191 protein-coding genes, 1 tRNA gene, 3 rRNA genes and 6 pseudogenes (2 of these 201 cut by a window edge) are annotated in these 230686 nt (G+C 70.9%); 134 read left to right on the forward strand and 67 right to left on the reverse strand.

All coding sequences use genetic code 11. The features are described from left to right. Nucleotides 1–1356: the 3' portion of an FHA domain-containing protein gene (locus OG520_RS31245; protein WP_406015366.1), read on the forward strand. Its footprint begins 1224 nt before the window's first position; only the last 1356 of its 2580 coding nucleotides appear in the window; the start codon falls outside the window, past its left edge; its stop codon occupies nucleotides 1354–1356. A gap of 90 nt (nucleotides 1357–1446) precedes the next feature. Here OG520_RS31245 and OG520_RS31250 read toward each other — a convergent pair whose 3' ends face one another. After that, nucleotides 1447–2214 (reverse strand): transglycosylase SLT domain-containing protein, encoded by a 768-nt coding sequence (locus OG520_RS31250; RefSeq protein ID WP_399325472.1) that lies wholly within the window; start codon nucleotides 2212–2214, stop codon nucleotides 1447–1449. A gap of 442 nt (nucleotides 2215–2656) precedes the next feature. Between OG520_RS31250 and OG520_RS31255 the strand changes: the two genes are divergently transcribed. From OG520_RS31255 to OG520_RS31265, 3 genes are all read left to right on the forward strand, one after another. Beyond that, the gene (locus tag OG520_RS31255; RefSeq protein ID WP_406015367.1) at nucleotides 2657–3802 is read left to right on the forward strand and encodes a GAF domain-containing sensor histidine kinase; all 1146 of its coding nucleotides are present in this window, start codon (nucleotides 2657–2659) and stop codon (nucleotides 3800–3802) included. Then, nucleotides 3795–4439, forward strand: a complete 645-nt coding sequence (locus OG520_RS31260; protein ID WP_266421199.1) for a response regulator transcription factor — start codon at nucleotides 3795–3797, stop codon at nucleotides 4437–4439. Before OG520_RS31255 ends, OG520_RS31260 begins: the two co-directional genes overlap by 8 nt. A 145-nt stretch (nucleotides 4440–4584) precedes the next feature. After that, nucleotides 4585–4833 carry a chaplin family protein gene (locus OG520_RS31265; protein ID WP_399325468.1) on the forward strand — a complete coding sequence of 83 codons (249 nt, stop codon included), beginning with the start codon at nucleotides 4585–4587 and terminating at the stop codon, nucleotides 4831–4833. Nucleotides 4834–4928: 95 nt separating this feature from the next. Here the strand turns inward: OG520_RS31265 and OG520_RS31270 are convergent, their stop codons facing one another. Further along, the gene (locus OG520_RS31270; RefSeq protein WP_406015368.1) at nucleotides 4929–5708 is read right to left on the reverse strand and encodes a hypothetical protein; all 780 of its coding nucleotides are present in this window, start codon (nucleotides 5706–5708) and stop codon (nucleotides 4929–4931) included. Between the two features lie 142 nt (nucleotides 5709–5850). Here OG520_RS31270 and OG520_RS31275 point away from each other — a divergent pair, with 142 nt between their 5' ends. The 4 genes from OG520_RS31275 to OG520_RS31290 all read left to right on the forward strand — a co-directional run bounded on the left by OG520_RS31275 (nucleotide 5851) and on the right by OG520_RS31290 (nucleotide 9151). Then, nucleotides 5851–6648, forward strand: coding sequence for an ABC transporter ATP-binding protein (locus OG520_RS31275; protein WP_124718429.1), 798 nt, complete (start codon nucleotides 5851–5853; stop codon nucleotides 6646–6648). A 163-nt stretch (nucleotides 6649–6811) separates the two neighbouring features. Beyond that, nucleotides 6812–7240 carry an NfeD family protein gene (locus OG520_RS31280; RefSeq protein WP_266421208.1) on the forward strand — a complete coding sequence of 143 codons (429 nt, stop codon included), beginning with the start codon at nucleotides 6812–6814 and terminating at the stop codon, nucleotides 7238–7240. A 152-nt stretch (nucleotides 7241–7392) separates the two neighbouring features. Continuing rightward, complete coding sequence (locus tag OG520_RS31285) at nucleotides 7393–8322, forward strand: SPFH domain-containing protein (RefSeq protein WP_072482952.1); 930 nt, start codon at nucleotides 7393–7395, stop codon at nucleotides 8320–8322. Nucleotides 8323–8383: 61 nt separating this feature from the next. Continuing rightward, on the forward strand, nucleotides 8384–9151 hold the full coding sequence (locus tag OG520_RS31290; protein ID WP_399338122.1) for a sulfite exporter TauE/SafE family protein: 768 nt from the start codon (nucleotides 8384–8386) through the stop codon (nucleotides 9149–9151). Nucleotides 9152–9212: 61 nt separating this feature from the next. Here the strand turns inward: OG520_RS31290 and OG520_RS31295 are convergent, their stop codons facing one another. From OG520_RS31295 to OG520_RS31305, 3 genes are all read right to left on the reverse strand, one after another. After that, nucleotides 9213–9719 (reverse strand): HNH endonuclease, encoded by a 507-nt coding sequence (locus OG520_RS31295; protein WP_266421215.1) that lies wholly within the window; start codon nucleotides 9717–9719, stop codon nucleotides 9213–9215. A gap of 155 nt (nucleotides 9720–9874) precedes the next feature. Beyond that, on the reverse strand, nucleotides 9875–10405 hold the full coding sequence (locus OG520_RS31300; RefSeq protein ID WP_399338118.1) for a YbhB/YbcL family Raf kinase inhibitor-like protein: 531 nt from the start codon (nucleotides 10403–10405) through the stop codon (nucleotides 9875–9877). Between the two features lie 52 nt (nucleotides 10406–10457). Continuing rightward, nucleotides 10458–11240, reverse strand: coding sequence for a sporulation protein (locus OG520_RS31305; protein ID WP_266421221.1), 783 nt, complete (start codon nucleotides 11238–11240; stop codon nucleotides 10458–10460). Nucleotides 11241–11313: 73 nt separating this feature from the next. On the opposite strand from OG520_RS31305, the gene OG520_RS31310 reads away from it, so the two are divergent. The 6 genes from OG520_RS31310 to OG520_RS31335 all read left to right on the forward strand — a co-directional run bounded on the left by OG520_RS31310 (nucleotide 11314) and on the right by OG520_RS31335 (nucleotide 19994). After that, nucleotides 11314–11955, forward strand: coding sequence for a DNA-3-methyladenine glycosylase (locus tag OG520_RS31310; RefSeq protein ID WP_406015369.1), 642 nt, complete (start codon nucleotides 11314–11316; stop codon nucleotides 11953–11955). A gap of 680 nt (nucleotides 11956–12635) precedes the next feature. After that, nucleotides 12636–14161: ribosomal RNA gene (locus OG520_RS31315) — 16S ribosomal RNA — on the forward strand. Between the two features lie 307 nt (nucleotides 14162–14468). After that, nucleotides 14469–17593 (forward strand): 23S ribosomal RNA (locus tag OG520_RS31320). A 108-nt stretch (nucleotides 17594–17701) separates the two neighbouring features. Beyond that, a 5S ribosomal RNA gene (gene rrf, locus OG520_RS31325) occupies nucleotides 17702–17818 on the forward strand. Together the 16S, 23S and 5S rRNA genes form the textbook arrangement of a ribosomal RNA operon. A gap of 254 nt (nucleotides 17819–18072) precedes the next feature. Then, on the forward strand, nucleotides 18073–19302 hold the full coding sequence (locus OG520_RS31330; protein WP_406015370.1) for a hypothetical protein: 1230 nt from the start codon (nucleotides 18073–18075) through the stop codon (nucleotides 19300–19302). Next, complete coding sequence (locus tag OG520_RS31335) at nucleotides 19302–19994, forward strand: tetratricopeptide repeat protein (protein WP_406015371.1); 693 nt, start codon at nucleotides 19302–19304, stop codon at nucleotides 19992–19994. Before OG520_RS31330 ends, OG520_RS31335 begins: the two co-directional genes overlap by 1 nt. 56 nt (nucleotides 19995–20050) lie before the next feature. Here the strand turns inward: OG520_RS31335 and OG520_RS31340 are convergent, their stop codons facing one another. Then, nucleotides 20051–21334, reverse strand: a complete 1284-nt coding sequence (locus OG520_RS31340; RefSeq protein WP_406015372.1) for a DUF1015 domain-containing protein — start codon at nucleotides 21332–21334, stop codon at nucleotides 20051–20053. A 71-nt stretch (nucleotides 21335–21405) separates the two neighbouring features. Between OG520_RS31340 and OG520_RS31345 the strand changes: the two genes are divergently transcribed. Continuing rightward, nucleotides 21406–22434: an HAD hydrolase-like protein gene (locus OG520_RS31345; protein WP_406015373.1), complete on the forward strand. Its 1029-nt coding sequence runs from the start codon at nucleotides 21406–21408 to the stop codon at nucleotides 22432–22434. 112 nt (nucleotides 22435–22546) lie between these two features. Next, nucleotides 22547–23389, forward strand: a complete 843-nt coding sequence (locus OG520_RS31350) for an ABC transporter ATP-binding protein (protein ID WP_385551776.1) — start codon at nucleotides 22547–22549, stop codon at nucleotides 23387–23389. A 33-nt stretch (nucleotides 23390–23422) separates the two neighbouring features. On the opposite strand, the gene OG520_RS31355 is transcribed toward OG520_RS31350, so the two are convergent. Further along, the gene (locus OG520_RS31355) at nucleotides 23423–23770 is read right to left on the reverse strand and encodes an SCP2 sterol-binding domain-containing protein (protein ID WP_266421234.1); all 348 of its coding nucleotides are present in this window, start codon (nucleotides 23768–23770) and stop codon (nucleotides 23423–23425) included. A 43-nt stretch (nucleotides 23771–23813) separates the two neighbouring features. Here OG520_RS31355 and OG520_RS31360 point away from each other — a divergent pair, with 43 nt between their 5' ends. The 6 genes from OG520_RS31360 (at nucleotide 23814) to OG520_RS31385 (ending at nucleotide 29851) form a co-directional block, all read left to right on the forward strand. Further along, the gene (locus OG520_RS31360; RefSeq protein WP_399336062.1) at nucleotides 23814–24152 is read left to right on the forward strand and encodes a hypothetical protein; all 339 of its coding nucleotides are present in this window, start codon (nucleotides 23814–23816) and stop codon (nucleotides 24150–24152) included. 7 nt (nucleotides 24153–24159) lie between these two features. Next, the gene (locus OG520_RS31365; protein ID WP_399336064.1) at nucleotides 24160–24975 is read left to right on the forward strand and encodes a TlyA family RNA methyltransferase; all 816 of its coding nucleotides are present in this window, start codon (nucleotides 24160–24162) and stop codon (nucleotides 24973–24975) included. Beyond that, nucleotides 24972–25877, forward strand: a complete 906-nt coding sequence (locus OG520_RS31370; RefSeq protein ID WP_072484231.1) for an NAD kinase — start codon at nucleotides 24972–24974, stop codon at nucleotides 25875–25877. The genes OG520_RS31365 and OG520_RS31370 overlap by 4 nt, the downstream gene beginning before the upstream one ends. 106 nt (nucleotides 25878–25983) lie before the next feature. Then, a complete protein-coding gene (gene recN / locus OG520_RS31375) occupies nucleotides 25984–27729 on the forward strand; it encodes a DNA repair protein RecN (RefSeq protein ID WP_406015374.1) in 1746 nt (581 codons plus the stop codon). Between the two features lie 75 nt (nucleotides 27730–27804). Then, nucleotides 27805–28569, forward strand: coding sequence for a hypothetical protein (locus OG520_RS31380; RefSeq protein ID WP_399336066.1), 765 nt, complete (start codon nucleotides 27805–27807; stop codon nucleotides 28567–28569). A 187-nt stretch (nucleotides 28570–28756) separates the two neighbouring features. After that, nucleotides 28757–29851, forward strand: coding sequence for a glycosyltransferase family 4 protein (locus tag OG520_RS31385; RefSeq protein ID WP_406015375.1), 1095 nt, complete (start codon nucleotides 28757–28759; stop codon nucleotides 29849–29851). Between the two features lie 24 nt (nucleotides 29852–29875). Here the strand turns inward: OG520_RS31385 and OG520_RS31390 are convergent, their stop codons facing one another. Then, on the reverse strand, nucleotides 29876–31501 hold the full coding sequence (locus tag OG520_RS31390) for a PucR family transcriptional regulator (RefSeq protein ID WP_406015376.1): 1626 nt from the start codon (nucleotides 31499–31501) through the stop codon (nucleotides 29876–29878). A gap of 264 nt (nucleotides 31502–31765) precedes the next feature. Between OG520_RS31390 and OG520_RS31395 the strand changes: the two genes are divergently transcribed. Continuing rightward, a complete protein-coding gene (locus OG520_RS31395) occupies nucleotides 31766–32626 on the forward strand; it encodes a sulfurtransferase (protein WP_406015377.1) in 861 nt (286 codons plus the stop codon). A 385-nt stretch (nucleotides 32627–33011) separates the two neighbouring features. Here OG520_RS31395 and OG520_RS31400 read toward each other — a convergent pair whose 3' ends face one another. After that, nucleotides 33012–34838, reverse strand: a complete 1827-nt coding sequence (locus OG520_RS31400; protein WP_406015378.1) for a glycoside hydrolase family 15 protein — start codon at nucleotides 34836–34838, stop codon at nucleotides 33012–33014. Between the two features lie 381 nt (nucleotides 34839–35219). Here OG520_RS31400 and OG520_RS31405 point away from each other — a divergent pair, with 381 nt between their 5' ends. The 14 genes and pseudogenes from OG520_RS31405 to OG520_RS31470 all read left to right on the forward strand — a co-directional run. Beyond that, a complete protein-coding gene (locus OG520_RS31405; RefSeq protein ID WP_266421268.1) occupies nucleotides 35220–36905 on the forward strand; it encodes a CTP synthase in 1686 nt (561 codons plus the stop codon). 89 nt (nucleotides 36906–36994) lie between these two features. Continuing rightward, nucleotides 36995–37621, forward strand: a complete 627-nt coding sequence (locus OG520_RS31410; RefSeq protein WP_406015379.1) for an NUDIX domain-containing protein — start codon at nucleotides 36995–36997, stop codon at nucleotides 37619–37621. 238 nt (nucleotides 37622–37859) lie between these two features. Continuing rightward, nucleotides 37860–39923: a tetratricopeptide repeat protein gene (locus tag OG520_RS31415; protein WP_406015380.1), complete on the forward strand. Its 2064-nt coding sequence runs from the start codon at nucleotides 37860–37862 to the stop codon at nucleotides 39921–39923. A 143-nt stretch (nucleotides 39924–40066) separates the two neighbouring features. Beyond that, nucleotides 40067–41182: an alanine dehydrogenase gene (ald, locus tag OG520_RS31420; protein ID WP_389986224.1), complete on the forward strand. Its 1116-nt coding sequence runs from the start codon at nucleotides 40067–40069 to the stop codon at nucleotides 41180–41182. A gap of 369 nt (nucleotides 41183–41551) precedes the next feature. After that, nucleotides 41552–42670 (forward strand): ParA family protein, encoded by a 1119-nt coding sequence (locus OG520_RS31425; RefSeq protein ID WP_266421275.1) that lies wholly within the window; start codon nucleotides 41552–41554, stop codon nucleotides 42668–42670. Beyond that, nucleotides 42667–43287, forward strand: coding sequence for a hypothetical protein (locus OG520_RS31430; protein WP_406016612.1), 621 nt, complete (start codon nucleotides 42667–42669; stop codon nucleotides 43285–43287). The genes OG520_RS31425 and OG520_RS31430 overlap by 4 nt, the downstream gene beginning before the upstream one ends. A gap of 108 nt (nucleotides 43288–43395) precedes the next feature. After that, nucleotides 43396–44427 carry a segregation and condensation protein A gene (locus tag OG520_RS31435; RefSeq protein WP_406015381.1) on the forward strand — a complete coding sequence of 344 codons (1032 nt, stop codon included), beginning with the start codon at nucleotides 43396–43398 and terminating at the stop codon, nucleotides 44425–44427. Next, entirely contained in the window at nucleotides 44424–45071 is a 648-nt protein-coding gene (gene scpB / locus OG520_RS31440; protein WP_266421280.1) for an SMC-Scp complex subunit ScpB, read from the forward strand. The genes OG520_RS31435 and scpB overlap by 4 nt, the downstream gene beginning before the upstream one ends. Then, nucleotides 45071–46183 carry a pseudouridine synthase gene (locus OG520_RS31445; RefSeq protein WP_406015382.1) on the forward strand — a complete coding sequence of 371 codons (1113 nt, stop codon included), beginning with the start codon at nucleotides 45071–45073 and terminating at the stop codon, nucleotides 46181–46183. The genes scpB and OG520_RS31445 overlap by 1 nt, the downstream gene beginning before the upstream one ends. A 127-nt stretch (nucleotides 46184–46310) precedes the next feature. After that, nucleotides 46311–46964: a nicotinamide riboside transporter PnuC gene (gene pnuC / locus OG520_RS31450; RefSeq protein WP_406015383.1), complete on the forward strand. Its 654-nt coding sequence runs from the start codon at nucleotides 46311–46313 to the stop codon at nucleotides 46962–46964. After that, the gene (locus tag OG520_RS31455; protein WP_406015384.1) at nucleotides 46961–48040 is read left to right on the forward strand and encodes an AAA family ATPase; all 1080 of its coding nucleotides are present in this window, start codon (nucleotides 46961–46963) and stop codon (nucleotides 48038–48040) included. Before pnuC ends, OG520_RS31455 begins: the two co-directional genes overlap by 4 nt. Further along, the gene (locus OG520_RS31460; RefSeq protein ID WP_266421288.1) at nucleotides 48037–48771 is read left to right on the forward strand and encodes an NUDIX domain-containing protein; all 735 of its coding nucleotides are present in this window, start codon (nucleotides 48037–48039) and stop codon (nucleotides 48769–48771) included. The genes OG520_RS31455 and OG520_RS31460 overlap by 4 nt, the downstream gene beginning before the upstream one ends. After that, nucleotides 48768–49790 (forward strand): ADP-ribosylglycohydrolase family protein, encoded by a 1023-nt coding sequence (locus tag OG520_RS31465; RefSeq protein WP_399336086.1) that lies wholly within the window; start codon nucleotides 48768–48770, stop codon nucleotides 49788–49790. The genes OG520_RS31460 and OG520_RS31465 overlap by 4 nt, the downstream gene beginning before the upstream one ends. A 3-nt stretch (nucleotides 49791–49793) precedes the next feature. Continuing rightward, nucleotides 49794–50570: pseudogene (locus tag OG520_RS31470) on the forward strand (DNA polymerase beta superfamily protein); the annotation flags it as partial. 1 nt (nucleotide 50571) lies between these two features. Here the strand turns inward: OG520_RS31470 and OG520_RS31475 are convergent. Then, complete coding sequence (locus OG520_RS31475) at nucleotides 50572–51291, reverse strand: DNA polymerase beta superfamily protein (protein WP_399336090.1); 720 nt, start codon at nucleotides 51289–51291, stop codon at nucleotides 50572–50574. Nucleotides 51292–51426: 135 nt separating this feature from the next. Here OG520_RS31475 and OG520_RS31480 point away from each other — a divergent pair, with 135 nt between their 5' ends. From OG520_RS31480 to der, 6 genes are all read left to right on the forward strand, one after another. Then, a complete protein-coding gene (locus tag OG520_RS31480) occupies nucleotides 51427–51858 on the forward strand; it encodes a YidB family protein (RefSeq protein ID WP_399336092.1) in 432 nt (143 codons plus the stop codon). Nucleotides 51859–52055: 197 nt separating this feature from the next. Continuing rightward, nucleotides 52056–52418, forward strand: a complete 363-nt coding sequence (gene aroH / locus OG520_RS31485; protein ID WP_266421302.1) for a chorismate mutase — start codon at nucleotides 52056–52058, stop codon at nucleotides 52416–52418. Further along, nucleotides 52415–53500, forward strand: a complete 1086-nt coding sequence (locus tag OG520_RS31490) for a prephenate dehydrogenase (RefSeq protein ID WP_406015385.1) — start codon at nucleotides 52415–52417, stop codon at nucleotides 53498–53500. Before aroH ends, OG520_RS31490 begins: the two co-directional genes overlap by 4 nt. 126 nt (nucleotides 53501–53626) lie before the next feature. Further along, nucleotides 53627–54328 (forward strand): (d)CMP kinase, encoded by a 702-nt coding sequence (gene cmk, locus OG520_RS31495; RefSeq protein ID WP_399336096.1) that lies wholly within the window; start codon nucleotides 53627–53629, stop codon nucleotides 54326–54328. Further along, the gene (locus OG520_RS31500) at nucleotides 54325–54981 is read left to right on the forward strand and encodes a lysophospholipid acyltransferase family protein (protein ID WP_399336098.1); all 657 of its coding nucleotides are present in this window, start codon (nucleotides 54325–54327) and stop codon (nucleotides 54979–54981) included. The genes cmk and OG520_RS31500 overlap by 4 nt, the downstream gene beginning before the upstream one ends. Nucleotides 54982–55048: 67 nt before the next feature. Further along, nucleotides 55049–56518 carry a ribosome biogenesis GTPase Der gene (gene der / locus OG520_RS31505; RefSeq protein ID WP_389986165.1) on the forward strand — a complete coding sequence of 490 codons (1470 nt, stop codon included), beginning with the start codon at nucleotides 55049–55051 and terminating at the stop codon, nucleotides 56516–56518. Nucleotides 56519–56587: 69 nt separating this feature from the next. Here der and OG520_RS31510 read toward each other — a convergent pair whose 3' ends face one another. Further along, entirely contained in the window at nucleotides 56588–56938 is a 351-nt protein-coding gene (locus OG520_RS31510) for a hypothetical protein (protein WP_406015386.1), read from the reverse strand. 137 nt (nucleotides 56939–57075) lie between these two features. Continuing rightward, a complete protein-coding gene (locus OG520_RS31515) occupies nucleotides 57076–57873 on the reverse strand; it encodes a hypothetical protein (RefSeq protein WP_406015387.1) in 798 nt (265 codons plus the stop codon). A gap of 357 nt (nucleotides 57874–58230) precedes the next feature. Between OG520_RS31515 and OG520_RS31520 the strand changes: the two genes are divergently transcribed. The 4 genes from OG520_RS31520 (at nucleotide 58231) to OG520_RS31535 (ending at nucleotide 62203) form a co-directional block, all read left to right on the forward strand. Then, complete coding sequence (locus OG520_RS31520) at nucleotides 58231–59514, forward strand: glycosyltransferase family 4 protein (RefSeq protein ID WP_406015388.1); 1284 nt, start codon at nucleotides 58231–58233, stop codon at nucleotides 59512–59514. Continuing rightward, on the forward strand, nucleotides 59511–60359 hold the full coding sequence (locus tag OG520_RS31525) for a transferase (RefSeq protein WP_406015389.1): 849 nt from the start codon (nucleotides 59511–59513) through the stop codon (nucleotides 60357–60359). Before OG520_RS31520 ends, OG520_RS31525 begins: the two co-directional genes overlap by 4 nt. Before the next feature lie 255 nt (nucleotides 60360–60614). Beyond that, complete coding sequence (locus tag OG520_RS31530; protein WP_406015390.1) at nucleotides 60615–61574, forward strand: helix-turn-helix transcriptional regulator; 960 nt, start codon at nucleotides 60615–60617, stop codon at nucleotides 61572–61574. A 413-nt stretch (nucleotides 61575–61987) separates the two neighbouring features. Continuing rightward, on the forward strand, nucleotides 61988–62203 hold the full coding sequence (locus tag OG520_RS31535) for an I78 family peptidase inhibitor (RefSeq protein ID WP_326764787.1): 216 nt from the start codon (nucleotides 61988–61990) through the stop codon (nucleotides 62201–62203). Nucleotides 62204–62331: 128 nt separating this feature from the next. Here OG520_RS31535 and OG520_RS31540 read toward each other — a convergent pair whose 3' ends face one another. Beyond that, complete coding sequence (locus tag OG520_RS31540) at nucleotides 62332–63348, reverse strand: phosphatase PAP2 family protein (RefSeq protein ID WP_406015391.1); 1017 nt, start codon at nucleotides 63346–63348, stop codon at nucleotides 62332–62334. A gap of 535 nt (nucleotides 63349–63883) precedes the next feature. Here OG520_RS31540 and OG520_RS31545 point away from each other — a divergent pair. Together OG520_RS31545 and OG520_RS31550 are read left to right on the forward strand one after the other, a co-directional pair. Further along, nucleotides 63884–65587 (forward strand): MFS transporter, encoded by a 1704-nt coding sequence (locus OG520_RS31545; RefSeq protein WP_406015392.1) that lies wholly within the window; start codon nucleotides 63884–63886, stop codon nucleotides 65585–65587. A gap of 73 nt (nucleotides 65588–65660) precedes the next feature. Beyond that, nucleotides 65661–66857, forward strand: coding sequence for an acyl-CoA dehydrogenase family protein (locus OG520_RS31550; RefSeq protein WP_399330264.1), 1197 nt, complete (start codon nucleotides 65661–65663; stop codon nucleotides 66855–66857). Between the two features lie 22 nt (nucleotides 66858–66879). Here the strand turns inward: OG520_RS31550 and OG520_RS31555 are convergent, their stop codons facing one another. Further along, nucleotides 66880–67317, reverse strand: coding sequence for a cell division protein SepF (locus OG520_RS31555; RefSeq protein ID WP_266421337.1), 438 nt, complete (start codon nucleotides 67315–67317; stop codon nucleotides 66880–66882). 308 nt (nucleotides 67318–67625) lie between these two features. Here OG520_RS31555 and OG520_RS31560 point away from each other — a divergent pair, with 308 nt between their 5' ends. Continuing rightward, on the forward strand, nucleotides 67626–68861 hold the full coding sequence (locus tag OG520_RS31560) for a DUF5685 family protein (RefSeq protein ID WP_406016613.1): 1236 nt from the start codon (nucleotides 67626–67628) through the stop codon (nucleotides 68859–68861). Between the two features lie 98 nt (nucleotides 68862–68959). On the opposite strand, the gene OG520_RS31565 is transcribed toward OG520_RS31560, so the two are convergent. After that, the gene (locus tag OG520_RS31565; RefSeq protein ID WP_399330260.1) at nucleotides 68960–69904 is read right to left on the reverse strand and encodes an ABC transporter substrate-binding protein; all 945 of its coding nucleotides are present in this window, start codon (nucleotides 69902–69904) and stop codon (nucleotides 68960–68962) included. 463 nt (nucleotides 69905–70367) lie between these two features. Between OG520_RS31565 and OG520_RS31570 the strand changes: the two genes are divergently transcribed. From OG520_RS31570 to OG520_RS31615, 10 genes are all read left to right on the forward strand, one after another. After that, nucleotides 70368–71234: an amino acid ABC transporter permease gene (locus OG520_RS31570; protein ID WP_406015393.1), complete on the forward strand. Its 867-nt coding sequence runs from the start codon at nucleotides 70368–70370 to the stop codon at nucleotides 71232–71234. Further along, nucleotides 71231–73075, forward strand: a complete 1845-nt coding sequence (locus OG520_RS31575) for an FAD/NAD(P)-binding protein (protein WP_406015394.1) — start codon at nucleotides 71231–71233, stop codon at nucleotides 73073–73075. The genes OG520_RS31570 and OG520_RS31575 overlap by 4 nt, the downstream gene beginning before the upstream one ends. A 74-nt stretch (nucleotides 73076–73149) precedes the next feature. Further along, nucleotides 73150–74049, forward strand: coding sequence for an amino acid ABC transporter permease (locus OG520_RS31580; RefSeq protein WP_406015395.1), 900 nt, complete (start codon nucleotides 73150–73152; stop codon nucleotides 74047–74049). 38 nt (nucleotides 74050–74087) lie between these two features. After that, entirely contained in the window at nucleotides 74088–74840 is a 753-nt protein-coding gene (locus tag OG520_RS31585) for an amino acid ABC transporter ATP-binding protein (protein ID WP_406016614.1), read from the forward strand. 32 nt (nucleotides 74841–74872) lie between these two features. Next, entirely contained in the window at nucleotides 74873–75886 is a 1014-nt protein-coding gene (locus tag OG520_RS31590) for an ABC transporter substrate-binding protein (protein WP_406015396.1), read from the forward strand. A 12-nt stretch (nucleotides 75887–75898) separates the two neighbouring features. After that, a complete protein-coding gene (locus tag OG520_RS31595; protein WP_266421352.1) occupies nucleotides 75899–76966 on the forward strand; it encodes an LLM class flavin-dependent oxidoreductase in 1068 nt (355 codons plus the stop codon). A 17-nt stretch (nucleotides 76967–76983) separates the two neighbouring features. Next, the gene (locus OG520_RS31600) at nucleotides 76984–78264 is read left to right on the forward strand and encodes an NtaA/DmoA family FMN-dependent monooxygenase (protein WP_406016615.1); all 1281 of its coding nucleotides are present in this window, start codon (nucleotides 76984–76986) and stop codon (nucleotides 78262–78264) included. 4 nt (nucleotides 78265–78268) lie between these two features. Beyond that, nucleotides 78269–79084, forward strand: coding sequence for a DUF1684 domain-containing protein (locus OG520_RS31605; protein WP_406015397.1), 816 nt, complete (start codon nucleotides 78269–78271; stop codon nucleotides 79082–79084). Nucleotides 79085–79338: 254 nt separating this feature from the next. Continuing rightward, complete coding sequence (locus OG520_RS31610; protein ID WP_406015398.1) at nucleotides 79339–80238, forward strand: S1 family peptidase; 900 nt, start codon at nucleotides 79339–79341, stop codon at nucleotides 80236–80238. Between the two features lie 211 nt (nucleotides 80239–80449). Further along, on the forward strand, nucleotides 80450–80929 hold the full coding sequence (locus OG520_RS31615; protein ID WP_406015399.1) for a hypothetical protein: 480 nt from the start codon (nucleotides 80450–80452) through the stop codon (nucleotides 80927–80929). Between the two features lie 64 nt (nucleotides 80930–80993). Here the strand turns inward: OG520_RS31615 and OG520_RS31620 are convergent, their stop codons facing one another. Then, nucleotides 80994–81890, reverse strand: coding sequence for a DUF4231 domain-containing protein (locus tag OG520_RS31620; protein WP_406016616.1), 897 nt, complete (start codon nucleotides 81888–81890; stop codon nucleotides 80994–80996). Nucleotides 81891–82159: 269 nt separating this feature from the next. Between OG520_RS31620 and OG520_RS31625 the strand changes: the two genes are divergently transcribed. The 5 genes from OG520_RS31625 to fxsT all read left to right on the forward strand — a co-directional run bounded on the left by OG520_RS31625 (nucleotide 82160) and on the right by fxsT (nucleotide 91090). After that, the gene (locus tag OG520_RS31625; protein WP_406015400.1) at nucleotides 82160–82876 is read left to right on the forward strand and encodes a hypothetical protein; all 717 of its coding nucleotides are present in this window, start codon (nucleotides 82160–82162) and stop codon (nucleotides 82874–82876) included. A gap of 293 nt (nucleotides 82877–83169) precedes the next feature. After that, a complete protein-coding gene (locus OG520_RS31630; protein ID WP_399330242.1) occupies nucleotides 83170–83337 on the forward strand; it encodes an FXSXX-COOH protein in 168 nt (55 codons plus the stop codon). A 30-nt stretch (nucleotides 83338–83367) separates the two neighbouring features. Beyond that, complete coding sequence (gene fxsBH, locus OG520_RS31635) at nucleotides 83368–85602, forward strand: radical SAM/SPASM protein FxsBH, inactivated beta-hydroxylase extension form (RefSeq protein ID WP_406015401.1); 2235 nt, start codon at nucleotides 83368–83370, stop codon at nucleotides 85600–85602. 210 nt (nucleotides 85603–85812) lie between these two features. Beyond that, on the forward strand, nucleotides 85813–87168 hold the full coding sequence (fsxC, locus tag OG520_RS31640) for an FxsC protein (protein ID WP_399330293.1): 1356 nt from the start codon (nucleotides 85813–85815) through the stop codon (nucleotides 87166–87168). After that, nucleotides 87152–91090, forward strand: coding sequence for an FxSxx-COOH system tetratricopeptide repeat protein (fxsT, locus tag OG520_RS31645; RefSeq protein ID WP_406015402.1), 3939 nt, complete (start codon nucleotides 87152–87154; stop codon nucleotides 91088–91090). The genes fsxC and fxsT overlap by 17 nt, the downstream gene beginning before the upstream one ends. A 54-nt stretch (nucleotides 91091–91144) precedes the next feature. Here fxsT and OG520_RS31650 read toward each other — a convergent pair whose 3' ends face one another. Both OG520_RS31650 and OG520_RS31655 read right to left on the reverse strand, forming a co-directional pair. Next, entirely contained in the window at nucleotides 91145–92020 is an 876-nt protein-coding gene (locus tag OG520_RS31650; protein WP_266421372.1) for an alpha/beta fold hydrolase, read from the reverse strand. Nucleotides 92021–92178: 158 nt separating this feature from the next. Next, on the reverse strand, nucleotides 92179–92952 hold the full coding sequence (locus OG520_RS31655; RefSeq protein ID WP_406015403.1) for a hypothetical protein: 774 nt from the start codon (nucleotides 92950–92952) through the stop codon (nucleotides 92179–92181). Nucleotides 92953–93170: 218 nt separating this feature from the next. On the opposite strand from OG520_RS31655, the gene OG520_RS31660 reads away from it, so the two are divergent. Beyond that, on the forward strand, nucleotides 93171–94178 hold the full coding sequence (locus tag OG520_RS31660; protein ID WP_406015404.1) for a LysR family transcriptional regulator: 1008 nt from the start codon (nucleotides 93171–93173) through the stop codon (nucleotides 94176–94178). A gap of 149 nt (nucleotides 94179–94327) precedes the next feature. Here OG520_RS31660 and OG520_RS31665 read toward each other — a convergent pair. Together OG520_RS31665 and OG520_RS31670 are read right to left on the reverse strand one after the other, a co-directional pair. Beyond that, nucleotides 94328–94555: pseudogene (locus OG520_RS31665) on the reverse strand (AAA family ATPase); the annotation flags it as partial. A 51-nt stretch (nucleotides 94556–94606) separates the two neighbouring features. Next, nucleotides 94607–95960 (reverse strand): annotated as a pseudogene (locus tag OG520_RS31670) (hypothetical protein). 228 nt (nucleotides 95961–96188) lie between these two features. Here OG520_RS31670 and OG520_RS31675 point away from each other — a divergent pair. Next, nucleotides 96189–97283, forward strand: a complete 1095-nt coding sequence (locus tag OG520_RS31675) for a hypothetical protein (protein WP_406015405.1) — start codon at nucleotides 96189–96191, stop codon at nucleotides 97281–97283. Between the two features lie 18 nt (nucleotides 97284–97301). Here OG520_RS31675 and OG520_RS31680 read toward each other — a convergent pair whose 3' ends face one another. Continuing rightward, a complete protein-coding gene (locus OG520_RS31680) occupies nucleotides 97302–98339 on the reverse strand; it encodes a DUF3533 domain-containing protein (protein ID WP_399330227.1) in 1038 nt (345 codons plus the stop codon). Between the two features lie 189 nt (nucleotides 98340–98528). Between OG520_RS31680 and OG520_RS31685 the strand changes: the two genes are divergently transcribed. The 4 genes from OG520_RS31685 to OG520_RS31700 all read left to right on the forward strand — a co-directional run bounded on the left by OG520_RS31685 (nucleotide 98529) and on the right by OG520_RS31700 (nucleotide 105811). Continuing rightward, nucleotides 98529–102005: a DNA polymerase III subunit alpha gene (locus OG520_RS31685; RefSeq protein ID WP_406015406.1), complete on the forward strand. Its 3477-nt coding sequence runs from the start codon at nucleotides 98529–98531 to the stop codon at nucleotides 102003–102005. Then, nucleotides 102002–103009, forward strand: a complete 1008-nt coding sequence (locus OG520_RS31690; RefSeq protein WP_399330223.1) for a DNA polymerase thumb domain-containing protein — start codon at nucleotides 102002–102004, stop codon at nucleotides 103007–103009. Before OG520_RS31685 ends, OG520_RS31690 begins: the two co-directional genes overlap by 4 nt. Before the next feature lie 207 nt (nucleotides 103010–103216). Then, entirely contained in the window at nucleotides 103217–104110 is an 894-nt protein-coding gene (locus OG520_RS31695; protein ID WP_406015407.1) for an esterase/lipase family protein, read from the forward strand. A 144-nt stretch (nucleotides 104111–104254) separates the two neighbouring features. Then, complete coding sequence (locus tag OG520_RS31700; RefSeq protein ID WP_406015408.1) at nucleotides 104255–105811, forward strand: trifunctional class I SAM-dependent methyltransferase/NUDIX hydrolase/VOC family protein; 1557 nt, start codon at nucleotides 104255–104257, stop codon at nucleotides 105809–105811. Nucleotides 105812–106109: 298 nt separating this feature from the next. On the opposite strand, the gene OG520_RS31705 is transcribed toward OG520_RS31700, so the two are convergent. Then, nucleotides 106110–106604, reverse strand: coding sequence for a DUF402 domain-containing protein (locus tag OG520_RS31705; RefSeq protein ID WP_399330217.1), 495 nt, complete (start codon nucleotides 106602–106604; stop codon nucleotides 106110–106112). Beyond that, nucleotides 106585–107505, reverse strand: a complete 921-nt coding sequence (locus OG520_RS31710; RefSeq protein ID WP_406015409.1) for a GNAT family N-acetyltransferase — start codon at nucleotides 107503–107505, stop codon at nucleotides 106585–106587. Before OG520_RS31710 ends, OG520_RS31705 begins: the two co-directional genes overlap by 20 nt. Nucleotides 107506–107585: 80 nt before the next feature. Here OG520_RS31710 and OG520_RS31715 point away from each other — a divergent pair, with 80 nt between their 5' ends. Beyond that, nucleotides 107586–107963, forward strand: coding sequence for a GntR family transcriptional regulator (locus OG520_RS31715; RefSeq protein ID WP_399330213.1), 378 nt, complete (start codon nucleotides 107586–107588; stop codon nucleotides 107961–107963). Between the two features lie 35 nt (nucleotides 107964–107998). Here OG520_RS31715 and OG520_RS31720 read toward each other — a convergent pair whose 3' ends face one another. Next, the gene (locus OG520_RS31720; RefSeq protein WP_406015410.1) at nucleotides 107999–109093 is read right to left on the reverse strand and encodes a DUF5925 domain-containing protein; all 1095 of its coding nucleotides are present in this window, start codon (nucleotides 109091–109093) and stop codon (nucleotides 107999–108001) included. Nucleotides 109094–109332: 239 nt separating this feature from the next. On the opposite strand from OG520_RS31720, the gene OG520_RS31725 reads away from it, so the two are divergent. The 3 genes from OG520_RS31725 (at nucleotide 109333) to OG520_RS31735 (ending at nucleotide 111589) form a co-directional block, all read left to right on the forward strand. Continuing rightward, on the forward strand, nucleotides 109333–110142 hold the full coding sequence (locus tag OG520_RS31725; RefSeq protein WP_399330209.1) for an SGNH/GDSL hydrolase family protein: 810 nt from the start codon (nucleotides 109333–109335) through the stop codon (nucleotides 110140–110142). Nucleotides 110143–110441: 299 nt separating this feature from the next. Continuing rightward, nucleotides 110442–110705: a hypothetical protein gene (locus OG520_RS31730; RefSeq protein WP_206433474.1), complete on the forward strand. Its 264-nt coding sequence runs from the start codon at nucleotides 110442–110444 to the stop codon at nucleotides 110703–110705. A 275-nt stretch (nucleotides 110706–110980) separates the two neighbouring features. Then, nucleotides 110981–111589 (forward strand): TetR/AcrR family transcriptional regulator, encoded by a 609-nt coding sequence (locus tag OG520_RS31735; RefSeq protein WP_406015411.1) that lies wholly within the window; start codon nucleotides 110981–110983, stop codon nucleotides 111587–111589. 12 nt (nucleotides 111590–111601) lie between these two features. On the opposite strand, the gene OG520_RS31740 is transcribed toward OG520_RS31735, so the two are convergent. Both OG520_RS31740 and OG520_RS31745 read right to left on the reverse strand, forming a co-directional pair. Then, complete coding sequence (locus OG520_RS31740; protein ID WP_389974735.1) at nucleotides 111602–112429, reverse strand: ABC transporter permease; 828 nt, start codon at nucleotides 112427–112429, stop codon at nucleotides 111602–111604. Next, complete coding sequence (locus OG520_RS31745; RefSeq protein WP_406015412.1) at nucleotides 112426–113403, reverse strand: ATP-binding cassette domain-containing protein; 978 nt, start codon at nucleotides 113401–113403, stop codon at nucleotides 112426–112428. Before OG520_RS31745 ends, OG520_RS31740 begins: the two co-directional genes overlap by 4 nt. Nucleotides 113404–113467: 64 nt before the next feature. Here OG520_RS31745 and OG520_RS31750 point away from each other — a divergent pair, with 64 nt between their 5' ends. Next, entirely contained in the window at nucleotides 113468–114175 is a 708-nt protein-coding gene (locus OG520_RS31750) for a TetR/AcrR family transcriptional regulator (RefSeq protein WP_406015413.1), read from the forward strand. Nucleotides 114176–114196: 21 nt separating this feature from the next. Here the strand turns inward: OG520_RS31750 and OG520_RS31755 are convergent, their stop codons facing one another. From OG520_RS31755 to hmgA, 3 genes are all read right to left on the reverse strand, one after another. Then, the gene (locus OG520_RS31755) at nucleotides 114197–115426 is read right to left on the reverse strand and encodes a type ISP restriction/modification enzyme (protein WP_406015414.1); all 1230 of its coding nucleotides are present in this window, start codon (nucleotides 115424–115426) and stop codon (nucleotides 114197–114199) included. Between the two features lie 117 nt (nucleotides 115427–115543). Beyond that, nucleotides 115544–116320: a GntR family transcriptional regulator gene (locus OG520_RS31760; protein ID WP_266421429.1), complete on the reverse strand. Its 777-nt coding sequence runs from the start codon at nucleotides 116318–116320 to the stop codon at nucleotides 115544–115546. A 43-nt stretch (nucleotides 116321–116363) separates the two neighbouring features. After that, nucleotides 116364–117692, reverse strand: a complete 1329-nt coding sequence (gene hmgA / locus OG520_RS31765; RefSeq protein WP_406015415.1) for a homogentisate 1,2-dioxygenase — start codon at nucleotides 117690–117692, stop codon at nucleotides 116364–116366. A 166-nt stretch (nucleotides 117693–117858) separates the two neighbouring features. On the opposite strand from hmgA, the gene OG520_RS31770 reads away from it, so the two are divergent. The 11 genes and pseudogenes from OG520_RS31770 to OG520_RS31820 all read left to right on the forward strand — a co-directional run bounded on the left by OG520_RS31770 (nucleotide 117859) and on the right by OG520_RS31820 (nucleotide 133634). Then, the gene (locus OG520_RS31770; RefSeq protein ID WP_406015416.1) at nucleotides 117859–119976 is read left to right on the forward strand and encodes a right-handed parallel beta-helix repeat-containing protein; all 2118 of its coding nucleotides are present in this window, start codon (nucleotides 117859–117861) and stop codon (nucleotides 119974–119976) included. A 20-nt stretch (nucleotides 119977–119996) separates the two neighbouring features. Continuing rightward, nucleotides 119997–120848, forward strand: coding sequence for a hypothetical protein (locus tag OG520_RS31775; RefSeq protein WP_406016617.1), 852 nt, complete (start codon nucleotides 119997–119999; stop codon nucleotides 120846–120848). Beyond that, nucleotides 120845–122128 carry a hypothetical protein gene (locus OG520_RS31780; RefSeq protein ID WP_406015417.1) on the forward strand — a complete coding sequence of 428 codons (1284 nt, stop codon included), beginning with the start codon at nucleotides 120845–120847 and terminating at the stop codon, nucleotides 122126–122128. Before OG520_RS31775 ends, OG520_RS31780 begins: the two co-directional genes overlap by 4 nt. Nucleotides 122129–122213: 85 nt before the next feature. Further along, on the forward strand, nucleotides 122214–122834 hold the full coding sequence (locus tag OG520_RS31785; RefSeq protein ID WP_406015418.1) for a TetR family transcriptional regulator: 621 nt from the start codon (nucleotides 122214–122216) through the stop codon (nucleotides 122832–122834). Between the two features lie 133 nt (nucleotides 122835–122967). After that, nucleotides 122968–125313: a molybdopterin-dependent oxidoreductase gene (locus OG520_RS31790; RefSeq protein ID WP_406015419.1), complete on the forward strand. Its 2346-nt coding sequence runs from the start codon at nucleotides 122968–122970 to the stop codon at nucleotides 125311–125313. Nucleotides 125314–125445: 132 nt separating this feature from the next. Next, complete coding sequence (locus OG520_RS31795; RefSeq protein ID WP_399330185.1) at nucleotides 125446–126903, forward strand: CitMHS family transporter; 1458 nt, start codon at nucleotides 125446–125448, stop codon at nucleotides 126901–126903. Between the two features lie 77 nt (nucleotides 126904–126980). Further along, nucleotides 126981–127728 (forward strand): annotated as a pseudogene (locus OG520_RS31800) (MFS transporter); the annotation flags it as partial. 55 nt (nucleotides 127729–127783) lie between these two features. Then, nucleotides 127784–129685 carry an ABC transporter ATP-binding protein gene (locus tag OG520_RS31805; RefSeq protein ID WP_406015420.1) on the forward strand — a complete coding sequence of 634 codons (1902 nt, stop codon included), beginning with the start codon at nucleotides 127784–127786 and terminating at the stop codon, nucleotides 129683–129685. Between the two features lie 86 nt (nucleotides 129686–129771). Next, the gene (locus tag OG520_RS31810; RefSeq protein WP_406016618.1) at nucleotides 129772–131151 is read left to right on the forward strand and encodes an aldehyde dehydrogenase family protein; all 1380 of its coding nucleotides are present in this window, start codon (nucleotides 129772–129774) and stop codon (nucleotides 131149–131151) included. 76 nt (nucleotides 131152–131227) lie between these two features. After that, complete coding sequence (locus tag OG520_RS31815) at nucleotides 131228–132310, forward strand: Zn-dependent alcohol dehydrogenase (RefSeq protein ID WP_406015421.1); 1083 nt, start codon at nucleotides 131228–131230, stop codon at nucleotides 132308–132310. 94 nt (nucleotides 132311–132404) lie between these two features. Beyond that, nucleotides 132405–133634 carry an IS4 family transposase gene (locus tag OG520_RS31820; protein WP_406015422.1) on the forward strand — a complete coding sequence of 410 codons (1230 nt, stop codon included), beginning with the start codon at nucleotides 132405–132407 and terminating at the stop codon, nucleotides 133632–133634. A 197-nt stretch (nucleotides 133635–133831) separates the two neighbouring features. Here the strand turns inward: OG520_RS31820 and OG520_RS31825 are convergent, their stop codons facing one another. From OG520_RS31825 to OG520_RS31835, 3 genes are read right to left on the reverse strand one after another with little or no spacing between them, the layout of a single operon-like run. Then, entirely contained in the window at nucleotides 133832–134869 is a 1038-nt protein-coding gene (locus OG520_RS31825; RefSeq protein WP_406015423.1) for a DMT family transporter, read from the reverse strand. A 33-nt stretch (nucleotides 134870–134902) separates the two neighbouring features. Next, on the reverse strand, nucleotides 134903–135625 hold the full coding sequence (locus OG520_RS31830; RefSeq protein ID WP_406015424.1) for an ArsR/SmtB family transcription factor: 723 nt from the start codon (nucleotides 135623–135625) through the stop codon (nucleotides 134903–134905). 15 nt (nucleotides 135626–135640) lie between these two features. Further along, nucleotides 135641–136315, reverse strand: a complete 675-nt coding sequence (locus OG520_RS31835; RefSeq protein ID WP_266421460.1) for a TetR/AcrR family transcriptional regulator — start codon at nucleotides 136313–136315, stop codon at nucleotides 135641–135643. 63 nt (nucleotides 136316–136378) lie between these two features. Between OG520_RS31835 and OG520_RS31840 the strand changes: the two genes are divergently transcribed. The 3 genes from OG520_RS31840 (at nucleotide 136379) to OG520_RS31850 (ending at nucleotide 138620) form a co-directional block, all read left to right on the forward strand. Further along, a complete protein-coding gene (locus OG520_RS31840; protein ID WP_406015425.1) occupies nucleotides 136379–137530 on the forward strand; it encodes an acyl-CoA dehydrogenase family protein in 1152 nt (383 codons plus the stop codon). 88 nt (nucleotides 137531–137618) lie between these two features. After that, nucleotides 137619–137909 carry a YiaA/YiaB family inner membrane protein gene (locus tag OG520_RS31845; protein ID WP_266421465.1) on the forward strand — a complete coding sequence of 97 codons (291 nt, stop codon included), beginning with the start codon at nucleotides 137619–137621 and terminating at the stop codon, nucleotides 137907–137909. 81 nt (nucleotides 137910–137990) lie between these two features. Continuing rightward, nucleotides 137991–138620: a TetR/AcrR family transcriptional regulator gene (locus OG520_RS31850; RefSeq protein ID WP_399330171.1), complete on the forward strand. Its 630-nt coding sequence runs from the start codon at nucleotides 137991–137993 to the stop codon at nucleotides 138618–138620. A gap of 75 nt (nucleotides 138621–138695) precedes the next feature. On the opposite strand, the gene OG520_RS31855 is transcribed toward OG520_RS31850, so the two are convergent. After that, nucleotides 138696–139157, reverse strand: coding sequence for a MaoC family dehydratase (locus tag OG520_RS31855; protein ID WP_266421469.1), 462 nt, complete (start codon nucleotides 139155–139157; stop codon nucleotides 138696–138698). A gap of 131 nt (nucleotides 139158–139288) precedes the next feature. Between OG520_RS31855 and soxR the strand changes: the two genes are divergently transcribed. After that, entirely contained in the window at nucleotides 139289–139762 is a 474-nt protein-coding gene (gene soxR / locus OG520_RS31860) for a redox-sensitive transcriptional activator SoxR (protein ID WP_406015426.1), read from the forward strand. 125 nt (nucleotides 139763–139887) lie between these two features. Beyond that, nucleotides 139888–140379 carry a hypothetical protein gene (locus OG520_RS31865; protein ID WP_406015427.1) on the forward strand — a complete coding sequence of 164 codons (492 nt, stop codon included), beginning with the start codon at nucleotides 139888–139890 and terminating at the stop codon, nucleotides 140377–140379. On the opposite strand, the gene OG520_RS31870 is transcribed toward OG520_RS31865, so the two are convergent. Further along, a complete protein-coding gene (locus tag OG520_RS31870; protein WP_406015428.1) occupies nucleotides 140315–140926 on the reverse strand; it encodes a hypothetical protein in 612 nt (203 codons plus the stop codon). The genes OG520_RS31865 and OG520_RS31870 overlap by 65 nt on opposite strands. Nucleotides 140927–141155: 229 nt before the next feature. Here OG520_RS31870 and OG520_RS31875 point away from each other — a divergent pair, with 229 nt between their 5' ends. Further along, the gene (locus tag OG520_RS31875; protein WP_406015429.1) at nucleotides 141156–143984 is read left to right on the forward strand and encodes a penicillin acylase family protein; all 2829 of its coding nucleotides are present in this window, start codon (nucleotides 141156–141158) and stop codon (nucleotides 143982–143984) included. Between the two features lie 57 nt (nucleotides 143985–144041). Here OG520_RS31875 and OG520_RS31880 read toward each other — a convergent pair whose 3' ends face one another. Continuing rightward, nucleotides 144042–145307 carry an exo-beta-N-acetylmuramidase NamZ domain-containing protein gene (locus tag OG520_RS31880; protein WP_399330163.1) on the reverse strand — a complete coding sequence of 422 codons (1266 nt, stop codon included), beginning with the start codon at nucleotides 145305–145307 and terminating at the stop codon, nucleotides 144042–144044. Between the two features lie 185 nt (nucleotides 145308–145492). On the opposite strand from OG520_RS31880, the gene OG520_RS31885 reads away from it, so the two are divergent. Genes OG520_RS31885 through OG520_RS31895 form a run of 3 tightly spaced genes read left to right on the forward strand, consistent with a single transcriptional unit; the run spans nucleotide 145493 to nucleotide 148535 of the window. Beyond that, nucleotides 145493–146257 (forward strand): SDR family oxidoreductase, encoded by a 765-nt coding sequence (locus OG520_RS31885; RefSeq protein WP_399330161.1) that lies wholly within the window; start codon nucleotides 145493–145495, stop codon nucleotides 146255–146257. Beyond that, nucleotides 146254–147912, forward strand: a complete 1659-nt coding sequence (locus tag OG520_RS31890) for an AMP-binding protein (protein WP_399330159.1) — start codon at nucleotides 146254–146256, stop codon at nucleotides 147910–147912. Before OG520_RS31885 ends, OG520_RS31890 begins: the two co-directional genes overlap by 4 nt. 29 nt (nucleotides 147913–147941) lie before the next feature. After that, entirely contained in the window at nucleotides 147942–148535 is a 594-nt protein-coding gene (locus OG520_RS31895) for a TetR/AcrR family transcriptional regulator (protein WP_389974658.1), read from the forward strand. A 177-nt stretch (nucleotides 148536–148712) separates the two neighbouring features. On the opposite strand, the pseudogene OG520_RS31900 reads toward OG520_RS31895, so the two are convergent. Beyond that, nucleotides 148713–148940 (reverse strand): annotated as a pseudogene (locus OG520_RS31900) (LysR family transcriptional regulator); the annotation flags it as partial. 101 nt (nucleotides 148941–149041) lie between these two features. Here OG520_RS31900 and OG520_RS31905 point away from each other — a divergent pair. Then, nucleotides 149042–149206: a hypothetical protein gene (locus OG520_RS31905; protein WP_406015430.1), complete on the forward strand. Its 165-nt coding sequence runs from the start codon at nucleotides 149042–149044 to the stop codon at nucleotides 149204–149206. A gap of 73 nt (nucleotides 149207–149279) precedes the next feature. Further along, entirely contained in the window at nucleotides 149280–154031 is a 4752-nt protein-coding gene (locus OG520_RS31910; protein WP_406015431.1) for a HEAT repeat domain-containing protein, read from the forward strand. A gap of 40 nt (nucleotides 154032–154071) precedes the next feature. On the opposite strand, the gene OG520_RS31915 is transcribed toward OG520_RS31910, so the two are convergent. After that, nucleotides 154072–155286, reverse strand: coding sequence for an acyl-CoA dehydrogenase family protein (locus tag OG520_RS31915; RefSeq protein ID WP_406015432.1), 1215 nt, complete (start codon nucleotides 155284–155286; stop codon nucleotides 154072–154074). Between the two features lie 8 nt (nucleotides 155287–155294). Next, the gene (locus tag OG520_RS31920) at nucleotides 155295–156317 is read right to left on the reverse strand and encodes a phosphotransferase family protein (RefSeq protein ID WP_406015433.1); all 1023 of its coding nucleotides are present in this window, start codon (nucleotides 156315–156317) and stop codon (nucleotides 155295–155297) included. A 179-nt stretch (nucleotides 156318–156496) separates the two neighbouring features. Between OG520_RS31920 and OG520_RS31925 the strand changes: the two genes are divergently transcribed. Beyond that, on the forward strand, nucleotides 156497–157786 hold the full coding sequence (locus OG520_RS31925; protein WP_406015434.1) for a glucarate dehydratase family protein: 1290 nt from the start codon (nucleotides 156497–156499) through the stop codon (nucleotides 157784–157786). Between the two features lie 67 nt (nucleotides 157787–157853). After that, nucleotides 157854–158810 (forward strand): NADP-dependent oxidoreductase, encoded by a 957-nt coding sequence (locus tag OG520_RS31930; protein WP_406015435.1) that lies wholly within the window; start codon nucleotides 157854–157856, stop codon nucleotides 158808–158810. A gap of 54 nt (nucleotides 158811–158864) precedes the next feature. On the opposite strand, the gene OG520_RS31935 is transcribed toward OG520_RS31930, so the two are convergent. The 6 genes from OG520_RS31935 to OG520_RS31960 all read right to left on the reverse strand — a co-directional run bounded on the left by OG520_RS31935 (nucleotide 158865) and on the right by OG520_RS31960 (nucleotide 162592). After that, the gene (locus OG520_RS31935) at nucleotides 158865–159176 is read right to left on the reverse strand and encodes a DUF202 domain-containing protein (RefSeq protein ID WP_266421506.1); all 312 of its coding nucleotides are present in this window, start codon (nucleotides 159174–159176) and stop codon (nucleotides 158865–158867) included. Next, nucleotides 159173–159568 (reverse strand): YidH family protein, encoded by a 396-nt coding sequence (locus OG520_RS31940; RefSeq protein ID WP_399330143.1) that lies wholly within the window; start codon nucleotides 159566–159568, stop codon nucleotides 159173–159175. Before OG520_RS31940 ends, OG520_RS31935 begins: the two co-directional genes overlap by 4 nt. A gap of 44 nt (nucleotides 159569–159612) precedes the next feature. Continuing rightward, nucleotides 159613–160134, reverse strand: coding sequence for an NUDIX domain-containing protein (locus OG520_RS31945; protein WP_399330141.1), 522 nt, complete (start codon nucleotides 160132–160134; stop codon nucleotides 159613–159615). Nucleotides 160135–160168: 34 nt separating this feature from the next. Continuing rightward, on the reverse strand, nucleotides 160169–160942 hold the full coding sequence (locus tag OG520_RS31950) for a glucose 1-dehydrogenase (protein ID WP_406015436.1): 774 nt from the start codon (nucleotides 160940–160942) through the stop codon (nucleotides 160169–160171). A 58-nt stretch (nucleotides 160943–161000) separates the two neighbouring features. Then, a complete protein-coding gene (locus OG520_RS31955; RefSeq protein ID WP_406015437.1) occupies nucleotides 161001–161630 on the reverse strand; it encodes a TetR/AcrR family transcriptional regulator in 630 nt (209 codons plus the stop codon). Nucleotides 161631–161698: 68 nt separating this feature from the next. Then, on the reverse strand, nucleotides 161699–162592 hold the full coding sequence (locus OG520_RS31960) for a DMT family transporter (protein ID WP_399330137.1): 894 nt from the start codon (nucleotides 162590–162592) through the stop codon (nucleotides 161699–161701). A 220-nt stretch (nucleotides 162593–162812) separates the two neighbouring features. On the opposite strand from OG520_RS31960, the gene OG520_RS31965 reads away from it, so the two are divergent. Further along, a complete protein-coding gene (locus tag OG520_RS31965; protein ID WP_406015438.1) occupies nucleotides 162813–164468 on the forward strand; it encodes an FAD-binding dehydrogenase in 1656 nt (551 codons plus the stop codon). Nucleotides 164469–164778: 310 nt separating this feature from the next. Continuing rightward, nucleotides 164779–166599, forward strand: coding sequence for an acyl-CoA dehydrogenase (locus tag OG520_RS31970; RefSeq protein ID WP_406016619.1), 1821 nt, complete (start codon nucleotides 164779–164781; stop codon nucleotides 166597–166599). A gap of 408 nt (nucleotides 166600–167007) precedes the next feature. Here the strand turns inward: OG520_RS31970 and OG520_RS31975 are convergent, their stop codons facing one another. Then, nucleotides 167008–167457 carry an ASCH domain-containing protein gene (locus OG520_RS31975; RefSeq protein WP_406015439.1) on the reverse strand — a complete coding sequence of 150 codons (450 nt, stop codon included), beginning with the start codon at nucleotides 167455–167457 and terminating at the stop codon, nucleotides 167008–167010. A gap of 216 nt (nucleotides 167458–167673) precedes the next feature. On the opposite strand from OG520_RS31975, the gene OG520_RS31980 reads away from it, so the two are divergent. After that, complete coding sequence (locus OG520_RS31980; RefSeq protein ID WP_399330289.1) at nucleotides 167674–168339, forward strand: molybdopterin-dependent oxidoreductase; 666 nt, start codon at nucleotides 167674–167676, stop codon at nucleotides 168337–168339. Continuing rightward, nucleotides 168281–169003 carry a cytochrome b/b6 domain-containing protein gene (locus OG520_RS31985; protein WP_406015440.1) on the forward strand — a complete coding sequence of 241 codons (723 nt, stop codon included), beginning with the start codon at nucleotides 168281–168283 and terminating at the stop codon, nucleotides 169001–169003. Before OG520_RS31980 ends, OG520_RS31985 begins: the two co-directional genes overlap by 59 nt. Nucleotides 169004–169124: 121 nt before the next feature. On the opposite strand, the gene OG520_RS31990 is transcribed toward OG520_RS31985, so the two are convergent. Next, nucleotides 169125–170522, reverse strand: a complete 1398-nt coding sequence (locus OG520_RS31990; protein WP_399330133.1) for a gluconate:H+ symporter — start codon at nucleotides 170520–170522, stop codon at nucleotides 169125–169127. 11 nt (nucleotides 170523–170533) lie between these two features. Further along, the gene (locus OG520_RS31995) at nucleotides 170534–171043 is read right to left on the reverse strand and encodes a gluconokinase (RefSeq protein ID WP_406015441.1); all 510 of its coding nucleotides are present in this window, start codon (nucleotides 171041–171043) and stop codon (nucleotides 170534–170536) included. A gap of 144 nt (nucleotides 171044–171187) precedes the next feature. Between OG520_RS31995 and OG520_RS32000 the strand changes: the two genes are divergently transcribed. Beyond that, nucleotides 171188–171889: a FadR/GntR family transcriptional regulator gene (locus tag OG520_RS32000; RefSeq protein WP_383769354.1), complete on the forward strand. Its 702-nt coding sequence runs from the start codon at nucleotides 171188–171190 to the stop codon at nucleotides 171887–171889. A 160-nt stretch (nucleotides 171890–172049) separates the two neighbouring features. Here the strand turns inward: OG520_RS32000 and phsA are convergent, their stop codons facing one another. Next, on the reverse strand, nucleotides 172050–173945 hold the full coding sequence (gene phsA, locus OG520_RS32005; RefSeq protein ID WP_406016620.1) for an O-aminophenol oxidase PhsA: 1896 nt from the start codon (nucleotides 173943–173945) through the stop codon (nucleotides 172050–172052). A 281-nt stretch (nucleotides 173946–174226) separates the two neighbouring features. Here phsA and OG520_RS32010 point away from each other — a divergent pair, with 281 nt between their 5' ends. Together OG520_RS32010 and OG520_RS32015 are read left to right on the forward strand one after the other, a co-directional pair. Continuing rightward, nucleotides 174227–175312: an S-(hydroxymethyl)mycothiol dehydrogenase gene (locus OG520_RS32010; RefSeq protein ID WP_399330130.1), complete on the forward strand. Its 1086-nt coding sequence runs from the start codon at nucleotides 174227–174229 to the stop codon at nucleotides 175310–175312. Further along, nucleotides 175312–175941 (forward strand): MBL fold metallo-hydrolase, encoded by a 630-nt coding sequence (locus OG520_RS32015; protein ID WP_406015442.1) that lies wholly within the window; start codon nucleotides 175312–175314, stop codon nucleotides 175939–175941. Before OG520_RS32010 ends, OG520_RS32015 begins: the two co-directional genes overlap by 1 nt. 13 nt (nucleotides 175942–175954) lie before the next feature. Here OG520_RS32015 and OG520_RS32020 read toward each other — a convergent pair whose 3' ends face one another. From OG520_RS32020 to OG520_RS32040, 5 genes are all read right to left on the reverse strand, one after another. After that, on the reverse strand, nucleotides 175955–176890 hold the full coding sequence (locus tag OG520_RS32020; protein ID WP_406015443.1) for a pseudouridine synthase: 936 nt from the start codon (nucleotides 176888–176890) through the stop codon (nucleotides 175955–175957). A 100-nt stretch (nucleotides 176891–176990) separates the two neighbouring features. Continuing rightward, a complete protein-coding gene (locus OG520_RS32025; RefSeq protein WP_406015444.1) occupies nucleotides 176991–178271 on the reverse strand; it encodes a hypothetical protein in 1281 nt (426 codons plus the stop codon). Further along, entirely contained in the window at nucleotides 178268–179335 is a 1068-nt protein-coding gene (locus OG520_RS32030; RefSeq protein WP_406015445.1) for a hypothetical protein, read from the reverse strand. The genes OG520_RS32025 and OG520_RS32030 overlap by 4 nt, the downstream gene beginning before the upstream one ends. An 86-nt stretch (nucleotides 179336–179421) precedes the next feature. Then, on the reverse strand, nucleotides 179422–182307 hold the full coding sequence (locus OG520_RS32035; protein ID WP_406015446.1) for a glycoside hydrolase family 2 TIM barrel-domain containing protein: 2886 nt from the start codon (nucleotides 182305–182307) through the stop codon (nucleotides 179422–179424). A 161-nt stretch (nucleotides 182308–182468) separates the two neighbouring features. Continuing rightward, a tRNA-Leu gene (locus tag OG520_RS32040) sits at nucleotides 182469–182553 on the reverse strand. 184 nt (nucleotides 182554–182737) lie between these two features. Between OG520_RS32040 and OG520_RS32045 the strand changes: the two genes are divergently transcribed. From OG520_RS32045 to OG520_RS32055, 3 genes are all read left to right on the forward strand, one after another. Further along, nucleotides 182738–184063, forward strand: coding sequence for a M20/M25/M40 family metallo-hydrolase (locus OG520_RS32045; RefSeq protein ID WP_399330125.1), 1326 nt, complete (start codon nucleotides 182738–182740; stop codon nucleotides 184061–184063). A 164-nt stretch (nucleotides 184064–184227) separates the two neighbouring features. After that, the gene (locus OG520_RS32050) at nucleotides 184228–184461 is read left to right on the forward strand and encodes a chaplin (RefSeq protein ID WP_406015447.1); all 234 of its coding nucleotides are present in this window, start codon (nucleotides 184228–184230) and stop codon (nucleotides 184459–184461) included. Nucleotides 184462–184599: 138 nt separating this feature from the next. Further along, a complete protein-coding gene (locus OG520_RS32055) occupies nucleotides 184600–185358 on the forward strand; it encodes a chaplin (RefSeq protein ID WP_406015448.1) in 759 nt (252 codons plus the stop codon). Between the two features lie 70 nt (nucleotides 185359–185428). On the opposite strand, the gene OG520_RS32060 is transcribed toward OG520_RS32055, so the two are convergent. Then, nucleotides 185429–185617 (reverse strand): DUF5703 family protein, encoded by a 189-nt coding sequence (locus OG520_RS32060; protein ID WP_030918345.1) that lies wholly within the window; start codon nucleotides 185615–185617, stop codon nucleotides 185429–185431. 47 nt (nucleotides 185618–185664) lie between these two features. Between OG520_RS32060 and OG520_RS32065 the strand changes: the two genes are divergently transcribed. Further along, entirely contained in the window at nucleotides 185665–186315 is a 651-nt protein-coding gene (locus OG520_RS32065) for a hypothetical protein (protein ID WP_266421553.1), read from the forward strand. A 94-nt stretch (nucleotides 186316–186409) separates the two neighbouring features. Here OG520_RS32065 and OG520_RS32070 read toward each other — a convergent pair whose 3' ends face one another. Together OG520_RS32070 and OG520_RS32075 are read right to left on the reverse strand one after the other, a co-directional pair. Then, on the reverse strand, nucleotides 186410–188734 hold the full coding sequence (locus OG520_RS32070) for an ATP-dependent RecD-like DNA helicase (protein WP_406015449.1): 2325 nt from the start codon (nucleotides 188732–188734) through the stop codon (nucleotides 186410–186412). Next, nucleotides 188731–189714 (reverse strand): aldo/keto reductase, encoded by a 984-nt coding sequence (locus tag OG520_RS32075; RefSeq protein ID WP_266421557.1) that lies wholly within the window; start codon nucleotides 189712–189714, stop codon nucleotides 188731–188733. Before OG520_RS32075 ends, OG520_RS32070 begins: the two co-directional genes overlap by 4 nt. Nucleotides 189715–189854: 140 nt before the next feature. Between OG520_RS32075 and OG520_RS32080 the strand changes: the two genes are divergently transcribed. Continuing rightward, nucleotides 189855–190904: an LLM class F420-dependent oxidoreductase gene (locus OG520_RS32080; protein ID WP_406015450.1), complete on the forward strand. Its 1050-nt coding sequence runs from the start codon at nucleotides 189855–189857 to the stop codon at nucleotides 190902–190904. 209 nt (nucleotides 190905–191113) lie between these two features. Beyond that, nucleotides 191114–191902 carry a ferritin-like domain-containing protein gene (locus OG520_RS32085; protein ID WP_406015451.1) on the forward strand — a complete coding sequence of 263 codons (789 nt, stop codon included), beginning with the start codon at nucleotides 191114–191116 and terminating at the stop codon, nucleotides 191900–191902. Nucleotides 191903–191927: 25 nt separating this feature from the next. Here the strand turns inward: OG520_RS32085 and corA are convergent, their stop codons facing one another. Beyond that, the gene (gene corA, locus OG520_RS32090; protein WP_399330119.1) at nucleotides 191928–192923 is read right to left on the reverse strand and encodes a magnesium/cobalt transporter CorA; all 996 of its coding nucleotides are present in this window, start codon (nucleotides 192921–192923) and stop codon (nucleotides 191928–191930) included. 59 nt (nucleotides 192924–192982) lie between these two features. Here corA and OG520_RS32095 point away from each other — a divergent pair, with 59 nt between their 5' ends. The 5 genes from OG520_RS32095 (at nucleotide 192983) to OG520_RS32115 (ending at nucleotide 199807) form a co-directional block, all read left to right on the forward strand. Beyond that, a complete protein-coding gene (locus tag OG520_RS32095; protein ID WP_399330118.1) occupies nucleotides 192983–193699 on the forward strand; it encodes a histidine phosphatase family protein in 717 nt (238 codons plus the stop codon). A gap of 106 nt (nucleotides 193700–193805) precedes the next feature. After that, nucleotides 193806–194396 carry a DUF3090 domain-containing protein gene (locus OG520_RS32100; RefSeq protein WP_399330117.1) on the forward strand — a complete coding sequence of 197 codons (591 nt, stop codon included), beginning with the start codon at nucleotides 193806–193808 and terminating at the stop codon, nucleotides 194394–194396. Then, nucleotides 194360–195223 carry an SCO1664 family protein gene (locus OG520_RS32105; protein ID WP_399330116.1) on the forward strand — a complete coding sequence of 288 codons (864 nt, stop codon included), beginning with the start codon at nucleotides 194360–194362 and terminating at the stop codon, nucleotides 195221–195223. Before OG520_RS32100 ends, OG520_RS32105 begins: the two co-directional genes overlap by 37 nt. Nucleotides 195224–195398: 175 nt before the next feature. After that, nucleotides 195399–196628 (forward strand): cysteine--1-D-myo-inosityl 2-amino-2-deoxy-alpha-D-glucopyranoside ligase, encoded by a 1230-nt coding sequence (gene mshC, locus OG520_RS32110; protein ID WP_266421569.1) that lies wholly within the window; start codon nucleotides 195399–195401, stop codon nucleotides 196626–196628. A 134-nt stretch (nucleotides 196629–196762) separates the two neighbouring features. Further along, the gene (locus OG520_RS32115) at nucleotides 196763–199807 is read left to right on the forward strand and encodes an NPCBM/NEW2 domain-containing protein (RefSeq protein ID WP_406015452.1); all 3045 of its coding nucleotides are present in this window, start codon (nucleotides 196763–196765) and stop codon (nucleotides 199805–199807) included. Nucleotides 199808–199870: 63 nt separating this feature from the next. Here the strand turns inward: OG520_RS32115 and OG520_RS32120 are convergent, their stop codons facing one another. Then, nucleotides 199871–200953, reverse strand: a complete 1083-nt coding sequence (locus tag OG520_RS32120) for a PAC2 family protein (RefSeq protein ID WP_399330114.1) — start codon at nucleotides 200951–200953, stop codon at nucleotides 199871–199873. Between the two features lie 256 nt (nucleotides 200954–201209). On the opposite strand from OG520_RS32120, the gene OG520_RS32125 reads away from it, so the two are divergent. The 5 genes from OG520_RS32125 to OG520_RS32145 all read left to right on the forward strand — a co-directional run bounded on the left by OG520_RS32125 (nucleotide 201210) and on the right by OG520_RS32145 (nucleotide 207117). Then, entirely contained in the window at nucleotides 201210–202562 is a 1353-nt protein-coding gene (locus OG520_RS32125) for an L-fuconate dehydratase (protein ID WP_399330113.1), read from the forward strand. Beyond that, on the forward strand, nucleotides 202559–203338 hold the full coding sequence (locus OG520_RS32130) for an SDR family NAD(P)-dependent oxidoreductase (protein ID WP_406015453.1): 780 nt from the start codon (nucleotides 202559–202561) through the stop codon (nucleotides 203336–203338). The genes OG520_RS32125 and OG520_RS32130 overlap by 4 nt, the downstream gene beginning before the upstream one ends. Nucleotides 203339–203504: 166 nt before the next feature. Continuing rightward, on the forward strand, nucleotides 203505–204545 hold the full coding sequence (locus tag OG520_RS32135; RefSeq protein WP_399330111.1) for a sugar ABC transporter substrate-binding protein: 1041 nt from the start codon (nucleotides 203505–203507) through the stop codon (nucleotides 204543–204545). Between the two features lie 2 nt (nucleotides 204546–204547). Further along, nucleotides 204548–206068, forward strand: coding sequence for a sugar ABC transporter ATP-binding protein (locus OG520_RS32140; protein ID WP_406015454.1), 1521 nt, complete (start codon nucleotides 204548–204550; stop codon nucleotides 206066–206068). Then, nucleotides 206065–207117, forward strand: a complete 1053-nt coding sequence (locus OG520_RS32145; RefSeq protein WP_389974544.1) for an ABC transporter permease — start codon at nucleotides 206065–206067, stop codon at nucleotides 207115–207117. Before OG520_RS32140 ends, OG520_RS32145 begins: the two co-directional genes overlap by 4 nt. 97 nt (nucleotides 207118–207214) lie before the next feature. Here the strand turns inward: OG520_RS32145 and OG520_RS32150 are convergent, their stop codons facing one another. The 6 genes from OG520_RS32150 to OG520_RS32175 form a co-directional block, all read right to left on the reverse strand. Then, on the reverse strand, nucleotides 207215–207886 hold the full coding sequence (locus tag OG520_RS32150) for a FadR/GntR family transcriptional regulator (RefSeq protein WP_406015455.1): 672 nt from the start codon (nucleotides 207884–207886) through the stop codon (nucleotides 207215–207217). Between the two features lie 130 nt (nucleotides 207887–208016). Then, nucleotides 208017–209075, reverse strand: coding sequence for an LLM class flavin-dependent oxidoreductase (locus OG520_RS32155; protein ID WP_406015456.1), 1059 nt, complete (start codon nucleotides 209073–209075; stop codon nucleotides 208017–208019). A gap of 135 nt (nucleotides 209076–209210) precedes the next feature. Then, nucleotides 209211–210821 carry an FAD-dependent oxidoreductase gene (locus OG520_RS32160; protein ID WP_406015457.1) on the reverse strand — a complete coding sequence of 537 codons (1611 nt, stop codon included), beginning with the start codon at nucleotides 210819–210821 and terminating at the stop codon, nucleotides 209211–209213. A 5-nt stretch (nucleotides 210822–210826) separates the two neighbouring features. Continuing rightward, nucleotides 210827–212353, reverse strand: a complete 1527-nt coding sequence (gene glpK / locus OG520_RS32165; RefSeq protein ID WP_406015458.1) for a glycerol kinase GlpK — start codon at nucleotides 212351–212353, stop codon at nucleotides 210827–210829. A gap of 56 nt (nucleotides 212354–212409) precedes the next feature. Then, nucleotides 212410–213201, reverse strand: a complete 792-nt coding sequence (locus tag OG520_RS32170; RefSeq protein WP_406015459.1) for an MIP/aquaporin family protein — start codon at nucleotides 213199–213201, stop codon at nucleotides 212410–212412. A 235-nt stretch (nucleotides 213202–213436) separates the two neighbouring features. Continuing rightward, entirely contained in the window at nucleotides 213437–214201 is a 765-nt protein-coding gene (locus tag OG520_RS32175; RefSeq protein ID WP_406015460.1) for an IclR family transcriptional regulator, read from the reverse strand. 239 nt (nucleotides 214202–214440) lie between these two features. Here OG520_RS32175 and metH point away from each other — a divergent pair, with 239 nt between their 5' ends. The 3 genes from metH (at nucleotide 214441) to OG520_RS32190 (ending at nucleotide 220741) form a co-directional block, all read left to right on the forward strand. After that, nucleotides 214441–217953 carry a methionine synthase gene (gene metH / locus OG520_RS32180; protein ID WP_406015461.1) on the forward strand — a complete coding sequence of 1171 codons (3513 nt, stop codon included), beginning with the start codon at nucleotides 214441–214443 and terminating at the stop codon, nucleotides 217951–217953. A 120-nt stretch (nucleotides 217954–218073) separates the two neighbouring features. After that, nucleotides 218074–218775 (forward strand): HAD family phosphatase, encoded by a 702-nt coding sequence (locus OG520_RS32185; RefSeq protein ID WP_266421609.1) that lies wholly within the window; start codon nucleotides 218074–218076, stop codon nucleotides 218773–218775. 364 nt (nucleotides 218776–219139) lie between these two features. Next, entirely contained in the window at nucleotides 219140–220741 is a 1602-nt protein-coding gene (locus OG520_RS32190; protein WP_406015462.1) for an ABC transporter substrate-binding protein, read from the forward strand. Between the two features lie 56 nt (nucleotides 220742–220797). Here the strand turns inward: OG520_RS32190 and OG520_RS32195 are convergent, their stop codons facing one another. Together OG520_RS32195 and OG520_RS32200 are read right to left on the reverse strand one after the other, a co-directional pair. Further along, nucleotides 220798–221469, reverse strand: a complete 672-nt coding sequence (locus tag OG520_RS32195; protein ID WP_148833656.1) for a response regulator transcription factor — start codon at nucleotides 221467–221469, stop codon at nucleotides 220798–220800. A 26-nt stretch (nucleotides 221470–221495) separates the two neighbouring features. Beyond that, entirely contained in the window at nucleotides 221496–222341 is an 846-nt protein-coding gene (locus OG520_RS32200) for a RecB family exonuclease (RefSeq protein ID WP_399330285.1), read from the reverse strand. A gap of 171 nt (nucleotides 222342–222512) precedes the next feature. Here OG520_RS32200 and OG520_RS32205 point away from each other — a divergent pair, with 171 nt between their 5' ends. The 3 genes from OG520_RS32205 to OG520_RS32215 all read left to right on the forward strand — a co-directional run bounded on the left by OG520_RS32205 (nucleotide 222513) and on the right by OG520_RS32215 (nucleotide 225549). Then, nucleotides 222513–223763, forward strand: a complete 1251-nt coding sequence (locus OG520_RS32205; RefSeq protein WP_406015463.1) for a site-2 protease family protein — start codon at nucleotides 222513–222515, stop codon at nucleotides 223761–223763. A gap of 61 nt (nucleotides 223764–223824) precedes the next feature. Next, the gene (locus OG520_RS32210) at nucleotides 223825–224730 is read left to right on the forward strand and encodes a tRNA (adenine-N1)-methyltransferase (RefSeq protein WP_124718703.1); all 906 of its coding nucleotides are present in this window, start codon (nucleotides 223825–223827) and stop codon (nucleotides 224728–224730) included. 240 nt (nucleotides 224731–224970) lie between these two features. Then, nucleotides 224971–225549 carry a hypothetical protein gene (locus tag OG520_RS32215; protein WP_406016621.1) on the forward strand — a complete coding sequence of 193 codons (579 nt, stop codon included), beginning with the start codon at nucleotides 224971–224973 and terminating at the stop codon, nucleotides 225547–225549. A gap of 39 nt (nucleotides 225550–225588) precedes the next feature. Here the strand turns inward: OG520_RS32215 and OG520_RS32220 are convergent, their stop codons facing one another. After that, nucleotides 225589–225900: a ferredoxin gene (locus tag OG520_RS32220; protein ID WP_266421625.1), complete on the reverse strand. Its 312-nt coding sequence runs from the start codon at nucleotides 225898–225900 to the stop codon at nucleotides 225589–225591. A gap of 241 nt (nucleotides 225901–226141) precedes the next feature. On the opposite strand from OG520_RS32220, the gene arc reads away from it, so the two are divergent. The 5 genes and pseudogenes from arc to prcB all read left to right on the forward strand — a co-directional run. Then, on the forward strand, nucleotides 226142–227908 hold the full coding sequence (gene arc, locus OG520_RS32225) for a proteasome ATPase (protein ID WP_399330102.1): 1767 nt from the start codon (nucleotides 226142–226144) through the stop codon (nucleotides 227906–227908). Between the two features lie 234 nt (nucleotides 227909–228142). Continuing rightward, on the forward strand, nucleotides 228143–229654 hold the full coding sequence (gene dop, locus OG520_RS32230) for a depupylase/deamidase Dop (RefSeq protein ID WP_406015464.1): 1512 nt from the start codon (nucleotides 228143–228145) through the stop codon (nucleotides 229652–229654). Between the two features lie 120 nt (nucleotides 229655–229774). After that, complete coding sequence (locus OG520_RS32235) at nucleotides 229775–229993, forward strand: ubiquitin-like protein Pup (RefSeq protein WP_266421631.1); 219 nt, start codon at nucleotides 229775–229777, stop codon at nucleotides 229991–229993. A gap of 101 nt (nucleotides 229994–230094) precedes the next feature. Then, nucleotides 230095–230285, forward strand: a pseudogene (locus OG520_RS32240) (endonuclease domain-containing protein); the annotation flags it as partial. After that, nucleotides 230237–230686, forward strand: the 5' portion of a protein-coding gene (gene prcB, locus OG520_RS32245) for a proteasome subunit beta (RefSeq protein ID WP_266421634.1). 396 nt of this gene lie beyond the right edge of the window; the window shows 450 of its 846 coding nt (coding positions 1–450); it begins with the start codon at nucleotides 230237–230239; its stop codon lies off the right edge, out of view. The pseudogene OG520_RS32240 and the gene prcB, both read left to right, overlap by 49 nt.

Genomic DNA, 230686 nt, shown 5'->3' on the forward strand with positions numbered 1-230686 from the left:
CGGATCCTCGAAGTCCTCGCCGAGCTCAAGCTCGACATCCACAAGGACAAGAAGGTCACCTCGCTCTCCGGCGGGCAGCGCAAGCGCGTCTCCGTCGCCCTGGAGCTGCTCACCAAGCCGTCGCTGATCTTCCTGGACGAGCCGACCTCCGGCCTCGACCCGGGCATGGACCGCGATGTCATGCAGCTGCTGCGCGGACTGGCCGACGACGGCCGCACCGTCCTGGTCGTCACGCACTCCGTCGCCGAGCTGGCGATCTGCGACAAGCTGCTCGTCATGGCGCCGGGCGGGTCCGTCGCCTACTTCGGCCCGCCGGAAGAAGCGCTCAACTTCTTCGGCTACACCACCTGGGCCGACGTCTTCTCCGCGTTCGAGAACTACCGCGACTACGACTGGGCGGGCCGCTGGCGCGGTTCGCAGCACTACCAGATGTACGCCGCGGACATCGACGCCGTTGCCGCGCAGTCCGTCCACATGCCGCCCCCGCAGCAGATGCGCCCGCCGAAGCCGCAGAGCTGGTCGGCCCAGCTCTGGACGCTGATGCGCCGCTACGTCTCGGTGATCGCGTCCGACAAGGGCTTCATGGGCCTGATGGTGATCCTGCCCGCCGTGCTCGGCGTCGTCAGCGTGGTCATCCCGGCCAAGTTCGGCCTGGCCCCGCCGGACCCGCCGTCCCGGTTCAACAGCGCCGCCGGAACGATCATGCTGATCCTCGCGGTCGGCATGTGCTTCTCCGGCGCGGCCAACTCCGTACGAGAACTGATCAAGGAACGCGTCATCTACGAACGGGAACGGGCCACCGGCCTGTCCCGCTCCGCCTATCTGATGTCCAAGGTGATCGTCCTCGGCGTGATCACCGCCATCCAGGGCGTCATCATCTGCGGCATCGGCTTCGCCACCCGTGAGCTGCCGGCCGAGGGCCTGATCATGCCGCCGGCCGTCGAGATCTGCCTGACGATCATCGCGCTCGGCTTCACCTCGATGATGTTCGGCCTGGTGATCTCCTCGCTGGTGAAGACCGCCGAGAAGACCATGCCGCTGCTGGTCATGTTCGCGATCGTCCAGGTCGTCTTCACCGGCATCCTCTTCCAGGTGTACGGATCGCCCGGCCTGGAGCAGTTCGCCTGGCTGATGCCGTCCCGCTGGGCCATCGCCGGCGCGGGCACGACGCTGGACCTCTCGCACCTCATGGCACCTTGGGACCCGAAGAACCCGACCGATCTGGACCCGCTGTGGGAGCACTCGGCCGGCCAGTGGGGGATCAACATCTCGGTACTCCTGCTGCTCGGCATCATCTGCGGCGTCGTGGTCGCGCGACTGCTGCGCCGCCACGAGCCGGAGGTCATGCGCAAGTAGGCACCGCACGCCGAAGCCGAAGGGCGGCACCCCGCGCGGGGTGCCGCCCTTCGGCGTATGCGGATGCTGTCCGGCCGGGTGCTCCGCCGGTCAGTACGCGCTGTTGACGTTGTCGATCGAGCCGTACTTGTCGGCCGCGTAGTTGGCCGCGGCCGTGATGTTGGCGACCGGGTCGTAGATGTTCGACGAGGTGCCGGGGACGTGGTACGCGCTGAACGTCGGCTGGATGACCTGGAGCAGGCCGCAGGACGGGGTGCCGTTCTGGGCGTTGATGTCCCAGCCGTTGACCGCGTTCGGGTTACCGGTCGACTCACGCATGATGTTGCGGTGCAGACCGTTGTACGAGCCGGGGATGCCGTGGGCCCGCATGATGTCCAGGGCCTGGTTGATCCAGCCGTCCAGGTTGTTGGCGTAGACCGGGGTGCGGGCCTCGGAGCGGCTGGCGGCCTGCGTCTCGGAGCGCTTCGCGGCGACGGCCTCGGCCTTCACCTTGGCGGCGGCCCTGGCCTTCGCCTCGGCCTTCGCCTTCGCCTGGGCCTCGACCTCGGCGGCCTTGGCCTTCGCGGCGGCGGCCTTCTTGGCCCTGGCGAGGTCGGCGGCCTTCACCAGCTTCTCGGCGGTGGAGTGCTGCTCGATGATGCTGGCCTGCACGGCCTTGGCCTGCGGAGTACCGGCAACCGACGCGAAGACCACGGGGGCGGCGGACACGGGGCTCTCGGCCTCGGGCTTGGGGTCGGCGTTGGCGGGGACGAGCGAGAACGAGAGCGCGGCGGCGGCCATGGCGGAGATACCCGCGACGGAGAGCTTCTGGGTCTTGTTCAGGCGACGACGACGGCCGAGGATGCTGGACACGGACATGCAGACTTACCTCTTCGTATTGCGGGAGTCCTCACGGAGGACGAAGACGGGAAGCGGCGTTTCGCATCTCCGTCGGGGACGAGTGCAATTCTTAGCGCCAGCAAAATCCGGTGGCAAAGGTGTGACGTACGAACCCCGGTAGTGGATCGGGACCCCGCTCGAACGTGTCGGGCCGCGCTCATGACCACTGATGTGGTGCTTACGTGTCCACTAGCAGGCTTCGTAAGTGACGTGGGTCCTATGCGCGGCCTCACATCGGCCGGGTAACAACCTGACCAACCGTTGCGTCAGCAATCCGGAGTGTCAGATTCCGGCTCCGGGGCGGCCGCGCGACGCGGTCGCCGCTCCGGTGCGCGGGCGGCCGGACCTAGGGCCTGCGCCCTAATCCCCGGCCGTCCACAGGCCGATACGGCGATCGGACCCCCGCCGGTACGGTGAGGCCATGAGCCATCGCCCACCGTCGGGTCTCGCAGCCGTGAGCGCCGCGCTGCTCGCCATGAGCCGGCATCTCGAAGTACGCGACGTCCTGAAGACGATCGTCGCCTCGGCCCGCGAACTGCTGGACGCCGAGTACGCCGCCCTGGGCGTCCCCGACGATCACGGGGGCTTCGCCCAGTTCGTCGTCGACGGCGTCAGCGATGAGCAGTGGAAGGCCATCGGCCCGCTGCCCAGACAGCACGGCATCCTCGCCGCGATGCTCCACGAGGCGAAGGCCGAGCGCCTCGCCGATGTCCGCAAGGACCCCCGTTTCGAGGGCTGGCCCGCCGCCCACCCCGACATGTCCGACTTCCTCGGCCTGCCCATCAGGGACGGCGAAGAGATCATCGGCGCGCTCTTCCTCGCCAACAAGGGCTGCCCCAAACCCGAGGGCAGCTGCGGCTTCACCGCCGAGGACGAGGAACTGCTGGCCATCCTCGCCCAGCACGCGGCGATCGCCCTGACCAACGCCCGCCTCTACGAGCGGAGCCGGGAGCTCACCATCGCCGAGGAGCGCTCCCGGCTCGCCCATGAGCTGCACGACGCGGTCAGCCAGAAGCTCTTCTCGCTGCGGCTGACGGCCCAGGCGGCCACCGCCCTGGTGGACCGTGACCCGGCCCGCGCCAAGGGCGAGCTCCAGCAGGTCGCCGCACTCGCCGCCGAAGCCGTGGACGAACTGCGCGCCGCCGTCGTCGAGCTGCGCCCCGCCGCACTCGACGAGGACGGTCTCATCGCCACCCTCCGCACCCAGATCCAGGTCCTGGACCGGGCCCACACGGCCCGGGTCACCTTCGAGAGCCTGGGCATACGGGCCCTGCCCGCCGCACAGGAGGAGGCGCTGCTCCGGGTCTCCCAGGAAGCCCTGCACAACGCACTGCGCCACTCCGGGGCGGAACACGTCGATGTCACGCTGGCCAGGCACGGCAGCGGGACGCTGCTGCGGATCACCGACGACGGCGGCGGCTTCGAACCCGCGGCGACCCGGCAGGCGGGCCGGCATCTGGGCCTGGTGTCGATGCGGGACCGCGCGAACGGTGTCGGCGGACGGCTCACCGTTGAATCGGCGCCCGGCAAGGGCACCACGATCGAGATGGAGGTACCCGGTGGCTGACAAGATCATCAGGGTGCTGCTGGTCGACGACCACCAGGTGGTCCGCCGCGGTCTGCGTACGTTCCTGGAGATCCAGGACGACATAGAAGTGGTCGGCGAGGCGGCCGACGGCGCCGAGGGGGTGGCCAGGACCGAGGAGCTCCGCCCCGACGTCGTCCTGATGGACATCAAGATGCCCGGCACCGACGGCATCGAGGCCCTGCGCAGGCTCCGCGAGCTGGAGAACCCGGCCAAGGTCCTCATCGTCACCAGCTTCACCGAGCAGCGCACCGTGGTCCCCGCCCTGCGCGCCGGAGCCTCCGGTTACGTGTACAAGGACGTCGACCCGGACGCCCTGGCCGGCGCCATCCGCTCGGTGTACGCGGGCCATGTCCTGCTCCAGCCGGAGGTCGCGGGAGCCCTGCTCGCCCAGGAGGACCCGGGCAGCGGTACGGGCCGGGGGAGCACGCTCACCGAACGGGAACGGGAGGTGCTGGGCCTGATCGCCGACGGCCGTTCCAACCGCGAGATCGCGCGGGCGCTGGTCCTCTCCGAGAAGACCGTCAAGACACACGTCTCGAACATTCTGATGAAGCTGGATCTCTCGGACCGGACCCAGGCGGCTCTCTGGGCCGTCCGGCATGGGGCGGCGGGCTGACCGGCAGCGAAGCGGACTCTCTTCTTCCGGACTGAGATTCATACTGTCGGGTGGATGTCACCCGGACGGCGCAACCCGTTCGACTCCGAGGCGTTCTCCAGGGCGCTGCGGCGGCTGGCCGCAGCCACGCTAGGAGGATCCTGAAGTGAAGAACCTGAAGAAGGCCGCTGCCGTCACCATGATCGCCGGTGGAATCATCGCCGCCGGCGCGGGCGCGGCCTCCGCCACCGGACACGGCGCGGGCGCCCACGGTGTCGCGGCCCACTCCCCGGGCGTGGCCGGCGGCAACGTCGTCCAGGTCCCCGTGGACGTCCCGGTGAACGTGGTCGGCAACACGGTCAACGTGATCGGCCTGCTCAACCCGGCCTTCGGTAACCTCGGCCTGAACGGCTGACCGACCCCGGGGACAGGCCGAACCCACGGTCATACGTCGTCGGACGGGGCGCGTCGAGCCCGTCCGGCGACACCGGGAGCCCGCCCGGCCAGGGCCTACCGCTCGCGCTCCTCCACATACGCGTTGTACGCGGCGACCTGCGCCCGCCGGGCCACCCGCTCCACCGGCCGCAGCACCTCGCCCCGGGCCGCGATCTCCGAAGCGCTCACCGCGCCGCCGTGCCCGTTCTCGTACGCCACCGAGATCAGCAGCCCCACCCGCTGCGCGAGCTCCAGAACCCGCACCGCCCGCGGCGGGTACCCCGGAGCCAGCACCTCGCGCCCCCGCTCCGCCCGTGCCCGGTACGCGTCCACCGCCGCCTCGGCCACCGGCCCCGAACCGGCCACGTCCAACCGCGACAGCATCGCCGTCGCGTCCCGCAACCCCTCGGCGAGCTCCCGCTCCGCCTCGCTCAGCGACGGCACATCGGCCGGCGGCGCCTCCCGCACGGGCAGACAACGCCACACCACCTCGACGTGCAGATCCCCTTCCGGCCCCGCCTCACGCACCTCGGGAACCAGCCCGTACGGCGCACCGAAGGCCACCACCGCCTCCTCGGCCTCCAACGCCCGCGCGTTGAACTCCGGCGGACCGCTCAGCCCCAGCGGATGACCGGGCGCCGGCAACGCCACCCGGAATCCCGTCACCCCCAGACCCCGCAACCGCCCGAGCGCCAGCGTGAGCCCGACCGGCCCCGCCTCGCCCGGCAGTCCCTCGACACGGTGCACCGCGTCCTCCCCGACAATGGCGAGCGCCGCCTCGTCCGGCGACACCAGTCCCGCCAGAAGCGCGTTTCCCCAAGCGGCCAACAGCCCTGAGCGTGGTTCCGAAAGCATGGGAACAGCCTAGGGAACGGGCCCGGGGCCTGTCGTCACGCGGGCCCAGCGCCGGGACCACTCGTACGGTGGCGTAGATTTCCCTGGGAGCTGTGCCCACAGGCACCGACGATCTCGACACTGCATGGGGAGACAACGCGCCATGAGCGATGTACTGGAGCTGGTGGACGTATCCGTGGTCCGCGACGGACGCGCTCTGGTGGACGACGTCTCCTGGTCGGTCAAGGAGGGGGAGCGCTGGGTCATCCTCGGCCCGAACGGCGCCGGCAAGACCACCCTCCTCAACATCGCGTCCAGCTACCTCTTCCCGAGCACCGGCACCGCCAAGGTCCTCGGCGAGCAGCTCGGCGGCGTCGGCACCGATGTCTTCGAGCTCCGGCCCCGCATCGGCATCGCGGGCGTCGCCATGGCCGAGAAGCTGCCCCGGCGCCAGACCGTGCTGCAGACGGTGCTCACCGCCGCGTACGGCATGACCGCCACCTGGCACGAGAACTACGAGGCCGTCGACGAGGAGCGCGCCCGCGCCTTCCTCGACCGGCTCGGCATGACCGAGTACCTCGACCGCAAGTTCGGCACCCTGTCGGAGGGCGAGCGCAAGCGCACCCTGATCGCCCGCGCCATGATGACCGACCCCGAGCTGCTGCTCCTCGACGAGCCCGCCGCAGGACTCGACCTCGGTGGCCGCGAGGACCTGGTCCGCCGCCTCGGCCGACTGGCCCGCGACCCGTACGCCCCCTCCATGATCATGGTCACCCACCATGTCGAGGAGATCGCCCCCGGCTTCACCCACGTCCTGATGATCCGCCAGGGCAAGGTGCTCGCCGCCGGCCCCATGGAGACCGAGCTCAGCTCCCGCAACCTCTCCCTCTGCTTCGGCCTGCCGCTCGTCGTCGAGCACACCGGCGACCGCTACACGGCCCACGGACTGCCGCTCTCCTAGGCCCTGTCGTCAAACTGCCGTCTGCCGCACGGCGTCTGGCACGCACGCTCCCGGCGTTGCCGAAATGGCCTGGGCGACAACCTCCGGACACAACGGGCCCGCCGGGCGCAGTGGCCCGCTTGCGCCCTGTCGGCGAGGGCGCCCGCGGTTCTACCATGACCACGTGGACATCGACGCGTGGGTGTGGTGGCTGATCGGCGCGGTGGGACTGGGCATCCCACTCGTCATGACTGCGATGCCCGAGTTCGGCATGTTCGCCGTCGGAGCGGTCGCCGCGGCAGTCGTCGCGGCACTCGGCGGCGGCATCGTGGCCCAGGTACTGGTATTCGTCGTGGTCTCCGTGGCGCTCATCGCCGTGGTTCGCCCGATCGCCGCCAGACACCGTACCGACCGGCCCCAACTCGCCACCGGCATCGATGCCCTGAAGGGCCGTCAGGCCGTCGTCCTGGAACGGGTCGACAGCAGCGGCGGCCGGATCAAGCTGGCCGGGGAGATCTGGTCCGCCCGCGCACTCGACGAGGGCCAGAGCTTCGATCCGGGCCAACAGGTCGATGTCGTCGACATCGACGGAGCTACGGCAGTCGTCATGTGACCGAACCACCCACAAGGCAGAGCGCGTTCTGTCAGACTTGATGTCGATCATCATGAGATCGGGACCGGCACGACATCCGGTCCCTCCCGCGATCTCGATATCGACCTCGATCATCGCGATCCGTCGGCAACCGAAGGGCAATGAGGAACACGATGCAACCGATCATCATCGTCCTGATCATTCTGGTGGTGCTCGTCTTCATCGCCCTGATCAAGACGATCCAGGTCATCCCGCAGGCCAGCGCCGCCATCGTGGAGCGCTTCGGCCGCTACACCCGCACGCTCAACGCAGGCCTGAACATCGTCGTTCCCTTCATCGACTCCATCCGCAACCGCATCGACCTCCGTGAACAGGTCGTGCCGTTCCCGCCCCAGCCGGTGATCACCCAGGACAACCTGGTCGTCAACATCGACACCGTCATCTACTACCAGGTGACCGACGCGAGGGCCGCGACCTACGAAGTCGCCAGCTACATCCAGGCGATCGAGCAGCTCACCGTCACCACCCTCCGCAACATCATCGGTGGCATGGACCTGGAGCGGACCCTGACCTCCCGCGAGGAGATCAACGCCGCCCTGCGCGGAGTCCTCGACGAGGCCACCGGCAAGTGGGGCATCCGCGTCAACCGCGTCGAGCTCAAGGCGATCGAACCGCCCACCTCCATCCAGGACTCGATGGAGAAGCAGATGCGCGCCGACCGTGACAAGCGCGCCGCGATCCTCCAGGCCGAAGGAACGCGCCAGTCCGCGATCCTCACCGCGGAGGGCGAGAAGCAGTCCGCGATCCTGCGCGCCGAAGGTGAGGCCAAGGCATCGGCCCTGCGCGCCGAGGGCGAGGCCCAGGCGATCCGTACGGTCTTCGAATCCATCCACGCAGGCGACCCGGACCAGAAACTCCTCTCGTACCAGTACCTCCAGATGCTCCCGAAGATCGCCGAGGGCGACGCCAACAAGCTCTGGATCGTGCCCAGCGAGATCGGCGACGCCCTCAAGGGACTCAGCGGCGCCTTCGGCAACCTCGGCAACGGCGCCCCGGGGTTCGACACCGGCAAGGAACGCCGGGAGCAACCCCCGGTCGAATGACGCGTACACGCCCCGTGCATGATCAGTGCACCAAGCACCGATCATGCACGGGGGATGCGCCATGAACATCTGGGAGATGCTTGCCGTCTTCGTCGCGGGAATCAGCGCCGGCACGATCAACACGATCGTCGGCTCGGGAACGCTGATCACCTTCCCCGTGCTGCTCGCCACCGGTCTGCCCCCGGTCACGGCCACCGTCTCCAATGCCCTCGGTCTGATCCCCGGCTCCGTCAGCGGCGCCATCGGCTACCGCAAGGAACTCGCGGGACAGGGCCGTCGGGTACGCAAGCTCGCCGTCGGCGCCCTCATCGGCGGCCTCACCGGCGCCACCCTCCTGCTCACTCTGCCCTCCACGGCCTTCGAGACCATCGTGCCGATCCTGGTGGCGCTGGCCCTCGCCCTGGTCATCCTGCAACCACGCATCAGCAAAGCGGTCCAGCGCCGACGCGAACAGAGCGGCACCCGCGCCCATCCCGACGGCGGACCGCTCCTCTTCGTCGGACTGATGCTCGCCAGCGTCTACGGGGGCTACTTCACCGCCGCCCAGGGGATCATCTACCTCTCCCTGATGGGCATGCTGCTCGACGACACCATGCAGCGTCTCAACGCCGTCAAGAACGTCCTGGCCGCCGTCGTCAACAGCATCGCCGCGCTCTTCTTCCTCTTCGTCGCGGACTTCGACTGGACGGCCGTCGTGCTGATCGCGGTCGGCTCCGCGCTGGGCGGCCAGATCGGCGCCAGGATCGGCCGCCGCCTCAGCCCCACCGTCCTGCGCGTGCTCATCGTCGCGGTCGGCACGGTCGCCATCGTCCAACTGCTGCTCCGCTGACACGTGGAAGCCCGCCTCCCCCTGGAGACGGGCTTCCACCACGACGAAATGCGTACGCCGACTACGCCGCGGCGCGGTCCAGCCACTCCGGCAGCTCCGACCGCTCACCGGCCCCCAGCGCCAGCAGCATCGCCTGCGCGGGAGACGGCACGAACGGCTGACGCAGCAGCGGCATCCCCGCCTGCTCCGGCGTCCGGGCCGCCTTGCGGTGGTTGTCCTCGGCACAGGACGCCACCGTGTTGAGCCAGGTGTCCTGACCCCCCTGGGCACGCGGCACGACATGGTCGACGGTGCTCGCCCGCCGCCCGCAGTACGCGCACCGGTGCTGGTCCCGTATCAGCACGCCCCTCCGGGACCACGGGGCATGTCTTCGGAACGGCACCCGTACGTACCGGCAGAGCCTGATCACCCGGGGTACCGGAATGTCCACGGCGGCGCCGCGCATGCGGAGATCGGGGTGCGACTGCTCGACGACGGCCTTGTCCTGCAGGATCAGCACCACCGCACGGTTCAGCGTCACCGTCGACAGCGGCTCGAAGCTCGCGTTCAGTACCAGCGTGTCCCGCATCCCGCCCACCTCCCGTGTGCCGCCCGCCCCCTGGCAGGCCCGGATCAACTCTGGCTGGGCAGGCCGTGATGGACAACGCAATAAAAATGCCCTGCCCTGGTCTCTCCAAGACCAGGGCAGGGCAAACAGCGGGGGAACTCTCGGCTCGGCGGGCGCTACGCGGGACCTGTGTACTCACCGATCAGCTGGGCACGGCCCAGCGTGTGGAACCGCAGATTGAACCCGACGACCGCGGGCGACACCTCGCTGTCGACACCCAGCTTCTCGGTATCCACCGCGTACACGGTGAACACATAACGGTGGTTCTCGCCGGCCGGCGGTGCGGCACCGCCGAACTCCTTCGACCCGTAGTCGTTACGGACCTGCACGGCACCGGCGGGCAGCCCCTCGAACTTCCCGCTGCCCGCGCCGGCCGGCAGCTCCGTGACCGACGCCGGGACATCGAAGAGCACCCAGTGCCAGAATCCACTGCCCGTAGGAGCATCGGGATCGAAGCAGGTCACGGCGAAACTCTTGGTCTGCGCCGGGAAACCCTCCCACCGCAGCTGCGGCGAGGTGTTCCCGGCCGCGAACACCTGGGCGTCCGCCAGCACGGCGCCGGGAGCGAGGTCCTCGCTCACCACCGTGAACGACGGCACCTCCGGATGGAAGTCGTGCGGCAGCGGCGCCCTCTTCGGCTCGGTCACGTCAGCACCTCTCCTGATCGCTCTACTGCTGTCAGCAGGTCTCCCACCGACCCTAGAGCCAGTTGCGCTGACCGCCGACCTGCGCCAGCCACTGATTGAGGTACGCCGCCCAGTCGGTCCCCTGGAAGTCGTTCAGCCCGACCTTGAACGCCCGGTACGAGTCGCTTCCCTCGCTGAAGAGCCCCGCCTTCTTGTCCATCTCCAGGACGACATCCATCTCACGGTCGTCCGCGACGAACGTCAGCTCCACCTGGTTCAGGCCGCGGTACTGCTGCGGCGGGAAGAACTCGATCTCCTGGTAGAACGGCAGCCGCTGACGCGTACCGCGAATGTGACCGCGCTCCATGTCCGCGCTGCGGAAGCCGAAGCCGAGCTGCCCGAAGGCGTCGAGGATGGCCTGCTGAGCCGGCAGCGGGTGCACATTGATCGGGTCCAGGTCGCCCGAGTCCAGCGCCCGTGCGATCTCCAGCTCCGTGGTCACACCTATGTTCATGCCGTGCAGATGCTGACCGGCGAACATCGTGATCGGCGTCTCCCACGGAATTTCGAGCCCGAAGGGTACGACGTGCACGGCACCGGCCCGCACCTCGAACGCGCCACCGAGCCGCAGCTTGGTGAACTCGATGTCCTGCTTGGTCTCCGTGTCATGGCCCTCGACCTCGACCCGGGCCTGCAGACCCACGGAGAGTCCCTCGATCTGCTGATCCACGGATCCGCCCTGGACCCGCACCTCACCCTGGACGACCCCACCCGGGACGACGTTGAGCTCGGAGAGCTCGGTCTCCACCGAAGCGCCACCGGCACCCATGCTCGCGAGCAGCCGCTTGAAGCCCATGTTTACTCCTCCTTGGTCCTGACCCCTACATACGCGCCACGACCGTAGTCGGTTCCCGGTACCCTCGACCGCCATGATCGAGGGCTTGGAACGTACGCCGCTGACACGCGACTTCTTCGACCGCCCCGTACTGGACGTGGCACCCGACCTCCTGGGCCGGATCCTGGTACGTGCCACACCGGACGGACCCATCGAACTCCGCCTCACCGAGGTGGAGGCGTACGCCGGTGAGATCGATCCCGGATCGCACGCGTTCAGAGGCCGCACCGCACGCAACAGCGTCATGTTCGGACCGCCCGGCCACGCGTACGTCTACTTCACCTACGGCATGTGGCACTGCCTCAACCTGGTGTGCGGCCCCGAGGGCCGGGCCAGCGGGGTCCTGCTCCGCGCCGGCGACATCCAGGTCGGCGCGGAACTCACTCGCGAACGACGAAACTCGGCCCGCAATGACAAGGAACTGGCCAAAGGCCCGGCCCGCCTGGCCACCGCCCTCGATGTCGACCGAGCGCTGAACGGCACCGACGCCATCGCCCACCCCGGCGCCTTCCTGTCCGTGCTGCACGGCACCCCACCACCACGTGACCAGGTACGCAACGGCCCACGCACCGGAGTGGGCGGCGATGGAGCCACACACCCCTGGCGCTTCTGGATCGACGGGGACCCCACGGTGAGCCCGTACCGGGCGCATGTGCCACGCCGCCGCGCAACTTGACTCGCCCTTGAGGGACACCTAATGTAGTCCGAGCCGCTTGAAACGGGTACTGCTGTCGGTACGGCCCATCGGACCGCATCCGAGCATCCCGGAGCGACCAACCACTACCTTCGACTCACCCTGGCGGGTGCGAATTCGGCATGCCGTAATTCAATCCCGTCGACTCGATTATGAGTCGCCAAGGAAATCGGTTAATGTAGTGGACATGCCGAAAGGCGAAGACCTCTCCAAGGTCACCGGAATTCAAATTCGGACCGGAAACGGAACGAAAAAGAGTCTGGTAAGGTTGGAACCGCCGGAAAGGGAAGCGCGAAAGCGAAGAACTGGAAAGCAGCAAAAACTCTCCTGCTCCGCAGGGGGCCCGCTTCGACCGGGAATCGGACACGAAAGAGTCTGATAGAGTCGGAAACGCAAGACCGAAGGGAAAAGCCCGGAGGAAAGCCCGAGAGGGTGAGTACAAAGGAAGCGTCCGTTCCTTGAGAACTCAACAGCGTGCCAAAAGTCAACGCCAGATATGTTGATACCCCGGCCTGCTTCGGCAGGTTGGAGGTTCCTTTGAAAGTCCCGCGGGGTCACTGACCCGGTGGGCAATTTACACAGCGAGGACGCTGTGAACGACCGGTCTTATTCCGTCCGGTTGTTCCGCTCTCGTGTTGTGTTGTCCCGATCACGGGAAAACATTCACGGAGAGTTTGATCCTGGCTCAGGACGAACGCTGGCGGCGTGCTTAACACATGCAAGTCGAACGATGAAGCCCTTCGGGGTGGATTAGTGGCGAACGGGTGAGTAACACGTGGGCAATCTGCCCTTCACTCTGGGACAAGCCCTGGAAACGGGGTCTAATACCGGATAACACTCTGTCCCGCATGGGACGGGGTTGAAAGCTCCGGCGGTGAAGGATGAGCCCGCGGCCTATCAGCTTGTTGGTGGGGTGATGGCCTACCAAGGCGACGACGGGTAGCCGGCCTGAGAGGGCGACCGGCCACACTGGGACTGAGACACGGCCCAGACTCCTACGGGAGGCAGCAGTGGGGAATATTGCACAATGGGCGAAAGCCTGATGCAGCGACGCCGCGTGAGGGATGACGGCCTTCGGGTTGTAAACCTCTTTCAGCAGGGAAGAAGCGAGAGTGACGGTACCTGCAGAAGAAGCGCCGGCTAACTACGTGCCAGCAGCCGCGGTAATACGTAGGGCGCAAGCGTTGTCCGGAATTATTGGGCGTAAAGAGCTCGTAGGCGGCTTGTTGCGTCGGTTGTGAAAGCCCGGGGCTTAACCCCGGGTCTGCAGTCGATACGGGCAGGCTAGAGTGTGGTAGGGGAGATCGGAATTCCTGGTGTAGCGGTGAAATGCGCAGATATCAGGAGGAACACCGGTGGCGAAGGCGGATCTCTGGGCCATTACTGACGCTGAGGAGCGAAAGCGTGGGGAGCGAACAGGATTAGATACCCTGGTAGTCCACGCCGTAAACGTTGGGAACTAGGTGTTGGCGACATTCCACGTCGTCGGTGCCGCAGCTAACGCATTAAGTTCCCCGCCTGGGGAGTACGGCCGCAAGGCTAAAACTCAAAGGAATTGACGGGGGCCCGCACAAGCAGCGGAGCATGTGGCTTAATTCGACGCAACGCGAAGAACCTTACCAAGGCTTGACATACACCGGAAAGCATCAGAGATGGTGCCCCCCTTGTGGTCGGTGTACAGGTGGTGCATGGCTGTCGTCAGCTCGTGTCGTGAGATGTTGGGTTAAGTCCCGCAACGAGCGCAACCCTTGTTCTGTGTTGCCAGCATGCCCTTCGGGGTGATGGGGACTCACAGGAGACTGCCGGGGTCAACTCGGAGGAAGGTGGGGACGACGTCAAGTCATCATGCCCCTTATGTCTTGGGCTGCACACGTGCTACAATGGCCGGTACAATGAGCTGCGATGCCGCGAGGCGGAGCGAATCTCAAAAAGCCGGTCTCAGTTCGGATTGGGGTCTGCAACTCGACCCCATGAAGTCGGAGTTGCTAGTAATCGCAGATCAGCATTGCTGCGGTGAATACGTTCCCGGGCCTTGTACACACCGCCCGTCACGTCACGAAAGTCGGTAACACCCGAAGCCGGTGGCCCAACCCCTTGTGGGAGGGAGCTGTCGAAGGTGGGACTGGCGATTGGGACGAAGTCGTAACAAGGTAGCCGTACCGGAAGGTGCGGCTGGATCACCTCCTTTCTAAGGAGCATCTAGATTCCGCAAGGAGTCCAGAGGCCATTACGTCGGCAAATGTTCGACGGTGGTTGCTCATGGGTGGAACGTTGACTATTCAGTACCTGGTGGTTCAACCGGGTCGTGAGTACTGCTCTTCGGAGCGTGGAAAACGAACCGAATGAATTCCGGGTACTGGGCGCGCTGTTGGGTGTCTGAAGGTACGGCCGTAAGGCTGCCTTCAAACGCCGGCCCCAGTGAACTCGCCTGCAAGGGTGAGGTGATGGGTGGCTGGTCGTTGCTTGAGAACTGCACAGTGGACGCGAGCATCTGTGGCCAAGTTTTTAAGGGCGCACGGTGGATGCCTTGGCACCAGGAACCGATGAAGGACGTGGGAGGCCACGATAGGCCCCGGGGAGCTGTCAACCGAGCTTTGATCCGGGGGTGTCCGAATGGGGAAACCCGGCAGTCGTCATGGGCTGTCACCCGCTGCTGAACACATAGGCAGTGTGGAGGGAACGAGGGGAAGTGAAACATCTCAGTACCCTCAGGAAGAGAAAACAACCGTGATTCCGGGAGTAGTGGCGAGCGAAACCGGATGAGGCCAAACCGTATGCGTGTGATACCCGGCAGGGGTTGCGCATGCGGGGTTGTGGGATCTCTCTTTTGCGGTCTGCCGGCCGTGAGACGAGTCAGAAACCGTTGATGTAGGCGAAGGACATGCGAAAGGTCCGGCGTAGAGGGTAAGACCCCCGTAGCTGAAACATTGACGGCTCGTTTGAGAGACACCCAAGTAGCACGGGGCCCGAGAAATCCCGTGTGAATCTGGCGGGACCACCCGCTAAGCCTAAATATTCCCTGGTGACCGATAGCGGATAGTACCGTGAGGGAATGGTGAAAAGTACCGCGGGAGCGGAGTGAAATAGTACCTGAAACCGTGTGCCTACAAGCCGTGGGAGCGTCGCTGTGTGTGCTTGCACATGCAGTCGTGACTGCGTGCCTTTTGAAGAATGAGCCTGCGAGTTTGCGGTGTGTTGCGAGGTTAACCCGTGTGGGGAAGCCGTAGCGAAAGCGAGTCCGAATAGGGCGTTTCAGTAGCACGCTCAAGACCCGAAGCGGAGTGATCTAGCCATGGGCAGGTTGAAGCGGAGGTAAGACTTCGTGGAGGACCGAACCCACCAGGGTTGAAAACCTGGGGGATGACCTGTGGTTAGGGGTGAAAGGCCAATCAAACTCCGTGATAGCTGGTTCTCCCCGAAATGCATTTAGGTGCAGCGTCGTGTGTTTCTTGCCGGAGGTAGAGCACTGGATAGGCGATGGGCCCTACCGGGTTACTGACCTTAGCCAAACTCCGAATGCCGGTAAGTGAGAGCACGGCAGTGAGACTGTGGGGGATAAGCTCCATGGTCGAGAGGGAAACAGCCCAGAGCATCGACTAAGGCCCCTAAGCGTACGCTAAGTGGGAAAGGATGTGGAGTCGCAGAGACAACCAGGAGGTTGGCTTAGAAGCAGCCACCCTTGAAAGAGTGCGTAATAGCTCACTGGTCAAGTGATTCCGCGCCGACAATGTAGCGGGGCTCAAGCGTACCGCCGAAGTCGTGTCATTCACACATGAAGGGCCAACGCCTGTGTGGATGGGTAGGGGAGCGTCGTGTGCCGGGTGAAGCAGCCGCGGAAGCGAGTTGTGGACGGTTCACGAGTGAGAATGCAGGCATGAGTAGCGATACACACGTGAGAAACGTGTGCGCCGATTGACTAAGGGTTCCTGGGTCAAGCTGATCTGCCCAGGGTAAGTCGGGACCTAAGGCGAGGCCGACAGGCGTAGTCGATGGACAACCGGTTGATATTCCGGTACCCGCTTTGAAACGCCCAATACTGAATCAGGCGATGCTAAGTCCGTGAAGCCGGCCCGATCTCTTCGGAGTTGAGGGTAGTGGTGGAGCCGATGAACCAGACTTGTAGTAGGTAAGCGATGGGGTGACGCAGGAAGGTAGTCCAGCCCGGGCGGTGGTTGTCCCGGGGTAAGGGTGTAGGACGCACGGTAGGCAAATCCGTCGTGCATATAGTCTGAGACCTGATGCCGAGCCGATTGTGGTGAAGTGGATGATCCTATGCTGTCGAGAAAAGCCTCTAGCGAGTTTCATGGCGGCCCGTACCCTAAACCGACTCAGGTGGTCAGGTAGAGAATACCGAGGCGTTCGGGTGAACTATGGTTAAGGAACTCGGCAAAATGCCCCCGTAACTTCGGGAGAAGGGGGGCCATCACTGGTGAGTGGATTTACTCCATGAGCTGGGGGTGGCCGCAGAGACCAGCGAGAAGCGACTGTTTACTAAAAACACAGGTCCGTGCGAAGCCGTAAGGCGATGTATACGGACTGACGCCTGCCCGGTGCTGGAACGTTAAGGGGACCGGTTAGCTGACTTTCGGGTCGGCGAAGCTGAGAACTTAAGCGCCAGTAAACGGCGGTGGTAACTATAACCATCCTAAGGTAGCGAAATTCCTTGTCGGGTAAGTTCCGACCTGCACGAATGGCGTAACGACTTCTCGACTGTCTCAACCATAGGCCCGGTGAAATTGCACTACGAGTAAAGATGCTCGTTTCGCGCAGCAGGACGGAAAGACCCCGGGACCTTTACTACAGTTTGATATTGGTGTTCGGTTCGGCTTGTGTAGGATAGGTGGGAGACTTTGAAGCGGCCACGCCAGTGGTTGTGGAGTCGTCGTTGAAATACCACTCTGGTCGTGCTGGATGTCTAACCTGGGTCCGTGATCCGGATCAGGGACAGTGTCTGATGGGTAGTTTAACTGGGGCGGTTGCCTCCTAAAGAGTAACGGAGGCGCCCAAAGGTTCCCTCAGCCTGGTTGGCAATCAGGTGTTGAGTGTAAGTGCACAAGGGAGCTTGACTGTGAGACCGACGGGTCGAGCAGGGACGAAAGTCGGGACTAGTGATCCGGCAGTGGCTTGTGGAAGCGCTGTCGCTCAACGGATAAAAGGTACCCCGGGGATAACAGGCTGATCTTCCCCAAGAGTCCATATCGACGGGATGGTTTGGCACCTCGATGTCGGCTCGTCGCATCCTGGGGCTGGAGTCGGTCCCAAGGGTTGGGCTGTTCGCCCATTAAAGCGGTACGCGAGCTGGGTTTAGAACGTCGTGAGACAGTTCGGTCCCTATCCGCTGTGCGCGTAGGAATATTGAGAAGGGCTGTCCCTAGTACGAGAGGACCGGGACGGACGAACCTCTGGTGTGCCAGTTGTTCTGCCAAGGGCATGGCTGGTTGGCTACGTTCGGAAAGGATAACCGCTGAAAGCATCTAAGCGGGAAGCCTGCTTCGAGATGAGTATTCCCACCCTCTTGAAGGGTTAAGGCTCCCAGTAGACGACTGGGTTGATAGGCCAGATGTGGAAGCCCGGTAACGGGTGGAGCTGACTGGTACTAATAGGCCGAGGGCTTGTCCTCAGTTGCTCGCGTCCACTGTGTTGTTCCCGGGTTGCGAACAGTCGCACCGGTTGAACAGCTTCACTACTTAATTGAAAAGTGTGCTTGTTCGCTAGAACCCGATAGGGTTTCGGTGGTCATTGCGTTAGGGAAACGCCCGGTTACATTCCGAACCCGGAAGCTAAGCCTTTCAGCGCCGATGGTACTGCAGGGGGGACCCTGTGGGAGAGTAGGACGCCGCCGAACAATCTTTCAAGGACCCTTGGTCCCAGCGTTCACGCTGGGACCAAGGGTCCTTTTGTTTTTGCCGAAGCGCGTCGGATGTCCGGCTGCGCCAGAATGTCTTGTAGTACCCGATGAAGGAGTCACGCCGATGTCCACCAACTCTCCCGACGATCGTTCGGAGCGCGAGCCGCGTCGCCGGGACGGTGGTGACCGAGGCGGCTTCAGCGGTCGTCGCGATGACCGCTCCGGCGGACCGCGCAGGGACAACGACCGCGGTGGCTACCGGCGCGACGACAGCCGGCCCACCGGTGGAAGCGGTGGCGGTGGCTTCCGCCGCGACGACCGTGACCGTGACCGGGGACCGCGTCGCGACGACAACCGTGGTGGCGGCGGCTCCGGCGGCGGCTTCCGTCGGGACGACAACCGTGGTGGCGGTGGCTACCGGCGTGATGACAACCGCGGTGGCAGCTCCGGTGGTGGCTTCCGCCGTGACGACCGCGACCGCGACCGTGGGCCGCGTCGTGATGACGATCGTGGTGGGCGTCCTTCGGGCGGGTTCGAGCGGCGTGATGACCGGCCGCGTGGCCCCCGTCGCGATGACGACAGCCGCAGCAGTGGTGGGTTCCGTCGCGACGACAGCCGTGGTGGCGGCTCCGGCGGCGGCTTCCGGCGTGACGACAGTCGGGGTGGTGGGTTCCGTCGCGACGACAGCCGTGGCGGTGGTTCCGGTGGTGGGTTCCGTCGTGACGACCGGGACCGTGATCGGGACCGTGGGCCGCGTCGGGACGATGAGCGTGGTGGCTTCCGCCGTGACGACCGCGACCGCGACCGTGGGCCGCGTCGTGATGACGATCGTGGTGGGCGTCCTTCGGGCGGGTTCGAGCGGCGTGATGACCGGCCGCGTGGCCCCCGTCGCGACGACGACAGCCGCAGCGGTGGTGGGTTCCGTCGCGACGACAGCCGTGGTGGCGGCTCCGGCGGCGGCTTCCGGCGTGACGACAGTCGGGGCGGTGGGTTCCGTCGCGACGACAGCCGTGGCGGTGGTTCCGGTGGTGGGTTCCGTCGTGACGACCGGGACCGTGATCGGGACCGTGGGCCGCGTCGGGACGATGAGCGTGGTGGCTTCCGCCGTGACGACCGCGACCGCGACCGTGGGCCGCGTCGTGATGACGATCGTGGTGGGCGTCCTTCGGGCGGGTTCGAGCGGCGTGATGACCGGCCGCGTGGCCCCCGTCGCGACGACGACAGCCGCAGCAGTGGTGGGTTCCGTCGCGACGACAGCCGTGGTGGCGGCTCCGGCGGCGGCTTCCGGCGTGACGACAGTCGGGGCGGTGGGTACCGCGGGCAGCGGGACGACCGTGGTGGCCGGGGTGGCTACCGCGGGCGCGACGACCGTGGTGGGTACGAGCGGCGGGACGACCGGGACCGTGAGCCCATCAAGCGGCTTCCGATTCCCGAGGACGTCACCGGTGACGAGATCGACAAGGATGTGCGGCAGGAGCTGATGAGCCTGCCGAAGACCCTGGCCGAGGATGTCTCGCGCAACCTCGTCATGGTGGCCCGGCTGATCGACGAGGACCCGGAGCAGGCGTACGCGTATTCGCGGGTCGCGCTCCGGCTGGCCTCGCGGGTCGCTGCGGTGCGTGAGGCTGCCGGGTTTGCCGCGTACGCCACACAGAAGTACTCGGAGGCGCTGGCGGAGTTCCGGGCCGCCAAGCGGATGACCGGGTCCGTGGAGCTGTGGCCCGTCATGGCCGACTGCGAGCGCGGGCTCGGGCGGCCCGAGCGGGCGATGGCCATGGCCGGCGAGCCCGAGGTGCAGAAGCTGGACAAGGCCGGGCAGGTCGAGATGCGTCTGGTGGCTGCCGGGGCTCGTCGGGACATGGGGCAGCTCGATGCGGCCATCGTCACGCTGCAGAGCTCCGAGCTGGCCTCGAACGCCGTGCACCCGTGGACGGCCCGACTGCGCTACGCGTACGCCGACGCGCTGTTGGCGGCCGGGCGTGAGGACGAGGCGCGTGAGTGGTTCGGGAAGGCGCTGGAGGCCGACAAGGACGGCTCCACCGATGCGTCCGACCGGCTGGCCGAGATGGACGGTGTCGAGTTCGTCGATGCCCTCGACGAGGACGAGGATGAGGACGACAACCGCACGGACGGGGACGAGGACCAGGACAAGGACCGTACGCCCGAGACGTAAGGCGTGAAGAAGGGCGGCACCCCACCCGGGGTGCCGCCCTTTTTTGCTGCCTGCGCTCAGTCGAGGTCGAGGCTTCGCAGGACCAGGCCGGTGGCCGGCTTGGGGCCGAAGGAGGTCGACTTGCGGGGCATGGTGACGCCCTGCCGGGCGAGGTCCCGGACGACTTCCTCGCGTACCGGATGCATCAGGACCGCCGTCGCGTTGTGACGCTCGGCCTGTTCGACGGCGGCTGCGGTGTCGTGGATGTACGCGATGTGTTCCGGGGCGTCCGGGATCTTCCAGACGTGGTCGAGCAGGGCCGCGTGCAGGACCGTCGCGTCGAGGGTCTGCCAGGCGGTCGGGCGGTCGGCGGGGATCGTGCGGGACAGCAGTCCGGGGTCGGGGCGGTCGATGAGATGGAAGCCGCCGTCGCCGGCGAGCAGGAACGCGTTGCCCTCGGCGGCGGCCTCGGCGAGCGCGTCCAGGGCCCGGGGGAGCGGCCCATCCAGGTCGCGGATGCGGAAGAGGCCCTTCACCGCGGCGAGTGCGTCGGCGGCCGGGAGACGGTGCAGCAGCCGGTGTATGGCGCGGACCCGGAGCGGATAGCGGGCCGTGTCGACGAGGAGGACCAGGCCGAAGTCCCAGGGGCCCGGAGTGGTGTGCTCCTGCTGGAGGCGGAGGTAGGTGGCCCAGCGGTGGTGGCCGTCGGCGATCAGGGCCTGGTGGTGGGCGAGATCGGTCTCGATCTCGGCGCGGTCGGCCGGGTCGGTGACTGCCCAGAGCCGGTGACGGTAGCCGTCCTCGGTGGTGGTGGCGAGCAGCGGTGGGCGCTCCGTGGTCCGCTCGATGACGGCGGTCGCTCCCGGGCCGTCGCCGTCGCCGTCGCTGCGGTAGGTGAGCAGCAGTGGTTCGAAGTGGGCGGCGGTGGTGCGCATCAGGTCGGCCCGGTCCTCGACGACATGGGCCATCACGTCCTCGTGCGGCAGGACGATGCCGTCCCCGGGGGCGGAGAGCGCCAGGGCCCCGACGATCCCGCGTTGCAGGATCTCGGCGTTGCGCTGCTCGTAGACGTACAGAGCGGGCTCGCTGTCCGGTGCGAGGACGCCCTCGGCCAGCCAGCGGTTCAGGGTCTGCGCCGCCTGCTCGTGGCGGGCCGCGGCCGTGTCCGCCTGCGGCAGTATCAGCCGGACGATGTTGTGCGGGTCCGCCGACTCCAGGTGGTGCAGTCCGTCGGGCCGCACGACGACGTCGTACGGCGGTGAGGTCACCGCGGCAAGACTGCCGACCCGCTCGGGGACGTATCGCAGTCCACGGAACGGGATCAGACGCAGTCCCTGGCCGGCCCGGCCTGATGTCTTCATTTCTGCATCGTATGTGCGCGGCCGGGATGCGCGATGATCGGGACAGAAGCATGCAACGAGGAGCGCAAAGAATGAGTCAGGCGAGCAGGACCAGGCCCAGCGGCAGCAGCACCGCGTTGAACGAGGCGTACGACACGGCGCTGCTCGATCTCGACGGGGTGGTGTACGTGGGCGGCCACGCGATCGTCCACGCCGTCGACTCGCTGGGGGCGGCGCGGGACGGCGGGATGCATCTGGCGTACGTGACCAACAACGCCCTGCGGACGCCGGCCGCGGTGGCCGGGCACCTGACCGAACTCGGCGTTCCGGCGGAGCCCGCCGATGTGATCACCTCGGCGCAGGCGGTCGCCCGGCTGATGGCCGACCAGCTGCCCGCCGGGGCCCGGGTGCTGGTGGTGGGGGGCGAGGGGCTGCGGGTCGCGCTGCGGGAGCGCGGTCTGGTGCCGGTGGAATCGGCGGACGACGAGCCGGTGGCGGTGGCTCAGGGATACGGCGGACCCGACATGGCCTGGGGGCGGTTCGCCGAGGCCGCGTACGCGATCGCGCGCGGGGTGCCGTGGTTCGCGTCCAACACGGATCTGACGATTCCGAGTGCCCGGGGAATCGCACCGGGGAACGGTGCGGCGGTGGAAGTCGTCCGGATTGCCACCGGGGCCGAGCCGCAGGTCGCCGGGAAGCCGTTGCCGCCGATGCACCGGGAGACGGTGCTGCGGACCGGGGCCGAGCGTCCGCTGGTGGTCGGCGACCGGCTGGACACGGACATCGAGGGCGCGTTCAACGGCGGCGTGGACTCCCTGCTGGTGCTCACCGGGGTGACGGACGCGGCGCAACTGGTGGCCGCCGTGCCGAAGCACCGGCCGACGTATGTGGACGCGGATCTGCGGGGGCTGCTGACCGGGCAGCCCGAGGTGGCCGAGAGCGGCGACGGCTTCGTGTGCGGGGGCTGGACCGCTTCGGTGCGCGGGGGCGAGCTGGCGCTGGAGGGGGACGGGGACGTACTCGACGGGCTGCGGGCGCTCTGCGGGGCGGCCTGGTCGTACGCCGGGGACGGTTCGTGCGGGCTGGACGCCGGCAAGGCGGTCGCCAGGCTGGGGCTGTAGCGGGGAGGCTCCCGGCAGACACCACAAAAAGGAGGGTAGGCTAACCTAACTTTGTCCTGCTCGGTGTGACGTCGTCCCGCACCCGATCACCTCCGACTCCGGGAGTACGACCATGCAGCGCCTCACCGCGGACTCGGTGACCCTCGGCTACGACCGGCGGGTCATCGCGGAGAATCTCTCGGTCGAGATTCCCGACAACTCGTTCACGGTGATCGTCGGCCCCAACGCCTGTGGCAAGTCGACCCTGTTGCGCGCGCTCTCGCGGATGCTGAAGCCGGACAGCGGCCGGGTGCTCCTGGACGGGCAGACGATCCACGGGATGCCGGCGAAGAAGGTCGCCAGGACGCTGGGGCTGCTGCCGCAGTCCTCCATCGCACCGGACGGCATCACCGTCGCCGACCTCGTCGGGCGCGGCCGGTACCCGCACCAGGGGCTGCTGCGCCAGTGGTCGCCGGACGACGAACGCATTGTCGAGGAATCGATGGCGGCGACCGGAGTCGGTGCGCTCGCCGATCGCTATGTCGACGAATTGTCCGGCGGGCAGCGGCAGCGTGTCTGGATCGCCATGGCGCTCGCCCAGCAGACGCCGCTGTTGCTGCTCGACGAGCCGACGACGTATCTCGACATCCAGCACCAGATCGACGTGCTCGACCTCTGCGCGGAGCTGCACGAGACGCAGGGGCGCACCCTGGTGGCCGTCCTGCACGATCTGAATCACGCCGCGCGGTACGCCACCCACCTCATCGCGATGCGGGAGGGCGAGGTGATCGCCGAGGGGGCACCTGGTGAGGTCGTCACCGCGGAACTGGTGGAGCGGGTCTTCGGGCTGCGCTGCCAGGTCATCGACGATCCGGAGACCGGGACCCCGCTGGTGGTACCGGCCGCGCGCAAGCCGCGCGGCGACGGGGCGGGCGCGCGGGGCAAGGCGTCCGCCGGGGCGTCGGCCGGGGGCTGACGCGACGCTCGGCGCAAGGCCGGTCCATCCCGCCTACAGCAGTGACCTGAGTCTCAGCAGGTCGCGGAAGCCGGCCTCCAGGCGGACCCGGCCCGACCCCCATGCCTTGGCGAAATTCAGGTCGCCGTCCACCATGGCCACCAGGTCGTCGCCGGTCATCGCGAGCCGGATCTCGGCCTTCTCGCGGGGCGGTCCCTCGACCGTGTCCAGGACCTGGATCCGGCCATCGGTCAGCCGGCCGGTGAAGGTGATGTCGAGGTCCTTGATGTGGCAGCTCAGCGAGCGGTCGAGGGCAGCCGCGCTGCGCACGTCGCCGTCGGCCCCCGCGAGGCTGTCGGAAAGTCTGTCGAGTGCGCTGCGGCACTCCGCCATGGTCGCCATTGTGATCGACGGTACCGCAGCCCTTCGCGGTAGCGTTTCCCGTATGAGCGACTCGATGCCGGAACCGGGGACGGCAGCCGGAACAGTGCCCGGGAGCGAGGCGGAGGACCCGTCCGGCGGGGGTGCGGCCCCGGCCGCCGGGGCCCCGCTCGACCCCGCCGCGCCCGCACCCCTCGGCGTCGCCCGCACCCCCACCGGCAACGCCGGGGTGGACGCGGAGCTGGAGCGTCTCGCCGATGCGGACCACCTCCCGGCGGACGGACACATCGAGGTGTATGAGGATGTACACCGCGGGCTGCGCGAAACGCTGACCGCGCTGGACGCCAGGCCCGCCCTCGCACCGGTACCCGCACCGATGCCCCCGCACAACAACAGGAGCTGAACCGAACGTGGCAAGAGTGGCACGTCGCCGCCTCGACGCCGAGCTGGTCCACCGCAAGCTCGCACGCTCGCGCGAGCACGCGAGCCAGCTGATCGCCGCAGGGCGGGTGACCGTCGGCGGGAACACCGCGACCAAACCCGCCACCCAGGTCGAGACCAGCGCCGCCGTCGTCGTGACCGAGGACGACAGCGACCCCGGGTACGTCTCGCGCGGCGGGCACAAGCTCGCGGGCGCCCTCGCCGCCTTCGTGCCGCTCGGGCTGGAGGTCGAGGGCCGGCGGGCCCTGGACGCCGGGGCGTCGACCGGTGGCTTCACCGATGTGCTCCTGCGGGCCGGCGCCGCTCATGTCGTCGCCGTCGACGTCGGCTACGGCCAGCTCGCCTGGTCGCTCCGGTCCGATGAGCGCGTCACCGTCAAGGACCGTACCAACGTACGGGAGTTGACGCTGGAGGCGATCGACGGACAGCCGGTGGACCTGGTGGTCGGCGACCTGTCGTTCATCCCGCTGGGTCTGGTCCTGCCCGCCCTGGCGCGCTGCACCGCCCCCGACGCGGATCTGGTCCTCATGGTCAAGCCGCAGTTCGAGGTCGGCAAGGAGCGGCTGGGCAGCGGCGGCGTGGTGCGCAGCCCCGAACTGCGGGCCGAAGCGGTACGGGAGGTGGCGCGCCGGGCCTGGGCGCTGGGGCTCGGGGTACGGGGGGTGACGGCGAGCCCGCTGCCGGGGCCCGCGGGAAATGTCGAGTACTTTCTCTGGCTGCGGGCAGGAGCACCTGAGCTGGATCCCGCAGATGTCGACCGTGCAGTGGCGGAGGGGCCTCGTTGACGACGAATGCGGCACGAACTGTCTTTCTTCTGGCACACACCGGCCGTCCGGCCGCGATCCGCAGTGCCGAACTGGTCGTACAGGGGTTGCTGCGCAGCGGCCTCGGCGTCCGGGTGCTGGCCACCGAGGCGGCCGATCTGCCGCTGCCGCCGTCCGTCGAGACGGTCACGGACACCACGCCCAAGGCCGTGGACGGCTGTGAACTGCTGATCGTGCTCGGCGGGGACGGGACGCTGCTGCGCGGCGCCGAGTTCTCCCGCGCCTCCGGGGTGCCGATGCTCGGCGTCAACCTCGGCCGGGTAGGTTTTCTCGCCGAGGCCGAGCGGGACGACCTGGACAAGGTCGTCGACCGGGTCGTCACCCGGGCCTACCAGGTCGAGGAACGCATGACGCTCGACGTCCTCGTGCACAGCAACGGCGACATCGTCCACACCGACTGGGCGCTCAACGAAGCGGCCGTGCAGAAGGTGTCGCCCGAGCGGATGCTGGAGGTCGTCCTGGAGATCGACGGCCGTCCCGTGACCGGTTTCGGCTGCGACGGGATCGTCTGCGCGACCCCGACCGGATCGACCGCCTACGCCTTCTCGGCGGGCGGTCCCGTCGTCTGGCCCGAGGTCGAGGCGCTGCTGATGGTGCCGATCAGCGCCCACGCGCTGTTCGCCAAACCGCTGGTGACCTCCCCGACGTCCGTGCTCGCCGTCGAGGTCCAGCAGCACACCCCGCACGGGGTGCTGTGGTGCGACGGGCGCAGGACCGTGGAACTGCCCGCGGGAGCCCGGGTCGAGGTGCGGCGCGGCGCGGTGCCCGTACGGCTGGCGCGGCTGCACCACGCCTCGTTCACGGACCGGCTGGTCGCGAAATTCGCCCTGCCGGTCTCGGGGTGGCGGGGCGCACCGCACTGACCGGCGGACCTTCCCCCGGAGGTGTTGCGAATGCTGTGCGCATACCCGGGAGAGTGGCCCCGGGGGCGGGGTCCGTCGCGCATCGGGGTCAGGACCTCGTAAGGTCGTGTCCGTGTTGGAGGAGATGCGGATACGGTCGCTCGGAGTCATCGACGACGCGGTGGTGGAGCTGTCACCCGGTTTCACCGCGGTGACGGGTGAGACCGGCGCGGGCAAGACCATGGTCGTCACCAGCCTCGGGCTGCTGCTCGGCGGGCGCGCCGACCCCGCCCTGGTACGGATCGGGTCCAAGGCCGCCGTCGTCGAGGGGCGGATCACCGTGTCCGACGGCGACACCGTCGCCCTGCGGGCGGAGGAGGCCGGGGCCGAGATCGAGGACGGCGCGCTGCTGATCAGCCGTACCGTCTCCGCGGAGGGGCGCTCCCGGGCGCATCTCGGCGGCCGGTCCGTGCCCGTCGGGGTGCTCGCCGAACTCGCCGACGAACTCGTCGCCGTGCACGGCCAGACCGATCAGCAGGGGCTGCTCAAGCCCGCCCGGCAGCGGCAGGCGCTCGACCGCTACGCGGGCGACGGCGTCGCCGTGCCGCACGTCGAGTACGCGGCGGCCCACCGGCGGCTGCGGGCCGTCGTCACGGAGCTCGACGAGCTGACGACGCGGGCCCGTGAGCGCGCCCAGGAAGCCGATCTGCTGCGCTTCGGGCTGGGCGAGATCGCCGCGGTCGAACCCCTGGCCGGTGAGGACGCCGACCTCTCCGCCGAGGCCGAGCGGCTCGGCCACGCGGAGGCGCTGGCTTCCGCCGCGGCCCTCGCGCACACCGCGCTCGCGGGCAATCCGGAGGACCCCGAGGGCGTCGACGCGACGACCGTGGTGGCGGCCGCCGGACGGTCCCTGGACGCCGTGCGCGCCCACGATCCGGCACTGGCGGCGCTCGCCGACCGGATCGGTGAGATCTCGATCCTGCTCTCCGACGTGGCGGGCGAACTGGCCGGGTACGCCGACCAGTTGGACGCCGACCCGCTGCGGCTCGCCGCGGTGGAGGAGCGGCGCGCCGCGCTCACCGCGCTCACCCGGAAGTACGGCGAGGACATCGGCGCCGTGCTCGCCTGGGCCCAGGAGGGCGCCGCCCGGCTCGCCGAGCTGGAGGGCGACGACGACCGGATCGGCGAGCTGACGGTCGAACGCGACGCGCTGCGGGCCGAACTCTCCGTCCTCGGCCAGGCGTTGACCGACGCGCGCAACCGGGCGGCCGCGCTCTTCGCCGAAGCGGTGACCGCGGAGCTGGCCTCGCTGGCCATGCCGCACGCCCGGGTCTCCTTCGACATCCGGCAGACCGAGGCGGCCGACGAGGCGTCCGGCATCGAGATCGACGGGCGGAGCGTGGTCTACGGGCCGTCCGGCGCCGACGAGGTCGAGCTGCTGCTGGCCCCGCACCCCGGCGCCCAGCCGCGGCCGATCGCCAAGGGGGCGTCGGGCGGTGAGCTGTCCCGGGTGATGCTCGCCGTCGAGGTGGTCTTCGCGGGCGCCGACCCCGTACCCACGTACCTCTTCGACGAGGTCGACGCGGGCGTCGGCGGCAAGGCCGCGGTCGAGGTCGGGCGGCGGCTCGCGAAGCTCGCCAGGTCCGCCCAGGTCGTCGTCGTCACACATCTGCCGCAGGTGGCGGCCTTCGCGGACCGGCAGCTGCTGGTCGAGAAGACCGTCGACGGCTCGGTGACCAGCAGTGGGGTCACGGTCCTGGAGGGCGAGGACCGGGTGCGGGAGCTGTCCCGGATGCTCGCGGGCCAGGAGGACTCCCAGACGGCGCGGGCCCACGCGGAGGAACTGCTGGCCGCGGCGCGGTCGGGCGGGTAGCGGGCGCGGGCTCCGGCCCGGCCACGGGAACGGCCCGCCGGGGGCCCCGGCGGGCCGCTGCGTAGTCTGGCGCGTATGGGAGCAGCATTGCGCAGGTCCGTGATGTCCGGTGCCGTCGCCGCCGCCGTCGCGGGAGGTGTGTACCGGGCGCTGCGGGCCAGGCCGCGCCCCGACCGGCAGCGCACCAACTACGCGGGCCGTACCGTCGATCTGTACGCGGGGCCGGCCGCCGTCCTCGGTACCGCGGCCGGAGCGGTCGTTCTCCCGCTGCCGGCCCGTACCCGGTGCGCCGCCACGCTCGCCGTACTGGCGGCCGGTGGTTGCGGCGCGTACGACGACCTCGTCGGTGCGGACGATCCCCGCCGCGGGTTCCGGGCCCACCTGGGTGCGCTGCGGGACGGCGAGGTGACCAGCGGCGCGGTGAAGCTCTTCGGAATCGGGGCCGCCGGGCTCGCGGCCGGCACGCTGCTCAAGGAGCGGCCCGTCGACCGGGCGCTCGCCGCGGTCGTGATCGCCGGAACCGCCCATCTCGTCAATCTGACGGACGTGCGGCCCGCGGTGGCCGCCGCCACCGTGCTCGCCCTCGGCGCCCCCGGCCTGCCGCAGGGCGGGTTCGCCGCCGCGCCGATGGGTGCCGTGGCCGCCCTCGTCGCCGACGACCTGGGGGAGCGGACCATGCTCGGGGACACCGGGGTCCATGCCCTGGGGGCGGCACTCGGTGTCGCGATCGTCGCGGGCCGAGGCCGGGCCGGACTCGCCGCGCATGCGGCCGCACTGGTCGCGGCGGCGGTGTACGGGGACCGGATCGGCCGGCTGGCCCGGGTGCTGTCGGAACGCTGACGGAGGAAGCCGCGGGGGCGGGCCGGACAACAATGCGCCGGTTTCTCACCCGTGCGAGTGGTAGGCGGCGTCCGGTTGTTGTTGTACAGGCCGCAACGACGGCCCGACTGTGCCGGAACGTGCGTACGGACTGGCATCCTTGGCGGTGCAATCACCGCCGACTCGGGAGCCCCGGGAGCCATTCAACGTGTCACAGTTGCGTACGGTCCAAGTCCTGGGCGGCGGCAGCGCGGGCAGCAGCGCCCACGTCGGCTCGCTGGCCGCGGGACTGGTGGCGAGAGGCGTGCACGTCACCGTCTGCGCCCCGGCAGAACTGGACCACGCCTACGACTACTCCGGTGCGGGGGCCCGTTTCGCGCCCGTGCCCCGGCGCAGCGACCCGGCCTCCGTCGCCGCCCTGCGCACCGCCTGCGCGACGGCGGACGTCGTCCACGCGCACGGATCGCACGCCGCCGTGCGCGCCGCCCTCGCGCTCGGCGGCCGGAGCGTTCCGCTGGTCGTCACCTGGCACGCCCGCGCCCACGCCGAAGGGGCCCGCAGCCGGCTGATCCGGCTGATGGAGCGAAGGGCCGCCCGTGCGGCGGCAGTTGTGCTCGGCACCACATCGGACCTGGTCGACCGGGCGCGGCGCCGGGGAGCGCGCGACGCGCGACTCGCGCCGGTCTCCGCCCCCGTACCTCGCCTGCCCGCCGCCGCCCACGCGGGCAAGGCGCGGGCCGAACTGGGGCTGGTGGAACGTCCGTTGATCATCTCCTGCGGGAGCCTCGTACCGCATCACGGATACGGCACACTGCTCGACGCCTCGCGGCTGTGGCGGGACCTCGACCCGGCACCGCTCCTGCTCCTCGTGGGCGAGGGGCGGGAGCGGTCCGCTCTGCAGCGCCGGATCAGGAACGAGGAACTGCCCGTCCGGCTCGTCGGCAGCCGCGACGACCGCGCCGAACTGCTCGCCGCGGCGGATCTGGCCGTGCTGTCCAGCAGCTGGGAGGCGCGTTCGGTACTGGCCCAGGAAGCGCTGCGGCTCGGCGTCCCGCTGGTCGCCACCGCGGTCGGCGGGGTGCCCGAACTCGTGGGGGACGCGGCGGAACTCGTGCCGTACGGGAACGCGGAGGCGCTCGCGCGGGTGGTGGCCCGGCTGCTCGGGGATCCGCGGCGGCGAGAGGAGATGGCGGCCGCCGGGCTCGCGCAGGCCGGGAGTTGGCCGACCGAGGACGACACGATCGCCCAAGTGCTCAGTGTGTACGACGAGTTGACCCAGCCGTTGGCGGCACGGACGCGGTGAGCCGCCTCCCAATTGCCGGTCGGTCTAAGAGGTGTGGCGGCGGGCCCGGAGGGCCAGGCTCAGCGCCAGCACCGCCTGGGGGTCGTCCAGGTCGGTGCCGAGCAGTTCGCCGATCCGGGCCAGCCGGTTGTACAGCGTCTGACGGTTCAGATGCAGCTCCCGTGCCGTCTCCGCCTTGCGGCCCGCGTGGGCCAGATACGTCTCCAGCGTCGGCAGCAGCACCGGGCGCGAGGTGCGGTCGTGATCGCGCAGCGGGCCGATCGCCCGGTCCACGAACGCCGCCAGGTCCGGGTGGTCCCGCAGCCGCCACAGCAGCAGGTCGATGTCGAGGCGCCGGGCGTCGTACCAGGGGCGGTCGCTGAGACCGTGCGCCGCCGTCGCCGTCTCGGCGGCGTGCCGCAGCCCCGCGCCGGCCGTCGCCCAGCCGCCCGCCACGCCCACCACCACGACCGGCGGATGCGATCCGGCCCGCTCCAGCCCGGCCCGCTCCACACCGGCCCGCAGCGCCGCCGCGACCCGGTCCGCGACCGCCGTGCGCTCCGTCTCGGACCGCAGTCCGAGGAGCACCGGTACCCGGCCCTCCACGGGCCGCACGCCCAGCAGCACCGGCACACCCACCGACGAGAGCTCCTCCAGCACCGCGCGCGCCAGCAACGCCCAGTTCCCGGACACCGAAAGCTCGGGGGCCAGCCGCATCACGACCGGCAGCAGCGGCATGTCGGCCGGCTTGAAGCCCAGCACGCGGGCCTGCGCGGGCGCGTCCTCCGGCGCGATCCGGCCCTCGGCGAGATCGGTCAGGAAGTCGCCCCGGCCACGGGCCGCGAGCTCCTCCTCCTGGCGGGCCTGCATCAGCACGACCGCGAGAATCCCCGCCGCCCGCTCCGCCGCCATCCGGTGCACGGTCACCAGCGGCCCGGACACGGCCAGCAGCACCAGCCTGGCCCGTATCGAACCGGTGCCGGGTCCGCCGCCCGGCACATCCACCAGCACCGAACCGGTGGGCGGCGTCTCACGGGCCGCCCGGCCGCCGCGCATCCCGTCCCACACCTGGAGCGGATCGGCGGAGACCGGGCCGGACCCGGGGCCCGCCGCGTACAGCAGCTGGCCGTCCGCCGTCTCCAGGAAGACCGGGTTGGCCGTGAAGTCCGCCAGGATGCCGAGCACCTGGGGCACCCCGCCGCCGCCGAGGAGCGCCTCCGTGCAGCGTCGGTGCACGTCCTCGGCCTGCCGCAGCAGCGCGTAGTGACCGTTGACGATCTCGGTGTGGATCTCCTCGGTCACCGTCACGAACGGCACCTCGCGGTGCAGCTGCACCAGTGGCAGACCCGCGGTGCGGGCGGCGTCCACTATCGACGCCGGCAGCCTGCTGAAGCGCGGGCCGAGCTCCACCACCAGGGCGGCGATCTGGCGGTCGGCGAGCCTGCGGACGAAGGCGCGCTGCTCGGCGGGTCGGGTGCCGAGCCCGAGCCCGGTGGTGAGCAGCAGTTCACCGCCCTTGAGCAGCGAGGCGATGTTGGGGACCTCGCCCGCGTGCACCCACCGCACCGTACGGTTCAGCCGGTCCGCGCCGGCCACCACCTCCGGGAGCCCGCCGCGCAGCCCCGGCAGCTCCAGGGCTCGCTGCACGGTGATTCCGCCTTGGGTCTCCACTGGCTCTGGCCTCGCGCTTCGCTCGGGTCGGACGGGCGATCGCCCTGATTCAGGAAGGTACCGGCCCCGGGCGCCCGAGGCGTCGTCGGGGGAGCCGGAGGGGGGAAGCCCGCACTCGGGGGAGGCGGCGCCGGTCAGGGCCGTTCGACGGTCCGGGGACCGTCGAACGGCTGTTGACACGGGACGAGCGCCGCTGCGATCTTGTGGACGCCACGCGGTCGGGGCCGAGTGGCCCTCACATCCGGACCCGGACCAGGAGCAGCCGTGGGCGACGACGTACCGACGTACGCAAGCAGTCAGGAGCCTCCCGGCCCGCTGGTCGGGGCCGACTGGCTGGCGCGGCGGCTGGGCCGGCCGGGACTGTCGGTCCTCGACGCCTCGGTCGGCGCGCACCGGGGTATCGAGCGGCGGATCCCCGGAGCGCGGGCCTTCGACATCGACGGGGCGCTGTCCGACCACTCCGGACCGCTGCCGCACACGATGCCCGACGCCGGCCGGTTCACCGAGGAGCTGCGCTCCCTCGGCGTGAACGACTCCGACACCGTCGTCGTGTACGACGGCGCGGGCATCTACTCCAGCGCGCGGGCCTGGTGGATGCTGCGGGCGATGGGCTTCGGCCGGGTCGCGGTGCTCGACGGCGGCCTGCCCGCCTGGGCCGGCGCCGGGCTGCCGCTGGAGAACACCCGGCCCGCGCCCGCCGCGACACCCGGTGACTTCACCGCTCGGCCGCGCGCGGGGATGTTCGTCGGCAGCGAGGAGGTGGCGGCGGCCCTGGCCGACCCCGCCGCGGCGGTCCTCGACGCCCGTGCCCTGGACCGGTTCACCGGTGCCGTCGCCGAGCCCCGGCCGGGGCTGCGCGGCGGACATATGCCGGGGGCGGTCAACCTGCCCTTCGGCGAGATCCAGCGCGACGGGCGGATGCGTCCGGTGGATGAGCTGCGCGCCGTGTTCGCCGCCCTCGCGGGCGAGCGCGGGCGACTGGTCCTCAGCTGCGGATCGGGTGTCACCGCGTGTGTCCTGGCGCTGGGGGCCGAGCTGGCGGGGTACCGCGGACAGGCCGTGTACGACGGGTCCTGGAGCGAGTGGGGACTGCCGTCGGAGCTGCCCGTCGTGACCGGGGCGTAGGTCCCGCAGCCGGCCGGCGTGACCGGGGGCATGGCTGTCCGGCCCGGAAAGCGGTTCGACGGCTTCGCGGTGCGCTGACACAGTGGCACACCATGGCGGGCGATGCTTCTGCACGGGATGCGTCGGGCGCGGGCGGCCGGGGCCACTCATGCGACGGTCGCCTGCCTGGGTGCGCCGGGGCATCCCCAGGCGTGCGGACTTGTACTACGGCGTCGGGTTCCGGGAGCTCACGCGGGACGTGCCGCTGATCAGATCCGGGACCGCGGGCTGAGCACCGGTCGTCCGGCCGGCCGCCGGCCGGACCCCGGCCGCCACTCGGGTGGCGGCCGGGGCGGTCCTGCGCGCGAGGAGGGGACCTGCTCGGTCGCGGGGCACGGATTCCCTGTCAGCCGACGTACGCCCCGCTCGCCGTGAGGCGCAGCGCCGTGTCGATCAGCGGCACGTGGCTGAAGGCCTGCGGGAAGTTCCCCACCTGGCGCTGCAACCGGGAGTCCCACTCCTCCGCGAGCAGGCCCAGATCATTGCGCAGGGCCAGCAGCCGCTCGAAGAGCTGGCGTGCCTCGTCGACCCGGCCGATCATCGCCAGGTCGTCCGCCAGCCAGAACGAGCAGGCCAGGAACGCGCCCTCGTCGCCCTCCAGGCCGTCGACGCCCGCGTCCTCGCCCGAGGTGGGGTAGCGCAGCACGAAGCCGTCCTCGGTGGACAGCTCGCGCTGGATCGCCTCGATCGTGCCGATCACGCGCTTGTCGTCCGGCGGCAGGAAGCCCATCTGCGGGATCAGCAGCAGTGAGGCGTCCAGTTCCTTCGAACCGTAGGACTGGGTGAAGGTGTTGCGTTCCGGGTCGTAGCCCCGCTCGCAGACATCGCGGTGGATGTCGTCGCGCAGCTCGTGCAACCGCTCCAGCGGCCCTTCCGCGTCCCCGGACTCGATGAGCTTGATGGTGCGGTCGACGGCGACCCAGGCCATCACCTTCGAGTGGACGAAGTGGCGGCGCGGCCCGCGTACCTCCCAGATGCCCTCGTCCGGCTCCTCCCAGTGCTTCTCCAGGTACTCGATCAGCTTGAGCTGGAGGCCCGTGGCGTAGTCGTTGCGGGTCAGGCCGGTCATGTGGGCGAGGTGCAGTGCCTCGATGACCTCGCCGTACACATCCAGCTGGAGCTGGCCCGCCGCGCCGTTTCCGACCCGGACGGGGCCGGAGTTCTCGTAGCCGGGCAGCCAGTCCAGCTCGGCCTCGCCCAGCTCGCGCTCGCCCGCGATGCCGTACATGATCTGCAGGTTCTCCGGGTCGCCGGCGACCGCCCGCAGCAGCCACTCGCGCCAGGCGCGGGCCTCCTCGCGGTAGCCGGTGCGCAGCAGCGAGGAGAGCGTGATCGCGGCGTCGCGCAGCCAGGTGTAGCGGTAGTCCCAGTTCCGGGAGCCGCCGATGTCCTCCGGCAGGGAGGTGGTCGGCGCGGCGACGATGCCGCCGGTCGGCGCGTACGTCAGGGCCTTGAGGGTGATCAGGGAGCGGACCACGGCCTCGCGGTAGGGCCCGTGGTATGTGCACTGCTCGACCCATTCGCGCCAGAAGTCCCCGGTCGCGTCCAGCGAACCCTCCGGGTCCGGCAGGGCCGGCGGGCCGTGGTGCGAGGGCTGCCAGCTGATCGTGAACGCGATCCGGTCACCCGGCGCCACCGTGAAGTCGGAGTACGTCGTGAGGTTCTCGCCGTACGTGTCGGCGGGGGTGTCCAGCCAGACGGAGTCCGGACCGGCGACGGCGACCGTGCGGCCGTCGACCTTGTGCACCCACGGGGTGACCCGGCCGTAGCTGAACCGCATGCGCAGCTCCGAGCGCATCGGCACCCGGCCGCTGATCCCTTCCACGATCCGGATCACCTGGGGCGCACCGTCACGCGGCGGCATGAAATCGGTCACTCTGACCGTTCCGCGTGGTGTGTCCCACTCCGATTCCAGGATGAGGGAGTCCCCGCGGTAGCGGCGGCGGTCCGCGGACGGCGGCTCCGTCCCGTCCGCCCGCGCCGGACCCAGGCGCCAGAAGCCATGCTCCTCGGTACCCAGCAGTCCCGCGAAGACGGCGTGCGAATCGAAGCGGGGAAGGCACAGCCAGTCCACTGTGCCGTCCCGGCAGACCAGGGCGGCGGTCTGCATGTCTCCGATGAGTGCGTAATCCTCGATGCGCCCGGCCACGTGCATCTCCAGTCGAACGGCCATGTCGCCCCGTAGGGCATTACTGCGGGTAAAGAGGTCGTCGCAAGGGGTTGTTGTGGGGGAACCTGCGAACGCGTCACCTCGCCCGGGGCAAGTGTCCGAGCAGGATACGACGCACTCCGATGATCCGCGCGACGGTCTTGACAACCGGTCTGGCCCGAACGGGTGTGTGTACGGACACTCGTGGTGATCATGCGAGGTGGGCGTCCCGATACGGCCGGAAGCAGGGTCCCCTCGGCGCTGATACCCTGGTAGCCCGTGGACCGGTGGTCGTCCGCAACCGCAGACGAGGCCCCCGAACCGCAGCGACGGCGCCTCCGGAGTCTCCGGATGAAATCGCCGGTACGCACCTCACGATCGCGACCACGGGAGCCCCCTTTGGCTATGCAGCCCACATCCACGACGACCAAGCACATCTTCGTCACCGGGGGTGTCGCCTCTTCCCTCGGCAAGGGTCTGACTGCCTCCAGCCTCGGTGCCCTGCTCAAGGCGCGCGGCCTTCGGGTCACCATGCAGAAGCTCGACCCGTACCTCAACGTCGACCCGGGCACGATGAACCCGTTCCAGCACGGTGAGGTGTTCGTCACCAACGACGGCGCCGAGACCGACCTGGACATCGGCCACTACGAGCGCTTCCTCGACGTCGACCTCGACGGCTCCGCCAACGTCACCACCGGCCAGGTCTACTCGCAGGTGATCGCCAAGGAGCGGCGCGGCGAGTACCTCGGTGACACCGTGCAGGTCATCCCGCACATCACCAACGAGATCAAGCACCGCATCCGCCGCATGGCCACCGACGACGTCGACGTCGTCATCACCGAGGTCGGCGGCACGGTCGGCGACATCGAGTCGCTGCCGTTCCTGGAGACCGTCCGTCAGGTCCGCCACGAGGTCGGCCGGGACAACGTCTTCGTCGTGCACATCTCGCTGCTGCCCTACATCGGCCCGTCCGGCGAGCTCAAGACCAAGCCGACCCAGCACTCCGTCGCCGCGCTGCGCAACATCGGTATCCAGCCCGACGCCATCGTGCTGCGCGCCGACCGCGACGTACCGACCGCCATCAAGCGCAAGATCTCGCTGATGTGCGACGTCGACGAGGCCGCCGTGGTGGCCTGCGTGGACGCCAAGTCGATCTACGACATCCCGAAGGTGCTGCACACCGAGGGCCTGGACGCCTACGTCGTGCGCAAGCTCGACCTGCCGTTCCGCGACGTCGACTGGACGACGTGGGACGACCTGCTGGACCGTGTCCACAACCCCGACCACGAGATCACCGTCGCGCTCGTCGGCAAGTACATCGACCTGCCCGACGCCTACCTCTCGGTCACCGAGGCCATCCGGGCCGGCGGCTTCGCCAACAAGGCCCGGGTCAAGGTCAAGTGGGTCGCCTCGGACGACTGCAAGACCCCCTCGGGTGCCGCGAAGCAGCTCGGTGACGTCGACGCGATCTGCGTCCCCGGTGGCTTCGGTGACCGCGGTGTCAACGGCAAGATCGGCGCCATCCAGTACGCCCGCGAGAACAAGGTGCCGCTGCTCGGCCTGTGCCTCGGCCTCCAGTGCATCGTGATCGAGGCCGCGCGCAACCTCGCCGAGATCCCCGACGCCAACTCCACCGAGTTCGACGCCGCCACCTCGCACCCCGTCATCTCGACGATGGAGGAGCAGTTGGCGTACGTCGAGGGCGCGGGCGACCTCGGCGGCACCATGCGGCTCGGCCTGTACCCGGCGAAGCTCGCCGAGGGCTCGCTGGTCCGCGAGGCGTACGACGGCCAGCCGTACGTGGAGGAGCGTCACCGCCACCGCTACGAGGTCAACAACGCCTACCGGGCCGAGCTGGAGAAGAAGGCCGGTCTGGTCTTCTCCGGCACCTCCCCGGACAACAAGCTCGTCGAGTACGTCGAGTACCCGCGCGAGATCCACCCCTACCTGGTCGCCACCCAGGCGCACCCGGAGCTCCGCTCCCGCCCGACCCGCCCGCACCCGCTCTTCGCGGGCCTGGTGAAGGCGGCCGTCGAGCGCAAGACGGGCGCCGCGGCCGGTGACGGGCAGGGCACCACGTCGGGCAAGTAGTCCGGCGCCGCACAGGCATTAACGTTGACCGGGGTACGGATCCACTGAGGATGCGTACCCCGGTTTCTGTTTTTCGTGGGAGGACGTAGATGGGTTTCCAGGACACGCCCGAGGAGTGGCAGGTCACCGCGACCGAGACGCCCTTCACCGGCAACAAGACCAGCGTCCGCACCGACGAAGTGGTGATGCCGGACGGCACGGTCGTACGCCGCGACTACCAGGTCCACCCGGGCTCGGTCGCCGTGCTCGCGCTCGACGACGAGGGCCGGGTCGTCGTGCTGCGGCAGTACCGCCACCCGGTGCGCCACAAGCTCTGGGAGATCCCGGCCGGACTGCTCGACGTCCCCGGCGAGAACCCGCTGCACGCGGCCCAGCGCGAGCTCTACGAGGAGGCGTACGTCAAGGCCGAGGACTGGCGGGTGCTGACCGACGTCTACACCACGCCGGGCGGCTGCGACGAAGCCGTACGGATCTTCCTGGCCCGGAATCTCTCCGAGGCCGACGGGGAGCGGTTCGAGGTCTCCGAGGAGGAGGCCGACATGGAGCTGGCCCGGGTGCCGCTCCAGGAGCTGGTGCGGGGCGTGCTCGCGGGGGAGCTGCACAACAACTGCCTCGTGGTGGGCGTCCTCTCGCTCGCGGCGGTCCTCGCCGGTGAGGGGATCGAGTCGCTGCGCCCGGCCGGGGCGCCGTGGCCGGCCCGCCCGTTCGAGGTCTGACGGGCCGTAGGGACGGAGCGGCCTCCGGCGGCTCCGCCGGGGCCGTGGGAGGCCACCGGCGGAGCGCCGGAGGCCGCTGAACGGATCACCGAGGTCCTTCGATCGGAAAAGATGCTGATCCGATCGGGGGACCTCTGCGCCGTGCTCCAGGGAAATCGTCCGCACGCCTGAACTACGCTCGGAACGCCCTGACCGGAGTCCCGGCGGGCGACGCGTGCAGCGAAGTGGAGCGTGGCCCGTGACGGATCAGGCGGTGGACACCAGCGGCCCGGCCAAGGCAGCGGGAACCGAGGAGCCGTCCGGCGCCGCCCCACCCCAATTCTTCGGCCGCGACCGCGAGTTGAAGGCACTGCGGGCCGATATCGAGAGAGCCGGCCTCGACACCCTGGCCGGTCGCAAGGCCGCCCGCGCCCGGGTCCTGCTGATCGCCGGACGGCCCGGCTCCGGACGCACCGCGCTCGCCGGTGAACTCACCCGCAGGCTGCTCGCCGCCGACGACCACCCCGACGGGCTGCTCCGCGCCCGGCTCACCGATCCCGGCGGCGCGCCGGTGCCCACCGAGCGCACCGCCCGCGAGCTGCTCGACCAGCTGGGTGTGACCGGCCCGCCCGGCGCGGACGGGGACGAACTCTCCGAGATGGTCCGCACGGAGCTCGCCGGACGCCGTGCCCTGCTGCTCCTCGACGAAGCGGCGGACGCGGAACAGGTCGACCCCCTGCTGCCGGACAACCCGGACTGCCTGGTCGTCGCCACTTCCGGGGGCCCTCTGACCGGTATCCCGGGTGTCCGCCCCTGCACCATCGGCGGCCTGGACGCGGGCTCCGCCGTGCGGCTGCTCGCCCGCATCATCGGCGAGGTCAGGATCACCGTCGATCCGCGGACCGCCGAGACCCTGGCCGAGGAGTGCGGTGGGCTGCCGGGCGCCCTGGTCATGGTCGGGGGCTGGCTCGCCGCCCGCCCCATGGCGTCGGTCGCCGATGTCACCAAGCAGCTGCGGGAGCTGCCGGACGACACGGAGCAGTCCACCGGCTCCCGCCCGCTGGCCCGCGCCTTCCGGCTGGCCCACGACTCGCTGCCGCCGACGGCCGCCCGGATACTGCGGCTGCTCGCCCTCGCTCCTGCCGGACTCGCCGACGCCCACACCGCGTCCGCGCTGGCCGGCTGCTCCGTCTCGGCCGCCCAGACGACCCTCGACGACTTCGTCGCCCTGGGGCTGCTGCACACCAATGGGGCGGATCAGCCGCAGTACGAGGTGCCCGGCTGTCTCGCGCCGCTGCTGCGGGCGTTGCTGGAGGCCAGGGACCGGCCGACGGAGATCCAGCTCGCCAGGGCCCGGATGCTGGAGCGGACCGTACGGCTGCTGCAGTCCTGCCGGGCGGTCACCGAACCCGAGGGTTCCCCGGCCCGCCGCAAGCTCGCCGGGCTGCCGCGGTCGCTGCGCTTCCCCAACCCCGAGGAGGCCGCCGAATGGCTGCGGATCCGTCGGCCCGCCCTGCTGGCCTCGGCCCGGATCGCCGTCGAGGACGGTGAACTCGACACCCTGGCAAGGCGGTTGGTGGCCGCTCTGGTGCGGGCGCTGGCCGTGCACCGCGGCACCGAGGCCGCCGCACCCGAGCTGTACGGACTGCACGGTCTGGTGCTGGCCGTCGCCGAGCGGCGGGAGCTGCCGCGCGAGCGGGCCGCCGCGCTGCTCAACCTCGCCGACCTCGACGCCAGGACCGGCCGCACCCGGGAGGCGCTGGCCCGCTACCGGGCCGCGCTGGATGCCGGACGGGCCGCGAAGGACCCGTACGCCACCGGTCGCGCGATGGAATCCGTAGGTGGCGCCTATGCCGAGCTGGGGGACTTCCAGCGGGCCTCCGACTGGTACGGCCGGGCGCTGGCGCAGCGCCTCACCCAGGGGGAGCGGGCCGACGAGGCGCGGCTGTACGGGCGGCTCGGCGCCGTCCACACCTATGCCGGGCGGTACGGCGAGGCGCTGCGCAACTGGCGCGCCGCGGCGGCCGGGTACCGCAGGCTCGGCGACGTGCCGGCCCAGGCGCGGGCGCTCAGCGAGGCGGCGCGGGTGCAGGAGTACGCGGGCCGGCCGCACGAGTCCCTGCACACCTGCCAGGAGGCCGTCGAGTGGGCCAGGCGGGCCGGGGACGTACGCCTGCAGGCGGCGCTGGAGCTCCGGTTGGCCGACACGTTCGACAGGCTCGGCGACCCGGCCGCGGCCGGGCTGCACCGGGGTCTGGCCGACAGATTGCTGGACCAAGAGGGTACGGCCTGCGAAATCCGTGGTGCAGCGACTGAAAATTAATGCTTTGTAAGGCTAGACAGCACGAAACCCTTCATTAGACTGGCTCTGCCGCGTGTGTTCGCGGTGTCTCCATTTACGTAGCGTCTATCCGGGTATGTATAGCTATGCCCGGGTAACCCTCTGAGCCAAGGACCGTGATCGACGTGAAGGTCGGCATCCCCCGCGAAGTCAAGAACAACGAGTTCCGCGTGGCGATCACGCCTGCCGGCGTGCACGAGCTCGTCCGCCACGGCCACCAGGTCGTCGTCGAGGAGAGCGCCGGTGCCGGCTCCTCCATCACGGACGAGGAGTACGTCGCCGCCGGGGCGCAGATCCTCCCCACCGCCGACGAGGTCTGGGCCACCGCCGATCTCCTGCTCAAGGTCAAGGAGCCGGTCGCCGAGGAGTACCACCGCCTCCGCAAGGACCAGACGCTCTTCACCTACCTGCACCTCGCCGCCTCCCGCGAGTGCACCGACGCGCTGATCGAGTCGGGCACCACGGCCATCGCCTACGAGACGGTCGAGACCGCGAACCGCGCGCTCCCGCTGCTCGCCCCGATGTCCGAGGTCGCGGGCCGGCTGGCCCCGCAGGTCGGCGCCTACCACCTGATGCGCTCGGTCGGTGGCCGCGGCGTGCTGCCGGGCGGCGTCCCGGGCACGGCGCCCGCCGAGGCCGTCGTCATCGGCGGCGGTGTCTCCGGCTGGAACGCCACGCAGATCGCCGTCGGTCTCGGCTTCCACGTCACGCTGCTCGACAAGGACATCAACAAGCTCCGCGAGGCCGACAAGGTCTTCGGCACCAAGGTGAAGACCGTCGTCTCCAACGCCTTCGAGCTGGAGAAGGCCGTCATCGAGGCCGACCTCGTCGTGGGCGCCGTGCTGATCCCCGGCGCGAAGGCGCCGAAGCTGGTCACCAACGAGCTCGTCGCCAAGATGAAGCCCGGAAGTGTACTTGTCGACATTGCAATCGACCAGGGCGGTTGCTTCGAGGACTCGCACCCGACGACGCACGCCGAGCCGACCTTCATGGTCCACAACTCGGTCTTCTACTGCGTCGCGAACATGCCGGGCGCGGTGCCGAACACCTCCACGTACGCCCTCACCAACGCCACGCTCCCGTACATCCTGGAGCTCGCCAACCGCGGCTGGGTCGAGGCGCTGCGCCGTGACGCCGCGCTCGCCAAGGGCCTCAACACCCATGACGGGCAGGTTGTTTACCGCGAGGTGGCCGAAGCGCACGGCCTTGAGCGTGTCGAGCTGAGCTCGCTCCTCGGCTGACGGGTCAACCGCTTCCGTCAACCTCACGCGTCCGGCCGGACCTTGCCGAGCAAGGTCCGGCCGGAGGCATGTCGGGTCCCTGCGGGGCTCCGGTTCAACTCGTCTCGAACGTAACTCTTCAACCGATTCGTACACCTGTTAAAAGCGCACCCCGGTGGCTGCGCACCCTTGACAGGGAGGTGTTCGATTGCCGACACATCGGGCCGGGTCCGGCGGATTGTGTTGCTGCGGAGCGGTGACACGCCATAGAGTCGCCAATCGTCGGCATGGTGCCACGCTGACCTATCGATAAGTTTCCTGGTCACGTCCAAGGAGGTAAGACGACTTGTGAATGAGTCGACATTTACTCCCGGGGGTGTTCATCCAGGGATGCCTGCACGGGGCCAGGGCCCGAACGGGCTGGCGGCTGTCGGCTCCGTCGCTGTCCGCACCTTCGCCACCCAACAGCACATGACGACAGCCCCCCAGATGATGGACGGCCTACACGTGAACGCCATGGCCGGCAACGAGAGTGGCCGGGAGACCGCCCACTTCGCCGACTTCGACGAGGTGCCCCAGGGGCACTTCTACGACCCCGACGCCGAGTACGAACCCGATCCGGAGTACGCGGCCACCCTCGCGCCCGACGCGGCCCGCCAGCGCCGTGAGCGGATCGGCCCGACCGGTCGGCCCCTGCCGTACTTCCCGATCCCGGGCCCGCTGACCGATCACGGTCCCGCGAAGATCATCGCGATGTGCAACCAGAAGGGCGGCGTCGGCAAGACCACGTCGACCATCAACCTGGGTGCCGCGCTCGCGGAGTACGGGCGACGCGTCCTGCTCGTCGACTTCGACCCGCAGGGAGCCCTGTCGGTCGGGCTCGGCGTCAACCCGATGGAGCTCGACCTCACGGTCTACAACCTGCTCATGGAGCGGGGCATGTCGGCCGACGAGGTCCTGCTGAAGACCGCGGTCCCGAACATGGACCTGCTGCCCAGCAATATCGACCTGTCGGCTGCCGAGGTGCAGCTGGTGAGCGAGGTGGCCCGGGAGTCCACGCTGCAGCGCGCCCTGAAGCCGCTGATGGCCGACTACGACTACATCGTGATCGACTGTCAGCCGTCGCTGGGCCTGCTCACCGTGAACGCCCTCACGGCGGCCCACAAGGTCATAGTGCCGCTCGAGTGCGAGTTCTTCGCGCTGCGTGGTGTGGCCCTGCTCACCGAGACCATCGAGAAGGTCCAGGAGCGCCTCAACCCCGATCTGGAGCTCGACGGCATCCTCGCCACCATGTACGACTCCCGTACGGTGCACAGCCGTGAGGTCCTCGCGCGCGTCGTCGAGGCATTCGACGATCACGTCTACCACACGGTCATCGGGCGCACCGTGCGCTTCCCGGAGACCACGGTCGCCGGTGAACCCATCACCACCTACGCCTCCAACTCGGTCGGTGCCGCCGCCTATCGCCAGCTCGCCAGGGAGGTGCTCGCCCGGTGTCACGCCGAGTGAGTCTGCCCGGGGCCGACGAACTGTTCCGTACCACCGGAGGAATGGGGCTCCAGGCCTCTTCCCCCGCCGACCGGCGGCGCAAGGCGAACGGCGAGGCCCGGGTGCCCGGCCCGGCCGGTGAGAGCGATTCCGGGGCGGACGGAGCCGGGACGGACGCGGCACAGGCCACCGACGGCGCCTCGCGCGAGGAGCACTCCGCGGCCGACGCCGACGCGGGGGAGTCACGCAGCCGCGGCGACGGCGACCGGGTCGCGGTGGCCGCGCAGGCAGGGCGGAGGCCCCAGCAGCCCGCGCCGACGGCCGCGCCCTCGTCCGCGTCGCCGTCCACGCAGGAGGCGGTCCCCGCCCCTGCCGTTCAGCAGCAGCGCAGGCGCGGAGGCGGGCGCGGGGCGAACCGGCGGCCCAGCGGCCGCGAGCGTCACGACGAGAAGATCACCGTCTACGTCTCCGCCGAGGAACTGATGGACCTCGAACACGCCCGCCTCGTGCTGCGCGGGGAGCACGGGCTCGCGGTCGACCGCGGGCGGATCGTCCGTGAGGCGGTCGCGGTGGTGCTGGCGGATCTGGAGTCGCGGGGCGACGCGAGCATCCTCGTACGGCGGTTGCGCGGCCGCTGACGGGTGGGGCGCCGGTAGCCTGCCCGGTGGGCGACCGCCGGACGAGCGGTCCGGCCCTCCCGTACGGGCCACGGCCCGCCGCCCGTATCCCGCTGCCCCTGGACCTTCATGCCGACGACCGACGAGCCCGCCCGCACCCCCCGCCGCCCCCTGGGGCGCGGTCCGGGCGGCCGGGCCGCGCCGGAGCCGGTGGACGCCGGGCGCGCCGCCCCGGAGGCCCCCGCCTCCCCGCTGCCCGGGGACGGGGACGGGGAGGCGACCGAGGCACCCGCGGCGACCGAGGCACCCGCGGCGCCGGAGCCTCCAGGGCCCGCCGGGCTTCCGGGGCCCGGCGACGGGCGGTTCACCGTCCGGCTGGCGAACTTCGAGGGGCCGTTCGACCTGCTCCTCCAGCTCATCGCCAAGCACAAGCTGGATGTGACCGAAGTCGCGCTGTCGAAGGTCACCGACGAGTTCATGGCGCACATCCGGGCCATGGGACCGGACTGGGACCTGGATCAGACCACCGAGTTCCTCGTCGTCGCCGCGACGCTGCTCGACCTGAAGGCGGCCCGGCTGCTGCCCGCCGCCGAGGTGGAGGACGAGGCGGACCTGGCGCTGCTCGAAGCGCGGGACCTGCTCTTCGCCCGGCTGCTCCAGTACCGCGCGTACAAACGCATCGCGGAGATCCTCAGTGACCGGCTGGCTTCGGAGGGTCGGCGGTTCCCGCGGACGGTGGGGCTGGAGCCGCACCACGCCGAGCTGCTGCCCGAGGTCGTGATCAGCATCGGGGCGGAGGGGTTCGCCGCGCTGGCCGTGAAGGCGATGCAGCCGAAGGCCGAGCCGCAGGTGTACGTCGACCACATCCACGCGCCGCTGGTCAGCGTGCGGGAACAGGCCGAGATCGTGGTGGCACGGCTGCGGGAGGCGGGGGAGGCCAGCTTCCGGGCGCTCACCGAGGACGCCCCGGACACCCTCACCGTCGTCGCCCGGTTCCTCGCGCTGCTGGAGCTGTACCGGGAGAAGGCCGTGGCGCTCGACCAGGACGAGGCGCTCGGGGAGCTCCTGGTGCGCTGGGCCGGGGGCGAGGGCGCCGGGCCCGTCGTCACGGACGAGTTCGACGCCGGGACGCAGGACGTCCAGGAGGATGGGAAGGCATGAGTCAGCAGGAGACCACCGGCTCCACCGTCGCGGATCTCGATCTCGGGCCCGCGTTGGAAGCCGTCCTCATGGTCGTCGACGAGCCCGCCACCGAGGAGCACCTCGCCAAGGTGCTGGAGCGGCCCCGCAGGGCCGTCGCCGACGCGTTGCGCGCGCTGGCCGACGAGTACACCGTGCAGCGCCGCGGCTTCGAGCTGCGGCTGGTGGCGGGCGGCTGGCGCTTCTACACCCGTCCCGAGTACGCGGCGGCCGTCGAGAGCTTCGTCCTGGACGGCCAGCAGGCCCGTCTGACCCAGGCGGCGCTGGAGACCCTCGCGGTGGTCGCGTACCGCCAGCCGGTCAGCCGTTCCAGGGTCTCCGCGGTCCGCGGCGTGAACTGTGACGGGGTGATGCGGACCCTGCTCCAGCGGGGTCTGGTGGGGGAAGCGGGCGCGGAACCCGAAACAGGTGCGATCCTGTACAGGACGACGAACTACTTTCTGGAGCGGATGGGCCTGCGTGGCCTGGATGAGCTCCCGGAGCTCGCGCCCTTCCTCCCCGAGGCGGACGCGATCGAGGCTGAGACGCTAGAGGGTGTGCCGTCGTTCGATCCGGACGCACCGGACACCCCGGATACTCACGCAGACGACAAGACGGAATTTTGATGCGAAGCAGTGGCAGGAACAGCGGAAGCGGCAGCGGCGGCGGAAAGAGCGGCGGCAGCCGGAATCCTCGCGGTGCCGGCGCCGGGCGCGACGGCAAGCAGGAGCAGCGTCCCCGCCGGCCCCGGCCCGAGGAGCGCCGCTACGACGTGGGCGGCACCGGGGAGAAGAGCGGCGAAGGCCCCCGCAAGGGACGCGGCGCGGCGGCCCGCGGCGGCGCCAAGGGCGGCCCGAAGCCCGCGCAGGCGGGCAGCGCCAGGAGCGGTGGTCCGCGTCGCCAGGGCGCCCCGTCCCGTCCGCGTGAGCTCGACGCCAAGATCGAGCAGCGCAACCGGGACAGGTACGCCGGCAAGGCCGACATCAGGACGCCCAAGACCCACCCGGGCGCCGAGCAGGAGGGCGAGCGGCTGCAGAAGGTCCTCGCCCGCGCCGGCATGGGCTCGCGCCGGGCGTGCGAGGAGCTGATCGAGCAGGCCCGCGTCGAGGTCAACGGCGAGATCGTCGTCGAGCAGGGCATGCGCGTCGATGTGAACAGGGACGAGATCAAGGTCGACGGTCTGACCGTCGCCGCCCAGTCCTACCTCTTCTTCGCGCTGAACAAGCCCGCCGGTGTCGTCTCCTCGATGGAGGACCCGGACGGCCGCCAGTGCCTCGGCGACTACGTCACCAACCGTGAGACGCGGCTCTTCCACGTCGGCCGGCTGGACACCGAGACCGAGGGCATCATCATGCTCACCAACCACGGCGAGCTGGCCCACCGCCTGACCCACCCCAAGTACGGCGTGAAGAAGACCTACCTGGCCGCCATCCAGGGACCGCTCCCGCGCGACCTGGGCAAGCGGCTCAAGGACGGCATCCAGCTGGAGGACGGGTATGCCCGCGCCGACCACTTCCGGGTCGTCGAGAACACCGGCAAGAACTACCTGGTCGAGGTGACCCTCCACGAGGGCCGCAAGCACATCGTCCGCCGGATGCTGGCCGAGGCCGGCTTCCCGGTCGAGCGGCTCGTACGGACGTCCTTCGGGCCGATCCCGCTGGGCGACCAGAAGTCCGGCTGGCTGCGCCGCCTCACCAACACCGAGGTGGGCATGCTGATGCGCGAGGTCGGTCTGTAACCCTCCTCCGTCCGCTCCACGGCCCGCGGCCGGTTCCTGTTCTCGATTTTCGAACAGGAACCGGCCGCGGGTCTTTCTTCGTGCCCGTTCCACCTTTATAGTCAGAGTGACTATTAAGGAGGCGGGCGTGAGTCTCGCGGATTTCCTCGATCCACTGCAACAACCCCTGGTGACGGTGCTCGACACCCCGGTCAGCTGGACCGAGGTGCTCGGCTTCGGCAGCGGGGCGCTGTGCGTATGGCTCGTGGCCCGCCAGCACCTCGCCAACTGGCCGATCGGCATCGCCAACAACCTCTTCTTCATCCTGCTGTTCACCCAGTCCGGTCTGTACGCCGACGCCGGCCTCCAGATCGTTTTCGTCGCCCTTGCCGCGTACGGCTGGTGGACCTGGACCCACGGGGGTGGACCGGGCTCACCGGACCTGCCGGTGCGGCGCACCACGCGCACCGAATGGACCTGGCTGCTCGCGGCGGGGGCGGCGGGGACCGTCGCCCTCACCGTCCTGCTCGACCACGCCACCGACTCGACCGTGCCCTTCTGGGACGCCCTGACGACCGCGCTGTCCCTGACGGCGACGTACGGACAGTGCCGCAAGCTCGTCGAGTCGTGGTGGCTCTGGATCGCCGCCGATGTGGTGTACATCCCGCTGTACGCGTACAAGGAGCTCTATCCGACCTCGCTGCTGTACGTCGGCTTCCTGACGCTCTGCCTGATCGGCCTGCGCAACTGGAAGTGTGATCTCGCCGGGCAGCGGCGGCAGTTGGCGGAGGTGGCGGCATGAAGCGCTTCGGGCACGGGCTGGTCCTCGGCAAGTTCTACCCGCCGCACGCCGGCCACCACCATCTCGTCCGCACCGCGCGGGACCGCTGCGAGCGGCTGACCGTCCTGGTCTGCGCCGCCTCCGTCGAGTCCGTACCGCTCGCCGACCGGGTGGCCTGGATGCGGGAGGTGCACCCGGACGTACGGGTCGTCGGCGCCGTCGACGACATCTGCATGGACCTCCACGACCCGGTGATCTGGGACGCGCACATGGCCGTCTTCACCGGGGCCGTGCCCGAGCCGGTGGACGCCGTCTTCACCTCGGAGTCGTACGGGGACGAACTCGCCCGCCGGTTCGGCGCCGAATCCGTCTGCGTCGACCCCGACCGCACGGTCTTCCCGGTCTCCGGCACCGCAGTCCGCAAGGACCCGGTCGGCTGCTGGGACTTCCTGGAGCCGCCCGTACGGGCCGCCCTCGCCCGCCGGGTCGTCGTCCTCGGCGCGGAGTCCACCGGCACCACGACGATGGCCCGTGCCCTCACCGACCACTACCGCGGGCGCGGCGGCATCTGGGCGCGGACCGGTTACGTCGCCGAGTACGGGCGGGAGTTCAGCGAACAGAAACTGGCCGCCCTGCGCGACCGCAGGCCCGGCGCCCAGTGGGAGGACGTCGCCTTCACCACCGACGACTTCCCGCTGATCGCCGAGGCCCAGAACGCCAAGGAGGAGGCGGCCGCGCGCCTCGGGTCGCCGGTGCTCTTCTGTGACACCGACTCCTTCGCCACCACCGTCTGGCACGAGCGGTACATCGGCGGACGCAACCCGCTCGTCGAGGAGACCGCCGACCGGGTCGCCCACCACCTGTGGCTGCTCACCGACCACGAGGGCGTCGCCTTCGAGGACGACGGACTGCGCGACGGCGAAGAGCTGCGGCCCTGGATGACCGACCGCTTCCGGGCCGAACTCACCCGTACCGGAAGGGAGTTCATCGAGCTCACCGGAACCCACCAGGAACGCCTGGCCACCGCGGTCGCCGCCGTCGACACGCTGCTCGCCGGCAGCTGGAAATTCGCCGCGCCCCTGCCGGAGCGCCGATGAGCACCGGCGCCCCCGAGGGCTACGACCCGTACGCCTTCGAACCCTTCGCCGTCACCGTCGACCTTGCCGTCTTCACGGTCCGCGACAGCCGGCTGCACGTCCTGCTCGTCGAACGGGGCGAGGACCCGTACAAGGGGCACTGGGCGCTGCCCGGCGGCTTCGTCCTGCCCCGCGAGTCCGCCGGGGCCGCCGCCCGCAGGGAGCTCGCCGAGGAGACCGGGCTGACGGAGGGCACCGTCGGCGCCCTTCACCTGGAACAGCTGCGCACCTACAGCGATCCGGACCGCGACCCCAGGATGCGGGTCGTCTCGGTCGCGTACGCCGCGCTCGTACCCGACCTGCCCGAGCCGCGCGGCGGCGGCGACGCGGCCGGCGCCCAGTGGTGGGACGCCGGAGCGCTCGGCCCGCTCGCCTTCGACCACGACCGCATCCTCGCCGACGCGCACGACCGGATCGGCGCCAAGCTCGAATACAGCTGTCTGGCCACCGCCTTCTGCCCGCCCGAATTCACCCTGGGAGAACTCCAGCAGGTGTACGAGACGGTCTGGGGCGTCGAGCTGGACCGGCCCAACTTCCGGCGCAAGGTCCTCACCACGCCCGGCTTCGTCCAGGCCGTGGAGGGATCGCCGCGCCGCACCGGCGGACGGGGGAAACCGGCCGCGCTCTACCGGGCGGGTGCCGCTACCGCCCTGCACCCTCCATTGCTGAGACCGGAAGGAAGAAGCACGTGATCGTGACCAGGACCATCACCAAGCAGGCCGCCACCGGCGCGCTGACCGGGCTCGCGCTCGGCGACGCACTGGGCTTCCCGACCGAGTTCAACAACGTGCCGTCGATCCTCGCCAAGTGCGGGCCGTGGCGCCTGATGCGGCTGCCGAAGCCGGCGATCGTGACCGACGACACCCAGATGACGCTGGCCCTGGGGCGGGGCATCCGTACCGCCATGGACCGCGGGCTGCTCACCCCGCTGCGGCTGGTCCGCCCGGTGCGCGAGGAGTTCGTCGACTGGTACCACTCGCCCGACAACAACCGCGCCCCCGGCCGCACCTGCATGACCGCCTGCCGCCTGCTCGACAGCGACCGGCTCTGGCAGGAGGCCAGCCAGACCGGCTCCAAGGGCTGCGGTGCCAACATGCGGGTCGCGCCGATCGGCCTCGTACCCGGACTGAGCGACGAACAGCGCTCCGGCGCCGCCCAGTTGCAGGCGGCCCTCACCCACGGGCACCCGACCGCGCTCGCCGCGTCCGACCTGACGGCCCGCGCGGTGTACCTGCTGGCGCAGGGGGCGGAGCCGATGGGCCTGATCGGGCAGTTGCGTTCGTACGCCTACGAGAACAGCGGCCGGTACCTCACGCGCTGGCTCGGCGACCTCTGGCGGTACGCGGGCGATTCCTCGCCCGAGCTGTACATCCAGCGCGGCTGGGACGAATGCCTCAGCGCCCTGGCCCGCGTCCAGGACGCGCTGCACGACCCCTCCCCGGAGACCGACCCCTGCGAGCTGACCGGTGACGGGTGGATCGCCGAGGAGGCCCTGGCCACGGCCCTGCACTGCTTCCTCCTCTTCCCCGACGAGCCCGTCACCGCCCTCCGCCGCGCCGCCTGCACCCGGGGCGACTCCGACTCCCTCGGCTGCCTGACCGGCGCGTTCGCCGGGGCGCACTTGGGGGCCGGGGCCTGGCCCAAGGAGTGGTCGGAGCGGATCGAGTACCGCAGCGATCTGCTGTCGCTGGGGGCGCTCTGGGATTCTTGACCCATGCGCATGGACACCAAGCACCTCCAGGAAGCCGGGCTGCCGGTCACGGACCTCGGCCCGGTCGTCGCCGAGGAGCGCCACCCGCTGCTGTTCGCCACGGTCTCCGGGGCGCATCTGTACGGGTTCCCCTCCCAGGACTCGGATGTGGACCTTCGGGGGGTCCATCTCCTGCCCGCGGAGGACCTGGTGGGACTCCGCGAGCCCGAGGAGACGCGCTCGCGGATGTGGGACCGGGACGGGATCGAGATGGACCTCGTCACGCACGACCTGCGGAAGTTCGTCCGGCTGATGCTGAAACCGAACGGCTATGTGCTGGAGCAGCTGCTCTCGCCGCTGGTCGTGCACACGAGCGGGACGCACACGGAACTGGTGGACCTGGCGCCGGGCGTGCTCACCCGCAACCATGCCCACCACTACCGGGGATTCGCCAATACCCAGTGGCGGCTCTTCGAGAGAACCGGTGAACTGAAGCCGCTGCTGTACACCTTCCGGGCGCTGCTCACCGGGATCCACCTGATGCGCAGCGGCGAAGTGCGGGCGCATCTGCCGACCCTCCTCGGGGAGGTGGCGGCGCCCGCGTATCTGCCCGAGCTGATCGAGGCGAAGGCCGAGGCCGAGCACGGGGGAGCGGGGGACATGGTCGGCGCGGCGGTGTCCCGGGACGTCGAGGCGCTGCACGGGGTGCTGGACCGGGCCCAGGAGGAATCGGGGCTTCCCGAGAGGGCCGGCGGGTTCGAGGAACTGCACGACCTCGTGGTGCGGGCGCGGTTGACAGGCCCTAGCGGCCGCCCACGGAGTCCCCGCCGGGCCAGGACACGGACGCCCGGCGGGTGCGGATCAGGAAGTCCTCCACCCGGGCCCGGTCCGGCTCCGGCGGGAGCGGGGAGTTCTCAGCGGCCTCGTCGTCCTCCTCGACGAGACGGTTCATGCGGCGTTCGACCTCCGCCCACGGCACCTCGCCCCGCTTCACCGCCAGCAGCTCCTCCCGGGCCGCGCCCACCTCGATCGTGAGCTCGCCCGTGCGCAGCAGGTCCCGGCCGCAGGTCAGCAGCCGCAGCAGATGCATGGCGTGCTTCCAGCGCGGCGCCCCGTGCTGCCGTACGTCCGCCTCCAGCTTCCTGCGCTGCCCCGAGGCGTAGCGGACGAAGGTCTGGTGGGCCAGCCGGGAGAGGAACGCGCCGCGCAGGGAGAGGAGTTCACGGCCCACGGCGTCGGCGTGTTCCACCAGTGGTGAGTGCAGGCACTCCAGCACATTGGGGTTGGCGCGCAGCGCCAGCTCGCAGAAGCGTTCCAGCTCCCATGAGAACTGCTCCTGTGCCGGGCCCTCGACATGCGTCGGCGGCTTCTCGAACCGCCAGAACAGCGGCGTCGGCGCGAGGAACACGCCGCGCCGGTCGGTGTCGCTCCCCTCCGTGGCGAGCCCGAAGGCGCGTGAGCCCATCACGCAGGAGTAGACCGTGTGGTCGCGTACGAGAGCCTCGGGATCAGGGGTGATCATGCCGGCGAGAGTACGTGAGCGAAATCGGGTTGCACCGGGGATATCGGGACGGCCCTCAGACGCCCGCTCAAGTGGCAGAAGCCCGGGTTCTGATCGACATTGTCGATAAATCATCCCCTCTGGAAAGGCAGAACCATGGCAGGAAACGATCTCGGCAGCCTGCTGGGCGGCTTGCTGGGCGGCGGCGGCCAGAGCGGCGGCTCGGGCGGCGCGGGGAACATCCTCGGCGCGCTGCTGGGCGCGCTCGGCGGCGGCCAGGGCGGAACGGGCGGCGGTGGCAACGCGCTCGAAGGGCTGATCGGGATGCTCACCAGATCCGGCCTCGTCGACCAGGCGCAGTCCTGGGTCGGTACCGGTGAGAACCAGGCGGTCAGCGGCGCCCAGATCAGCGAGGCGCTGCCGGACGAGACCTTGCAGAAGGTCGCCCGGGAAGCGGGGGTCAGCACGGAGCAGGCGGCCGACGAGATCGCCCGGTCGCTGCCGACAGCGGTCGACAAGCTGACTCCTTCGGGCGAGGTGCCGGAGGGCCGCTCGATCGAGGACCTGGTCCGGGAGCAGCAGCTCTGACGGCGAGAGCGGCCCGAGGGCCTGTCCGGCGCAGCGGGGCCGGGCAGGCCCTCGGGCCGTCGGCGCGTACCCGCCCCGTCTCACGGACAGAGCACCCCGGACCGCCGGCCGCGCCGCCCCTCTAGGCTGATCGGGCACAGAGAGATCACGCAGGCGGACAGCAGGCGCGACACGTACGAGGAACCGAGGAGCACGACGTGGCGGTACGAGCGGTCCGCGGAGCCGTCCAGCTCGAGCAGGACGAGGCCGGGCACATGGGTGAGCGGGTCGGTGCCCTGCTCACCGCCGTCCTGGAGCGCAACAGCCTCGTCGCGGACGATCTGATCAGCATCTGGTTCACGGCCACCCCGGACCTGCACAGCGACTTCCCGGCCGCCGCCGCGCGCGGGCTCGGTATCGTCGACGTACCGCTGATCTGCGCCCAGGAGCTGGACATCGAGGGGGCCATGCCCCGTGTGGTGCGCATACTCGCGCACGTCGAGACGTACCTTCCCAAGTCCGAGATCGCCCACGTGTACCTCGGTGCCACCGCCGCACTTCGCAAGGACATCGCCCAGTGAGAACCGCCGTCGTCATCGGAACGGGCCTCGTCGGCACTTCCGCAGCCCTCGCCCTCGCCGGGCGCGGCATCCATGTCCACCTCGTCGACCACGACCCCCAGTCGGCCCGCACCGCGGCCGCGCTGGGCGCCGGTACGGACGAGGCGCCCGACGGCCCCGTGGACCTGGCGATCATCGCCGTGCCGCCCGCCCACGTGGCCTCGGTGCTGGCCACCGCCCTGCGGGACGGCGTCGCCCGCGGCTACCTCGACGTCGCCAGCGTGAAGGGCGGCCCGCGCCGCGAGCTGGAGGCCCTCGGCCTCGACCTCGCGCCGTACATCGGTACGCACCCCATGGCCGGCAAGGAGCGGTCGGGCCCCCTCGCCGCCACCGCGGATCTGTTCGAGGGCAGGCCCTGGGTCCTCACCCCGACCCGTGACACCGACACCGAGGTCCTCAACCTCGCCCTGGAACTGGTCGCGCTCTGCCGCGCCGTCCCGGTCGTCATGGACGCCGACGCGCACGACCGGGCCGTCGCCCTGGTCTCCCACACTCCGCAGCTGATCTCGTCGATGGTCGCCGCCCGCCTGGAGGAGGCCGACGAGACCGCCGTACGCCTCTGCGGCCAGGGCATCAGGGACGTCACCCGGATCGCCGCCTCCGACCCCCGGATGTGGGTGGAGATCCTCTCCGCCAACCCCGGCCCGGTCGCCGACGTGCTGGCCGGGGTCGCCGCCGACCTGGACGAGACGGTACGGGCGCTGCGCGGCCTGCAGTCCGCCGACGACGACCGGCGCCGCGAGGGCACCGAGGGCATCGAGGACGTCCTGCGCCGCGGCAACGCGGGCCGGGTCAGGGTGCCGGGCAAGCACGGGACCGCCCCCACCGCGTACGAAATGGTGTCCGTGCTCATCAGCGACCGGCCGGGCGAACTGGCCGGGATCTTCGCCGACGCCGGACGGGCCGGGGTCAACGTCGAGGACGTGCGCATCGAGCACGCCACCGGGCAGCAGGCCGGCCTGGTCCAGCTGATGGTCGAGCCGAGCGCGGCCCCCGCACTGAGCGCGGCGCTGCGCGAGCGGGGCTGGTCGATACGCCAGTAGCCCGGGGCGGCGGGGCCGGAAGGCCGTTGTCCACAGGGGTGCAGAGACCCGCTCCGACACTCGGTAACCTTGTGCGGGGCGGGTTCACACGCGCCCCCGTCCCGCCCACCCCGTGTATTCAGGAAGGTGTCCACCACCGTGGAAACCCGTACGGCCCCGGCCGCAGTGATCGTCGCCATCGACGGGCCATCCGGCACCGGCAAGTCGAGCACGTCCAAGGCCGTCGCCGCGCAGCTCGGCCTGAGCTACCTGGACACCGGCGCCCAGTACCGGGCGATCACCTGGTGGATGCTGAACAACGGCATCGACGTGCAGGACGCGACGGAGGTGGCGACCGCGGCCGCCAAGCCGGTCATCGTCTCCGGCACGGACCCGGCCGCCCCGACGATCACCGTCGACGGCGAGGACGCCGCGGGCCCGATCCGCACCCAGGAGGTCACCTCCAAGGTCAGCGCCGTCAGCGCCGTCCCCGAGGTGCGCACCCGGATCACCGAGCTGCAGCGCAGCATCGCCGCCGCGGCCGAGCGGGGCATAGTGGTCGAGGGTCGGGACATCGGCACCACCGTGCTGCCCGACGCCGACCTGAAGATCTTCCTCACCGCTTCCCCGGAGGCACGCGCCGCCCGTCGCAGCGGAGAGGTCAAGGGCTCCGACCTCGCCGCCACCAAGGAGGCGCTGATCAAGCGGGACGCGGCCGACTCCGGCCGCAAGACCTCCCCGCTGGCCAGGGCGGACGACGCCGTCGAGGTGGACACCACCGAGCTGACCCTTCAGCAGGTCATCGAGTGTGTCGTCACCCTCGTCGAGGAGAAGCGGGCCACGAAGTGACCCAGGCCACGGGCTCGCCCTCGCCGCGCGGCGCGGCGGTCGGGCGCGGGATCGGCATCGGGCTGATGTACGGGCTGTGGAAGCCCCGCGTCCTCGGTGCGTGGCGGGTCCCCGCCTCCGGACCCGTCATACTCGCGGTGAACCACTCGCACAACATCGACGGTCCGATGCTGATGGGCACCGCGCCCCGGCCCGTCCACTTCCTGATCAAGAAAGAGGCGTTCGTCGGCCCGCTCGACCCGTTCCTGCGCGGAATCGGTCAGCTGAAGGTGGACCGTACGACCGTCGACCGCACCGCCATCACCCACGCCCTCGGCGTGCTGGAGAACGGCGGGGCGCTCGGGATCTTTCCCGAGGGCACCAGGGGCGAGGGCGACTTCGCCTCCCTGCGTGCCGGGCTCGCGTACTTCGCGGTACGCAGCGGGGCGCCGATCGTGCCCGTGGCCGTCCTGGGAAGCACCGAGCGCCGCGGACGGTTGATATCGGCACTGCCGCCGCTGCGCAGCCGGGTCGACGTCGTCTTCGGCGATGCCTTCGAGGCGGGCGACGGCAGTGGCAGGCGTACGCGCAAGGCGCTGGACGAGGCGACGGTACGGATCCAGGGGCGGCTGACCGCCCATCTGGACGAGGCCAGGCGTTTCACCGGGCGCTAGGTAAGACTTGAGTAGTGGGCCGCGTGTTCGTGGCCCATCGATGATGATGCAAAGAGGAACGGACTTCATGAACGACCAGATTCACTCCGACGGCTCGGACCATGAGCACGGAGCACTTGGCGACGCCGAGTACGCGGAGTTCATGGAGCTCGCCGCGGAGGAGGGCTTCGACCTCGAAGAGGTCGAGGGCGCGATCGACGAGGCCGGTCACGGACCGCTGCCCGTGCTCGCCGTCGTCGGCCGCCCCAACGTAGGCAAGTCGACGCTGGTGAACCGGATCATCGGCCGCCGTGAGGCGGTCGTCGAGGACAAGCCGGGCGTCACCCGTGACCGCGTCACCTACGAGGCCGAGTGGGCGGGCCGCCGCTTCAAGGTCGTCGACACCGGCGGCTGGGAGCAGGACGTGCTGGGCATCGACGCCTCCGTCGCCGCCCAGGCCGAGTACGCGATCGAGGCGTCCGACGCGGTCGTCTTCGTGGTCGACTCGACCGTCGGCGCGACCGACACCGACGAGGCCGTCGTCAAGCTGCTGCGCCGGGCGGGCAAGCCGGTCGTGCTGTGCGCCAACAAGGTCGACGGACAGAGCGGCGAGGCGGACGCCACCGCGCTGTGGTCGCTGGGCCTCGGCGAGCCGCACCCGGTCTCCTCGCTGCACGGCCGCGGCACCGGCGACCTGCTCGACGCCGTGCTCGAAGCGCTTCCCGAGGCCCCGGCGCAGCGCTTCGGCACCGCGATCGGCGGCCCGCGCCGGATCGCGCTCATCGGCCGTCCGAACGTCGGCAAGTCCTCGCTGCTGAACAAGGTGGCGAACGAGGACCGCGTCGTCGTCAACGAGCTCGCCGGCACCACCCGCGACCCGGTCGACGAGCTGATCGAGCTCGGCGGCATCACCTGGAAGTTCATCGACACGGCCGGCATCCGCCGTCGCGTCCACCTCCAGGAGGGTGCGGACTACTACGCCTCGCTGCGTACCGCCGCCGCCGTGGAGAAGGCCGAGGTCGCCGTCGTCCTGATCGACGCGGGCGAGTCCATCAGCGTCCAGGACCAGCGCATCATCACCATGGCCGTGGAGGCCGGGCGTGCCCTGGTGATCGCGTACAACAAGTGGGACACGCTCGACGAGGAGCGCCGCTACTACCTGGAGCGCGAGATCGAGACGGAGCTCGCGCAGATCGCGTGGGCCCCCCGGGTCAACGTCTCGGCCGTCACCGGCCGGCACATGGAGAAGCTCGTCCCGGCGATCGAGACCGCCCTCGCCAGCTGGGAGACCCGCATCCCCACCGGCCGGCTGAACGCCTTCCTCGGCGAGATCGTCGCCTCCCACCCGCACCCCGTCCGCGGTGGCAAGCAGCCCCGGATCCTCTTCGGCACCCAGGCCGGTACCAAGCCGCCGCGCTTCGTACTGTTCGCCTCGGGCTTCCTGGAGCACGGCTACCGACGGTTCGTCGAGCGCCGGCTGCGTGAGGAGTTCGGCTTCGAGGGCACCCCGATCCACATCTCGGTGCGGGTCCGCGAGAAGCGCGGCCGCAACAAGTAGCGCGCAACGGCGTACGACAGAGCCCCGGACCGTCTCGCATCCGAGACGGTCCGGGGCTCTGTCGCAGGGTCAGGCCCCTCGCGAGCCCGGGGGCAGGGCCGCGGGCTGGGTGCGCCCGGAGTGCCGGCCCACCCGCTGCCAGGACCCGAGGCCGCCGCTGTGCGTGCCGGTGCTGCTGCCGTGTCCGGTGGCCCCGCCTGTCACGGCGAGACCGGTGGAGAAACCGGCGGAGTGGCCGGAATGGCCGCTCAGCGGGAGACGGCTGCCGAAGAGCCCGGTGCCGAAGGCCATGAAGCCGAGATTCTCCTCGCCGCTCCGATCACCCGGCAGCGCCCGGAACGAACGGCGGTACTCGGAGTACAGCGCGTCGTAGATCGGGGTGTGGGACTGACCGCCCGAGGGGTCCTGCGAGGGCCGCATGGCAGGAATCGGGCTCGGGCGCTGGTGGGAGGAGTCGTATGAGTGCACGTATGTGCCAACGACCCCGGTGTCCGTCGGATGCGGGCGCAACGGAGAAATCGCTGTTCGCCGCTGGTGCGAGGGGCCGCCGCCCATGATCAGGTGCCGGCCAGCGGCATCGCGGCGGCCACCAGGAGCCCGTTGGCCGCGGCCTTGTCCAGAGCGTCGCGCAGCAGGTCCTCGCGTGGCTGCTGGCCGATCGATCCGGCGGGGGCGGCGAAGACGAGGACGGTCTGCGACTTGTTGGCCGCGGTCCGCCAGCCCTCGGTGACCTGGAGCGGGGCGTGCGCCTGCCACCAGGCGACCGGTGCGCCGCCGCCGGTGCCCGGCTGGAGCACGGCGTGCAGCTGGCCCATGGCGAGCAGGATCGACCAGCCGTGCAGCAGGGCGGGCACCTGGTCCATCCGGTGGACCGGGTGGAAGCCCTGCTCCAGCAGGAGCTGGAGGAATTCGTCGCCCCGGCTGCTGTCCGCGCCCGGACGGGTGATCGCCCCGGTCGGCTCGACGACGAGGGCCGGGTGGAGCTCGTCGTCGATCAGGACGAGGCCGCTGGTGATCCCGAGGACGGCCTGCTCGGCGGGGAGGTTCTGCGGCTGCGCCGCGCCGCCGCCGGAGCCCTCGGTGCCGGTGATGCTGCGTACGGCGCCCTGCAGCTGCTCCTCGGCGACCTGGACCACCTGCGAGGGGATGCACGTCGCGTGGGCGAAGGCGAGGACGGCGGTCTCGTCGCCGACGAAGAGCACCGTGCTGGTGCGTTCCTGCTCGGAGTCGCCGGGGGTGCGGCAGGAAGTGCAGTCGTAACTGCCCGGGGCGTTGTCGCCGACGAGCAGCCGGTCGGCTTCGGCGTCGCCGATCTCGGCGCGTACGTCCTCGCTGACGTCGAGCATGCGCGGCACGGGTGGCTCCTCGAACTCGGTGCGTGCGCCGGGCGGTTCCCGGCTCATGGAAATGACAACGGGCGAGCCGCAGCCGGGGTCACGCGAGAAAGGGAACGTAATCGAACCAACCGGCGCAGAGGGTGAATCTCGGGATCCTTGAGGCTGATTTGAGCGTATTTTTCCGGACCTGGTGGGGCGCGATGTGGTCGACTCGATCACGGGCCGGTGCGCCGATACGTCGACAAAGCGGGAAAGCGGGTGAGTTTACGGCTGACCGAAATTCGTCCCTACGGGGAGTGAACCGCCGACCGGCCTGCGCCGTCATGCCAAGTGCAGCCTGCCGCTGACCAGCCGAACCGGGAGATATGGCGTTTCATGCACATTTCTTTCCTGCTCCACAACGCCTATGGAGTCGGGGGCACGATCCGCACGACGTTCAATCTCGCCGGGGAGCTGGCCGGGCACCATGACGTCGAGATCGTGTCGGTCTTCAGGCACCGCGACGTCCCCGCGCTGGGCGCCCCCGAAGGGGTGCGCATGAGCCACCTCGTCGATCTGCGGAAGAAGAGCCCGACGTACGACGGCGACGCCGCCGAATACGCCCGTCCCGCGACCGTGTTCCCGCGCGGCGACAGCAGGTACCGGCAGTACAGCAGGCTGAGCGACGCACGGGTGGCGGGCCATCTGCGTTCCCTGGAGGCGGACGTCGTGGTCGGAACCCGGCCGGGGCTCAATGTGCACATCAGCAGGCAGGCCCGCCGAGGCCCGGTCCTGATCGGGCAGGAACACCTCACCCTCGACAGCCACGGCTACCGGCTCCGCCGCGAGATCGGGCACCGCTACGCCCTGCTCGACGCGATCACCACCGTCACCGAAGCCGACGCCCAGGCCTACCGGACCGGGTTCAAGCTGCCCGGCGTACGCATCGAGGCCATTCCCAACAGTGTGCCCGCGCCGACGGTCGCACCCGCCGACGGCGACCACAAGTGGGTGATCGCCGCGGGCCGGCTGCACAAGGTCAAGCGGTACGACCTGCTCGTCCGGGCGTTCGCCGACGTGGTCGCGGTCCGCCCGGACTGGCGGCTTCGCATCTACGGCGGCGGTGACGCGACCGGGAACGAACGAGAGGCGCTGCTCACGCTCGTCGCCGAACTCGGCCTGCACAATCACGTGTTCCTGATGGGCCCGGTCAATCCGCTGGAGGCCGAGTGGCCCAAGGGGTCGATCGCCGCGGTCACTTCGGACCGCGAGTCCTTCGGCATGACCATCGTCGAGGCGATGCGCTGCGGGCTGCCGGTCGTCGCCACCGACTGCCCGCACGGCCCCCGCGAGATCATCGACGACGGCACCGACGGACGGCTGGTGCCCGTCGGTGACACGGCGGCGGTGGCCGACGCCCTGCTCGGTCTGATCGAGGACGACGGGGCACGGCACCGCGCGGGGCACGCCGCGCTGGCCGCTTCGCGGCGGTTCGACCCGTCGCGGATCGCCGAACGCCATGAACGGCTCTTCACCGAACTCGCCTCGCGGGGCCCGCGCGACCGCTCGCACGGCGCGATGGGCACCACGTTGCACCGCGCCCGGGGCGCCGTGCTGGACGGGGCGTACGCCCTGCGCTACAAGGCAGCCGCCGCGATCCGCAAGGGGAAGACCGCATGACCGCCTCCGCAGGACGAAGGACACCGCGGGCCGACTGCACCGTGGGGCCCGACGGCGGGATCACCTTCGATCTCGACCTCCGGCGCGGCGAGGACGAGGAGGTGCCCGAACTGCTTCTCCGGCTGCGCGGCGCCAAGGGTCCGGACAACGACGGCAGGATCGTACGGCTGTCGCTGAGCCCGCTGCGCGACGGACGGCTGCGCGCGGTGCTGCCGGGGACCACGGAGGCCGCCGAGGGCCGCTGGGACGTCTACCTGCGGGAGCCGGGCGCGGGCGACGACGGGGCGGTGGCCGTCGAGCCCGGGATCAGGGACCTGCGACTGCTCGTCGACCACGCACCGGGGGCCGGGCGGATCGCGGTCCGTATCCCGTACCCGACCCTCGACGGCCGGCTCGCCGTGCGCTGCTGGCTGCGCGCACCGCACGCCGAGGCCGGACCGGTGACCTTCGACGGGACCGGGATGACCGTCGAGGGCACGCTGTACGGGACCGGTCTCGGCACCGATGCCCGTGTCGAGGCGCGACTGCCCGGAGCCGACGGCCGGGTCCTGCGGGTGCCGGTCACCGGACAGCCGGGCGGCTTCGCCTTCAGGCTCCCCCTCGACCGGCTGGCCGACGGGGCCGTCACCGCGCAGCAGCTGTGGACGCTCTGGCTGATCCCGGGGGCGGCGGAGGGCGAGTCGGCCGGCGGCGTACGGATCTCCCGCATCCTCGACGACATCTGGGACCGCAAGAAGATCTTCGTCTACCCGGGCCGCAGCGCGGGGGAGGGCACTCGGGCCACCCCCTGCTACTCCACCGACAACGACCTCTGTGTACGGCTCGAGCCGGAACCGGCGCCTTAGACCGACCGGCAAATGAGGGGTGGGAGAAGGAGCGGGGCCGGGTGCGTGCAGCTGCAAGGCGGAGGAGGGAGGCAACGCGGAGCGTTGTTGACTGACGACAACGCCGCAGATGTGCGCACCCAGCCCCGCGACGCCGCCCTCCATTTGCCGGTCGGTCTCAGACGCTGTCGTTCGGATCAGGCCGGGCTCGCGTGCTCCGGACCCCGCCAGGGGTTGCGGACGCGGGCTGTCCGCAACCCCTGGCAGACTCGCCCCATGTTGGAGACCTCGGCACGACTGCTGCGTCTGCTCTCACTGCTCCAGGCGCACCGCGACTGGTCCGGCGCCGATCTCGCCGATCGGCTCGGAGTCACCCCGCGGACCGTCCGGCGTGACGTCGACAAGCTGCGCGAACTGGGCTACCCGGTCAACGCCAGTCCCGGCACCGGCGGCGGGTACCAGCTCGGCGCCGGTGCCCAGCTGCCGCCACTGCTCCTGGACGACGAGGAGGCCGTCGCCGTCGCGGTCGGCCTGCGCACCGCGGCGGGCAACGGCGTCGAGGGCATCGGAGAGACCTCCGTACACGCCCTGGCCAAGCTCGAACAGGTGCTGCCGGACCGGCTCCGGCGCCGGGTGAACGCGCTGAACACCTTCACGGTGCCCCTGCTCCGCGGGCCCGGTGCGTCGGTCGCCGACGCGGGTGTCCTGACCGAACTCGCCGGGGCCTGCCGGGACGCCGAACGACTGCGCTTCGAGTACCGGGACCACTCCGGCACCGTCTCGCGGCGGACCGTCGAACCCCACCGGCTGGTGTGTACCGAGCGCCGCTGGTATCTCGTCGCCTGGGACCTGGACCGCGCGGACTGGCGTACGTTCCGGGCGGACCGGATCACCCCCACGCCGCCGCACGGACCGAGGTTCGTCCCCCGTGACGCACCCGCCGAGGATCTGGCCGCCTATGTCTCGAAGGGGATCTCCACGGGGGCGTACCCGACGCAGGCGGTGGTCCGGCTGAAGGCGGGGATCGAGCGCGCGGCCGAGCGGGTCTCGCCCTCGGCCGGGGTGCTGGAGGCGGTCGACGCCGACACCTGTCTGCTGCGCACCGGGGCCGCCACCCTGGACGTGCTGGTCATCCACGTGATGATGCTCGGGATCGACTTCGAGGTGGTCGAACCACCGGCGCTCCAGGACGCGATCAGGGTGGCGAGGGACCGGCTGTCCAGGGTCCTGGAGTGAGGCCTGCCTGCGACAACGCCATACGGGCGGTCGGGGTTGCCCGCTATACCGGCGGCAGTCGGCGGCTGTCCCCGTGCCCCGGCGCGAATATTGTGACCAAAGGATAAGGCTGCCATAAGGAAGCGTGAATTCCGGGCGACCTGCTCATTTACACAGGTTATTCGGCGCGGGAATTCCACTCGCTCGATACGGGATATTCCGCTCCGATTACGGGCCTTCCGCGTGTTCGTTTTCCGGCTTGTGTGATTACTGTGTGTCCGGACCCCGGGGCGCGGGTTCGGGTGGCGTGATTCATACGGCGCGCGTGTCGTGATCCTGTGACACAAGCGTGACCGGCAGGGAACGTGGGGATGCCCGGCGGCGGCAGGTGCCCCGGCTTCCGTCGCCGCCCGCAGCCGCCTACGGTGAGGTGCATGGCACCCATACCGACCCCTCCCGTCCAGCCCGACGACGCCCCCGGTGAGTACGTCGGCCTCGCCGCCGACGCCGCCGAACGGCGGGCCCGCAGCCATGGCTGGACCACCGTCAGATCCCTGCCGCCGGGCGCGATCATCACCATGGAGTTCCGGAGCGGACGGATCAACTTCGAGGTCGACGCCGCCGTCGTCACCCGCTGCTGGCTGGGCTGAGACCTCCCGCGACCCGGGCCGTCCGGCCCGGGACCCCCGGACATGAGTGAAGGCCCCGACCGGAGTCGGGGCCTTCACTCATGTCCGGGGGAGCGGCTGTGCGTACCGTCCCGGTGATCGCCGGAGCCTCAGCCGCCGGTCACCGGGCGGGCCGGGCTCGTGCCGCCGCGCGGCGTGCGGTCGGCGTGCGGCGGGCGCCGGCTGCCGGCCGGGGTGACCGGGGTCCGCTCCGAGCGCACCAGATGCGTCGGATGCGACGCGTGCGCGCGCGAGCGGGTGCCCGTGCCGCCCGTGGCCGCCGCGACGACCGGCTCCAGTGCCGGGCTCTGTGCCGGGGCGTCGCTGCCGTCCGGCTGCGGCGGCAGCGTGGTCCTCGGGCCTCCGGCCGCGACGGGCAGGGAGGGAACGGGACGGCCGAGGCCCCGCAGGTTCTCGCGCTGGGCGAAGATCCATGCCTCGGCCCGGGTGATCAGCGGCTCGACCCAGGGCAGGCCCAGCATGATCAGCAGCCCCGCGGCCCAGCCCAGCAGGACATCGCTGAGCCAGTGCGTACCGAGATAGACGGTGGTGAGGCCGACGCCGAGCGAGACGATGGCCGACATGGCCGAGAGATAGCGCCGGGCTCGTGGGGTGGTGGCCAGATAGGCGAGGATTCCCCAGGTCACGACCGCGTTGGCGGTGTGGCCGGAGGGGAATATATCGCCGCCGGCGAAGAGTTCGGCGGAGCCGATCTGGGTGGCGTAGTGCGGGCCGAGACGCCCGAGGCCGATCTTGACCGCGCCGACCGTCACATTGAGCAGCAGCAGCGCCGCGCCCAGCGTCAGCAGCGGCCGCAGCGTGTGCTGCCGCCAGGAACGCCAGCCGAGCCAGCAGGCGACCATGGTGGCGGTGGGTCCGCGCTGGCCGAGCACGATGTAGTAGTCGAGGAAGGCATGAATTCCCGGCCACTGCTGATACGGCCGGAAGAGCATGACCTTCCAGTCCAGGGCCACCAGCCAGGACGAGACCAGCACGGCAATGACGATGGCGAGATAGAACGCCAACGTCCCGCCGAAGAGCGCGATGCGGTGACGGCTCATCCGCGGTGGCTCTATCTTCGGCGGCTCCGGCTCCCGGTCCAGCCGGGCAAAGATGTCGGTACGCACCCAATCGACGTTACAGCGAGTTAGTGCGAGACCAGGTCGATCCGGTCTCTTTGTGATGACGATGTGATGTGGACTATGTCTCAGCAGGGTCTTAATTCCCGATCCGCGTAAGCAGCTCGGCGGGCCTTCACGCTATTGATTTCGCACGCATTTCGGAAGGGTGTTTGGATGCGGGCAGAAAAACGCAGGAGGTGCCGGTATGAATTTATTCGGGCCCGCCGGGAGGCGGAACGGACGGTGCCGGTCCGGTCACCGGCCGCCTTCGGCGCGGGCCCGGCGGGTGCTCCGCGGGGGTGGCCGAGTACCGTCCTGTGCCGGGTGCGCAGGGCGTCCTCGCAGGTCCGGGCGGCGGGTCGGCGTGGCGTACGCCACACTCCGTGGTCCGAACGGGTATGAGGTGGACCACGTGTGGGGGCTCCGAACTCGCGTACGCTGACGGACCACTCGCCCGTCGATGCCGGGCCATGAGGAGCGGCGAACCGTCGCATCCCCGGTTGGCCCGCCGAGCGCGAGGGACCTTTTGGGAGGTACACGCATGTCCGGGACGACCACAGCCCGACTCCGGCTGCGCTCAGCAGCCGACGGTGCCAATCGATGGGTCGTCCTCGTCGTCCTCTGCCTCAGCCTCCTGCTCGTGGCACTCGATGCGACCGTGCTCCACGTCGCCGTACCCGCCGTCACCGAGGACCTGCGGCCCAGCGCGGTCGGTCTGCTCTGGATCGTCGACGCCTACCCGCTGGTCTGTGCCTCGCTGCTGATTCTCTTCGGCACCCTCGGGGACCGGGTCGGCCGCCGCCGCGTCCTGCTGCTCGGCTACGCCCTCTTCGGTGTCGCCTCCGCGATCGCCGCGATGGCCGACAGTCCCGGCGTACTCATCGTGGCGCGTGCCCTGCTCGGGGTGGGCGGCGCGATGATCATGCCGGCGACGCTGTCGATCCTCCGGCAGGTCTTCCCCGACCGGCGCGAACGGGCCGTGGCGATCGGCGTCTGGACCGCGGTCGCCGCCGTGGGCGCCGCCGTCGGTCCGGTCATCGGCGGCTTCCTCGTCGAGCACTTCTGGTGGGGCTCGGTCTTCCTGATCAACGTCCCGCTGATGGCGCTGGTCCTGCCGGTCGGACGGCTGCTCCTGCCCGAGTCGCGCGGCAGCCACGACGGCCCGTGGGACGTGCTGGGTGCGCTGATGGCCGCGGCCGGAGTGCTCGGGATGGTCCTCGGGGTGAAGCGGGCGGGCACCGGTGAGGAAGTGCTGAGCCCGGCCACCCTCGCCCCGCTGCTGATCGGGGCGGTCCTGCTCATCGTGTTCGTGCGCCGTCAGAAGCGGCGTACGCATCCGCTGATCGACATCGGGATGTTCGCCAGGCCCGCCTTCTCCACCGCGGTGGGCTGCATCGTCCTCGCCATGCTGGCCCTGGTCGGTCTTGAGCTCATAGCCGTGCAGTACCTCCAGCTCGTCCTCGGCCTGAGCCCGCTCCAGACCGGCCTGCGGCTGCTGCCGCTCACCTTCGCCGCCATGGCCGCGGGCGCCACCGGCTCGTACACCCTGCGCCGCGTCGGTCCGCGCAGGATGGTCGGCTGGGGCTTCGTGCTCACGGCGGTCTCGGTGCTGATCCTGACCGCGATGGGGCAGCACGACCGGCCCGCGCTGCTGACGGCGGCCTTCGTCGTCCTCGGCTTCGGACTCCAGACCACGCTCTTCGGGGCGTACGAATCCATGCTCAGCGAGGCCCCCGCCGACCGCGCGGGCGGGGCGGCGGCGATCGGCGAGACCTCGTACCAGCTGGGCGCGGGCATGGGGATCGCCCTGCTCGGCAGCGTCATGAACGCCGCCTACACCCCCGGGCTCTCGAAGCTTCCCGAAGCGGGTGTCCCGGCCGGGGCCCGCGCGGCCGCCGCCCACTCGCTGGGCGAGGCCTACCAGGTGGCGGACCGGCTGGGCGGTCCGCTGGGCGCGGTGCTGCGCTCCACGGCGCGCCATTCCTTCATCACGGGGCTGCATGTCACGCTGCTGGTCAGCGCCGCGCTGCTGCTGCTCGGGGCGCTGGCCGCGCTGCGGCTGCCGCGGGTGATGGACTGCCCGTCGCCGACGCTCGACGATCCCGAACGGACCGAAGCGAGCGAGCTGCGCGAACACCGCATGGCGCACGAGACCCCCGCCCCGGGCCGTGCGCAGCTGCCCCTGCCGCGGCCCGCCCGGCGCCGACCCGCCGAGGCGACCGGCTCTGGACGGGCGGCACACTGAGCCGTAACGTCGGTGCGACGCCATAACTAACACTGCTAGTTTTAGCATCGCGCGAGCCGCCGGAGGCACACTCATGTCCACCACCGAGTCCTCGAAGCTCCCACCGTTCGACCCCGCCGACCCGATCGGCATCGACGACCTGCTCGACGACGAGGACCTCGCGATCCGCGGGACCGTCCGGGACTGGGCCGCCGACCGCGTCCTGCCGTACATCGCCGAGTGGTACGAGAGCGGCGAACTGCCCGGCATCCGCGAGCTGGCCCGTGAGCTCGGTTCGCTCGGCGCGCTCGGCATGTCCCTCCAGGGATACGGCTGCGCGGGCGCCACCGCGGTCCAGTACGGGCTGGCCTGCCTGGAGCTCGAGGCGGCGGACTCGGGGATCCGCTCCCTGGTCTCCGTACAGGGATCGCTCGCCATGTACGCCATCCACCGCTTCGGCTCCGAGGAGCAGCGCCGGCGCTGGCTGCCGGGCATGGCGGCCGGCGAGATCATCGGCTGCTTCGGCCTCACCGAGCCGGACCACGGCTCCGACCCGGCCGGGATGCGCACCCATGCCAGGCGCGACGGCGGGGACTGGGTACTCACCGGCCGCAAGATGTGGATCACCAACGGCTCGGTCGCCGGGGTGGCCGTCGTCTGGGCGCAGACCGACGACGGAATCCGCGGATTCGCCGTGCCGACCGACACCCCCGGCTTCTCGGCGCCCGAGATCAAGCACAAGTGGTCCCTGCGCGCCTCGGTCACCAGCGAGCTGGTCCTCGACGAGGTGCGGCTGCCCGCCGATGCCGTGCTCCCGGGCGTCACCGGACTGCGCGGCCCGCTCGGCTGTCTCAGCCATGCCCGCTACGGCATCGTCTGGGGAGCCATGGGTGCGGCCCGCGCCAGCTTCGAGGCGGCCGTGGACTACGCGAGGACCCGGGAACAGTTCGGCCGGCCGATCGGCGGCTTCCAGCTCACCCAGGCCAAGCTCGCGGACATGGCCGTGGAACTACACAAGGGCATCCTGCTCGCCCACCATCTGGGCCGGCGGATGGACGCGGGCAGGCTCCGCCCGGAGCAGATCAGTTTCGGAAAGCTCAACAATGTGCGGGAGGCGATCGACATCTGCCGTACCTCGCGCACGATCCTCGGCGCCAACGGGATCTCGCTGGAGTACCCGGTGATGCGCCACGCGACGAATCTGGAGTCGGTGCTCACCTACGAAGGAACCGTGGAGATGCACCAGCTGGTGCTGGGCAAGGCGCTCACCGGTCTCGACGCGTTCCGGTAGACCGGTCCGGCGAGCGCCCTGCTCAGCTCTGGTTGAAGAAGCCGTCGGTCCGCCGGCCGGCGGCTTCGGTGACCACCTGGGTGTCGGCCGGGGTCAGCAGGAAGACCCGGGTGGCCACGCGCTCGATCGAGCCGCGCAGTCCGAAGATCAGCCCGGCGGCGAAGTCCACGACACGCTTCGCGTCCGTGGGGTCCATGGTCGTGAGGTTGACGATCACCGGGACGCCGTCCCGGAAGAGCTCTCCGATGGCCCGCGCGTCCCGGAAACTGTCCGGGGTGACGGTGGCGATCCGGCGGCCCGTCTCCTCGGCGGCCTCCGACGCGACCTGCACCCGGGGGTCGGTCACCCAGGCCTGACCGGTCCCGGTCTGCGGGCCCTCGGCGTACTCGTCGTCGTAGTACCGCTCGTCGTTGTCCTCCACGAGGCCCAGCCAGGCACTCGCCTTGCGCACCGATCCCATGGATGCCTCCTCTCACCGCGGTTCCGTGGCGTTCCGCATCTCTTTCGTGTCCCTATGGTCGTCCATGATGCGGATCGTGCGCCAAGTGGATAGTCGGCGCGCAGGGGATTCGTGACGGTACTGGTGCAGAAGATATGGCGATTCGTCAGGGTTTCTCCCGCATGGGGAGTCTGAAAGAAAGAAAATATGATGCCCCGGGCCGTACGGGTGACATGGGGGACGTACGGGTGAATGGGGTGCTCGATACGATGCACGTCGCGCAGCCGCACGAGCTCGGCGCACAGGTGAACGACTCTCGGGGGATCGTCGTGTTCGGAATAGTCAGGCCCTGCACCCATCGGTTGTCCGAGGGGCTCAGGACCGAGTGGATGGCCCATCTCTGCGGGCTCTGTCTCGCACTTCGGTCCGATCACGGGCAATTCGCCAGGATCGTAACGAACTATGACGGACTGATTGTTTCTGTCCTGACGGAGGCTCAGGCCGAGCGCACCACCGGATGGCGGCGCACCGCGGGGCCCTGTCCGCTGCGCGCCATGCGGACGGCCCCGGTCGCCCGCGGCGAGGGAGCCAGGCTGGCCGCCGCCGTCTCCCTGGTGCTGGCCTCGGCGAAGGTCCGGGACCACGTCGCGGACAGGGACGGCCTGTTGGGGCGCCGCCCGGTGGCCGCCGCCGCACGCCGGGTCGCCGCGGGCTGGGACCGGGCCGGCGCGCGCACCGGCGCACAGCTCGGCTTCGACACCGCCCTGCTCGTGGACGCCGTCGACCGGCAGACCGGCATCGAGCTGATCGCCGGGCCCGGCACCCCGCTCCTCACGGTCACCGAACCCACCGAGACCGCCACCGCGGCCGCCTTCGCCCACACCGCGGTGCTCGCCGGAAAGCCGCAGAACGCGGCACCGCTCGCCGAGGCCGGCCGCCTGTTCGGGCGGCTGGCGCATCTGCTGGACGCCGTGGAGGACCAGGAAGCTGACGCCGCGTCGGGTGCCTGGAACCCGCTCACCGCGACCGGCACCTCGCGCGCCGAGGCGCGACGGCTGTGCGACGACGCGCTGCACGGCGTGCGGCTGGCGCTGCGCGACGCGGAGTTCACCGACGGCAAGCTGGCCCATGTGCTGCTGGCGCACGAACTGCGCCAGTCGGTGGACCGGGCCTTCGGCACCACGGCGTGCTCGCACCAGGCGGGCGGCGTGCTCCTGGACGGAGCTGCCGCCCCGTCAGGCACCCGGCCGACCGGGGCCTTCGGGCCGCCGCCGGGCAATCCGTACGCACCGAGCCCCGGCGGCCCGGCGGGTCCGCCGCAGCCCCCGCCCGAGCCGCCGCGCGACCGGCGCGGTCTGATCATGGGCTGCCTGGTGTGGGCGGGACTGGCCTGCACCTGCCAGATGTGCTGCGGCACGTTCGACGACCCGTGGAGCCATCAGCGCCGCGACGGACTCTGCAATCAGTGCGACTGCGGCGACGCCTGCGATGCGTGTGACTGCTGCAGCAACTGCGGGGACTGCTGCGATTCATGCGACTGCTGCGGCTGCGACTGCAGCTGCTGAGCCGGGCGCCCGCCTCTGCGGCCGGTCCTCGCTTCTGCGGCCGGGCTCCCGCTTCTGTGGCCGGGCTCCCGCCTCCACGGCCGGGCGCCCGGCCCGGATCACTTGATCTCGGGCGGCGAGATCCGCGAGGTCCTGATCGCCGACGCGCGGATGCCCCACTTCTTCAGGATCCGGTCGTAGGTGCCGTCCGCCTTCAGGCCGTTCACCGCGGCCTGGAAGGCGGGCGCCAGCGGGGTGCCCTTCTTGAAGGCGAAGCCGACGTCGAGGCGCTTGAACTCATTGAGGAAGCGCACACCCTCCTGCTGCCCCACCGCGTACCGCAGCCCGTTGATGGTGGACATCACCACATCGCTGCGGCCCTGCTGGAGCGAGGCCCAGGTGGCGCCCTGGTCGTTGTACGTCTTCACGTCGTACGGCTTGCGGCCCGCGTCGGTGCACAGGTGCCGGTTCTCCTCCAGGGTCACCTCGAAGGTGGTGCCCGCGCCGGTGCCCACGGTCAGGCCGCAGAGCCGGGTGAGATCGGTGACCTTCTTCAGCTTGCTGTCGTCGCGGACGGCGAAGCCCTGGCCGTCATTGATGTACGTGACGAAGTCGATGGTTCTGCGGCGCTCCTCGGTCACCCCGAAGTTCCCGGTGCCCACGTCGTACTTTCCGCTGCCCAGCGCCGGCAGGATCGCCTCGAAGGAGGCCACCTCGCGGGTGAACCTCAGCCCGAGCTTCCTGGCCACCGCGTCCGCGAAGTCGATGTCCGTGCCGGCCACCGTCTTCCCGTCCGCGAGATAGGTGGCGCCCGGCGGGTTGCTGACGCCGGCGGCGATGGTCAGGGTCCCGGCGGCGCGGACGTCGGCGGGCAGCAGTTTCGCCGCGGCCTCGTCCTTGCGCACCGACGAGACCACATCGGTCGTCGGCACCTTTCCCTTGGCGGCCCCGTCCCCGGCGGCACCGGCCGGTGCGGACGCCGGGTCGCCGGACCCGCACGCGGTGAGGGCGAGAGCGGCGACGGTGATCAGCGCGAAGGCAGCGGTGTGCCGGGTTCGGGGCATGAGGTGTGGCTCTCCAGAGTCGTCGGCCGTGAGCGGACGCGGCGGGGCAGCACGCGGCGACCCCACGGTCGGGGCGAGGAAGGACGGCGGAGCGAGGGGAGGGGAGAACGGCGTTGTGTGTGAAGGCACGCAGGGAAAAGTGCTCAGGCGCCGGACACGGCGCGAGGCAGAGGCGCGGGGAGACGCAGGGGGTCAGCTCAACAGGAGGAGGACCACACGCGACCGAAGTCGATGTGGGAGCGCTTGACCAGCCACTGCTGCGAATGCATGGCCCAAGTGGAACAGGCATCCGGTGGCCCGTCAACTGAAGTGAGACGTACGGCTCATAGTGTGGACAGGCTTGACAACGCGTGGTGAACAGCGCTTACCTCGGGAGCGGACCGGCGCTGAGGGGCCCGGTCCACGTTGTGTTTCGGCTGAAGGCACGCCCCGTGTTCGATCTCTGCATCCACGGAGCCTTCGTATGTCCGCGCAGACAGATACCCTCCCGCACTCTCCCCCCGCCCCGCTCGGCAAGAGCGACGGAAACGACCGGCTCCGGATCGTTCCGGTGCGCCGAACGGGCCAGTGGGCGGCGGCCGTCGCAGTCCTCGCGCTGCTCTCCCTGGCGCTGAACTCCGTCATCCGCAACGACGCCTTCCAGTGGGACGTCGTCGCCGAGTACTTCACCACCACCGCGGTCCTGCGCGGCCTCGGCCTCACCCTCTGGCTCACGGCACTGGTCATGGTGCTCGGCTTCGCCCTCGGTACCCTGCTCGCCGTCCTCAGACTCTCCGCCAACCGAGTGCTACAGGCGGTCAGTTGGGGGTACATCTGGCTGTTCAGGTCCACCCCGATCCTGGTCCAGCTGCTGTTCTGGTTCAACATCGGCGCGCTCTACCCGGAGATCCTCGGCGTCCGTACGGTGAACCTCCTCGGCCCCGTCACGGTCGCCGTCATCGGGCTCACCCTGCACGAGGCCGCCTACGCCGCCGAGGTCGTCCGCGGCGGCATCCTCTCCGTCGAACGCGGACAGATCGAGGCCGCCCAGTCGCTCGGCCTCGGACCCTGGCGCCGGTTTCGCCGGATCGTCCTCCCGCAGGCGATGCGCTCCATCGTCCCGCCCGCCGGGAACATGCTGATCGGCACCCTCAAGGGCACCTCGATCGTCAGCATCATCGCCGTACAGGACCTGCTCTACTCCGTGCAGCTCGTCTACCACCGCACCTATCAGGTCATCCCGCTGCTGCTGGTCGCCACCATGTGGTACGCCGTGGTCACCTCGCTGCTCGGCATCGGCCAGCACTACGTCGAGCGGCACTACGCGCGCGGCACGGCGGGTGCCCGATGAGCGGGACGCCGACGCTCGTCGTCATAGGCGCCGGACCGCGCGGCACCGGCCTGATCGAGCGCATCGCCGCCAACGCCCCCGACCTGTACCGGAACCGCCCGCTGACCATCCATCTCGTCGACCCGTACCCGCCCGGCGGCGGACGGATCTGGCGTCACGACCAGTCGCCGCTGCTCTGGATGAACTCCATGGCCGAGGACGTCACGATGTTCACCGACGACACCGTCCAGCTGGAGGGGCCGGTCCGTCCGGGGCCGGCGCTGCACACCTGGGCGGCGGACATCCGGGACGGGCGTGCGACGCTTCCGGACGGGGCAGGCGTGGAACCCGAACTCCTCGACGAGATAAAGACGTTGGAGGGCAGCGACTTCCCGAGCAGACGACTGCAGAGCGTCTATCTGCGCTGGGTGTACGAGCAGGCCGTGGCCGCCCTCCCGGAAGGCGTCACCGTCCACTGGCACCGGGACAGCGCCGTCCGTGTCACCGGGCCGCGCGAAGGCCGGCAGCGCGTCTGGCTGGCGGGGCGCGACACGCCGCTGCTCGCCGATGCCGTCGCCGTCACCATCGGCCACCTCGACGCCGAACCCGATCCGGAACAGGTCGAGTTGGCCGACTTCGCAGACCGGCACGGACTCGTCCACCTGCCGCCGGACTTTACCGCCGACACCGATCTGACCGCGGTGCCGGCGGGTGAGCCGGTCATCGTACGGGGCTTCGGGCTCGCCTTCGTCGATCTGATGGTGCTGCTCACCGAGGGCCGCGGCGGACGGTACGAGGACGGCGAGTACGTGCCGTCCGGCAGGGAGCCCGTGCTCCACATCGGATCGCGCCGGGGCGTCCCGTACCACTCCAAGATCGGCTATGCCTGGGAGGGCGAACGGCCGCCGCTGCCGCGCTTCCTCGGCCCGGACCGGATCGAGGCGCTGCTGAGGACGGACCGGCCGGTCGACTTCCGGCGCGATGTGTGGCCATATATCGACAAAGAGCTCGGCCATGCCCACTACCACCGGCTCTTCACCGCCCACCCCGAGCGCACGGCGGGCGACTGGGCCGGCTTCGAGGAGAAGTACGCCGCCGCGGACCCGGCAGGACCCGAGCCGGCCGCCCTCGTCGCGGCCGCCGTCCCCGACCCCGCGGACCGGCTCGACCTCGAAGCGCTCGACCACCCCCTGGACGGGGTGCGCTACCCCTCGTACGACGCACTGCAGGACGGACTGCGCGGCTACATCACCGCAGACCTGGAACGCCGCCACGATCCCGCACACAGTCCGGACCTCGCCGTTTTCCTCGGACTGCTGTCCGCCTACGGGCAGTTGATCCGGCTCGGCGACATCGGAGGCTGGTGGCACGGCTTCTTCAGCTATCTCGCCTCCGGCCCGCCCGGACCCCGGCTGCACCAGCTCCTCGCGCTCTCCCGGGCCGGTGTCGTCCGCTTCCTCGGCGCCCGAATGACCGTCGAGGCCGATGAGCGGCGGGGCCTCTTCCTGGCCGGCAGCGCCACCGTGCCGGGGCAGCCGATAGCGGCCCGCACCCTGGTCGAGGCCCGGCTGCCCGACCCCACGCTGGAGCGCACCCGCAGCCCGCTGCTCCAGGAGCTGTACGAGGACGGGGCCGCCGCCACCGCCACCGGGCTGCTCTCGGTCGCCCCCGACAGCGGCCGGATCCTGGACCGCGACGGCAGGCCGCACCCGCGCCGCTTCGCGCTCGGCCCGTTCACCACCGCCCGCGCCGGCGGAGCGTTCACCCGGCCGCGCACCGGCGGCCCGGCCTTCCGGCAGAACGACGCCACCGCCCGTACGGCGCTCACGTTCCTCCGGGACCTCGCCCGTAGCGACGGCTGACCGCGCCCCGGGACCTCCCTCCCGGCGCACGGCTCCCCACCCCGCCCTCGTACACCGCAGCCCAAGGACCCCTCATGTCCCTCACCAGCGATCCACCCATCGACAGGGCGACCGGACCACGCGTCGCCCCGCCCACCGCCGACGACCACGACGCGCTCACCGTCGTCCCCGTGCGCCACCCCTGGCGCTGGGTCGCCGTCGCCGCCACCGCCGTCGTGCTCGCCCAGTTCCTGCACGGACTGGTCACCAATCCCGGCTGGGAGTGGGACGTCTTCGCCCAGTTCTTCACCGCCGAGACCATCCTCAAGGCCGTCTGGGTCACCCTCCAACTGACCTTGTACGGCACGGTCCTCGGCTTCGCGCTGGGCATCGTGCTCGCCTTCATGCGGCTGTCGGCCAGCCCGTTCCTCGGCGCGGTCGCCCACGCGTACATCTGGGCGTTCCGCTCCATCCCGCTCATCGTCCAGCTGCTCTTCTGGTTCAACCTCGCCTACCTCTCCAAGGAGTTGCAGTTCGGCATCCCGTTCGGGCCCAGCTTCTTCTCCTTCGACACGATGAACCTGGTCGGCGCGATGAGCGCGGCCGTACTCGGGCTCGCGCTGCACCAGGCCGCCTACGCGGCGGAGATCGTCCGGGGCGGCGTACTCGCGGTGGACGGCGGCCAGTTGGAGGCCGCCGCGGCGCTCGGGATTCCCCGGCACCGGCAGCTGCGGCGGATCGTGCTCCCGCAGGCGATGCGCTCCATCCTGCCGAACGCCGCCAACGAGATCATCTCGCTCTTCAAGGGCACCTCGATCGTCTCCGTGATGGCGATCGGCGAACTCTTCTACCAGGTCCAGGTCGTCTACGGACGCAACGGCAGGGTCGTGCCCCTGCTGATGGTCGCGACGGTCTGGTACATCCTCCTGACCACCGTGCTCTCCGTCCTCCAGCACTACGTCGAACGTCACTACGCCAAGGGGGCCGCACGATGAGCAGCACCACCGAAGACACCACCCCGACCCCGGACGCCATGGTCGAGATCCGCTCCGTGCACAAGAGCTTCGGCAGTCTCGAAGTGCTGCGCGGTATCGACCTGTCCGTACGCGCCGGAGAGGTCACCGTCGTCCTCGGCCCGTCCGGCTCCGGCAAGTCCACGCTCCTGCGCACCATCAACCACCTGGAGAAGGTCGACCACGGCTGGATCAGCGTGGACGGCACCCTGGTCGGCTACCGCAGGGACGGCAACAAGCTGTACGAGCTCCGCGAGCGCGAGGTGCTGCGCCGGCGCACCCGGATCGGCTTCGTCTTCCAGAACTTCAACCTCTTCCCGCACCTCACCGTGGTGGAGAACATCGTCGAGGCCCCGGTCGCCGCCCTCGGCCGCCCGAAGAAGGAGGCCATCGCCGCCGCGGAGAAGCTGCTCGCCCGGGTGGGGCTCGCCGACAAGGCGGGGGCCTACCCCAAGCAGCTGTCCGGCGGGCAGCAGCAGCGGGTCGCCATCGCCCGTGCGCTGGCCCTCGAACCGAAGCTGCTGCTCTTCGACGAGCCGACCTCGGCGCTCGACCCCGAGCTGGTCGGTGAAGTCCTCGACGTCATCAAGGATCTGGCGCTCCAGGGCACCACCATGATCGTCGTCACGCACGAGATCGGCTTCGCCCGCGAGGTCGCCGACACCGTCGTCTTCATGGACGAGGGACGGATCGTCGAGCAGGGCGCCCCCGGCGACGTACTCGACCGTCCGAAGCACGAGCGCACCCGCGCCTTCCTGTCCAAGGTCCTGTGATCCCAGCCGTGTTCTCTCCGAGGAGTACGCCCGTGTCCGTCCGCCGCACCCTCTCCGCCGCGCTCGCCACCCTCACCGCCGCGGGACTGCTCACCGCCTGCGGTGCCGGTGACGCCGCGACCGGCGAGGTGAAGCCGAAGGGGCAGCGGGGCACCGGTATCGACATCGGCCCCGACCAGCACCGGATCCGGGGCAGGAAGGTCGACGCCATCGCGGCGAAGGTGCCCGAGGCCGTCCGCGAGCGGGGCACCCTGCGGCTGGGCGCGAGCGCCGCCGCCTCGCCACCGCTCGGCTTCTACGCCACCGACGACAAGACCAGGATCGGCTCCGAGATCGACCTGGCGACCCTGATCGCCGACACGCGCGGCCTGAAACCGCAGTTCGAGCAGGTCTCCTGGGAGAACCTCTTCGTCGGCCTGGACAGCTCCAAGTTCGACGGCGTGCTCTCCAACGTCACGGTCACCGAGGAGCGCAAGGAGAAGTACGACTTCGCGACCTACCGGCTCGACAACATCGCCTTCGAGGCCAGGAAGGGCTCCGGCTGGAAGGTGAAGGAGCCGAAGGACGTGGCGGGGAGGACGATCGCCGTCTCGTCCGGGACCAACCAGGAGAAGATCCTCGTCGACTGGAGCGAGGAGAACGTCAGGGCCGGGCGCAAGCCGGTCGACATCGAGTACTTCCAGAAGGACAGCGACTACTACCTGGCCCTCCGGTCCGGCCGGATCGACGCCTACCTCGGCCCCGGCCCGTCCGCCAACTACCACGTCGCATCGGCCGGCCAGTCCGAGATCGTCGGCACGCTGTCGGGCGCGGGCGACGGGCTCCAGGGCAAGATCGCCGCCACCACGAAGAAGGGCAGCGGCCTGGTCGAGGCGTACGCGGCCGCCATCGACCACATCGTGCGGGACGGCTCGTACGCCGAGGTGCTGAAGCGCTGGGGGCTCACCGACGAGGCCGTCACGAGGTCCGAGATCAACCCGCCCGGCCTGCCCAGGCCCGGGAACCGAGCCCGCGAGAGCGCCGCGAGAGCCCCACGAGAGTCTTGAGAGGTATCACCCATGCCTGCCACCGCACCCCTCCACCTGGCCGCCGAGATCGGCGGTCCGCCCCGCTACGACCCCGGGCACTACATCGGCCTCGCCCGGCTCGCCGAGCACGGCGCCCTCGACTTCGTCACGCTCGGCGACTCCTTCGCCAGACCCGGACTCGACGCGCTCGCCGTGCTCTCCCGGGTCGCGCCCGCCACCGGCCGGATCGGCCTGGTGCCCACCGTCACCACCACCCACACCGAGCCGTTCCATGTGTCGTCCGCCGTGGCCACCCTGGACTGGGTGAGCCGCGGCCGGGCGGGCTGGAACATCGATGTGTCGACGACCGGGGCCGAGGCCCGGCTCTTCGGCCGGCGTCCGGCGGCGCCCGCCGACGAGCTGTGGCGCGAGGCCGGTGAGAGCGCCGACGTGGGCGCCCGACTGTGGGACAGCTGGGAGGACGACGCCGAGATCAGGGACGTCGCCACCGGACGCTTCATCGACCGCGACAAGCTGCACCACGTCGACTTCGAGGGCGCCTCCTTCTCCGTCCGGGGCCCGGCGATCGTGCCCCGGCCCCCGCAGGGGCACCCGGTCACCGTCGTCGACGGGACGAGCGGCCCGGCCCGGGAGACCGCGGCCCGCCACGGAGATGTCGTCCTGGTCCGGGCCACCGCCCCCGAGCAGGCCGCCGCGGCCCGTGCCGATCTGCGCCGGCGCGCGGCGGCGCACGGACGCGACCCCGACACGCTCCGGGTCCTGGTCGCGCTCACGGTCGACCTCGGCGACGCCGAGACCGCCCCGGAACCGGGACTGGAGAGCGGACCACCGCTCGCCGCCGGCGGCTCGTACTACCGGGGCGGTCCGGTGGACCTCGCCGAACTGATCGCCCGCTGGCACCGCGGCGGAGCGGCGGACGGCTTCCACCTCACGCCCATCACCCCCGGGCGCGACCTCGAACGGATCGTCAACGGCACCGTGGCCCTGCTCCAGCACCGCAGCCTGTTCCGCACCTTCTACCCCGGCGGCACCCTGCGCGAGCACCTGGGGCTGGCCCGCCCCGCCAACCGGTACGCCCTCGAAGGAGGACGGGCATGAGCACCGCGACGCGGCAGATGCATCTCGCCGCCCACTTCCCGGGCGTCAACAACACCACCGTCTGGGCGGACCCCCGCTCCAGGAGCCAGATCGACTTCTCCTCCTTCGCACACCTCGCCCGCACCGCGGAACGCGGCACGTTCGACTTCTTCTTCCTCGCCGAGGGGCTGCGGCTGCGCGAGCACAACGGCCGCATCCACGATCTGGACGTGGTCGGCCGTCCCGAGTCCCTCACCGTGCTGGCCGCACTGGCGGCCGTCACCGACCGGCTCGGCCTCGCCGCCACCGTCAACGCCACCTTCAACGAGCCGTACGAACTGGCCCGCCGCCTCGCCACCCTCGACCACCTCAGCGACGGCCGGGCCGCCTGGAACGTCGTCACCTCCTCCGACGCCTTCACCGGGGAGAACTTCCGGCGCGGCGGCTACCTCGACCGGGCCCACCGCTATACGAGGGCCGCCGAGTTCGTCGCCACCGCCCGCGAGCTGTGGGACGCCTGGACCCCGGACGGCACCCCGCGCCCGTTCACGCACCGGGGGCAGCACTTCGCCATCGAGGGCGAGTTCACCGTCCCGCGCTCCCCGCAGGGTCATCCGGTCGTCATCCAGGCCGGGGACTCCCCGGAGGGCCGCGAGTTCGCCGCTTCGGCCGCCGATGTCGTCTTCACCCGGCACGGCACGCTGGAGGCGGGCCGCACCTTCTACGCCGACGTCAAGGCGCGGCTGGTGAATTACGGCCGGGAACCCGATGAGCTGAAGATCATGCCCGGGGTCACCTTCGTACTCGGCGACAGCGACGCCGAGGCCCAGGAGAGAGCGGCCGAGATCCGCCGCCAACAGGTCTCCCCGCAGACGGCGCTGCTGGCCCTGGAACAGATCTGGGGCCGTGACCTCTCCTCGTACGACCCCGACGGGCCGCTGCCCGACATCGACCCGGACCCCGAATCCTCGCTGGTCCAGGGCCGGGTCAAGCACGGCGACCCCCTCGCCGTCGCGGCGCGCTGGCGAGCGCTGTCCGAGGAGAAGGGGCTGTCCATCCGGCAGACCGTCATCGAGACGACCGGCCGGCAGTCCTTCATCGGCAGCCCGCGGACGGTCGCGGAGCAGCTCACCGAGTTCGTCGCCGCCGACGCCGCCGACGGATTCATCCTCGTACCGCACCTCACCCCGGGCGGCCTGGACGACTTCGTCGAACGGGTCGTCCCGCTCCTCCGGGAGCGCGGGGTGTTCCGCTCCGAATACACCGGTCCCACGCTGCGGTCGCATCTCGGGCTCGCCGAGCCGGTATGGAAAGGTTGATCGCATGAGCACGGACGCACCGCAGCCGCACGGATTCGAGCAGGCGGCACAGGACTGGAAGCACTGGCACGAGGAGCGCACCGCCACGGTCGCCGGCCCCTACGGGCCGCTCTCCCTCACCGGTACCCACTGGCTCTCCGACCACCCGGAGGGCCGCATCCCCGAGGTACCCGGGCAGTGGCGGGAGGACGGCGACGAGCTGGTGCTCAGCGCGTCCGCCGCGGACGGGCTGACCGTCGACGGCGAGCCCTTCACCGGCCAGGTCCGGCTCACCGCCGACCGCGGCCCGATCGACGAGTCCCGCGTCGCGCAGGGCGGGCGGCGGCTGGTCGTGCTGAGCCGCGAAGGGCTCTGGGCGGTACGGGACTTCGACCCGGACTCCCCGGCGCGGCGCGCCTTCCGGGCCATCGAGGCCACCCCGTACGACGCCCGCTGGGCGCTCCCGGGCACCTTCCGCCCGTACGACAGCGCCCGTACGGTCCGGGTCGAGAACGCCGACGGGGTCGAGCGCGGTCTCGGACTCGCCGGTGAGATCGCCTTCGAGGTCGACGGCGCGGAGCACACGCTGCAGGTCGCGGTCGAGCCCGACGGTTCGCTCTGGGCGGTCTTCGCCGATGCCACCAGCGGGAACAGCAGCTACCGCTTCCGGTTCCTGCGGCCCGCGGCGCCCGACGAGGACGGCAGGGTGACGGTCGACCTCAACCGCGCGCTGCTGCCGCCGTGCGCCTTCGCGGACCACTTCATCTGCCCCTTCCCGCCGCCAGGCAACACCCTTTCCGTCGCCGTCGAGGCGGGGGAGCGCAACCGCGTCGACAGCTGACGCACCGCCATATTCCGTCGGGACAGCGGCCCAGACAGCCCATGCGCTGCCTGGGCCGTTCCCGTGCGGTGCGACAGATTCAGGCCAGCAGGCCCTCTTGCGCCACAAGTTGACGCCTTGAATACTCCCGAGCAGCGCTTGTCAGGAGCACGGCATGTCCGCATCGCGGGCCCATGGCCGTGCCGACGACTGCGCCTCACGGGTCCGACCACCCCACAGGCGGACCCCCGACTTCCCCTCGGGAGGAATGAAAAGTGAGGATCAAGCGCACCACCCCCCTCAGCAGCACCGTGAGACGCACCAGGACCGTCGCCATCGCCGCGGGTCTTGTCGCCGTCGCCGCACTGGCCGTCCCCAGCGCCCAGGCCGACACCACCACCACCTTCAGCGCCCAGCAGCTCTCGGCCGCGAGCGACGCCGTGCTCGGCGCCGATGTGGCGGGCACCGCATGGAACATCGACCCGGTGTCCAAGAAGCTCGTGGTCACCGCGGACCGCACGGTCTCGAAGGCCGAGATCGAGCAGATCAAGCAGTCCGCCGGAGCCAACGCCGGCGCCCTGAAGATCGAGCGCACCACGGGGAAGATCAGCAAACTGCTCTCCGGCGGCGACGCGATCTACGCCCCCGGCTGGCGCTGTTCCCTCGGCTTCAACGTCCGCAGCGGCAGCACCTACTACTTCCTGACCGCCGGTCACTGCACCGACGGCAACCCGCCCTGGTACACCAACTCGTCGAACTCGACCAGCATCGGCCCGACGGTCGGCTCCAGCTTCCCGACCAACGACTACGGCCTGGTCCGGTACGACAACGCCTCGGTCTCCCACGAGGGCACCGTCGGCAGCGTCGACATCACCGGCGCGGCCAATGCCACGGTCGGCATGTCCGTCACCCGCCGCGGCTCCACCACCGGCACCCACAGCGGCTCCGTCACGGGCCTCAACGCCACGGTCAACTACGGCAACGGCGACATCGTCTACGGCATGATCAAGACCAACGTCTGCGCGGAGCCCGGCGACTCCGGCGGCCCGCTCTACTCCGGCTCCAACGCGATCGGTCTCACCTCCGGCGGCAGCGGCGACTGCTCCTCCGGTGGCACCACGTACTTCCAGCCGGTCACCGAGGCGCTCAGCGCGTACGGGGTCAGCGTCTACTGACGCACCGGCACCCCCCGGTCCGCCCCGAACAAGCGGCCGACCGAGCCAGAGCCCCCGTCCGAATCGCGGGCGGGGGCTCCCGCTCACCCCGCGGCTTTTGAGAGGATGTGGGGCAGGTCGGTCACGCAGGAGCAACGGGGGCGGGTTCTGTGCCAACCGGAGGGATTCCCCTCCGGAACCCCCGGTAGACACCTCAGGGGGTTCCAGGTCCGTGAAACGCATCGGAGTGACCGGTCATCGCACCATCCCGCAGGAGGCCCACGCCCATGTGCTCGCAGGGTTACGGGCGGCGCTCGGCGGCCTGGAAGGCTCCTTGGAGGCCCTCTCCAGCCTGGCGGTGGGAGCGGACCAGCTCTTCGCCGACCTCGCCCTGGCCCGCGGCGCGGACCTGACCGTGGTCATCCCGAGCGGCGACTACGAATCCTGCTTCGCCGACGCGGCCGAACTCGCCCGCTACCGGGCCCTCAAGGGCCGGGCGGCCCGGGAGGTCCGGCTGGGTTACCCGCACTCCACCGACGAGGCGTACTACGCGGCGGGCGCGTACATCGCCGACCACTGCGACCGGCTGCTCGCGGTGTGGGACGGCCGGCCGGCCCGCGGCCTCGGCGGCACGGGCGACATCGTGACGTACGCCCGGAGCCTGGGCCGCCCGGTCACGGTGATCTGGCGCGAGGGCGTGGAGCGCACCTGACTGCCCGCCGCGCCAGGGGCCGTGCGCGACCCCGGTCGCGGGCGGCCCGCCGCCGGGCGGTGGCTCACATCTGGTGCCGGGCCAGCCAGTCGGTGTGCTGCGGGGAGACGATGCGCTCGGTCTCGAACACCGCCCCCGGCCACTGACGCTCGGTCAGCGTGGTCTCCATCGCCACCTGCATCGCCTCCAGGTCCTGCTCCACCAGCGAGTGGGCCGAGATCAGCGGGTGGTGCCGGCGCATCTCGCTCCACGCCAGACAGGCGGCCGCCGCTGCCGACAGCACCCCCGTCAGGGCGAAGGACTGGGTGACGGAGAACGTCCTCAGCACGGCGAACACCAGGGCGAGCGCGGTCAGTGCGGCAATGGTGGTCGACCAGACCAGGGTGGCCCGCCGGGAGACCTCCTGGCGCCTGCGGTACCAACTTCTCTGCTCTATCAGCCGGTCCCGTACATACGTCTCCTTGCGTACGGTGAACGCCTTCTCCCGCAACTCGCGCATCGAGCCGGTGATCAGCCCGCCCGAATCCGCCGTCAGGTCGCGGGGGTCGGCCCACCCCACTTTGCGGAGTTCCTGAAGGCCCTCTTCGAGGCGATTGGCGAACACCGCCTCCGGATGATGGGTACTGGTGTCGAACGGTGATCCGTGCACCGAGTAGCGCCAGCACATCGACTTGATGAACTCCGCCGCCGAGCGGTTGAGTTGCCAATGCGACTTTGCTTTGCGCCGGGCGGAGAGGTACGTCGTGATCAGGACACCCAGGTAGGCCAACACGCCGACCGCATCGGTGAGTTGGAACGTGTCGGCGACCTCGACGTGCCAGGGGAGTGCGGCCGGTACGGCCCCGGTGACCAGGAGAATCAGTTGAATGCGGGTGGTGTTCACCGCCTCCCGCTGCCTCGCGACGGCTATCCCGTCCGTGTGGTGAAAGAGCGCCGGAAGATCGGCGTTCCTGAAGACCATGCTCTGGAGCGGCCCTGGAAGCGCCGTCATGTTCACTCCCGTCTGCGGTTATAGGCATGCTCGTTCGGTGACTTGGATGGGGCCACGAGCGTAGAGGTGCACCGTCGGGCGCGGCAATGGACCTGGGGCGTCAGTGGTGCTTTTCGGTCCCCGGTAAGGTCCCCTCGTGCAATCCGGGACGCTGTGGCAATGTGGTCCAACAGACCTTGTGCCGGGGCGTGTTGATGTCCAGTACGTGTCTCTCGCGACCGACTGACGGAGGATCAGGGATGAGTGACGGATACGGCGAGAACGTGGATCCGCTGTCCGACGCTCAGCGTCGGGTCCGCCGAAGTCCTCTGCTGTTCACCGCGCCGCTCGTGCTCCTCGGCCTGCTGACCGCACTGCTCGTCTGGGAAGCGGTCCGGGTCAACGTGTCGACCGAGGCGCAGGCCGAGTGGCCGTGGCGTCTGCAGCTGATCGATGGGCAGGTGCTGGGAAGTCTGCTGGCGGTCTCGCTGGGGGCCGTACTGGCACGCGCGCAGTACGCCCGCACGGTCAGGCCGTACCTGGGCTGGCGGGCTGCCTGGGCGAAGGGACTGCTGACCGCTCGGGCGCCTGCGTGGCGCGTCGGAATACTCAACGGCGGCCAGCACATGGCCGTGATCGAATCATGGGACATCAGGGTGGTCATGCAGGGTGCGGACGACTCCGCCGACGCGTGGTGGAGCAGCGTGCCGGACACCGTGGCCGAGTTGACCGGGGCCGGATTCGTCGTCGGGGAGGACTTCCGGCTCATCGCGTTCGGTGCCGGATTCCCTCTGATGGGAGCCGTGGGAGGTCATGACACGGTGCTGGTGGGTGCGTTCTCCGAATCCTTTGCCCAGCAGGTCCAGTCGCTCTATGTCCGTGTGAGGGTTACGGATGTCGTGGGCGACACCCATGAGCGGACCATGGACTGCCTGAAGGGCATATGGACCGACAAGGCCGCTCCGGTGGCCGACTGACGCCTGCCGGGACGTGAGCCGCCCGTGCTGCCGCGGGGCGGCGCGGGCGGGCCCGGGTTCGCCCCCGATGACCTGCCCCACCTGTGTTTCCCTCGGGTTTCCCCCGACTTGCGTGGCGTGATGAGGCCTGTTCGAGCAGGAAGAGTAAGTCCTGTACTGCATCAGGGTGAAGAAAGGATCACTGCGGTGCGTCAGCCGGGATAGGGAGGTAAAGTCGTGCCGCCGGGCACTGTGTTCATACAGAAACTGGCTGCTTTTCTCCCTGATCCGGAAAACTCCCCTCAAGGACGGCCGTGAAGATCTCTGAATCCCCTCGCCCCTTCGCTGTTGCGAAGAAGGACTCGGTGCCGCTCTCCAAGATCGACACCCGCACCGCAGAAGCCACCAGGAAGCTTGGCCGGGTATTTTCTGCCTCGACCGATCGCCACAGCCTGGCGTCGACCTTCAGTTCCGCGCTCTGATTCGCGTTGCATGCTGGCTAGACTGAGGGAATGACAGGACCCCTGGTCCCATTCCGTGAAATTGTGCTCAAAGTGCACAGCAGGTGCGATCTTGCCTGTGATCATTGCTACGTCTACGAACATGCAGATCAGAGCTGGCGTACCCGCCCTAAAGCAATCTCTGACGACGTCATCTTCCGGACAGCTCAGCGCCTGGCCGAGCATGCCACAACGCATGCGTTGCCCTCCGTGTCAGTGATCCTGCACGGAGGGGAGCCCCTACTGGCGGGCCCCGCCCGGCTGCGGCGCGTCTGCGAGGAGCTCACCTCCGCCTTCGAGGGCGTCGCGGAGCTCGACCTCCGTATCCACACCAACGGAGTCCAGCTCAGTCCGCGTTATCTCGACCTCTTCGACGAGTTCGGCGTCAGGGTCGGCATCTCCCTCGACGGTGACCGGGTCGCCAACGACCGACACCGCCGCTACGCCGACGGGCGCAGCAGCCACGCCTTGGTCCTCAAGGCCGTCGAGCTGCTCCGGCAGGATCGATACCGCCATCTCTACCTCGGGCTCCTGTGCACCGTCGACATCGCGAACGACCCGCGCGCGGTTCTCGATGCGCTCGCCGAGCTCGACCCGCCACTCATCGACTTCCTGCTCCCGCATGCCACCTGGGACGATCCGCCGCCCCGTCCGGACGATTCCCCCACCGCCTACGCCGATTGGCTTCTCGCGGTCTTCGACCACTGGCAGGAGCGGGGACGCCCGGTGCCGGTGCGGTTGTTCTCCTCGGTGCTGTCCACGCTGAGCGGCGGCCCCAGCCTCACGGAGTCCCTGGGGCTCGCCCCCACGGACCTCGTCGTTGTCGAGACCGACGGCCAGCTGGAGCAGGTCGACTCGCTCAAGAGCGCCTACGAAGGCGCGGCGGCCACCGGATTCGATGTCTTCACCCATGCCTTCGACGAGGTCGCGGCCCACCCCGGGGTGCGGGCCCGCCAGCTCGGGCTGGCCGGCGTCAGCGAGACCTGCCGGGAATGCCCCGTCGTCCGTTCGTGCGGAGGCGGCCTGTACACGCACCGGTACAGCTCCACGGGACCGTCCGACGCATTCGACAACCCGTCCGTGTACTGCGCCGATCTGGCCGCACTGGTGCGCGGCATCGAGGCGCGTACGGCGGCGGACCTCGTCGCTCCTGCGGTGACCGAGCCCGTCGAACTGGTCGCCGCCCAACAAGACCTCACCCGCACCCTGCTCGCCCTGCTCAACGTCGACATCGGACAGCACGGCGGCAAGCAGTGGGAGGCCGCCTGGGAGCTGGCCGCCGGCATCGAGGCGTCCGAGCAGGGGGCCCGCGGCCTGAACGAGGTGCTGGCGCACCCGTACACGCGCACCTGGCTGCTGGACGCGATGGAACTGGTCCACGAGCGGCCCGGGGCCATGCAGGTGACGCGCCGGATGTCGGCGTACCTCGCGGTCGCCGTCGCGCGGACCGGCCTGGATCTGTTGGTGCGGATGCCCTTCTCGGGTGGCCGGATCTTCCTCCCCGGTCTCGGTGAGCTGCGGATCGCGGACGAGGGGGAGGACGGCACGGCGCTCCTGCGTGCCACCGAGGACGGCTTCCTCGTCCGGCGGGAAGGCGGCGACGCGGCCGAGCGCCGCATCGTACGGCCGGAGGTGGCCGGTCCCGGCTGGCGGCCGCTGCGCCGGATCCCGACACCCGGTTCGGCAGCCGGCTTCGTGCTCGACGACCTCGACCCGTACCGCGACTGCTTCGCCCTGCCCGCCGCGGGAGCGCTCGACGAGCGGGCCGCGGCCGGCCTGGCGGCCAGGATCGGCGAGGCATGGACGCTCATCGGGATGAAGGCTCCCGGGCGCACCGAGGAGATGGCCGGCCGTCTCACCACCCTCACCCCGCTGACCGGCCTGGCCCCGGCGGAGCCCGCCGTGGGGCGGCACGGATACGGCGCGCTGGGGATCGCCCCGGACGGAAGTTCCGAGGAACTGGCGTTCGCCCTGCTGCGCGGTTTCCGGCGGGCCGAATTGCGGGCGCTTCGGGATGTCACGGATCTTTACGCGGCGGACGGCTCCTGGGAACATCGGATTCCCTGGCAGGAACAACCAGTTCCGTTTTCCCGGTTGCTGGCCGACACCTATGAACGGATGGCGTTGGGGGCTTTCGACCTGCGCTACCTGGAGGGCGTACCGCAGGCCCTCGATACTCTGGAAGGTGCCGCCGAACTGACCATCGACGGGAAACGGTTGCTGGACCGGATGCGAAAAGAGATCTGAGGATCACATTCCGGGTCGGCCGGGCTGTCCGTACGCACAGGACAACCGGGAGGAGCAGACGCGGACCCGATTCGATCAAGGAATGATCGACGGAACCTGGGAACGTATGACTGAAAAATGGCGTTGAATGACCGAACGCCATGGGGGTGGAGCAACGTCCGCTCCGGAATGATGAATTCGCTCGCATTCACCATCACTCCTCGGGTGCGGGTGCTCACACAGGACGGGGGTCGTGTGCACGCAACGACGCAGCAGCGAGCGGCGGACCATCGGCCGTACTTTTTCTTGAGTTATGCGCATACACCGGGGTACGGCGGTGGAACGGACCCCGACATGTGGGTCGAGCGGCTCTTCCAGGATCTCTGCGGCCATGTGATGGCCCTGACCGATCTCCCCGCGGGTGCGCCCGCGGGGTTCATCGACCGAGAGATACGCTCCGGCGAAGGCTGGTCGGAACGGCTCGGTGAGGCGCTCGCCACCTGCCGGGTGTTTGTTCCGCTGTTTTCGCCGCGTTACTTCGCGAGCGAGATGTGCGGCAAGGAGTGGTACGCCTTCGCCCAGCGCGCCATCCATCACCGGGCCCGTTCCAACCAGAGCGCCGAGGCGATCGTCCCGGCGCTCTGGGTACCCGTACCACCGAGCCAGCTCCCGGGACCAGCCGAGCGATTACAGTTCAACCACCGTGACTTCGGCGACCGTTATGTCAGTGACGGTCTCTACGGGCTGATCAAACTCAAGCTCTTCGAGGAAGAGTACGAGCGCGCGGTGTACGAACTCGCCAAGCGCATCGTCACAGTCGCCGACACCATAAGGCTCGGCACCGGCCGCCCCGTCGACTACCGGCTGGCTCCCAGCGCCTTCGGCCCGCCGAACAGCGGAGTGGGCGGACCCCGTCCCATGCAGGTGACCATCGCCGCCCCCACACGGCACGATCTGCCCGAGGGGCGCAACGCCGACTACTACGGCGACAATCCGCAGGACTGGAACCCCTACCACCCGGCCGCCGCCCGCCCCCTGGCCTACGTCGCCCAGGACCTGGTGCGCTCCCTCAACTACCAGGTCACCGTCTCCTCCTTCGACGAGGAGTCCGGGCACCCGGAGGGTAAACAGCCTCCCAGCAGACCGGAGATCCTGCTCGTCGACCGCTGGGCCCTGCAGGACGAGGAGCGTCGAAGGCGGCTTGCCGCCTTCGACGCCGAGAATCGTCCCTGGGTGACGATGGTCGTCCCGTGGAACCGCGAGGACTCCGAAAGCAGGGCCTTCGAGGCCGAGTTGACTGAGAAACTCGAACAGACAATGCCGGCCAAGATGCGTCAGGGGCGGGCCTACTGCCGCGTCGCAGCCAGAGGCGTACCCAGCATGGACGCCTTCGGGCGGATCCTGCCGCAGGTGGTCGAAGTGGCGGCCCAGCAGTACTTGAGACATGCCGCGGTCTACCCGCCCGCCACCGGCGGCGGACACACCGAACGGACACGGTTGATGGGGCCGATGGCGCAGATGAACGACACCCCCGAGACACACGACCCTGCGACGGATGCGGAGGACACGGATGACGGCCAGTCGTGACGGGCGCATCGTCACCTTCTACTCGTACAAGGGCGGCACCGGGCGAACCATGGCCCTGGCCAACACCGCCTGGATACTCGCCGCCAACGGAAAACGGGTACTGGCCGTCGACTGGGACCTGGAGGCGCCGGGGCTCCACCGGTTCTTCCACCCGTTCCTCGACCCCTCGACACTCGGTGCAACCACCGGCGTCATCGATCTGATCACCGAGTACGCGTGGGCCGCGACCAGCCCCGTCCAGCGCGCCGACGACTGGCACCGCGACTACGCGCGTATCCAGCCGCACGCCGTCTCCCTCACTCCCGAGGCACTCGGCTGGGAGTTCCCGCAGGGCGGCACGCTGGACTTCGTCTCCGCCGGGCGGCAGAACCGCGAATACTCCGCGACCGTCTCCACCTTCGACTGGGACAACTTCTACGACCGGCTCGGCGGCGGCCACTTCTTCGACGCCCTGCGCGACGACATGAAGGCCAACTACGACTACGTCCTCATCGACAGCCGGACCGGCCTCAGCGACATCGCCGACATCTGCACCGTCCACCTCCCCGACGTCCTCGTCGACTGCTTCACGCTCAGCGACCAGTCCATCGACGGCGCCGCCTCCGTCGCCCGGCAGATCTCCGAGCGCTACACCGGCCGCCCCATCTCCATCTTCCCCGTCCCGATGCGCATCGACGAGGGCGAGAAGGAGAAGGCGGATGCCGGACGGGCGCTGGCCCGGCTGAAGTTCGACCGGCTGCCGCGCGACCTGTCCGGGGACGAACTCACCACCTACTGGGGCGCGGTGGAGATTCCGTACCGCCCCTACTACGCCTACGAGGAGACCCTCGCGACCTTCGGCGACGAGGCGGGCCTCACCAACTCCCTGCTCTCCGCCTTCGAACGGCTCACCTCCGTCATCACCGACCAGCAGATCACCTCGATGCCACCGGTCGGCGAAGAGGTACGGCTGCGCATCCGTGACGCGTTCACCAGGCGCAGGCCCGCGCTGCCGGCCGATCTCTTCCTCAGCTATGTGGCGGAGAACCGGATGTGGGCCGACTGGATCGAATCCGTGCTCACCCGGGCCGGTTTCCGTGTCGTACCGCGCGATGTGTCCGCCGAGCGGGAGACCGCCGAGCCGACGGAGATCACCACCGAGAACGCGACCCGCACCGTGGTGCTGCTCTCCAGCGCCTACCTCAAGTCGCAGCGCGCGGTGAACCTCTGGGACCGGGCCGTCGCGGAGGACCCCGGCGGCGGCCGACGTCATCTGCTGCCGCTCAGGGTCGGTGACGTACGGCTGTCCGCGCCCTACATCGACCGCAACCCCGTCGACCTCTTCCGGCTCGACGAGGTGCACGCCACCGCCGCCCTGCTGCGCGCCCTGGACCGGCCCGTACAGCTCACCGACGCCGTGTCGCCGGGACCGCGCTTCCCGGGCACCGTCCCCAGGATCTGGAACGCTCCGCCGCGCAACCCCGGTTTCACCGGCCGCTCCCTGGTCCTGGAACGGATGCGCGACCAGCTCGGCGGCGGCATGGCCGTCGTGCTGCCGCAGCCGCAGACCCTGTACGGACTCGGCGGCGTCGGCAAGACCCAGGTCGCCCTGGAGTACGTGCACCGCTTCATGGCCGACTACGACCTGGTCTGGTGGATATCGTCCGAGCAGGCCGACGACGTGGTGGCCGCGCTCGCCGAGCTCGCGGTCCGGCTGGGCGCCCAGGGCGGCGACGACATGGCGGCGGCCTCCCAGGAGGCCGTGGACCTGCTGCGGCGCGGTGTGCCCTCGGACCGCTGGCTGCTGGTCTTCGACAACGCCGACGACCCCGAACGGCTCCGGCGCTACTTCCCGCAGGGCGGTTCCGGCCACATCCTGGTCACCTCGCGGAACCAGGCCTGGTCCCAGCACGGCGACGCCCTGCCCGTCGACGTCTTCCTGCGCGAGGAGTCCATCGAACACCTTCAGCGCCGGGCCCCGGGGCTGAGCGACGAGGACGCAGCCCAGGTGGCCACCGCGGTCGGTGACCTGCCGCTGGCCGTCGAACAGGCGGCGGCCTGGATCGCGGAGACCGCCACTCCGATCGACACCTATCTGGAACAACTGGCCCGGCAGGCCCCGGAGGTCCTGGCGCTCAACCAGCCGGCCGGTTACCCGGAGCCGGTCGCCGCGACCTGGAACATCTCCATCCAACGGCTGAAGGAGCGCTCGCCCGCCGCGGTGCGGCTGCTCCAGCTCTGCGCCTTCTTCGCCCCCGAGCCGATCTCCGGGAACCTCCTGTACAGCAAGGAGATGATCGACGCGCTGAAGCCGTACGACGCCTCGCTCCAGGAGAAGCTGGTGCTGGGCCGGGTCATCCGGGAGATCGGCCGGTTCGCCCTCGCCAAGGTCGACCAGGTCTCCAACTCCATCCAGGTGCACCGGCTCGTCCAGGCCGTCATCCGGGCGCAGCTCAGCGAGGAGGAGCAGCGGGACGCCCGGCACGCCGTCCACCGCATCCTGGCGGGCGCCCGGCCCGACGACGAGAACGAGCCGATCGACAACCCTGCGAGCTGGACGCAGTTCGCCACGATCTGGCCGCACCTCGGCCCGTCCGATGCCCGCAACTGCAAGGAGCCCGAGGCCCGCAGGCTGCTGATCGACCGGGTTCGTTATCTCTGGAAGCGAGGTGACTTCAGGACCGCCGCCGCTCTCGGCGAGGAGCTGCGTGTCCTCTGGAAGGAGACGCTGGGGGAGCGGGACATCCAGTACCTCTACCTCTGTTTCCACCTCGCCAACGTCTACCGTTCGCGCGGCCGTTATGTGGAGGCGAGGGAGCTCGACGAGATCACCCTGACGATGCAGCAGGAGGTCCTGGGACCGGAGCACCCGCACACGTACATGAGCACCAGCAGCCTGGCGACCGACCTCGGCACGCTGGGTGAGTACACCAGGGCGATCGAGCTGGCGACGGAGGCGACCGACGGGTTCAACCAGATCTTCCACGATTCGCACCCGAGGACCCTGGCGGCGGCCAACAACTTGGCGTTCACCCTGCGGTCCATCGGGCAGTACGCCAAGGCCAGGGAGATCGACCAGGACGTCTTCGACAAGCGGGTCGAGGTGCTCGGCGCGGAGCACCCGTACAGCCTCTCCTCAGCCATGAACCTGGCCCGCGACCTGCGTGACGTCGGGCGGTACGAGGACGCGGTCGGCATCCTCAGCCGCACGTACGACAGCTACAAGGCAACGCTCGGCCGGGCCTTCCCGGGCACGCTGAGCGCGGCGAAGAGCCTCGCGGTGTCGCTGCGCCGGGCGGGCAGGCTGGAGGACGCCCGCAGGCTCACGGTGGCCACCCGTGCCAGGTACCGGGCCAAGTACACAGCCGCCAACCCGGAGTCGCTGGCCTGTGACCTCAACATGGCGGCGGACCTGTACGCGGCGGGCGAGACCACCGAGGCCAGGAACACCGCGCAGGAGGTCGTCGACCAATACATGAAGGTGCCGGGGGAAAAGCACCCGTACACCCTGGCCGCCCTGAACAACCTAGGTGTCTACCAGTTGGGGACCGGCGAGGTGGAGGAGTCGGAGCGGGTACTGACCCGGGTGGTCGCTTCGATGCGTGAGGTGTACGGGCCGGAGCATCCCAACACCCTGTTCTGTGTGATGAACCTGGCCAACGCGACGGCTGAGACGGGCAATCTCGACATCGTGCTGGAAACCGAACGGAAGGTGGCTGGACAGCTCAGGCGCGTCCTCGGGGCCCACCACCCGGAGACGCTGGCCATGAAGTCGAACATGGCGGTCACCCTCGACGCGATGGGGCGCAAGGACGAGGCGATGCGGCTCCGGGCGGAAACGACCGAGGAGCTGTCCAGGCAGCTCGGCGAGGACCATCCGATGAGCCGGATCGCCCGGGACGAGCGCCGGTTCGAGCGTGAACTGGAACCGATGGCGGTATGAGCCCCGGGAGCGTCCGGCCGCCGCCGGACGCTCCCCGACCCGCCCGCCCGCCGCTCAGCGGGCGGGCGGGTCCAGCAGCCAGTTCAGGATCCTGGGCAGCGCGTGGAGGGCGTCGAAGTGCGCTGCCGCCGGTTCCACCACGACGGTGGAGTTCGGGATGCGTTCGGCCAGCCAGCGGGAGTGGCCCACCGGCGAGAACACGTCCTTCTCACCGTGCCACAGCATCACCGGACCCGTGATGTCCGCAGGGTCGAACCCCCACGGATTGCTGAACGCGAGCGCGTCGTCGATCCAGCCCCAGGCGGAAGTGCGCAGCCCCTCACGGTAGTTGCGCAGCAGCATGGTGCGGACCCCGGCGTCGTTGACCACCAGCCGGTCGGATTCGGTCAGCTCCTGGCGCAGATCGTCGATGAGCCGGACCGGGTTCTTCCTGATCACCGCGGACCGTGAGATGAACGACTCCGCGAGCCCGTCCGGATCGGCCGCCGCGGTGGAGTACGCCAGCACGTTGGAGGCGGCCATCCCGTCGAACCAGTCGAGACCGTCGGCCCCCCACGGGGCCAGCCCGACCAGCGCGGCGGTACGGGTCACCCGCTCGGGCATCAGCGCCGCGCAGGCCAGGGCGTGCGGGGCGCCACCGGACCGGCCCACCACGGCGAACCGATCGAGACCGAGGTGGTCCGCGATGGCCCGTACGTCCTGGACGGCATCGGCGACGCAGCGGCCCGGCAGCCGGTCGGATTCGCCGTAGCCCGGCCGGTCGTAGGTGATCAGCTGGGTCTTGCGCTGGTAGAGGACCATGCCGCGCGGAGCCGGACCGAGCCTGCTGCCGGGCATCCCGTGCAGCAGGAAGACCGGTCTGCCACGGGGATCCCCGAGACGCTCCACCACCAGATGCCGCCCGTCGTCCGCGCGCACCCGACTACGCACTTGGCGCCTCCTCCGTAAGGTGCGGGCACCGCGTGCCCGTCTTTTCCCATCCGATTCGATGATGGCTCATCAGAGCCCTTACCGGGACGGTGCGTTGGGAAACCGCAAAGGGTGTTCGGGGGCGTGCTCGTCGTTCCGTCCGGTGCCGGCCGACGGCGCTACTGTCGCGGGATCTCGACCTCGGCGCGGATCGCCCGCATGATCGGGGCGACATCGGCGGCGGTGAAGCCGAGTTTGGTGCTGGTGCCGTCGGCCTTGGTGATGAGGGTGACGCCGGCCGCGGTGGTCGGAGTGAACCAGGAGCAGGTGGAGACCGCTGTGGCGAGCATGTCGGTCTGGAGGAGGACGGTGTTGCAGATCGCCCGGCCGCCGTGCGGGCCTGGCTTGGCGTCGATGGCGCTGGTGGTGGTCCGGTCGCCGGCGCCGTCGTCGTGGACCGCCGGGAGCTGGTTGAGGATGTCGTGCAGGTGGTCGGGCTGGAAGCCGCTGCCGGTGACCCCCGTGTAGAAGATCCATGCGCCGTCCGCCCGGTCGTCGTAGTAGGCGCGTACCGGTGTGCCGGACACGTCGAGACGCGCGGCGTTCTTCCGGGTGTCGTCGTTGAACCTCCGCACCATGTCCGCCGGTGGCTGACCCTGCGGATAGCCGGCCGCGACCTGCGGGGCACTGAGCGCCCACGAGCTGCTGTTGTTCCCGCTGTTCCCGCTGTTCCCGTTGTTCCCGTTGTCCCCGCTGTTCCCGTGGGTGCCGCCGTCGGAGGGCCCGCTCCGGGCAGTGGGGGCGGCAGGGCCGTTGGACGAGTCGGCGGAAGGGCCGCAGGCCGACACCAGGGGCAGTCCCAGCAGGGCGCAGACCACGGCCAGCGCGACAGTGGGCCGACCGGGACGCGGGGCGGACGACACTCGAACGCGCTTCGGAACGGAACTGGCCATGTGCGGCCTCCTTGTGAACGGGACATGACCGGGCTTCGGGCATGCCTGTGCCAGGGCGGATGCCGGCCGAAGCCCTCGGGATATCGGTGAGTCTCGCAGCTGTACGGCCGCGAGGCAGCCCCGTTGCACAGCAGTGCTTAACCCCCCTCGACAGCGGGACTGGCGGTGCGTCGGTACAGTCCGTGGCACATCCCCTGACACGGAGGAGGGCGGCGCGCATGGACCTCGACCCCAGGCGCCTGCTGGTCCTGAGCGCGATAGCGCGGAGCGGCGGCCTCGCTCCGGCGGCACGCGTGCTCGGCCATACGCGGTCGGCGGTTTCGCAGCAACTGGCAAGCCTGGAACGAGAAGTGGGCCTGCCACTGGTCGACCGTTCGGGCCCACGGCTGGAACTCACCGCGGCCGGCCGGATGCTCGCCGCCACCGGGGACCGCATCAGTCAGGAGCTCGCCGCCGCGGCACAGCAGTTGGGCTCCGTGAACCAGCAGGCCGTCCAGGGGCCGGTGGCGGTCGGGGCCACGTCGTGGGTGCTTGCCCGGATCGCGGTCCGGGCGCTGCGGCTGCTGGCCAGGTCGCATCCGCGGGTCGAACCGAGGTTCGTGGAGGCCGGGCTGCAGGACGGCCTGCGGCAGCTGCGGCTGGGCGAGCTGGACGTCCTGGTCCTCACCGACGACCGGGACACCGCGCTGCCGCTGCCGCCCTCGGTGCGGGCGCAGGTGCTGAGCGAGGACTACTACCGCGTGGTCGTCCCGGCCACCTGGGACGTGCCGACCGCCGCCGCCGGACTCTCCGGCCGTCCGTGGATCAGCGCCCCCGCGCACTCCGCTCGTGGCCGTGCCTTCGCCCGGTTCGCGGGCGTCCACGGGGTCGTGCCGTCGGTCGAGCACCTGGCCGACCACATGATCGCCGTCCAGACGCTGCTGGCCGGGCAGCTCGGGGCCGCGGTCCTGCCGGCGCATTTCGCGGCCCAGTTGGAGCAGGTGACGGTGACGACGCTGCCCGTCACCGGCAGCCAGATCACGCGGACGCTCTACCGCACCGGCCACGGCGGCACCGTCGCGGCCGCCCGGGTGGTGGCCGACGCCTTGCAGCAGGCGGCCCGTGACCACGCCGAGGCGGCGACCGTCGCCGGACACACGAGGGGCGACATCATCGTCCGTACGCTGCACGATCCCACCGAGGTACCTCCGCCTACGCCTTCTCGTCGCACGCCGGGCAGGCCGTAGACGTATTGCCCTGCGAGGGCGAGGGCGTGTCCGCCAACCGAGCGCGAGGCCCACGAACGCCGCCCACTCGCCCTGACCGACCCGCAGCCCCGGTCCGGCACCCGCGGTCTTCGGGTCCCGTACGGCACCCGTACCGGACCCGTACAGGCGGCGAGCTGGGTGAGGGCGGCGGTCTTGCCGATGCCGGGCTCGCCCCACAGGAGTACCGGCAGATCGGCGGCCACGGCCAGCGTCAGCGCCTCCAACTGCATGTCGGGGCGGGGTTCGGTGGTGGTGGAGCGCAGCAGGGCCGTGAGCTCGCCGGCGATGTCGAGCTGGGAGGTACGGTCCCGGTCGGAGGGCGCTTCGGGCATGACGAAAGGGGCGCGTACAGGCATGACTGATCACCTTTGGGTTCGTGGTGAGCGTGAAAGGGTCGGGGGACCGGGTCAGCGGCGGACCGCGTGGCGCGGGTGCGAGCGGCGGTGACCGGGGCGGCGGCGGTACGGGTGGAGGCGGTCGGGTCCTTCGGCCAGACCCGCCCGGAACAGCCCGTAGGTGATCCGCCGCCGCGCGGCCGCCTCCAGCTCGTCCCGCAGCTCGCCGCTGCGCAGCAGTGCGCCGGGGCCCAGCAGACCCTCGACGACGGCCAGCGCACCGGCGATGTCGCCGTGGTCGAGGCGTTCGCGTACGCCGGTGAGACAGTCCGGACGGCGGTGCGCCTCGTCGATGGCCTGGAGGCAGGGAAGCGGGGTGCCGGTCAGTGCGACCAGCAGTTCCTCCCGGCGGATCTCGGCAGGGTCGTGGTCCAGTGGGGCCAGCACCCCGTCGACCAGGCCGATCCGGTGCCGGGCGCCCCGGCATTCCACGAGGCGCGGCTGTCCCGCCAGGTCCGGAGGCCGTGCCGGACCGGCCGGCGAATGATCCGGTGCCAGAGCCGCGACGACCAGCGGATGCAGCCGGCCGGCCTCGATCGAACCGGTACGGATCAGATCGAGGTCGGGCAGCACCCAGGTCGCCGCGTCGGGCAGGACCGGCAGCGCGGAGGCGCCACCGTCCGTGGCCGTGACCGCGGACGCGATCCGTAGCGCGGACGGCCCCCAGCCGTTCCCGTTCCCGTCCGCGACGAGGTCCAGGAGCAGCCGGTGCCGGGCCCCGAACCGCACGGCGACGGTATCGGCGGCCCGCCCCTCGGCCCGGAGCAGGATCCCCGCCTCGTCCGCCCACCGGTCGACGGCGCAGCGGCGCGCGGGCGGCACCATCCCCAGCACATCCGGCGGCAGTGCGGGACGGCCGTCGGAGGGTGGCGGGCCGGCGGGCGGCCCGGCGGCCCCGGACCGGATCCGCAGCTCGTCGGCCCTGCGCGCGTCCCACAGATGGCGGTGCAGGTCGAGGCGGAACCGAGGGTTCGGACGGTGGTGCGGATGGCGGCGGGCGGCGGTCCCCCACCAGGTGCACCGGGCGCACGCCGTCGGGCCCCTCGGTGTCGTACCGGGCCAGAGCGATCGTCAGGCCCGGACGCAGCAGCCCGCGAGGAGCGATCCTCGGCAGGTGCCAGCGCAACAGATCAGGAGCCAGATGGCGCAGATCGTCCCGGATCCGGGACGCGAGTTCCCGGCCGTGGGTGCGTGCCACGGACCGTGGGTTGAGATCGACATCGAGGCCTGCGGCGGCGCACGCTCCTGCCCAGTCGCCGGCATGCCGACGGGCGGTCGCGGTCTCGATCATGGGCGGCACGGCGAACTCCCGCACGCGCAGCCAGAAGGAAAGGCGGGAATCCCTGTTCGCGGCCTGAGTGAGCATCAGCACTCACCTTGCGCGGACGGGTCCCCCGATCTGATATCGGAGTGAGTTGTCATCGCGGGGCAGAGTAGCTCCTCATCTCCCGATCGGCCAGGTCTTTCCGCCGGGAACGCCTCGGGCTCCGACAGCGGACGTCGGATCGAATCGATCTTTATCGTGACCTGCGTGCATGCTTCAATGCATGTGCAGGAAAGAGCGGATTGTGTGAACTATTCGGGGAGGGGCGCCATGGCCGAATCGGATCGTCGGCTGGTGCAGACCGCGGTCATCGGGAGCGCCGCATCGGGCCTGGGCATCGTTCTGCCGCAAGAGGCCGACGAGCTCCGGCGTCTGCGTCGGCGGCATCCGACGTACAGCTACTGGTGCGGCACCCAGCTCGGTGGCTGCGGCAACAAGTTGTCCGACCGGCTCTACGTGGACAAGGTCTGCCACTTCGCCCACGCACCGAATACGTCCTGCCGGCGCAAGGCCAATGGCGCGAACAGTGCGGACCACCTCTTCATCAAGCAGGACCTCGCCCGCTGGGCCCGCGGGAGCGGTGTCGACGCGCGGGCGGTGCTGCGTGATCTGGGTACGGGTCCGGGTGACGCCGTCGACTTCCGGGTCCGTGACAGCCGGCAGCGGGTGCGCTTCCAGTTCCGGAGGCTGACGCACCCCGAATGGCGTTCCGCGCACGAGGAGTTGGAGCGCGACGCGGCAAGCCTGGACTGGGTTTTCGGGCCGGGTTCCGCCCACCCGGAGACCATGGCGGAGATGTACGGGACGTTCGGCCACGTACTCCGCTTCCGTTTCGGGACGGAGGGGGTGGAGCGGCGTATCCGGATCAGGGCGGAGGGGGCGCGGAGCAGCACCGACTGGGTGCCGCTCGACGCCTGCGCGATGACGCCCGAGGGCCTGCGGGTTCCCGGCGTGGAGAGGTGGAGGCGTACGAGCCGCCGCCCCGTTGCGGGGACGGCTCCGGGGCCTGCGGTGGACCGGCCGGTGCCGCAGCCCCCGCGGGACGGTACGGCCCCTGCTCAAGCGTCCGTTGCTCCCCGGCGCGGCTCTTCGGCGGACGCTCCCGATCGGCGGGCCGGCCCGCGTACCAGCCCGCTCGTGCGGAAGGTCCAGCGCCTGGTGGAGGAGCTGAACGCGCTGGCGGCACCGGCGGAGGCCGACATACGGATGAAGGCCGAGCGGCTGGACCGCGAGGCGGCGGCGTGGGCTGTGCGGTACGGGCGGCTGACGAGCCCGGACTTCTGGTCCGGCAAGGCCACGAAGGTCGCGGCCCAGGGGGATTCGCTCGCGGGCCGGCTGGAGAAGCTGGCTCAGCACCTGAAATGACGCGCCCGGGAGGCCTGGTCAGGCGGGATTCGAGCCGAACGGTGGCCGCTCGCCGGTGAGTTCCTCCGGTGTACGGCGCATGGCGACCAGGAGTGTGACGGCCGTGCCCACCACCGCCCACGCGGACAGCACCAGCAGGGGGCCGGTGACCGCGTTGCCCTTGAAGTAGGCGATCGAGCGCGCGACCCAGGTACCCGCCCCGGGCGGCAGGGCGGGACCGATGGCCCGCCAGAAGTCCGGGATCATCGGCAGCGGGTAGGCGCCGCCGGCGCTCGGGTTGCCCGCGATCACCACGATCAGGACGGCCAGGCCGATGCCGACGATGCCGGTGAGGGCCTGGAGTGCGAGGGTGATCATGCCGACCGCGAAGACGGTCAGTGCGCCCAGGCCCGACAGGCCCCAGAAGCTTCCGGGCAGGGCACCGAGGATCGGGCCGATGATGATCGCGCCGCCGATTCCGCCCACGATCGAGTACAGCGCCATGACGCCGGTCCGGATCACCGCGCGCTGACGGTTGGCGGGCTTGGAGCCCGCGCTGATCGCCAGGATCGAGGCGCAGAGGTAGCCGCCGACGCACCAGCCCACGACCAGGTAGAACGACGAGATCCCGTTGAAGTCCTGGTTGGAGGCCGGGGCCAGGTCCACGGACCGTACGGTGCGCTGCCGGGTCCGGTCGACCTCCGTGATGATCTTCGTCAGGGTGGTGGCCAGCGAGGTGCCGCCGCCGGAGGCGACCAGCACGGTGTCGGTCGTGCCCTGGGGGCTGACGACCAGGGCGCCGTCGATCCTGCGATCGAGGATCTGCTCGCGGGCGGTGGCCGCGTCGGTGACCGCGCGGGGGTCCAGCGGGCCGCCGGGGAGATTCTTCAGCTCGGTGAGGAGCTGTGCGGAAATCTGCCGGGGCGCGACGACGCCGAAGGGTACGTCCGTCGGCTTCGGTCTGTGCAACGCCCCGACGTAGGACGCGATGAACAGCAGCTGCAGTCCGAGCACACCGATGACGAGCAGTGCGGCCCGTGGAGTGACGGCGTTCTTCACCTCGTCAGCGAAAGTCATGCCCCCACGTTCCGGGGCGTCGGCCGTTCGTGCAGTCGGGGCTGGGCCGAATGGCTGACCGGAACCCTTGCCGATCACCGGTCGGGGCCGGGGGACCGTTCCGCACTCCGGATATCGTACGAATGTTCGAAACTTGGTCTATGGTGGAGAACGAGGGGGTGGTGAGTACGGATCGTTCAGGAGGTGCAGGTGCCCGGGTTCACGCATCTGCGTACCGTTTCCGGGTTCTCCCTGAGGTACGGGGCCTCGCATCCGGAGCGGCTGGCGGAGCGCGCCGCCCAGCGGGGGATGGACGCTCTGGCACTGACCGATCGCGACACGCTCGCGGGCGCGGTCCGCTTCGCCAAGGCCTGCGAGAGTGCCGGGGTGCGGCCGCTCTTCGGGGTGGAGCTCGCGGTGGGTCCCGCGGCGGCGGAGCATACGAGGGACGGCGGGCGTACGCATCGGCTGCGGACCCCGGTCCGCGGTGGCGCCTTCGTCGATGAATCCGCGCCCCGGGCCACCTTCCTCGCCCGGGACGGAGCCCGGGGCTGGGCGGAACTGTGCCGCCTCGTCACCGCCGCCCACGCCCCCGCGCCCGACGGCGCCGGACGGCCCCTGGTCGGCCGGTCCGAGCTGCCCGCCGAAGGGCTCACCGTGCTGCTCGGCCCCGCCTCCGACGTCGGCAGGGCGCTGACCGCCGGCCGTCCGGACCGGGCCGCCGCGCTGCTCGCCGGCTGGCGGGAGATCTACGGCGACGACCTGCGCCTCGAAGCCGTCCACCACGGGCGCGAAGGCACCGGACCCGGATCGCTGCGGCTCGCCGCCCGTACCGTCGGCTTCGCCGCCGAGCAGGGAGTGCGGGCCGTGCTGACCAACGCCGTCCGGTACGCCGACGCCGGGCAGGGCCCGGTCGCCGATGTGCTCGACGCGGCCCGCGGGCTGGTCCCCGTCGACCCCCGCCGCGCCCCGCTCGACAGCGAGGAGCGCTGGCTGAAGGACGCCCGCGCGATGGCGGAGACCGCCGGGCGGATCGCCTCGGCCGCCGGTCTCGGCCGGGACGCCGGGGAGCGGCTGCTCGCGGAGACCCGGCGCACCGCCGACGCCTGTGTCGTCGACCCCGAGGGCGACCTCGGCCTCGGCGCCGTCCACTTCCCCGAACCGGAGCTCGTCGGCGCCGGGCGGCGCACCGCCCAGCGGGTGCTGGCCTCCCGGGCCGCCGCCGGCATGGTGCTGCGCGGCTACGACCGCAGGCGCGACTACTGGGAGCGGATGCACCAGGAGCTGGACATCATCGCCTACCACGGTTTCGCCTCCTACTTCCTGACGGTTGCTCAGGTCGTGGATGACATAAGGGCGATGGAGGTACGGGTCGCCGCCCGGGGCTCCGGTGCGGGCTCCCTGGTCAACCATCTCCTCGGGATCGCGCACGCCGACCCGGTCGAGCACGGGCTGCTGATGGAGCGCTTCCTCTCCAGGCGCCGCTTCGTGCTGCCCGACATCGACATCGACGTGGAATCCGCCCGCAGGCTCGACGTCTACCGCGCGATCATCGGACGCTTCGGCACCGAACGGGTCGCGACCGTCGCCATGCCCGAGACCTACCGGGTGCGCCACGCCATCCGGGACGTGGGCGCCGCGCTCTCCATGGACCCGGCCGAGACCGACCGGCTCGCCAAGGCCTTCCCGCACATCCGGGCCCGCGACGCCCGTGCGGCCATGGAGGAACTGCCCGAACTGCGTGAAGTGGCACGGGAGAAGGACCGGTACGGGCGGCTCTGGGAGCTGGTGGAGGCGCTGGACGGACTGCCGCGCGGTATCGCCATGCACCCGTGCGGGGTGCTCCTCTCGGACGCCTCCCTGCTGCGCCGTACGCCCACCGTGCCCACCAGCGGCGACGGCTTCCCGATGGTGCAGTTCGACAAGGAGGACGTGGAGGACCTGGGGCTGCTCAAGCTCGATGTGCTGGGTGTGCGGATGCAGTCGGCGATGGCGCACGCGGTCACGGAGATCGGGCGGGCCTCGGGGCAGGACGTGGACCTGGACGCCGTGCCGCCGGACGACCCGGAGACGTACCGGATGATCAGGAGCGCCGAGACACTGGGCTGCTTCCAGATCGAGTCGCCGGGCCAGCGCGATCTGGTCGGCAGGCTCCAGCCGGCCGGTTTCCACGATCTGGTGGTCGACATCTCGCTGTTCCGCCCCGGGCCGGTCGCCGCCGACATGGTGCGGCCGTTCATCGAGGCCCGGCACGGCCGGGCCCCCGTGCGCTACCCGCACCCCGATCTGGAAGGGCCGCTGCGCGAGACGTACGGAGTGGTCGTCTTCCACGAGCAGATCATCGAGATGGTCGACATCATGACCGGCTGCGGCCGGGACGAGGCCGACCGGGTCCGGCGCGGGCTCTCCGACCCCGACTCGCAGGGCCGGATCAAGGTGTGGTTCGCGCAGCGGGCGGCGGAGAGGAAGTACGGCGCCGAAGTGATCGCCCGGACCTGGGAGATCATCGAGGCGTTCGGCAGTTACGGCTTCTGCAAGGCGCACGCGGTCGCCTTCGCCGTGCCGACGTACCAGTCGGCGTGGCTCAAGGCGCACCACCCGGCGGCCTTCTACGCCGGGCTGCTCACCCATGACCCCGGGATGTACCCGAAGCGGCTGCTGCTCGCGGACGCGCGGCGGCGCGGGGTGCCGGTGCTGGCGCTGGACGTGAACCGGTCGGCGGCCGCCCATCGAATCGAACTGGTGTCTGACGATGGGGGAGGGAAGGGCATCTGGGGGGTGCGGCTCGCACTCTCGGACGTCCATGGCATCAGCGAGGCCGAGGTCGCCCGGATCGAGGCCGGGCAGCCCTACACTTCGCTGCTGGACTTCTGGCAGCGGGCCAGGCCGGGCAGGCCGGCCGCCGAACGGCTGGCCCGGGTGGGCGCGTTGGACGCGTTCGGCACCAACCGGCGCGATCTGCTGCTGCACCTGTCCGAACTGCACCGCGCCCAGCGGGGCACGGGCTCCGGCGCCTCCGGCGCGCAGCTCCCCCTCGGCGGCGGGCACCGGACCGGCTCCATCGGCCTGCCCGACCTCAACGAAGCGGAACGGCTCAGCGCCGAGCTGGGCGTCCTGAGCATGGATGTCTCCCGCCATCTGATGGACGATCACCACGCCTTCCTGAAGGAGCTCGGCGCGGTCTCCGCCAAGCGGCTGCGCGAGGCACGGCACGGGGACACCGTGCTGGTCGCGGGCGCCAAGGCGGCCACCCAGACCCCGCCGGTCCGCTCCGGCCGCCGGGTCGTCTTCACCACCCTGGACGACGGTACGGGCCTGGTCGACCTGGCCTTCTTCGACGACAGCCACGCCGCCTGCGCGCACACCGTCTTCCACTCCTGGCTGCTGCTGGTGCGCGGAGTGGTGCAGCGACGCGGACCGCGGAGCCTGAGCGTGGTCGGCGCGGCCGCCTGGAACCTGGCGGAACTGGCCGAACTGCGGCGTACCGGCGGACTCGACGCGGTCGCGGACCGGCTGGCGGCGGAACCCCCGTCCGAGGGACCCCCGTCCGGTGACGGTGACGGCGGCCGCCGCATCCAGCTGCCGACGGGGTACGAGATGAACCCCTGGTCCGACCTCCAGCCGCCCGGTGAAGGCATCGCCACCGGCAGGAAGCTGTGGCACCAGAGCCCGGGGAGCGCGGGATGAGCACCGCACCCGATGCGCCGGGAATCCTGTACCTGCGGTTCCGCAAGCTCGGCGGCGGCCTCCCGGACAGCGCCGGTTACGAGGGGCTGCTCGCCCTGCTCGGCGCGTTCACCCCGGTGGTCGAGGCGGTTCCGCCCGACGGAGCGCTCGCCGATGTGCGCGGCGCGCTGCGCTACTTCGGGCAGGACGTGAAGGGGCTGGCCTCGGTGATCCGGATCCGCGCGCTCGCCCTGCACGGCGTGGACTGCGCGATCGGGGCGGCGGAGAACCCGATGCTGGCCCGGACGGCGGCACGGCAGGCCGCGCCCGGGACGACCTTCGTGGTGCCCGGGGGCGGGGGAGCGGAGTTCCTCGCGGACCGGCCGGCCGCGGCCCTGGACGGTGTCGGGGCGGCAACGGCCCGCACCCTGTGCGGGTACGGGCTCGACTCCGTCGGCCGGATCGCGGCGGCCCCGCTCGGCACCCTCCAGCGGATCACCGGCGTACGGACCGGCCGCGAACTGTGGGAGCGGGCGCGCGGCATCGACCGCACGGCGGTCGTGCCGGGCGCCGCCCCCCGGTCGATCGCCGCCGAACGGTCCTTCCCGCGCGACGAGCTGGACCGGGAACGGCAGCGCCGCGCACTCATGTCGCTCACCGAGGAGCTGGGGGCCAGGATGCGCGGGGACGGGCAGGTCTGCCGCGGCCTCGCGGTCTCCGTGCGCTACGCCGACCGCACCGGATACTCGACGCTGACCCGCAGCCGTACGCTCCGGGAGCCCACCGCCCACTCCGCGGCGCTCACCGCCCTCGCGTACCGGATCCATGACTCGTTCGCCCTGCAACGGGCCCGGGTGCGGGGGATCGGGCTGCGCGCCGAGGGGCTGACGGACCGCGAGCGGGCCACGCACCAGCTGTCCTTCGACCCGGTGGACGAGCGGGCGCGCCGGATCGAGGCGGTGGCGGACCGGCTGCGGGCCAGGTACGGCCCACGGGCCGTGATGCCGGGGCGGCTCGCGGCCTGACCGCGCTTCCGGCCACGCCCCCGGTCCCGCCTCTGGCCCCGCCCGATTGATGGGCCGTCACTTTTTACCGACGCGTAACTTCCCACGCCACCCTACTCGCGCGTAATTTGACACCGGAACACGGAAGAATCAGCAGTCGGAACTTGTGGTCCGGGCCGCAGGATGTACAGACATCGCAACTCCCTTGAGCCGCAAGGAGACCACACGATGCTGCCCTGGACACGTGCGCCGCGTACCCCACGTGCGCGGAGGACCCTCGCCGCACTGCTCCTCGCCGTCGCCGCAGCCGCCACCCCCACGGCCGCTGCCGCTGCAGCCACCCCCACCGCCGCCATGGCCACCTCCCGTGGCTGGAACGACTACTCCTGCAAGCCGTCCGCAGCCCATCCCCGCCCCGTCGTCCTGGTCCATGGAACCTTCGGGAACTCGATCGACAACTGGCTGGTCCTCGCCCCCTATCTCGTCGACCGGGGCTACTGCGTCTACTCGCTCGACTACGGGCAACTGCCCGGTGTGCCGGTCTTCAACGGCCTCGGCCCGGTCGACAGGTCGGCCGGACAGCTCGCCGCGTTCGTCGACAGGGTGCTCGCCGCCACCGGCGCCGGCAAGGCCGACCTCGTGGGCCACTCCCAGGGCGGCATGATGCCGAACTACTACCTGAAGTTCCTCGGCGGGGCCGCCGAGGTGAACGCCATGATCGGGCTCGCCCCCGACAACCACGGCACCACCCTGCTCGGTCTGACGAAGCTGCTGCCGTACTTCCCGGGAGCGGTGGACCTGCTGAACGCCAACACACCCGGTCTCGCCGACCAGGTGGCGGGCTCCCCGTTCATCACCAAGCTCAACTCGGTCCCCGACACCGTGCCCGGAGTGCACTACACCGTCATCGCGACCAGGTACGACGAGGTCGTGACCCCGTACCGCACGCAGTTCCTGGACGGGCCGGACGTGCACAACGTCCTGCTCCAGGACCTGTGCCCGGTCGACCTCTCCGAGCACGTGGCGATCGGCACCGTCGACCGGATCGCCTACCACGAGGTGGCGAACGCCCTGGACCCGGCGCACGCCACCCCCACCACCTGCGCCTCGGCCGTCGGGTAGGGGAAGCGGCGGTACGAGGGGTCCGGGCATCCCGGCCGAGGGATCCCTCGTACCCGACGGGTCCCTCGTACCGATGATCCCTCGTACCGATGATCCCTCGTACGGAGCGGCACGGCTGTCGGTGGTGGCTGGCACGATCTACCCATGACGACGATCGACTGGGACTCCGCAGCCGACTCCTTCGACGAGGAACCCGACCACGGGCTGCTCGACCCGGTGGTCCGGCACGCCTGGGCGCAGCGATTGGAGAGCTGGCTGCCCGGCGAGCGCTCCGAGGTGCTCGACCTGGGGTGCGGCACCGGGAGCCTGGCCCTGCTCGTCGCCGGGCAGGGGCACCGGGTCACCGCCGTCGACCGCTCCCCGCGCATGGTGGAGCAGGCACGGGCCAAGCTCGCCGGGACGGGCACCGCGGTGTTCACCGGCGACGCGGCCCGACCGCCGGTCGGCAATCAGCGGTTCGACGTGATCATGGCCAGACATGTGGTGTGGCTGCTGCCCGACCCGGCGGCGGCCCTGCGCCACTGGTTCACCCTGCTGCGGCCGGGCGGCCGGCTGATCCTGGTCGAAGGCGTCTGGGGCGGCATCGGTCTCTCCGCCGAGCGGCTGACCGGACTGCTCTCGGAACTCACCGAACGCATCCACCACGAGCGGCTCTCCGACGATCCGAACCTGTGGGGCAAGCGGGTCGAGGACGAGCGCTACGCCCTGGTGGCCCGCGCCCAACCGCCGCACCGGCACACCGAGGTCGTCGATGTGCATCTGATCCTCCGCCGCGGACCCGAGGTCCTGCTCGCCCGCCGGGCCGGTACGGGGTACGCGGACGGGCTGTTCAACGGCCCGTCCGGACATGTCGAGGACGGCGAGGACGTCCGCGAGGCGATGATCCGGGAGGCCGCCGAGGAGATCGGCGTCGAACTCGGCCCGGACGAGCTGCGGGTCGCCCTGGTCATGCAGCACCGCGGTCCCGGCGGCAGGCCCAGGACCGGCTGGTTCTTCGAGGCGGAGTACGACCCCGGCCGCGAGCCGTACAACCGTGAGCCGGAGAAGTGCTCCGAGCTGGCCTGGTTCCCGCTGGACGCCCTCCCGGACGACATCGTCGCCTACTGCCGGGCGGGGCTGGACGGTTACCGGGCGGGGGAACACTTCCTCATCCACTGGCACGAGGACGGCGACACCGTGGCGTACCAGCCGCACGGCGTCCGCCGCGCCGTCCCGCTGCCGGCCGGCGGGGCCGGCACCGGCGCGGTGCATCACATCGAGCTGTGGGTGCCCGATCTGGCGGTGGCCGAGCGGGGGTGGGGCTGGCTGCTCGGCGAGCTGGGCCATGCCCCGTACCAGCGCTGGGAACACGGGCGGAGCTGGCGGCGCGGCGACAGCTACGTGGTGGTCGAGCAGTCGCCCGATCTGACTCCGGGGCCGCACGACCGGCACCGCCCCGGGCTCAACCACCTCGCGTTCCACGTCCGGGACCGGGCCACCCTCGACGGCCTGGTGGCAAGGGCCCCGGAGCACGGCTGGCGGCCGCTCTTCGAGGACCGCTACCCGCACGCGGGCGGCGACGGGCACATCGCCGCCTATCTGGAGGACGCCGCGGGGTACGAGGTGGAGCTGGTCGCCGGAGTCCGGCAGGCCCGCCCGGCGCCGGAGGAACCGGCGCCGTACACCGATGTGTGGGAGTGGCGCCGGGACCGGGCGTACTGACCACGGGCGGCGCGGCCCCGTTCCCTCCGGCCCGTCGGACGTGTTGGCCGGTCGGGCCGGTCGGACGCGTCGCCCGTCAGCTGTGCACGTCGTGCGGCCGGAGACATCCAGACCGTCCGCCCCATCACCCGTGAGGTCCCCGTGCCCCTGCTGAACTTCCGCGACCCCGCCCTGACGGCCGATTCCCACCGTAACCGGATACGTCCCGGAATCCTGTTCCGCTCCGCCCAGCCGTTCCCCGCCGCGAGCCCGGCCACCGTCCGGGAACTGCGGGCACGGGACATCCACCTCCGCGAGGTCAGACCAGCAGGGCCGCGAGGCCTTCCGTGCGGGCCAGGTGTTCCAGCTCGTCCAGTGCCCGGCGCGCCGCACCGGCCGCCGCCGGATCGCGTCCGGCGAGACCGCTCTCCTCGAACTCGTCCTCGTCCAGCCGCAGTACGGACGAGCCGTCCGCCGACACCCACAGATCGAGGTCCAGGTCCTCCACCAGGAGCTCCCCGTCCCGCAGCACCGCGGGGCGGGTGATGTCGCAGTACCAGCCCTTGAGCCCGCCCGCGCCGGTACGGACCTCCTTCACGGCGAACCAGCGGTCGCGCCAGTAGTGCTCGGTGAAGACATCGCCCGGCTCGAACCGTACGAAGCCGAAGTCACGGACCCCGGGCGCCGCCCACGGCGCGCGCACCGTCACCCGGACCCCGTCGTCGCGGACCATCTCCGCGGGGTAGCGGATCTTGGTCCGCCCGGCCTTCACCAGGGCGACCACCAGCGCGGTCTCAGCCGAGCCTGCGGACATGGCGCACCTCCGTGGCACAGATCTCGTAGCCGAACCAACGATTGATCGCCAGCATCGGGCCGTTGTCCGCGTCGTTGCCGGTGTACGCGTCCGTGTACCCGGCGGCCCGCGCCCGGTGCAGCGAGTCGTTCTTGGCGAGCTTGGCCAGACCCCGGTTGCGGTACGCCCGGCGGGTGCCGGTCATCCCGGACATGTACCGGGTCAGGCCATCGGTCTCCGCGGCGCTGAACGCCGCCACTTCCCCGTCCACCACCGCGACCGAGGTGAGCTCGTGGTCGAGCGCGGGGGCGCGCCAGGTGTGATTGAGCCAGTCCTCGTAGTCGGTCAGTTCCATCGGGGTGTCGCTCGGCTCGTCGGCCGTGGTCTCGGCGTCCGCCTCGAAGAGCGGGCGAGGGTCGTCCGCGAAGTCCGCGGCGGTACGCAGCTCGACGCCCGGCGGGAGCTCCTGACGGGGCGGCAGCGATCCGCCGGCCAGGTCGAGGTGGAGGAAGTGCGCCGGGCGGCTCGGCGCATAGCCGCGCTTCTCGGCGAAGGCCAGGTTCGGCGGGGTGGCGAGCACCCAGGTGTAGATCGCCGTCGCACCCTCCCGCGCCAGGTACTCCTCGGCCGTGCGCAGCAGCAGCGCACCCGCCCCGCGCCCGGTGCGCTCCGGATGCGTGTACGGGTTGCAGAACCCCTGTCCGGGTTCGGGGCTGTCGTGGACGAGGCCGACCTGCGCGGTCCCGATGAGCTCCCCGTCCTCCTCGGCGACCAGCAGCCGGGCGCGCTTGTCCGGGTGGGCCGAGGCCAGTTCGAAGGTGACGCACTCGGGCGTCGTCACCATGAAGGGCATGGCGGCACGCCGGACCCGTACCCAGTCCTCCGCGTCGGCGGGGAGGAAGTCGCGAACGATGACAGTCATGGGCCGGACGTTACGCGTGGGCCGCCACCGGACGCCCTTGAATTTCCGGCGGTGGGGCGGACATGGGGGAGAATCGGGGCGTGACCCTGAAGATCGCCCTTGATCCGGATGCCGCTGCCGCCCCGTACGAGCAACTGCGCACGCAGATCTCCGAACTGGCCCGCTCCGGCGCGCTGCCCGTCGGTTTCAGACTTCCGACGGTACGCGGCTTCGCCGAGGAGCTGGGCCTCGCCGCGAACACCGTCGCGAAGGCGTACCGCGCGCTGGAGGCCGACGGGGTGATCGAGACCCGTGGGCGCAACGGCACGTTCGTCGCCGCCGCCGGTGACGCGGCGGACCGTCATGCGGCGGCCGCGGCACAGGAGTACGCGGAGCAGGCGCGGCGGCTGGGCCTGTCCCGGGCCGAGGCGCTGTCCCTGGCGCAGGACGCGGTACGGGCGGCGTACGGGGCCGGGTGATCCGGGGACGGGGCGGTGGGGCGGGGCCGCGGGGCTCAGAGATACAGGCCCGCGTCCGCCCGGGAGTCCTGCTTCGGCACCGACGCGGGACCGCTTCCGCGCCGCAGCGCGTACAGCTCGGCGAGCGTCGCGCCCTCGCGGCCGAGCCCTTCCTCCGTGCCCAGCCAGGCCACCGCCTCCTTGCGGGTCAGTGAGCCCACCTCGATCCTGGCGAGGCAGCGGCCGGGCCTGACCACGGCCGGGTGGAGCCGCTCCAGGTCCTCGTTGGTGGTGACGCCCACCAGTACATTGCGGCCCTGCCCGAGCAGCCCGTCGGTGAGGTTCAGCAGCCGGGACAGTGCCTGGCCCGCGGTGTGCTTGGCCTCGCCGCGGATCAACTCGTCGCAGTCCTCCAGGAGCAGCAGCCGCCACCGGCCCTTGGACGTGCCCTCGTCCTCGCCGATCGCGATGTCCATCAGGTAGCCGACGTCGTTGAAGAGCCGCTCGGGATCGAGCACGCAGTCGACCTGGCACCAGTCCCGCCACGAGCGCGCGAGCGTGCGCAGCGCGGACGTCTTGCCGGTGCCCGGCGGGCCGTGCAGCAGGAGCAGCCGGCCCGAGATGTCGTCGGGCGTGACCTTCATCAGCCGGTCCATGGCATCGGCCACCGGCGCCGTGTAGTTGCCGCGGACCTCGTCCCAGGTGCCGGCGGCGATCTGCCGGGTGGTGCGGTGCGGGCCGCGGCGCGGGGAGACGTACCAGAAGCCCATCGTCACGTTCTCGGGCTGGGGTTCGGGCTCGTCCAGGGCGCCGTCCGTCGACTGGCCGAGGACCTTCTGGGCCAGCTCCGCGCTGGTCGCGGTGACCGTGACGTCGGCGCCGCGGTTCCACCGCGAGATGAGCAGCGTCCAGCCGTCGCCCTCGGCGAGCGTGGCGCTGCGGTCGTCGTCGCGGGCGGCGCGCAGCACCTTGGCGGCCGGGGGCAGCAGGGTCGCCCCGGCCTTGACACGGTCCAGGGTGGAGCTGTGCGAGTACGGCTGCTCGCCCGTCGCGAAACGGCCGAGGAACAGCGCGTCGACCACATCTGACGGGGAATCGCTGTCGTCGACGGTGAGCCGGATCGGCAGAGCGGACTCGGGGTTGGCAGACATGGCGCCCATGATCCGGCAAGGGGGTACCCGGCGCACCCGGGTTTCACTACCTTCCTCCCCTTTCCCCTCCCCTTTCCCGGCAGTGGTCACGGACATGACGCGGCCTCAAGGGGGCGCGGAAGAGAACTTGAATCATTGGAGCAACTTGGCATGCACACTTCCGGTGGGGGTGCCGGAACTGCTACCACGGACTCGGCAGACCGGGCGGAGATCCCGTCGGTCGGTCCCAGGGAGGTTCCATGAAGATGTCCAGACTCGCGGCACTCTCGTCCTCGCTCCTGCTCGGTGCCGTTCTCGCTCTGACCGGAGCGGCCACCGCCAGCGCCGCAACGTCTGTTCAGGCCGTCGACTACGTCGCCCTCGGCGACTCGTACTCCTCGGGTGTCGGGTCCGGCAGCTACGACAGCGCCAGCGGTGACTGCAAGCGCAGCACCAAGGCGTATCCCGCCCTCTGGGCCGCCGCCAACTCGCCCGCCTCGTTCGCCTTCACCGCTTGCTCGGGTGCTCGTTCGAGTGATGTGAAGGCCAATCAGCTCGGCCCCCTCAACTCCTCGACCGATCTCGTCTCGATCTCCATCGGCGGCAATGACGCGGGCTTCGCCGACGTCATGACCACGTGCGTCCTCCAGTCGGAGGCCACCTGCCTCGGCCGGATAGCCACGGCCCGCAGCTATGTCGACACCACCCTGCCCGGCAACCTCGACTCGGTGTACTCGGCGATCCAGGCCAAGGCGCCGTCCGCCCGTGTCGTCGTCCTCGGCTACCCGCGCTTCTACAAGATCGGCGGCACCTGTGCCGTTGGCCTGAGCGACAAGGTGCGCACCGCGATCAACGGGGCGGCCGACTACCTCAACGCGGCGACCGCCAAGCGCGCCGCCGACCACGGCTTCGCCTTCGCCGACGTCGCGGGGAAGTTCACCGGCCACGAGATCTGCTCCGGGAGCGCCTGGCTGCACAGTCTCAACTGGCTCGACATCGGCGAGTCCTACCACCCCACCGCCGCCGGACAGTCGGGCGGCTACCTGCCCGTCCTCAACTCGGCGGCCTGACACCACCAGCGTATGTGCCGGGCCCGTTCGGCCGTCTGACGGGCAGGGGACCCCTGTTCGCCGGGGTCTCCGTCCGGCGGGGTGCGCGGACGGCCGGCGGCCCGTGGCGGCCGGCGGGCGGAGCGAATCCGTCCGTTTCCGTTCTGTCCAACTCGCCCTGAAATCGGGCGGATTCATGAGTGAGGTGTCAACCTCCGTATGTGTGTGCGCAATCCTGCGACCGGGATACACGAGTGTCACCGCGGGGCGATAGGGTTAACCTGCCCGGGCCGGGTGCCCTCGTACGGGTGGGGAGTGACATGGAACAGATAGCGATGCGGAGCAGGCCGCGTGTGCCTGCCATCACATGCGGGAGCGGTGCGACGAGTTCGCGCCTGGACCGCCATCTCGCGGTGCTCGGCGGTCCCGCCGTGCCGCAGCGGGAGGCCGCGGAGGCGACACTGCTGATGCGCGAGCTCACCTCGCGCGATGCCGCCCACCGTCGCCGGAGCAAGAGCGCGCGGGTCTCGCTCTTCGCGCCGCTGCGACGACTCCGGCGCTCGCTCTTCGGCAGCCGCCGCTGACCCGACGGCCCGTCACGACCGCCCACCGGTCCTCCGTCCGGGCTCCCCGGCCAGGGCTCGTCGCCCGGCCTCCCGCTCGGGGCCGCAGGTGATCACACCGCCCCGGCGCTGCGCTGCTGTCCGCCCTCCCGTCATCCCCAGGGCCCACGGCAGCGCTTCGGTGTGTGCGCCGGGCGCCGGAGGGCGACGGTCGCGGTCCTTGGAAGACTTCGGTGAATGCTTCAGCGGGCGCTTCGGTAAATACTTCGGCGCCGAAGTACTTCTAGACTGTATGTATGTCCGAAAAGCGAGCCGCGCGCCTGAGCCCCGACGAACGAAGGGCCCAGTTGGTCGCCATCGGCCTGGACATGCTCGCCGAGCGGACGCTGGACGAACTCTCCACGGACGACGTGGCGCGGCGGGCCGGTATCTCGCGGGGGCTGCTCTTCCACTACTTCGACTCCAAGCGCGACTTCTATCGCGCCGTGGTGCAGCAGGAGTGCGACGACTTCGTCGCAGCCACGGAACCGGACCCCTCGCTGGGGCCCGTCCCCTGGCTGCGGTCGTTCATCGCCGGTTTCGTGCGGTACGTACTGGAGCGCCGCAAGGTCTATCTCGCCCTGGTCCGCGGCGCCGCGGGCAGTCACCCCGCGGTGGAGGACATCGTCGACGGAACCAGGGCCACCCTCGCCCGGCGGGTGGCGGAGGGGCAGCGGCGGCTCGGGATGCCGGACTCGCCGCGACTGGCCGTCGCCGCCCGCGCCTGGACGGCTTTCGCGGAGGAGGCCGTGACCAGCTGGCCGCGCGGGGAACCGGACGCGCCGGCGGAGCTCGGGGCCTTCCTGGAGTCGAGCTTCATCAGCCTGCTCGGCGCCCTGGACCGGCCCTGTGCGCTGCCCCGGTGAGGTGCCCGACGGTCACTCGCCGCCGCGCGCGTAACGCCGTACGGACAGCGGCACGAACACCGCGAGGAGCACCGCCGACCAGGCGAGCGTCCCGGCCACCGGGTGGGCGACCGGCCAGGCGGCGTCGGCGGCCGGGGACGCGTTGCCGAACAGGTCGCGGGTGGCCGAGGCCATGGCGCTGATCGGGTTCCACTCCGCGACCGTCCGCAGCCAGCCCGGCAGATTGTCGGTCGGGATGTAGGCGCTCGACAGCAGCGGCAGGATGAAGGTGGCGCTGCCCAGCTGACCGGCGATCTCCTCGTTGCGGATCAGCAGGCCCAGCCAGCAGCCCAGCCACGACGTGGCGAACCGGAGGAGCAGCAGCAGCCCGAAGGCGCCCAGGGCGGCGAGCGGCCCGCCCTCGATCCGCCAGCCGACCGCGAGTCCGACGAGGATCAGCGGGACCATGCCGATGGCCGTGGTCAGCAGATCGGCGGCGGTCTGGCCGAAGGGCACGGCGGGCCGGCTCATCGGCAGTGTGCGGAACCGGTCCATCACCCCGCGGTGGCAGTCCTGCGAGGACTGGAACATCCCGACCATGATGCCGTTGGCCGCCGTCGCGGCCAGCAGACCCGGCACCAGGAACGCGCGGTACTCCTGGCCCGGCATGGCCAGCGCGCTGCCGAACACGTACCCGAAGAACAGCAGCATCGTGATCGGCATGGTCTGGGTCAGGATCACTACGCCCGGGGCCGCCTTGATCCGCTGCAGATGGCGGCCCAGCACGGCCAGGGCGTCGGCGACGGGGGTGCTCGCGGCGGTCGTGGCGGGCCGCTCGTGGACCAGTGTCGTGCTGCTCATGCTGCCGTCTCCTTCAGGGGCGGGGAGGTGCGGCCGTCGCCGCGGTCGGTCAGGCGGAGGAAGACCTCGTCGAGCGTCGGCGGGCGCAGGCTCGCGTCGATCACCGGTACGCCCGCCGCGTCGAGCTCGCGGACGATACGGGGGAGGGTGAGCGTGGTGTCGGTCGCGACGGTGCCCACGGTGCGGCGCTCGTGGTCGAGCACCGGTTCGGCGCCGGTGAGCTGGTCGAGCACGCCGGCCGCCGGGAGCAGCGCCGACTCATGGGCGACGACCACCTCGGCGTAACTGCCGATGCGGGACTTCAGCTCGGCGGGGGTGCCGCGATGGGCGGCCCGGCCCCGGTCGATCAGCACGATGTCGTCGGCCAGCTGATCGGCCTCCTCCAGATACTGCGTGGTGAGCAGGACGGTCGTGCCCCGGCCGGCCAGCTCCCGTACCGCCGCCCAGATCTGGTTGCGGCTGTGCGGGTCGAGACCGGTGGTCGGCTCGTCCAGGAAGAGCACCCCCGGGCGGGTCAGCAGACTGGCGGCGAGATCGAGGCGGCGGCGCATGCCGCCCGAGTAGGTGCGGGCCGGGCGGTCGGCCGCCTCGGTCAGCTCGAAGCGCTCCAGGAGCTCGTCGGCGCGGGCGCGTGCCGCGTCGCCGCGGAATCGTTGCAGCTTGGCGAAGAGCCGCAGATTCTGCCGGCCGGACAGCTCGCCGTCGACCGAGGCGTCCTGCCCGGTGACGCCGATCGCCGCGCGGACCGAGGCCGCCTCGCGCACCACGTCGTGGCCGGCGACCCGGGCGCTGCCACCGTCCGGCGTCGTCAGCGTGGTGAGCACCCGGACGGCGGTGGTCTTGCCCGCGCCGTTCGGCCCCAGCACTCCGCAGACGGTGCCCTCGGTGACCGCGAGGTCGAGCCCGCGCAGCGCGTGGACATCGCCGTAGCGCTTCTCCAGACCTTCACTAAGTACAGCGTACGTAGTTGTCATGCGGCCCAACGTATCGCACTACGTACGGTGTACGTAACTACGATGGTGGGCGAGGTGATGATCGATGGTGGGGCGACCCGCTGTACCCGAAGTGATCTGGGCGCGCCCCGAGCGCGCGGGCCGGGGCCCCAGGCCCGCATTCAGCCGAGCGGACATCGCGGCGGCCGCCGTCCGCATCGCCGACGCGGACGGCTTCGACGCGGTGTCCATGCGCAAGGTGGCGGCGGAGCTCGGCTGCGGCACGATGTCGCTCTACAACTACGTGCCGCGCAAGGAGGACCTGTACGAGCTGATGCTCGACGCGGTCAGCGGGGGGTACGACTTTCCCGAGCCGACCTGCGACTGGCGCGCCGACCTCGTCGCACTCGCCCACCAGACCCGCGCGATGATGCACCGCCACACCTGGGTGCCCCGGCTGATGTCACCCGTGTACGGTTTCAGTCCGAATGCCCTGCGTTACCTGGAGTACGCGCTCAGCTGTCTGGACGGGGTCGACGCACGGTTCGGCGAGAAGATGGAACTCATCGCGATGGTCAACGGCGTGATCACCACCTATGTGGCCAACGAGATCGACACGGCGGAGCGCAGCCGGTCACTGCCCTGGTCCGAGGAGCAGGAGAACGCCGCGCGCACCGGCTATCTGATCAGCCAGATCGCGACCGGGAAGTATCCGCGGATGGCGGCGGGATTCGCCGAGGACCCGGGGCCGATCGATCTGGAAGGGGTCTTCGACCGGGCGCTCCACCGGGTGCTGGACTCCTTCGACCGGTAGCGGGCGGGCCCGGTCGCCCTGTCACAGCAGCGCGAACTGCCCGTCCGGTCCCTCCTCCTGGTGACCGAGCACCGACGCGGGCCGCCGGGCCGTGGCCGCGACGGGCAGGACGCCCGCCGCGCGGAGATCGGCGGCCGTGAGCTGCGGACCTTCGGCAAGACCCTCCTGTCGGGGCCGGAGCCCGTCCAGCAGGGCGAGCAGGGCGATCAGTTCCAGCAGCTCGGAGGTCCACTCCTGGGGCCAGGCCCGGGGCCGGACCGCCTCCAGGCCGTCCACGCCCTCCGCACCGGCCGCCGACCGCCGCTCGAACCAGAGCTCCAGCATCCGCACCCCGCCCACCCGGAACTCCCACGCCCCGGCCGGCACCGGCGAGATGCGGCCCGTCCCCAGCATGAGCGTCTCGTCGTCCGGGTCGTACACCAGCCCGGCGGGCACGGGCGGAACCGCGGCCCGCACATAGGGCCGCCGCCCGCCGGGCAGCCGCGGGCGCTCCCCGCCCCGGGCACCCCGCAGCTGCAACCGCAGCAGCTCCAGTCCCAGCTCCACCCCGGCCGACCAGCGCGCGGTGTCGGCGGGCAGCGGGACCACGCATCCGGCGGGGGAGTGGCGGGCCGCCGCGAGTGCCCACGCCAGCACCGAACGGGCGGTCACCGAGTCCCCGTGGCGGGCGCGCAGCAGGGCGAGCAGCCCGGGGGCCAGATTGGGCTCGTGGCCCTCGGGGCGCCGGTACAGCGGCCGGATCCGGCCGGGCCGGCCCGCGGCGGAGTGGCCGTCCGGCAGCAGCGCCGTCACGGACAGGGCGGGGCCGGTGTCCTGGGGCACGTACCCGTGCTCCACGGCGAAGAGCTGGTGCCCGTCGGCGACCCGCCACAGCTCGGGACGGGCGGCGTCGATCAGCCGGTGGTCGGGGAGCAGCCACTGCTCGTCGAACGGGCCGTGCGCGATCCGTACCGGCTCGGGGCACGGCCCCTGCTCGCGGGCGAACCGGCCGGTACCGGTGGCCTGTCCGGGCAGCGCCGCCACCGGGGTCCGCGGGGTCCGGGAACGGGTCGCCCGGAACAGCCGCTCGCGCTCGCCGGCCGGGGCCCGCACCAGCCGCTCCCAGCGCGCTCTGAGGGAGGCGGCGTCGGGGGCGATCACCCAGGGACGGCCGGTGCGCAGCGGCCGTACGGACCAGGGCATGAGGTCGTCGAGGAGCGGGGCGTCAGCGTCCTGGCCGTCACCGGAGCCGCCCGCCGCCCGTGCTGCCACCGTGTCGTCCTCCCCGTCGCCACGTCCGCCCGCCTCCCGGGCATCGTAGCCGCGCCCCCGCGGCACGAGGCAGTGCGTCGGCGCCCTTCCGCGGCGGTCGGTGCGTCTCCCCGGTGGTCAGTGCGCTTCCACGGTGACCGAGAAGGAGAACCGGTCGCCCCGGTAGCGGATCTGCGCCACGTCGACCACCTGGCCGCTCTCGTCGTACGTCACGCCTGTGTAGAACAGGATCGGGCTCAGCAGCGGGACCTGGAGGAGTTCGGCGGTGGCCGGGTCGGCCAGCCGCGCCTCGACCGTGTCGGTGATGCGCGCGATACGGACGCCGACCCGGTCGCGCAGCACCTTGGTCATCGGCCAGCGTTCGAGATCGGCGACGTCCAGGCGGGCCGCGATCTCGGGCCGCACCACGTTCTCCGCCCAGTTGGTGGGCTCGTCGCTGTCGCCGTCGTGGCGCAGCCGGCGGTAGCTGACCACCTCCGCGCAGTCGGGGAAGTACTCGGTGAGATCCCCGGGCACGGCGACCGGGCCGTGGCCGAGCACCGTGGTCCGCTCGCCCGACTGCTGGGCCACGATCGCATCGATCGAACCCAGCAGCCGGACCGGCGACACCCGGCGGGCGCGCGGCTCGATGAAGGTGCCGCGCCGCCGGTGCCGGCTGATCAGCCCTTCGGTCTCCAGCTCCTTGAGGGCCTGACGCATCGTCAGGACGCTGACGCCGTAGTGCGCGGCGAGCTGTTCCTCGGTCGGCAGCCGTGCCGAGGCGTCCCTGGCGCGGCCCAGTATCGAGGCGCGCAACGACTGCGAGACCTGGTACCACAGCGGCAGCTTGCGGTTCAGGACCAGTGAATCGGGGGCGAAGGCCGGCCCCGGGGGGATCTTGGGCGTCTGAGGCACCTGGGGCCTTTCGTTCGGACCGGGCCGGGGGCGGCGGTGTCGCCTACGGCCTGAAGTTGCGGCTCAGACCCTGCCACACGTCGTCGTAGCCGTGCTGCAGATGACCGGCGGTCGCCGCCTGCCCCGTCGCCGTCACCGGCCAGCGGGTCTCGAACATGAAGGCGAGGCCGTCGTCGATCTTCTGCGGCTTCAGCTCCGCCTCGCTCGCCCGGTCGAAGGTCTCCCGGTCCGGGCCGTGCGCCGACATCATGTTGTGGAGCGAGCCGCCGCCCGGCACGAAACCGCCCTTGCCGGCCGTCTTCGCGTCGTACGCGCCCTCGATCAGGCCCATGTACTCGCTCATCACGTTGCGGTGGAAGTACGGCGGCCGGAAGGTGTCCTCGCCGACCAGCCAGCGCGGTGCGAAGACGACGAAGTCGACACCGGCCAGACCTGGGGTGTCGGACGGCGACGTCAGCACCGTGAAGATCGACGGGTCGGGGTGGTCGTAGCTGATCGAGCCGATGACATTGAAGCGGTGCAGGTCGTAGACGTACGGTGTGTGGTTGCCGTGCCAGGCGACCACATCGAGGGGCGAGTGGTCGTAGGTCGCCGACCAGAGGTTCCCGCAGAACTTGTTGACCACCTCCACCGGGCGGTCGTCGTCCTCGAACGCCGCGACGGGAGCGAGGAAGTCCCGGGCGTTCGCCAGGCCGTTGGCGCCGATCGGGCCGAGGTCGGGGAGGGCGAACGGCTGGCCGTAGTTCTCGCAGACATAGCCGCGGGCGGTGGCGTCGAGCAGCTCCACGCGGAACCGGACGCCGCGCGGGATCAGCGCGATGTGCCCCGGTTCGGCACGCAGCAGGCCCAGTTCGGTACGGAGCAGCAGGCCGCCGCGCTCCGGGACGATCAGCAGCTCGCCGTCCGAGTCGCTGAACACCCGGTCCGTCATCGACGCGTCGGCGTGGTAGAGATGCACGGCCATTCCGGTGCGCTGCGTCGCGTCGCCGTTGCCGCCGAGGGTCCACAGGCCCGCCAGGAAGTCCGTCCCGGGCGTGGGCGCGGGGAGCGGATCCCAGCGCAGCCGGTTGGGGTCGGGCACGGATTCGGTGAACGGGGCGGTGCGGATCGCCCCGTTGTCGATCCGGACGAACGGGGGATGAGCGGCCGACGGACGGATCCGGTAGAGCCAGGAACGGCGGTTGTGGGCGCGCGGTTCGGTGAAGGCCGAGCCGCTCAGCTGCTCCGCGTAGAGCCCGAGGGGCGCGCGCTGGGGGGAGTTGCGGCCGTGCGGCAGCGCCCCCGCAACCGCCTCCGAGCTGTGCTGATTGCCGAAACCGGCGGAATGCTCCAGCGCTTCCGCCGTCTTCCTCGCCTGCTCGTTGCCGCTCATGTGCGCTCCCGGTGCCGAAGGAATCCTATGGGTAACCGTAGGAATCGGATCGAGGTGAGTCAACGGCATTCGTGACGCACACGGGTTCCCGGGGGTTCCCGGAGCGTTCCAAATGCGTGATGCGCGGGGGGTTCAAAAAGGTGAACAATGCTCTACTCTCCCGCACATGTCGTGGACACGAAGACTTCTGGTGGTTCTGGCGGCGCTCGTCGCCGCCCTGCTCGCGGCCCCGGCCGCCCAGGCGCACGAGGAACGTCCGGTCACCCTGCCCGATGGAACCGGCAGCGTCCCCGTGTACCGCACCGGTGAACCCGATCTGCTGGTCTGCAAGAGCGACCGGGCGGACTTCGAGCGCCGTGTGTCCGGCTTCCCGCAGGGGCTGCGGACCCGGAACCTGAAGCTCTTCGACCGGTGCCAGAAGTCCGGCTACCGCCATCTGCAACAGGCCGTCGACGCGGTCGACGGGCCCGGCATGAACATCGCCATCCTGCCCGGCCTGTACGAGGAGGAGCCCTCGCTGCCCAGGCCGACGGGGGAGTGCGCCCGGCTGAAGGCGCCCAACTCCCAGCTCGGCTACCAGATCCTGTCGTACGCGCAGCAGGCTCGGTGCCCGCACAACCAGAACCTGGTGGCGATCCTCGGCAAGAAGAACCTCCAGATCGAGGGCACCGGCGCCGAGCGCACGGACGTGGTCGTCGACGCCAAGTACCAGAAGCTCAACGCGATCCGCGCGGACGGCTCCGACGGCATCTACTTCAGGAACTTCACCGCCCAGCGCACCACCTTCAACTCCCTGTACGTCCTGGCCCAGGACGGCTTCGTCATCGACTCCGTCCTCACCCGGTGGAACGACGAGTACGGCTTCCTGACCTTCGCCAGCGACCACGGGCTGTACAAGAACTGCGAGTCCTACGGAAACGGCGACTCCGGCATCTACCCCGGCAGCGCGTCGAACATCAACGACGCGTACGGCTACGACGTGCCGCGCTACTCCATCGAGATCACCGGCTGCCGCAGCCACCACAACATGGTCGGCTACTCCGGCACCGCGGGCGACTCCGTCTACGTCCACGACAACGAGTTCGACCACAACATGGGCGGCGCCTCGATGGACAGCGCCTTCCCCGGCCACCCCGGCCTGCCGCAGAACCACGCCCGCTTCGAACGCAATTTGATCCACGACAACAATGCCGACTACTACCCCTACGTCGCCGACGGCACCTGCGCCAAGCCGCCCGTGGACCGCGGCTACGAGGAAGGGGTCGTCTGCCCGCAGATCTCCATGCCGCCCGGTTCCGGCATCATCACCGCGGGCGGCAACTGGAACCTGTACGAGAACAACTGGATCTACGGGCAGCGGCGCGCCGCCTTCGTCCTGACCGCCGTCCCCGCCTTCATCCGCGGCGAGGGCGCGCTGTCCAAGCAGGCCGACACCTCGCACCACAACCGGTACGCGGGCAATCACCTCGGCAGGGACAAGGCGGGCAACTCCCGGCCCAACCGCACCGATGTGTGGTGGGACGGCCAGGGCGAGGGCAACTGCTGGCAGGCGGACGCGGGGCCGTCCTCCCCGCGCGCCCTGCCCGCCTGCGGTTCCAGGCGCGGCGCCGTGTCCGGGAGCACCGACCGGCTCGTCGGTGAACCGGTCAAGCTCGCCCAGCTGCTGGTCTGTGCCGACTACAACGTGCAGGCGCGCCGGCTGCCGGCCGGCTGCGACTGGTACGGGGCCCGGGGCATCGAGCGCATCGAGGTGCAGGTGGCGCTGGCAGTCGCGGTGGTGCTCGCGCTGGTCGGCGGGGTGCTGTGGTGGCGCAGACTGCGCGGCAGCCGGCTCGCGACGGTGGCCACGGGGCTCGGCGTGATCGGCCTCGGGCTCGACGTGGCCGGATCGACGACGGGGCTGGCCGCCTCCTATGTGCCCGCGCTGGCGCTGCTGCTGACCGGGGTGTGGTGGACCGGCATCGGTCTCGTGCTCCGGAGGGAACGGCCCTGGCTGGGCTGGACCACGGTGGTGCTGGGTGCGCTCACGCTGCTCGACGCCGTGGACAAGGCCGTCTTCATGATCCCGTGGATTCCGCTCAGCCCGGCCTGGGTGCGCGGACTGCTCGGCGTGGTCTGGGTGGTGTGGGCCGTGATCGCCGCCGCCCGACACGGCGACCGCAACCCGCGGGAAGCGACCGCGGCCCCGGCTCCCGGTTCCGTCCCGGCCCCGGCTTCCGGCTCCGCCCCGGCCTCGGGCTCCGCCCCGGCCTCGGGCTCCGCCCCGGAAGGAGATGCATCGTGAAGCGTTCCACCACACCGTCGCTGCCCGCCCGGCCGGTCCGGCCGGTCCGGGCCCCCCGGCCGGTCCTCGCCGCCGTCACCGTGCTCACCGCGGGCGCACTCGTGTTCGGTGCGAGCGCCTGCGGTGGGCGGGCCACCACCCATCACAAACCCGGCACCAGCCATGAACAGGCCGGCGGCAGCGTCGGCCGGCTGCTCGCCACCGACGACGGCTCCGGCAACCGGCTGCGCCAGGTCGAGACCGAGGGCGCCCCCTCGGTGACGGTCGCCGTACGACCGGACTCCGAGGACGGGTGGAACGTCCACCTCTCCGTACGTAACTTCAGGTTCACCCCGGACAGCGTGGGCGGCGCCGCCCTCCTCGGGCGCGGCCACGCCCGGCTGTTCCTCGACGGCCACCCCCTCGCCCGCGTCTACGGCTCCTGGTACCACCTCCCCGCCTCCCTCGTCCGTGCCGCCGGCGGCGGTACCGGCCTCACCGCACGGCTCTACGCCGACGACCACACCGCCTGGGCCGTGAACGCCACCCCCGTCCAGGCCACCACCTCCCTCGCCATGCCCTCCGCGACGGCCACCTCCCCGGAGGAGCGCCGAACCGCAACACCCCGGCCCGACACGACACTTGACATCGTCGTCTCGCACGGCAGGGTCAGCCCCGATCCCGGCCGCACCGAGATCGAGAAGGGCCGGATCGTCGAGCTCCGGGTCCGCAGCGACCGCGCCGACACCCTCCATGTCCACGGCTACGACAAGGAGGCCCGGCTGCCCGCGGGCAAGACCGTCACCCTGACCTTCACCGCCGACCGCAGCGGGCTCTTCGAGGTCGAGACCCACGAGTCCGACCTGCTCCTGACCCAACTCGTCGTACGGTGAGCGTCCTCGCCCACGGCATCGGCGCCCAGCACGACCTTCCGCTGTCCCCCTTCTACGCCTTCGCCGGAGCCTTCGCCGCGCTCTTCGTCTCCTTCCTCGCGCTCGGCCTGCTCTGGTCCGCCTCCCGGTTCCGGGGCGACCGGGCGGGCCGCCCGCTCCCGTACGTCGTCCAGCGCCTCGCCGACGCCCGCCCCACCCGTATCGCGCTGCGCGCGCTCGGTCTCGCCGCCGCCCTGTACGTCACGCTCCAGCTCCTCCTCGGCCCGGACGACCCGGACCGCAACCCGGCCCCCGGCGCCGTCTACGTACTCCTCTGGGTCGGGCTCGTCCCCGCGTCGCTCCTCCTCGGTCCCGTCTGGCGACCGGTCAACCCGCTGCGCACCGTCCACCTCCTCGTCTGCCGCGCACTGGGCCGCGACCCCGCCGCGGGCCGGCCCCTTCCCGCACGGCTCGGTCTGTGGCCCGCCGCCGCCGGGCTCCTCGCCTTCACCTGGCTCGAACTCGTCGCCCCCGACCCCGCGTCGACCACCGCCCTCCTCCTCTTCCTCTCCCTCTACGCCGCCGTCCACCTCACGGGCGCCGCCCGCCACGGGGCCGGGTGGTTCGACCGGGCGGACGCCTTCGAGGTCTACTCGGGGCTGCTCGCCCGGCTCTCCCCGCTCGGCCGCCGCCCCGCCGACCGCCGCCTCGTGCTCCGCTCCCCGTTCAACGGACTCGACGCCACCCCGCAGACGGCCGGACTCGTCGCCACCGTGTGCGTCATGCTCGGCTCCACCGCCTACGACGGCTTCTCCGACTCCCCGTCCTGGATCACCACCGTCCAGACCTCACCCCTGGGCCGCACCACCGCGGCCACGCTCGGACTCCTGGGCGCCGTCGCCCTCGTCGCCACCCTCTACGCACTCTGCGCCGGCGCCGTCCGGCTGATCTCCGGTCAACTGCGCCACCCGCTCACCGCCTTCGCCCACTCGCTCGTCCCGATCGCGCTCGGCTATCTCGTCGCCCACTACTTCACACTCTTCGTCACCGAAGGTCCACGCACCGTCATGATGGCATCCGGCACCGACAATCCGGTCCCGCCCGAGCCGCCCCTGGGCCCCGGCGGTGTCGCCACGCTCCAGGTCGCCGCGATCGTCCTCGGCCACGTACTCGGCGTCATCGCCGCCCACGACCGGTCCGTGCGCCTCTTCCCGCCCGGCCGCGCCGTCGCGGGACAACTCCCGCTGCTGGTCCTGATGATCACGTACACCATCGGCGGGCTGTCGCTGCTCATCGCGTGAGAGCCGCGCCGGAGGCCGGTGGTCACCCGCCCGCGACCGCATCGGAACCCACCGGCCACCCGCACCGGAGGAGGCCCACGGCATCATGGAGCCCGTGCCCCATGCGAACACGAACCTCCGCCGCGCCCCCGTGCAGCAGCGCAGCGCCGAGCGCCTCGCCCGGATACTCGACGCCTGCGCCGAACTCCTCGACGAGACCGGCTACGAGCAGCTGTCCACCCGGGCCGTGGCCATCCGTGCCGGGGTCCCCATCGGCTCCGTCTACCGGTTCTTCTCCAACAAGCGCGCGCTGGCCGACGCGCTGGCCCGGCGCAATCTGGACAGCTACGCCGAACGCATCACCTCCCGCCTGGCCGTCATCCCGACCGCGGACTGGCGCAGTGCCATCGATGCCGTGCTGGACGAATACCTGGCGATGAAGCGCTCCGTGGCCGGATTCGCCCTCGTCGACTTCGGTGCGCCGGCCCCCGAGGACGACCCCGCCGGCGACGCCAACCAGCGGGTCGCGGGCCGGCTCACCGAACTGCTCTCCGGGCACCTCGGCCGCGCCCCCGACGAGGATCTGCTGCGCACCTTCCTGGTCTGCGTCGAGGCCGCCGACGCCCTCCTCCAACTCGCCTTCCGTACCGACCCGTCGGGCGACCGGGCCATCGTCGCCGAGACCCGCATCCTGCTCCGGGCCTACCTGGCGCGCGTCCTGGACTGACCGGGCGACACCGTCCGGCCGCCCCGGGCAAGCTCGTCGCGTCAGCACCTCCCCACCGTGCGTACCGGTCGGTATGCTCGCCCTGCTTGCCGACGTACGCGCGCCACCGCTGCCGCCGCCCCGGGGAGGGCCCATGTCGCACGACCCCAGCAGCCCCCGTACCGCCCTGCGCATCTGCCCCCTCTGCGAGGCCACCTGCGGGCTCGGCCTCACCATCGAGGGGACCAGGGTCACCGGCGCCCGGGGCGACCGGGAGGACGTCTTCAGCCGTGGCTTCATCTGCCCCAAGGGCGCGTCCATCGGCGGGCTCGACGCCGACCCCGACCGGCTGCGCACCCCGCTCGTCCGCAAGGACGGCGTCCTGACGGAGTCGACCTGGAACGAGGCGTTCGACACGATCGCCCGCGCCCTGTCCGCCCTGACCGAGGAGCACGGGCAGCAGGCGGTCGGCGTCGTCCTCGGCAACCCGAACGTGCACACCGTGGCCGGTGCTCTCTACCCCTCCGCGCTGCTCTCCGCCCTGCGCACCCGGGCCCTGTTCACCGCGAGCACCCTCGACCAGATGCCCAAGCACGTCTCCAGCGGACTGCTCTTCGGGGACCCGAACGCCATCCCGGTGCCCGACCTCGACCGCACCGGCCATCTGCTGCTCCTCGGCGCCAACCCCCTCGAATCCAACGGCAGCCTCTGCACCGCCCCCGACTTCCCCGGCCGGCTCAAGGCGCTGCGCCGCCGCGGCGGCACCCTCACCGTCGTCGACCCGCGCCGCACCCGCACCGCCCGCCTCGCCGACCGGCACGTCGCCATCCGCCCCGGCACCGACGCCCTCCTCCTCGCCGCGCTCGCCCACGTCCTGTTCGACGAGAAGCTCACCGCCACCGGCCCGCTCGCCGGCCATGTCGAAGGGCTCGACGAAGTGGCGGACGCCCTGGCGGAGTTCACGCCCGAGGCGGTCGCCGCGGCCTGCGACGTGGACGCCGCCACCATCCGTACGATCGCCCGCGAACTGGCCGCGGCCCCCACCGCCGCCGTGTACGGACGCATCGGCAGCTGCACCGTCGAGCACGGCACCCTCGCCAGCTGGCTCGTCGACGTCCTCAACATCCTCACCGGCAACCTCGACCGCCCCGGCGGCGCGCTCTTCCCGCTCTCCGCCACCGCCCGCGCACCCCGTCCCGCCGCACCCGGCAAGGGCTTCGCCCTCGGACGCTGGACGAGCCGGGTCTCCGGTCATCCCGAGGCCAAGGGCGAACTGCCCGTCGCCGCGCTCGCCGAGGAGATCGAGACGCCCGGCGAAGGCCGGATCCGCGCCCTGATCGTCCTCGCCGCCAACCCCGTGCTCTCCGCACCCGACGGCGACCGCCTCGACCGGGCCCTCGGCGGGCTCGACTTCATGGTCAGCGTCGACCCGTATCTCAACGAGACCTCGCGGCACGCACATGTGGTGCTGCCCCCGCCGCCGCCCTCGCGGAGCGCCCACTTCGACTTCGCGTTCAACGCCCTCGCCGTGCGCAACCAGGTGCGCTACACCCGGCCCGCCGTGCCCCTGGAGGGCAGCCTGCTCGACGAGAGCGAGATCCTGGCCCGGCTCGTCCTCGCCGTCTCAGGGATGCACGGGGCCGACCCGTCCGCGGTGGACGCCCTGGCCATCGACCGGGTGCTGACCAGGGCCGTGGCCGACCCGCACTCGCCCGTGCACGGCCGGGACCCCGCCCCGCTCGCCGCCGCCCTCACCGGCCGCACCGGACCCGAACGCCGCCTCGACCTGATGCTCCGCCTGGGCCCGTACGGCGACGGCTTCGGCGCCGACCCCGACGGCCTCACCCTGGAGCGCCTGCTCGACCGTCCGCACGGGATCGACCTCGGACCGCTCCGGCCCCGGATCCCGGAGCTCCTGACCACCCGCAGCGGACGGATCGAACTCCTCCCCGAACCGATCGCCGCCGATCTGCCGAGGCTCCGCCAGGCCCTGGCCGACCGGGACGGAGAGGACACGCTCGTCCTCGTCGGCCGCCGGCATCTGCGTTCCAACAACAGCTGGCTGCACAACATCGCCGAACTGAGCGGCGGCTCGAACGTCTGCACCTTGCAGGTGCACCCCACCGACGCGGCCCGGCTGAAACTGGTGGACGGCGGCCCGGCCACCGTGGCGTCGGACGGCGGCGCGGTGACCGCCCCGGTCGAGATCACCGACGGTGTACGGCCCGGAGTGGTGAGCCTCCCGCACGGGTGGGGCCACCACCGCCCCGGCACCCGGCTCTCCGTCGCCGCGGCCCGCCCCGGCGTCAACGTCAATCAACTGCTCGACGGCACCCGGCTCGACCCGCTCTCCGGCACCGCCGTGCTCAATGGATTCCCGGTGACGGTGACACCCGCCGCGACACCCGAGCCCGTGGCGCCGGCGGGGGCGCGGGTCGGGACACCGACGGGGACGCGGGCGAATGCGCCGATGGGGGCGCCGGTTGTGCCCAAGCTGTGATCCCCGCGTTGACCTGGGGTTTTGCTCGTATTGCTCGCATGTCAACATCTTGTTAACGCTGCGAACCGCGCCCTAACGTCAACCGCACCGCCGAGTCCGGTGGGAGTTCAAGGGTGAGCGATAGGTATCCACATGCTGACAATCCTCGGCTTCGCCATGATTGCGACCTTCCTGGTCCTGATCATGTTGAAGAAGATGTCGCCGATCGCGGCGCTGGTCCTGATCCCCGCGCTGTTCTGCGTCGCGGTCGGGCAGGGCGCGAAGCTCGGTGACTACGTCATCGAAGGCGTCGGCAATCTCGCCCCGACCGCCGCGATGCTGATGTTCGCCATCGTCTACTTCGGCGTGATGATCGACGTCGGCCTCTTCGACCCGATCGTGCGGGGCATCCTGCGCTTCTGCAAGGCCGACCCGATGCGGATCGTCGTCGGTACGGCCGTGCTCGCCGCCATCGTCTCCCTCGACGGCGACGGCTCCACCACCTTCATGATCACCGTCTCGGCGATGTATCCGCTCTACAAGCGCCTCAAGATGAGCCTGGTCGTGATGACCGGTGTCGCCGCCACGGCGAACGGCGTCATGAACACCCTTCCCTGGGGCGGCCCCACCGCCCGCGCCGCCACCGCGCTCAAGCTGGACGCGGGCGACATCTTCGTCCCGATGATCCCGGCGCTCGGCATCGGACTGGTCGCCGTCCTGCTCCTCGCCGTCGTGCTGGGCCGGCGCGAGCGCAAGCGGCTCGGCATGCTCACCCTCGACGAGGTGCTGGCCACCGAGACGGCCACGGAGTCGGAGACCGTTCTCGTCGGAACGGGCGGCGGCAGCGACCGTACCCGCAAGAACTCCGGCGGAGCCGGTACGGGCACGGGTGCGGGTGCAGGCGCGGACGGCGACGGAGCCGGGGACTCCGGGCCGGACGAAGGCGAGGACGAGGGCGAGGACGAGGGCTTCAAGGGCCTGGACCCGAACCGGGCCACCCTGCGCCCCAAGCTCTACTGGTTCAACGCGGGCCTCACCGTCGCCCTGCTCACCGCGATGATCATGGAACTGATGCCGATCCCGGTGCTCTTCCTGCTCGGCGCGGCCCTCGCCCTCACGGTCAACTTCCCCCACATGCCCGACCAGCGGGCCCGGATCGCCGCCCACGCCGACAACGTCCTCAACGTCTCCGGCATGGTCTTCGCGGCCGCCGTCTTCACCGGCGTCCTCTCCGGCACGGGCATGGTCGAGCACATGGCCGACTGGCTCGTCGGCGCGATCCCCGACGGCATGGGCCCGCACATGGCGATCGTCACCGGCATCCTCAGCATCCCGCTGACGTACTTCATGTCCAACGACGGCTTCTACTTCGGTGTGGTCCCGGTGCTCGCCGAGGCGGGTGCCGCCCACGGTGTCTCCCCGCTGGAGATCGCCCGCGCCTCCCTGGTCGGCCAGCCCCTGCACATGTCGTCCCCGCTGGTCCCGGCCGTCTACGTGCTCGTCGGCATGGCGAAGGTCGAATTCGGCGACCACACCAGGTTCACCGTCAAGTGGGCCGCGCTCACCTCGCTGGTGGTGCTCTGCGCCGGACTCCTGTTCGGCATCATCTGACCGTGCGCACCCTCCAGGAGCCCGGCAGGGGCTGGCTGCTGCGCCTCGTCATCGCCTTCGCGCAGGGGGCGGTGTCGATGGCCCGGCCCGCCGTCTCCTACTGGGCTCTCTCGCTGGGTGGATGGGGTCTCCCCTGCTCGAACTCAGTTGAGAGCTTGGGGAAGAGCGCGCCATCGGTGTGATCACCGGGGTGTACGCGCTCCTCCCGCTCTTCGCCGCCGTCCCGCTCGGGCGAAGGACCGACCACGGCCGGTGCGCGCCCCTGCTGCCCTTCGGCGTCGTCCTGATCGCGGGCGGCTGCGCCCTGAGCGGCCGGGCGGACTCGCTGACGGCGATGGCGGCCTGGAGCGGTGTGATGGGGCTCGGCCACCTCTGCTTCGTCATCGCGCCCAGTCGATCGTCGCCCGGCAGTCCGCCCCGGCCGAACAGGACCGCAACTTCGGGCACTTCACCGTCGGCGCCTCCCTCGGCCAGCTCATTGGCCCGATCGCCGCGGGGTATCTGATCTCCGAGCGGGACGGTGCCATGGCCCGTACGAGCGCACTCGCCCTGCTCGTCTCGGCGGCCGTCGCCGCCGTCTCCCTCGGCTCGCTCCGGCGCATCGAGCACCGGTCCGCGCCCGCCGCCCGCCGGGCCGACCCGGCCGCGAAGGTGCCCGTCGGCCGCATCCTGCGGGCCCGCGGCGTCCCGGCCGGGATCTTCATCAGCCTCGCCGTGCTCTCCGCGACCGACATCCTCACCGCGTATCTGCCCGTCGTCGGAGAACACCGGGGCATCGCCCCCGCCACCATCGGACTGCTGCTCAGACGCCGACGGCAGTTCACTGCCGTCAGGACCCGGCCGTTGACCTCAAGCCCACTGGAGGTCGTACGTTCCTCCCATGAGCATGGAAACCACGGCGTGGACACAGCTCCACAACGTCATGAACGCGCAAGCGGACCGACGCCCCTTCGACCGGACCACCCTGCGGCGCATCGCCGCGTTCGCCCGCCCGCACCGGCGCCGGGTCGCCCTGTTCCTGATCCTGAGCGTGGCGACGGCGCTGCTCGCGGTCGCCACCCCCGTCCTCGCCGGCCGCGTGGTGAACGCGATCGTGTCCGGCAAGGAGTCGGGCACCGTCACCCGGCTGTCCCTCCTCATCGCCGTGATCGCCGTCGCGGAGGCCGTGCTGGGCCTGGTCAGCCGCTGGCTCTCGGCCAATCTCGGCGAGGGGCTGATCCTCGATCTGCGCACCGCCGTCTTCGACCATGTGCAGCGCATGCCGATCGCGTTCTTCACCCGGACCCGCACCGGTGCGCTCGTCAGCCGCCTCAACAACGACGTCATCGGAGCCCAGCGCGCCTTCAGCAACACGCTGTCCGGCGTCGTCAGCAACGTCGTGACGCTGCTGCTCACCCTCGGCGTCATGCTCTCCATCTCCTGGCAGATCACCGTGCTCGCACTGGTGCTGCTGCCGGTGTTCGTGCTGCCGGCCCGGCGGATGGGCACCAGGATGGCGAGGCTCCAGCGGGAGGCCGCGGCCCACAACGCCGCGATGGGGACCCGGATGACCGAGCGCTTCTCCGCACCTGGCGCCACCCTGATCAAGCTCTTCGGCCGCCCCGCCGACGAGTCCGCCGAATTCGCCGTCAGAGCCGGCCGGGTGCGCGACATCGGCGTCCGCACGGCCATGGCCCAGTCCGCGTTCATCACCGCGCTCACCCTCGTGTCCGCGCTGGCACTCGCCCTGGTCTACGGGCTCGGCGGGTTCTACGCACTGCGCGGGCAGCTCGACGCGGGCGCGGTCGTGGCCCTGGCCCTCCTGCTGACCCGGCTGTACGCACCGCTCACCGCACTCGCCGGGGCGCGCGTCGAGGTGATGAGCGCGCTCGTCAGCTTCGAGCGGGTCTTCGAGGTCCTCGACCTCAAGCCGCTCATCGACCAGAAGCCGGACGCACGGGCGGTCCCGGACGGTCCGGTGTCCGTCGAGTTCGACCAGGTGCGGTTCGGCTACCCGTCCGCCGACAAGGTCTCGCTCGCCTCGCTGGAGGACGTCGCGAGCCTCGACACCCGCGGCGGCGACGAAGTACTGCGCGGGGTCTCCTTCCGCGCCGAGCCCGGACAGACGGTGGCACTCGTCGGCTCGTCCGGCGCGGGCAAGTCGACCATCGCCCAACTGCTGCCGCGGCTGTACGACACGGACGAGGGCGCGGTACGCATCGGCGGCGTCGACGTACGGGACCTGACCGCCGACACCCTGCGCGACACCCTCGGCATGGTCACCCAGGACGGCCACCTCTTCCACGAGTCGGTGCGCGCCAATCTGCTGCTCGCCCGCCCCGGAGCCGCCGAGGAGGACCTCTGGGACGCGCTGCGCCGAGCGCGCCTGGACGGTCTCGTCGCCTCGCTGCCCGACGGGCTCGACACCGTCGTCGGCGAACGCGGCTACCGGCTCTCCGGCGGCGAACGCCAGCGGCTGACCATCGCCCGGCTGCTGCTGGCCCGTCAGCGCGTCGTCATCCTCGACGAGGCCACCGCCCACCTCGACAACACATCCGAGGCGGCCGTCCAGGAAGCACTCACCGAGGCGCTCGCCGGACGCACGGCGGTCGTGATCGCCCACCGCCTCTCCACGGTCCGGGCGGCCGACCTCATCCTGGTCGTGGAGAACGGGCAGATCGTGGAGCGGGGCACGCACGACGAACTCCTTGCCGCGGGCGGCCGGTACGAGGAGCTGTACCGCACCCAGTTCGAGAACCCCGGTACGGAGCACGCGGAGCTCGGCCGACAGCCCTCGGCGTGACGGGCGTCTCTGGCGCCCGAAAACTAACAGCGCTAGTTTGGGGTTGCGGACGCCCCCGTCCGCAACCGTGTCCGGGAGGAACAGCGATGAAGGCCCACGACGGCATGTACATCGACGGGGCCTGGCGGCCCGCCGCGGGAAGGGACACGATCGCGGTCGTGAACCCGGCGGACGAACAGGTCATCGCCGAGGTCCCGGCCGGCGGGGCGGAGGACGTCGACGCCGCGGTCCGGGCCGCCCGCGCCGCGCTCCCCGCCTGGGCGGCCACCGCGCCCGCCGAGCGCATCGCCGCCCTGCGTGACGTACTCGTCGCCCGCAAGGACGAGATCGCCGGGACCGTCACCGCCGAACTCGGCGCGCCGCTGCCCTTCTCGCAGGCGGTGCACGCGGGCGTACCGGTCCTGGTGGCAGGCTCGTACGCCGAGCTCGCCGCCTCGTACGCCTTCGAGGAGAAGGTCGGCAACTCCACCGTGTACGCCGAGCCGGTCGGCGTCGTCGGCGCGATCACTCCGTGGAACTACCCGCTGCACCAGATCGTCGCCAAGGTCGCCCCCGCGCTCGCGGCGGGGTGCACGGTCGTCCTCAAGCCCGCCGAGGACACCCCGCTGACCGCCCAGCTCTTCGCCGAGGCCGTCCATGAAGCGGGCGTCCCCGCAGGCGTGTTCAACCTCGTCACCGGGCTCGGCCCGGTCGCCGGACAGGCCCTGGCCGAGCACGACGGCGTCGACCTGGTCTCGTTCACCGGCTCCACCGCCGTCGGCAAGCAGATCGGCGCCACGGCCGGCGCGGCCGTCAAGCGCGTCGCCCTCGAACTGGGCGGCAAGTCCGCCAACGTCATCCTGCCGAGCGCGGACCTGGCCAAGGCCGTCGGCGTCGGCGTCGCGAACGTCATGGGCAACTCCGGCCAGACGTGCAGCGCCTGGACCCGGATGCTGGTGCACACCTCGCAGTACGACGAGGCGGTCGCGCTCGCCGCGGAGGCGGCCGCCAAGTACGGCGACCGCATCGGCCCCCTCGTCAACGCCAAGCAGCGCGCGCGGGTGCGCGGTTACATCGAGAAGGGCGTGGCGGAGGGCGCCCGCCTCGTCGCGGGCGGCCCCGAAGCCCCGCGCGAGCAGGGCTACTTCGTCAGCCCCACCGTGTTCGCCGATGTCACCCCGGAGATGGCCATCGCCCAGGAGGAGATCTTCGGCCCCGTCGTCTCGCTCATCCGCTACGAGGACGAGGACGACGCCCTGCGCATCGCCAACGGCACCGTGTACGGCCTCGCGGGCGCGGTCTGGGCGGGCGACGACGCGGAGGCGGTGGCGTTCGCCCGGCGGATGGACACCGGGCAGGTCGACATCAACGGCGGCCGGTTCAACCCGCTCGCCCCGTTCGGCGGCTACAAGCAGTCCGGTGTGGGCCGCGAGCTCGGTTCCCACGGGCTCGCGGAGTACCTCCAGACCAAGTCCCTGCAGTTCTGACCGTTCCGCGTCCCTGCGGTTCCGGCCTTTCCGCCCCGCCCGTTTCCCCTGCTGCCGACCCTCAAGGAGCCTGTTCGTGGTCCGCGCCGCCGTACTGCCAGCCGTCGGAGCTCCCCTGGAGATCACCGACATCGAACTCCCGGAGCCCGGCCCCGGCCGGGTGAGGGTCGCCCTCGCCGCCGCCGGCGTCTGCCACTCCGACCTCTCGCTGTCCAACGGCACCATGCGGGTGCCCGTCCCCGCCGTCCTCGGCCACGAGGGCGCGGGCACCGTAGTCGCGGTCGGCGAGGGTGTCGGCCATGTGGCGCCGGGCGACGGCGTCGTGCTCAACTGGGCTCCCTCCTGCGGCAGTTGCCATGCCTGCGCGCTGGGTGAGGTCTGGCTGTGCGCGAACGCCCTGAACGGTGCGGGCGCCGTCCACGCCCGGCGCGCGGACGACGGCGGCGAACTGCACCCCGGTCTCAACGTCGCCGCGTTCGCCGAGGAGACGGTGGTCCCCGCGGGCTGCGTCCTGCCCGTTCCGGGCGGCATCCCGCTCACCGACGCCGCTCTCCTGGGCTGTGCGGTCCTCACCGGATACGGCGCCGTGCACCACTCGGCGCGGCTGCGCGAGGGCGAGACGGTGGCCGTGTTCGGTGCCGGGGGAGTGGGCCTGGCCGCGCTCCAGGCCGCCCGTATCGCCGGTGCCTCGCGCATCGTCGCGGTCGACGTCTCCCCGCAGAAGGAGGAACTGGCCCGCCGGGCGGGCGCCACCGACTACGTGGTCGCCTCGGAGAACACCGCCCGTGAGATCCGGGCCCTCACGGGCAAGCAGGGGGTGGACGCCGCCATCGAGTGCGTGGGCCGCGCCGTCACCATCCGCACCGCCTGGGAGTCGACCCGCCGCGGCGGCCGGACCACGGTCGTCGGCATCGGCGGCAAGGACCAGCAGGTCACCTTCAACGCCCTGGAGCTCTTCCACTGGGGACGTACCCTCTCCGGCTGCGTCTACGGCAACTCCGACCCGGCGCGGGACCTGCCCGTGCTGGCCGGACATGTCCGGGAGGGGCGGCTCGACCTGGGTGCCCTGGTGACGGAGCGCATCACCCTCGACGGTATCCCGGCGGCGTTCGACAACATGATCGCCGGCAAGGGCGGGCGCGCCCTGGTGGTCTTCTAGGGCGTGTCAGACCCCGCGAGACAGACGGGACTTCTCAAACACGCCCTAGGATCAATACCGGTGACTTTGTTGGTGGTGGGTCGTTGGGTGTGGTGTGCCAAGGCCTGGACAGGTGAAGTCGTCGGGTGAGCGGTTGTCGGACCGGATCGCTCTGGGTGTGCTGACGCGGGTGTTCCCGCCCGAGTTGGTGGATGAGGTGGTTGTTGGGTGTGGGCGTCTGGAACAGCGGTCGCGGCTGTTGCCGGCCCGGGTGGTGGTCTATTTCGTGCTCGCGATGTGTCTGTTCTCCGGGCAGGGCTATGAGGAGGTGGCCCGGCTGCTGACGCAGGGGCTGGAGCGGGTGCGGCGGTGGGAGAAACCGTGGCGGGTGCCGACGACAGCGGCGATCGGCCGGGCCCGTCGGCGGTTGGGGCCGGAGCCGTTGAAGGTGCTGTTCGCGCGAGTGTGCCGGCCGGTGGCCGCCCCGGATACTGCTGGTGCCTGGTATCGGCGGTGGCGTCTGGTTGCGGTGGACGGCACGGTCTTCGATGTGCCGGACACCGGGGCGAACAGCGCTTTCTTCGGCCGTCCCGGCTCGGGCAGGGGACAGCAGCGCAGTGCCTACCCGCAGGTGAGGGTTGCTGCGCTGGTGGAGTGCGGGACACACGCGGTGTTCGCCGCGGCGACCGGCCCGCTGTCGGTTCATGAACAGCAGTTGATTCCCGGCCTGCTGGGCCGGCTCGAGCCGGGAATGCTGCTGATGGCCGACCGCGGCATCACCGGCTTCGAGCTGTGGCGGGCCGCCTCGGGCACGGGCGCGGACCTGTTGTGGCGCGTCCGGAAGAACATCGTGCTCCCGGTCCTCGAAGCCTTCGACGACGGCTCCTACCTGTCCGAGATCGTTGCGGCAGGCGACCGCAAGCGCCGGGATCCGGTCCGGGTCCGCGTCATCGAGTACACCCTCGGCCGTGACGACGACACGGTCTACCGGCTGATCACGACCATCTGCAACCCGCAGGAGGCCCCTGCGGCCGACCTGGCGGGCCTCTACCATCAGCGCTGGGAGATCGAGAACACCCTGGACGAGATCAAGACCCATCAGGGCGGACAGCGCCTCGTCCTGCGCTCCCAGTACCCCGATGGCGTCGAGCAGGAAATCTACGGTTTCCTTCTTGTCCACCACGCACTCCGGGACGTCATGCACCACACCGCTCACCAAGCCGGCCTCGACCCCGACAGGCTGTCCTTCACCCGCACCCTTCGCATCGCTCGCCGCCACGTCACCGACCAGGCGGCACTTTCCCCCCTCACGACTCAGTCGAGCCCTGACTCACACCATCCGTGAGCTGCTGGAACGACTCCTGCCACCCCGCAGGCAACGCTCCAACCCCCGTGTCATCAAACGCAAGATGGCCAACTGGCACCTCAAACACACCCACCACCGCAACCCACCCCGACCACCCGCAGCAGCAATCACACTCATCCCGCCCACCAAACCCGCCAGCAGACGCCAGAAGAACACCTAAATCACCGGTATTGGCCCTAGGATCCGTCCGGAAGCGACCCCGGCCGCTCCTGGAAGCGGCCGGGGGTTTCGCCGTGGGCAGCGCGACGTTCCGCGTCGTCCACGGCCGTCCGGTCCGGCTCACGGGCCGGATTCCGCCGTGTCGCGCCGGTCCGCGGACGCGTCCGGGAGACCGCCACCCCGGCCAGGCAGAGCAGCCCCCCGCCGACGGTGAGCGGCGCGGGCACCTCGTCCAGCAGCAGCCAGGACATCAGCACCACCAGCGCCGGGACCGCGTACGTGGTGGCGCCCATCCGTCCCGCCGTGGTCCTGGCGAGCGCGTAGGCCCAGGTGGTGAAGGCCAGCGCGGTCGGGAAGAGGCCCAGATAGACCATGTTCAGGGTGGCGGACAGCGGTGCGTCGGCGGCGTCGGAGATCAGCGCACCGGAGAACGGCAGGCAGGCGACGGTGCCGACCAGGCAGCCGAAGGTGGTGATCTGCAGCGCGGAGCCGTGCCGCAGGGCGGGCTTCTGGCGCACCACCCCGGTCGCGTACGCCACGGCGGCCAGCAGGCACAGCAGTACGCCGAGCACCGACGCGCCGCCGTCACCGGACATCGAGAGCCCCACCACCGCGGCGCCCGCGAACGACACGGCCATGCCCGCCAGCAGCCTGCGGGGCAGCACCTCGCCCAGCACCCGGGCCCCGAGCAGCGCCATCAGCAGGGGGCCGATGTTCACCACCATCGCGGCCGTGCCCGCGTCGACCTGCTGCTCACCCCAGTTCAGCACCACCATGTACAGGCCGAACCAGAGCAGCCCGGACCAGACGATCCCCGGCCAGGCGGCTCGCGGAGGCAGCCCCTCGCGCCGCACCACCAGAAGCGTGCCGAGCGCCAGGGAACCCGCGAGCAGCCGGCCGAGGGCGAGCGCACCGGGGGAGTAGGCGTCGCCGGCGCTGCGGATGGAGACGAAGGCGGAGGCCCACAGCAGCACGGTGGTACCGGCCGCGGCGGCGGCCCGCCAGTCGCGGTGCGGAGCGGGCGGACCGGCGGGGGAGGAGGTCGGGGTCGTCATGGCCACGACCGTAGGGCCGCGACCGTTCGGCCCCTACCGAATTGTTGCCGGCTCGATGCCGAGGTGTTCGTACAGCGCACGCTCCCCGTCCGGGGTGGCCTTCACCGCACGTCCTGAACCGATCCGTACGCACCACCCGGTGTCCAGCGCGTGGCGGCACAGCGCGGCGCCCGCGACCCCGGCCAGGTGCGGCCTGCGCTCCGTCCAGTCCAGACAGCTCCGTACGAGAGGACGCCGCGAACCGGTGTCCAGGCCGATGCCCCGCTCGCCGAACCAGCGCAGGCCCGCATCGGTGAGCGCGAAGCCGGTGTTCTGCTCCAGCAGTCCCCGTACGGTCATGGCGTCGGCGATCGCGATGCCGATCCGCCCCGCGAGATGGTCGTAGCAGGTCCGGCCGCGGGCCATCGCGCTGCCCGCGTTCACCGCGCTCAGGGTGCGCGGCCGCTCCGGCACGGCGCCGGGGACGACCTGGGCCGCCAGGTCCTCGACGAGATGCGCGGTCCGTTCGTCGGCCAGCCGCAGATAGCGGTGGCGGCCCTGCCGCTCCTCGGCCAGCAGCCCGCCCGCGACGAGCTTGCCGAGGTGTTCGCTGGCGGTCGACGGTGCCACGGAGGCGTATCTGGCCAGCTCGCCGGCGGTCCAGGCGCGGCCGTCGAGCAGGGCCAGGCAGAAGGCCGCGCGGGTCTCGTCGGCGAGGAGCGCGGCCAGGGCGGCGAGCCGGGGCGCGGCCGGGTCGGGGTGTGCCATGCGTGCCATGTGAACCAGGATGCGTCAGGAACGCTTCGGTGCGGGCCGAACCGTTCCGGCCGGCGCCAGCAGCTCGTACTGGACCGAGAGGCCGTCGACCAGGGCCCGCAGCCCGGTCTCGAAGGCCCCCTCGTCGACCTTCTGGCGGCGCTCGGCCAGCAGATGGGCCTGGCCGAGGTGCGGGTAGTCGGCGGGGTCGTACGCCGTCTCGTCGTCGACGAAGCCGCGGGCGAAGGAGCCCAGTGCCGAACCGGTGATGAAGTACCGCATCAGGGCCCCGATGTACGTCGCCTGGGCGGGCGGCCAGCCGGCCCTGACCATCGCGCCGAACACCGCGTCGGCGACCCGGAGACCGGCCGGCCGGCGGCCCGGACCCTGGGCGAGCACCGGAACGATGTGCGGGTGCTCGGTGAGCGCCGCACGATAGGAGACGGCCCAGTCGTGCAGGGCGGTGCGCCAGTCGCGGGGGTCCGACTCGTCGAACATCGACAGATCGACCTGTGCGGACACGGCGTCCGCGACCGCGTCCAGGATCTCGTCCTTGTTGCGGAAGTGGTTGTAGAGCGAGGGTCCGCTGACCCCGAGTCCGGCCGCGAGCCGACGGGTGGACACGGCGTCGAGCCCCTCGGAGTCCACGAGTGCGCTCGCCGCCTCGACGATGCGGTCTCTGCTCAGGAGGGGCTTGCGCGGTCGGGCCATGCGGCACATAGTAGGGCCTGCAAGCGAAAAACTAGCAGTGCTAATTAAAAGTGGAGTCGAAGGATGAACCTGGAGCTCAGCGAGGAGCAGGAAGCCGTCCGGCGGCTCGCCAAGGACTTCGTCGCCCGTGAGATCGCCCCGCACGTCGTGGAGTGGGACCGGGCCGAGAACGTCGACAAGTCGATCGTGAAGAAGCTGGGTTCCGTCGGCTTCCTCGGGCTGACCGTCCCCGAGGAGTACGGCGGCTCGGGCGGCGACCACCTCGCGTACTGCCTGGTCACCGAGGAGCTGGGCCGCGGCGACTCCTCGGTCCGCGGCATCGTCTCCGTCTCCCTCGGGCTCGTCGCCAAGACCATCGCCGCCTGGGGCGACGAGGAGCAGAAGCGGCATTGGCTGCCGAGGCTCGCCGCGGGCGAGGCGATCGGCTGCTTCGGCCTCACGGAGCCCGGCACCGGCTCGGACGCCGGAAACCTGACGACGAGGGCCGTCCGGGACGGTGATTACTACGTCATCAACGGCAGCAAGATGTTCATCACCAACGGCACCTGGGCCGACGTGGTGCTGCTCTTCGCCCGCACCGACGACACCCCCGGCCACAGGGGCATATCCGCCTTCCTGGTCCCCACCGACACCGCCGGTCTCGGTCGCCGCACCATCCACGGCAAGCTCGGCCTGCGCGGCCAGGCCACCGCCGAGGTGATCCTGGAGGACGTCCGGGTGCCCGCGTCGGCGCTCATCGGCCCGGAGGGCAAGGGCTTCTCCATCGCCATGTCCGCCCTGGCCAAGGGGCGGATGTCGGTCGCGGCCGGCTGTGTCGGCATCGCGCAGGCCGCCCTCGACGCCGCCGTGGGCTACGCGGGCGAGCGCGAGCAGTTCGGCAAGTCCATCGCGAGCCACCAGCTCGTCCAGGAGCTCATCAGCGACATCTCCGTGGACGTCGACGCGGCCCGGCTGCTGACCTGGCGGGTGGCGGACCTCGTCGACCGCGGCGAGGACTTCGCCACCGCCGCCTCCAAGGCGAAGCTCTTCGCCTCCGAGGCCGCCGTCCGCGCCGCCAGCAACGCGCTCCAGGTCTTCGGTGGCTACGGCTACATCGACGAGTACCCGGTCGGCAAACTGCTGCGCGACGCCCGGGTGATGACGCTGTACGAGGGCACCAGCCAGATCCAGAAGCTGATCATCGGCCGCGCGCTGACCGGGGTCTCCGCCTTCTGACCCGTACCGCCGTTCGAACGGGCGTCTGAGTACCGGCTGAGTACGGGAACGGATGTGGCGCACGCCACGTCGGCCGATGCTGGGCGCCATGAGTGAGACAGCAACGGTCAAGCAGCAGGGCACCGCGGCCTTCTACGGCCAGGCCGTCGCCTCCTTCGGGGTGGCGATCGGTGCGGTGGCTCTCGGTATCTACTTCCTCGACGCCGACGCCTGGGTCCGCGGATTCCTCGCGATCGGCGTCCTCTACCTCGTCACCTCCTGCTTCACCCTGGCCAAGGTCATCCGCGACCGCCAGGAGGCGGGGCGGATCGTCAGCCGGGTCGACCAGGCCCGGCTGGAGAAGATCCTCGCCGAGCACGACCCCTTCCAGAAGCTCTGACGGTCCCGCCGGACGAACCCTAAGCGCTTGCTCAGGTTCGGGGTATGGTGTTCGTCCTGCTGACGAGAGGGGCGAGTGACGATGAGCACGGCGGAGGAGACCGACGGCGACAGCGCGCCGTGGGCCGAGGTGACGCCCGAGGCGGCCAGGCGGCTGCTCGTCGCCGCCGTCGACGCCTTCGCCGAGCGCGGGTACCACGCCACCACCACCCGCGACATCGCGGGCCGGGCGGGGATGAGCCCCGCCGCGCTCTACATCCACTACAAGACGAAGGAAGAGCTGCTCCACCGGATCAGCAGGATCGGCCACGACCGTGCCCTGTTCGTCCTGGAGGCGGCCGCCGACGGCGGAGGTACGGCGGCCGAGCGGCTGGCCGAGGCCGTACGGTGCTTCGTCCGCTGGCACGCCGAGCGGCACACCACCGCCCGCGTGGTCCAGTACGAACTCGACGCCCTCGGCGAGGAGCACCGCGCCGAGATCGTCGAGCTGCGCCGCAGGAGCGACGCGGTGGTGCGCCGGATCATCAGCGAGGGCGTCCGGGCGGGGGAGTTCGACGTCCCCGACATCCCGGGCACCACGCTCGCGGTGCTCTCGCTCTGCATCGACGTGGCGCGCTGGTTCAACGCGCAGGGCAGCCGGACGCCGGACGAGGTCGGCGAGCTCTACGCCGACCTCGTGCTGCGCATGGTCGCGGCGGAACGTCAGAAGTAGCGGTACGCCAGGAGTCGCGGAACGCCGGAAGCGGCGGTGCGTCGGTAGTCGCGGCAGGCCGGAAACGGCGGTACGTCAGAAGTAGTAGCGCGACACCGACTCGGCCACGCACACCGGCTTGTCGCCGCCCTCGCGCTCGACCGTGACGACGGCGGTGACCTGCACCCCGCCCCCGGCCTCCTCGACGCTCCTCAGGACGGCCGAGGCGCGCAGCCGTGAGCCCACGGGCACGGTGGACGGGAAACGGACCTTGTTCGTCCCGTAGTTGATGCCCATCTTCATGCCCTCGACCCGCATGATCTGCGGTACGAGCGCCGGCAGCAGTGAGAGCGTGAGATAGCCGTGCGCGATCGTCGTGCCGAACGGCCCCGTGGCGGCCCGCTCCGGGTCCACATGGATCCACTGGTGGTCACCGGTGGCCTCGGCGAAGAGGTCGATCCGCTTCTGGTCCACCTCCAGCCAGTCGCTGTGCCCCAGCTGCTCGCCCACCCCGTCGCGCAGCTCCTGCGCGGACGTGAAGATTCTCGGCTCTGTCATGTCCCTGGTCCCTGCCCTTCCAGCTCCAGTCCATCCTTCAGCGCGCTGCCTAAGCGCTTGCTCAGCATGGTTGGCGGGTGCGTTCCTGTCAACGACGGACCGGCCGGAGGCGGGCCAGTAGGGTTGGAGGGGTGCCCCAGATCCCACAGACACTCCATGAGCTCACGGTCGGGCAGCTCTCCGCGCGCAGCGGTGCGGCGGTTTCGGCCCTGCACTTCTACGAGGCCAAGGGCCTGATCAGCAGCCGCCGCACCAGCGGCAACCAGCGCCGCTACAGCAGGGACGCGCTGCGCCGGGTCGCGTTCGTCCGTGCGGCGCAGCGGGTCGGCATCCCGCTCGCCACCATCCGGGACGCCCTCGCCGAACTTCCCGAGGAGCGCACCCCGAACCGCGAGGACTGGGCGCGGCTCTCCGCGGCCTGGCGCTCCGAACTGGACGACCGCATCGAGCGGTTGGGGCGGCTGCGGGACCATCTCACCGACTGCATCGGCTGCGGCTGTCTGTCCTTGGAGAACTGCGTGCTCTCCAACCCGAACGATGTCTCCGGTCAGCGGATCAGCGGCTCGCGTCTGATGCCGGAGCGTCCGCCGGCCGAGGGCCCGTAGCTCCGGTCGGAAGCATGTTCGTGCCGGGCCCAACCCTGTTGCTCATGCGCACTCGGGCAGGTGATCAAGGGGGCAATGACGGCGGGCGTGGACGACGGATACAGCGGGCGGCCGGAACAGGGGCCGTGGACGTCGGGGAGGGCCGGACGATCGGCGAGGGCTCGGACGACGACCTCGCCGGCCACTGCCGTGCCGACGGCCGCGAGGTCCGCCGCTACGGGCTCGACCACCACGCCACGCTCGGCGGACGACCGGCCTCGACGCTCGACGTCCAGTGCTACGACCGGGGCGACAAGGCCGCGGGAATCCTCAGCCGCGGTCTCCGGATCGAGGTCGTCACCGAGGGCTCCGAGGTCGAGTACTCCGTCCACGTCCGGGTGCGGGGCCCCGAGAAGGAGGTCTCGGGGGACACCCCGGTGCGTTCTACGAGAAGGACGTCGCCGGGCTACGGATTCCGGACATCCCGGGGACCCGGTCCCGACATGAGGGGCTCCCGGCCCGCCCGCCCGGGTGCCGGGCGGGCGCGGGCACGCCGGAACGGTTCGACGCCCGTCACGCCACCGATGCCAGATCCCGCCGAGGTGTGCTCCGGGCCTTCGCCAGCGCCCGCGGGGTGAGCACCGGCTGCGGCACCACGATCCCGCACCCCGTGCAGACCGGCCCCGACCACGGCTCGCACTCCAGATCCTGCCGCCAGCGGATCGCGGTGCCCGCGCACACCGGGCAGACCGTGCCGGGCTCCGACTCCAGCGCCGTGATCAGCCGCCGCAGGACCTCGGCGAGCGGCGCCGACGGGTGCACTGCCGGGTCCTCGCACCGCGCGACCCCGTAGCCGCCCCAGGTGCGCCGGTGCCAGTCGTCGAACGCGCCGGGCCGGCGCAGCCCGTCGCGCTTCTCCCGCCTGCGGCGCTCGGCGAACCCCGCCTCGTAGCCGAGCCAGACCGCCCGCGCCGCCTCCAGCTCGTCCAGCGCGCGCATCAGCCGCGCCGGATCGGGGGACCGGTCCTCGGGCCCGATCCTGTGCCGGGCGCACAGATGGTCCCAGGTCGCCCGATGTCCGTAAGGGGCGAACCTCTCCAGGCACTTGCGCAGCGAATACCGCCGCAGTGCCAGGTCGCTCCGCGGATCGCGGACCTGTCTCGCAAGACTTCGGAATCCCGCCACCGCACCGTCACCTCCGTCGCTCGTACTTCGGCGTCAAGGAATGGACGTACGGCTGCCCCGTTCGGATCCCACGAAGACTGATGTTGTCCGGAATTCGGCGCGAGCCGCCGGCGCGGCGCCGCAGCGGACGGCGGCATGTGACGATTCGGAAAAGGTGACGGTTGCTCACCTTACCGGCGAGTCATACCGCCAGTAACCTCCGGCGCATCGGCCTCTCGGAGGAGCACGCATGCCCCCACGCACCGTCAAGTTCAGAGCCGCCACCGTCGCGGCGGTTCTCGCCCTCGGCACCACCCTGCTGGCGGCCTCGCCGCAGGCCGGCGCCGCGGCAGCGGAACCCGCCCCCGTCACCGACTACTGCCAGGGGCAGTGCGACGACATCCTGCCGCCCGGCGAGAACGGCAACGCCACCCTCGTCGACATCCTCGGCAACAAGGCGTTCGGTACGCACCCCGCGCACAGCGACGACCAACTCGACCGCTACAACGGCCTGGTGGCCGGACAGTCGGGTCTCACCGACCAGAAGCTGACCGACTTCTTCAACGACGCCTCCTTCGGCGTGTCCAAGGACCAGGTCGAGTCCGTCACCTCGCCGCGCGACGACGTCACCATCACCCGCGACAAGGCGTCCGGTGTCCCGCACATCAAGGGCACCACCCGGTACGGCACCGAGTTCGGCGCCGGATTCGCCGCCGGGCAGGACCGGCTCTGGCTGATGGACCTCTTCCGGCACATCGGACGCGGCGAACTGACCTCGTTCGCCGGCGGCGCCCTCGCCAACCAGGGCCTGGAGCAGCAGTTCTGGCCGCAGGCCCCGTACACCGAGGCAGATCTCGAAGCCCAGGTCGAGTACATCAGGACCCACGAGGGCGCCCGCGGCGAACAGGCCATGGCGGATGCCCAGGCGTACGTCGACGGCATCAACGCCTACCGCGAGAAGTCCAAGAACGGCCGCTACTTCCCGGGCGAGTACGTCCTCACCGGCAAGATCGACGCCATCACCAACGTCGGCGAGATCCAGCCGTTCAAGCTGACCGACCTGATCTCCGTCGCCTCGGTCGTCGGCGGCCAGTTCGGCGGCGGCGGTGGCGGCGAGGTGCAGGCGGCGCTCTCGCTGCTGGCCGCCCAGCAGAAGTACGGCGTCGCCGAAGGCACCAAGGTCTGGGAGTCGTTCCGCCAGCGCGAGGACCCCGAGGCCGTGCTGACGATCCACGACGGCACCTCGTTCCCGTACGCGGGTAAGCCCGCCAAGGCACGCGGCACCGCGCTGCCCGACGCCGGGTCCGTCACCGCCGACCCCCTCATATACGACCGGACCGGCTCCGCGGGCACCGACCGGAAGGCCCCGGTCAAGGCCCCGGCCACGCTCAAGAAGGCCCAGGGCATCTACGACGACGGCGTGATCCCCGAGGGTTCGCTGCCCGGCTCCGGCTCCGGCGCCCAGAAGCGCGGCATGTCCAACGCCCTGCTGGTCTCCGGCAAGCACACCGCGAGCGGAAACCCCATCGCCGTGTTCGGACCGCAGACCGGCTACTTCGCCCCGCAGCTGATGATGCTCCAGGAACTCCAGGGGCCGGGCATCAGCGCCCGCGGCGTCTCCTTCGCCGGCGTCGGCATGTACATCCAGATGGGCCGCGGCCAGGACTACGCCTGGAGCGCCACCTCGGCAGGCCAGGACATCACCGACACCTACGCCGTCGACCTGTGCGAGCCCGACGGCTCCACACCGACCCGGGACTCCACGCACTACCTCTACCGCGGCACCTGCACCGCGATGGAGACGCTGGAGCGCACCAACTCCTGGAACCCGACCGTCGCCGACTCCACGGCGAAGGGCTCCTACCGGATGCAGGTGCGGCGCACGAACTACGGCATCGTCACCCACCGCGCCACCGTGGGCGGCAAGCCCGTCGCGTACACCTCGCTGCGCTCCACCTACCGCCACGAGGCCGATTCGATCATCGGCTTCCAGATGCTCAACGATCCGTCGTACGTCAAGGACGCCGCCTCCTTCCAGCAGGCGGCGAGCCATATCGACTACGCCTTCAACTGGTTCTACGCCGACTCCCGCACCGCCGCCTACTACAACAGCGGCATGAACCCGGTGCGCGCGACGGGCGTCGACCCGGCGCTGCCGGTGCGGGCCGAGCGGGACTACGAGTGGCAGGCGTACGAGCCGGCCGCCAACACCGCCGCGTACACCCCGTTCGCCGAGCACCCGCACTCCAGCGGGCAGGACTACTACATCTCCTGGAACAACAAGCAGGCCAAGGGGTACGCCGCCGCGGGCTTCGGCCTCAGTGCCGTGCACCGGGGCGATCTGCTGGACGACCGGGTGTCGGAGCTGGTCGAGGAGGGCGGGGTGACGCGTGCGTCCCTCACCCGGGCCATGGCCCAGGCCGCGGTCACCGATCTGCGCGGCGAGCAGCTGCTGCCCGAACTGCTGAAGGTGATCCGCTCCCGGCCGGTGACCGATCCCGAACTGAACGGTGGCGTACAGCAGTTGGAGTCCTGGCGGGCGGCGGGATCGCAGCGCAGGGAGAGCAGCCCCGGTTCGCACGCGTACACCCATGCCGACGCGGTGCGGATCATGGACGCGTGGTGGCCGAAGCTGGTCGAGGCCGAGTTCAGGCCGGGGCTCGGCGACGGCCTGTACGGAGCGCTGACCGCCAACCTCGCCACCGACGAATCCCCGGCGGCGAGCCACGGGCCGAGCGGGGCGCACAGCGGATCCGCGTTCCAGTACGGCTGGTGGGGCTTCGTGGACAAGGACCTGCGCCAGGTCCTGGGGCAGCAGGTCAAGGGGCCGCTGGCCAGGACGTACTGCGGCAACGGCGATCCGGACAGCTGCCGTGACGCACTGCTCGCGTCCCTGAAGCAGGCCGCGGCCCGGCCCGCGACGGAGGTCTATCCGGGGGACGACAGCTGCAAGGCGGGCGAGCAGTGGTGCTCCGACTCGATCGTCCACCGGCCGCTCGGCGGGATCGCCCAGAAGTCCATCCACTGGCAGAACCGCCCGACGTACCAGCAGGTGGTGGAGTTCCCCGCCCACCGGTAGGGGGTTGACCTGCAGTGCCGGGCGGGTCCGAATTCCTCGGGCCCGCCCGGCGCCGTCTCACCGGTACTGGAGATACCGCTTCCGTACGGCCCGGAACGCGGCGAGATCCTGCGCCCAGGCCCCCACCACCTCATCCGTGTCCGCCCCCGCGTCGATCATCGTGCGGACCCGGGTGTTGCCGGTGAGCTTGTCGATCCAGTTGTCCGAGCGCCAGGCGAAGCCGCTCCAGGTCCGCTTCGCCGTCACCAGCAGCGCGATGCCCGTGCGTACCGGATCGAAGACCTCGCGGTCCTGGACGTGCAGTTGCACACCGCCGACCGTCTTCCCCTGGAACTTGGAGAACGTCGGCGCGAAGTACGCCTCGCGGAACGCGACCCCGGGCAGGTCCAGCGCGTTCGCCGCCGCCGCCCACCGGTGGTCGATGCCCTCCGCGCCGAGCAGTTCGAACGGCCGGGTCGTGCCGCGCCCCTCGGAGAGGTTCGTACCCTCGAACAGGCAGGTCCCCGAGTAGACCAGCGCCGTGTCGGGCGTCGGCATGTTGGGGCTCGGCGGTACCCACGGCAGCCCGGTCGCGTCGAAGAAGTCCGAGCGCTTCCACCCGGACATCTTCACGATGCGCAGGTCCACCGGCCGCTCGGCCAGGAACCGGGCGTTGAAGAGCAGCGCCAGCTCGGTGACTGTCATGCCGTGCGCCTGCGCGATCTCCCGGCGGCCCACGAACGTGCCGAACGCCGGGTCGAGCACCGGGCCGAGCGCGGCCCGCCCGGTCACCGGGTTCGGCCGGTCCAGGACGACGAACCGCTTCCCCGCGAGGGCCGCCGCCTCCATGCAGTCGTACAGCGTCCAGATGTACGTGTAGAAGCGGGCGCCCGCGTCCTGGATGTCGAAGACGACCGTGTCCACGCCGGACGCCGTGAAGACATCGGCGAGCGGCTGCCCGCTCTTCAAGTACGTGTCGTAGACCGGGAGTCCGGTCGCCGGGTCGTCGTACCGCCCCTCCGAACCGCCCGCCTGCGCGGTGCCGCGGAAGCCGTGCTCGGGACCGAAGACGGCGATCAGGTCCACCCGCTCGTCCGGGTGCATCACATCGACGATGTGGCGCACGTCGGAGGTGATCCCGGTCGGGTTGGTGACGACCCCGACCTTCTGGCCCTTCAGCAGCGCGTAGCCGTCCGCCGCCAGCCGGTCGAAGCCGGTGCTGACCCGGCCGTGCCCCTTGCCCGGAGCGGGTGCGGCGCTCGCGGCCCCGGCCCCGGCGGCCGTCGCCGCGAGGGCTCCCACCGCACCACCGGCGGCCAGCAAACCACGTCTGGACAGGCTCATTCGGCTACCTCCATGATCGCGACGTCTGTCATGGTCACGCACGCTAGCGCGCGTTCAGGCCATACGGAATGAGCCGGACGGGACGGTTGTGACAGGACTGCCGCCGGAGCGGAGTCCGCCTCTTCCGCTCCGGCATACCGACTGGTTAGTCTGCCAGTGCAGTCGGCTGAGAGAGGCGGGACCCGATGAGTGCGGTGCAGGGCGCGGGCGTGGTGGTCACAGGGGCCGGAGGCGGCATCGGAGCCGCGCTGGCCCGCCGGTTCGCCGCGGAGGGTGCGCGGGTCGTGGTCAACGACCTCGACGAGGCGAGGATCAAGGCACTGGCCGAGGAGACCGGCGGCATTGCCGTCGCCGGTGACGCCTCGCAGATCGTGGACGCCGCCAGGGACGCGCTCGACGGCACCGTCGATGTCTACTGCGCCAACGCCGGCCTCGCCTCGCCCGGCGACGTCTTCGCCGACGAGGAGGTCTGGGCCGCGGCCTGGGACGTCAATGTGATGGCCCACGTCCGCGCGGCCAGGGCGCTGCTGCCCCACTGGCTGGAGCGCGGCAGCGGACGCTTCGTCTCGACCGCCTCCGCCGCCGGACTGCTGACGATGATCGGCGCCGCGCCGTACAGCGTCACCAAGCACGGCGTCGTCGCCTTCGCCGAATGGCTCTCGCTCACCTACCGCCACCGCGGCATCAAGGTCCACGCGATCTGCCCCCAGGGCGTGCGTACGGACATGCTCACCGCCGCCGGATCGGCCGGGGAGCTCGTCCTCGCCCCCAGCGCCATCGAGCCCGAGGCGGTCGCGGACGCGCTCTTCGACGCCATGGCCGAGGACCGCTTCCTCGTCCTGCCGCACCCCGAGGTCGCCGGGTACTACCGGGCCCGCGCCAAGGACACCGACCACTGGCTCGGCAGCATGAACCACCTCCAGCAGAAATGGGAGGAGACCGGCGCATGACCGAGTCGATCTACGCGGCCAAGCCGTGGATCCCCCTGCTCAGCGAGGCCCAGCGGGCCCCCGTCAGCCCGGCCCCCAGCCTCGTCCACGCCTTCCGGGACTCCGCCGCCCGCAGCCCCGGGCATCCCGCGCTCGCCTACTTCGACGGACGCCTGAGCTACCGCGAGACGGACGCGCTCTCCGACTCGGTGGCCGGCCACCTCGCCGCCGAGGGCCTGGAGCGCGGCGACCGCGTCGCGATCATGCTGCAGAACACCCCGCAGTTCGTGCTCGCGCTGCTCGGCGCCTGGAAGGCCGGCGCCACGGTCGTCCCGCTCAATCCGATGTACAGGTCCGGCGAGGTCGGCCACGTACTGAAGGACGCCGAGGTCACCGCGCTGATCTGCGCGGACCGGGCCTGGGAGGCGTATCTGCGGGACACCGCGGCCGGCGCCCCGACGGTACGGATCGCCCTCACCACCAGTGAGCTCGACCTCCAGACGCAGAACGACGAACGGGTACTCGGCTTGGACCGGCTGCCCGTGCCCGAGGACGCCGACGACCTGGTCGCCGTCGCCCGGCGGGGCACCAGGGCTCCCGAAGGGCGCGAACCCACCGCCGCCGACGTGGCGTTGATCAGCTACACCTCCGGGACCAGCGGCACCCCCAAGGGCGCCATGAACTCCCACGGCAACATCATGATCAACGCCGAGCGCCAGCGGACCGGGCACCCCGTCCCCGAGGGCTCCTCCTACTTCGCGCTCGCCCCGCTCTTCCACATCACCGGCATGGTGTGCCAACTGGCCGCCTGCCTCACCAACGCGGGCACCCTCGTCCTCGCGTACCGCTTCCACCCCGGCGTCGTCCTCGAAGCCTTCGCCGAACACCGCCCCGCCTACACCGTCGGCCCGTCCACCGCCTTCATGGCGCTGGCCGCCCACCCCGACGCCACCCCCGGGCACTTCGCCTCCTTCCGGGTGATTTCCTCGGGCGGCGCACCGCTGCCGCCCGCTCTGGTCGAGAAGTTCCGGGCGGGCTTCGGCCCGTACATCCGCAACGGCTACGGCCTCACCGAGTGCACCGCCCCCTGCGCCTCCGTACCGCCGGAGCGCGAGGCCCCGGTCGACCCGGTCTCCGGGACCCTGTCCGTCGGTGTCCCCGGCCCCGACACGGTGGTCAGGATCCTCGACGAGAACGGCGAGGAGGTGCCCTTCGGCGAGCAGGGCGAGATCGCGGTCCGGGGCCCGCAGGTGGTCTCCGGCTACTGGCGGCTGCCCGAGGCCACCGCCGCCGCCTTCCCGGAGGGCGAACTGCGCACCGGCGACATCGGCTTCATGGACAGCGCGGGCTGGCTCTATGTCGTCGACCGCAAGAAGGACATGATCAACGCCTCCGGCTTCAAGGTCTGGCCGCGTGAGGTGGAGGACGTCCTCTACACCCACCCGGCGGTCCGGGAGGCGGCCGTCGTCGGTGTCCCCGACGCCTACCGGGGCGAGACCGTACGCGCCTACGTGAGCCTGCGGCCCGGCGCCTCGGCCGGACCCGAAGAACTGGGTGCGTACTGCAAGGAACGGCTTGCCGCGTACAAGTACCCGCGCGAGGTCGAGATCCTGACCGAACTCCCGAAGACGGCGAGTGGGAAGATCCTCAGGCGGGAACTGCGTTCCCCTCGATGACCGATTCATGCGGAAGGCAGGTGGCGGCAATGGCCAAGGCGACGGACGGGGACACGGCTCCCGTCCCTCAGCGGCTGCTGGCCGCCGCCACCCGGCTCTTCGCCGAGCAGGGCTACGACCGCACCTCGGTCCAGGAGATCGTCGAGGCGGCGGGCGTCACCAAGGGCGCGCTCTACCACTACTTCGGCTCCAAGGAGGACCTCCTCCAGGAGGTCTACGCCCGGGTGCTCCGCCTCCAGCAGGAGCGCCTCGACGCCTTCGCCGGCGCCGACGCGCCCGTCGAGCAGCGGCTGCGCGACGCCGCGGCGGACGTGGTCGTCACGACCATCGAGAATCTCGACGACGCCTCGATCTTCTTCCGGTCCATGCACCACCTGAGCCCGGAGAAGAACAAGCAGGTCCGGGTGGAGCGGCGCCGCTACCACGAGCGCTTCCGGGCCCTGGTGGAGGAGGGCCAGCGGAGCGGGGTGTTCTCCACGGCCACCCCGGCGGACCTGATCGTCGACTACCACTTCGGTTCGGTGCACCACCTGTCCACCTGGTACCGGCCCGACGGCCCGCTCAGCCAGCAGGAGGTCGCCGACCACCTGGCCGACCTGCTGCTGCGCGCCCTGCGTCCCTAGGGCGTGTTTGAGAAGGAGCGTTTCCGCCGCCGGGTTGCGGAGCTTGGGGCCGCCCGTGCGGACCGAGCCGGGTTCGCGGGGCCCGGACGCCCGCCCGGCGAGGACCACGGTCCGGCCGGGCTCCGGCCGGCGGATGCTCGGACACGGCAGCCCCGCGTCCTCGCCGATCCGCCGCGGCACGATCGCCACCGCGTCCCGGGCCGCCTCCGTCCCGGCGAGCACCGACCGGGCCGCGGGCAGCAGTGCCCGGCCCGCCCCGGTGAGGATCACCCGCCGGCCGGTCCGGTCGAACAGATCGGCCCCCAGATCCCGTTCTAGGTTGCGCACGGAGGTGCTCAGCGCGGACTGCACGATCAGCTCGGCGCGGGCGGCGGCGGTGAAACCGCCGTGCGTGACGACCGCCATGAAGTGGCGGAGTTGGCGTAGCTCCGTCCATCCACGCTGTCGATCGCAGCCGGCCAAACCATCTGTTGGACCGATCACGGGTGCGGGCCGAAGCTGGAGGTATGACTCACATCCAGCCGTCCGCGCACGTCCCCGCACTCTGGACCGCGGCGTACGGCCCCCACCACGCGCCGGCCGTACGCTACGCCGCCCGGTGCCTGCTGCGGGTGAGGGCCTTCGTACGCGATCTGGCGCTGGCGGACCACGTGGGTTCCGGCGGCTACTGAGGCGGCCGCCGAGAGGGAGCGAAGGCCCGAAACCCGTTGGTGTGGCCGGAGAGCGCCCGGTTAGCATCCGACGATGCGGACGCCGGTCGACGAACAGTTCCACGCCCTGGGCCGACTGATCGGGCACGAGGACCCCGGGCAGCGTCATCTGGGGCTGGTCCGGCTGACCGAGCGCGTCACCGAGTGCCCCCCGTCCGACGACGGGGAGATGGACGCACTCGCCGGGCTGCTGCCCGCATCGCTGACCGGACTGCCGGAGGCCGATCTCCTCCTGGCCGGGCTCTACGAGCGACTCGGCCACCGCCTGAGGGGCCGCCCCCGGCCGACGTGGCGCACGGCCGGGCAACTGCCGGTCCGGGTACGGATCGCCTGGCTGCGCGCCGATGTGCTCCACGATCCCGAGGTGCTCCGCGACGAGGCCCCGGGCGAGCTCCTGTACCAGGCCGTGCGGGGGGCGGTCATCACCGGTACGCACCGGCCGGCGCGGCTCGTGGACGAGCTGGCGGGCAGCGGCGATCCGGTGCTTCAGGCCGAGGCGCTGCGGTTGGCCCGGGAGGGGCTGCACGCCGGACTGCTGGCCCCGGCGCTGGTCCGGGAGGACCTGATCGGTCTGCTGGGAGCCGGCAGCGCCCCGGTCGTCGCAGGTGCGCTGGGCGGACTCGCCGAACCGTGGGCGGCGACGGACCCGCTGCCGCCCGGCCTCCTCGCTCCGTTCATCTCCGCCGATCCGGTACGGGGCTTCTCCGCCGATCCGGTACGGGCGAGGCCCGGGGAACCGGCGGAGGGTTCGGTGCGGGAACAGGCCGGGGGACCGGCGGAGGACGCCGTGCGGGAATGGCCCGCGGTGGCCGATGCCGCCCTCGCGGCCGCCGCGCGCCACGGCCACCGGGACCTGCTGCGCCACGTCGTCGGCGACCCCGGCCTTCCGCCGGGCCTTCGTCGGCGCGGGATGGAACTGCTCGGCGAGCTGGCGGACCGCGACGACATCGGCGAGTTGACGGCCGTCGCCGCCCGCGATCCCCTGCTGCTCGGCGGCCCGGCCGTGGCCTGCCTGCGCGGTCTCCACCGGCGCGGGCACTTCCCGGACGGTCCCCACGTCTCCGCCGTCATCGGCCTGGCCCTGTCCGATCACTCGATCCCGCCCCGCGACGTGGCGACGATCCTCTTCACCTCCCGGAAGGAAACGCTCCGGGTACTGACGGACGCACCGGCCGACGATCCGGGCTGGCCGCGACGGCTCGCCCTGCTGGTCGCGCTGGCCGGGCAGGGAGCCGGCGATCTCCCGATCGGGGACGCCGTCGCGCACGTACTGCCCTCCGCCCCCGCACCCGGGCCGTTCCTCGACGCGATCCGCGAACTGCGCCACGGGGATGCCGAGGAGGCCGTGATCGCCCTGCTGCCCTCGGTGCCGGCCGCGGCCCTGGACGCGCTGGAGGCGATCGGCGGCGACCGGACGGTACTGGCCCTGCGCGAAGGGCTGGGCCTCACCACGGACGGGACAGCGCCCCATCTGCGCGCCGTACGCAACCGCGCCCTCGAACTGCTGTGGCAGCTGAACCGCGATCCGGCGCAGCGCCGAGCCCTTCTCGTACGGCTCGACCCCGTCGATCTGCCGCCGCGCATCGCGGCCGACCTCGGCGGACCGGACGAGCGGGAACTGGCCCTGCTGAGTTCCCACCTTGACCCGGACGCGCCGGTGGCGGCGCTGTGCCGGCTGGCGGCCCACGGCAACGCTGGCACCCTCCCGGTCATCGCCGACCTGCTGCTGCGCATCGTGGCCGAGCAGGCCGCGTCGAGGAGCCCGGACGCGGCGCCCCGGACAGGGGAGCACGGACAGCCGGCCGGTGAGCCCGCGGTGCCGCAGGAGGTTCTGGACGCCGTGAGCGCCCTGGGCCGCCGACTCCACGGACGGGGCGCGATCCGTCCCGTCTGCCTGCTCGGCACCACGGACGCCCGGGAGGCCGGGCACGCACTGGTCGCGACCGTGGCGCTGGACCTGCTGGACCGCCCCGGACTGTCCGACGACGAGCAGGTGGTCCTGCTCGAACTGCTGCTCAGGGCCCCTTGGACGGGCACCCGCGCGCGGGTGCACCGACTGCTGCGCCACCGCGACCGGCACGTGCGCAAGCACGTCATCGCCCTGCTCGCCCGCGACGCCACGGGTGAGGACGCCCAGGCGCTCTCGGCCACGCTGATCGCGCTGACGAGGGCCCAGGACGTCCAGACGGTCCGACAGGCGCTGCTCGCACTGGGCCATGGCCGGGCCCACTGGGCGAGCGCCGCGATCTCCGCATGTCTCGACCATCCGAACATGAACATCAGGAAGACGGCGGCCGACGCGCTGGTCCGGGCGGGCACACCGGTGGCGCTCCCGAAGCTCCTCTTCCGGCTCGGGCGCGACAGCAACCCCGGACTGCGCGCCACACTCGTCGCGGCCCTGCGTGCCGTCCTGGGCGACGCCTATGCGGCCACCCTCGTCGCCGCCGCCGAACACAGCCGGGACGACGGCACCCGCCAACTGCTGCTGGAGGGCCTCCACGGCGTCCTCGCCGCACGCTCGGTCCTCGCGCTGGACGACCAGGAGTCACCGGTGGCGGTCACCCTGCTCACCCTGGTGGCGTCCCGCCGGGTCGGACTGGCCTCCGGCACGGTGAAGGATCTGGCGATACCCATGGCCAGGCACGGGATCACCGCACCGGCCGCCGGAGACCCGTCATCGGTGGCCGGCGAGGCGGACCGCGACATCAGGGCGCTGCTGGCCGGGGGCTGGGATCCCGCGGTCGCGCTGCGCGTCGTCGAGCGGGACGAGCCGCTCGGCCCCGGCCGGTCGGAACAGCTGCGGCCGATGCTGGCCGACTGGCTCCGGCTGGCGGGCTCCCGTCCGGAGTTCCGGAGCAAGGCGCTCGGGAGCAAGGAGCCCCAGGACAAGGAGCCCCAGGGCAAGGAGCCCCGGAACCAGGCGCCCCGGAACCATGAGCCCCGGAACACGGCGCCCTGGAGCAAGGCGCTCCGGAACAAGGTGGTGCGGTTCGCGCTGCGGCTCTGCGCCGAGCCCCGGGGCGACGTGGAGCTCACGGCGTTCGCCCGGTCCGCCCCGCTCCTGCTGGACGCGCTCGCCGACGCCCGGGACGAGGACCGGCACGACCTGATCGCCGTACTCGAAGCGGTCGCGCCGATGCTGACGGCCACCGGAAAGCCGGCCGCCGTCGCCGCGGTACGGGCCCTGCGCCCCGCGCCGGCGACGCCGAGCCGGTCCACGCTGACACTGCTGCGCCGCCTCGGCGCCGTACCGGTCCGCGCCGACCTCGACCGGGCCCTCGCGGGCGCCCGGCTCGGCGCCGACCCCTGGCGGGCCGAAGCCGCCGTGCTCCGGGAGGCCTTCGCCGTACCGGAGAGCGCCGACGGGCCCCTGCCCGCCGGGACCCGGGCCTGGCGGGTCGCGCTGGACGACGCGGTCCGTACACCGGGCGCACTGGAGGAGTTCCGCCGACGGGACGACGGCGCCATCCCCTCGCGGGACCGGCTGACCGCGCTGATCGAGGCCCACCGGGGCGCCGACCCCGGGGTCCGGGCCGCGCTCATCGACTGGATGACGCTGCTCCAGCCCATCGACGCGCCGCCCTGGACCATCGCCGAGACCGCCCACGCGCCGGCGTCACCACCGCGACGGGTGCGCGTCGACGACCTGGACCAGCCGCGTTCGGCGGCCCTGCGGGAGCGGCTGCTGGCCATGCTGGGGTCGGCCGAGGAGGACCGCAGGCAGACCGCGGCCCAGGTGCTGGCGCGGTGGCCCGAGCCGGAGGCCCGCCTGGCGGTGCTGCGCGCGTACCTCCACGGCCGGGTCGGGCTGCCCGCCGGCGTCGACCCGGCCCACGCACTGGGCGCCGTCGACGAGACGGAACTCCGGGGCGACGGGATCCTGCGCGACAGGGTGGCGCGTGCGGCCGCCGGGCTCGACCCGTGGGAACTGGAACGGCTGGTCCCGCTGCTGCTGGAGTGGTGGGAACAGGCGCCGCCCGCCCTGGGCCGGGCCGTCGGCGACGCGTTGCGCGCGTACCCCGCCGACGCGCTGGCCGGGGCACTGGGCGACCGCCTCGACGCCGGGGCCTGGGGCTTCCTGGATCTGCTCGTCGGCCGCCCGCTGCTGCGCACCCCGGCGCTGACGCGGACCTGCCGACGCCTGCGTACCGAAGGGCGCGACGAACTCGCCGACCGGCTCCTGCTCGTGGAAGGACCGCTGCGCGGCCCGGACGCCGGGCGGCAGGACGCGGCGGCGCTGGCGGTGCTCCGCGACCGTGGTGCGGCCGTACCCGCCGGAACCGGGCACCGCCCGACCCGGCAGGAACTGCTCGACCTGGCCGGAACCGGCACGCCGGAGCAGATCTGCCGGGCGCTCACGGAACTGGCCGGGGCGCACACCGGCCCGGAGCCGGACCAGGACCGGCAACTCCTCGATCTGCTCGGCGAGTTGATCACGCATCCCCGGGCCAAGGTCCGGCTGCGCGCCCATCGGGCCTCCCGGGTGATGCTCGGCCGGCCGACCCATCTGCGCCACACCGAACTCCTGCTGGACGACCCCCGGCCGGACGTGGTGCGCATGGCGATCCGGACGCTCTGCCGGGCGGGCTGGGAGCCGGCGATTCCCGCGGTGACGGGGCTGCTCGGGCACCCGCACGCCGTCGTGCGCGAGGCGGCGGCCGAGGGGCTGGTCGAGCTGGGCGGGGCGGCGGTCCCGGCCCTCCGCAACGCCGCCGCCCACGCCCGGCCCGACCGGCGCTCCCTGTACACGGAGGTACTGGACCGGATCAGGGCCGCTGAACACTGAGAGGGGACCCGCAGTCCCTGGCCGGCCCCCGGGCCACCGTCTACACGTACCGCTTGATCTCCCGCCGGGCCAGCGACCGCTGATGCACCTCGTCCGGGCCGTCCGCCAGCCGCAACGTCCGTGCCGCCGCCCACAGTTCGGCCAGCGGGAAGTCCTGGCTCACCCCGCCCGCGCCGTGCAGCTGCACCGCTCGGTCGAGGATGTCGACCACCGCGCGCGGGGTGGCGATCTTGATGGCCTGGATCTCCGTGTGCGCGCCCCGGTTGCCCACTGTGTCCATCAGCCAGGCCGTCTTCAGCACCAGCAGCCGCAGCTGCTCCACCGTGACCCGCGCGTCCGCGATCCAGTTCTGCACGACGCCCTGCTGGGCGAGCGGCTTGCCGAAGGCCGTACGGGACACCGCCCGCCGGCACATCAGCTCGATGGCCCGCTCGGCCATGCCGATCAGCCGCATGCAGTGGTGGATCCGGCCCGGTCCCAGCCGCGCCTGGGCGATGGCGAAGCCGCCGCCCTCCTCGCCGATCAGATTCTCGGCCGGCACCCGCACATCGGTGAAGACGACTTCCGCGTGACCGCCGTGGTAGTGGTCCTCGTACCCGTACACCTGCATGGCGCGGCGCACTTCGAGGCCGGGGGTGTCGCGGGGGACCAGGATCATCGACTGCTGGCGGCGGATGTCGGGGCCGTCCGGGTCGGTCTTGCCCATCACGATGAAGATCTTGCAGTCCGGGTTCATCGCCCCGGAGATGTACCACTTACGGCCGTTGATGACATAGTCCCCGCCGTCGCGCACGATCCGGGTCTCGATGTTCGTCGCGTCCGACGAGGCCACCTCGGGCTCCGTCATCGCGAACGCCGAGCGGATCTCACCGGCCAGCAGCGGCTCCAGCCACTGCTTCTTCTGCTCGTCCGTGGCGAACTGGTGGAGCACCTCCATGTTCCCGGTGTCGGGAGCCGCGCAGTTGACTGCGGTCGGCGCCAACCGCGGGGACCGGCCGGTGATTTCGGCGAGCGGGGCGTACTGGAGATTGGTCAGCCCGGCCCCGTACCCGGCGTCCGGGAGGAAGAGGTTCCACAGGCCCTGCCTGCGCGCCTCGGCCTTCAGGTCCTCGACGATCCGCGGGGTGTCCCACGGGGAGGCCAGCAGCGCGCGCTGCTCGTCCGCGATCTTCTCGGCCGGGTGGACGTGCTCGTCCATGAAGGCGAGCAGCTTGGCGCGCAGCTCTTCGGTGCGGGCGTCGAATGCGAAGTCCATGGGGGTGATCAGCCTTCCTGGAGGGTGGTGAGGCCGTGCTCGATGAAGACCGGGACGAGATCGCCGATGCGGTCGAAGCCGGCGCCGACGGTCCGGCCCAGGGTGTAGCGGTAGTGGATGCCCTCCAGGATCACGGCGAGTTTGAACCAGGCGAACGCCGTGTACCAGGAGATGGCGGAGGTGTCCCGGCCGGAGCGGGCGGCATAGCGCTCGATCAGTTCGGCGGGGGAGGGGTGGCCCGCCGCGCCGCTGGTGGTGGAGACCGGCGAATCCGCCAGACCGAGGTCGGAGCTGTACATCACCAGCAGGCCGAGGTCGGTCAGCGGGTCGCCGAGCGTCGACATCTCCCAGTCGAGGACGGCCTTGATCCGGTCGTCCGAGCCGATCAGGACGTTGTCCAGGCGGTAGTCGCCGTGCACGACGGTGGGCGCGGGGGAGGCGGGCAGCTCGCGCCCGAGCGCGGCGTGCAGTTCGTCGATGCCGGGCAGCTCGCGGTTGCGCGACGCGTCCAGCTGCTTGCCCCAGCGGCGCAGCTGTCGGTCGAGGAAGCCCTCGGGGCGCCCGAAGTCGCCGAGTCCGACGGACTCCGGGTCCACGGCGTGCAGCGCGACGAGGGTGTCGACGAGCCCGAGGACCGCCTCCCGGGTGCGCTCGGGGCCCAGCGGGGCGAGCTGCTCGGCGGTGCGGTACGGGGTGCCCTCGACGTACTCCATGACGTAGAAGGGCGACCCGATCACCGAGTCGTCCTCGCAGAGCAGCACCGGCTCGGGCACCGGAACGGCCGTCGGGTGCAGGGCGCTGATCACCCGGTGCTCGCGCCTCATGTCGTGCGCGGTGGCCAGCACATGGCCCAGCGGGGGCCTGCGGACGACCCAGCGGCCGGTGCCGTCCGAGACGGTGTACGTCAGGTTCGACCGGCCGCCCTCGATCAGCCGGGCTTCGAGCGGTCCGCTCACCAGCCCCGGCCGCTCGCGGTCGAGATGTCCGCGCAGCCGGTCGAGGTCGAGACCTGGCGGGGGGACTGAGCTCATCGTGCGCACCTCCGAGGGGTGAAGGACGGTCGGAGACCATCATGCCGACCAGTCGGTATGTCGTCCAGTGCGTGCCCGGGATCCATCGGGTGGAGTCGCGTCCGGATCCGGCGGGCGGACTCGCGTCCTACTTGGCGCGGAGTCTGGTATTCAGTCGCATCCCTGAATAGGGTTCACGTATGAATACAGAGCTGCTGATCGACGAAGTCCGGCTGACCCCGATCCTGATAGCCGACCCGCCCCTGCTCAACACCCAGGGCGTCCACCAGCCCTACACCCCGCGGCTCATCGTGGAGGTCGTCACACGCGGTGGGGTCACGGGTATCGGCGAGACGTACGGGGACGGCAAGTACCTCGAACTCGCCCGGCCGCTCGCCACCGCACTCACCGGACGCCCGGTCAGCGATCTGAACGGACTGTTCGCCCTGGCCGATGAGGTGTGCGGTGATTCACGCGCGGCCGACGACCGGGTCGACGCGGGCGGGCTGCGCGGCGTCCAGACCGCCGACAAGCTCAGGCTCTCCGTCGTCTCGGGCTTCGAGGTCGCCTGCCTGGACGCGCTGGGCAAGTCCCTCGGCCTCCCCGTGCACGCCCTGCTCGGCGGGAAGGTCCGCGACAGCGTCGAGTACAGCGCCTATCTCTTCTACCGCTGGGCCGCTCACCCCGAGGGCGGCGAACAGGACGACTGGGACGCCGCCCTCGACCCGGCCGGAGTCGTCGCCCAGGCCCGGCGCTTCGCCCGCGAGTACGGCTTCTCCTCCTTCAAACTCAAGGGCGGCGTCTTCGAACCCGACCGGGAGATCGCCGCGATCCGCGCCCTCGCCGAGGAGTTCCCCGGGCAGCCGCTGCGCCTCGACCCCAACGGCGCCTGGTCCGTCGAGACCTCGCTCCACGTCGCCGAGCAGCTGAAGGACGTACTCGAATACCTGGAGGACCCGGCGAGCGGCACGGACCTGATGGCCTCGGTCGCCGCCGGCACCGAGGTACCGCTCGCCACCAACATGTGCGTGACCACCCTCGCCGAGGTGCCGGAGGCCTTCGCCCGTGGCGCCGTGCAGGTCGTCCTCTCCGACCACCACTACTGGGGCGGGCTGCACCGTACCCGTGAACTGGCCGGGATCTGCCGCACCTTCGGCGTCGGACTCTCCATGCACTCCAACACCCACCTCGGCATCAGCCTCGCCGCGATGACCCATGTCGCGGCCACCGTTCCCAACCTCGACTACGCCTGCGACAGCCACTACCCCTGGCAGACCGAGGACGTCATCACCGCCCGCCATGTCTTCCGGGACGGCCGGCTCACCGTGTCCGACGCACCCGGGCTAGGTGTCGAACTCGACCGCGAACGCCTGGCCGCGCTGCACCGGCGCTGGCTCGACGACGACGGCACGATGCGCGAGCGCGACGACGCGGCCGCGATGCGCAAGGCCGAGCCGGGGTGGGAGACGCCGACGATCCCGCGCTGGTGACGGGCCCGTCGCCCGGGACACGACGGCCTGACTTGCGGGGGCCCGGACCCGCACCGAAGGTCGGTGCATGAAGGCGATCAGCTACAGCGGGTACGGCGGGGCCGACGTCCTGGAGTACGGCGAGCGGCCCGACCCCAAGGTCGGCCCGGACTCCGTCCTGGTGAAGGTGCGGGCCGCGGCCGTCAATCCGGTCGACTGGAAGGCCCGCGAGGGCTACCTGGACGCCGCACTGGAGGCCGTGTTCCCGGTGATCCCCGGCTGGGACGTGTCCGGCGTCGTCGTGCAGCCCGGCACGGCCGTCGACGAGTTCGCGGTCGGCGACGAGGTCATCGGCTATGTGCGGGAGGACTTCCTCAGCCGCGGCACGTTCGCCGAATACGTCGCCGCGCCCGTGCGCACCCTCGCCCGCAAGCCGCTGAGCCTGAGCTTCGAGGAGGCGGCCGGACTGCCGCTGGCCGGTCTCACCGCCTACCAGGTCCTGCACCGCGCCCTGCGGATCCGCGACGGCGACACGGTCCTCGTCCACGCGGCGGCCGGCGGGGTGGGCTCCTTCGCCGTCCAGCTCGCCCGGCATGCCGGCGCCCGCGTCATCGGCACCGCGAGCGAGCACAACCACGATCATGTCCGGCAGCTCGGCGGGGAACCGGTGGCCTACGGGGACGGCCTCGCCGACCGGCTGCGGGCCCTGGCCCCGGACGGCGTCGACGCCGCGTTCGACACCGTCGGCGGCGAGGCGCTCCGGGTCTCCGCCGAAGTGCTGAAGCCCGGGGGTCGCCTGGCCTCCGTCGCGGACGGCGAGGTCCTCGCGTACGGCGGCCGCTACGCCTACGTACGACCGGACGCGAAGGACCTCACCCATCTGGCCGAACTGGCCGAACAGGGCATCGTCACGGTCCATGTGGAACGGGTCTTCCCGCTGGAACAGGCGGCGGACGCCTACCGGCTGAACGAGCAGGGGCGCACCCGCGGAAAGATCGTCGTCACCGTCCCCTGGGAGGTCCCGGACCTCCCGCCGGACGTCTGACGGGCCTTCGTACCCGGACCTCTGACGGCCGCCCGCGCCCGGCGCCCGGAACACTCAGAACAGCATGGCCGCGGCGAACACCGCGAGCGCGACCGTGCACGCCGCCGCGGTCAGCGCGCCACGTGCCGACAGCGGTCGCGGCCGCGCGGTCCCCATCCCGAGCACCCGCAGGTGCGCCACCCGCAGGAAACCCAGCCAGGCCAGGGCGCTCAGCGACACCGCCACGATCGCGGCCGGGCCCGCCCCGCCGTGCAGCGCCTGCTTGACCGCCAGCAGCGCCACCACCGTGCACGACAGCGTCGTACGCCGCCAGGCCAGCCGGGTCCGCTCGGGCTGCAGCCCGGGGTCGCGCTCCGGGGTGGTCACCGCCCCTCCCAGCCGAAGAGGACCACCACCACCATCGCCACGGCGACGACCGCGACGGCCAGTCCGAGCAGCGTCGGGAACCGCGAGACCGGAAGGTCCTCCCCGCGCCGCATCGCCCGTTCGCACCGCACCCAGTGGTTGACCGCCCGCAGCGCGCACAGCACACCGGCCGCCAGCAGTGCGAGCGCCAGACCGGCGCGCATGCCCCAGGCCAGCTCCGGCAGGAACTGGTCGACCGCGAACCCGCCGCCGATCAGCGCCAGAGCCGTCCGGATCCAGGCGAGGAAGGTGCGCTCGTTGGCGAGCGAGAACCGGTAATCGGGGGTGTCGCCCTCTTCGCGGATGCGCTGCGGTGCGAACCACAGCCGCAGGCTCTGTACGAATTCGTTCACGCGTGAACCTTATCTGCCGCTTTGCCGGTGATCGCCGGTCGGGCTCAGGAGGCCGTTCCGGCCGCCCGGAAGGCGCGCAGCCGGTGGTACGCCGCCAGGCCGTCCGGCACCCACTCCCGGTCGCCGATCTGCCGCGCCAGCTCGTCATCGGTGAGGAAGGTGTGCCAGGCGACCTCCTCCACCTGCGGGTTCACCGGCAGCTCGCACCGTACCTGGTAGACGTACGACCACCAGGAGTGCCCGGCGTGCTCATAGAGGAACTTGAAGAGCGGTTCGGGCCGGGGAAGCCCTGACACCCCCAGCTCCTCCTCGGCCTCCCGCAGCGCCGCCTCGTCGTACGACTCACCGGCGCCGACCACCCCGCCGACGAACATGTCGTAGCGGGACGGGAAGACCAGCTTGCCCGGGGTCCTGCGGTGGACGAAGAGCCGGCCCTCCGCGTCCCGGGCCTCGATGAAGACGCAGCGATGGCGAAGGCCCCGCGCGGTCGCCTCACCGCGCGGGGCCTGCCCCACGACCACGTCGTTCTCGTCGACGATGTCCAGGATCTCGTCAGAGGGAGTCATGCTCCCCATCCAACATCAGACCATCGCGGGACGATCACTGCCCCATGACGTACTTGACGGTCGGGCCCGTGGTCCAGCCGCCGTCCACGGCCAGCTCGGCACCGGTGATGTACGAAGCGGCGTCCGAGAGCAGGAACGTGACCGCCTCCGCGATCTCCGGGGCCTCGCCGACCCGGCCCATCGGGGTGTTCGAGTAGTTGCCCTCGCCCTGCTGGATGCCGACGGACGCGGTCATCGGCGTGTAGACCATGCCGGGGTGCACCGAGTTCACCCGGATCCTCGCCGTGCCGAGCTCCACCGCGCCGACCTTCGTCAGGCCGCGCACGCCCCACTTCGAGGCGCCGTAGCTGGAGGTCAGGGCGAGGCCCATCAGACCGGCGGCCGAGGAGATGTTGACGATCGAACCGCCGCCGTTCTCCTTCATCACCGGGATCACCGTCTTCATGCCGATGAAGACGGCCGTCAGGTTGATGTCGATGACCTTGCGGAAGTGCTCCACGGTCTCGGTCTCCAGCGGCTGGCCGGTCGACACCCCGGCGTTGTTGACCAGCCCGTCGATCCGTCCGAACTTGGCGAGGGCGAACTCCGCGACGCGCTGCCAGTCCTCCTCGGAGGTCACGTCGTGGTGCATGAAGCGGGCCTTGGCCCCCAGCTCCGTGGCGGTGGCGGCGCCTTCCTCGTCGAGCACATCGGTGATCACCACATGGGCGCCGCCCGCCACCGCGAGGCGGGCGGCCTCGGCGCCCAGGCCCCGGGCGCCGCCGGTGATGATGACGGTCTTGTCGGTGAGGTTGCTCTTCTCGGTCATGTCGCTTCCTTCATGTGGTGCAGGTGGCAAGTGGTGCGGTGGTACGTGGCGCGGGTGGTCACGCGCTGCCCGGCACGGGGGCGTGCAGGAACGCGGTGGTGGTCTCGACGAGATCGGCGAGGAAGAGCTCGTCGCCGGTCAGCGGTTCGGTGCCGTCGAGACGCTGGCGGGCGCGGTCGGCCAGCGCCGCGCCGATCAGGGTGAGCGCCAGATCCAGGCGCTCCAGGCGCACCGGACCGGGCAGGCCGCCCAGGCAGTCCCCGATGCGGCGGATCAGACGTCCGTAGTCGGTGCCGTCCAGGACCGGGTGCAGCCGCCCGGTCCGCAGCCCGGTCTCATGGCTGAGCCGGGCCGAGATCCGCAGGCAGCGGCGACCGCGGTCGTCGGCGAGCAGGCTCGCCTCGGCCGTCACCAGCGCGGTGAGCAGCTCCCGTACGCCGCAGTCCGCGCCCAGCGCGTCGAGCAGGGGTGCCATCACCTGTTCGGTACGGGCCTGGCGGCCCGCCATCACCGCGTCGAGCAGCCCGGCCCGGGAACCGAAGTGGTACTGGACCGCGGAAGGGTTGCTCTGCCCGGCCAGCCGGACGATGTCCCGCAGCTGGGCGCCGTCCGGTCCCTGCGCGGCGAAGATCTCCTCGGCCGCGCGGATCAGCTTGTCCCTGGTCTCCTGCCCCGACGTTCGCGCCATGGCACCATTCTAATGCTGGCCATTATTAAAAACCAGTGCGGACGGCCGCTCGGGACCGACGGCCCCGCTCAGTTCGGCTGGAGGCTCTTCTCGCGGCGTCCGCCCACCGGGCCCTCCGGCATCGCCGGATGCAGTCCGAGCAGCACGATCCCGACGACGATCGCGGCGAGGCCGACCGCCTGCCAGGCCAGCGCGCCGGTGTCGGTGCGCAGCTGGTCGCCTAGGAAACCGACCCCGCAGGCGATCCCGGCCAGCGGCTGGGCGGCGGTCAGCGGGGGCAGCGAGACCCGGAGCGGGCCCGTCTCGAACGCGCTCTGCACCAGCAGCAGCCCCGTCACCCCCAGCGCCACCACCGCGTACGGCTGCCACGCCGTCACCAGCGCCGCCCACCCGTCGTCGGACAGCCGCTGGCCGCTGACCCGGGTGAGCGCGTCCTGCAGTCCGTACAGCAGTCCGGCCGCCACGGCGAGCAGCGCGGGGGCGACCCCGGACTCGGAGCGTTTGGCGAAGGCGGTCAGCAGCAGCGCGGTGCCCACCACCACGCCGATCACCAGCCAGTGCCGCAGCGGGCTGGTCACCGCCTCGCCGCCCTGCGGCTGGCCCGCCAGCAGAAAGGTGGCGACCCCGCCGGCCAGCAGCCAGAGACCGGCCCAGCCCTGATGGCCGAGCCGCTGACCGGTGCGATGGCGTGACAGGGCCATCGCGAAGAGCAGATTGGTCGCGAGGAGGGGTTCGACGACGGACACCTCGCCCTTGCCCAGGGCCAAGGCGCCCAGCACCATGCCGCAGACCATCAGCCCGATCCCGGCCAGCCAGCTCGGCACCCGCATCAGGTCCAGCAGCAGCCGGGGGGAGAGGTAGTCGCTCCTCGGGGCGTGCGAAGCGGCGGCCTGCTGCAGGACGAAGCCGAATCCCAGGCAGCAGGCGGCACTCACGGCGAGCACGAGGACCAGCACCGACACGCTTCTACCTCGAGTCAGGCCAGAAGTGGGTGATTTGTACCGACGATAGCGCTTGCGTCCCGGGGACGCGGCCGGAGCGCGGCCGACCGGGCGGTTGACGCCGCAGCGGCCGGTGCCGAAGATCTGACGCACGAGTAACTTCCGGCTCCGGAGACGGCTCGGCGACGGTTCGGAGCCGGACCGTGGCCGCGACCGGATCGCCCCGACAAGGATGGAACCCATGGCGTACGACGCTGATGTGATCGTTATCGGGGCAGGGCTCGCCGGTCTGGTGGCCACCGCCGAGCTGGTCGACGCCGGCCGCTCGGTGATCCTGCTCGACCAGGAGCCCGAGCAGTCGATCGGCGGACAGGCGCACTGGTCCTTCGGCGGTCTCTTCCTCGTCGACTCGCCCGAGCAGCGCCGGATGCGGATCAAGGACAGCCATGAGCTGGCCCTCCAGGACTGGCTCGGCACGGCGGGCTTCGACCGGAAGGAGGACCACTGGCCGCGGAAGTGGGCCGAGGCGTACGTCGACTTCGCGGCCGGTGAGAAGCGCCCCTGGCTGCACGCCCAGGGGCTGCGGATCTTCCCCGTCGTCGGCTGGGCCGAGCGCGGCGGTTACGACGCGAACGGCCACGGCAACTCCGTACCCCGCTTCCACATCACCTGGGGCACCGGCCCCGGCATCGTCGCCCCCTTCGAGCGCCGGGTGCGCGCGGGCGTCGCCAAGGGGCTCGTGGAGTTCAGGTTCCGTCACCGGGTCACCGGACTCGGCCGCACCGCGGGCGATGTCGACACGGTGACCGGCGAGGTGCTGGAACCGAGCGCCGCCGCCCGGGGCACCGCGAGCAGCCGCCGGGCGACCGGCACGTTCGAGCTCAGGGCCCAGGCGGTGATCGTCACCTCCGGCGGCATCGGCGGCAACCACGACCTGGTGCGCAAGCAGTGGCCCCGGCGGCTCGGGACCCCGCCCGCGAAGATGCTCTCCGGCGTGCCCGCCCATGTCGACGGGCTCATGCTCGGCATCGCCGAGGAGGCGGGCGCCCACCACATCAACCGCGACCGGATGTGGCACTACACCGAGGGCATCGAGAACTGGAACCCGATCTGGGCCAAGCACGGCATCCGGATCCTGCCCGGACCGTCCTCGCTCTGGCTGGACGCCCGCGGCAAGCGGCTGCCGGTCCCGCTCTTCCCGGGCTTCGACACCCTCGGCACCCTCGAACACATCATGAGGTCGGGCCACGACTACACCTGGTTCGTCCTCGACCGGAAGATCATCGGCAAGGAGTTCGCGCTCTCCGGATCCGAGCAGAACCCGGATCTGACCGGAAAGTCGATCCGCGGCGTGATCGGCCGGGCCCGAGCCGACGTACCGGCCCCGGTGAAGGCGTTCATGGACCACGGGGTGGACTTCGTCGTCGAGAAGGACCTCGCCGCGCTCGTCCGGGGCATGAACGCGCTCACCGAGGAACCGCTGATCAACGAGGCCGAACTGCGCCGCGAGATCACCGCACGCGACCGCGAGATCGCCAACCCCTTCACCAAGGACCTCCAGATCACCGCGATCCACGGAGCCCGCGCCTATCTCGGCGACAAGCTGATCCGTACGGCGGCACCGCACCGCATCCTCGACCCCAAGGCCGGCCCGCTGATCGCCGTGCGGCTGAACATCCTGACCCGCAAGTCGCTCGGCGGACTGGAGACCGACCTGTCCTCCCGGGTGCTGACCGCGGACGGCACCCCCCTGGCCGGTGTGTACGCGGCAGGGGAGGCGGCCGGTTTCGGCGGCGGCGGGGTGCACGGCTACCGCTCGCTGGAAGGGACCTTCCTCGGCGGCTGCATATTCTCCGGCCGCGCGGCCGGCCGGGCGGCGGCGAAGGCGGTCGGCTAGGGCCTGTCCGGCGGATCAGGGTCTAGGGGCGTCCTGAAGATCTCGAAAATACGCCAGACTTGCACCTCTTTGTGCTGATTGGCGTCTGTCGGCAATCCGGGGTGAACCGGGTGGCCGGGCAAGATCTTCAGCGGTCCACCGGGGCTGAATCGCCCTGGTATCTCCTGTGGGCTCTCGGCTCCGTTCGAACGGGGGGCGGGCGGGACGGCCCGCGCCTCGGAACGCGTGGGTACCGTCATTTGGATGATCTCAATCGTGTTGATCATCACGCCGTGCCTACCGAACGTGTGAGCTAGCGTTCCGAAGCGTGATCAACAACGCCTCACTCCCCTCCGACCAGGCAGCTTCGACCGTTGCGGCGCTGACGCGGGCGCTCTTCGGTGAACGGCTGGAAGAGCTCCACGCGCCCTGGCGCAAGCTGTTCAGTACCGAGCCGTTCCGCTTCAGGGAAGGGCTGTCTCCTGATGAACGTGCCGCACTGTCCTACGAACGTTTACACCTGATCAACGACGCGCTCGACAAACCCGAGGACTTCGTGGTCGATGTGGAGCGGCTCGCGGCACTCCACGAATGGGTCGGCCCGGTGGACGCGGGACTGGGAACAGTGGCGAGCATCCACTACAACCTCTTCCTCGGCAGTCTCCTCGACCATGCGCCGGGTCCGGACCGTGATCTGGGGGAGTTGGCCGATCTGCGGCGTACGGGAACGTTCCTGTGTACGGAGGCCGGGCACGGCAACAGCGCCTCGCAACTGGAGACCACCGCCTCGTACGACCGGTCCGCGAGGGAGTTCGTGCTGCACACGCCCAGCGCGGCCGCACGCAAGTTCATGCCGAACACCAGCTCCATCGGCGGTCCCAAATCCGCTCTCGTCGCTGCCCGCCTCATCACGGACGGCAAGGACCAGGGCGTCTTCCTGTTTCTCACCCCGCTCAGCGACGACGCCGGGCTCCCCATACCAGGAGTCGGGATACGCAGGCTGCCGCAGACCGCCACCGCCCCCGTCGACCACTCCGTCACATCCTTCGACCATGTCCGGCTGCCCCATGGAGCACTCCTGCAGTCCGACCACGGGCGCCTCACACCGGAAGGCGACTTCACCAGTTCCATCGGCAGCCCCCGCAAGCGCTTCCTGCACTCCATCGGCCGCGTCACCGCCGGCAAGCACTGCATGAGCGCCTACAGCCTCGGAGTCATGCGTCACGCGCTCGCCGTAGCCGTACGGCACGCCCATACGAGGCAGACTTCCGGCGTGTCGGCCCGCGGCGATGTTCCGCTGTTCGCGCACCGCAGCCACCACGCCCCGCTCATCGACGCCATCGCGACCTCCTACGCCGCGACCCTCCTGCACCGCGTCGCAGTGCGGCAGTGGGCGCGGGCAACGGAGTCGGAGCGGGAGGACGGCGAGCGGTTCGCGGCCATAGCCAAGGGCTGGATCACCTGGCGGGCCCGCGCCGTCATGACCGAGTGCCGCGAACGCTGCGGTGCGCAGGGGCTCTTCCTGGCCAACGGAATCGCGGGCCAGTTGGCGGCCAACGAGGGAACCATCACGGCGGAAGGCGACAACCTCGTCATCTGGGTCAAGGCCGCGGGCGAGATGCTTCTCGGGCACTTCACTCCGAAGGAACCCCAGGAGGCACCGCCCGAGGACCGCGACCTCGGCGATCCCGCCTTCCTCCAGGACCTGTTGTCCGACATCGAACGCATCTGGCACCAACGAGCACGTACCCGCCTGCGCAGCCGAACGGCCCGTGATCCCCTCAATCGATGGAACGCCACCGTCACACCTGCTCTGGAACTGGTCGACGCCTACGCACACTGTCAGGCCGCCCAATCCCTTCTGGACGCGGCCACCCGGGCCACCGACCCGGAGGCGCGGCGTCAGCTGGGTTTGCTGCACCGGCTGTTCACCCTGCGCCGGGTCGCGGCTCACAGTGGAGACCTGCTCGCGGAGGGGTATCTGACCGGCGACCAGGTGAGGCAGCTCCCCGACGCGGCCGAGAGCGTCGTCGCGGACCTCGCACCCCACGCCATGACTCTCACGAACGGATTCGCCCTCGCGGACGAGGTCTTCCTCGACCACCCCATCAACCGTGCCGAAGGCTTCGAAGGCAGCCTGCTGCCCGGGTGAGAGCCTCCATGCCTGTTCATCGGGGCGACGGCGCGCCCGGAAACAGCTGACACCCTCGGAGGAACGGGCCGCACCCGAAGGCCGGGTTCGGCCCGTTCCACGCCATGGACGTGAGGCGACTGGCGCCCGGCAGGGTCCGAGTCCGGCGCCACGCGCTGCCTGGAACTGCCGCTGCTCCTGGGCTCCCGGGCCGCCTGGCAGCAGTCCCCGATGCTGGGGACACCCCTTGGGAAGAGGCGGACGCGCTGGGCAGGGCGACGCGCGCCACGTGGACCGGCTTCGCCCGCACCGGCCGTCCCGGCACCGTGACCCCGCCTCTGACCTGCCGCGGGATCCCTGCCCCGCAGCCCGTGGGCCACCGGCCCCGCCCACGGCCCCCGGTCGGCCGCGCGCACAGCCCGGCAGCGGCTACCGCTCCTTGGTTCCCACCACGGGGTCCAGCAGCTCGACGACCCGGAACCGTTCGGCGACGACCATGGTGTTGTCGTCGACGGTGAAAGCCGGGTCGCCGAGCGCCTCCCGCATCTCCTCGCCGTGCCAGAACTTCTCGTGCCCCGCGCGCCACTCGGCGACCGACGTGTCGCCCTCGCCCTCGTCGATCACATGCTGGAGGTCCACGTCGCCGAGGCGCAGCACCCGTACCTCCGTCACCTCCAGCACCGCGGTCTCGCGGCCGTCCGAGTCGATCAGCGCGGACCGCTCACCCACCGGAGGCAGCTCCTCCTTCTCCGCCTCGTACTCCGCGAGCAGCCCGGTCGTCGACACCTTCGTACCGGCGAGCACCGCCCCCACCAGCTGATCGCGCAGCGGTCCGGGGAAGGCGAGCAGAAAGGGCTTGAGGGGTTCACGGTTCGACATGGCGCCAAGTCTGACATGTCCCCCGGGGCGCGGTGCCGGGGCGTGCGCCCGGCCGGGGCTGTCAACTGTGCGCCGGGCGAGCGGAGTTGGGGGCGGGTCCGGGCAGGTGGCCCGCGGCCCCTGGCGGCCGGCGGCGTCGACTGGTCGAATGGCCGGGTGAACAGTCGACCTCCCGACACCGAAGGCGCCCCCGTGGGCCGCCGTCTCGTCCTGGCCATGCTCGGTCTGGGCGCCGCCGGGGTCGTCGCGGCGCCCGTGCTGCAACGCACGCTGGAATCCGGCCTGGGCGCCGTCGCCGACAAGGACCCCACCGGACTGACCGGCCTGCTCCCCAACGGCGGCGGCTTCCGCTACTACTCCGTCGCCTCCTCCGTACCGAAGAGGAGCGCGGACGACTACCGGCTGACCGTCGACGGCCTCGTCGACCACCCGGCCACGTACACCCTGGCCGACCTGAAGGGCCTGCCGCAGACCCGCATGGTCCGTGATGTCCAGTGCGTCACCGGCTGGCGGGTGCCCGGGACGCCCTTCGAAGGGGTGCGGCTCTCCGCGCTGCTGGACGCGGCGGGCGTACGGGCCGGGGCGAAGGCCGTCCGCTTCACCTGCTTCGACGGCGCCTACAGCGAGAGCCTCACGCTCGCGCAGGCGCGCCGCGCCGACGTGCTGGTCGCGCTGCGCCTGCGGGACCGGCCGCTGACCCACTCGCACGGCGGGCCGGTCCGGCTCTACGTGGCCCCGATGTACTTCTACAAGTCGGCGAAATGGCTCTCCGGGATCACCGTCACCGACTCCGTGCGCCCCGGCTACTGGGAGGAGCTCGGCTATGACGTCGATGCCTGGGTCGGCCGGTCCAACGGCCGTGACGACGCCCCCACCGCCTGAGCGCGTCCAGCGCTTCACCGGCGCGGAGCGCTGGGTGCACCGGACCACGGCGACGCTGATGCTGGTGTGCGTGGCGGGCGCGGCCTGCCTGTACGTACCCCAGCTCGCCGAGCTCGTCGGCCGTCGCCGTCTCGTGGTCACCGTGCACGAGTGGTCCGGGGTGCTGACCCCGGCACCCTTTCTGGCCGGTCTGCTGTCCCGGGCGTTCCGGGCCGATCTGTCCCGGCTCAACCGCTTCGGGCCGCACGACCGGCGGTGGCTGCGGGCCGTGTGCCGCCGCGACCACCGGCCGGGGGCCCGCCCGGCCGGGAAGTTCAACGCCGGGCAGAAGCTGTACGCGGCATGGATCGCGGGCGCGACGCTGGTGATGACGGGCACCGGGGTGCTGATGTGGTTCACCGGCCTCGCGCCGCTGCTGTGGCGCACGAGCGCCACCTTCGTCCACGACTGGCTGGCGCTCGCCATCGGGATCGTGCTGGCCGGGCACATGGCAATGGCGCTCGCCGACCCGGAGGCACGCCGTGGCATGCGCACCGGGTCGGTCGAGCGCCATTGGGCACGGTCACAGCATGCGCTGTGGGGGGAGGACCGTGCGGGCGGCAGGTCGCCGGGACAGGCCCTAGGGCCTGTCCCGGCGGATCATGGCCGGGGTCGCGGCGGCTGACACGGCACCTCGCAGCGTTGCCGAAACGTCCGAATAGCTCCGCTATTAGGACGCTCCGGCGCCTTGCGATGCACCGCACCAGCCGCCGCGCCCTGTCCGACCCTGATCCGCCGGACAGGCCCTAGACGACTAGCGAAAGCAGCAGGATGAAGGCCAGCGAGACCACGGAGATGATGGTCTCCATCACCGACCAGGTCTTCACCGTCTGGCCGACGTTCATGCCGAAGTACTCCTTCACCAGCCAGAACCCGGCGTCATTGACATGGCTGAAGAAGAGCGAGCCCGCGCCGACGGCGAGGACCAGCAGAGCGGCGTGGGACGTCGACATGTCGGCGGCCAGCGGGGCGACCAGACCGGCCGCCGAAATGGTGGCCACGGTCGCCGAACCGGTCGCGAGCCGGATCGCGACGGCGATCAGCCAGCCCAGCAGCAGCGCCGGGATCGACCAGTCCTTGGAGAAGTCCAGGATCATCTGGCCCACGCCGGCGTCGATCAGGGTCTGCTTGAACCCGCCGCCCGCGCCCACGATCAGCAGCACACCGGCGATCGGGGCAAGGGACTTCTCGACGGTGGTGGAGAGCCGGCCCTTGGAGAAACCGGCCGCCCGGCCCAGCGTGAACATGCCGACTATGACGGCCGCCAGGAGCGCGATCAGCGGCGAGCCGATCACATCGGTGACCTTCTGGAGGCCCTGCTCCGGGTCGTCCACGACGATGTCGACCAGGGCCTTGATCAGCATCAGCACGACCGGCAGCAGGATGGTCGCCAGGGTGGCGCCGAAGCTGGGACGACGGTCGAGATCCTCCGAGGGACGCTGCGGAATCATCTTCTCCGGAGCCTTGATGTCCACCCAGCGCGCCGCGTAGCGGGAGAAGAGCGGCCCCGCGATGATCACGGTCGGGATCGCGACCAGCACACCCAGCGCCAGCGTGACACCGAGGTTGGCGCCGAGGGCGTCGATCGCCACCAGCGGGCCGGGGTGCGGCGGGATCAGACCGTGCATCACGGAGAGACCGGCCAGCGCCGGGATACCGATCCGCATCAGGGAGAAGTTGCCGCGCTTCGCGACGAGCAGCACCACCGGGATCAGCAGCACGATGCCGACCTCGAAGAAGAGCGGCAGGCCGATGATCGAGGCGATCAGGACCATCGCCCACGGCATGGAGCGCCTGCTCGCCTTCGCGAGGATGGTGTCGACGATCTGGTCCGCGCCACCGGAGTCGGCCAGCAGCTTGCCGAGGATCGCGCCGAGCGCGATGAGTACACCGACACCCGCGACGGTCGAGCCGAGGCCGGCGGTGAAGCTCGCGATCGTCCTGGCCGGGGCGGCACCGGCGAACGAGCCGAGCGCCAGCGAGCCGATGGTCAGCGCGAGGAACGCGTGCATCTTGAACTTGGTGATGAGCAGAACGATGACGGCGATGCCCGCCAGAACGGCGATACCCAACTGCGCGTTGCCTGCCGAAGTGATCGGTTCGACGGCGTCCGCTGCCAACATCTCGACGCTGAGACTGGTCACGGTGGTGATCCTTAGTTATCGAGCCGGCGCAACGCGGCGACGGCTCGCTGGGTGATTTCTTCGGGGGTGCCGGACACATCGACCGAGACGCCGGCCTCGTCCTCCCGCAGCGGCTGGAGGGTGGCGAACTGCGAGTCGAGCAGCGCGGTGGGCATGAAGTGCCCCTTGCGCTCCGCCATGCGTGCCTCGATCAGAGCCCGGTCGCCGGTCAGGTGGAGGAAGACCGCGCCGGGTGCCTCGGCGCGCAGCCGGTCCCGGTAGGCCCGCTTGAGCGCCGAGCTGCTCACCACTCCGCCGAGCTCCGCCCGGCCGTGCGCCCACTGGCCGATCGCGTCGAGCCAGGGCCACCGGTCGGAGTCGTCCAGCGGAGTGCCGGCCGACATCTTGGCGATGTTCACCGCGGGATGGAAGTCATCGCCCTCTGCGTACGGAACGCCGAGTTCGGCGGCGAGCAGGGGGCCGATCGTGGTCTTGCCGGTCCCTGCTACGCCCATCACCACGACGACGTGGGGGGTGCTCATTGGTGGTGCCTCGCAGTCTTGTTCGACGTCTTCCTCGACATCGGTCCGTCGCGCTACTGAAACCTATACGTACGACTTATTCAAGATGCTGTGACGTAAACGTCGTACTTTTTGTTCCTGAAGGCCGCCCCGTAGGCTGTGCTCATGACCACACAGGGCCCTGGGCTGCATACACATGTGCTGGACACCCTGGGTCTGGAGATCGCCGCGGGGGAGCACCGGCCGGGGCAGGTCCTGCGCACCGATGAGCTGGCCCAGCGCTTCGACGTCTCGCGCACCGTCGTACGCGAAGTGATCCGCGTCCTGGAGTCCATGCACCTGGTCGAGTCCCGGCGCCGGGTCGGCGTGACCGTGCGGCCGACCGAGGCGTGGAACGTCTACGACCCGCAGGTCATCCGGTGGCGGCTGGCCGGTGCCGACCGCCCGCGCCAGCTGCGCTCCCTGACCGTGCTGCGTTCGGCGATCGAACCCGTCGCGGCCGGCCTCGCCGCCCGCAACGCCACCCCGGAGCAGTGCGCTGCCCTCACCGAGTGCGCGCTCGGCATGGTCGCCACCTCGCGAGGCCAGCAGCTGGAGGGCTATCTGGAGCACGACATCGCGTTCCACCGGATCGTGCTCAACGCCTCCGGCAACGAGATGTTCGCGCGGCTCGGTGACGTCGTCGCCGAGGTCCTGGCGGGCCGCACCCACCACCAGGTGATGTTCGAGGACCCGGACCCGGCCGCGGTCACCCTCCACGTCCGGCTCGCCGAGGCGGTGCGCGAGGGCGACGCCGTGGAGGCGGAGCGGCTGACGAAGGAGATCGCGGTGGGCGCCCTGCACGAGCTGGACGTCCTCGCCCCCTGAGACCCGTACCGCGGCACCGTCCGGCAGACGTACGTCGGCGGCAGGCGGGTCCACGAGGCCTGAGACCCGCGGCGGCCCCCGCGGAACGATCGACGCTGTTGGTTAATTACCAACAGCGTCAACGATCCCGCGGGGGCCGCCGGTCCGAGCAGTCGGAAGGTCAGCCGCTGTGCCCGTGGTGGCCGCCGTGCCCGGCGCCGTGGTCGAACTTCACCGCCTCGGGCGGCATCACGACGAACGGCCGCATCATGCCCATGTCCTCGTGCTCCAGCAGATGGCAGTGGTACATGAACCGCCCGTACGCCCCGTCGAACTTCCCGAGCACCTTCACCAACTGCCCCCGGGGCACCCGGAAGACGTCCTTCCAGCCCTGTTCGTTCGGTGCCGTCGGGACCGTGGTGCCGTGGTCGAACGCCACGGGGGAGCGGGTTCCGCCGATCGCCGGATCGAAGCCGTCGAGCTTGTACGCCTCCCGGCCCATCACCTGGAAGTCCGCCAGATGGATGTGCATCGGATGCGTCGGTGCGCCCAGATTGAGGAACGACCACTGCTCGTAGGCGCCCTCGCCCACCGTGAAGCCGAGACCGTCGTTGAAGGTCCGCGAGATCCTGCGGTACGTGCGCACCGTGTCGTCCTCGCCCCGGACCTGGACGACACCGTCCGACGGCACCTGGACCCCGGCGGGGTCCTCGACCTCCGCCATCTCCCAGATCTCCGGGTGACCGCCGCCGCCGACCGTGCCGGGCACCGTCAGCACCACGAGCCGGTGCCCGTGCTCCACCTGGCCGTGCTCGTACCGCCGGAACGAACCGGACAGCACCTCGGGCAGCTCGAAACCGTCCCGCCGGCCCGTTTCCCGTACCCGGAACTCCATCACCTGCGGGAACGGCACGTTCGCCGCCGGGTCGGGCACCCCCGGCGCGAGCCCGCCGCGGTTGACCAGCCGGACCCGGCGGCCGGCCAGCGCCGAGAAGTCGATCAGCAGATCCATCCGCTCGGCCGGGGCGATCGTCAGCCGTGGCAGCACCTCGTCGAAGTCGACCGGCACCGGGCGCGGCAGCAGCCCGCCGTCGCTGCCGATCTGCCGGATCACGCCCGGCACCGGGTTGTTCTCCTCGTCGACCAGCACCAGATCGTAGATCCGCGCATTGGACGCGTTGACGAGCCGGAAGCGGTACCAGGCGTCGTCCACGTCCAGATGCGGCCAGATACGGCCGTTGACCGTGGTGTACGGGCCGAGGAACGGCAGCGACACCGGCTTCCCGGTCTCCGGATCGGCCTCGGTGATCACCGTCGTCTTGTGCAGCAGCCGCCCGTTGAGCCGGCCGTCCGCGTCGGTGTCCAGGTTGCGGTCGGCGAGGATCAGCGGCAATTCCCGGTCGCCGGACGGCAGGCCGAGCGCGTCCTCCTCGTCGTCCCTGATCAGGTACGTGCCGACGAGCCCGGCGTACACGTTCCACCGGGTGATGTTCATGGCATGGTCGTGGTACCACCACTGCGTGGCCTGGTGGTCGTTCGGGTACTCCGAGAGCTGCGCGTCGCCGAAGCCGACCGCGTTGTCCGCCCAGCCGTCGTTGCCTCCACCGGTCTGCGCGCCGTGCAGATGCGTCACCGTCCAGGCGGGCAGCGCGGCGACGTCCGCGTTCGGCTCGACGCCGTCGCGGCCGGGACGGTTGTGCGGTGCCGGTTCGCCCTGCTTGACCGGACCGACCTCCACCGCCGTGACCGGGTACTCGCTGCCCTTGGGGATGCGGTTGGTCCAGGCGATCCTGATCCGTTCCCCGCGCCGCACCTCGATGGTCGGACCCGGCACCGTGCCGTCGTACCCCCACATCAGGGTCGGCGGCAGCTGCGCGTGCAGTCGCACCCAGGTGGGTGACAGGGCGATCTCGGTCTCGCGGAGCACGTCCCCGCTCTGCGGGCGGAGCACCGGCGGGACGGGCAACGCGTCGGTGTACGGCACGAGTCCGCCGACCGGTGCCCCGAGCGCGGCAGTATCGGGAGCCGGACCCGGCTCGTCGGTCCGCTGACTGATCTTCTCCGTGGTCTCAGCGATCTCGGTCAAGGTTCTTCCCCCATGATCCGTAATTCCACTGCTGGTGGACCACGCGACCCCTGCCCCCGCAGGTATTGGTCCGGCGGCCCCTGTGTATCAAAGGACCGCCTGGAGAGCGCCGACGTTCAGCGATGTGCATCATCTGACCGAAAGCGGTACATCCCACCGGGTGGAGGGCAGCCGTTTCCCGCCAACGCGGCGCGCCGCCGTGACACCCTCACGGGGCGTACGGTTGTTCGTGTTCGATCTTCGTACATAGACGGAAACAGGGAGACCACGGTATGTCGCAGCAGGTGCAAGGGGTCATCGCACCGGGGAAGAACGAGCCGGTACGGATCGAGACGATCGTGATCCCGGACCCGGGCCCCGGCGAGGCCGTGGTGAAGATCCAGGCGTGCGGCGTCTGCCACACCGACCTCCACTACAAGCAGGGCGGCATCAACGACGACTTCCCCTTCCTGCTCGGCCACGAGGCCTCGGGCGTGGTGGAGTCCGTCGGCGAGGGCGTCACGGATGTCGCGCCCGGCGACTTCGTCGTTCTCAACTGGCGTGCCGTGTGCGGGCAGTGCCGCGCGTGTCTGCGTGGCCGCCCCTGGTACTGCTTCGACACCCACAACGCGAAGCAGAAGATGACGCTCCTCGACGGCACGGAGCTGTCGCCGGCCCTCGGCATCGGCGCGTTCGCCGAGAAGACCCTGGTCGCCGCCGGTCAGTGCACCAAGGTCGACCCGGAGGTCTCCCCGGCCGTCGCCGGGCTGCTCGGCTGCGGCGTGATGGCGGGCATCGGCGCCGCCATCAACACCGGACAGGTCGGCCGCGGCGACTCGGTCGCCGTGATCGGCTGCGGCGGTGTCGGTGACGCGGCGATCGCCGGGGCCCGGCTGGCCGGCGCGGCGAAGATCATCGCCGTGGACATCGACGACCGCAAGCTGGAGACGGCGAAGACGATGGGCGCCACGCACACCGTCAACTCCCGCTCCACCGACCCGGTCGAGGCGATCCGCTCCCTGACCGGCGGCAACGGCGCGGACGTGGTCATCGAGGCGGTCGGCCGCCCGGAGACGTACAAGCAGGCCTTCTACGCCCGCGACCTCGCCGGCACCGTCGTCCTGGTCGGCGTCCCCACCCCGGAGATGCAGCTGGAGCTGCCGCTCCTCGACGTCTTCGGCCGCGGCGGTTCGCTCAAGTCCTCCTGGTACGGCGACTGCCTTCCCTCGCGCGACTTCCCGATGCTGATCGATCTGCACCAGCAGGGGCGGATCGACCTCGGCGCGTTCGTCACCGAGACCATCGGACTCGGCGACGTCGAGCAGGCCTTCGCCCGGATGCACGACGGCGACGTGCTGCGCTCGGTGGTGGTCCTCTGATGGCCGCCCGCATCGACCACCTCGTCACCTCCGGCACCTTCGCCCTCGACGGCGGCGAGTGGGACGTCGACAACAACGTCTGGATCGTCGGCGACGACACCGAGGCGATCGTCATCGACGCCGCCCATGACGCCGCCGCCATCGAGGACGCGCTGAACGGCCGTACGCTGCGCGCCATCGTCTGCACGCACGCGCACAACGACCACATCGACGCGGCCCCGGCCCTCGCCGACGCCACCGGTGCGCCGATCCTGCTGCACCCCGACGACCTGCCGCTGTGGAAGCAGACCCACCCGGACCGCCTCCCGGACGGCGAACTGGCCGACGGCCAGGAGCTGGAGGTCGCCGGAACGACGCTCAAGGTCCTGCACACCCCCGGCCACGCCCCGGGCGCCGTCTGCCTGTACGCCCCCGAGCCGGCCACCGTCTTCACCGGGGACACGCTCTTCCGGGGCGGGCCCGGCGCCACCGGACGGTCCTTCTCCCACTTCCCGACCATCGTCGCGTCGATCAGGGACCGGCTGCTCGCACTCCCGCCGGAGACCACCGTCCGTACCGGACACGGCGATTCCACCACCATCGGCGCGGAGGCCCCGCACCTGGACGAGTGGATCGCCCGCGGTCACTGACGACCGCCGGCGTTCACCGGTCCGGCCACGCGGAGAGCCGCAGCCCGCTCTCGAAGCGGCGCGGATCGCCGGTGACCGGATCGGTGAACTCCAGTACCCGGGCGAGGAGTTGGAGCGGGCGGGAGAAGTCGTCCGGAGCTCCTTCCGCCTCGACCACCGGATAGACCGGGTCGTGGACGAGCGGCAGCCCCAGGCCGTTCATATGGACCCGCAGCTGATGGGTCCGCCCGGTGGCGGGCAGCAACCGGTAGCGGCCGAGCCCCTCCCGGTGCTCCAGCAGCTCGATCCGGCTCTCGCTGTTCGGCTCGCCCGGCTCCTCATGGGCGGCGATGACCCCGCGTTCCTTCACGATCCGGCTGCGCACGGTCCGCGGCAGGACCAGCGCGGGATCGTACGGCGCCACCGCCTCGTACTCCTTGCGCACCAGGCGGTCCCGGAACATCGTCTGGTACGCGCCCCGCTCCCCGGGCCGTACGACGAACAGGACGAGGCCCGCGGTGAGCCGGTCCAGCCGGTGCGCCGGCTGCAACCGAGGCAGATCCAGCTCGCGGCGCAGCCGGGCCACCGCGGTCTCGGTGATGTGCCGGCCGCGCGGCGTCGTCGCCAGGAAGTGCGGCTTGTCGGCGACGACGAGATGCTCGTCGCGGTGGACCACACCGACCGGGAACGGCACCGGGTCCTCCGGCGCGAAATCCCGGTGGAACCAGATGTACCGGCCCGCGGCGTACGGCTCGTCGGCGGACACCGGGCCCTGTACGGAGACGAACCGGCCCTCGGCCAACATGGCGTCCACCCGCCGCGCCCCGATCGCGCCCGCGAACCGCGCCAGGAGATGGTCACGTACCGTCGGCCACGCCCCGTCCGGATCCTCGGGGAGCCGCAGCCGGACCGGATCGATCCCGTCCCGCTGCGGCAGCGGCGCCGACGGGGGCTTCGCACGCCCCCTCATCGGGGAACGCCGACCACTGCGGCGGTGCTCATGGTGCCGGCTCCTCGCTCTGTCGCCCGGGGTGTCCGCAAAAGTATCGCCGGTCGCCGGCCCGGTGCCGTCAGGAGCCCGGCAGCGTCACCGGACCGCAGCCGATGCGCTCGGCCTCGGCGGCGACATAGCCGGGCAGCAGCTCACGGGCGAGACCGGCGACCGAGTGCTCCGTGTGGTCCAGCTGTTCCACCACGAAGACCACCGGACCGGTCTGGCAGCTCGTCCGGTAGACGGCCCTGGTCCCGTCGATGGAGCCGGAGCCCTTGGATCCCCTGACGTACAGACCGGTCCTGAGCGTGCCCGAGGAGAAGATCTCGGACAGCGCCGCGTCGGTGACCGTCGTCAGCCGCACGGCGGGGTTGTAGGAGCCGCCGGCCTCGCAGACCCGGGCGGGCCCGCCGTCGCCGCCGACGCGCGTGCGGGTCAGATCCTTGCGGTGCGCCTCGGGAAGCGCGAAGCCCTTGATGCCGCAGAAGGCATCGGCGTCCGTCTTCTTCCGCTCCATCGGGGCGGGCAGGGTGCGCGCTGTCCGGTACGTACCGGAGCAGCCGAAGTCGCGGATGACTCCGTTGGTGGCCTCCACCACCGCACGGGTCAGCGCCGCGCGGTCCTCCCGCCCGTAGTCCGACGCGAGGTCGAGTCCGGTCGGCCCCATGGCGATGTCCACCACGGTGGGGCCGGTGAACTCGTCCCGCCCGGTGCAGCTCTGCGGCAGCGCCAGCCAGGCGCGCGACGACGAGGACAGCCCCGGCAGCCCGTCGCCGAGCGGGACCATGTCGGCCGTGAGGAACTCCGCGGGCCAGTCGCGCCCGTCCGTGCCCCTCAGACCGTCCAGCCGGTGCACCCGCAGGGTCACCTGGCGGCGGGCCCTGTCGTCCTTGTAACTGGTGATGCGGCACTGCCCGTACGAGTCGCCCCGGCCGACCGGATCGGCCTGGAGGGTCTGCTCCTCGGCCTCGGTCCTGCGGTCACCGAAGAGGTCCGACATGGTCGAGTCGCCGAGCGAGTCCCAGCAGGGGGCGGGGCCGACGAGCGGCAGCGTGTCCGTGCGCCAGGCCACCGCACCGGCGCCGAGCAGCGCACCGGCCAGCCCGGCGGCGGTGACGGCACGGGCGGTGCGGCTGCGCAGCAGACGGCGCAGCACCGGAACGTGCGCGGTGGCGGGCTCCGGCTGCGCGGACGGATCCTGCTCGGGCCCGTGCTCCTGCGTCCGGTCCTCGGGCCCCTGCTCCTGCGTCCGCTTCCCGGGCTCGTGCTCCCGCGTCCCCTCCCCGGGATCCGTCGTGGTCTCGCCGTCCGCTGCCGTCACTGCCGCTGCCCCGTTCTCTCCGGCGTCCTCGTCGCTCATGCGCCCTCACCGGTCCCACAACCGATGCGCCTGCTCACGGACTCGGTGAAGTGCGTGAACACCTTCCGGTCGTCCGGCCGGCCCGCACCCTCCAGCCCGGAGCCGAGGTTCGCGTAGAACACCGTCCGCCGCCCGTCGCACTCGGTGCGCACGAGCCCGTTGCCGACGCCCTCGGGAAGGCCCTCGAACAGCGCGACCAGGCGCGGTTCGGCCGTCATCACGTACTGCGCCGCCGGCTCGTCGGGCAGCCCCCGCGCGCGCCACACCACCGAACACGTCTGGAGCCGTTCGTCGACCACACCCACCTGCTGCCGGTAGCCGTAGCCCCGGCCGAGGTCGAGCGTCACACCGGGTATCCGGCACAGCGGACTTCGGGCACTCTCCGCGTCCCCGGGGACCGTCACGAAGGGCGAGGTCGTGCGCAGCGGCTTCTCCGGAGCGCAACCGGCCTTCCGCATGCCGGTGTTCGCCACGTCCAGCAGCATCCGGGCGACCGCGGACCGGGTGCCGATCGTGAACGGCATGGTGACCTTGCCCAGATGGCCGTCACCGGTGCTCCCGCTCCGGATCGTCACCGCAGACGGCCTGCCGTCCACATCGCAGGCCTCGGGCAGGACCAGCATGGCCCGGTCCCCGGCGACCAGTCCGTCGAGACCGTCGGGCAGCCGTGCCCCCGAGCCGTCGAAGTACCGCGCGATCCAGGCGCGGTGGTCCTCGGCCCCGGCGGGGACCGGACCGTACTCGACGATGACCTGCTCCTTGAAGGAGAGCGGCTCGTCCGAGTCGTCGTCCGGGACCGTCGAGGTCACCGTGACCGTGCAACTGGCGTGGTGACGGCCGGCCGAGGGCGGCGCGGACTGGGTCGCGCTCCGCTCGGAGCCGGACTTGGCGAGCCCGTCGTCACCCAGGAAGGCCGCATCACTGTTCTGCTCCCACGCCCCCCAGCAATAGCTGTCCCGGAACGGCCGACTGTCCGTCGCCCACAGCCCGATGCCGGAGACGAGCACCGCCCCGGCGGCCGCCCCGGCCAGTATCGCTCCGCGCCGTCCGCGCCTGCCGCCCATCACATGCCCCCCGCGAAGAACCAAGATCGCGCAAAGCCCCGATGGTACGTCGTCGCTCCCGGAGCGCGGATCGGGCCCCTGCGCCGTCAGCCCAGCGGCGTGAACACGAAGGAGAACTCCGCGGCCCGCGCGTCGAGCCGGTACTCCGGCAGCACGCCCGGCCCGCACGACTGGGAACCGATGCCCTGCACCGCGTGATCCAGATTGACCCAGACGGTCTCGCCGGCCCGCAGCCCCGGCCGGTGCTCCGCCGCGTCCAGCTGCTCGCTCGTCCACCGCCGCGCGGTGAACCAGAACGGCGCACCCCCCTCGGCCCGCACCCCCGCACCGCTGCCGTCCGTCAGCTCCGCCCACCGGACGTCGGCCCGCGCACCGTTCTCCTGGGGCCGCACGTACGGCGTCTGCATCGCGTCCACCGACATCCGCCACCGGCCGAGCACCGAGGCGGCCCGGGTGTCCGGGTACGCCTCACCGGGCCCGCCGCCGAACCACCGCGCCGAGCCGTACGCGGCGGGCAGCCCGAACCGGATGCCCAGCCGGGGCAGCGGCACCCGCCACTCGCCCTCCGGCACCACGGACACGGTCAGCCCCAGCCGCTCCCCGTCGGCCGTCCACCGGTACGCGGTACGCAGCCCCAGCCCGACCCCGGCCGGCGCCACCCGGGTCCGTACGAGCAGCGAGTCCTCGTCGGCCTCGACCGCGTCGGTCCGGTGGAGCATCCGGTGCAGCCCGGACTCCCGCCACCGCACCCCGTACCGCTCGTCCGGCTGCCACGCCGCACCGTTGTCGTTGTCGGTGGGCGCCCGCCACACATCCAGCCGAAGCCCCTCCACCGGCACCGGCCCCAGCCGCACCGGCGCCCCGGTCACCGCGTCGAAGACCCCGGGCCCGAGGGTGATCAGCCCCTCGCCCCGCTCCGGCCGCTCGCCCACCGCGGCGGCGGGGACGACGGCCGGGCCCGTCTCCGTCTGCCCCCACGCGACCACATGCCCGCGCTCGCCCCAGTCGGTGTCCCGGGCCAGTACCGCCCGTACGGTCCACACCCCGGCACCGTCCATCGGCAGCCGCACCCCGGCCGACGCACCGGGTGCGAGCTCCGGCACATCGAGCACACCGGATCCGACGGGCTCGCCGTCCACCTCGTGCAACCACGCGAAGTCCAGGTGCGCCAGTCCCGCGAAGTCGTACCCGTTGGTGATCCGTACCGAGTCCGCCCCGGGCACGGGCTCGATCCGCACCGGCTCGACGACCTTCTTGTACTCGATCAGCCCGGGGGAGGGGGTGCGATCGGGGAAGAGCAGTCCGTCGCAGACGAAGTTGGAGTCGTGCAGTTCCTCGCCGAAGTCCCCGCCGTACGCGAAGCCGTGCTCGGGGTGGGCGATGCCGTGATCGATCCACTCCCAGACGAAGCCGCCCTGGCAGCGCTCGTACCGCTCGAACAGCCGCTGGTACTCGGAGAGTCCGCCCGGACCGTTGCCCATCGCATGCGCGTACTCGCACATCAGGAACGGCATCGCACGCCGCCGCGCGTCCGACTCCGGGTCGGCCCACGGCTCCTCCGCCCGGCGGCCGATCAGCTCGACCTCGGCGTGCGCCGGGTACATCCGTGAGTACAGGTCGACGTCCCGGCAGGAGGGATCGCCCTCGTAGTGCACCAGCCGCTCCGGATCCCGTCCCCGGATCCACTCGGCCATCGCGCTCAGCCCGCGCCCCGTCCCGCACTCGTTGCCGAGCGACCAGATGATCACCGACGCGTGGTTCTTGTCGCGCTCCACCATCCGCGCCGCCCGGTCGAGCAGTGCCGGGGTCCACCGCTCGTCGTCCACCGGGTTCCCGCGCCACTCCTGCCCGGCGAAGCCATGCGTCTCCAGGTCGCACTCGTCGATCACCCAGAGCCCCAGTTCGTCGCAGAGGTCGAGAAAGGCGGGATGCGGCGGATAGTGGCTGGTCCGCACGGCGTTGATGTTGTGCTGCTTCATCAGCACCAGATCGCGCCGCATGGTCGCCGTGTCCACGGTCCGCCCGGTCTCCGGATGGAACTCGTGCCGGTTCACCCCGCGAAAGAGCACCCGGCGCCCGTTGACCTGGATGAGCCCGTCCTCGACCACGACACTGCGGAACCCCACCCGCAGCCCGATCCGCTCCCCGGACGTCACCAGCTCCCCGTCGTAGAGCCGGGGCGTCTCGGCCGTCCACGGCTCGACCGCGACGGTCACCGCCTCGCCCGTCGCGACGTCGACACCCAGCTCGGGCACCAGGACCCGCCCCTCGGCCCCCGCGCACTCCACCCGCAGGGTCCCGGACCCGTCGCGATGGTCGTACCCGGCGTGCACGAAGAAGTCCCGGGGCGCACCCCGCGGCCGCTCCAGCAGGGTCACGTCCCGGAAGATTCCGGGCAGCCACCACTGGTCCTGGTCCTCCAGATAACTCCCCGAGGACCACTGGTGCACCCGCACGGCCAGCACATTGCCCTCGGCCCGCAGCAGCCCGCCGACGGCGAACTCGTGCGGCAGCCGTGACCCCTTGAAGGCGCCCAGCTCCCGGCCGTTGAGCCAGACCCTGGCACAGGACTCCACCCCGTCGAACCGCAGCACCACGTCCCCGTCCCCGGCCCATCCGGCGGGCAGGTCGAAGGTCCGCAGATGGTCCCCGGTCGGATTCGCGGCCGGCACCCTCGGCGGATCGACGGGGAAGGGGTACACCACGTTCGTGTAGGCGGGAGCCCCGCCGGCACCCTGGAGCACCCAGTGCCCGGGAACCTCGACCGTCGCCCACCCCGAGGCGTCGAACCCGGGGCGCGCGAACGACTCGTCCCGGGTGGCGGCGCCCGGTGAGAGCCGGAAGAGCCACTCCCCGTTCAGCGGCATCCGCCCGGCGTCCGACCCCGCGTACCAGGCTCGCGGCTCCAGCCCGCCCGATCCGGGACCCATGTCCTCGTACCAGGTCAGGGCGGGCGTGCGGGTGCGGTTCATGGGACTCCTCGCTCGGCAAAGCCTCCGTGCTGCTGGAGCCTCGGACGCTAGTGAGGGATGAACCGATTCAACAAGGGTGCCCGGCCGCACGGCCGGCCCGCGCCGCACGGGCCACAACGCAAAAAGCCGATCAGGATTTCTCCTGATCGGCACTTGCTCTGTGTCCGAGGGGGGACTTGAACCCCCACGCCCGATAAAGGGCACTAGCACCTCAAGCTAGCGCGTCTGCCATTCCGCCACCCGGACAAGGTGTCTGTCTCGCGGGCTCCGGCCCGTTCCGACGTGGAAAACAATAGCAAACATTCGGGGGTGCTCGATCACGCCCAGGACTGTGTGAAGGGCGCATGACGAGGGGTGGGTGCCCTTGGGTGTGCGGGCCCGGCGCGGGAGGATGAGGGGGAGCACCACAGCGACAGTGGAAGGAAGCAGCGTGAGCGAGACCAACACGGCTTGGACCGGCTCCGGCGAGGACGAGGTCGTGGACCTCTGTCGTGAGCTGATCCGGATCGACACCAGCAACTACGGGGACCATTCGGGACCGGGGGAGCGGGGCGCGGCCGAGTACGTCGCGGAGAAGCTTGCCGAGGTCGGGCTGGAGCCGCAGATCTTCGAGTCCCACAAGGGTCGTGCCTCGACCGTGGCGCGGATCGAGGGCGAGGACCCGTCCAGGCCCGCGCTGCTGATCCACGGGCACACCGACGTGGTTCCGGCCAATGCCCACGACTGGACGCACCACCCGTTCTCGGGCGAGGTCGCGGACGGCTGCGTGTGGGGCCGCGGCGCGGTCGACATGAAGGACATGGACGCGATGACCCTCGCGGTCGTCCGCGACCGGATGCGCAGCGGCCGCAAACCCCCGCGCGACATCGTGCTGGCCTTCCTCGCGGACGAGGAGGCGGGCGGTACGTACGGCGCGCGGTACCTCGTGGACAAGCACCCCGGCCTCTTCGAGGGGGTCACCGAGGCGATCGGCGAGGTCGGCGGCTTCTCCTTCACCGTGAACGAGAAGCTGCGGCTCTACCTCGTCGAGACGGCCCAGAAGGGCATGCACTGGATGCGGCTCACCGTGGACGGCACCGCCGGCCACGGCTCGATGACCAACGGCGACAACGCGATCACCGAGCTCTGCGAGGCGGTCGGCCGGCTCGGGCGGCACAAGTGGCCGGTCCGGGTGACCAAGACCGTACGGTCCTTCCTGGACGAGCTGTCGGACGCGCTCGGCACCCCGCTCGACCCGGAGGACATGGAGGCCACGCTCGCCAAGCTGGGCGGCATCGCCAAGATGGTCGGCGCCACGCTCCGCAACTCCGCCGCGCCCACCATGCTCGGCGCCGGTTACAAGGTGAACGTCATCCCCGGCCAGGCCATCGCCCATGTCGACGGCCGTTTCCTGCCCGGCTACGAGGACGAGTTCCTGGCCGATCTGGACCGGATCCTCGGCCCGCGTGTGAAGCGCGAGGACGTGCACGGCGACAAGGCGCTGGAGACCAGCTTCGACGGCTCGCTCGTCGACGCCATGCAGATCGCCCTGAAGGCGGAGGACCCGATCGCCCGTGCCGTGCCCTACATGCTCTCCGGCGGCACCGACGCCAAGTCCTTCGACGACCTGGGCATCCGCTGCTTCGGATTCGCCCCGCTGAAGCTGCCGCCGGAGCTCGACTTCGCGGGCATGTTCCACGGCGTGGACGAGCGTGTACCGGTGGACGGTCTGAAGTTCGGCGTGCGGGTGCTCGACCGCTTCATTGACAACTCCTGACGCCTTGCCGGATTTCCGCCGACTTTCCGCACCAACAATCGCCAGCGTGTGCGTATTTGACCGGAACGAGTGAAAGGGGCGATACGCTCGTAGCTTGATTACCTCTTCCTCGTTACAAGTGATGCGGTCCGCGGCTGGGACCGCATTGCCAACTAGGAGGAATAATGATCAAGAAGGTCGTCGCTGCTGCGGCTGTCACTGGTGGTCTGGTGCTCGCGGGTGCGGGCATGGCCGTCGCGGATTCCGGTGCCCAGGGCGCCGCTCTCGGCAGCCCCGGCGTGATCTCGGGCAACACCATTCAGGCGCCCGTCCACGTGCCGGTGAACGCGTGCGGTAACACGGTCTCCGTGATCGGGCTGCTGAACCCCGCCTTCGGCAACCCCTGCTTCAACGCCTGATGTTGTGCGTCAACCCGTAAGGGTTTGAACCCGGTCGGCCCCGAAGTGCACGCCATGCACTCCGGGGCTGCTGGGTACTCCGCCCCCGCACGGTCAAGTCCGGGGGTTTTCCGGAAGGTAGAAGGCAGGAAACAACCTATGCGACAGGTCACGCGTAAAGGCCTGATCACCATGGCGGCAGCGGGCGGCGTGCTCGCGCTGAGTGGCGGCTACGCGCACGCGGACGCGGGAGCGTCCGGCGAGGCGACGAATTCCCCGGGGGTGCTGTCAGGGAATTCGGTACAGATCCCGGTCCACGTACCGGTCAACGTGTGCGGCAACTCCGTGGACGTCGTGGCGCTGCTCAACCCGGCGTTCGGCAACACTTGCGGAAACGGTTCGCAGGACGACTCCCAGGGCAAGCACGCCTCCGGCAGTCATGTCTCCGGCGACCTGACCCAGGCGAGTCGGCCCGGCGCGGGCAAGCACCGGGCCCCGATCGGTGGCGGGTCGACGGCCCAGGGCGTCGCGAAGGGCTCGCCGGGAGTGCTGTCCGGTAACAACATCCAGGTGCCCATTGACATCCCGGTGAACGCCTGCGGGAACAGCGTCACCATCGGCGGTCTGCTCAACCCCACCTTCGGCAACGACTGCGGGAACAGCACGGACGTCGTCACGCCGCCGCCGGTCACACCGGTCACACCGGTCACACCGGTCACCCCGGTCACCCCGGTCACCGAGCACAAGCCCCCGGCGCCGGAGAAGCCGGTCGTGCCCAACGTGCCCGAGGAGCAGAACGTCCCGCAGCTCGCCCACACCGGAGCGGGCGGGCTCGACCTGCTGATCCCGGCGAGCGCGGGTCTGCTGCTGGCGGGTGCGGGCACGATGCTCTACCGCCGCGCCCGGATGTCCGCCTAGCGGACCGGGGCAGCGACGCAAGCACGACGAAAGGGGGGGCGGGTCCCGCGACTGCGGGGCCCGCTCCGTCTCACCAGGTGGCTCGGAGCTGGCGGATGATCCGTCGGCGCAGGCGCACCCTGCGGCTGCCGTCGCGGCGCAGCGTCAGCCGGTCCAACTCCCAGTGACCGTACTCGGCATGGTCGGTCAGCAGGCGGGCCGTCTCCTTCCGGGACACCCCGCGCGGTACGTACACATCGACAAATTCGTATTCCGGCATCGCATCTATTGTGCGGGCAGAGCCCGTGTACGGATAGCGTCTGCACTATGTCTGATGCTGCGCAGCCCACCGCTGCCGAGGTACGCGCCGCCGCCGAGGCGGTCAAAGCCGCGCTCGACCACCACCTCGAGGCGGTCGAACGCCGGACCGGGGACGACGACGTGGCCGTCTATGACGCGTTCAACGCACTGGCCGCTGCCGCCGAGTTCTACGACGAACTGCTCTACGACCGGTACGACGAAGTCACCCCTTTCGAGATCCCGGGTGCGGAGGATTCGCTACCGCCGTACACCGGCCCCGAGGAGCCGAACGCACTCAGTCTGCTGATCCGGCGCGACTACGCGGTGGTGGAGCCGCCGAGGCTGCTCGCACAGGCCCAGCGGATCGCCGACCTCGATCAGGGCGAACGCGGCGGAAGCGCCGCGGTCGTCGGCTCCAGCGTCCACGCGGCGCTCGGAGTGCTCTTCGGGGAGTACGAACCCGACGAGATCGCTTCCCGGCACACGGAGTTCGGCCTGGAGGAGGGCGACTCCACGCTCTGGGTCACGGCCGCCGAGGAGCTCCCCGAGGCGGGGGAGTGGCTCGGCGCGCCCTTCGACGACGCCGATCCGCAGCTGGTGGTCTGCCGCTTCGACGTCAGCGCCGTCTTCGACGAGGACGAACCGGACGAGGAACCGGCCCGCCTCGACCCCGTCTGACCCGTGCCGCCCGCCGGCGGACGGCTCCTGATCCGCCGGCCGGACGGGCTCGACACCGAGCCCGTCCGGTGCGGGCGTCGCCGGTGGGACCCGGTCAGCGGGCCGGGGTCTCCAGCAGGGTGCGCAGCCGCGTCGTGCGGTCCTGGGCCGGGGACTGGGCGACCGCGCGCGGGAGCGCCTGGTCCACCCCGTGCACCACGGACAGATGCCGCTCCCCGCGGCTGAAGGCGGTGTACACCCAGGAGCGGCTCAGCCCCTGGACTGCGTCGCCCGGCAGCACGACGACCACTGCGGGCCACCGCGTGCCGGCCGCCTGGTGGGCGCTGAGGGCCCAGCCATGGCGCACGGAGGATTCCACCCGCTCCTGGGCCACGACGACCTCCGTGCCCGCGCAGTCCAGACGCAGGCCCTCGGCGTCGGCCGAGACGACCACTGCGGGCACGACCCTGCCGGGCGCCGGGACGTGGACGACGCGGTCGCCCGGGTCGAAGCCGCCGAACCGCCCCGGTCCGGGGTTGAGCCGCTGCTTCAGCGCCGCGTTCAGCGCCCGGGTGCCCGCCGAGCCGCCGTGGCCGACGGTAATCACCTGGGTGTCGGACGACGGCACGCCGATGGCGCGCGGCACCGAGTCGGCCACCAGCTGCACGGTGCGGTGCACCGCCTCGCCCGCATCGCGTACGGGGACGATCACCACTTCCTTGCCGGGCGCCTCGACCTGGTTGAGCTCGCCGATGCCGATGCCGGAGACCAGCTCGCCGATCGGTCCCGGATCCGGTGTGCGGGAGACGATCTGCGGGCAGGCGCGGGCCGCGAGCACATCCGCGAACACCCTTCCCGCACCGGCCGAACCCAGCACACCCGGATCACCGCTGAGCACCAGGCGGGTGCCGTCGGCCAGGGACTCGACCAGGATCGCGGCGGTCTCGACGTCCAGCTGCGGGGCGTCCAGCACGACGAGCAGGTCGACGGCGATCGCCCCCTCCTCGTCCCGCCCCGGGCCCTGCTCGCCCGAGAGCAGACCGGCGAGGGGGACGGCCGTCTCCGGATCGCCGGTCGCCTCGGCCAGCCGTCGCCTGCCGTCGGCGCTGTGCGTGGTGCCCAGGGCGCGCAGCCCGAGACCGCGGGCCGCGGTGATCAGGGCGGCGGGCTCGGCCCTGGCGGCCTCGCCCCCGGTGTGCGCCACGAGGCCGTGGGCCGCGACCGCGCGGATCAGCTCGGCTGCCGACGGGGAGCCCGCGGCCGAGGCCGCCTCCGTCCAGTCGGCGTCCTTCTCGCAGGCGTTGACCAGCCGGGCCAGGCCGTCGGCGAGGCTCTCCTCGGCGAGTGCGTAGCGGTCGAGGCCGAGCAGCACCTGCACCGGTTCCCGCCCGGCGTCCGGGCCGGCCTCCTCGTCGGGTTCCGCGGGTGCTTCGGACTCCTGGTCGTCCTGGCCCTCCGGGCCGTCCTGGAAGACCAGGACGACTCCCTCGGCGACGGCGTGCTGCACGGCCGCGTCGGGGTCGGTCACCGAACGCTCGGCGAGCGCGGCCCGTACCTCCGAGGCGTCCAGCGCCGTGTGGCCGCGGAGCGCGGCCCGTTCCAGCAGCCAGCCCACCAGGGCGGCGGTCCGCCGCTCGTCGTCCGGGCCGCACTCGGCGCCGAGCAGGGCCCGCGCGAATCCGTCCGCCTGCTCCGGTCCCACTCCCGGCACGGCCAGCAGCTGCCAGGGGTCGGCGCGCAGGGCGTCGGCGGCCTGCGCCCCGAGGGTCTCGGCCGCCGGTCCCGCCAGCGCCGCCGGAGCCCCGCCCTCGGCCAGTACGGCGGCGGTCGCGGCCACGGCCTCAGGCGGGGCGCCCTGCGGCGCCCGTGCCGGTTCGGGGGCGCGCGGGCGGGCCGGGGCGGGCGCGGGTGCGGTCCGGCGGGGGGCGGCGGGTGCGGGCGAGTCGAAGAACGAGGTGGCGGGCTGCTCTCCGCTCTCCACCGCGCGCACGGCCGCCAGCAGGTCGGCCGCTTTGCCGCTCAGCTTCGCCCCGGCGGCGATGGGGCCTTCCTTCTCGGCCTTGCGCTTCTCGATCCGCTCCCGGAGCTCACGCTGGGCGGCGAGCTCGGCCTCGGCCTCGGAGACCGGTGCGGGGGCGGCGTCCGCCCCGGCCCCGGCCCCGTCCCCGGTGCCGTCCCCGGTGCCGTCCCGGTCCCCGGCCTCGGCGTCCGCCCCGTCCCCGGTGTTGTCGGCGGTGTCCGTTCCGCCGTCCGTCGTGTCGTCCAGGTCGTCCGTCTCCGCTCCGTCCCCGGCGTCGTCGGCCGTCGGTGATCCCTCGTCCGCGGCGTGCCCCTCGTCCCCGGCGGACGGGGCGGGCACGGCGGCGGAGGGGGTCGCGGCGACGCCGTCGTCGTCGGCGGCCGGGGAGCCGGGGGTTTCCCCCCGGGGAAGCGCAGTCACAGCGTGCTCCAGTCCTGGTCGGGATAGCGGTGCACGGGCGCCGACACATCGTCGAGCGCCTGGCAGATCTCGTCAGGAAGACTAAGCGCCTCCACTGACAATGCCTCCGTGAGCTGCTGCGCGTTGCGCGCGCCGACGATCGGGGCCACCACTCCGGGCCGGTCCCGGACCCAGGCGAGAGCCACCTGGAGCGGCGTCGTGGCCAGGCCGTCCGCCGCCGTCGCCACCGCGTCCACCACGCGGCTCGCCGGCTCGTCGAGATACGGCTCGACGAACGGAGCCAGCAGCTCCGAGGCGCCACGCGAGTCCGCCGGAGTGCCCGACCGGTACTTCCCGGTGAGGACCCCACGGCCCAGCGGGGAGGAGGGCAGCAGCCCGACGCCGAGATCGAGGGCGGCGGGCAGCACCTCGCGTTCCACGCCCCGCTGCAACAGCGAGTACTCCATCTGCGTGCTCGCCAGCCGGGTGCGCACCCCGGGCGAGGCGAGCTGCCAGGTCGCCGCCTTGGCCAGCTGCCAGCCGCAGAAGTTCGACACCCCCGCGTAGCGGGCGCGTCCGCTGGACACCGCCATGTCCAGCGCCTGAAGGGTCTCGTCCAGCGGAGTCACCGGGTCGAAGGCGTGGATCTGCCACAGATCCACGTGGTCCGTGCCGAGCCGTTCCAGGGAGGCGTCCAGCGCGGCCAGCAGATGCCCGCGCGAGCCGTCGAACCGGCGGTACGGATCGGCCACGCTGCCGGCCTTCGTCGCGATGACCAGATCGCGCCGTGGCACCAGGCCGTCGACGAGCTGCCCGAGCAGATATTCGGCCTCCCCGCCGCCGTACACATCGGCCGTGTCGACCAGCGTGCCGCCCGCTTCCCAGAAGGCTTTCAGCTGTTCGGCGGCGTCGTGATCATCGGTGTCCCGGCCCCAGGTGAGGGTGCCGAGCCCGATCCGGGACACTCGAAGGCCGGTGCGGCCGAGATGCCTCTGCTCCATGGAGGCTGAGATTACTGGCCAGAACCCCACTCGGCGGAAGCCTGTGGACAACCCGGCGTCAAGTCGCCCCTGCCGGATCCCGTCGGCGCGCGCTAGAGTCCGGAGCTCAGGGACGTTACTGATCGGTAAGGGGAGCGGTTATGCGGCTCGGCATCAATCTCGGTTACTGGGGCGCGGGAATGGACGGCGACAATCTCGCCGTCGCCCAGGAGGCCGACCGGCTCGGATACGACGTCTGCTGGGTGGCCGAGGCGTACGGCTCCGACGCGCCGACCGTGCTCTCCTGGGTCGCCGCCCGGACCGAGTCCATCGACGTCGGCTCCGCGATCATGCAGATCCCGGCCCGCCAGCCCGCCATGACGGCGATGACCGCCGCCACCCTCGACTCGCTCTCCGGCGGCCGGTTCCGGCTCGGCCTCGGCGTGTCGGGACCGCAGGTCTCCGAGGGCTGGTACGGCGTCAAGTTCGACAAGCCGCTGGCCCGCACCCGGGAGTACGTCGAGATCGTCCGCAAGGCGATGTCCCGCGAGCGGCTCTCGTACGAGGGGCAGCACTGGACGCTGCCGCTGCCGGACGGTCCGGGCAAGCCCATCAAGCTGACCGTCCACCCGCAGCGCGAGCACATCCCGCTCTACATCGCCGCGATCGGCCCGAAGAACCTGGAGCAGACCGGCGAGATCGCCGACGGCGCGCTGCTGATCTTCCCCTCCGCCGAGCACCTGGAGGACACCGCGATGACGTACCTGCGGGCGGGCCGTGAGAAGTCCGGCCTGACGATGGAGGGCTTCGACGTCTGTCCGACCCTGCCGCTCGCCGTCGGCGACGACGTCAACGGCCTCGCGGACATGTTCCGTCCGTACACCGCCCTGTACGTGGGCGGCATGGGCAGCCGCAAGCAGAACTTCTACAACCAGCTCGCGCAGCGCATGGGCTACGAGAAGGAAGCCGCCGAGATCCAGGACAAGTACCTGTCCGGCGACAAGAGCGGTGCCGCCGCCGCGGTACCGCACCAGCTGATCGACCAGACCGCGCTGCTCGGCCCGGTCGAGCGGATCGCCGAGCGGATGCAGGCCTACGCCGCCGCGGGGGTCACGACGCTGACCCTGGCCCCGGCCGGGTTCACGCTCGAAGAGCGGCTCACGGCCCTGCGGGCCGGCACGGACGCGCTGGAGCGCTCCGGGCTCGCGTAACAGGTTTCGCTGCTCCCGGGAGCAGCACTACGGCCGTGGTGGGGGTTCGGGGCCTCCCCGCCACGGCCGTTACGCATATCAACGCGCGCACGGCCGGGCGGTCACGGCGGCACGCGCCCCATCCGGCGTAGCCGGGGCCCGTTCCTGTTGCCCGGGTGGGTGTGCCGCACTTGACTGTCGCTCGGCGGACGCGCACGGAGGTGGCAGTGATGCTCTCGGCAAGGAACCTGTTCCTGGAGATTCTCGACGACGACGAGTCGTTCCGGCTGTTCTGTTCCATCGCGGCCGGCGGGGAGTCCCAGGGCGGCTGGGAGAACGGCCGCATCGCGGCCCTGGTGCCCGAGAGCCAGCGCGCGCTGGCGCCCAAGATCGCACGGCACGGCGCCGACGAGGACAAGCACGGCAGGATCTTCGACGCGCTGCTGCGCAAGCGCGGGCTCCGGCCGGCGGAGATCCCGCACGAGACCGACTACACGATGCTGCTGGAGAAGCACGGCATCGGCCTCGCCCATGAGCAGCTGCGGGGCGAGGAACGGCTCTCCGAGCGCGACATCATCACCTACCTCGCCCACAGCCGGGTCACCGAGCAGCGCGCCTCCGAGCAGATGGCCCTGCTGCGCAAGCACTTCGCCGACCACCCCGACCTCGGCCGCGCCGTGACAATGATCTCGAACGACGAGGACAACCACCTGGCGTACTGCCACGAGGAACTGCTCCGCTTCGCCCGCGCCGGACACGGCCGCGCCATCCAGCGCACCCTGCGCGAGTGCGCGCTCGCCGAGATCCGGGTGTACCGCGACGTCAGCCTCGCCGTGATGAACCACATGGGCCGCATCCTGGGCTGGCCCCGGGCCAGATCGGCGGTGCTGGCCGCCGGGATCCACGGCGTCTACGCGTACGAACGGCTGGTGGGATGGCGGCGCATGGTGAGCCTGGCGCAGCCCGAGCGGCGTGACGCGCTGGGCGGTCCCGCGGTGCCGGAGCCCGGGTCCGCCTGAACCGGGCGGGGCACCGGCCCGTCCGTCAGAGCCAGCCGCGGCGCTTGAACTGCCGGTACAGCGCGAAGACCACGACGGCCATCAGCGCGATCACCACCGGATAGGACCACACCCAGCGGAGCTCCGGCATGTGATCGAAGTTCATGCCGTAGATCCCCGCCACCATGGTCGGCACGGCGGCCATCGCCGCCCAGGCCGAGATCTTGCGCATGTCGTCGTTCTGCCGCACGCCCACCTGGGCCAGATGGGCCGAGAGGATGTCGGAGAGCAGCCGGTCCAGCCCCTCCACGTACTCGTTGGCGCGCGTCAGATGGTCGCTGACGTCGCGGAAGAACGGCTGCGAGTGTTCGTGGACGAACGGCACGTCCGCGCCCGCCAGCCGGGCCATGGGGGCGCTCAGCGGACCGGTGGCCCGGCGGAACTCCAGGATCTGCCGCTTGAAGGTGTAGATGCGGGCCGCGGTGCTCTTGGTGTCGCCGACGCCGGTCGGCGCGAACACCTCGGTCTCCAGCTCCTCCAGGTCGACCTGGAGCTCGCCCGCCACCTCGATGTAGTGGTCGACGACGGCGTCGCTGATCGCGTACAGCACCGCTGTCGGCCCGTGCTTGAGCACCTCCGGCTCGGCCTCCAGCCGGCGGCGTACCGCGGCGAGCGGCGCGCCCTCCCCGTGCCGGACCGTCACGACGAACGAATCGCCTATGAAGGCCATCAGTTCGTCGGTGGTGACCGTGTCGCTGGTCTGCTCGTACACCACCGGTTTGATGACGGCGAAGAGCGAGTCGTCGTACACCTCCAGCTTGGGCCGCTGGTGCGCGCTCAGGGCGTCCTCCACCGCCAGCGGATGCAGCCCGAACTCGCTGCTGACGAGCGCGAACTCCTTCTCCGTCGGCTCGTGCAGCCCGATCCAGAGGAACGCGTCCCCGGTGGCCCGTGCCTCGTCGAGGGCGTCGGAGAAGTCGGCGGGGCCGTCGGTGCGGCGCCCGTCCCGGTAGATGGCACAGTCCACGATCACGGCGCGCATTCTTCCCTGCCGCGCTCCCCGGCGCACCTCACCCTCGTCGGCGGCCTACGCTGGCCCGTATGCCCACCCTGATCCTCGTACGCCATGGACGCTCCACCGCCAACACGGCCGGGGTGCTCGCGGGCCGCGCCCCCGGTGTCGCGCTCGACGAGCGCGGTGCCGAACAGGCCGCGGCACTGCCCGGACGGCTCGCCGGGCTGCCCCTGGCCGCAGCCGTCAGCAGCCCGCTCCAGCGCTGCCGGGAGACCCTGCGGCCGCTCCTCGCCGCCCGGCCGGAGCTGGAACTGCACACCGAGGAGCGGATCAGCGAGTGCGACTACGGTGACTGGTCGGGTCGCAAACTCGCGGAGCTCGCCGACGAACCGCTGATGGGTGTCGTGCAGCAGCACCCGTCCGCCGCGGCGTTCCCCGGCGGCGAGTCGATGCGCGGCATGCAGGCGCGCGCCGTCGACGCGGTACGGGACTGGAACGCCCGCGTCGAGGCCGGGCACGGCGACGACGCCGTCTACGTGATGTGCTCGCACGGCGACATCATCAAGGCCCTTGTCGCCGACGCGCTCGGCATGCATCTCGACCTCTTCCAGCGGATCCACGCCGACCCCTGTTCGGTCACCGCGATCCGCTACACCAGGCTGCGGCCCTTCCTGCTGCGTCTCGGCGACACCGGGGACCTCGCGTCGCTGGCACCGCGCGAGCACCCCGGCGGTGCCGACCCGGGCGCGCGCCCGGCGGCGGACGCGGACGCGGCTGTCGGGGGCGGCGCTGGGGCGCCGTGATCGCTTCGCGCAGTAGGGTGGACGCTCCGTAGGCGCCTTGCCCCGGGGGAACCTCCCGCGGCCCCGGCCGCCCCTCATCCACCGTCGATCTCAAGGGAGACAGGACGTGTCCCGTCAGGTGTTCCTCTACGACCCCCCGGACCGTTTCGTGGCCGGTACGGTCGGATTGCCTGGACGCCGTACGTTCTTCCTGCAGGCATCCTCAGGCGGACGTGTCACCAGCGTGGCCCTGGAGAAGACCCAGGTGGCCGCGCTCGCCGAGCGGATCGACGAACTGCTCGACGAAGTGGTGCGGCGGACCGGCGGAAACTCCCCGGTGCCCGCCGTCGCACCGATGGACGTCACCGACACCGCGCCCCTGGACATCCCCGTCGAGGAGGAGTTCCGGGTCGGCACGATGGCGCTCGCCTGGGACGGCGAGGAACAGCGCATGATTGTCGAGGCGCAGGCGCTGGTCGAGCTGGACGTGGACTCCGACGAGGACCTCGCCGAGGCCGAGGAGCGGTTGCTCCAGGACGAGGAGAACGGTCCGCCGATGCTCCGGGTCCGGCTCAGCGGCGCGCAGGCACGGGCCTTCGCCAAGCGAGCCCTGGACGTGGTGAACGCCGGACGTCCGCCGTGCCCGCTGTGCAGCCTGCCGCTCGATCCGGAAGGACACGTATGCCCGCGCCAGAACGGATACCGTCGCGGAGCCTGACCGGCACCGACCCGGTCGCCCTGCTCGCCGAGGGGGAGCTCACCGTCCTCGGACAGATCCGCGGGGCGTCCAACGCGGTGCTGTACTGCACGGTCGCGCGCGACGGCGAGGAGGCGACCTGCGTCTACAAGCCGGTGGCCGGCGAACAGCCCCTGTGGGACTTCCCGGACGGCAACCTCGCCCGGCGCGAGGTGGCCGCGTACGAGATATCCGAGGCGACCGGGTGGGGCCTCGTGCCGCCGACCGTGCTGCGCGACGGTCCGTACGGCGAGGGCATGTGCCAGCTGTGGATAGACGCGGCCCCCGAGGACGACGAAGCCGATGAGACGGGTGGGGCGGGCGAGCCCCCGCTGCTCGCGCTCGTCGAGGACGAGGAGCCCGGGGAGGGCTGGAAGGCCGTCGCCCGTGCCGAGGTCGGCGAGGGGAGGACGGCCCTGCTGGTCCACGCGGACGACGCGCGGCTGCGGCGGCTGGCCGTCCTCGACGCCGTGATCAACAACGGGGACCGCAAGGGCGGCCATCTGCTGCCCGCACCCGGCGGCCGGCTCTACGGCATCGACCACGGTGTGACCTTCAACGCGGACGACAAGCTGCGCACGCTGCTCTGGGGGTGGGCTGGGGAGCCGCTGACGGCGGAGGCCGTCGAGGTCGTCGAGCGGCTGGGGGCGGAACTCGCGCCGGGCACCCCGCTCGTCACCCGGCTGGGCGAGCTGATCACCGAGGTCGAGATCGAGGCGTTGCGGGGCCGTGTGGCGGGACTGAGGGAGACGGGACGGCACCCGGAGCCGAGCGGGGAATGGCCGTCGATCCCCTGGCCGCCGGTCTGAGCCGAGCAGGGGTTACGCGGTGCCCCGGGGCCTGCCGTACGGCCCCGGGGGCGCGGACCGGGGTGCCGGCCTTGCACCCCGAAGCAGATGCGGCCACGCGGCGCAAGACCGCCTCTTCGGCCAAGATCCGGCAGCCGGTTCGTATCCGGAACATGCATCCGGTTACGCTCGTGGCATGCATGCCTGGCCCGCTTCTGAGGTCCCCGCCCTGCCTGGCAAGGGCCGCGACCTTCGGATCCACGACACCGCGACCGGCGGACGGATCACCCTTGACCCCGGTCCCGTCGCCCGCATCTATGTCTGCGGCATCACGCCGTACGACGCGACCCACATGGGTCATGCGGCGACCTACAACGCGTTCGACCTCGTTCAGCGCGTGTGGCTCGACACCAAGCGGCAGGTTCACTACGTCCAGAACGTGACCGACGTGGACGACCCGCTGCTGGAGCGGGCCGTGCGCGACGGTCAGGACTGGACCGAGCTCGCCGAGCGCGAGACGGCCCTGTTCCGCGAGGACATGACTGCCCTGCGCATGCTTCCGCCGAAGCACTACATCGGTGCCGTGGAGGCCATACCCGGCATCGTTCCGCTGGTGGAACGGCTCCGCGACGCCGGTGCCGCCTACGAGCTCGACGGCGATGTGTACTTCTCCGTCGAGACCGACCCGCACTTCGGCGGCGTCTCCAACCTCGACGCCGAGGCGATGCGGCTGCTCTCCGCCGAGCGCGGCGGCGACCCGGAGCGCCCCGGCAAGAAGAACCCCCTCGACCCGATGCTCTGGATGGCCGCCCGTGAGGGCGAGCCGAGCTGGGACGGCGCCTCCCTCGGCCCCGGCCGGCCCGGCTGGCACATCGAGTGCGTCGCCATCGCCCTGGACCACCTCGGCATGGGCTTCGACGTCCAGGGAGGCGGGTCCGACCTCGCCTTCCCGCACCACGAGATGGGCGCCTCGCACGCCCAGGTGCTGACTGGCGAATACCCCTTCGCCCAGGCCTATGTGCACGCCGGAATGGTCGCCCTGGACGGCGAGAAGATGTCCAAGTCCCGGGGCAATCTGGTCTTCGTCTCGAAGCTGCGCCATGACGGCGTGGACCCGGCGGCGATCCGCCTGGCGCTGCTGTCGCACCACTACCGGTCCGACTGGGAGTGGACGGACCAGGTGCTCGCCGACGCGGTGGAGCGGCTCGCGCGGTGGCGGTCCGCCGTCTCCCGGCCCGACGGACTGCCCGCCGAGGCCCTGGTCGAGGAGGTCCGCGAGGCCCTCGCCGACGATCTGGACGCGCCGGCCGCGCTGGCCGCCGTGGACCGCTGGGCCGAGCGCCAGAACGCCGACGGCGGTACGGACGAGGGAGCGCCCGGCCTGGTCTCGCGCACCGTCGACGCGCTGCTGGGTGTCGCCCTGTAACACCGCGCAGGGTGACAACCCGCCGATTTCCACCGGACGTTCGGAGCGAACCGGCCTTGGACTTCTCGACGAAGTTCAGGGCCGGTTCCGTTTTGTCCATGGTCAAGTGCTCGGTGTTGCGCTAAAAGCGCTCTATGCAAACATCAACGCGCATCAGAGCGGCGGCAGTTGCAGCCTTGTTCGGGCTGCTCGCCGTCCTCGCGGGCCCCGGCGCTGCCGAGGCCGGCGCCGCCGAACCGGACACCACGGTCGGCGACCTCACCGGATTCTCCGCCGACGGACCCGTCTACCACCTGAAGGCCGGCACCGCCGAGGCGCGGGTCAGCTTCGTCTCCGCCGAGACCTTCCGTATCGAACTCGCCCCGGGCGGCACGTTCTCGGACCCGGCCGGCGACGACATCGTCCTGCCGCAGGGCACCCCGCCGCACACCCGGTGGAAGGAGCGGAGCGACCGCTACGAGCTCTCCACCGCCGACGTCACCCTGCGCGCCTACAAGTCGCCCCTGCGTTTCGCCCTGTACCGGGCCGACGGAAGCCAGGTCTGGTCCGAGGCCAAGGGGCTGAGCTGGAACGGCGAGAAGACCACCCAGACCCTGGCCCGCGGCGCGGACGAGCAGTTCTACGGCGCCGGCATGCAGAACGGCCGGGGCAACACCTCGCACCGCGACAAGACCGTCGAGGTGGGCGTCGACTACAACTGGGACGACGGCGGCCACCCCAACTCGGTCCCGTTCTACCTCTCCTCGGCCGGCTACGGCGTCTTCCGCAACACCTACGCGCCGAACACCTATGCCTTCACCGACCCGGTGACCACCAGCGCCGAGGAGAAGCGCTTCGACGCCTACTACTTCGCGGGCGACAGCGCCAAGGACGTCATCGGGCAGTACACGAAGCTCACCGGCAAGCCCTTCCTGCCGCCCATGTACGGAATGGAGATCGGCGACGCCGACTGCTACCTCCACAACGCCAACCGCGGTGAACGCCACACCCTGGACGCGCTCAAGGTCGCCGACGGCTACCTGGAGCACGACATGCCGAACGGCTGGATGCTCGTCAACGACGGCTACGGCTGCGGTCACGAGGACCTCGCCGAGACCGCCAAGGGCCTCCAGGACCGCGACATGCAGCTCGGCCTGTGGACCCAGGACGGCATCGACAAGATCGCCGACCAGGTCAAGGCCGGTCAGCGGGTCGCCAAGCTGGACGTCGCCTGGATCGGGGCCGGCTACAAGTTCGCCCTGGACGGCTGCAAGGACGCGTACAAGGGCATCGAGGACAACAGCGACGCCCGCGGCTTCACCTACGCCCCCGAGAGCTGGTCGGGCGCGCAGCGCTGCGGCGTGCAGTGGTCCGGCGACCAGTACGGCACCTGGGACTACATCCGCTGGCAGATCCCGACCTACGCGGGCGCCACGATGTCCGGCCTCGCCTACACCACGGGCGACGTCGACGGCATCTTCGGCGGCAGCGCCAAGACCTACACCCGTGACCTCCAGTGGAAGATGTTCCTGGGGACCACGATGACGATGGACGGCTGGGCGGCCAGCGACAAGCAGCCCTACCGGTACGGAGAGCCGTACACCACCATCAACCGCGACTACCTCAAGCTCAAGGAGTCGCTGCTGCCCTACCAGTACTCCTACGCGCACGAGGCGACCAAGTCCGGCGTCGGCATGGTCCGTCCGCTCGTCCTCGAATACCCGGACGACCCGAAGGCGGCGACGGACGCCGTGAAGTACGAGTTCATGTCCGGCGAGGACTTCCTCGTCGCACCGGTCTACCAGGACAGCACCGAGCGCGACGGCATCTATCTGCCGAAGGGCACCTGGACCGACTACTGGAGCGGGCGGACGTACGAGGGTCCGGTCACCCTCGACGACTACAGCGCCCCGCTCGACACCCTGCCGCTGTTCGTCAAGGGCGGTGCCAGTGTGCCGATGTGGCCCGGCATCCGCTCGTACAAGGACCGCACCGCCGGCTCCCCGCTCGCCTGGGACGTCTACCCGCAGGGCAGGTCGTCCTTCACGCTGTACGAGGACGACGGCGTCACCCGGCAGCACCGCGACGGCAAGTACGCCACCCAGCGGGCCGACGTGGACGCACCGGTCCGGGGCGCGGGCGACGTGACCGTGCGGATCGGCGCGAGCGAGGGGAAGTTCACGGGCAAGCAGAGCGAGCGCCCGTACGAGTTCACCGTGCACACCGGCTCCGCCCCGAGCGCGGTCGAGCTCGGCGGGAAGCTGCCCCGGCTGGCCTCCGCCGCCGCGTTCAAGGCCGCGAAGCAGGGCTGGTGGTACGACCGGGACGACCGCGGCGGCGTGGTGAAGATCAAGACCGCGCCGCTGTCCACCGGCAAGAAGTTCTCCGTGAAGCTGAAGGACACCAGCGCGGTCGGCGGCCGGCACGCCGCGGCGGGCGCCGTGGTCTCCGTGCCGTCCGGGCAGGAGGTCGGCGCCGGGGCCGCGGGCACCGTCGCCGTCGATGTCACCGCGGGCAGGGCCGATGTGACCGGCGCCGAGGTCGGCCTGGACGTCCCCGAGGGCTGGCAGGTCGCACGGACCGCGAAGGTGGACCGGATCCCGGCGGGCACCACCCGTCGGGTCGAGGTGTCCGTCACCCCCGCGAAGGACGCCGCGGCGGGCGAGGCACGGATCACCGCACTCGTCCGCTACCGGTCGGCCGGTGAGTCCCGGACCGCCACGCAGCGGTTCGCGGCCGGAGTCATGCCACCGCCGCCCACCGGCGAGGCCTGGGCGAGCGATCTGGTGTGGCTGAAGTCCACCAACGGCTACGGACCGGCCGAACGGGACCGCAGCAACGGCGAGTCGGGCGCGAGCGACGGGCACCCGCTGACCCTCGCCGGGAAGACGTACGAGAAGGGGATCGGCACCCATGCCGACTCCGACATCGAGGTCTATCTCGGCGGGCGCTGCACCGCGTTCACCGCCGACGCGGGGATCGACGACGAGATCAACGGCTACGGCGAGGTGGCCTTCTCCGTCGAGGCGGACGGCAAGGTGCTGTGGACCTCCCCGAAGGTGACCGGGGCTTCGGCGACCGTGCCGGTCGACGTGAAGCTCGACGGTGCGCGTCATGTGCACCTGAAGGTCACGGACACCAACGGTTCCAGGACCGGTGACCACGGGGACTGGGCCGCGGCCCGGTTCAGCTGTTCCTGAATGTCCCGGACAGCACGGGAGCGCCGGGCGGTGACGTACCCGCCCGGCGCTCCACCGGTCCCGTCAGTCCTCCGGGGAGTCCTCCGACGAATCCTGCGGGCCGTCGCCGTCACCGCTGTCGCCGCCCTCCCGGTCGGCCGGTGGCTGCCGGCCGGGCCCGCCCGCGGGCGGCGCGCCGGGCCCGGTGTCGCCGCCGGTCTCGGGACGGGCCGGCTTGGGCGGACGGGTACGGCCGCTGGAGGTGTCGCGCAGATACGAGGCGTCGCCGCTCTCCGTCGCATGCCCGCCGGGCGCCTGGCCCGGACCGATGTCCCTGCGGCGCAGATAGCGCTCGAACTCCCGGGCGATGGCCTCGCCGCTCGCCTCGGGAAGCTCGGCGGTGTCCCGGGCCTCCTCCAGCGTCTGCACGTACTCGGCCACCTCGCTGTCCTCGGCGGCCAGTTGGTCGACGCCGAGCTGCCAGGCGCGCGCGTCCTCGGGCAGTTCGCCCAGCGGGATGCGCAGACCGATCAGGTCCTCCAGGCGGTTCAGCAGCGCGAGCGTGGCCTTCGGGTTGGGCGGCTGCGACACATAGTGCGGCACCGCCGCCCACAGGCTCACCGCGGGCACGCCCGCGTGCGTGCAGGCCTCCTGGAGGATGCCGACGATGCCCGTCGGCCCCTCGTACCTGGTCTCCTCCAGGTCCATGGTCCGTGCCAGATCCGGATCGGAGGTGACTCCGCTGACCGGAACCGGGCGGGTGTGCGGGGTGTCGCCGAGCAGGGCGCCCAGGACCACCACCATCTCCACACCCAGCTCATGGGCGAAGCCCAGGATCTCGTTGCAGAACGAGCGCCAGCGCATGGATGGTTCGATACCGCGGACCAGGACGAGATCGCGGGGCTTGTCCCCGCCGACGCGGACCACGGAGAGTCTGGTGGTCGGCCAGGTGATCTTGCGCACCCCGCCGTCCAGCCACACCGTCGGCCGGTTGACCTGGAAGTCGTAGTAGTCCTCGGCGTCCAGCGCCGCGAACACCTCGCCCTTCCACTCCCGGTCCAGGTGCGCGACCGCCGTGGAGGCGGCGTCCCCTGCGTCGTTCCATCCCTCGAACGCGGCCACCATGACCGGGTCGATCAGCTCGGGAACCCCCTCGAGCTCGATCACCCAGGCCTCCTTCCGAAGTTCCCTTGTGTACCCATCAACCTTACGGCTTCCGGCCACTCCTGCCGCAGCCTCCGTGCACAGTCGGGTGAACCTGGTCCACGAGGGTGCACCACCGGTCGGATCAAGGCATCGGACTCCGGATACATCCGAGCTGTGTCCGGTCAATTTCTATCAATCCCTGGACGTTGGCGCCCTGGTGGCGCTATACATCGGATGACCAGAACAGAGGTCCGATGTTATTCCCCTGGGGGCGCACATGAGTCAGACCGTCACGGATTTCGAGGTCCACGACATCCGTTTTCCGACCTCGGAACAACTGGACGGCTCGGACGCCATGAACCCCGATCCCGACTACTCGGCTGCCTACGTCGTACTGCGTACCGATGTCCCCGACCGCACGGACGGCCCGGACAGCGGCAGCGGCGGCATCGAGGGACATGGCTTCTGTTTCACCATCGGGCGCGGCAACGAGGTGATGGCCGCCGCCATCGACGCGCTGCGCCCCTACCTGGTGGGGCGTCCGGCGCCCCGCACCGCGGCCGACCTCGCCGCACTGCACCGTGAGCTCACCCATGACTCGCAGCTGCGCTGGCTCGGCCCGGAGAAGGGCGTGATGCACATGGCGGCCGGCGCGGTCGTCAACGCCGCCTGGGACCTGGCGGCCAAGCTGGCGGGCAGACCCGTCTGGGAGTTCCTCGCCGGGATGACGCCCGAGGAACTCGTCTCCCTCGTCGACTTCCGCTACCTCAGCGACGCACTCACCCCCGAGGAGGCCCTCGCGATCCTGCGGGCCGCCGCACCGGGCCGGGCCGAGCGCGCCGAACGGCTGCGCGCCGAGGGGTACCCGGCGTACACCACCTCGCCCGGCTGGCTGGGCTACAGCGACGACAAGCTGGTCAGGCTGGCGAAGGAGGCCGTCGCCGACGGCTTCACCCAGATCAAACTGAAGGTCGGCGGCAACCTCCGCGACGACGTCCGCAGGCTCGCCCTGGCCCGCGACGCGGTCGGGCCCGACATCCGGATCGCCGTCGACGCCAACCAGCGCTGGGACGTCCCGGACGCGGTCGAGTGGATGACCGCGCTCGCGCCGTACGACCCGCACTGGATCGAGGAACCGACCAGTCCCGACGACATCCTCGGCCACGCCGCCGTCCGGGCCGGCCAGCCGGTCAAGGTCGCCACCGGCGAACACGTCGCCAACCGCGTCGTGTTCAAGCAGCTGCTCCAGGCCGGAGCCGTCGACTTCGTCCAGATCGACGCGGCACGCGTCGCGGGCGTCAACGAGAACCTGGCGATCCTGCTCCTCGCCGCGAAGTACGGCGTGCCGGTCTGCCCGCACGCGGGCGGGGTAGGACTCTGCGAGCTGGTGCAGCACCTCTCCATGTTCGACTACGTGGCGGTCTCCGGCAGTCGGGACAACCGCGTGATCGAGTACGTCGACCATCTCCACGAGCACTTCGCCGACCCCACCGTGATCGAGTCCGGCCGCTACACCGCGCCGAGCTCCCCGGGCTTCTCCGCCCGGATGCTCCCCGAGTCGATCGCCGCACACCGCTACCCGCAGGGCGCCGTATGGCAGGCCCGCCGCACCGAGGAGGCCCACCGATGACCACAACGAGCGACTTCGAGGGAATGGGCGCCCTGGTCACAGGCGGCGCCTCAGGCATCGGGGCAGCCGTCGCGACCATGCTGCTGGCACGCGGCGCGCGGGTGGCCGTACTGGACCGGGAGACCGCCGGCGCCCCCGAGGGCGCCCTCGCCGTCAAGGCGGACGTCACCGACGACGACGCCGTGCGCGAGGCGGTCGACCGCGCCGCCGCCGAACTGGGCGCGCTGCACACCGTCGTGTCCAACGCGGGCATCGGCTCCATCGGCACGGTCGAGGACAACGCCGACGACGAGTGGACCCGGGTCCTGGACATCAACGTCCTCGGCATGGTCCGCACCGCCCGGCACGCCCTGCCCCATCTGCGGCGCGCCGCGGCCGCCCGCCCCGGCGCCGTGTCGATCACCCATACCTGCTCCATCGCGGCGACCGCCGGGCTGCCTCAGCGCGCCCTGTACAGCGCGAGCAAGGGAGCGGTCCTCTCGCTGACCCTGGCGATGGCTGCCGACCACGTCCGTGAGGGCATCCGGGTCAACTGCGTCAACCCCGGCACCGCGGACACCCCGTGGATCGGCCGGCTCCTCGGCCGGGCCGACGACCCGGCCGCCGAGCGGGCCGCGCTCAACGCCCGCCAGCCGCTGGGACGCCTGGTGTCGGCCGACGAGGTGGCTGCCGCGGTCGTCTACCTCGCGAGCCCCGCCGCCGCCTCGGTCACCGGTACGGCCCTGGCCGTCGACGGCGGCATGCAGGGGCTGCGCCTGCGCCCCGCCGAGAGCTGACCGGGGGCGCCGGGGCCTCTCGTCCGGGTCGGGGCCGCGCCCGCGGGCCGACCCGGACGAGAGGCCCCGGGCCCGAGCCGCGTCACCGGGCCGCACCCCCGCGCACCATGCACCTCCGCTTTGCCGACAGAGCTCCGAGCCGGTACTCACAAAGGACGGGACACCAATGAGAGTGCGTACGACGAGTGCGGCGGCCTGCGCCGTACTGCTGGCCGTCACTGCCCTCGCGGGCTGCAACCGCGAGTCCACCGCCGACGGCGCGGGCGGAGGCAAGGTCGGGATCGACCTGCCGCGCAGCGACAGCGACTTCTGGAACTCGTACCAGAACTACGTGGAGAAGGGCGTCAAGGCGGGCGAGGTCAAGGCGCTGCCGCTGACCAACTCGCAGAACGACATCGGCAAGCTGGTCGCCAACGTCCAGACCTTCACCGACCAGGGCGCCAAGGCCGTCGTGATGGCACCGCAGGACACCGGCGCGATCACCGAGTCGCTCAACACGCTGAACGAGAAGAAGATCCCGGTCGTCAGCGTCGACACCCGCCCCGACAAGGGCAACATCTACATGGTGGTGCGCGCCGACAACAAGGCGTACGGGGCCAACGCCTGCAAGTACCTCGGCGAGCAGCTCAAGGGCAAGGGCAAGGTCGTCGAGTTCCAGGGCGACCTCTCCTCGATCAACGGCCGTGACCGGTCCGAGGCGTTCAAGGCCTGCATGGACAAGGACTTCCCCGGCATCAAGGTCTTCGAGCTGGCCACCGACTGGAAGGGCGACGTCGCCTCCGCCAAGCTCCAGGCCACCCTGGCCGCCAACCCCGACATCAACGGCATCTACATGCAGGCCGGCGGTGTCTTCCTGCAGCCCACCCTCGCCCTCCTGGAGCAGAAGAAGCTGCTGAAGCCGGCCGGTACGCCGGGGCACATCACGATCATCTCCAACGACGGCATCCCGGAGGAGTTCGACGCGATCAAGGCCGGGAAGATCGACGCGACGATCTCCCAGCCGGCCGACCTGTACGCGAAGTACGCGCTGTACTACGCCAAGGCGGCCCTGGACGGCAAGACCTTCAAGGAAGGCCCCACCGACCACGACTCGAACATCATCAAGATCCCGAACGGCTTCGAGGACCAGCTGCCCGCGCCGCTGGTGACCAAGGACAACGTCGACGACCCGAAGCTGTGGGCCAACCAGCTGGAGAAGAAGAGCTAGCCATGGACCAGGCACCACCTGCCGTACAGGCGGAAGGCGTTGTCAAACGCTTCGGGCCCACCGTGGCGCTCGACGGGGTCCGGCTCACCGTGCAGCCGGGTGAGTCCCACGCCCTGGTCGGGCGCAACGGCGCGGGCAAGTCCACGCTGGTCAGCGTCCTGACCGGGCTCCACAAGGCGGACGCGGGCACGGTCACCTTCGGCGGGGAGCCCGCGCCCGCCTTCGGTGACACCACGGCCTGGCAGTCCAAGGTCGCCTGCGTCTACCAGAAGTCCATGGTCGTCCCGGACCTCACCGTCGCGGAGAACCTCTTCCTCAACCGCTTCGACGACAACGCCCCCTGGATCGGCTGGGGCAGGCTCCGCAGACGTGCGCAGCAGCTGCTGGCCGACTACGGCGTCCAGGTCGACCCCAGCACCCGAGCGCGCGATCTCGCCGTCGAGCAGCGGCAGTTCGTCGAGATCGCCAGGGCGCTGTCCTTCGGCGCCCGGCTGATCATCCTGGACGAACCGACCGCCCAGCTCGACGCCCGGGGCATCGGGCGGCTCTTCGACAAGCTGCGGGAACTGCAGAGCCAGGGAGTGGCGTTCCTCTTCATCTCCCACCATCTGCAGGAGGTGTACGAGTTGTGCACGGCGGTCACCGTCTACCGCGACGCCCGCCATGTGCTGACCGCCCCGGTCGCCGACATCGCCAAGGCGGAGCTGGTGGCGGCGATGACCGGCGAGCAGTCCGCCGGTGCCACCGCCTGGCACGCGGGCGGCGTCGGTGCCGCGGCACGGGACGAGTCGGCCGCCCCCGTGCTGCGTACCGAAGGACTCACCGTCCAGGGCCAGTTCGAACCGCTGGACCTGGAGGTCCGCCCCGGCGAGGTGCTCGGCCTCGCCGGCTCCGCGGCCAGTGGCAACACGGCACTGGGCGAGACCCTGGCCGGCATGCGGAAGGCGGGCGGCGGCACGGTCCGCGTGCACGGCAGGGCCGTGCGCTCCGGCAGTGTGCCGCACGCGCTGGACGCCGGGATCGGCTACATCCCCGAGGACCGGCACGACCAGGGCCTCGTCCTGGAACGCAGCGTCGCCGAGAACGCCACGCTCACGGTCACCGACCAGCTCGGCCCGTGGGGGACCGTACTGCCCTCCCGTACCAGGGAGTTCGCGCGCTCGATGATCGCCTCGCTGGACATCAAGACGCAGGGGCCCGAGCAGCCCGTCTCCGGGCTCTCCGGCGGCAACCAGCAGAAGGTGGTGGTCGCCCGCGCACTGGCCCGCGAGCCGAGCGTGCTGGTGGCGGTCCGGCCCACCGCGGGCGTGGACGTCAAGTCCAAGGACTCGCTGCTCGGAGTCGTGCGACGGGTCGCCGACGAGGGGAACGCCGCAGTGATCATCTCGGACGAGCTGGACGATCTGCGGGTCTGCGACCGGGTGCTCGCCCTGTTCCACGGCCGCGTGGTCGCGACATTCGCAAGCGGGTGGAACGACGGGGAGCTCGTCGCCGCCATGGAAGGTGTGGGGGAGAGGGAATGACCGGCACGGTACGGCCCCTGGCGGCCGACGGCATCGACGGCGGGCCGAAGGGCTCCTCGACCGGCGAACGGCCGCTGGACCGGCTGAAGCTGATCAGATGGAGCGACTTCTCGCTGGTACCGGTGATCCTGGTGCTGATGGTGATCGGCTTCATCGTCTCGCCGGTGTTCCTGACCTCCGAGAACCTGATCAGCGTCGTCCAGCAGTCCTCCGAGCTCAGCCTGCTGGTGCTGGGCCAGGCGCTGATCCTGATCTGCGGACGGATGGACCTGTCCCTGGAGTCGACGATCGGCATCGCGCCGGTCGTCGCGATGTGGCTGGTCCTGCCCGCCGAGGGCGGCCGCTTCGCGGGCCTGGGCCTGCTGCCCACCTGGTCGGCGATCCCGCTCTGTCTGCTGGTGGGCCTCGCGATCGGTGCGGTCAACGGCTTCCTGATGCTGAAGCTGAGGGTCAACGGCTTCATCGCCACGCTCGGCATGCTCACCATGCTGCGCGGCCTCCACATCGGCATCACCGAGGGCAAGTCCATCACCGACGTCCCGGAGTCCTTCCGCTACCTCGGCAAGAGCGAATGGCTCGGCGCACCGGCCGCCGTCTGGATCTGCCTGGCCCTGTTCGCCGTCGGCGGCGCCGCGCTGGCCTGGCTGCGCCACGGACGCTCGCTGTACGCCATCGGCGGCAACCCGGAAGCGGCGCGCGCCGCGGGCATCCGGGTGGACCGGGTCACCTGGATCGTGCTGGCCATCGGCGGACTGCTGGCGGCCTTCGCGGGCATCCTCTACACCGGCCACTACGGATCGGTCGCGGCCACCCAGGGCAACGGCTGGATCTTCCAGGTGTTCGCCGCCGCGGTCATCGGAGGCATCAGCCTCAAGGGTGGCCGGGGCACCCTGTTCGGCGCGCTGACCGGTGTGCTGACGCTCCAGCTGGTGGTCAATGTGATGACCCTCGGCGGTGTCCCGGCGCTGTGGAACCAGTTCCTCAACGGCGCGATCATCATCGTCGCCCTGGTCATCTCCCGCTTCGCGAGCGGCGAGAAGCAGGACTGAGGCCCGCTTCCCGAACGCCGGACGGGGCGGATCCAGCCCGTCCGGCGTTCGAGGACCGGGGGTCCGGGGCGGAGCCCCGGGTCCGCACCGGACCGTGCTAAAGCGTCGACCGCAACCACTGCTCCACGCTCGCCACATGCACCGTCGCCCAGGCCCGCGCGGCCTCCGCGTCCCGGTCCCGCAGTGCCGACACGATGGCCCGGTGCTCATGGAGCGTGCGGCTGACCGCGTCCTCCTGCGTCAGCCCGCGCCAGACCCGCGCCCGGGTCGTCGGCCCCGACAGCCCGTCGAGCAGCGAACAGAGCACCGAGTTCCCGGACGACTGCACGATGCCGCGGTGGAACTCCAGATCGCAGGCGACCAGTTCCTCCACCGAGGGCTGCGCCCCCAGCGCGTCCAACTGCGAGCTGAGCGCGTCCAGTTGGGCCTCGCTGATCCGGGTGGCGGCCATCGCCGTCGCGGCGGGCTCCAGGATCCTGCGGACCGCGAGGAACTCCAGCACCGTGTCGTCGCGGTGGAAGTCCACCACGAAACTGAGCGCCTCCAGGAGCAGTTGCGGATCGAGGCTGGTCACATACGTGCCGTTGCCCTGGCGGACATCGAGGATGCGGATCAGTGAAAGGGCCCGTACCGCCTCGCGGAGCGAGTTGCGGGAGAGCCCGAGCTCCGCCGCGAGTTCGCTCTCCTTGGGGAGCCGGTCGCCGGGGCGCAGAGCACCCGAGACGATCATTCCCTTGATCTTCTCGATCGCCTCGTCGGTGACAGCCATGACGGTCCTCCTGGATCCGGACTGGAATCAGACATCCGATGTATCCCCTCATTATGCGGGTCGGAGGAGTCGGATGAACCAGGTCTGCCGCAGGTCGCCCCGGGTGCGGGCGGCCGGACGCCCGTCGGGGTCAGTCCCAGAGCGCGGACGGTGCCTCGCGCCGCACCACCGGAGCGATCTCCTCCGCGAACCGCTGGAGGGTCTCGGCCTGCTCGTCCCGGCCCAGCCCGAAACCGTCCACACCGACCGACTGGAGGTCGTGCCCGTACACCTCGTGCCAGCCGAGGATCTTGTCGATGATCTGCTGCGGGCTGCCGATCAGCTGGGGCCCGTCCGCGATGGCCTCCTCGATCGTCCGGAACGGTGTGTTGTAGCCGGCCCTGCCCTCCAGATGCGGCCGGAAGGACTGAGCCACCTTCGCCTCGTACAGCTCCTTGTAGCGCTCCACGGCCTGCTGCGAACTGTCGGCGATCAGCAGCCCGCCCGACCCCGCGGCCACCTGCGCGCGGGCCGGATCGTGGCCGTACGCCTCGAAGCGCTCCCGGTAGTGGTCGATCAGCCGGGCGTACGCCGCGCGGGGCTGGACGGCGTTGGCGGTGAACAGCGGATCGCCGTGGCGCGCCGCCAGTTCGGGGGAGTCGAGACCGGTCGCCGAGCCGTGCCAGACGCGTGGCGGCCCCGCGTACGGGCGCGGCAGGGTCGTGGCGTTCTTCAGCGCGGGCCGGAACTCGCCCTCCCAGTCGACGCCCTCCTCGCGCCAGAGCCGCCGCAGCAGCTCGTACTTCTCCCGCTGGAGGTCCCACTGCCGCTCCTCGTCGAGCCCGAAGAGGTCGAAGTGACCGGCCTCCGCGCCCTTGCCGACGACGAGCTCGATCCGGCCCCGGGAGATCTGGTCGAGCGTCGCGAAGTCCTCGGCCACCCGCACGGGATCGAGGATCGCGACGACCGTGACACCGGTCAGCAGCCGGATGGTGGAGGTACGGGCCGCCAGCGCACCGAGCACCACGCTCGGGCTGGACGAGAGGAAGGGACCGGCATGCCGTTCGCCGACCGCGTACGCGTCGAAACCCAGCCGTTCCGCGACGACGCCGGTCCCGATCACTTCCTCGAACCGCTCGGCGGGGGAGGGGAGTCGGTGGTCGAGCGGGTGCGAGGCGTGGCCGATGAGGGAGAGCACGGAGAACTTCATGGCTCAACTGTCCCCGCGCCGTATTGCACCCGTATGGCGGCCGTATGGCGCGTTCGCCGGTCCCCGCGGTGTCCCGGCAGGCGCCGAGGGGCGGCTCCCTCGCGGGAGCCGCCCCTCGCCGTGCCCCGGGACGGGTCAGCCCCGGTCGCCGAGCATGGACTCGACGCCGGCCCGGATCTCGTCCGTCGCCAGGCCCCGGATCGTCAGCGTCGTCCGGCGGCGCAGCACATCGTCCGCCGTCTCGGCCCACTCGTGGTCACGGGCGTAGGCGACCTGCGCCCAGATCTCCGGCGCGTCCGGGTGGATGCGCTCGGCCAGCGCCGGGTTCTCGTTCGCCATCCGCGCGATGTCGAAGGAGAGCGAGCCGTAGTGCGTGGCGAGGTGCCGGGCGGTGTCGGCCGCCATCCGCGGGCCGGGCGTGCCGCCGTCGACCATCAGCCGGTGCGCCACCGCGTTCGGGTTGGCGATGCCGGGCAGCGGGAGCTTCTTCGGCAGGTGCGCGATCGGCTCCATGTCCTCGGCGAGCGGGTGCCCGGGGAGTGCGGCCAGCTTGTTCATCACCGTACGGCCGATGTGGCGGAACGTCGTCCACTTGCCGCCCGCGACCGACAGCATCCCGCCGCGGCCCTCCGTCACGACCGTCTCGCGCTTGGCCTTGGACGTGTCGCCGGGGCCGCCGGGCAGCACCCGCAGACCGGCGAAGGAGTAGGTGATCAGATCGCGCGACAGCTGCTGGTCCCGGATGGAGAACGCCGCCTCGTCGAGGATCTGCGCGGTGTCCTTCTCGTTGACCGCGACGTCCGCGGGATCGCCCTCGTACTCCTCGTCCGTCGTGCCGAGAAGCAGCATGTCCTCCCACGGCAGGGCGAAGGTGATGCGGTACTTGTCGATCGGGGTGGCCAGCGCGGCCTTCCACGGGCGGGTGCGCTTCAGCACGAGGTGTGCGCCCTTGGACAGGCGTATGGAGGGCGCCGCGTCCGGGTTCTCCATCCTGCGCAGGTGGTCGACCCACGGTCCGGTGGCGTTCAGCACGAGCCTGGCGTCGACGCCGAACTCCGTGCCGTCCGTGCGGTCCTCCAGGTCGGCGCCCGTCACCCGTCCCTTGGTGAACCGCAGCCCGGTCACCGCCGCGTGGTTGAGGACGACCGCACCCGCCTCGACGGCCGCGCGGACGGTCATCAGCGCCATCCGGGCATCGTTCATCTGGTCGTCGCCGTAGACCGCGACGGCCTTCAGGTTGTCCGTACGCAGCTCGGGCACGTCGCGCTGCGCCTTCGCCGGGCTGATGACATGCCCGACCCCGTCACCGAACGCGGAGAGCGCCGAGTACGCGAACACGCCCGCGCCGAGCTTGGCCGCGCCGTGCGGCCCGCCCTTGTAGACCGGCAGGTAGAAGGTGAGCGGATTGGCGAGGTGCGGGGCGACCTGACGGGACACCGCGCGCCGCTCGAAGTGGTTCTCCGCCACCAGCTTCACCGCGCCGGTCTGCAGGTAGCGCAGACCGCCGTGGAGCAGCTTCGACGAGGCGGAGGAGGTGGCGCCGGCGAAGTCGCCGGCGTCCACCAGGGCCACCCGCAGCCCGGACTGCGCGGCGTGCCAGGCGGTGGAGATGCCCAGGATGCCGCCACCGATCACCAGGAGGTCGTACGCCGCCTTGGACAGCTGCTCCCTGGTCTCGGCACGGCTCGGGAGGGAGCCGGAGGCCGGGTGGGTCCCGAGGGCCGGGACGCTCTGCAGGGTGGTCATGTCGATTACTCCTCGTCTTCGATCCAGCCCATGGTCCGTTCCACGGCCTTGAGCCAGCTCTTGTACTCGCGGTCGCGGCTGTCCGCGTCCATGCGGGGGGTCCACTCGGCGGCCCGGCGCCAGTTGGCGCGCAGCGCGTCGGTGTCCGGCCAGAAGCCGACGGCGAGACCGGCGGCGTAGGCGGCGCCGAGGCAGGTCGTCTCGGCGACCATCGGCCGCACCACGGGTGCGTCCAGGAAGTCGGCGAGCGTCTGCATCAGCAGGTTGTTGGAGGTCATGCCGCCGTCGACCTTGAGGGCGGCCAGCTCGACCCCCGAGTCCTTGGTCATGGCGTCGGTGATCTCGCGGGTCTGCCAGGCGGTGGCCTCCAGGACGGCACGGGCGATGTGCGCCTTGGTGACGTACCTGGTCAGGCCGGCGATGACGCCGCGGGCGTCGGAGCGCCAGTACGGGGCGAACAGGCCCGAGAACGCGGGCACGAAGTACGCGCCGCCGTTGTCCTCGACCGACGAGGCCAGGGTCTCGATCTCGGCCGCGGACTTGATCAGGCCCATCTGGTCGCGCATCCACTGCACCAGCGAACCGGTGACGGCGATGGAGCCCTCCAGGGCGTAGACCGGCTTCTGGTCGCCGATCCGGTACCCCACGGTCGTCAGTAGTCCGTTGTACGAGTTGACGGGGGTCTCACCGGTGTTCATCAACATGAAGGTGCCGGTGCCGTACGTGGACTTGGCCTCGCCCTCGGAGAAGCAGGTCTGGCCGAAGAGGGCCGCCTGCTGGTCACCGAGCGCGGACGCCACGGGGACCCCGTCGAGCACGCCGCCCTTGGCGTTCCCGTACACCTCGGCGGAGGAACGGATCTCGGGGAGCACCGCGGCCGGGATCTCCATCGACTGGAGGATCCGCTCGTCCCACCGCATCTCGTGCAGGTTCATCAGGAGCGTGCGCGAGGCGTTGGTGACGTCGGTGACGTGGACGCCGCCGTCGGTGCCGCCGGTCAGGTTCCAGATGACCCAGGAGTCCATGGTGCCGAAGAGGATGTCGCCGCGCTCGGCGCGCTCGCGCAGCCCCTCGACGTTGTCGAGCAGCCAGCGGACCTTGGGGCCGGCGAAGTACGAGGCGAGCGGCAGACCGGTCTCGCGGCGGAAGCGGTCCTGGCCGACGTTGCGGCCGAGCTCCTTGCAGAGCGCGTCCGTCCGGGTGTCCTGCCAGACGAGGGCGTTGTGGACCGGCTCACCGGTGTTCTTGTCCCAGAGCAGCGTGGTCTCGCGCTGGTTGGTGATGCCGATCGCCTTCACGTCGGCGGCGGTGATGCCCGCCTTGACGATGGCGCCGGCCACGACCTCCTGGACGTTCTCCCAGATCTCGGTCGCGTTGTGCTCGACCCAGCCCGGCTTCGGGAAGATCTGTTCGTGCTCCTTCTGGTCGACGGAGACGATCCGGCCGTCCTTGTCGAAGACGATGCAGCGGCTGGAGGTGGTGCCCTGGTCGATGGCCGCGATGAACGGGCCGGTGGTGTGTGCGTCGGTCACGGTGTGCTCCCGGAAGTCTGTGTGGTCGTGAGGGTTGCGGCTCTGGGCGCCACGGCTCAGGCGAAGGCGACGTTGTAGAGCCCGCCCGCGATCGCGCCGCCGATGAGCGGTCCGGCGACCGGGATCCATGCGTAGCCCCAGTCGGAACCGCCCTTGTTCGGCAACGGCAGCAGCGCGTGCACGATACGCGGACCGAGGTCGCGAACCGGGTTGATCGCGTAGCCCGTCGGGCCGCCGAGCGAGAGACCGATACCGACGACCACCAGAGCGGTGATCAGTGCGCCGAGCGTGCCCAGACCGTCGCCGTCGTTGTTGAGGCCCTGGGTGAGGATCGCCAGGACGAGCACGACGGTGGCGATGATCTCCGTGACCATGTTCTGCACGGCGTGCCGGATCTCTGGACCGGTGGAGAAGACGCCCAGGACCGGGCCCGCCTTCGGGGCGGAAGCCTTGTCGACCATGCCCTCTTCACCCGAGTGGGCGGCCAGGATCTCCGGATCCGTGAGATGCGCCCGGAACTGCCCGTAGTACGTCAGCCAGACCAGCACCGCGCCGATCATCGCGCCGAACAGCTGGGAGCCGAGGTACAGCGGCACGTCGCTCCACTTGGTGCCGCCCTCGATCGCGAGGCCGATCGTGACCGCCGGATTGAGATGCGCGCCCGAAACGCCACCGGCCAGATACGCGCCGGTCAGCACGGCGAAGCCCCACCCGAAGGTGATGGCCAGCCAGCCGGCGTTCTGCGCCTTGGAGCGCTTGAGAGTGACAGCGGCACAGACACCGCCGCCGAGCAGGATGAGTACGGCGGTACCTATGGTCTCGCCGATGAAGATGTCGGAGCTGGACACCCGCGACTCCTTTGTCCTTCGTCCAGGGAAGCCGAACCCCGGGTCCCTCCGGTGGTCCGCGCCCTCGTGTGAGGGCGTTTTCCGGCCCTTGGCGCTGTCACACCCTAACGCTCTTTTCCGTTAGGTGTTCGACAATGCCGACCGATGAACGGCAATGCTTCCCCCAGGTGAATCAGGCGTCAAGGGTTGTGTGGCCTATAACTCGATCGTTACCGGCCCCGGCCCGCCGCGGCGGTCAGAACCGTCCGGCGCCCAGGTCCCTGGAGACCGCGCGGGCGCAGTCGCGCACCGCGGCGATCAGCTCCGGGCGCAGCTCCCCGTCCGCGCAGACCCGCTCCACGGCACCGGTCACGGCCACCGCGCCGACCGGCATCCGCCGCCGGTCGTGGATCGGGGCGGCCACCGCGGCCACGCCCTCCCAGGTCTCCTCCACGTCGGCCGCCCAGCCGCGCGCCCGGATCAGGTCGAGCATCGCCTCGAAGTCCTCCGGATCGGTGACCGTGCGCGGCGTGAAGGCCTGCCGCTCGGCCTCCAGGGCCTCGGTGTGTGCCACCGGGTCGTAGGCCGAGAGCACCTTGCCCAGGGCCGTGGAGTGCAGCGGCTGCATGGCCCCGACCTCCAGGACCTGCCGGCTGTCGTCGGGACGGAACACGTGGTGGACGACGAGGACGCCCTGCTGGTGCAGCACGCCCAGATGCGTGCTCTCGCCGCTGGAGCGGGCCAGGTCGTCCGTCCAGACCAGCGCGCGGGCCCGCAGCTCGTGGACGTCGAGATAGCTGTTGCCCAGGCGCAGCAGCTCGGCGCCCAGCTGATAGCGGCCGGACGCGGCGTCCTGCTCGACGAAGCCCTCGTGCTGGAGCGTGCGCAGGATGCCGTGCGCGGTGCCCTTGGCCAGGCCCAGTGAAGAGGCGATGTCGGACAGCCCCAGCCGCCGCTCGCCGCCTGCCAGCAGACGCAGCATCGCCGCCGCCCGCTCCAGCGACTGGATGTTCTTGGCCATCGCGCCGTACTCCTCCACCTCGGTTCGACAATGCTGAACACTATCGGTCGATGCCGACCCTCGCTCGATCGCGCGGCAAAACCGCGACACCGCTCCGAACCGGACATCCCCCCGCACAGCATGCAGTCCGTTCCGTGGGACGGAGTGACGGCCCCGGGCGCCGCCCGGCTACGCTGGCCTGGTGCGCCTTCCACCGAAGACGCAAAGCCGACAGCCGTCGCATCCCAGGGAGTACATCCATGGCCTCGTCGCCGACCCCTTCCGCCGACAGCCGGAACCGAGCCGAAGCCCTCCGCGAGGCGCTCGCCACCCGTGTAGTGGTGGCCGACGGCGCCATGGGCACCATGCTCCAGGCACAGGACCCGACCCTCGACGACTTCCAGAACCTCGAGGGCTGCAACGAGATCCTGAACGTCACCCGCCCCGACATCGTGCGTTCGGTGCACGAGGAGTACTTCGCCGTCGGCGTGGACTGCGTCGAGACGAACACCTTCGGCGCCAACCTGGCGGCCCTGGGCGAGTACGACATTCCCGAGCGGGTCTTCGAGCTCTCCGAGTCCGGCGCGCGCATCGCCCGCGAGGTCGCCGACGAGTTCACCGCCTCCACCGGGCAGCAGCGCTGGGTGCTCGGCTCGATGGGCCCCGGTACGAAGCTGCCGACGCTGGGCCACGCCCCGTACACCAAGCTCCGCGACGCCTACCAGCAGAACGCCGAAGGCATGATCGCCGGTGGCGCCGACGCCCTCCTGGTCGAGACCACCCAGGACCTGCTCCAGACCAAGGCCTCCGTCATCGGCGCGCGCCGCGCCCTGGAGGCCACCGGGGCCAACCTCCCGGTGATCTGCTCCGTCACCGTCGAGACGACCGGCACCATGCTGCTCGGCTCCGAGATCGGCGCGGCGCTCACCGCCCTGGAACCGCTCGGCATCGACCTCATCGGCCTGAACTGCGCCACCGGCCCCGCCGAGATGAGCGAGCACCTGCGCTACCTCGCCCGTCACTCCCGCATCCCGCTCTCCTGCATGCCCAACGCCGGCCTCCCGGTGCTCGGCAAGGACGGCGCGCACTACCCGCTGTCCCCGGCCGAGCTCGCCGACGCGCAGGAGACCTTCGTCCAGGAGTACGGCCTCTCGCTGGTCGGCGGCTGCTGCGGTACGACTCCGGAGCACCTGCGCCAGGTCGTCGAGCGGGTCCGCGGTGTGGCCGTCACCTCCCGCACCCCGCGCCCCGAGCCGGGTGCCGCCTCCCTCTACCAGACCGTCCCGTTCCGCCAGGACACCTCGTACCTCGCGATCGGCGAGCGTACGAACGCCAACGGTTCGAAGAAGTTCCGCGAGGCCATGCTCGAAGCCCGCTGGGACGACTGCGTGGAGATGGCCCGTGACCAGATCCGCGAGGGTGCGCACATGCTCGACCTCTGCGTCGACTACGTGGGCCGTGACGGTGTGGCAGACATGGAGGAGCTGGCCGGCCGCTTCGCCACCGCGTCCACGCTCCCGATCGTGCTGGACTCGACGGAACTGCCCGTGCTGCGGGCCGGCCTGGAGAAGCTGGGCGGGCGTGCCGTCCTGAACTCGGTCAACTACGAGGACGGCGACGGTCCCGAGTCCCGGTTCGCCAAGGTCACCGCGCTGGCCGTGGAGCACGGTGCCGCGCTGATCGCGCTGACCATCGACGAGGAGGGCCAGGCCCGCACCGTCGAGCACAAGGTCGCCGTCGCCGAGCGGCTGATCGCGGACCTGACCGGAAACTGGGGCATCCAGGAGTCGGACATCCTGATCGACGCCCTCACCTTCACCATCTGCACCGGTCAGGAGGAGTCCCGCGGCGACGGCATCGCCACCATCGAGGCGATCCGTGAGCTGAAGAAGCGCCACCCCGAAGTGCAGACCACGCTGGGCCTGTCCAACATCTCCTTCGGCCTCAATCCGGCCGCCCGCACCGTGCTGAACTCCGTCTTCCTCGACGAGTGCGTCAAGGCCGGACTCGACTCCGCGATCGTGCACGCCTCCAAGATCCTGCCGATCGCCCGCCTGGAGGAGGAGCAGGTCAAGGTCGCCCTCGACCTGATCCACGACCGGCGCGCCGAGGGGTACGACCCGCTGCAGCGGCTCATGGAGCTGTTCGAGGGCGTCAGCACGAAGTCGATGAAGGCGGGCAAGGCCGAGGAGCTCCTGGCCCTGCCGCTCGACGAGCGGCTCCAGCGCCGCATCATCGACGGTGAGAAGAACGGCCTGGAGAACGACCTCGACGAGGCACTGCGGACCCGCCCGGCCCTCGACATCGTCAACGACACCCTCCTGGAGGGCATGAAGGTCGTCGGCGAGCTCTTCGGCTCCGGCCAGATGCAGCTGCCCTTCGTCCTCCAGTCCGCCGAGGTCATGAAGACCGCGGTGGCACACCTCGAACCGCACATGGAGAAGTCCGACGCCGAGGGCAAGGGCACCATCGTCCTGGCCACGGTCCGCGGCGACGTCCACGACATCGGCAAGAACCTCGTCGACATCATCCTGTCCAACAACGGCTACAACGTCGTCAACCTCGGCATCAAGCAGCCCGTCTCCGCGATCCTGGAAGCCGCCGAGGAACACCGGGCCGACGTCATCGGCATGTCCGGCCTCCTGGTGAAGTCCACCGTGATCATGAAGGAGAACCTGGAGGAGCTGAACCAGCGCAAGCTGGCCGCCGACTTCCCCGTCATCCTCGGCGGCGCGGCCCTCACCCGGGCCTACGTCGAGCAGGACCTCCACGAGATCTACGAGGGCGAGGTCCGCTACGCCCGCGACGCGTTCGAGGGGCTGCGTCTGATGGACGCGCTGATCGCGGTCAAGCGTGGTGTCCCGGGTGCGGTCCTGCCCGAGCTCAAGCAGCGCCGGGTGCCCAAGCGCGACACCGCGGTCCTGGAGGTCGACGAGCCGCAGGAGGGCGTCCGCTCGGACGTCGCCGTCGACAACCCGGTCCCCGAGCCCCCCTTCTGGGGCACCCGGGTCGTCAAGGGCATCCAGCTCAAGGAGTACGCGTCCTGGCTCGACGAGGGCGCCCTCTTCAAGGGCCAGTGGGGACTGAAGCAGGCCCGCGCCGGTGACGGACCGACGTACGAGGAGCTGGTGGAGACCGAGGGCCGCCCGCACCTGCGCGGCTGGCTCGACAAGCTCCACACCGAGAACCTCCTGGAAGCCGCCGTCGTCTACGGCTACTTCCCCTGCGTGTCCAAGGGCGACGACCTGATCCTGCTCCACGAGGACGGCTCCGAGCGGACCCGCTTCACCTTCCCGCGCCAGCGCCGCGGCCGGCGGCTCTGCCTCGCGGACTTCTTCCGCCCCGAGGAGTCCGGCGAGAGGGACGTGATCGGTCTTCAGGTCGTCACCGTCGGCTCGAAGATCGGCGGCGAGACCGCGAAGCTCTTCGAGGCCAACTCCTACCGCGACTACCTGGAGCTGCACGGCCTGTCCGTGCAGCTGGCCGAGGCCCTGGCCGAGTACTGGCACGCCCGGGTCCGCTCGGAGCTGGGCTTCGGCGGCGAGGACCCGTCCGACGTCGAGGACATGTTCGCGCTGAAGTACCGGGGGGCGCGCTTCTCCCTCGGCTACGGTGCCTGCCCCGACCTGGAGGACCGGGCGAAGATCGCCGAGCTGCTCCAGCCGGAGCGGATCGGGGTGCACCTCTCGGAGGAATTCCAGCTGCATCCGGAGCAGTCCACCGACGCGATCGTCATCCATCACCCGGAGGCGAAGTACTTCAACGCGCGGTAAGACGATGTTCAACGCGCGGTAGCAGGACAAGTCGTACACTTGTCGGCCCAGTGCAGGCCGGTCGCCCTTCCCACGGGAAATGGCGGCCGGCCTTCTCGTCCCTCACGGAAGGTGTGCCGGATGACCAGCACGGTCCCCGCGTCCTTGACCCGCACGGCCGAAGGCGCCGCGCTCCAGGCCGTCCTCCTCGACATGGACGGCACTCTCGTCGACACCGAGGGGTTCTGGTGGGACGCGGAGGTGGAGGTCTTCGCCGAGCTCGGTCACCGGCTCGACGAGGCCTGGCGGGACGTGGTGGTCGGCGGGCCGATGACCCGCAGCGCCGGCTACCTCATGGACGTCACCGGCGCGGACATCACCCTCGACGAACTCACCGTGCTGCTCAACGACCGCTTCGAGAAGCGCATCGGCCGCGGGGTGCCGCTGATGCCGGGCGCGGCCCGGCTGCTGGCCGAACTGGTCAGGCACGACATCCCGACGGCCCTGGTCTCCGCCTCGCACCGGCGGATCATCGACCGGGTGCTGGAATCGGTGGGCCGTCACCACTTCGCGCTCACCGTCGCGGGCGACGAGGTCTCCCGTACGAAGCCGCACCCGGAGCCCTATCTCACCGCCGCTTCCGGCTTCGGTGCGGAGCCCGAACGCTGTGCGGTCATCGAGGACACCGCGACCGGTGTCGCGGCCGCGGAGGCGGCGGGCTGCCGGGTGGTCGCCGTACCGTCCGTCGCTCCCATCGCCCCCGCGTCCGGCCGGGTGGTCGTGCGTTCGCTCGAAGAAGTCGATCTCGCCTTCCTCCGGGGACTGGTCACGGGAACGCGTTGATCCGCGTACCGAGAGTGTTTCTGTGAATGAACGGAAAAGCCCTCGGCGGCGAATGGTGCATTTTCTGTCGCGCGCAAGTGTGGGAATGCCGGGCGTGCGATAAGGGATTCGAACGGTCGAGGCGTGAGTTTTCTCACCCGAATGCACTTCGGAGGGTTTTCGAGATCACCCGGCATGCCCGTTTTGGTGCATTGGAATGTCCCGGTTCATTCTGTATGCGCGAAACCCTTCCGACGCGTGAAAGCGGCTCGCCGTTCATTCCCATCACCATCTGATTACGCGCGGGGACTTCTCCGGTCCGGCATTGCCGACGACGCCTACTAATGTCGCTCTCTCCATGCCCGGATGAGGGAGAGCGTCCAAGATGAACCGCAAGACTCTGGTGCTGCCGGCCGTCGTCGGCCTGCTCGCACCCGCACTCGCCGCCTGCGGCGCGTCGGGCGACGGGAGCGATGGCAAGGGCGCCATCGTTGTCGGCACCACGGACCAGTTCGTCGCCTCGAAGGACAGTCCCGCGCCGCTCGATCCCGCCATCGGCTACGAAGCCGGCGTGTGGAACGTGCTCCGGCAGACCGTGCAGACCCTGGTGCATGTGCCGCGCGGCGGCGGCGAGCCGGTGCCCGAAGCCGCGGAGAGCTGCACCTTCACGGACACGCAGAACGAGAGCTACCGCTGCAAGCTGCGCAGCGGTCTGAAGTTCGCCGACGGCAAGGCCATGACCGCCGACGACGTGAAGTACTCCATCGACCGCGTCATCCGCATCGATGCCCCCAACGGGCCCGTCGCCCTGCTCGACAACATCGACACGGTCGAGACACAGGGGGAGCGGGAGGTCATCTTCCACCTGCGCGCGCCGGACGCCACGTTCCCGTACAAGCTCGCCACCCCGGTCGCCGGGATCGTGCCGCGGAGCCAGTACGCGGCGAAGTCCGCGCGCACCGGATTCCAGGTGGACGGCTCCGGGCCGTACACCATGAAGCCGGAAGTCGAGCACAATCGGATCGTCAAGGTGCTCTTCACCAGGAACCCTCACTACAAGGGGGACCTGAAGGTACGGAACGAGAAGGTCGAGCTGGACGTCTTCCCCGACCCGGCGGCCATGGGCAAGGCCCTCGACAACCAGAAGATCGACATGATGACCCGCACCATGTCGCCCGAGCAGTCCCAGCAGATGCTCGAAAAGCCCAGGGACGACATCAAGCTCACCGAGATGCCCGGCCTCGCCATCCATTTCCTGGGCTTCAACACCAACGACCCGGCCGTGAAGAACAAGGCCGTCCGCCAGGCCATGGCCCAGGTCGTCGACCGCGGTGAAATCGCGAGCAAGGTGTACGGCACCACGGCCGAGCCGCTGTACTCGCTGATCCCGTCCGGCATCACCGCGCACGCCAACTCGTTCTACAACAAGTACAGCGAACCCGGCACCACGAAGGCTGCGGCGATCCTGAACGCCGCAGGCGTCGACACCCCGGTGAAGCTCACGCTCCACTACCCGACCGACCGTGCCGGCGCCGGCACCGCCGCCGAGTTCGGAACGCTGAAGAAGCAGTTCAACGACACCGGACTGTTCGACGTCACCGCCCAGGGGACCCCCTGGGCGAAGTACCGCCCGGCACAGCTGCGCGGCGACTACGCCGTCTACGGCATGGGCTGGTTCCCCGACTTCCCGGACCCCGACAACTTCACGGCGCCGTTCCTCGACAGGAACAACTTCCTCAACTCGCCCTACAAGTCGGCGCCGGTCCAGAAGACGCTCATTCCGCAGTCCCGCCGCGAGAGCGACCGCAGCGCCTCGACCAAGACCTTCCAGCAGATCCAGGACATCGTCGCCGACGACGTCCCGGTACTACCGATCTGGCAGGGAAAGCAGTACGTCGCCTCCCGCGAGGGCCTCACCGGTGTCGAGTGGGCGGTCAACTCCTCCGCGGAACTCCAGCTCTGGGAGCTGGGCGACGGCCGCGTCTGAGCACGGACGGCGCCCCCGGCCGCACCTGGCCGGAGGCGCCGCTCCCTCCGCTCCGCTCACTGGGCGCCGGGGCGCACCAGACCGCTCTCGTACGCGTACACGGCGGCCTGCACCCGGTCGCGCAGTCCGAGCTTGGTCAGCACATGGCCGACATGGGTCTTTACCGTCGTCTCGCTGACGAACAGATCCGCGGCGATCTCCGCATTCGACAGACCGCGTGCCACCAGCTTCAGCACCTCGACCTCGCGGTCGGTCAGCGTGTGCAGCGTGTCGGGCACCGGATCCTCGCCGGACGGCAGATGGTCCGCGTACTTGTCGAGGAGCCTGCGGGTGATGCTCGGTGCGAGCATCGCCTCGCCCGCCGCGACCACCCGGATGGCCTGCACCAGCTCATTGGCCGGAGCGTCCTTCAGCAGGAAGCCGCTGGCGCCGGCGCGCAGCGCCTCCACCACGTACTCGTCGAGATCGAACGTCGTCAGCACCAGCACCTTCGCCGGACCGTCGCGGCCCGGCCCGGTGATCTGGCGCGTCGCCTCGACGCCGTCCATCCGCGGCATGCGGATGTCCATCAGCACCACATCGGGCTGCAGCGCCCGCACCTGGTCGAGAGCCTGGAGACCGTCACCGGCCTCACCCACCACCGCGAGATCGCCTTCCGCCTCCAGAATCATCCGGAAGCCGGTGCGCAGCAGGGGCTGGTCGTCGACCAGTAGGACGCGGATAGCCACAGGGTCTCCTTCACGGTCCTTCGAGTTCACGGTCCTTCGAGGGCCACAGGCCGGCCGGCCTCGGCGCGGACCGGATCCATTCTGCCCTGCACATCCTGCTCCGGCTCCGCCGGGCGGACCGTCAATGGATAGACCGGGGGAGTACCGCCGAATTCGGGACAGACCGACCGGTGGTCGCACCAGCCGCAGAGCTTCGTCGGCCGGGGCCGCCACTCGCCCGTCTCCGTGGCCAGCCGGATCGCGTCCCACAGCGCCAGCAGCTTGCGCTCCACCCGCTCCAGATCCGCCACCACCGGGTCGTACGTCAGGATGTCCCCGCTGCCGAGGTAGACCAGCTGGAGCCGGCGCGGCACCACACCCTTCAGCCGCCAGATCACCAGGGCGTAGAACTTCATCTGGAAGAGCGCGCCCTCCGCGTACTCCGGGCGCGGCGCCTTCCCCGTCTTGTAGTCGACGATCCGGACCTCGCCCGTCGGCGCCACGTCGATCCGGTCGATCACCCCGCGCAGCCGCAGTCCCGACTCCAGCTCCGTCTCGACGAAGAGCTCCCGCTCGGCGGGCTCCAGACGCGTCGGATCCTCCAGCGAGAACCACCGCTCCACCAGGCCCTCCGCCTCCGAGAGCCAGCGCGAGAGCCGCTCGCCCCCGGCATCCTCGGCGAACAGCTCCGACAGCTCCGGCTTCGACTCCAGCAGCCGGTCCCACTGGGCGGGGATCAGCGCCGTGGCCCGGCCGGCGGTGCGCTCCACCGCCGGATTGTCGAAGAGCCGCTCCAGCACCGCATGCACCAGCGTGCCCCGGGTAGCCGCCTCGCTGGGCTTCTCCGGCAGTTTGTCGATGACCCGGAAGCGGTACAGCAGCGGACACTGCATGAAATCGCTCGCCCGCGACGGCGACAGGGACGAAGGCGGCTGAGCGGGCCGCGGCAGGGAGGTCATGTCGAAGACCCTACGGCCCGCCACTGACAGCGGGCGGCATACCATCGACCACACAGCCTCGAACACTGCATGATCGTGCCGTAGGGCACCGACCGAAGGGACCCCGTGGACGAGAGCGGCGACAGCGGGCGGCCGCAGCCCGGTGCAGGGGGAACGCCCCCTGGCGCCGGCCCCGACAAGGGTGAACCGCAGCGCCCCGAAGAGCCCGGAGGCGGCATTCTCATGGGCCGCCCCTTCGGCGTGCCCGTGTACGTCGCGCCCAGCTGGTTCCTCGTGGCCGCGCTGATCACCTGGGTCTTCGGCGGTCAGCTCGACCGGGTGCTGCCCGAGCTCGGCACGGCGCGCTATCTGGTCGCGCTCTTCTTCGCGATCGCCTTCTACGCCTCCGTGCTCGTCCACGAACTCGCCCACACCGTCGTGGCGCTGCGCTACAAGCTGCCGGTGCGCCGCATCCAGCTCCAGTTCTTCGGCGGCGTCTCCGAGATCGAGAAGGAGTCCGAGACCCCGGGCCGCGAATTCCTGCTCGCCTTCGTCGGACCGCTGCTCTCCCTGGTGCTCGCGGGTGTGTTCTACGTCGGGATGATGTTCGTCGCGCCCGGCACCGTGCCCGGTGTCCTGCTCGCCGGGCTGATGGTCTCCAACCTCCTGGTGGCCGCCTTCAACCTCCTCCCCGGCCTCCCGCTGGACGGCGGGCGCATGCTCCGCGCCGTCGTCTGGAAGATCACCGGACGGCCGATGAGCGGCACCGTCGCCGCCGCCTGGGTCGGCCGCGCCCTCGCCGTCATCACCCTGATCGGCCTGCCGCTGCTCACCCACACCGGGACCTTCGGCAACAACCCCGGCGACCTCAGCGGCATGGACACCATCACCGACGCCCTGCTCGCCGCCATCCTCGCCGCGATCATCTGGACCGGAGCGGGCAACAGCCTGCGCATGGCCCGTCTGCGCGAACACCTCCCCGAGCTGTGCGCCCGCACGCTCACCCGGCGCGCCGTCCCGGTGGAGGCCGCCACCCCGCTCTCCGAGGCCCTGCGCCGGGCCAACGAGGCGGGCGCCCGCGCCCTCGTCGTCGTCGACGGACACGGCGAGCCGAAGGGCATCGTCCGGGAAACGGCCATCGTCGCCGTGCCGGAACACCGCCGCCCCTGGGTCGCCGTCAGCGGCCTCGCCCAGGACCTCACCGAAGGCATGAAGGTCTCCGCCGAGCTGTCCGGCGAGGCACTCCTGGACAGGCTCAAGGCCAGCCCGGCCACCGAGTACCTGGTGCTGGAGGAGACCGGTGAGATCTACGGCGTCCTCTCCACCGCAGACGTCGAACGTGCGTTCGTCGCCGCCCTGGCCAGACCGGCCGCCTGACCGCCGGAGTCCGCCCCGGGCTCGCGGTCGGAGCCCCGGGAATCACCGGTACGCTGGTCACATGTCTGAACCGACCGGTGCCGCCCGCCGACGCGGGCCCTTCAAGGTCGGGGACCAGGTCCAGCTCACCGATCCCAAGGGACGCCACTACACCTTCACGCTCGAGGCCGGAAAGAACTTCCACACCCACAAGGGTTCTTTCCCGCACGACGAGCTGATCGGTGCCCCCGAGGGCAGTGTTGTCCGAACCACGGGAAACGTCGCCTATCTCGCGCTGCGCCCCCTGCTCCCCGACTACGTCCTGTCCATGCCCCGCGGCGCCGCCGTGGTCTACCCCAAGGACGCGGGGCAGATCCTGGCCTTCGCCGACATCTTCCCCGGCGCCCGCGTCGTGGAGGCCGGCGTCGGCTCCGGCTCGCTCTCCACCTTCCTGCTGCGCGCCATCGGCGACCAGGGCATGCTGCACTCCTACGAGCGCCGCGAGGACTTCGCCGAGATCGCCCAGCAGAACGTGGAACGCTACTTCGGCGAGCCGCACCCGGCCTGGCAGCTCACTGTCGGCGACCTCCAGGACAACCTCTCGGACACCGACGTCGACCGCGTCGTCCTCGACATGCTCGCCCCCTGGGAGTGCCTGGAGGCCGTCTCCAAGGCGCTGGTGCCCGGCGGCATCCTCTGCGCGTACGTCGCCACCACCACCCAGCTCGCGCGGACCGTCGAGTCCATCCGTGAGATCGGCTGCTTCGCCGAGCCGCAGCCCTGGGAATCGATGATCCGCAACTGGCATGTCGAGGGCCTGGCCGTCCGCCCGGACCACCGCATGATCGGCCACACCGGCTTCCTCGTCACCGCCCGTCGACTGGCCGACGGTGTGGAGGCCCCGCTGCGCCGCCGCCGCCCCGCCAAGGGTGCCTACGGCGAGGACTACGACGGTCCCGGCAGCCAGAGCGGCTCCTCCCGCGGCTGACCGCGCAACGCACCGGCGCCGCCGCCGAGTTCCCGGACCGACCCGGGAACTCGGCGGCGGCGCCCTTTCGTTGCCGGGAGGACACCGTCCTCGCCGGCCGGGCAATCCGTACCGACCCCACCGTTCCGCTGTTCTGTGAGGTGTGGCACGATGCTGGCCACCCCGCGCCGCCGCGCCGGTCCCACCGGCGCCGCCCACCCCGGCATCCTCGAACCACAGGAACCACAGGAGACATCCCGCGTGCAGACCTCCGAGCTCCCGGACCTCGCGCACACCGACACCAAGCCGCTGCACTGGCTCGCCACCGCGGCGGCCATGGCCGCCGTCGTCGCGGCCGCAGGCCTGCTCCAGCCGGACCCCGCGGCCTCTGCCTCCACCCCTCACCGCACCACGGCGCAGCACGGCACCGCGAACGTCACCGCCCCCGATCCGGCACGGGCGGACTTCCCCCTGGAATGCGGCGGACTGGAGAGCGCCGTGGCCAAGCAGGCCACCGGCGACCTCGACGGCGACGGCCGCCCCGAGACCGTCGCGGTGGTCCGCTGCGCGGCCGGCTCCGGGACCCCGCCCAGCGGCGTCTACGTCCTCACACGCGGAAGCGGGGCCGCACCGCGGGTCGTGGCGACCCTGGTGGACCCCGCCCAGGAGATGAGCGTCGGCGATTTCGCGGTGCGTGACGGAGTCATTTCGGCCACTCTGCTCGGCTACTCCTCCGACACGGTGGCGCGCTGCTGCCCCGACCAGCAGGAGCGGGTCACCTGGCAGTGGAAGGGCGGCGCGTTCGTCCGCGCCACCCAGGCCGCTCCGAGCAGCGCCTGACCCGTCACCGAGGGTGACCGGAGGTCCGCTGCAGCCGGATCAGGCGGCCTCGGGGCCGTACACCTCGACGCTGTCCGAAACGCGACGTACGTGGATGCAGTCGCCCGGACACTCCTTGGCCGAATCGACGACGTCCTGGAGGAGCGGCAGCGGAACGGGCGTCGTCGCGCCCGCGTCCTGCAGCAGCTCGTCGTCCGCGCTCTTCACATAGGCCAGACCGTCGATGTCCAGCTCGAACACCTCGGGCGCGTACTGGACGCAGATGCCGTCTCCCGTGCAGAGGTCCTGGTCGATCCAGACCTCCAGGTCCTGCGCGTCGCCGCCGTTGGGAGCGTCCTGCTGCACGGTCATTTCTCCTGCCGTTCCCTGCGTATCCGAACCAAAAGAAGCCAACCCTGACGGGTGTTGAACGGTTCGACGATACAACCGGCCGCTTTCCGATGTTGAAGGGTGGGTATTCCCCTGACACGAGGGGGAACGCAAGGGTGAAGATCGGACACGCCCCGCAGTCTTTGTGATCTAGGGGTTTCAATCATCACCCACCCAGGTAGGGTCAGGAAGCGTCCAGCTCCCCTTGGAGGAGGTGAGGACCGTGGCAGCCCACGACGACGACATCAACCGCGGCATCCGGCCCGGGCGGGGGTCCGAAGACCCAGCCGGCCAGGTCGCCTATCTCGAGCAGGAAATCGCCGTCCTGCGACGTAAGCTCGCCGACTCTCCGCGCCATACGAGGATTCTCGAAGAGCGGATCGTCGAGTTGCAGACCAACCTGGCAGGCGTGTCCGCACAGAATGAACGGCTCGCCAACACATTGCGCGAGGCCCGCGACCAGATCGTGGCCCTCAAGGAGGAAGTCGACCGGCTCGCACAGCCGCCGGCCGGTTTCGGTGTGTTTCTGCAGGGCAATGAGGACGGCACCTGCGACATCTTCACCGGGGGCCGGAAGCTCCGGGTGAATGTCAGCCCGAGTGTCGAGCTCGACGACCTCCGGCGCGGCCAGGAAGTCATGCTCAACGAAGCGCTCAACGTGGTCGACGCCATGGAATACGAGCGGGCCGGGGACATCGTCACCCTCAAGGAAATCCTCGAGGACGGCGAGCGGGCCCTGGTCATCGGGCACACCGACGAGGAACGGGTGGTGAGGCTCGCCGAGCCGCTGCTGGACATCACCATCCGCCCCGGCGACGCCCTCCTGCTCGAACCCAGGTCCGGCTACGTCTACGAAGTGGTCCCCAAGAGCGAGGTCGAAGAGCTCGTCCTCGAAGAGGTACCGGACATCGACTACGACAAGATCGGCGGTCTGGGCGACCAGATCGAACTGATCCGGGACGCGGTCGAGCTCCCCTACCTCCACCCCGACCTCTTCAAGGAACACGAACTGCGTCCGCCGAAGGGCATCCTGCTCTACGGTCCGCCCGGCTGCGGCAAGACACTCATCGCCAAGGCCGTCGCCAACTCCCTTGCCAAGAAGGTCGCCGAGGTCACCGGCCAGCCGGCGGGCAAGAGCTACTTCCTCAACATCAAGGGTCCGGAGCTTCTCAACAAGTACGTCGGCGAGACCGAGCGGCACATCCGCCTGGTCTTCCAGCGTGCCCGTGAGAAGGCGAGCGAGGGCACCCCCGTCATCGTCTTCTTCGACGAGATGGAGTCCCTCTTCCGCACCCGGGGATCCGGCGTCAGCTCGGACGTGGAGAACACCATCGTCCCCCAGCTGCTCGCCGAGATCGACGGCGTCGAGGGCCTGGAGAACGTCATCGTCATCGGCGCCTCCAACCGCGAGGACATGATCGACCCCGCGATCCTGCGACCCGGCCGCCTCGATGTGAAGATCAAGATCGAGCGCCCGGACGCGGAGGCCGCGAAGGACATCTTCGCGAAGTACCTCACGCCTTCGCTGCCCCTGCACGCGGACGACCTCGCGGAGCACACCGGCTCCAAGGAAGCCGCCGCGCACGCCATGATCCAGTCGGTCGTCGAGCGGATGTACACCGAGTCCGAGGAGAACCGCTTCCTCGAGGTCACGTACGCCAACGGCGACAAGGAAGTCCTGTACTTCAAGGACTTCAACTCCGGCGCGATGATCCAGAACATCGTCGACCGGGCCAAGAAGATGGCCATCAAGGCCTTCCTCGACCAGGGCCAGAAGGGCCTTCGCGTCTCCCATCTCCTCCAGGCGTGCGTGGACGAGTTCAAGGAGAACGAGGACCTGCCGAACACCACCAACCCGGACGACTGGGCCAGGATCTCCGGCAAGAAGGGCGAGCGGATCGTCTTCATCCGCACGCTCGTCACCGGAAAGCAGGGCGCGGACACCGGTCGCTCCATCGACACGGTGGCGAACACCGGGCAGTACCTGTAGAACGCGGACAGGCTGCGGATGCCCGGCCGGGCATCCGCAGCCGGTTGCTTTCGGTCCAGCTCGCGCGACACCGCAGCAATGACGCAATTGATCTCCCCACCAGCACAGAGGCGCTCTAGGCTCTTGCGTACCGCCCGGTCGCGCAGTGCGTGGACGGGCAGCGCACGCGCACCGACAAGCAGCGGTACTGGAGCGCCGCCCCTCAAGGGAGCGCCGCCGGGCAAGGAGGGCCGCATGACCGTACGGCGAGTAATGGGCATCGAGACGGAGTACGGGATCTCCGTCCCCGGCCACCCCAACGCCAATGCCATGCTCACCTCGTCCCAGATCGTCAACGCCTACGCAGCGGCGATGCACCGGGCGCGCCGCGCCCGCTGGGACTTCGAGGAGGAGAACCCGCTGCGGGACGCGCGAGGCTTCGACCTCGCCCGCGAGACCGCGGACTCCAGCCAGCTCACCGACGAGGACATCGGTCTCGCCAATGTCATCCTCACCAATGGGGCCCGCCTCTACGTCGACCACGCGCACCCGGAATACAGCTCCCCGGAAGTCACCAATCCGCGGGACGCGGTCCTCTGGGACAAGGCCGGCGAACGCATCATGGCCGAAGCCGCCGAGCGCGCGGCCCAGCTTCCCGGCGCCCAGCCGATCCACCTCTACAAGAACAACACCGACAACAAGGGCGCCTCGTACGGCACGCACGAGAACTACCTGATGAAGCGGGAAACCCCCTTCTCCGACATCGTGCGCCATCTGACCCCGTTCTTCGTCTCCCGCCAGGTGGTCACCGGCGCGGGACGCGTGGGCATCGGCCAGGACGGTCACGAGCACGGCTTCCAGATCAGCCAGCGCGCCGACTACTTCGAGGTCGAGGTCGGGCTGGAGACCACGCTCAAGCGCCCCATCATCAACACCCGGGACGAACCCCACTCCGACGCCGAGAAGTACCGCCGGCTCCATGTGATCATCGGGGACGCGAACCTCTCGGAGATCTCCACCTATCTCAAGCTCGGCACCACCGCCCTGGTCCTCTCCATGATCGAGGACGGCTTCATCAACGTCGATCTCGCGGTCGACCAGCCGGTGCGCACCCTGCACCACGTCTCCCACGACCCGACGCTGAAGCACCTCATCACGCTGCGCAGCGGCCGCACCCTCACCGCGGTGCAGCTGCAGATGGAGTACTTCGAGCTGGGCCGCAAATACGTCGAGGAGCGGTACGGGGCCGACGCCGACGAGCAGACCAAGGACGTCCTGATCCGCTGGGAGGACACCCTCAACCGGCTGGAGAACGATCCGATGAGCCTGTCCGGGGAGCTCGACTGGATCGCCAAGCGGGAGCTCATGGAGGGCTACCGCCGCCGCGACAGCCTGGACTGGGACGCGGCGCGTCTGCATCTGGTGGATCTCCAGTACGCCGACGTGCGGGCCGAGAAGGGCCTGTACAACCGTCTGGCGGCCCGCGGGAAGATGAAGCGGCTGCTGGACGAGAGCGAGGTCGAGCAGGCCCGTACGAAGCCTCCGGAGGACACCAGGGCCTATTTCCGCGGCCGCTGCCTGGAGCAGTACGCCGACGACGTGGCGGCGGCCTCCTGGGACTCGGTCATCTTCGATCTGCCCGGTCATGACTCGCTGCAACGGGTACCGACCCTGGAACCGCTGCGCGGCACCCGTAACCACGTCAAGGAGCTCCTGGACCGCTGCCGTACGGCGGAGGAGCTGGTCCAGGTCCTGTCGGGCGGCTGAAAGGGCCGGGATCGGGGAATCATCGGGATGTCCCCCGGACGTTGAGGGAAGTACCGGGCCGATGTCGGAGCCCGTGGGTAGGGTCTGATCAAGTGCTTCGAACCGAGCGGGGTGAGCTAGATGGCGACCAAGGACACCGGCGGCGGACAGCAGAAGGCGACGCGTTCCACCGAGGAGGTCGAGGAGCAGGCGCAGGACGCGCAGGCCTCCGAGGACCTCAAGGACCGCCAGGAGAAGCTGAGCGACGACGTCGACTCGGTTCTGGACGAGATCGATGACGTGCTCGAGGAGAACGCGGAGGACTTCGTGCGCTCCTTCGTTCAAAAGGGCGGACAGTAGTTCACGGATGTGAACGCGGGGGAGTGGAGAGCGGTGCGCGCGGTACGGGCCGGGTCGGCCCGTACCGCGCGGGCGCAAGCGGCACCGCGAGCCGTGCAGCCGCCCCCGCGGTTCATGTGGATCACCGCCACGGTACGGGTAGGGTCCGTGGCGTAACCGCAGCAACTGCAATTCGGCCATCGGCAAGTTGGGAGACGATCCTGACGCCTTGCTCAGGGCCGTCGTTTACCTGGAGGGAAACGCGTGGAAGCCAACACTCGTAGCACCGGGCGTCTACCAGCTGCCTTCCTGACGCCGGGATCCTCTTCGTTCATGGATTTCCTGTCCGACCAGTCACCCGGGATGCTCCCGGGCAACCGGAGCCTGCCGCCCCTGCAGGGGGCCATCGAGGCGCCGCACGGGACGACCATCGTCGCGGCGACGTTCCCCGGCGGTGTGGTCCTGGCCGGTGACCGGCGCGCGACCATGGGCAATGTGATCGCTCAGCGCGACATCGAGAAGGTCTTCCCGGCCGACGAGTACTCGGCGGTGGGCATCGCCGGCACGGCCGGACTGGCCGTGGAGATGGTCAAGCTCTTCCAGCTGGAGCTGGAGCACTTCGAGAAGGTCGAGGGCGCCCAGCTCTCCCTGGAGGGCAAGGCCAACCGGCTCTCCACGATGATCCGCAGCAATCTGGCCATGGCGATGCAGGGC

This window comes from Streptomyces sp. NBC_00984, from assembly GCF_045162475.1.
Taxonomy (GTDB): Bacteria; Actinomycetota; Actinomycetes; order Streptomycetales; family Streptomycetaceae; genus Streptomyces.

Excerpts from the sequence above, each read along its gene's own strand:
- OG520_RS32105 (WP_399330116.1), top strand. The coding sequence starts at position 194,360 with ATGCCCGCGCCAGAACGGATACCGTCGCGGAGCCTGACCGGCACCGAC.
- OG520_RS32185 (WP_266421609.1), top strand. The coding sequence starts at position 218,074 with ATGACCAGCACGGTCCCCGCGTCCTTGACCCGCACGGCCGAAGGCGCC.
- OG520_RS31270 (WP_406015368.1), bottom strand. The coding sequence starts at position 5,708 with ATGCTTTCGGAACCACGCTCAGGGCTGTTGGCCGCTTGGGGAAACGCG.
- OG520_RS31340 (WP_406015372.1), bottom strand. The coding sequence starts at position 21,334 with ATGAAGACATCAGGCCGGGCCGGCCAGGGACTGCGTCTGATCCCGTTC.
- OG520_RS31580 (WP_406015395.1), top strand. The coding sequence starts at position 73,150 with ATGTCCCTCACCAGCGATCCACCCATCGACAGGGCGACCGGACCACGC.
- OG520_RS32010 (WP_399330130.1), top strand. The coding sequence starts at position 174,227 with ATGTCGCAGCAGGTGCAAGGGGTCATCGCACCGGGGAAGAACGAGCCG.
- OG520_RS31595 (WP_266421352.1), top strand. The coding sequence starts at position 75,899 with ATGCCTGCCACCGCACCCCTCCACCTGGCCGCCGAGATCGGCGGTCCG.
- OG520_RS31605 (WP_406015397.1), top strand. The coding sequence starts at position 78,269 with ATGAGCACGGACGCACCGCAGCCGCACGGATTCGAGCAGGCGGCACAG.
- OG520_RS31295 (WP_266421215.1), bottom strand. The coding sequence starts at position 9,719 with ATGCGGGACACGCTGGTACTGAACGCGAGCTTCGAGCCGCTGTCGACG.
- OG520_RS31880 (WP_399330163.1), bottom strand. The coding sequence starts at position 145,307 with ATGAGCCTGTCCAGACGTGGTTTGCTGGCCGCCGGTGGTGCGGTGGGA.
- fxsT (WP_406015402.1), top strand. The coding sequence starts at position 87,152 with ATGACGGCCAGTCGTGACGGGCGCATCGTCACCTTCTACTCGTACAAG.
- OG520_RS32140 (WP_406015454.1), top strand. The coding sequence starts at position 204,548 with ATGGACCAGGCACCACCTGCCGTACAGGCGGAAGGCGTTGTCAAACGC.
- OG520_RS32020 (WP_406015443.1), bottom strand. The coding sequence starts at position 176,890 with ATGAGGGGGCGTGCGAAGCCCCCGTCGGCGCCGCTGCCGCAGCGGGAC.
- OG520_RS31710 (WP_406015409.1), bottom strand. The coding sequence starts at position 107,505 with ATGACTGTCATCGTTCGCGACTTCCTCCCCGCCGACGCGGAGGACTGG.
- OG520_RS31510 (WP_406015386.1), bottom strand. The coding sequence starts at position 56,938 with ATGCGGCCCTCGCAGGACCCCTCGGGCGGTCAGTCCCACACCCCGATC.
- OG520_RS31825 (WP_406015423.1), bottom strand. The coding sequence starts at position 134,869 with ATGACGACCCCGACCTCCTCCCCCGCCGGTCCGCCCGCTCCGCACCGC.
- mshC (WP_266421569.1), top strand. The coding sequence starts at position 195,399 with ATGCATGCCTGGCCCGCTTCTGAGGTCCCCGCCCTGCCTGGCAAGGGC.
- OG520_RS32220 (WP_266421625.1), bottom strand. The coding sequence starts at position 225,900 with ATGACCGTGCAGCAGGACGCTCCCAACGGCGGCGACGCGCAGGACCTG.
- fxsBH (WP_406015401.1), top strand. The coding sequence starts at position 83,368 with ATGACAGGACCCCTGGTCCCATTCCGTGAAATTGTGCTCAAAGTGCAC.
- OG520_RS31545 (WP_406015392.1), top strand. The coding sequence starts at position 63,884 with ATGTCCGGGACGACCACAGCCCGACTCCGGCTGCGCTCAGCAGCCGAC.
- OG520_RS31830 (WP_406015424.1), bottom strand. The coding sequence starts at position 135,625 with ATGGCACGCATGGCACACCCCGACCCGGCCGCGCCCCGGCTCGCCGCC.
- OG520_RS32025 (WP_406015444.1), bottom strand. The coding sequence starts at position 178,271 with ATGAGCGACGAGGACGCCGGAGAGAACGGGGCAGCGGCAGTGACGGCA.
- OG520_RS32015 (WP_406015442.1), top strand. The coding sequence starts at position 175,312 with ATGGCCGCCCGCATCGACCACCTCGTCACCTCCGGCACCTTCGCCCTC.
- hmgA (WP_406015415.1), bottom strand. The coding sequence starts at position 117,692 with ATGAGCGGCAACGAGCAGGCGAGGAAGACGGCGGAAGCGCTGGAGCAT.
- OG520_RS31735 (WP_406015411.1), top strand. The coding sequence starts at position 110,981 with ATGTCCGAAAAGCGAGCCGCGCGCCTGAGCCCCGACGAACGAAGGGCC.
- OG520_RS32175 (WP_406015460.1), bottom strand. The coding sequence starts at position 214,201 with ATGGCCAAGAACATCCAGTCGCTGGAGCGGGCGGCGGCGATGCTGCGT.
- OG520_RS31855 (WP_266421469.1), bottom strand. The coding sequence starts at position 139,157 with ATGACAGAGCCGAGAATCTTCACGTCCGCGCAGGAGCTGCGCGACGGG.
- OG520_RS31355 (WP_266421234.1), bottom strand. The coding sequence starts at position 23,770 with ATGGCGACCATGGCGGAGTGCCGCAGCGCACTCGACAGACTTTCCGAC.
- OG520_RS32060 (WP_030918345.1), bottom strand. The coding sequence starts at position 185,617 with ATGCCGGAATACGAATTTGTCGATGTGTACGTACCGCGCGGGGTGTCC.
- OG520_RS31425 (WP_266421275.1), top strand. The coding sequence starts at position 41,552 with ATGCCTGCACGGGGCCAGGGCCCGAACGGGCTGGCGGCTGTCGGCTCC.
- OG520_RS31845 (WP_266421465.1), top strand. The coding sequence starts at position 137,619 with ATGAGTGAGACAGCAACGGTCAAGCAGCAGGGCACCGCGGCCTTCTAC.
- OG520_RS31975 (WP_406015439.1), bottom strand. The coding sequence starts at position 167,457 with ATGTCGAACCGTGAACCCCTCAAGCCCTTTCTGCTCGCCTTCCCCGGA.
- OG520_RS31890 (WP_399330159.1), top strand. The coding sequence starts at position 146,254 with ATGACCGAGTCGATCTACGCGGCCAAGCCGTGGATCCCCCTGCTCAGC.
- OG520_RS31965 (WP_406015438.1), top strand. The coding sequence starts at position 162,813 with ATGGCGTACGACGCTGATGTGATCGTTATCGGGGCAGGGCTCGCCGGT.
- OG520_RS31575 (WP_406015394.1), top strand. The coding sequence starts at position 71,231 with ATGAGCGGGACGCCGACGCTCGTCGTCATAGGCGCCGGACCGCGCGGC.
- OG520_RS31740 (WP_389974735.1), bottom strand. The coding sequence starts at position 112,429 with ATGAGCAGCACGACACTGGTCCACGAGCGGCCCGCCACGACCGCCGCG.
- OG520_RS31690 (WP_399330223.1), top strand. The coding sequence starts at position 102,002 with ATGAGCACCGCACCCGATGCGCCGGGAATCCTGTACCTGCGGTTCCGC.
- OG520_RS32145 (WP_389974544.1), top strand. The coding sequence starts at position 206,065 with ATGACCGGCACGGTACGGCCCCTGGCGGCCGACGGCATCGACGGCGGG.
- OG520_RS31460 (WP_266421288.1), top strand. The coding sequence starts at position 48,037 with ATGAGCACCGGCGCCCCCGAGGGCTACGACCCGTACGCCTTCGAACCC.
- OG520_RS31305 (WP_266421221.1), bottom strand. The coding sequence starts at position 11,240 with ATGGGCTTCAAGCGGCTGCTCGCGAGCATGGGTGCCGGTGGCGCTTCG.
- OG520_RS31945 (WP_399330141.1), bottom strand. The coding sequence starts at position 160,134 with ATGACTCCCTCTGACGAGATCCTGGACATCGTCGACGAGAACGACGTG.
- OG520_RS31660 (WP_406015404.1), top strand. The coding sequence starts at position 93,171 with ATGGACCTCGACCCCAGGCGCCTGCTGGTCCTGAGCGCGATAGCGCGG.
- OG520_RS31570 (WP_406015393.1), top strand. The coding sequence starts at position 70,368 with ATGTCCGCGCAGACAGATACCCTCCCGCACTCTCCCCCCGCCCCGCTC.
- OG520_RS31675 (WP_406015405.1), top strand. The coding sequence starts at position 96,189 with ATGGCCGAATCGGATCGTCGGCTGGTGCAGACCGCGGTCATCGGGAGC.
- OG520_RS31600 (WP_406016615.1), top strand. The coding sequence starts at position 76,984 with ATGCATCTCGCCGCCCACTTCCCGGGCGTCAACAACACCACCGTCTGG.
- OG520_RS31520 (WP_406015388.1), top strand. The coding sequence starts at position 58,231 with ATGCACATTTCTTTCCTGCTCCACAACGCCTATGGAGTCGGGGGCACG.
- OG520_RS31250 (WP_399325472.1), bottom strand. The coding sequence starts at position 2,214 with ATGTCCGTGTCCAGCATCCTCGGCCGTCGTCGTCGCCTGAACAAGACC.
- OG520_RS31350 (WP_385551776.1), top strand. The coding sequence starts at position 22,547 with ATGCAGCGCCTCACCGCGGACTCGGTGACCCTCGGCTACGACCGGCGG.
- OG520_RS31525 (WP_406015389.1), top strand. The coding sequence starts at position 59,511 with ATGACCGCCTCCGCAGGACGAAGGACACCGCGGGCCGACTGCACCGTG.
- OG520_RS31920 (WP_406015433.1), bottom strand. The coding sequence starts at position 156,317 with ATGAGCTCAGTCCCCCCGCCAGGTCTCGACCTCGACCGGCTGCGCGGA.
- OG520_RS31895 (WP_389974658.1), top strand. The coding sequence starts at position 147,942 with ATGGCCAAGGCGACGGACGGGGACACGGCTCCCGTCCCTCAGCGGCTG.
- OG520_RS31345 (WP_406015373.1), top strand. The coding sequence starts at position 21,406 with ATGAGTCAGGCGAGCAGGACCAGGCCCAGCGGCAGCAGCACCGCGTTG.
- OG520_RS32095 (WP_399330118.1), top strand. The coding sequence starts at position 192,983 with ATGCCCACCCTGATCCTCGTACGCCATGGACGCTCCACCGCCAACACG.
- OG520_RS32130 (WP_406015453.1), top strand. The coding sequence starts at position 202,559 with ATGACCACAACGAGCGACTTCGAGGGAATGGGCGCCCTGGTCACAGGC.
- OG520_RS32085 (WP_406015451.1), top strand. The coding sequence starts at position 191,114 with ATGCTCTCGGCAAGGAACCTGTTCCTGGAGATTCTCGACGACGACGAG.
- OG520_RS32150 (WP_406015455.1), bottom strand. The coding sequence starts at position 207,886 with ATGGCTGTCACCGACGAGGCGATCGAGAAGATCAAGGGAATGATCGTC.
- OG520_RS31480 (WP_399336092.1), top strand. The coding sequence starts at position 51,427 with ATGGCAGGAAACGATCTCGGCAGCCTGCTGGGCGGCTTGCTGGGCGGC.
- OG520_RS32200 (WP_399330285.1), bottom strand. The coding sequence starts at position 222,341 with ATGCAGTGTCCGCTGCTGTACCGCTTCCGGGTCATCGACAAACTGCCG.
- OG520_RS31955 (WP_406015437.1), bottom strand. The coding sequence starts at position 161,630 with ATGGCGCGAACGTCGGGGCAGGAGACCAGGGACAAGCTGATCCGCGCG.
- OG520_RS31655 (WP_406015403.1), bottom strand. The coding sequence starts at position 92,952 with ATGGCCAGTTCCGTTCCGAAGCGCGTTCGAGTGTCGTCCGCCCCGCGT.
- OG520_RS31910 (WP_406015431.1), top strand. The coding sequence starts at position 149,280 with ATGCGGACGCCGGTCGACGAACAGTTCCACGCCCTGGGCCGACTGATC.
- OG520_RS31535 (WP_326764787.1), top strand. The coding sequence starts at position 61,988 with ATGGCACCCATACCGACCCCTCCCGTCCAGCCCGACGACGCCCCCGGT.
- OG520_RS31475 (WP_399336090.1), bottom strand. The coding sequence starts at position 51,291 with ATGATCACCCCTGATCCCGAGGCTCTCGTACGCGACCACACGGTCTAC.
- OG520_RS31360 (WP_399336062.1), top strand. The coding sequence starts at position 23,814 with ATGAGCGACTCGATGCCGGAACCGGGGACGGCAGCCGGAACAGTGCCC.
- OG520_RS31790 (WP_406015419.1), top strand. The coding sequence starts at position 122,968 with ATGTCGCACGACCCCAGCAGCCCCCGTACCGCCCTGCGCATCTGCCCC.
- OG520_RS31275 (WP_124718429.1), top strand. The coding sequence starts at position 5,851 with ATGAGCGATGTACTGGAGCTGGTGGACGTATCCGTGGTCCGCGACGGA.
- OG520_RS31680 (WP_399330227.1), bottom strand. The coding sequence starts at position 98,339 with ATGACTTTCGCTGACGAGGTGAAGAACGCCGTCACTCCACGGGCCGCA.
- OG520_RS31875 (WP_406015429.1), top strand. The coding sequence starts at position 141,156 with ATGCCCCCACGCACCGTCAAGTTCAGAGCCGCCACCGTCGCGGCGGTT.
- OG520_RS31840 (WP_406015425.1), top strand. The coding sequence starts at position 136,379 with ATGAACCTGGAGCTCAGCGAGGAGCAGGAAGCCGTCCGGCGGCTCGCC.
- OG520_RS31255 (WP_406015367.1), top strand. The coding sequence starts at position 2,657 with ATGAGCCATCGCCCACCGTCGGGTCTCGCAGCCGTGAGCGCCGCGCTG.
- OG520_RS31410 (WP_406015379.1), top strand. The coding sequence starts at position 36,995 with ATGGGTTTCCAGGACACGCCCGAGGAGTGGCAGGTCACCGCGACCGAG.
- OG520_RS31550 (WP_399330264.1), top strand. The coding sequence starts at position 65,661 with ATGTCCACCACCGAGTCCTCGAAGCTCCCACCGTTCGACCCCGCCGAC.
- OG520_RS31915 (WP_406015432.1), bottom strand. The coding sequence starts at position 155,286 with ATGGACTTCGCATTCGACGCCCGCACCGAAGAGCTGCGCGCCAAGCTG.
- OG520_RS31705 (WP_399330217.1), bottom strand. The coding sequence starts at position 106,604 with ATGTCCGCAGGCTCGGCTGAGACCGCGCTGGTGGTCGCCCTGGTGAAG.
- OG520_RS31985 (WP_406015440.1), top strand. The coding sequence starts at position 168,281 with ATGACGTCGATGCCTGGGTCGGCCGGTCCAACGGCCGTGACGACGCCC.
- scpB (WP_266421280.1), top strand. The coding sequence starts at position 44,424 with ATGAGTCAGCAGGAGACCACCGGCTCCACCGTCGCGGATCTCGATCTC.
- OG520_RS31620 (WP_406016616.1), bottom strand. The coding sequence starts at position 81,890 with ATGGTCTTCAGGAACGCCGATCTTCCGGCGCTCTTTCACCACACGGAC.
- OG520_RS31730 (WP_206433474.1), top strand. The coding sequence starts at position 110,442 with ATGGAACAGATAGCGATGCGGAGCAGGCCGCGTGTGCCTGCCATCACA.
- OG520_RS31770 (WP_406015416.1), top strand. The coding sequence starts at position 117,859 with ATGTCGTGGACACGAAGACTTCTGGTGGTTCTGGCGGCGCTCGTCGCC.
- OG520_RS31285 (WP_072482952.1), top strand. The coding sequence starts at position 7,393 with ATGCAACCGATCATCATCGTCCTGATCATTCTGGTGGTGCTCGTCTTC.
- OG520_RS32155 (WP_406015456.1), bottom strand. The coding sequence starts at position 209,075 with ATGAAGTTCTCCGTGCTCTCCCTCATCGGCCACGCCTCGCACCCGCTC.
- metH (WP_406015461.1), top strand. The coding sequence starts at position 214,441 with ATGGCCTCGTCGCCGACCCCTTCCGCCGACAGCCGGAACCGAGCCGAA.
- OG520_RS31435 (WP_406015381.1), top strand. The coding sequence starts at position 43,396 with ATGCCGACGACCGACGAGCCCGCCCGCACCCCCCGCCGCCCCCTGGGG.
- OG520_RS31795 (WP_399330185.1), top strand. The coding sequence starts at position 125,446 with ATGCTGACAATCCTCGGCTTCGCCATGATTGCGACCTTCCTGGTCCTG.
- OG520_RS32210 (WP_124718703.1), top strand. The coding sequence starts at position 223,825 with ATGTCTGAACCGACCGGTGCCGCCCGCCGACGCGGGCCCTTCAAGGTC.
- OG520_RS31555 (WP_266421337.1), bottom strand. The coding sequence starts at position 67,317 with ATGGGATCGGTGCGCAAGGCGAGTGCCTGGCTGGGCCTCGTGGAGGAC.
- OG520_RS32065 (WP_266421553.1), top strand. The coding sequence starts at position 185,665 with ATGTCTGATGCTGCGCAGCCCACCGCTGCCGAGGTACGCGCCGCCGCC.
- OG520_RS32190 (WP_406015462.1), top strand. The coding sequence starts at position 219,140 with ATGAACCGCAAGACTCTGGTGCTGCCGGCCGTCGTCGGCCTGCTCGCA.
- OG520_RS31445 (WP_406015382.1), top strand. The coding sequence starts at position 45,071 with ATGCGAAGCAGTGGCAGGAACAGCGGAAGCGGCAGCGGCGGCGGAAAG.
- OG520_RS31885 (WP_399330161.1), top strand. The coding sequence starts at position 145,493 with ATGAGTGCGGTGCAGGGCGCGGGCGTGGTGGTCACAGGGGCCGGAGGC.
- OG520_RS31785 (WP_406015418.1), top strand. The coding sequence starts at position 122,214 with ATGGAGCCCGTGCCCCATGCGAACACGAACCTCCGCCGCGCCCCCGTG.
- OG520_RS32030 (WP_406015445.1), bottom strand. The coding sequence starts at position 179,335 with ATGGGCGGCAGGCGCGGACGGCGCGGAGCGATACTGGCCGGGGCGGCC.
- OG520_RS31925 (WP_406015434.1), top strand. The coding sequence starts at position 156,497 with ATGAATACAGAGCTGCTGATCGACGAAGTCCGGCTGACCCCGATCCTG.
- OG520_RS31810 (WP_406016618.1), top strand. The coding sequence starts at position 129,772 with ATGAAGGCCCACGACGGCATGTACATCGACGGGGCCTGGCGGCCCGCC.
- OG520_RS31405 (WP_266421268.1), top strand. The coding sequence starts at position 35,220 with ATGCAGCCCACATCCACGACGACCAAGCACATCTTCGTCACCGGGGGT.
- OG520_RS31745 (WP_406015412.1), bottom strand. The coding sequence starts at position 113,403 with ATGACAACTACGTACGCTGTACTTAGTGAAGGTCTGGAGAAGCGCTAC.
- OG520_RS31835 (WP_266421460.1), bottom strand. The coding sequence starts at position 136,315 with ATGGCCCGACCGCGCAAGCCCCTCCTGAGCAGAGACCGCATCGTCGAG.
- OG520_RS32135 (WP_399330111.1), top strand. The coding sequence starts at position 203,505 with ATGAGAGTGCGTACGACGAGTGCGGCGGCCTGCGCCGTACTGCTGGCC.
- OG520_RS32235 (WP_266421631.1), top strand. The coding sequence starts at position 229,775 with ATGGCGACCAAGGACACCGGCGGCGGACAGCAGAAGGCGACGCGTTCC.
- OG520_RS31980 (WP_399330289.1), top strand. The coding sequence starts at position 167,674 with ATGCTCGGTCTGGGCGCCGCCGGGGTCGTCGCGGCGCCCGTGCTGCAA.
- OG520_RS31700 (WP_406015408.1), top strand. The coding sequence starts at position 104,255 with ATGACGACGATCGACTGGGACTCCGCAGCCGACTCCTTCGACGAGGAA.
- OG520_RS31720 (WP_406015410.1), bottom strand. The coding sequence starts at position 109,093 with ATGTCTGCCAACCCCGAGTCCGCTCTGCCGATCCGGCTCACCGTCGAC.
- OG520_RS31400 (WP_406015378.1), bottom strand. The coding sequence starts at position 34,838 with ATGGCCGTTCGACTGGAGATGCACGTGGCCGGGCGCATCGAGGATTAC.
- OG520_RS31565 (WP_399330260.1), bottom strand. The coding sequence starts at position 69,904 with ATGCCCCGAACCCGGCACACCGCTGCCTTCGCGCTGATCACCGTCGCC.
- OG520_RS31950 (WP_406015436.1), bottom strand. The coding sequence starts at position 160,942 with ATGACCGAGAAGAGCAACCTCACCGACAAGACCGTCATCATCACCGGC.
- OG520_RS31335 (WP_406015371.1), top strand. The coding sequence starts at position 19,302 with ATGAGCCTGCCGAAGACCCTGGCCGAGGATGTCTCGCGCAACCTCGTC.
- OG520_RS32080 (WP_406015450.1), top strand. The coding sequence starts at position 189,855 with ATGCGGCTCGGCATCAATCTCGGTTACTGGGGCGCGGGAATGGACGGC.
- OG520_RS31455 (WP_406015384.1), top strand. The coding sequence starts at position 46,961 with ATGAAGCGCTTCGGGCACGGGCTGGTCCTCGGCAAGTTCTACCCGCCG.
- corA (WP_399330119.1), bottom strand. The coding sequence starts at position 192,923 with ATGCGCGCCGTGATCGTGGACTGTGCCATCTACCGGGACGGGCGCCGC.
- OG520_RS31585 (WP_406016614.1), top strand. The coding sequence starts at position 74,088 with ATGGTCGAGATCCGCTCCGTGCACAAGAGCTTCGGCAGTCTCGAAGTG.
- OG520_RS31850 (WP_399330171.1), top strand. The coding sequence starts at position 137,991 with ATGAGCACGGCGGAGGAGACCGACGGCGACAGCGCGCCGTGGGCCGAG.
- OG520_RS31750 (WP_406015413.1), top strand. The coding sequence starts at position 113,468 with ATGGTGGGGCGACCCGCTGTACCCGAAGTGATCTGGGCGCGCCCCGAG.
- OG520_RS31530 (WP_406015390.1), top strand. The coding sequence starts at position 60,615 with ATGTTGGAGACCTCGGCACGACTGCTGCGTCTGCTCTCACTGCTCCAG.
- dop (WP_406015464.1), top strand. The coding sequence starts at position 228,143 with ATGACCGTACGGCGAGTAATGGGCATCGAGACGGAGTACGGGATCTCC.
- OG520_RS31310 (WP_406015369.1), top strand. The coding sequence starts at position 11,314 with ATGATCGAGGGCTTGGAACGTACGCCGCTGACACGCGACTTCTTCGAC.
- OG520_RS31725 (WP_399330209.1), top strand. The coding sequence starts at position 109,333 with ATGAAGATGTCCAGACTCGCGGCACTCTCGTCCTCGCTCCTGCTCGGT.
- OG520_RS31905 (WP_406015430.1), top strand. The coding sequence starts at position 149,042 with ATGACTCACATCCAGCCGTCCGCGCACGTCCCCGCACTCTGGACCGCG.
- OG520_RS31625 (WP_406015400.1), top strand. The coding sequence starts at position 82,160 with ATGAGTGACGGATACGGCGAGAACGTGGATCCGCTGTCCGACGCTCAG.
- OG520_RS32115 (WP_406015452.1), top strand. The coding sequence starts at position 196,763 with ATGCAAACATCAACGCGCATCAGAGCGGCGGCAGTTGCAGCCTTGTTC.
- OG520_RS32075 (WP_266421557.1), bottom strand. The coding sequence starts at position 189,714 with ATGGAGCAGAGGCATCTCGGCCGCACCGGCCTTCGAGTGTCCCGGATC.
- OG520_RS31380 (WP_399336066.1), top strand. The coding sequence starts at position 27,805 with ATGGGAGCAGCATTGCGCAGGTCCGTGATGTCCGGTGCCGTCGCCGCC.
- der (WP_389986165.1), top strand. The coding sequence starts at position 55,049 with ATGAACGACCAGATTCACTCCGACGGCTCGGACCATGAGCACGGAGCA.
- OG520_RS32160 (WP_406015457.1), bottom strand. The coding sequence starts at position 210,821 with ATGACCACCCTGCAGAGCGTCCCGGCCCTCGGGACCCACCCGGCCTCC.
- OG520_RS32050 (WP_406015447.1), top strand. The coding sequence starts at position 184,228 with ATGATCAAGAAGGTCGTCGCTGCTGCGGCTGTCACTGGTGGTCTGGTG.
- OG520_RS32125 (WP_399330113.1), top strand. The coding sequence starts at position 201,210 with ATGAGTCAGACCGTCACGGATTTCGAGGTCCACGACATCCGTTTTCCG.
- OG520_RS31695 (WP_406015407.1), top strand. The coding sequence starts at position 103,217 with ATGCTGCCCTGGACACGTGCGCCGCGTACCCCACGTGCGCGGAGGACC.
- OG520_RS32000 (WP_383769354.1), top strand. The coding sequence starts at position 171,188 with ATGACCACACAGGGCCCTGGGCTGCATACACATGTGCTGGACACCCTG.
- OG520_RS31290 (WP_399338122.1), top strand. The coding sequence starts at position 8,384 with ATGAACATCTGGGAGATGCTTGCCGTCTTCGTCGCGGGAATCAGCGCC.
- OG520_RS31995 (WP_406015441.1), bottom strand. The coding sequence starts at position 171,043 with ATGAGCACCCCCCACGTCGTCGTGGTGATGGGCGTAGCAGGGACCGGC.
- OG520_RS32055 (WP_406015448.1), top strand. The coding sequence starts at position 184,600 with ATGCGACAGGTCACGCGTAAAGGCCTGATCACCATGGCGGCAGCGGGC.
- OG520_RS32035 (WP_406015446.1), bottom strand. The coding sequence starts at position 182,307 with ATGAACCGCACCCGCACGCCCGCCCTGACCTGGTACGAGGACATGGGT.
- OG520_RS31930 (WP_406015435.1), top strand. The coding sequence starts at position 157,854 with ATGAAGGCGATCAGCTACAGCGGGTACGGCGGGGCCGACGTCCTGGAG.
- OG520_RS31805 (WP_406015420.1), top strand. The coding sequence starts at position 127,784 with ATGAGCATGGAAACCACGGCGTGGACACAGCTCCACAACGTCATGAAC.